The sequence below is a fragment of the Microbacterium alkaliflavum genome (assembly GCF_044325405.1).
Classification (GTDB): domain Bacteria; phylum Actinomycetota; class Actinomycetes; order Actinomycetales; family Microbacteriaceae; genus Microbacterium; species Microbacterium alkaliflavum.
Genome location: NZ_JBIQWL010000001.1, coordinates 321,888 through 552,573, shown reverse-complemented (window position 1 = coordinate 552,573; position 230,686 = coordinate 321,888). Strand labels below are relative to the sequence as shown.

The window sequence follows — 230,686 nt, the reverse complement described above, 5'->3', positions numbered from 1 at the left end:
GCCTTCACGAGAACACGCTTCGCGATCATCTCCGCGTGCTCGAGGCGGAGGGTTTCGTCGTGCGGGTCGCCGAGCACCGCGGCACCCGTGGGCGTCCGCGCGACATCTTCGAACCAGCGCGTGCGGGGCAGGAGAACCCCGTCGCCGACAAGCGCATCGAAGACGCCAAGCGGCACGGCGACCTCATGCGCACCGTCATCCTGCACGAGGGCGACGCCGCGAGCGCCGACGACGACGCCGTGACGCACCAGCTCGACGCCCTGTACGAGCACCTCGACGACGTCGGACTCGAGCCGCAGATCGACGAGAAGACCCTGACGGTGGAGCTCGCGCCGTGCGCGTTCCACGACCTCGTGAGCGACCGCATGACCGTGCTGTGCCACGTCCACGCCGAGCTCGTACGCGATGTCCTGCATCGCGCCGGCGGGCCGCTCGAGGTCGATCGTCTCCTTCCCCTCGTGACGCCCCACACGTGCCGGCTCATGCTCACGCGGATGGATGCCGCACCCGGCGCCGCCGCCTCGGACGAGGCATCCGGCGACTCCTGATGCGCTGTCGGACGGTGTGACCGGCGGCGCCGCCGACTCACCTGCCGAGAGCCCGTGCTCTCGCCGAGCGCCCACGATCCGCGCTGCACACAACGTGTGACCTCGGCGAGAGCACGGGCTGCGGCCGATCACGCGACCCGGATTTCGGGAGCCGTGAATTTCCACGGCGGAACGGCGGGCGGCGCGCCAAGTCGCGGCGATTCAATGAGGGCACGGCCCAGCGGCCGTCCACCGAGGAGGCGCGCGATGTCCGCGATCACCAGCCCAGCACCCGTTGATCTGACCACGTGGGATCCGGAGAACGAGGCCACATGGGACTCCCGGCTCGCCTGGCGCACGCTCTGGATCACCACCTATTCGCTGCTGCTCGGATTCGCGACGTGGTACCTCGTGAGCGCCATCGCACCGCGGCTCACGGCGATCGGCTTCGACCTGAGCACGGTGCAGCTGTACTGGCTCGCGGCGATCCCGGGCCTCGCCGGCGGCCTCCTGCGATTCGGCTACATGTTCCTGCCGCCCATCGTGGGCACGCGCAGGCTCATCGGCTGGAGCTCGCTCCTGCTCGCGCTGCCGATGATCGGCTGGACGCTCGCCGTCCGCGACACGTCGACGCCCTATTGGGTGCTTCTCGCCCTCGCGTTCTCCGCCGGCATCGGCGGCGGAGTCTTCGCGGGGTACATGCCCTCGACCAGCTACTTCTTCCCCAAGCGGCTGCAGGGCACGGCGCTGGGCCTCCAGGCGGGCATCGGCAACTTCGGCATCGGACTCGTGCAGGTGCTCGTCCCGTGGGTGATCGGGTTCGGCCTGTTCGGCACGTGGTTCCTCGACCCGCAGACGACGACAGCGGGCGCGAACATGTGGCTGCACAACGGCGGCCTCGTGCTCATCCCCTGGGCCGTGCTCGCGTCGATCCTCGGGTTCGTCTTCCTCAAGCGTGTGCCCGTGAAGGCGAACATCCGCGAGCAGATGGACATCTTCCGCCTGAAGCACACGTGGATCATGACGGCGATCTACATGATGACCTTCGGCGCCTACGCGGGCCTCGCCGCGCAGATGGGTCTCATCATCGTCAACGTTTACGGCGGATTCGAGAACGCCCCCGACCCGCTCACCTACGCCTGGATCGGCCCCGCCGTCGGCGCCGCCGTGCGCGCGGCATCCGGCCCGCTCTGCGACAGGTTCGGCGGCGCACCGTTCACCCTCATCTCGGGCATCGGCATGACGGCCGGCACGATCCTGACGCTCTTCTTCCTCACGCCGACCGACGTCAACGAGTTCTGGGGCTTCCTCGCCGGCATGATCACGATCTTCGTCTTCGCTGGCTTCGGCAACGCCGGCACGTTCAAGCAGATGCCGATGATCTTCCCCAAGCGCCAGGCGGGCGGCGTCGTCGGATTCACGTCGGCTGTCGCGGCGTTCGGCCCCTTCATCGTCGGAATGGCCCTCTCGGCCGTGAGCCCGACCGTGTTCTTCGTCGTCTGCGCCGTGTGGTGCGTCTTGTGCACCGGCCTCACGTGGTGGTTCTACGCGCGGCCGGGCGCCGAAGCGAAGAGCTGACTCCCACAGACCGCGTCCTGCTGGATGCCGCAGCGATGCGTTGACGCCGACCCCGACCGCCCGCCTCCGAAGGAGACACCCATGACCCCCGACGCGCGAGCGATCCACCCCGCGACCGACGGGCCGCTCACCGACCCGCTGCTCAGCATGGGCCGGTTCCTGCGCCGCGGCGAGGTGTCGCCCGACCTGCGCGCCCTCTTCCTCGAGGGCGGGCGCAAGGGCGACGTCTTCTACCGCGACCGCTGGGCGCACGACAAGGTCGTCCGCTCCACCCACGGCGTCAACTGCACGGGCTCGTGCTCGTGGAAGGTGTACGTCAAGGACGGCATCATCACGTGGGAGACGCAGCAGACCGACTATCCGTCTGTCGGCCCCGACTCGCCCGAGTACGAGCCGCGCGGCTGCCCCCGCGGCGCCGCCTTCAGCTGGTACACGTACTCCCCCACGCGCGTGCGCTACCCCTACATCCGCGACGCTCTCGCCGAGCTCTACCGCGCGGCCAAGCGGGTCCACCCCGACCCCGTCGACGCGTGGGAGTCGGTCGTCGAAGACCCTGAGGCATCCCGCGCTTACAAGAGCGTGCGCGGCAAGGGCGGGCTGATCCGCACGACGTGGGACGAGGCGCTCGAGATCGCCGCGGCGGCCCACGTCTACACGGTGAAGAAGTACGGACCCGACCGGGTCGCCGGCTTCTCGCCGATCCCCGCGATGTCGATGGTGTCGCACGGCGCGGGCGCGCGGTTCCTCAACCTGCTCGGCGGAACGATCCTGTCGTTCTACGACTGGTACGCCGACCTGCCGGTGGCCAGCCCGCAGGTCTTCGGCGATCAGACCGACGTGCCCGAATCGGCGGACTGGTGGAACTCGGGATACCTCATCATGTGGGGCTCGAACGTGCCCGTCACCCGCACGCCGGACGCGCACTTCATGGCCGAGGCCCGTTATCGCGGTCAGAAGGTCGTGACGGTCTCGCCGGACTACACCGACAACACGAAGTTCGCCGACGAATGGGTCGCGCCGCATCCCGGAACGGACGCCGCGCTCGCCCTCGCGATGGGCCATGTCGTCCTGCGCGAGCACTTCGTCGACAAGCGCACGGCACGCTTCGAGGACTACCTGCGACGGTTCACCGACGCTCCGTACCTCGTGACACTCGAGCGCAACGGCGACCGTCTCGTGCCCGGGAAGTTCCTGACGGCGAGCGATCTGGGCGGTCAGGATGCCGCTGCTGCGCGCGCCGATTTCAAGACGGTGCTGCTCGACCAGGCGGGGAGGCCGGTCGTGCCGAACGGGTCGCTCGGGCACCGGTTCACGCCCGAGGACGAGGGCCGCTGGAACCTCGACCTCGGCGACGTCGTGCCGCCGCTGTCGATCGCCGACCTCGGCGACGCCCGGACAGCCGAGATCGCGCTCCCCCGCTTCGACGTCGCACCGGACGCGGGCGACGAGCACGCGGGCGGCTCCGGCGTCATCGTGCGGGGCGTCCCCGTCCGCACGGTCGCCGGGCGCCTCGTCACGACGGTGTTCGACCTGATGCTCGCGCAGTACGGCGTCGGCCGGCCGGGCCTGCCGGGCGTCTGGCCGACGGGCTACGACGACCCGTCCACCCCCGGAACGCCCGCGTGGCAGGAGGAGCTCACCTCCGTGCCGGCCGTCCAGGCGACGCGCATCGCGCGCGAGTTCGCCGACAACGCCGAGCGATCCGGCGGCCGCTCCATGATCCTCATGGGCGCCGGCACGAACCACTGGTTCCACTCCGACACGATCTACCGCACCTTCCTCGCGCTCACGACCATGACCGGCTGCCAGGGCGTCAACGGCGGCGGCTGGGCGCACTACGTCGGGCAGGAGAAGGTGCGCCCGCTCACGGGCTACTCGCAGTACGCGACGGCCGCCGACTGGAACCGCCCACCACGGCAGATGATCGGCACGGCCTTCTGGTACCTCGCGACAGACCAGTGGCGCTACGACGGACTGCCCGCCGACAAGCTCGCGTCCCCCCTCGCGCGCGGCGCCTTCGCCGACCGCACGACGGCGGACTGCCTCGTCGAATCGGTCAAGCGGGGGTGGATGCCGAGCTACCCGACGTTCTCGCGGAGCTCGCTCGACCTCTGCGACGAGGCCGAGGCCGCGGGCAAGGAGCCCGCTCAGCACATCGTCGACGCGCTGCAGGACGGGTCGCTCGCCTACGCATGCGAGGACCCCGATGCACCCGTCAACTTCCCGCGCATCGTGACGGTGTGGCGCGCCAACATCCTCGGCTCGTCCGGCAAGGGCAACGAGTACTTCCTCAAGCACCTGCTCGGCGCCGACTCGGCTGTTCGCGCGCCTGAGACGCCCGACGGGTCGCGGCCGCGCGACATCGTCTGGCACGAGGAAGCCCCTGCCGGCAAGCTCGACCTGCTCATGACGGCGGACTTCCGCATGACGTCGACGACGCTCTTCAGCGACCTCGTCTTCCCCGCCGCGACGTGGTACGAGAAGCACGATCTGTCGTCGACCGACATGCATCCCTTCCTGCACTCGTTCAACCCCGCCATCAACCCGCCGTGGCAGACGAAGACCGACTTCGACCTCTTCGGCGAGCTCGCTGAGCGGTTCAGCGCGCTGTGCGAGGGACATCTCGGCGTGCGGCGCGACCTCGTGGCGTCGCCGCTGCAGCACGACACCGCCGACGTCATGGCGTACGCGCACGGCGCCGTGCCGGACGATCCGCCGCTCGTGCCGGGCGTCACGATGGCGAAGCTCATCGTCGTCGAACGCGACTACCCCGCCCTCGCTGCGCGGTGGAAGTCGCTCGGCCCGCTCACCGAGAAGCTCGGCATGACGACGAAGGCGATCACCTACCGCCCGGATGCCGAGATCCGCCGACTCGAGCGCCTCAACGGCGTCGTCTCCGGCGGCGCGACGGCCGGCCGCGTTCGTCTGGATTCCGACAAGCGGGTGTGCGAGCTGATCCTCGCCTTCTCGGGGACGAGCAACGGCCGCCTCGCCGTACAGGGGTTCCGCCAGCTCGAGAAGCGGACGGGACAGCGCATCGCGCACCTCGCGGAGGACCACGAGGGCTCGCACATCACGTTCGCCGACGTGCAGGTGCAGCCGCGCGCCGTCATCACGTCGCCGGAGTGGTCGGGCTCGGAGCACGGGGGGCGCCGCTACACGGCGTTCGCGATAAACGTCGAGCACCTCAAGCCCTGGCACACCCTCACCGGCCGCCAGCACTTCTACCTCGACCACGACTGGATGGAGGAGCTCGGCGAGAACCTGCCGATCTACCGCCCGCCGCTGGACATGCACCGCCTGTTCGACTCGCCCGTGGTCGGCGCGACGAAACGCGCTGACCGCGCCCCCGGTCAGATGGAGGTCGCCGTGCGGTACCTCACGCCCCACTCGAAGTGGTCGATCCACTCCGAGTACCAGGACAACCTCTTCATGCTGTCGCTCTCCCGCGGCGGCCCGACGATCTGGATGAGCCCGCAGGATGCCGCGAAGGCCGGCATCCGCGACAACGACTGGATCGAGTCGTACAACCGCAACGGCGTCGTGGTGGCGCGGGCGATCGTGTCGCACCGGATGCCGGAGGGGACCGTGTACATGTACCACGCGAAGGACCGCACGGTGGACGTGCCCGTCGCCGAGACGAGCGGCCAGCGCGGCGGCATCCACAACTCCCTGACGCGCATCCTCCTCAAGCCCAGTCATCTCATCGGCGGCTACGCGCAGCTCGCGTGGGCCTTCAACTACCTGGGCCCGACGGGGAACCAGCGCGACGAGATCACCGTCATTCGCCGGCGCGGCCAGGAGGTCGAATACTGATGAAGGTCATGGCCCAGATGTCGATGATCATGAATCTCGACAAGTGCATCGGATGCCACACGTGCTCCGTCACGTGCAAGCAGGCGTGGACGAACCGGACAGGCGTCGAGTACGTGTGGTTCAACAACGTCGAGACACGGCCGGGCGTCGGCTACCCGCGCACGTACGAGGACCAGGAGAAGTGGGGCGGCGGCTGGGTGCGCACGAAGCGCGGCCGACTGAAGCTCCGCAGCGGCGGCCGGTTCGCCAAGCTCGCGAACATCTTCTCGAACCCCAAGCTGCCCGAGATCCAGGACTACTACGAGCCGTGGACGTACGACTACGACATGCTCCTGAACGCACCGCGCGGCGCGCAGGTGCCCGTCGCCCGGCCGAAGAGCCTCCTGACCGGCAAGGACATGAAGATCTCGTGGTCGGCGAACTGGGACGACGACCTCGGCGGCTCGCTCGAGACGATGCAGGACGACCCGATCCTGCAGAAGATGAGCGAGAAGGTCGAGGCGGAGTTCTCCAAGGCCTTCATGTTTTACCTCCCGCGCATCTGCGAGCACTGCCTCAACCCCTCGTGCGTCGCCTCGTGTCCCTCGGGCGCGATGTACAAGCGTGCGGAGGACGGCATCGTCCTGGTCGACCAGGACCAGTGCCGCGGCTGGCGCATGTGCGTCTCGGGCTGCCCGTACAAGAAGGTCTACTTCAATCACAAGACCGGCAAGGCCGAGAAGTGCACGATGTGCTACCCGCGCCTCGAGGTGGGCCTGCCGACGGTGTGCTCCGAGACGTGCGTCGGGCGGCTGCGGTACCTCGGCCTGGTCCTGTACGACGCCGACCGCGTCGCCGAGGCCGCAAGCATGGAGGACGAGAAGGCGCTCCTCGCGGCGCAGCGGAGCATCCTGCTCGATCCGCATGATCCCGCCGTCGTCGAACAGGCCCGTCGTGACGGCATCCCGGAGGACTGGATCGAGGCTGCGCAGCGCAGCCCCATCTGGCGGCTCATCCAGGAGTACGAAGTCGCGCTTCCGCTGCACCCGGAGTACCGGACCATGCCCATGGTCTGGTACATCCCGCCGCTCTCGCCGCTCGTGGACGTCGTGAGCGAATCGGGCAACGACGGCGAGGACGCGCGCACGCTGTTCGCCGCGATCGACAAGATGCGCATCCCGATCGGCTATCTCGCCGAGCTCTTCAGCGCCGGTGATGCGCGACCCGTCGACCACGCCCTGCGCCGCCTCGCCGCGATGCGGTCGTACATGCGGGGCGTCAACCTCGACGGCGAGCGCGATGAGCGCATCGCCCGGGCGGTCGGGATGACGGGAGACGAGGTCGAGGCGATGTACCGGCTGCTCGCCATCGCGAAGTACGAGGACCGATACGTCATCCCGACAGCCCACGCCGAGCAGGCGCACCAGCTCGAGGAGATGGCGTGCTCGCTCGACTACGACGGCGGCCCCGGCATGGGCGGAGCCGGCCGGTTCGGCCTCTCGAGCGGGCCGAGCGTCCCCGTCGCGGTGGAGAACTTCCATGTGCTCGCGGACCGTCAGACGGCCGACCGGCCCTCGACTCCAGGCCGCGTCAACCTCCTCGACTGGGACGGCGACGGCATCCCCGACGGCATCTTCCCGCCGTCGCAGCCCGGCGCGATCCGCACGACGAGCAAAGGCCGGCGGGCAGCGGAGGAGCGGAGTTGAGCATCGTGCTGCCGCGCGTGACGCCGCGTCGCGCGCTCCCCGACGAGCTCGCCGCGATCGAGCTCGACCCGTACCGGCGGGCCAGGGTCCACATGATCGCGTCCCTTCTCCTGGACTACCCCGACGAGGCCTGGTTCGCGCGCCTCCCGCGCCTGCAGGCGGAGCTGCGCGATCTTCCCGCGCCGATCGTGGAGCCGCTCGAGGACTTCATGGATGCCGCGGCCGCCGCGGGTGTCACGGAATGGCAGCGGCGCTACGTCATGACGTTCGACCTCAAGCGGAAGTGCAGCCTGTACCTCAGCTACTACGCGACAGGCGACACCCGGAAGCGCGGCACCGCGCTGGTGACCTTCCTCGAGGCGTACCGGGCGGCGGGGTGGGAGTTCGACGCGCGCGAGCTGCCCGACTTCCTCCCGGTCGTGCTGGAGTTCTCCGCACTGAGCGACTCGCCGATCGCGGCCGCGCTCATCGCGTCGCACCGCGACGGCATCGAGGTGCTGCGCGCGGCGCTCGAGGCGATGGACAGTCCCTGGGCCGCCGCCGTCCGCGCCGTCACGCTGTCGCTGCCGCCCATCGACGATGAGACGCGCGAGCGCTTCGTGCGGCTCGTGACCGAGGGGCCGCCCGCCGAAACGGTCGGCCTCAGCTTCCTCGGCTCGCTTCCGCCCTTCCAATCTCTCTCCCAGCGAGGAGTCGCATCGTGAACGCCCTCGACGTCATCCTGTGGGCCGCCCTCCCCTACGCCGCCGGCGCGGTCTTCATCGTCGGACACCTCTGGCGCTACCGCTACGACAAGTTCGGGTGGACGACGAGGTCGAGCCAGAGCTACGAGAGCCGCCTGCTGCGCTGGGGGTCGCCGATGTTCCACATCGGCATCCTCATGGTCATCGCGGGACACGTCGTCGGCCTTCTCGTGCCGCGAGAGTGGCTCTACGCCATCGGCATCTCGGAGGAGATGTACCACTTCGGCGCGACCTTCCTCGGTACGGCGGCGGCGATCCCCACGCTGGCGGGGCTCGCGATCCTCATCTACCGACGCCGGACGGTCGGGGCCGTCTTCCTGGCGACGACCCGGATGGACAAGGTCATGTACATCTTCCTCGGCGTGACGCTCGGGTTCGGCACGCTCGCGACGGTCGTGTACCAGGTGTTCGGGCCCGGGTTCCACTACCGCGAGACGATCTCGCCGTGGATCCGCAGCATCCTCCTCTTCCAGCCGCAGCCGGAGCTCATGACCGAGGTGCCGCTGCTCTTCCAGCTGCACGTGCTGTCGGCGTTCGCGCTGTTCGCGCTCTGGCCCTTCACCCGGCTCGTCCACGTGTTCTCCGCACCGATCGGCTACCTCACGCGCCCGTACATCGTCTACCGCTCGCGCGACGCGCAGCGCGGCGCGCGCCCCGTTCGCCGCGGGTGGGACCCCGTCCGCACGCCCGACCCCGAGCGGCTCCGGCGGCCCTGATCCGCCGCCTGCGCCGGAACCGGAGTTTCGACGCAGGCAGGACGTCCCGGCGAGCGTCGGCCTGCGGCGGCGAAAGCCCCTGTTCTGGTGAGTGGATGCCGCGCCGCGGCGTCAGCCTCGCGCGAAGACGCGGACCGGCAGCGCCCGGAAACCCGCGAGGGGCGGCTCCTCCCGCACGACGGGCCCGGCGAGGTCGATCTCTCCGGCGGCCAGGACGGCCCGGAGCAGCACGCGCAGCTCGCGTGTCGCGAGGCCGCGGCCGGGGCACGCGTGCACGCCGGTGCCGTAAACCAGGTTGCGCGCAGCGTGCCCGACCGGGTCGAACGCGTCGGGATCGGCGAACGCCTCGGGATCGCGGTTCGCCGCCCGCCAGTCGAGGACGATCGTCTCGCCGGCCTGGACGGGGCATCCCGAGACCTCGGCGTCAGCCGTCGCGCGCCGCCGGCTGGAGACGAACGGGTCGTCGAGGCGGAGGATCTCGTCGATCGCAGCGTCCATCGCGGCATCGTCGGCCGCGGCGAGGTGAACGCGATGCCCCGGATGGGTCGCGACCCAGTGCACGACCGCCGCGACGCACAGCGCGAGCGACGACAGGTCGCCGCCGGTCCAGTTGCGCAGCACCGAGACGACCTCGTCGTCGGAGATGCGACGACCGTCGTCCCAGCGCAGCGACATCAGCAGGCCCGTCAGGTCGTGGAGCTTGCGGCCGCGACGCTCGGCGATGAGCACGCGGATGATGTCGTCGAACCTCGCCGCCGCGCCGGCTGCGGCGTGCGGATTCCCGCTCCGCCCTGCGGCGCGATGCTCCCCCACCCACTCGACGAGGTCGTCCTCGAGCACCCCGCCCCAGCCGAGCCACGCCGACTGCGCGCGGACCGCATACAGCACACCGAGATCGGCGACGGCGTCGAACGGCCGGGCGCCGAGCGTGCCCACGAGTGTGCCCGCGATCTGCGCGAGGCGCGGCTCGAGCTCGTCGAGGGCGGGCGGGTGGAAGAAGGGGGCGAGCAGCCGCGTCGCGCGGGCGTGCTCGGCGCCGTCGAGCCCGTTCGGGATCTGCAGATGCCGCGACACGGCGTTCGAGAAGCGTTCGGGATCATGTGCGATGCGTGTGGCGTCGGCCTGCGACGAGACGACGAGCCGTCCGTGCCCGTCACGCGGGCACTCAGCCGACGTGGAAGACACCTCGCGCGCCCTTCTCGGCGTCGCTCATCCGGTGGGTGACGAACGGGTAGTCGCCCGGCTCGGGGAAGACGAGCTCTGCGAAGCCGCCTTGCGCGGGCTGCAGCGCGAGCGCCTGCGATCCGCCGGGGTCGTCCGGCCGGAGGGTGTACGCGCCTTCCAGGTAGACCGTGTCGAACTGCCCGCCGACGATGTGGAATGACGACGGGCCGTCGGGCCCGGCATCGAGCACCCAGACGCGCACCCGCTGGCCGGCCGTGGCGTCGAGCGGGCGGTGCACGTACTGGTCGGCGTAGCCGTTGAACGCGACCAGATCGGGCGTCCCGGCCGCGATCTTGGCAGCATCCGCGGGCGCGCCTGGCGGCCCGAGGTACAGCTCGCCCTGCACGAGGACGTACTCCCGGTCGGCCGGCGCGAGGTCGGGCGGGTCGATGATCACCGCGCCGTACATGCCGTTCGCGATGTGCATCGACATCGGCATCGTCGAGCAGTGGTACATCCAGATTCCCGCCCGTGTGGCCGTGAAGGCGTAGGTCAGTGTCTGACCCGGCTGAATCGTGCGCATCGGCCCGTCGGGCGCGAGCGAGCCCGCGTGGAAATCGATCGAGTGGCCGATCGATCCGTCGTTGACGAGCGTGATCTCGAAGCGGTCTCCGACCTTGCCGCGCAGCACGGGCCCCGGTGCGGTGCCGCCGAATGTCCATCGCGTCTGCGAGACGCCCGGTGCGACATCCGTCACGACCTCTTCGACGTGGAGGGTGACACGGTGCACCGCCTCGTCGGTGGCGGGGGCGAGAGCCGCGGGCCAGGCCTCGAAGTCGTCGGCCGGTGCGCGCTGCAGGTCGACGTCGGCGGCAGCGCTTCCGGACGCCGCACCCGCACCCGCCGCCATGCCGGCGTGGTCCGCGGTGTCGCCGGATGGTGCGCCGACGGCGTGCACCGTGAGCGCCATCCCCATCTGGCGGTGACCCGCGATGGAACACCAGCCCTCGAAGTCGGCGCCGACGAGTCCGACGTCGATCGTCTCGGAGGCGCCCGGAGCCAGCCGCTGGGTGCGCACGCCGTTCGCGAAGGTGAGGTCGTGCACGTCGGATCCGGTGTTCTCGAATGTCACGACGAGGCGGTCCCCGTACGGCACCTCGATGACGGCGGGATCGAAGTGCATGGCCTGCACGCGGACCGTGACCTCGGTCGTCGCGCCTGTCGCCACGACGTCCTGGCTCGCCGCGACCGTCGAGATCCCCGCCGCCGCGGGGTCGACCGCGATGCCCGTCCCGACACACAGCACGAGGATGCCGGCCGCCGAGAGGGTCGCGACGACCCTCGGCCGCCGCGGCTCGGGCGGCGTGGCCAGCGGCATCCCGATCGAGACCCGGCCCCAGCGGCCGGGACTGTCGCCCTCGGAGCGACGCACGCGACGCCCGACGACGATCGCCCGCACCGCGAGCCCGACGAATGCGACGACAGTCCCCACCGCGACGAACGAGAGGAGCACCCTCGCGAGCGACGGCAGGGGCACGAGGGAGAGCGCGATGGCGCCGTTGAACGCGATCACGCGGAAGGCGGCACCGCGGTCGAGCACATGCGCGCCCGCCTTGGCCGCCGCGGGGCTGCCCAGCGCCACGACGGGGAGCAGATAGCTCAGGGCTCCCGTCACGATCTGCACGGCGAAGCCGACGACGAGCGGGCCGAGCATGACGAGGTAGCCCGAGCGGAGCGTCGCCCAATCCGGCGCTCCCGCAGCCTGGATCGCGAGCACCACCGCGGCGACGACGACCCAGCAGAATCCGGCGGCGAGGCTCCATCCGGCGAAGCTCGCGGGCGGCATGGCGCGCGCCTCGCGCCATCCGTCGACTCCGAGCCGAACGGCGCCCGCGAGCCAGACCGCCATCCCGACCGCGACGAGCAGACGAAGATCGGCGATCGGCCCCGCGGCGGCGATGAGGAGCCCGGCCACCAGTACGGGCAGCGCGTGCCGAGCCGCGGCATCCGCAGTCTTGGGCATGCGTGCATGCAGGACGGTCGGCCACAGCAGCACGAGAGTTCCGAGCACGGTGAGGCCGATCCACCCGTACGCGTTGAGGACGAGGTGCGCCGTCACGAGGCGATCGGCGAGGTCGGGCCGCGTCGCCGTGACGACGCCGACGGCGATGCCGGCGAAGAACACGCCGCACGCAGCGATGTAGTACTGCACGAGGGGTGCGAAGCGCGCGGGGAGCGCTGTGTGCGTCTGCGTGCCCAGGACGATCGCGTGCGCCACGACGGCGATCGCGACGATCCCTCCGCCCACGGCGACGAGCGTGATCGCTCCCGTGAGCATGCCGACGACGACGAGCGCCGCACCCGCTGTGTGCAGCGCGAGCCGCGCGCCGAGGCCCACCCGGCCGCCCGGTGCGGCGCGCCGCAGCAGCGTGTCGGCGAAGTGCTGCGACCAGATCAGGATCGCAGCCGTTGCGGCGCCGAGCAGCGGAACGTGCACCAGCAGCCACAGCGGCTGGTCGACGAACCGGTGCACGCCGACGGCGACGAGGGCGAGCACGATCCAGGCGAGCACGACGGAGTTGGTCAAGAGGTACCAGTCGCGCCGCGACAGGGCGGGGCGGCGTGGGGGCGCGGCATCCACTCTTCGACGCTAGAACTCCGCCGTGGCGCGCGTTCCGCTGACGACCGTGCTTATTGCTCGGCGGTCGCGCTGATGCTGCTCCCCTGCTCGGCGGTTGCGGTGATGCCGTCCCCCTGATCCGCGGTCGCGCTGACGCTGCTCTCCTGCTCCGCGGTCGCGGTGATGCGGTTCGCCATGCCGCGGAAGATGAAGCCGTGGAACGGCAGCACGGCGAGCCAGTAGAGGCGGCCGGCGAGACCGAGCGGGAAGAATACCGCGCGCTGGTCGTAGCGCGAGCCGGCCCCGTCGCCGCTCGCCCGCAGCTCGAGCCAGGCGAGCCCGGGCACTTTCATCTCGGCGCGCAGCCGGAGCAGCCTGCCCGGCTCGATCGCCTCGACGCGCCAGAAGTCCAGGGCGTCGCCGACCTCCAGCCGTGACCGGCTGCGTCGTCCGCGCGCGAGCCCGACACCGCCGACGAGTTTGTCCATCCACCCGCGCGCCGCCCACAGCAGCGGCTGCGAGTACCAGCCGTTGACTCCCCCGATGCCCTCGATCACGCGCCACAGGTGTTCGGGGCTCGCGGTGGTGTGCGCCGTGCGCACGTTGGTGAAGACCGTGCGGCCGGCCCATTCGGGGTCGCTCGGCAGCGGGTCGCTCGGAACGCCGAGCACTTCGGCGTCGCGCCAGCTCGTCTCGACGATGTCGGCCTCCTCGCGTCCGAGCGCGAGCACGACGGCACGACGGTACGGGGTGAGTCCTTCGGCGGGCGGCGGGATGAGCGTGTCGACGTCGCGGTTCTTCACGACGCAGTCGTTCTGCAGCGACTCCACGAGCGGCTGCGCGATCGACCGCGGGATCGGCGTCACGAGGTTGACCCAGTGCGAGGCGAGCCGCGGCGTGAGCACGGGCAGCGCGGCGATCGGACGCTGCGGGAGCCCCGCCTCGACCGCGTAGCCGTTCATCATCTGCCCGTATCGCAGCACGTCGGGCCCGCCGATGTCGACCGCGCGGTTCACGTCGGCCGGCACGCGGGCCGCCCCGAGCAGGTAGTGCAGCACGTCGCGCACCGCGATCGGCTGGATGCGGTTGCGCACCCACTTCGGCGCCGGCATGTACGGCAGCACTTCGGTGAGATGCCGGACCATCTCGAACGAGGCCGACCCGGAGCCGATCACGACCCCCGCCTGCAGCACGAGGGTCGGTGCGCCCGACCGGAGGAGGATCTCGCCCACTTCGACCCGTGACCGCAGATGCGGCGAGAGTTCGGCATCGTCGGGATGCAGTCCGCCGAGGTAGACGATGCGCTTCACGCCCGCCGCGCCGGCGGCCTCCGCGACCGTGCGCGCCGCGTGCCGGTCGGCCTCCTCGAAGCCCCGCCCGGCCGACATCGAATGCACGAGGTAGTAGAGCACGTCCACGTCGTGCACGGCATCGCCGACGGCCGCGGCATCCGTCGCATCACCGACCTTCGTCTCGACGCGGGTCGCCCAGTCGAACGTCGCGACGCGGGCCGCGCCGCGCGCGAGCACCCGCACGCGGTACCCGGCGGCGAGGAGGCGGGGCACGAGGCGTCCGCCGATGTACCCCGTCGCCCCGAGCACGAGGGCGACGGGTGGCGAGCCGTCCGCGCGAGGGATCGCACGCAGCTCGGGCTCGTGCCCGGTGGGCGCCGTGAAGTCGATCACGTCCCCGACGTTAGGCGGGGACGGGATGCCGCGGCCAGGCCTTGTGCGGGGCCGCCCGTCGTGCAACGGGTCGGTGCTACGCGCGGTGCTCGAGCCGCACGACGACGGACTTCGAGGTCGGCGTGCCGCTCACGTCGGCGACCGAGTCGAGCGGCACGAGGACGTTCGTCTCGGGGTAGTACGCCGCCGCGTTGCCGCGCGGCGTGCTGTAGGCGACGATGCGGAACTCCTCCGCGCGGCGCTCCTGCACCGCGCCGTCGGGCCCGATCCACTCCGACACGAGGTCGACGATCTCGTCCTCGGCGAAGCCGAGCACCTGGATGTCCTTCGCGTTGACGAGCACGACGCGGCGGCCGCCCGAGATGCCGCGGTAGCGGTCGTCCTTGCCGTAGATCGTGGTGTTGTACTGGTCGTGCGAGCGCAGCGTCTGGAGGAGCAGCCGGCCCTTCGGGATGCGCGGGTACTCGAGCGGATTGACCGTGAACCGCGCCTTGCCGTCGACCGTCGCGAAGGTGCGCGCATCGCGCGGCCCGTTCGGCAGGAAGAACGTGCGGCCCTTGTCGATCCGCTGCTCGTAGTCCTCGAAGCCCGGGATCACATTCTGGATGTGCGTGCGGATGAGCGCGTAATCGTCCTCGAGCGCGGTCCAATCGGCCTGCGGCACGTTGAGCGGATGCCCCACCGCGGCACTGTCGGTCCGCTGGCCCTCTCGGCCGGGAGCCCGTTCGACCTGCGAGTGCTCGATCTCCGCACGGTCGTGCACGCCGGTGCCGACGGGCACGGGCCGGGGCCCGCTCGCCCCGAACACGAGCGCGCACAGGCGCGCGACGATCGCCACCTCGCTCAGCAGGTCTTCCGAGGGCGGTGCCAGGCGTCCGCGCGACGAGTGCACGGCGCCCATCGAGTCCTCGACCGACACGCGCTGCTCCTTGCCGCCGCGCTTGTCGCGATCGGTGCGGCCCAGGGTCGGGAGGATGATCGCACGCTTGCCCGTCACGACGTGCGACCGGTTGAGCTTCGTCGACACCTGCACCGTGAGGTCGACACTGCGCATGCCTGCCTCGACGACCTCCGTGTCGGGGGTCGCCGAGATGAAGTTGCCGCCCATTCCCATGAAGAAGCGCACGCCGCCGTCGCGCATCGCGCGGATGGCCTCCACGGTGTCGTAGCCGTGCTCGCGGGGCGCGGCGAACGCGAACTCGGCGTCCAGCGCGTCGAGGAACTTCGCCGACGGCTTCTCGTAGATGCCCACCGTGCGGTCGCCCTGCACGTTGGAGTGGCCGCGCACAGGGCACACCCCTGCGCCGGGACGCCCGATATTGCCCTGCAGGAGCAGCATGTTGACGACGTCGCGCAGGGTCGGGACGGAGTGCTTGTGCTGCGTGAGTCCCATCGCCCAGCACACGATCGTCGACTTCGAGTCGCGCACCGTCTCTCCGACACGGCGCAGCACCGACTCCGGCAGGCCCGTCGCGGCGACGAGCTCACGCCACGAGACATCCGCCATCGCCTGCGTGTAGGCGTCGAACCCGCTCGTGTGCTCCGCGATGAACGCGTGATCGAGGACGCCGCCATCGCGCTCTTCGATCTCGAGGAGGTGCTTGCCGATCGCCTGGAAGAGCGCCTGGTCGCCGCCGAGCCGGATCTGCAGGAACTCGTCGGCGAGCTTCGTGCCGCCGAACGCGACGCCCCGCACCGTCTGCGGGTTCTCGAACCGCATGAGCCCGGCCTCGGGAAGCGGGTTGACGGCGATGATCGTCGCCCCGTTGCGCTTGGCCTTCTCGAGCGCGCTCAGCATGCGCGGGTGGTTCGTGCCGGGATTCTGACCCGCGACGATGAGCAGGTCCGCCTCGTGCACGTCTTCGATCGAGACGGTGCCCTTGCCGATGCCGATCGTCTCGGTCAGGGCCGAGCCCGACGACTCGTGGCACATGTTCGAGCAGTCCGGCAGGTTGTTCGTGCCGAGGCCGCGCACGAGCAGCTGGTACATGAACGCGGCTTCGTTCGACGTGCGGCCCGACGTGTAGAAGACGGCCTCATCGGGGTCGTCCAGACCCCTCAGCGCTCGGGCGATCTCCAGCAGCGCACCCGCCCACGTGATGGGGCGGTAGTGCGTGTCGCCCGCCTCGAGCAGCATCGGCTGGGTGAGGCGACCCTGCTGGCCGAGCCACCAGTCGTCGTGGGCCTCGAGCTCGGCCATGGAGTGCTGCGCGAAGAAGTCGGCACCCACGCGGCGCAGCGTCGCCTCCTCGGCGACGGCTTTGGCGCCGTTCTCGCAGAACTCAGCGATGTGCCGTTTGTCCTCCTCGGGCCACGCGCAGCCCGGGCAGTCGAAGCCGTCCTTCTGGTTGACGCGCAGCAGTGACTCGACGCTGCGCTTCACCCCCATCTGGTCGTTCGCGATCTGCAGGGCGTGCAGCACCGCGGGCACGCCGACGGCGACCTTCTTGGTGCTCGAATGCCGGACCTTCGACTCGTCGATGTCGGCGGTGGGGGCGCGCTTGGCCATGATGCTTCCTCGCGTGGCAGGGGCCGGGCACCAGATGCCGGGGCCTTCTCCCATGCTAGGTCTGCGTCACCCCTCGGGATCCGCAGGCTTCTGCTGAGCGGGACGAAGCGCCGAGGTCAGCGCCGCCCGTTGCCGAACACGCCGCGGATGACGCTCGACAGGATCGCCTCTGTCGACCGGGAGTTCAGGATCGACTCGAGGGGCGACTTCTCCTGCTTGCGCGACGTGCGGGTCGTGCCGGACGTCTTCTTCATGAGCCGCTCGTACTCGGCCTGCGCCTTCCTCTCGGCGGCGGCCTGAGCCTTGTCGGCCGCGGCCTGCTGCTTGGCGTAGTCGGCATCGGCCTTCGCCTTCGCGATCGCGGCCTCATCGGCGGCGGCGGCCTCGGCTGCCGCGTTCATCTTGGCCGTGAGGATCTCGCGCGCCGACTCGGGGTCGACCGCCGTGCCGTACTTCGCGAGAAGAGGGGATGCCGCGACCGCCGCCTCGATCTGCGCGTCGGGTGTCGGCGACATGAGTCCCTGCGGCGCGCGCAGGCGCGTCCACGCGACAGGCGTCGGCGCGCCCTTCTCGCTCATGACCGTGACGATCGCCTCGCCCGTGCCGAGCTCCTGCAGCGTGCGCTCGAGGTCGTAGCCCGACTTCGGGTAGGTGCCGACCGTCGCCCGCAGCGCCTTCGCGTCGTCGGGAGTGAACGCGCGCAGGGCGTGCTGCACGCGCGAGCCGAGCTGCCCGAGCACGTCGGACGGCACGTCCTTGGGGGTCTGCGTCACGAAGAAGACGCCGACGCCCTTCGAGCGGATGAGCCGCACGGTCTGCACGATCGCCGCCGTGAAGTCCTTCGACGCGTCCGTGAAGAGCAGGTGCGCCTCGTCGAAGAAGAACACGAGCTTGGGCTTGTCGAGGTCGCCCACCTCGGGCAGCAGCTCGAACAGCTCGGCGAGCAGGTACATGAGGAACGTCGAGAAGAGCGCGGGCTTGTCGGCGACACCGGGAACCTCGAGGAGCGAGATGATGCCCCTCCCGTCGGGCGCCGTGCGCAGGAACTCCCCGACCTCGAACTCGGGCTCGCCGAAGAACACGTCAGCGCCGGCGTCGGCGAAGGTGATGAGCTCGCGCAGGATCACCCCGGCGGTGGCAGCCGAGAGCCCGCCGAGCGTCTTGAGCTCGGCCTTGCCCTCGTCGCTCGTGAGGTAGGTCAGCACGGCGCGGAGATCGGACAGGTCGACGAGGGCGAGGCCGTGCTCGTCGGCGTAGTGGAAGACGAGCCCGAGACTCGACTCCTGCGTCTCGTTGAGGCCGAGCACCTTGCTCAGCAGCAGGGGGCCGAAGCCGCTCACCGTCGCGCGGACGGGCACACCCTTGCCGATTCCGCCGAGTGCGAAGTACTCCGTGACCGACGCCTCGGGCTTCCAGTCCTGGCCGATCGCGGCGGTGCGCGCGAGCAGCTTGTCGTTCGGCACGCCGGGCGTCGCGACGCCCGACAGGTCGCCCTTGATGTCGGCCGCGAACACGGGCACGCCCTTCGCCGCGAGCTGCTCGGCGAGCCCCTGCAGCGTGCGCGTCTTGCCCGTGCCGGTCGCGCCCGCGACGAGGCCGTGCCGGTTCATCATGCCGAGCGGAATGCGGATCTGCGCCTCTTTCACGGGATCGCCCCCATTGAGGAGAGCGCCGAGGTCGAGAGTCGTTGCTTCGAACGTGTACCCGGAGATGATGTTCGCGATTTGATCCGCGTTGAGAGGACCGGATTCGGTCTCCGATCGTGCGGGGGAAGCACTGGGGGCCTGGGCAGCGGAGGGTTGGGTGGGCGCTCCCGCGGGCCCTGGGGCCGTGGAACCGGACGTCGGGTCGCCGAGTGTCGCGTCGCTGGGCGACGGCGCCGGGTCGCCGGGCGCCGCGTGGGAGGGTGCCGGCGTCGGGTCGCCGGGTGCGGGTGCGACGGGAGCGGGCGCCGGCTGCGCCGGCGACGCGGGGCTCGCGACTTGGGCCGGGGCGGCGGCGCGGGCCTTGGCGGCGGCGGCCTCGGCGGCGGCGAGCGCCGCCTTCGCCTGCGCGGCTTTCAGCTGGGCTTCGGCGGCTTCCGCCTCTGCGCGCAGGCGTGCGAGCTCGGCTTCAGCGGCGGCGACAGCGGGATCTGCGGAAGCGGCATCGCTCATGGGCACAGCCTAGCCACGGCCCCGACAGCGCCGGCCGGCCGCATGCCTCAGCCCATGCGGCGGCGGGCCGCGGCCGGGCCCACGCGCCCACAGGCTCCACCCGACGCGTCAGCGGCGAGTGGAGAGGGCGGGGGTACCCTCACCGGTTGGTCTCCTTCGGAACCGTCACGCGCGGCACGGGTTCGCGCCGGACGAGCCCGATGAAGATCGCGGCGAGCACGAGCGCGACGCCCGCGCCCGCCATCGCACCGCCGAGGGTGTCGCTGAGCCAATGCGCGTGCAGGTACGTGCGGCTCAGCGCCATGAGCAGCACATAGACGGCGCCGCCGATGAAGACGACGAGGCGCGGGAAGACGATCGCGACCGCGGTGGCGATCGTCGCCGCGTTCGCGACATGGCCGGAGGGATACGACCCGTAGTCCGAGACCACCTGGATGTCTTCCGGGCGGGCGCGACCGAACGTGTGCTTGAGGAGCTGCACGAGCAGGGCCGAGGCGACCGACGACGCCACGAAGTAGGCCGCCGACCACGGCCGACGCAGGAAGACGAGGGTCAGAGTGATGGCGAGCGGCACGGCGAAGACGCCCACCCACCCCCCGCCGAGGAAGTTCATGACGAGCGAGAAGCCCAGCATGAACGACGACCCCCAGCTCAGAAGCAGGTCGTTCCACCAGACGTCGACCGCGAACGGCGGTGTTCCGCGCACCAGGATCCACGCACCCAGCGCCGTCGAAGCTGCGATCAGGACGAGTCCGATGACGAGCAGCCGCCCGCGGGGCAGGCGAGCCGTCTGAATTCCGGTGGCAACAGCCTTCACGTCCTCCATCGCCCCATTCTGCGGCGGTTCGGTCCGAAGCGATGGGGGTTGACAGGTGGTTTCGCAGATCCACCCGCGAGAAGATGTGCTCATGCCCCGCGTCGTCGATGTCGTCCGCGCCGTCGTCTCGCCGCTCACGCGCACGCGCGTCTTCCGCCGATGGATCGGGCCGCAAGCGCTCCCCGTCGTCGAGCGCGTCGTCTCGCGGCTCACGCACGGGCGGGTGCAGGTGAGCGCGCTGCTCGTGCCGTCGCTCGTGCTCCATACGATCGGCGCGAAGTCCGGCGAGGCACGCGACGCACCGCTCATGTACTGCCCGGACGGGCAGGGCCGGGCGATCGTCGCGGGCACCAACTTCGCGGGCGCGCGGCATCCCGCGTGGACGACGAATCTGCTCGCACATCCCGACGCGGAGATCACCGTGCGCGGCCGCCGCATGGCGGTCTGCGCGACGCCGATCCCCGAGGCGGAGCGCGACGCGACGTGGTCGCGCATCGAGCAGCAGTGGCCCGGATACCGCAACTACGAGCGCGCGTCCGGCCGCACGGTGCGGCTCTTCCGCCTTCAGCCGGTGCGCAAGGCGGAGTCATGAGCATCGTCGATGTCGTCCGCGCGGTCCTCGCACCCGTCACGCGCACGGGCCCGTTCCGACGGTTCGCGACCACCCTGCTCCCGTCGCTCGAGCGGTTCGTCGCCCGTATCTCGCGCGGCCGTGTGCAGCTGACCGCGTTCCTCGTGCCGTCGCTCACGCTGCACACGATCGGTGCGAGGTCGGGCGAGCCCCGCGATGCGCCGCTCATGTTCACGCCGGACGGCAAGGGGCGCGCCCTCGTCGCCGGCACGAATTGGGCCGGTGCGCGCCACCCCGCGTGGACGGCGAACCTGCTGGCGCATCCGGATGCCGAGATCACCGTGCGGGGTCGGCGCATGGCCGTCCGCGCGACGCTCGTCCCCGACGAGGAGCGCGACGCCGCGTGGGCTGTCATGGAGGCGCAGTGGCCCGACTACCGCGACTACGAGCGGGACTCGGGCCGCACCGCGAGGATCTTCGTCCTCCAACCGGTGCACCGCTGAGGCGTCACCCGCTCCGCCCGTTCACCCGTTGTTCACGGGCATCGATCATTCCCGACGGATGAGGATGCGGCCGGACGTTCCTGTCCGGCCCTAGCTTTGCGCTGTCCGGCTCTTTCGCGTTGACATACGAGAAGGGGGCAGAGCATGGACGATCTGGACCTCGCACGGATCCAATTCGCCTTCACCAGCATCTATCACTTCCTGTTCGTCCCGATGACGATCGGCATGTCGATCCTCGTCGCGATCCTGCACACGCGGTGGCACCGCAGGGGCACGCCGGAGCTCAAGCGCGTTCTGCGCTTCTTCGGCGGACTCATGCTGATCTCGGTCGCGGTCGGAGTCGTGACGGGCCTCGTGCAGGAGTTCCAGTTCGGCACGAACTGGTCGGCCTATTCGCGCTTCGTCGGCGACGTCTTCGGCGCGCCACTCGCGATGGAGGGCCTGCTCGCCTTCTTCCTCGAGTCGACGTTCCTCGGGCTGTGGCTGTTCGGCTTCGGCGTACTGCCCCGCACCGTGCACCTCGTGACGGCCTGGATGGTCCCGCTCGGGGCGTGCCTCTCGGCGCTGTTCATCATCGCGGCGAACTCCTGGATGCAGCATCCGACCGGCTACACGATCAATCCGGACACGGGCCGCGCCGAGCTCACCTCGATCGGCGACCTGTTCACGAACCGGGTTTTCGTGTGGAGCTACCTGCATGTGCTGCTCGTGGCGCTCATCTTCGGAGCCTGCCTCATGCTGGCCGTCTCGGCGTGGCAGCTGCGCCGCTCACGCAACGTCGCCGAGTTCTCCTCGACCGCGAAGCTCAGCATCGTCGTGCTCTTCATCGCGGCGCTCCTGCAGATGCAGGTCGGCGGACAGCTCGGCATCAACGAGACGACCTATCAGCCGATGAAGATCGCGGCGGCCGAGGCCAACTGGATGACCTGCCAGCCCTGCTCGTTCTCGCTGCTGCAGATCGGCGGATGGACGGCCGACGACCCGCCGACCAAGATCATCGAGGTGCCGCACCTGCTGTCGCTGCTGGCGACGGGTACGTGGGACGGCGAAGTGCAAGGGCTCACTCCGCTCAACGAGCAGTACCAGCAGCAGTTCGGCGACGGCGACTACATCCCCCCTGTGTTCATCCAGTACTGGTCGATGCGCGTCATGGCATACGGCGGCGCGCTTCTCGTGCTTTTCGCCGCATGGGGACTGTGGGCCATGTGGCGGCGCAAGCTCCCGACCTCCCGCGTCTTCCTGTGGGTGGCGAGCTGGATCATGATCACGCCGTTCTTCATGGCGACTGCGGGGTGGCTGCTCACCGAGAGCGGGCGGCAGCCATGGATCGTGCAGGGTCTGATGATGACTGCGGACGGCCTGTCCGGGTCGGGCACGGCGACGCAGATCATCATCAGCCTCGTCATCGTCGCGACCCTTTACCTCTCGATCGGCGTCGTCGCCGCCGTGCTCATGATCCGGCACGCGCGTCGCGGGATCCCGGACGAATCCTCCGAGGCGGACGCCGCAGACCGCGAGCACGCCGACGACACGACCCCGTCACTGACCTACTGAGAGGAGCCGACGATGGAGCTGCAGACCTTCTGGTTCATCGCCGTCGCCTTCTTCTGGACGGGCTTCTTCGTCCTGGAGGGGTTCGACTTCGGCGTCGGCGCGCTGCACAAGCTGATCGGCCGCGACGATGTCGAGCGCCGCGTCGTCATCAACACGATCGGCCCGGTCTGGGACGGCAACGAGGTGTGGCTCATCGTCGCCGGCGCCGCCATGTTCGCGGCCTTCCCCAACTGGTACGCGACGTGGTTCTCCTCGCTCTATCTCGCGGTGTGGCTGCTCCTCTCGGCGCTCATCCTGCGCGGGGTGTCGTTCGAGTTCCGCGGAAAGTTCCAGGGCGCGTCCTGGCGGGGCCTGTGGAGCTGGACGCTCACGATCGGATCGATCGCGGCGCCGTTCCTGCTCGGCGTGGCTCTCGGGGATCTGCTCGCGGGGCTCCCGGTCAACGCCGACGGTGACTTCACGGGGTCGTTCGCCGACCTGTTCACCCCGTTCGGGCTCCTGTTCGGCGTGACGCTCGTCGTCCTCTGCCTCGTGCACGGCGCCGCGTTCCTGGGCCTGCGCACCACCGGAACCGTGCTGGCCCGGTCGCGCATGATCGTGCGGGCCCTCGCGATCCCCGGCGCGGTCCTGGTCATGATCCTCTCCGTGTGGATCGCCGTGCTCGCCCCCACGGGAGTCTGGGGCATCATCGCGGTGGCGATCCCGATCCTCGCCGCGGCTGCGGCGGCCAGCGGCGCCGTGCTCCGCCGCTCGCGCCTCGTCTTCATCGCGACGGCCGTCACGATCGGCGGCGTCATCGTCGCGCTCTTCGCACACCTCTACCCGACGCTCCTCGTCTCGACCGACCCGTCGGCGTCGCTCACCGTCGAGAACTCGTCGTCGAGCGAGTACTCGCTCCAGGTCATGACGGTGGTCGCACTCGTCATGGTCCCGATCGTCCTGGCCTATCAGGCGTGGAGCTACGTCGTCTTCCGTCGGCGCCTGACCTCGCCCGTCGTCGCCCTCGCCGGGGTGCGCGACCCGCGCGGCACCGCCTGACGCTCTGCCACCATCCCTCCCCATCGCCTCGAAGGAGTCCTGACATGCCCGACATCCCCGCCTCGCGAAGCGCCGCCGCGAAGACCGCGGAGGGCGTCCGCCTCGCTGCGACAGCAGACGTCGCGTGGCGGGACTGGGGACCATACCTCTCCGAGCGGGCCTGGGGCACCGTGCGCGAGGACTACAGCGCCGGCGGCGACGCGTGGGACTCGTTCCCGCACGACCACGCTCGGTCGCGCGTCTACCGCTGGAACGAGGACGGCATGGCCGGCTTCAGCGACGAGAGCCAGACCTGGTGCCTGTCGCTCGCTCTGTGGAACGGCGTCGACCCGATCCTCAAAGAGCGCATGTTCGGGCTCACGGGTCCGCAGGGAAACCACGGGGAGGACGTCAAGGAGTACTGGTGGTACCTCGACGGCACCCCGACGCACTCCTGGAACACGTGGCGCTACCACTACCCGCAGCGCGAGTTCCCGTACGGCGACCTCGTGGCCGAGAACGCGCGTCGCGGCAAACTCGAGCCCGAGTACGAGCTCGTCGACACCGGCGTCTTCGCCGAGGACCGCTACTGGTCGGTGACGGTCGACTACGCGAAGGAGGGGCCGCACGACCTCCTCATGAACATCACGGTCGAAAACGCCGGACCCGAAGAGGCGACGATCCACGTGCTCCCGACGCTGTGGTTCCGCAACATCTGGTCGTGGGGCTACCCCGAGAACGACAAGCCCGTGCTGCGTGCCGAGGGCGGCCGCATCGTGGGCGAGCACTCGCGCTCAGGGCCGCTCGTGCTCACCGGCGACGGCTCAGCCGAGGCCCTCTTCTGCGACAACGAGACGAACACCGAGCGGCTCTACGGCTCTCCGGGATCCCCCTACCCCAAAGACGGCATCAACGACCACGTCCTGCACGGCGCGCAGACGGTCAACCCCGACCAGGTCGGCACGAAGGCTGCTCTCCACTACGTGCTGACGGTCCCCGCGGGCGGCTCCGCCCGTGTACGGGTGCGGCTCGTCGGCGCCGCGACGCTCGGCGTGGACACCCCCGCCGAGGCGCTCGCGAACACGCCCGTCGACGTCGCGAAGGACTTCGACCGCATCCTCGAGCGCCGCCGCAACGAGGCCGACAAGTTCTACGACGCGACGATCCCCGCGGCGCAGGATTCAGAGGAGTACCGCGTCGCGCGGCAGGCGTTCGCGGGGCTGCTGTGGGGCAAGCAGTTCTACCACTACGACGTGGCGCGCTGGCTCACCGGCGACCCCGGCAATCCTCCGCCCCCGCCTGGCCGCGGCGACGTCCGCAACGGACGCTGGCAGAACCTCAACAGTCACGACGTGATCCTGATGCCCGACCCGTGGGAGTACCCGTGGTTCGCGGCATGGGACCTCGCGTTCCACTGCGTCACGCTCGCGCACATCGACCCCGCGTTCGCGAAGGATCAGCTGCTCCTGCTCCTGCGCGAGTGGTACATGCATCCGGGCGGCCAGCTCCCCGCGTACGAGTGGGACTTCTCCGACGTCAATCCGCCCGTGCACGCGTGGGCCGCGATCCGCGTCTTCGAGATCGACGGCCGCACCGACTTCGACTTCCTCGCGCGCGTCTTCCACAAGCTGCTGATCAACTTCACGTGGTGGGTCAACAGCAAGGATCGCGAGCGCGACAACCTGTTCGAGGGCGGGTTCATGGGCCTCGACAACATCTCACCGCTGGACCGATCGAGCCTCACGCCAGACGTCGGCTACCTCGAGCAGGCCGACTCCACGGGCTGGATGGCGATGTACGCGATCGACCTGCTCGACATCGCCCTGCGCCTCGCGCTGCACGATTCCGCGTACGAGGACATCGCGACGAAGTTCCTCGAGCACTTCCTCGCCATCGCGACGGCCGCCAACAGCGGCATCATGTGGGACGACGAGGATGCCTTCTACTACGACGTCTTCCACCGCGCCGACGGCGTGGATCTGCCCGTCAAGGTGAAGTCTCTCGTCGGCCTCGTCCCTCTCCGCGCATCGCTCGCATACGACATCGACCTCGTCGGCGACGCGCTGCCGGGCTTCCGCGAGCGAGGCCTGTGGTGGCTCGGGAACCACCCGGGCGACGCGAGCCTGTTCCACACCCGCGACATCGACGGCGTGCGGCACCGCCTCCTCGCCCTCATCCCGCCTGACCGGCTCGTGCGGCTGCTCGGCAACCTCTTCGACGAAAGCGGGCTGCTCGGGCCCTACGGCATCCGCTCGATCTCGGCCTGGCACCGCGACCACCCCTTCTCGCTGCAGGTGGGCGACCAGGTCGCGACCGTCGACTACGAGCCGGCCGAGTCGACGACCAACCTCTTCGGCGGCAACTCCAACTGGCGCGGGCCCGTATGGATGCCCCTCAACGTCATGCTCGTCGAGGCGCTCCGCGACTACGACAAGCTCTCGCCCGAGGAGTTCGCCGTCGAGTACCCCGCCGGGTCGGGCGTCACCCAGCCCCTCCGCGATTCCGCCGACGACATCGCGCGCCGGCTGATCTCGATGTTCCTCCCCGGCGAGGACGGACGCCGGCCGGTGCACGGCTGGTACGACCTGCTCGCGACCGACCCCCGCTGGAAGGACAACCTGCCCTTCCACGAGTACTTCCATGGCGACACCGGCATGGGGCTGGGCGCCGAGCACCAGACGGGGTGGACGGCGCTCGTCGCCCACCTCGTCATGACCACCCCGGCCGCATCGTCGGCCTCGAAGCGGAAGGACGCATCGAAATGACCCTTGAAGGAAAGGTCGCCATCGTCACGGGCGGCAACAGCGGGATCGGGAAGGCCATCGTGCTCGAGCTGGTGGCTCAGGGCGCGTCGGTGGTCATCGACTGGGTGACGCACCCCGAGGCCACCGACGAGCTCGAGCAGCAACTCCACGCGCTCGGCGACGACAAGGTCACGGGCGTCGAGGCCGACGTGAGCAAGGTCGACGACCTCGAGAAGCTCGTGGATGCCGCGGTCTCGACGTTCGGCCGCCTCGACATCATGGTCAACAACGCGGGCGTCGAGACGCGGACCGACGTGCTGTCGACGACGGAGGAGCAGTACGACTTCGTCCTCGACGTCAACCTCAAGAGCGCGTTCTTCGGCACGCAGCTCGCGGCCAAGCAGATGATCGCGCAGGGCGGCGGCGGCGCCATCATCAACATCAGCTCCGTGCACGAGGACTGGCCCATGCCCGGCAACACGGCCTACTGCCTGTCGAAGGGCGGCGCGCGGATGCTGACCCGCACGGCCGGTCAGGAGCTCGGCCCGCACGGCATCCGCATCGTCAACGTCGGCCCCGGCGCCGTCGCGACACCCATCAACACGTCGACGATGGCCGACCCCGAGAAGATGAAGACGCTCGACGCCGCCATCCCCCTCGGCCGGATGGCCCAGCCCGAGGAGATCGCGAGCGTCGTGGCGTTCCTCGGGTCGGACGGCGGGGCGTACCTCAACGCGACGACCGTGTTCGTCGACGGCGGTCTCATGCACTCGAGCCCCGGCCTCTGATCCGTCCCGATCGGCCCGGTCGCGTCGCCGGCGCGGCCGGGCCCTCGTCGTTCGGGCGAGCGCCCTTCGTCGTTCCGGCCGGCGCCGGACCCTCAGGCCAGTGCGACGAGCACGAACGAGCGTGGGCCGATCGTGATCGACCCCGAGGCTGTGGAGCCCGCACGGCCCGGCTCGAAGCTGTCGGATTCGACGGTCACCGCGTCCGCCCACGGCAGGGCGACCTCGAGCGGCTCCCACCAGGCATTGACGAGAACCGCGACGTCCACGTCGAGGAGCGGCTCACCCGCGTCGTCGTGGTCGGCGTCGAGGGTGCCCGAGAGCACGAGTGCGGCGCTCTTGGCTGCGGCATCCGACCAGTCCGCATCCGTCATGAGGTCACCCGCAGGGGTGAACCACCGCACCGCCTCCGGATGCGCGGGATACCGCGTGCGGCGCAGCACGGGATGCCGGTGCCGGAGCCGGATGAGGTTCGCGGTGAAGGCGTTGAGGTCGTGGTCCACGTGGTCCCAGTCCCACCACGTGACCTCGTCGTCGAGACAGTAGGCGTTGTTGTTCCCGCGCTGCGTGCGGCCGATGTCGTCTCCGCCCAGCAGCAGCGGCACGCCCCGCGAGAGCAGGAGCGTCGACAGCATCGCCCGCTGCTGTCGAGCCCGAAGAGCGCCGACGGCGGGGTCGTCCGTCGGTCCCTCGACGCCGCAGTTCCACGACCGGTTGTCGTCGGTGCCGTCGTGATTGTCCTGCCCGTTGGCCTCGTTGTGCTTGCCGTCGTACGACACGAGGTCGGCGAGGGTGAATCCGTCGTGCACGGTCACGAGGTTGACGGAGGCATCCGGCCCCCGCGAATGGCGCGTGTAGAGATCGGGCGAGCCGGTGAGCCGGGCGGCGAGGTCGGGGAGCATGCCGTCGTGGCTGCGCCAGAAGTCGCGCACCGTGTCGCGGAAGCGCCCGTTCCACTCGCTCCAGCCCGCGGGGAAGCGGCCCAGGTCGTAGCTGTCGCCCTGCCCGACATCCCACGGCTCGGCGATGAGGATCACCTGCGCGAGCACGGGATCCTGCGCGACAAGGTCGAAGAAGGCCGACACGGCCGAGAACGAGCCGTCCGAACGGGCGAGACTCGGCGCCAGGTCGAAGCGGAACCCGTCGACGCCCATCTCGGTCACCCAGTATCGGAGGGAGTCCATCATGAGCCGCAGAGTGAAGGGTTCGCCGACGTTGAGCGAATTGCCGCAGCCCGTGGTGTCGACGTAGACCAAGGGGTCCGAAGGCGACAGGCGGTAGTACGTCTTGTTCGCGATGCCGCGGAAGGCGATCGTCGGCCCGTCGGCGCCCGCCTCCGCCGTGTGGTTGTAGACGACGTCGAGGATCACCGAAAGCCCGGCTGTGTGCAGCGCGTCGACCATCTCGCGGAACTCGGTCACCTGGCCGCCGGGTCGCCCCGCGCGCACCTCTGCCGAATACCCCGCGTGGGGCGCGAAGTAGCCGATCGTGTTGTAGCCCCAGTAGTTGGTCAGACCCGCCGCGACGAGGAACGCCTCGGGCACGCTGTGATGCACCGGCAGCAGCTCGACCGCCGTGACCCCGAGCGACGTGAGGTGCGCGATGGCGGCGGGGTGGGCGAGTCCCGCATACGTGCCGCGGAGGGATTCCGGAACACCGGGATGCGTCGCCGTGAAGCCCTTCACGTGCACTTCGTAGATGACCGCGTCGGCGAGCGATCGGCGTGAGGGCGACTCGGTCATCGTCTCGCCGGCGGGCGGCAGCTCGGTCACCACGATGCTCCGCGGCATGACCGCCGCCGAGTCCGCCGTATCGGGCTGGGTCGGGTCGGACGCATCATGACCATAGGCCGCAGGCGTGAACGTGACGTCACCCTCGATCGCCCGCGCGTACGGATCGAGGAGCAGCTTCACGGGGTTGAACCGCCGCCCCGCCGCGGGATCCCAGTCGCCGTGCACGCGGTAGCCGTAGCGCTGACCCGCCTCCACGCCGGTGACGAGCCCATGCCAGATGCCCGCGTCGCGCGCGGGGAGCGCGATCCTCGTCTCGGTGCCGTCCGGGTCGAACAGGCAGAGTTCGACAGCCGTCGCCCTCGGCGCCGCGAGGGCGAAGTTCACGCCGGCGCTGGTCGCGCGGGCACCGAGCGGATAAGGACGACCGGGGCGCACCGTGACCTGCACGAGGCCAGGCTAGGGCCGATCAGCGGCCCGCCGCGAGGGTGATTCCTCGAGGCAGCGGGCGACCTCACCGTGCGCAGGTGAGCCCGCCCCGCGGCATGGCACTCAGGGGGCGAGTCGCTCCACGGTCCGGGGCTGCACGACGAACCACAGCGCGAGCACCGCCACGACGGCGCACGCGACCATGACCACGGCCATCGTCGTCGCCGTGATGCCGGCATCCCGGGCGATCCATCCCACGAGCGGCGAGATGATCCCCGCGACGCCGAAGTTCGTTGCGCCGATGATCGACTGCGCCGTTCCCGCCGCCTTGCCGTGGCGGTCGAGCGCCAGCACCTGCACGCACGGGAAGGTGAAGCCGCACGCCGTGATGAAGACGAACAGCGGCACGACGGTCCCCCACAGCCCGAAGCCGAGCTGGTCGAACACGATGATGGTGGATGCCGCGACCACGAGCACGGCGGTCGACCAGCCCATGACCCACTGCGGCCCGAAGCGGGCGGCCAGGCGCGACGCCGTCTGCACGCCGAGCACGATGCCGAGCGAGTTGACGGCGAAGAGCAGACCGTACTGCTGCGGGTCGAAGCCGTAGCCGAGCTGGAAGAGGAACGACGACGACGAGAGGTAGGAGAACAGGCCGCTGAAGGTCATGCCGCCGATGATCAGCACGCCGACGAAGACGCGGTCGCTGAAGACGCTCCGGTACCGCTGCCACACCGTGGTCGAGCCCCGGTCGCTGCGCCGCGCGCGCGGCAGCGTCTCGGGCAGGAAGATCGAGGCCGAGATGAGCATGACGAAGCCGTAGACCGAGAGCACGACGAACACGCCGCGCCACGGCATGACCAGCAGCAGCGCCGATCCCAGCAGCGGCGCGAGAACCGGCGCGACCCCCGACACGAGTGCGAGGCGGGAGAGCATGACCACGAGCCGGCGGCCGCCGAACAGGTCGCGCACGATCGCGGCCGCGACGACGCCACCGGCTGCGGCACCCGCTCCCATCAGGACGCGGGCGATCGAGAGGGTCACGAGGGTCGGCGCGAGGGCGGCGCAGATGCTGGCGACGACGTGGAGCGCCGTCACCGACAGGAGCGGGATGCGGCGCCCGACCTTGTCGGACAGCGGGCCGACGATCAGCTGACCCAGGGCGAAGCCGATCATCGTGCCGGTCAGCGTCAGCTGGATCGCGGCCGCCGTCGTGTGGAAGTCGGCCTCGAGCACCGGGAACGCCGGAAGGTAGAGGTCGATCGTGAAGGGCCCGAGGGCGGTGAGGGCGCCGAGCAGGATGATGTAGAGGACGCGGCGCCTGTGGGGGATCGAGTCCCCCGGGTGCAGCATGATCGGCGCGGTCGCCGGGTTGGGTCCGAGCGTGCGGATGGCGCCGGTGGCGGACGGGACCCGGATGGAGCCGGTCGCAGACGGGATGCGGATGCCGGCCGTCTCCGTGCGGGGAGGGGTCTGCGTCGGGATGGAGTCGGTATCGAGCAAGGCAGGCTTCACTTCAGTGACGATGGGAGATCTCGAATCGATTCGAAAGATCCAGGATACCCGAAACGATTCACCGCGGTAGACCCCGCTCTCTGGGCCTTCCCAGGCCCGCGACCCATGCGCTCGAATAAGCTGGACCTTCCTGCACCGCAGCCCGACGCACATCACGGGCCCGAGCCGAGATCAGGCATGACCCCGACAGCACCCGATGACAAGCGCACGAGCGGCAACCCCGCCACTCAGGCCAGGATCAACCAGACCGTCAAGCAGCAGCGCGAACAGAAGCGCCAGGAGAAGCTCGCCGAGTACCAGAAGCAGCTCGCGAAGCGACGCCGCAGCAAGGTGGTCTGGTGGGTGGTCGGCTCCGCGGCCGCCGTCATCGTGATCGCCGCGATCGTGGCATCCATCGTCTTCGCACCCAAGCCGGCACCCACCTACGACGCGGGCAGCAGCACGGGTGCCGAGATCGACGGCGTGCAGACCTTCGAGAACACGGCGACCCACACGGAAGACCCCGTCACGTACCCGCAGACGCCGCCCGCAGGCGGGCCGCACAACCCCGTCTGGCTCAACTGCGGCGTCTACGACCAGCCCGTGCCGAACGAGAACGCGGTCCACGCCCTCGAGCACGGCGCCATCTGGGTCACGTACGACGCCGACAAGATCAAGGGCGACGACCTCGCGAAGCTGAAGTCGTACCTGCCGTCGACCTACGCGGTCCTCTCGCCGTACGACGGCCTCGACTCCCCCTTCGTGCTGTCGGCGTGGAACCACCAGCTCAAGCTCGACTCGGTCGACGACCCACGCATCACCGAGTTCTTCAAGGAGTACTGGCGCAGCCAGAACGCCCCCGAGCCCAGCGCCCTCTGCACGGGCGGCCTCGACGCTCCGGGCAAGGTCTCCTGAGCGGCATGACCGACGCCGAGGAGGTCGAGACGGACCAGGTCGCCGGCCCGTCTCGGCCGCGGTGGTGGGTGTACGTGCTCGTCGCCGTCGGCATCGCGGCGCTCGCCTTCGCGATCGGACGCTTCTCGACCTTCGGATCGTCGCCGACCGCCACGCCCAACGCGGCTGATGTCGGCTTCGCCCGCGACATGCAGGTGCATCACACGCAGGCGATCGAGATGGCGATGGACATCTATCGCAAGACCGACGACGCCGACCTGCGCAGCCTCTCCTACGACATCGCGACGAGCCAGGCCGGCCAGCGCGGCGAGATGTACGACTGGCTCGTGCAGTGGGGGCTGCCGCAGTCGGGTGCTCCCCTGATGTCGTGGATGACGGATGCCGGCCACGGCGAACACGCCGACATGGGGTCGACCGCCCGCTCTCAGACGGATGCGGAGCTGCGCGCCGCGATGGGCATGGCGACCGAGGACGAGATGGCCCAGCTGCAGGCGGCGACCGGCTCGCAGGCCGATTGCCTCTTCCTCTCGCTCATGATCCGCCACCACCAGGGCGCGATCCCGATGGCCGAGGCCGTGCTCGAGCTCGGCAGCATCCCTCGCGTGCTGACGGTCGCCGAGAGCATGAAGCAGGGCCAGACGGCCGAGGTCGATGCGATGAAATCCATGCAGGGCCGGCTCGGCTGCACGCAGTGAGCGGCATCCCCAGTCTTGTTCTCCCCGCATAAGAGAGGGCCGGCACGCCCCCCGGCGCCAGCCCTCTCTCGTCTTGCGGTCGGTGTCAGCCCTTGGTCGCCCCCGCCATCAGGCCGCGCACGAAGAACCGCTGCAGTGCGAAGAACACGATGAGTGGTGTGAGGATCGTCAGGAACGTGCCCGCCGCCTGCAGATACCACTGGTTGCCCCACGTCCCCGACAGCCCGGCGAGGGACTGTGTCATGGGCAGTGAGGAGGGTGGCGCGAAGATCGTCGCCACGAGCAGGTCGTTCCACACCCAGATGAACTCCAGCACCGCGAACGAGGCGAGCGCCGGCGTTGCGAGGGGCAGGACGATGCGGAAGAACATCTGTCCGTGCCCGGCCCCGTCGACCTTCGCGGCCTCGATGACCTCACTCGGGATCTCCGAGATGAAGTTGTGGAGGAGGAACACAGCGAGCGGCATTGCGAAGATCGTGTGAGCGATCCAGACCGTCGCGAAGCTGTGTTCGATGTCACGCAGCTCCAGCCCGGGGAAGATCTGCACGCCGTTGATCGTCAGGCCTCTCGAGAAGAGGCTCAGGAGCGGGATGAGCGCCATCTGGATCGGCACGATCTGCATCGCGAACACCGCGATGAACAGGAGGTTCTTGCCCTTGAAGTCGATCCAGGCGAAGGCGTACGCCATGAGCGAGGCGACCGCGAGCGCGAAGAACACGACCGGGATCGCGATCGCGAGCGAGTTGAGGAAGGACTCACCCAGGGTCAGGGTCGTTCCCCCCGACGTGAGCGCCAGCCTGTAGTTCTCGGTCGTGAAGGCGGGATTCGTGAAGACCGTCCACCAGCCCGTCGTCTGCGAGTCCGCGGCGGGACGCCACGACGTGACGAAGAGGCCGAAGGTGGGGATCGTCCAGAAGATCGCGATCGCGAGCGCGGCGATCGTCGCCCCCTTGGACGACAGCCGTCTGCGGGCCATCTCCTCGTTCTTGCGCGTGTCGCGGGCGACCTGGCGCGCGGAGCGCGGGTCGACGACGGGTTCGATCACCTCGATAGTCATCGGATCTGCCTCTGCTTCCGGATCTGGATCACGTTGAACACGATGATCGGGATGACGAGGATGAACAGGAGCACCGCGAGCGCCGCCGCGTGCCCGTAGCTCTGGAACCTCTGCTGCTGGTTGACCATCTCGAACGCGAGCACCGTCGAATTCGAGCGGCCGCCCGTCATGACGGCCACGACGTCGTAGATCTTCAGAGCCCCGATCGCGATGGTCGTCAGCACCACGACGATCGAGGGACGGATGCCCGGAAGGGTGACGTTGCGGAACCGCTGCCAGGCGTTCGTCCCGTCGAGCGCCGCCGCCTCCATCTGCTCAGGCGGGACGGCCTTGATCGCCGCGGAGAGGATGACCATGGCGAGGCCCGTCTGACTCCAGATGAACACCGCCATGATGAAGAAGGTGTTCCACAGCGGCGTGAGCGACAGCCACGGAACCGGCTCTCCCCCGAATGCGACCACGATCGCGTTCAAGATGCCGATCTGCTCGCCCTGGCGGTAGTCGTACTGGAGCTCCCAGATGATGCCGGCGCCCACGAACGAGATCGCGAAGGTCATGAAGATGAGGATCTTGAGCGTCTTCTCGCCACGCGCCCGATCGATAAACACGGCGCACGCGAGTCCGATGGTCGTCGCGATGACGGGGGCGAACAGCACCCACAGGATCGTGTTGATGATCGACCAGAAGCCCTGCGGATTGGTGAACGCCCAGACGTAGTTGTCCCACCCCACGAACGTCTCGCCCGTCTTGTCGAAGAACGACTGGACGAACGTCGCGATCGCCGGGTACACGAGGCCCATCAGCAGCAGGACCGCAGCCGGCGCCATGAACAGGACGAGCTGGAAGAGGTACCCCGCTCCCGCCCGCGCCCGGTAGTCGGCGTAGAAGAGGACGCCCCCGAGGATGACGGCGATCGCCAGGACGAAGAACACCGCACCCTGGTAGGGCCGCAGCAGCATGAAGGCGACGATCGGGATGACGAAGCAGGCCGCCAGCCGCAGCCAGAAGTAGCCTCGGCCGGCGCGCGGCGCGTATTCGATGAGCAGCAGCAGCACTCCGACGACGATCCCGAAGACGATCAGGACTATCGGGATCTGCACGATCGGGCCTTGGCTGCCGATCCACTGGAAGAAGCTGTTGAACGAGAACCCGAGCGAGGTGGGCAGCGCTCCCTCCGTCGGCGGCCTCGTCACCATGAAGAAGAACAGCGCGAGCGCGAGGATGAACGCGAGCGTCACGACGATCGCCGTCGTCCGCCTTCGCTTCCCGTAATAGACCTCGCGGGCCGCGGCATCCATCTCTTTTACGTCAGGTGCGCCCGCCTTGGCGTCCTTCACCTTTGTCGTATCGGCCATTTGTGCCCTCCGAATGCTTCTTCGCAACCGGATCGATCGCGATCAACCAGGGACGTGATGTGGTGGTGCGGTGGAGCCGCCCGTTCTGACGGACGGCTCCACCGCTCCGGGTGGGTGTCAGTTCTCGTAACCCGCCTGGATGTCGCTCAGAACGGCGGCGGTGTCCTTGCCGTCGATCCAGTCGACCATTCCGCGCCAGAACGAGCCCGAGCCGACGGTCGCCGGCATGAGGTCCGACGCGTCGANGACCGCCCCCCCCGCTCCGGGTGGGTGTCAGTTCTCGTAACCCGCCTGGATGTCGCTCAGAACGGCGGCGGTGTCCTTGCCGTCGATCCAGTCGACCATTCCGCGCCAGAACGAGCCCGAGCCGACGGTCGCCGGCATGAGGTCCGACGCGTCGAAGCGGACCGTCGTGTTGGCGTCCTGGACGAGCTTCATGGCGTCCTGCAGGAACGGGCTCGACGCGTTCATCGGGTCGGCGCCCTGGTTCGCCGAGATCACGCCGCCCAGCCCGACACGCGTGTCGGCGAATTCGGGCGACGACATGTACTCGAGCACCTTCTGCGTGTTCGCGTCGTCGGAGAACCCGGCGACGTACTCGCCACCGACCTCGATCGCCTTCGATCCGCCGGTCTCGAATCCGGGGAGCACGAAGGCGTAGACGTCGCCGTCAGGCGCGACCGTCGGCGCGTTGCCGTCCTTCGTCTTGACGTCGAGGAAGTTCGACGACAGGAACGACGCCTGGTGGGTCATCGCGCAATCGCCGTTGGCGACCGGTGCCGCGACGTTCGCGAAGGCCGTCGAGTTGATGCTCGCGACGTCGCCGAAGCTGGCGTTGACGTAGTCGGGGTTCTTGAGGATCTCGCCGACGTGGTCGAAGGCGTCCTTGATCGGGGCGTCCGTGAACTTCACCTCGTTCGCGACCCACTGGTCGTAGACGTCGGGACCCGAGTTGCGCAGGACGAGGTCCTCGATCCAGTCCGTGCCCGGCCACCCGGACGCGTCACCCGACTCGAAGCCGGCGCACCATGGAGCCTTCCCGGTCTTGTCGCGGATCGTCTTGGTGAGTGCGATCAGCTCATCCCACGTCGTGGGCACCTGGACGCCCCACTCCTGGAACGACTTGGGCGAGTACCACACATAGCCCTTGACGTTCGCGAGCATGGGGGCCGCGTAGAAGGTGTTGTCGATCGTGCCGTAGGTCTTCCAGTCCTGCGACCAGTACTTGTCGACATTGGACTCGACCGCAGAGGTCCCGGCCTTCACCTCGCCGGTCTCGACGAGCGACTTCAGCAGACCCGGCTGCGGGACGATCGCGATGTCGGGAGCGCTGCCGCCCGCGACCTTCGTGACGATGTTGCCCTCGAAGGATTTGTCGCCGGTGTACTCGACCTTGACGCCGGTGTCCTTCGTGAACTGGTCGAACGACTGCTGGAGCAGATCGGCCTCCGAACCCGTGATGCCGCCCGAGATGCGGACTGTCTTGCTCGAACTGTCGGTGGAGGCGCTGTCACCGCCCTCGGTGCATCCGACGAGCACGAGCCCCGCGATCGTCATGACGCTCAGTCCCACCGCGAGCCGCCGCGGTGTCGAACCTGCACTCATTACTGCCTCCTCAATCGAGACCCGGCAGGGCGCCGAAGTCACATGCGATGATCAGGAACCGATTCCAGACTCACGGTAGGGGACGACGTTCCCACGCACAATCGGTCCCCGATCACAAATCCGTAACCTCAATGAAGAAGTGTGGCAACAGCATCGCCCCACGCGCAATGATGGCCCGGAACCGGTTCCAGCACAGAGCCCGTGTACGCAGCGAATGCAGACACGCGAGGAGGTGAAGGATGGTCGGTATCGCCGATGTCGCACGCGCCGCCGGAGTGTCCAAGGCGACGGCGAGCCGCGCCCTCACGGGCAGCGGCTACGTGTCGGACAGCACGCGGGAGCGCGTGCTGCAGACCGCGGCATCCCTCGGATATGTCGCCTCGACCGCCGCGGTGAGCCTCGCGACCGGCAAGACGCAGAACGTCGGCGTGGTCATGCCGTACATCAGCCGGTGGTTCTTCGCGGAGGTGCTCGAGGGGATTCAGGATGCCCTGCTCCGCCACGGCTACGACCTCACTCTGTACGACGCTCGACCGGGCACCGACGGCAGGCGGCGCGTGTTCGAGGACTTCCTCGCCCGCAAGCGGTTCGACGGCCTCATCGCCGTGGGGCTGGAGCCCAGCGACAACGAGCTCGAACGGCTCATCGCCGTGGGACGGCCTCTCGTGAGCGTCGTCGGGCCGAGCAGCGATACGAGCACGATCGGGCTCGACGACCTGCACGCCGCCCGTCGAGCGACCGAGCACCTCGTCGAGCTCGGCCACACACGCATCGCCTTCGTCGGGGGCGGAGGCCAGCATTGGGCGCATGTCGACCACATGCGGCTCGTCGGGTACCAGCAGACGATGGCGGATGCGGGGCTCGCCCCGATGCACGTCTTCTCCCCCGTGTCGCTGCCCGGCGGCTACGCTGCAGCGGTCGACCTGCTCGGCGACGTGCGCCGCCGGCCGACGGGCATCGTGGGAACGTGCGACGAGGTCGCGATCGGCGCGATCATCGCGGCGCGGCGGCTCGGACTGCCCGTGCCGAGCTCGCTGAGCGTGGTCGGGATCGACAACCACGAGTACGCCGACATGTTCTCCCTGACGACGCTCGAGCAGCAGCCGCACGCGCAGGGCACGCAGGCCGCCGAGATGCTCCTGCGCCAGCTGCGCGAACCGAACACGCCCATCATCGAGCTGCGGCTGCATGCGACGCTCATCGTGCGCAACTCCACGGCCCCGCCGACGGGCGTGCCCTCCGCCGCGGTGGGCGCGGCGGGCGCCACGGGGGCGGGCTGAGCCGGACGTCGGGTGAGCCGGCGCTCGGCTCCGCCGGCGCCGTTCCGGTCGGCGCTGGCTGAGCCGGCGCCGTTCCGGTCGGCGCTGACCGGCGCGGCATCCCGATCATGCACGAAGCCCCGGGAACCGAAGTTCCCGGGGCTCCGAAAGCGAGATTCGCTCGATTACTTGAGGGTAACCGTCGCGCCGGCCTCCTGAAGGGCGGCCTGAGCCTTCTCGGCGGTCTCCTTGTTGGCGCCCTCGAGGACGGCCTTGGGAGCACCGTCGACGACGGCCTTCGCCTCACCGAGGCCGAGCGAGGTGAGCTCGCGGACGACCTTGATGACCTGGATCTTCTTGTCGCCGGCGGCCTCGAGGATGACGTCGAAGGAGTCCTTCTCCTCAACCTCTTCGGCGGGGGCGGCGGGGGCGCCGGCAGCGGCGACCGCGACGGGGGCGGCGGCGGTGACGTCGAAGGTCTCCTCGAACGCCTTGACGAACTCGCTGAGCTCGATGAGCGTGAGCTCCTTGAACGCGTCGAGCAGCTCCTCAGTGCTGAGCTTTGCCATTTCTGTCTCCTTGTGTGGGGTTGTTCAGCCGCGGGCCGGGAATCAGGCCGCGGACTCCTGCTTCTCGCGCAGCGCGTCGACCGTGCGAACGGCCTTCGACGGAAGCGCATTGAAGACGTATGCCGCCTTGGTCAGCGAGGCCTTCATCGCACCGGCGAGCTTCGCCAGCAGGACTTCACGGCTCTCGAGATCGGCGAGCTTGTTCACCTCTTCTGCGCTCAGGGGGTTTCCGTCAAAGAAACCGCCCTTCACGACGAGAAGAGGGTGTGCCTTGGCGAAGGCACGCAGGCCCTTCGCGACGGCGACCGGGTCACCGTGCACGAACGCGATGGCCGACGGACCCTTGAGGTCGTCGTCCAGCGACGTGATCCCCGCGTTGTTCGCGGCGATCTTGGTCAGCGTGTTCTTCACCACGGCGTATTCCGCGTCCTGACGGATGCTGTTGCGCAGCTCCTTGAGCTGCGCAACCGTCAGACCGCGGTACTCGGTCAGCAGAACGGCGGTCGAGTCCTCGAAGTTCTTCGTGAGCTCGGCGACCGATGCTTCCTTCTGCGCCATGGCCACTCCTTGTGTGTACGAGACGCTCCGCGATGGCGGGGCGTCGGCCGGGGCATCCGGTTCGCCCTGGGAATGAGAAAAGCTCCGGCGCAAGCGCACGGAGCTTCATTCCTGATCCAGGAGAATCTGTTCGTACACCTGCGCGGGCCCCTGCATTCGCAGAGCTTCGATCTCGGTGCGCAAGCGCACGTCGATGACCGGCGGTCTTCGGCTTGGTTTCTAGGTTACCTGACGCTCCCCTCCTGCCCAAATCGGCGCCCCCCTCCGTGCATCGAGGTCGTATGCACTCGCCGAGCCCACACGTCGTTTACGCGGATGTCGTGTGCGCTCGGCGAGTTCGTACGAAGTTTGCGTCTCGGGCGATCAAGGACGCGGGGGATGGATGCCGAAGCCGGCCAGCCGCGCCCCGAGAGCTTCGGGCGTCATGATGTGCTCGTCCTCCACGCGGGCGAGTCGCTTCTGCGTCGTGCCGCGGATCCAGTCCTCCCGGCGCTTCTCGTCCAGTAGCACTACTTCGAGCGTCCGGCCGGAGCGCAGCGCCTCGTCGAGGTACTTCCCCTGACCGTCGAACTCGAGGAGCGCGCCGACCTCCTCGAGCTCGAGGTCCACGAAGTATTCGGCTCCGCTCGGGCCTGGGACGGGCACCTGCAGTCCGACGCGCCCGTATCCGAGCCGGGCGAGCTGGAGGCGGGTCACGCTCTCGCCGGGCAGCTGCGCCCGTCCGTCCGCGAAGCGGATCACGTCCTCGGCCTGGCGCACTCCGCGCGCGCCCCGCGCCAGCACGACCCGCTCGAGCATCCGCGATCGCCATTCTTCGGCGGCATCCACCTCATAACGGCGACCGGCCAGCGCAACCCGCCGAAGCGCGGCATCCGCGAATGCGACCGCGGTCTCGCGGCCGACGACCCGGATGACGTCGAACGTCGTGCGCTCGAGCGTCGTGCAGAGGATGCCGTCGTGATCCGCGACGTCTTCGTCGGGAAGCGATTCGCAATGCCGCGCGAGGCCAGGCCGGCTGCCCGAGCGAACGGGCGCGGGGAAAGTGGCGTGCACGCGGGACGGCACGTGCCGATACAGCGGCATCCCGAGCGCCACCCCCGCGGACATGTAGGAATGGACTCCCCCTCCTTCGCGCATCTCCCCCTGCGCGGCGACGACTTCGAGAAGGTGACGCGACTCGGGCCAGAGTTCCCGCCACAGCGCCTGGAGCACATAGCGGTTGCGCTGAAGCCGCCGGAATTGCCCCGATGCGACGGCGCGGCGGATTCGGCGATCGCTCCAGCCCCGCGAGAGCAGCTGGGCTCGCGTGCGCACGGACATCCGCGCTTCCTCCGGCGTGAGATGTCGACTCATCTCCACACCGTTGCAGCCCGCGCTCGAGTCATCTTTCCCCTGCCTGCTCTCGGTGGACTGCCCCGCCCACAGCGCTCCCTGTGGAGGCCAGGGCGAGAGCACGTCCGCGGTGCTGCCGACTTCGTATCCAGTCGCCGAGCGCACACGATCTCGACGCGAACAACCTGTGCGCTCGGCGAGTACCTACGATGCCGGCAGGGCGGGGAGGGTCAGGCGCGGGAAGGGATGATGTCGACCTTGTGACCTGCGGCGTCGGAGAGCGTCCACCAGCGCGGCGCCTTGCTGTCGTCGGCCAGCGTGCCGCCCGCGGCGAGCGCGGCGGCGACGCGCTCTTCGGCCTCCTCCCGCGGCACGATGATGTCGACGTGCGAGCGGCCGCGCAGCGGCTTGTCGACCCGCTGCATCCAGATGAGGGGGCCACGGCCCGCCGGGTCGCGCAGCTCCAGGTCGCTGATCGCCTCGTAGCCGGTCACCGCCTGCCAGAACGGCAGGACAGTCGCGGGATCTTCCGATGCGACCGCGATCATCAGCCGCTGCGGGGTGGTGGCGTCGACTTCGATGCCCAGGTCGCGCGCCGCTTCCGCGATCTGCCGGGCGAGGTCGACGTCCTTGCGCGTCAGACCCTTCGCGGAATGGGTGAAGAGACGCAGACTGACCGTCGCGTACTTGACTTCGACGTCGGGGTGATGGTTCGCCGCATCGGCGAGCTCTGCGATCCGGGCGAACAGCCGCGCACCGGTCGCGAAATCGCGGGACGTATAGGTGATGTGCGCACCGTTGGCACCGGCGTGCCAGCCGTCGTCTCCCATGGCATCGCGGAACTCTGCAGCGCTGATGGTTTCCATGCCACGACTCTTCGCCGCCCCGCGCCTGCACCGCAAGGGCCTGGCGGCGCATCCGGACGTCTGTTCGACCGCGAGTCGGTTCCGCTCTGTCGCCACCCGGGGCTAGCCTCGAACAGTGATCCCAGACTCCGTGCCGCGCTCGTCCGAGCTCGCGGCACGGGCACCAGAACTCGCCGCCCGCATCGTCGCGGACTCCCGCGACAGGGTCGCCTGGGTGCGCGCGCGCTCGCGCGGGATCACCGCGACGGATGTCGCGACCCTCACCTCGAGCAACGCGATCCGTCGCGCCGCCGACGCCAAGCTCATGGGCTCGGGCTTCTCGGGCAACGCCTACACGGCCCACGGCCGGCTGCGCGAACCGGAGATCGCCCGCTGGGTCGCCGCGACCCACGGCATCGAGCCCTCTTCGGCGCTCTTCCACGCCGTCGTCGAGAAGCGGCACCTGGCGACGCCGGACGGCATCGCGGTCGATGCCTCGGGTCGCGTCATGCTCGCCGAGATCAAGACGACGAACAAGGAGTGGCGCAGCATCCCACGCTCCTACCTCCGTCAGGTGTGGTGGCAGCAGCACGTGCTCGGCGCGGAGCGCACGCTCGTCGCGTGGGAGGAGCACGTCGACTTCGTGCCCGTCGGCGACGAACCGCGCTGCGCATGGGTCGACCGCGACGAGGCCGAGATCGCGAAGCTCGTGCGACTGGCGACATCGCTCATCGATGAGCTCCACCGGCGACACCTCGCCGGTCGCGCAGTCGAGCGCCCCGCACCGGAAAGGCCGAGTCAGCCGTTCCGCGCCCTCGCCCTCGCCGACTGAGCAGAATCCGTCGCGCCGGCCGCTTCCGCGCCCGCGCCGTCGCCGACTGAGCAGCCGACCGACCGGATCCGCCTCAGCACAGTGTCGTGATCGTTCGAGTCTCGGCATTCCAGACGCGCAGCCCCGTCGCCTCCCCCACGATGTTCCGGGCCCGCACGGTGCTGAGAGCCTTGGCGACGCGCACAGCGACGAGTCCCCGCGCCACCGTGATGTGCGGCGTCCACCGATCGATGCCGGTGTTGGAGTAGTGGGGCTCGGGAGGCCCGGCGATCTCCGCCACCGCACGATGAACCCTGAGCAGTCCCGTCGTCACGACGACGTGGCGCGCGAGGATATACCGATCCCGATGACCCAGCAGCAGCGAGCCGCCCAGCTCGAGCGGGATCGGCAGCAGGTCTGTGACCGCCGAGAAGGCGGACGGCTCGAGATCGTCGCGCACGGCGAGGGTGATGTGCGGCCGATTGCTCGGTGCCGGATTGCGGCCCGAGCTCGGCAGATCCGCGGCGAGGAGCCGGTCCCAGTCGTCGCGCACGACCGCCTCGGTCTCGTCATCGAGCACGAGCTCAACGCTGAACATCTCCTCATCCTGCCCCCACCGGCGCAGCTCGGTCCTCGAGCAGCTGCGCGAGACTCGCGAGATCGCGTTCCAGGCTGCGCTGCACGTCGTCGCCCATCCGCGTCGCCCATTCCGCCGCGGCCGGCCCCTCGAGGAACGCGGTCAGCTCGACTCGCGTGACACCGCCGTCCACGACCGCCTCGTGGCGCACCGTGAGCTCGGCTCCGGCCAGCTCGGTCGTATCCGCATAGACGAACCCCGGCCCGACCTGCGCGACGCGGAACGGAGCTTCCTCACCGCCGATCGCCCGGAGCACTCCTCGGGCGCCGACGCCGAAGGGCTCGGCGAGGCGGAAGTACTCCATGCTCGGCGCCCACTCCGGATGTGTCTCGAGGTCGCACCAGCGATCGAAGAACGTCCGAGGCGGAGCCGACGAGGAACGGGTCGTCCGTGCGATCTCGATCACTCCCCGACGCTATCGATGACCCCCGACAGACACGCCAAACGGGAATAGTTGACATACGTCAACGATTAGGCATATAGTTGACACTTCTCAACTGTTGACCATCGTCAACCATCTTTGCGCCGCTGTCGCCGCACCTCCCTTGAACACCATCGATCCGAAGGATCTGCATGTCTGCTGTCTCCTCCTCTGCGCCGAGCGCGGTCGAGAGCGCTCCGCGCCCTGCGCGGGAAGTGCTTCCGGCCCTGTCCGGCCTCCTCCTCGGCATGTTCGTGTCGATGCTGGCCTCGACGGTCGTCTCGACGTCGCTGCCGGTCATCATCCACGACCTCGACGGCAACCAGACCGCGTTCACGTGGGTGGTCACCGCCACACTGCTCACCACGGCGATCTCCACCCCGGTCTGGGGAAAGCTCGCCGACCTCGTCAACCGCAAGCTGCTCATCCAGCTCGCGATCGCGATCTTCGTGCTGGCCACCGCAGCCGCGGGCTTCTCGCAGACACCGGAGATGCTGATCGCATTCCGGGCCGTGCAGGGCATCGGCGCCGGCGGCCTCGCGGCGCTCAGCCAGGTCATCATGGCCGACATCATCAGCCCGCGTGAGCGCGGTCGCTACATGGGCCTCTTCGGCGCCGTCATGGCCGTCGCGACCATCGGCGGACCGCTGCTCGGCGGCGTCATCACCGACAACTGGGGCTGGCGCTGGAACTTCTTCGTCGCGCTCCCCTTCGCCGTCCTCGCGCTGATCATCCTGCAGCGCACGCTGCACCTCCCCCCGCGGGCCAAACGCAAGGTCCACATCGACTACTTCGGCATCGTGCTGCTCTCGGTCGCCGTGTCGCTCCTGCTGATCTGGGTGACGCTCGCGGGCGACTCGTTCGACTGGTGGAGCACCGAGACGATCCTCATGGTCGGCGGCGCCATCCTCGCGGCGGTCCTGTTCATCGTCGTCGAGCTGCGCTCGAAGGAGCCGCTCATCCCGCTCGCGATGTTCCGCAACCGCACCTTCACGCTCGCCGTCATCGCGTCGATCGCGACCGGCATCGCCATGTTCGGGGCATCGGTCTTCCTCAGCCAGTACATGCAGCTCGCCCGCGGCGCCACGCCGACCGAGGCCGGCCTCATGACGATTCCGATGATCGCAGGTCTGCTCCTGTCGTCGATCGGGGTCGGTGCGCTCATCACGCGATTCGGACAGTGGAAGCCCTACCTCATCGTGGGCTCGGTACTGCTGATCGCCGGCTCGTACCTGCTGTCGACGATCCACTACGACACCAACTTCGCGCTGGTCTCGCTCTACATGTTCCTGCTCGGCGCGGGCGTCGGCATGACGATGCAGAACCTCGTGCTCGTCGTGCAGAACACGTCGAAGCCGAGCGAGATCGGCGTCGCGAGCTCCGGCGTCACGTTCTTCCGCAGCCTCGGCGGCACCATCGGCGTCTCGGTCATGGGCGCGGCGCTCGCCACGAGCGTCACGAACCTCGTCGCGGATGCGAAGGACGACCTGACCGCGGCCATCGTGAGCCTCGGTGCGAAGGGTGCCGAAGTCGCCCAGCAGCTGCAGAGCGGCTCGCTGCCCAAGGTGTCGGCGATGCCCGAAGTGGTCCGCGTGATCTTCGAGGACATCTACGCCCAGGGCATCTCGCACTCGTTCCTGATCGCCGTGCCGTTCGCGGTCGTGAGCCTCATCGCGGTGCTGTTCCTCCCGAACAAGCCGCTCACGCGGATGACCACGAGCGAGCGCATCCAGGCGAGCGAGGCCGACTTCGCGACCGTCTCGGTCGCCGAGGGCATGGAGGTCCTCGCGCACGTCGAGGACGAGTCCGAAGACGATGCCGCAATGGATGCCTCCTCCGAGGCATCCAGCCGCCGCTAATGTCGATCGCGATGACTGAGATCTCGCCCCTCGGGGCCCGTGCCGAAGCGGTGCGGGCCCTCGAGGCCGAGTTCGGAGAGCTCATCACGCAGTTCCGCCGTGTCATCACGGAGAACGCGCACCGCGTGAACCCGGGGATGCTGCCGGGCGCCTACAAGGTGTTCACGACGATCGTGCGGCGCGAGAGCATCACGATCTCCGCCCTCGCCGAGCAGCTGCTGATGGACAAGGGCCAGATCAGCCGCACCGTGCGCGAGCTCGAGCAGCTCGGTCTCGTCGCCCGCACGCCCGACCCGACCGACGGCCGGTCGAGCCTGCTGTCTCCGACGCCCGAGGGACTGGAGCGGCTCGATGCGGCCCGGCATCCGCGTGAGAGCGGGCTCGCCGACGCGCTCGACGGCTGGAACGTCGAAGACATCGAGCGGCTGACGCAGCTGCTGCACGCCCTCACGAATGGCACCACGCCCGACCCGCTCCCCTGACGCTTATCGGTCCGGTAGCACCCGCGTAACACCCGCGAGACAATCTCGGGGTTGACTGGACTCCACCCAAGGCATCAAGTGCTGCCAACGCCGACACGCACAGGGAAGGAGCGACCGATGCGATTCCGGCCGCTGCGATCGACCTCCGCTCCGAGCGGCGAGGCGATACCTGTCCCCGATCCGCCGGCGGCGATGCGCGCCGCCGTGATCGACGCCACCGGCGATCCCAGCGCCCTGCGCGAAGCATCCCTCCCCGTCCCGAAGCCTGTGCTGAGCGAACTGCTCGTGCGCGTCGTCGCGGCCGGCCTCAATCCGATCGACGCGAAGACGCGGGGCGGGGCCGGCCTGTCGGCCGAGATCGCGGCCTATCCCGCGACACTCGGCTTCGACTTCAGCGGCATCGTCGTGAAGTCCCCGTACGAGTCGCATCCCTTCCCGCCGGGCACCGAGGTGTTCGGCATGCTGAACGTCCCGCGCACGGGCGGCTCGTACGCCGAGTACGCCGTCGTGCCGACGCTGTCGGTCGCGCGCAAGCCGTCGTCGCTCTCGCACGTCGAGGCGGCCGGCGTGCCCCTTGCCGCCCTCACGGCGTGGGGCCTCGTCGTCGAGACGGCGCACGCGCACGAGGGTCAGCGCATCCTCATCCACGCCGCGAGCGGCGGCGTCGGCCACTTCGCCGTGCAGATCGCCGCCTACTTCGGCGCGAACGTCATCGCGACGGGGTCGACCCGCAACGCATCATGGCTGCGCGAGCTGGGCGCGTCGACCGTCATCGACTACACGTCGACGAGATTCGAGGATGCCGTCGCCGACGTCGACGTCGTGATCGACCTCGTCGGCAACGTCCACGCCGACACGGGGACGCGCTCGCTGCGCGTGCTCCGACCCGGCGGGCTGTACGTCATCGTTCCGACCGGGTCGTTCCCGGGATACCTCGACGCCGCTGCGGACGCAGGGGTGCGCGCGACGAGCTACAAGGTGATCCCCGACGGCGGCGCGCTCGCCACGGTCGGCCGGCTTCTCGACTCGGGGGCCGTGCAGGTGTACATCGACCGCGTCTTCGACCTCGCCGATGCCGCGGAGGCGCACACCGAGCTCGAGAAGGGGCACACGCGCGGCAAGATCGTGCTGCGCGTCAGCGACGACTGACACTCGCTCCCGCGCGGGTCGGCGACGACTGACGCACAGCACTGCGAGGCGACGCCTGACGCACAGCACTGCGAGGCGACGCCGGGTCACAGCACGCGCCTCCCCTCGGCGATGATCTCGTCGGCGATGGCGTCGAGCAGCGGCGAGCGCAGATTCCACTGCTGCCAGTACAGCGGCACGTCGACCGGAGCTCCCCCGAGGCGCACGAGTCGCCCGTCGGCGAGCTCGTCGGCCGACTGGAAGCCGGGCAGCAGCCCCCACCCCAGCCCGAGCTTGATCGCCGTCGCGAAGTCGTTCGACGCCGGCACGTAGTGGCGGGGCGGTGCGGTGGGCTCCACGCCCATCGCGGCGAGCCACTGGCTCTGCAGGTCGTCGCGGCGATCGAAGTCGACGAGCGGCGCGACGGCGAGCGCGTCGGAAGTCGCGCCCTCGGGAAGCCGGCGGGCCAGATACGCGGGTGTCGCGACGGCCTCGTAGCGCATGACGCCGAGCAGGCTCACGCGGCACCCTGCGACGGGCGTCGCGCGGGACGTCACAGCGCCCATGACGCTCCCCGACTCGAGCAGGCCCGCGGTGAAGTCCTGGTCGTCGCGATGCAGCTCGAAGACGACGGGATGCCGCAGCGCGAGCCGCGCGAGCGGCTCGAGGAACCACGTGCCCAGCGAGTCCGCGTTGACCGCCAGGGCCACCGACATGAGCGCGCCGCTGTCATCCGCCTCGCCGAGGCCGGCGAGCGCGTCGTGCTCGAGCAGCGCGAGCTGCCTCGCCAGCCGCACGACCGCCGCGCCGGATTCCGTCGCCCGCACGGGCTTCGAGCGGACGAGCACGACCCGGCCGAGCTGCTCCTCGAGCGCCTTGATGCGCTGGCTGACGGCGGACGGCGTGACATGCAGCCGGCGGGCCGCGGCATCCAGAGATCCCTCGTCGACGACGGCAGCCAGCGTCTCGGCAAGGTCGAACGGAATCCTCACCTTAGCCACGCTAATGCACCTGAAGAAGAGTTAGCTGGACTGCAGACACCGCGATGCCTACCGTCGAAGCGTGATCTCCCCCGTGCTCGCTGGTCTGGGCCTCGGCCTCTCGCTCATCGTCGCGATCGGAGCGCAGAACCTCTTCGTGCTGCGCCAGGGCCTCCGTCGCGAGCACGTCTTCGTCGTCGCCGCGATCTGCGCCGTGTCCGATGCTGTGCTCATCGTGCTCGGTGTCTCGGGCGTGGGCTTCGTGCTGCAGGCCGTGCCGTGGCTCATCGACGCCGTCCGCTGGGCGGGCGCCGCGTTCCTCGTCACGTACGGCGTGCTGGCCGCGAGGCGTGCGTGGCGCCCGAGCGGCGAGGCTTTCGCCGTCGCCGAGGTCGACAGCGTCGAGCACGAGGACGGCGGCGGCTCGGTCGCGACCCGCACCCGCCTGCTCCCCGTCATGCTGACCTGCCTCGCCCTCACGTGGCTCAACCCGCACGTGTACCTCGACACCGTCTTCCTCCTCGGCACCGTCGCCAACACGCACGGCGACGACCGGTGGCTCTTCGCGGCCGGGGCGATGCTCGCGAGCGTCGCCTGGTTCTTCGGTCTCGCGTTCGGCGCCCGCTTCCTCGGTCGCCGGCTCTCGACGCCGCGGGCCTGGCGCATCCTCGACGCGATCATCGCGGTCGTCATGATCGCGCTCGGCATCTCGCTCGTGCTCCCGCACTGAGCCGGAGGGGTGCCCCGCACGATCACGCGGCACCCCACCGGATTCAGGAGCGGGATGCCGCGAGTGCGACCTCGTCGAGCACGCTCGTGTGCACCGGAACCCAGCCGAGCGACCGCGCTCTCGCGCCCGAGGCACGCTGGTCGAGGAGCAGGGCATCGGCGAAGGCGACACCGAGACGCTCGTGCGCGGCCGCGACGGTGCCGGCGACGACGCCTGCCTCGCCCGCGGCGCGTTCCGCGACCGCACGGACGGTCGTCGGAGATCCGTCGGAGGCGATAACCCGGCCGACCGGCTCAGGCGCCGTGAGCACGAGCTCGTAGAGCCGCGCGAGGTCGTCGACGTGCACCCAGGTCCAGTGCTGCGCGCCGTCGCCGATGAGCTCGAGCTCGCCCGAGGGAGTTCGAGGTCCGTCGACGACGAGGTCGAGCAGGCCCGCTCCCCTGCCGTAGACCACTCCGGGCGCGACGACGGCCGCATCCACGTCCGATGCGAGCAGCCGTTCCTCGATGGGCGCCCGCCACGCGACGAGGGCCGGCGGATCGAGGGGCGCCTCCTCCGTGATTGCTCCCGCACCCCACAGCCAGATGCCGCTCGTCAGGACGAACCGCTTGCCCGTTCTCGAGAACGCCCTGATCGCGGCATCCACGACCGCCGTATTGAACCCGGCGGCGCCGGCGGAAGGGGCCGCCGTGTGCACGGCGGCGTCGACGCCGGAGAGCCGGTCAGCGAACCAGGCCGTGTCGGTGACGTCGCCGAGCGCAGCCTCGGCTCCCTGTTCGGCGATCCGCGTCGCCGCCTCGGGCGTGCGCACGACGGCGACGACCTCGTGTCCCGAGTCGACGAGATGCTCGAGCAGGGCCGATCCGATGTAGCCGGTGGAACCGGTCAGTAGAATCCTCATACGCCAACGGTATGGATTTGATACCGGTTACTTCAAAGGAACTTCCCTTGACGTAACGAAGAGCCCGCGTGGAGGTCTGATGAACGACCAGCCGACGGCGCGCGTCGTCACCGAGATGGACGTCCTCGCGCCCGACTGCCCGAGCCGTGTCGTGTTCGGGCGGATCGGCGAGCGTTGGACGATGTTCGTCATCCTCGCGCTCGCCGACGGGCGGCCGCTGCGATTCACCGACCTCAAGCGCCGGATCGGGGTCGTGACTCCGAAGGTGCTCACCGAGACGCTGCGAGCGCTCGAGACCGACGGCCTGATCTCCCGGGAGGCGTATCGCGAGTCGCCGCCGCGGGTCGAGTACGCCCTCACGGAGCTCGGCCTGTCGCTGCTCGAGCCGATCCAGACGATGCGCGCATGGGCCGAGCTGCATGTGCCCGAGCTCCTCGCGGCGCGGGAGAGGGCCGCGCCGGCGGACTGAGCTCGGTGCTCAGCCGTCGATCTGCTGCCGGCGCGCCAGCACGAGCGCCCGCACGATGTCGTCGGGGAGCGGATCGGTCGGCTGGAACCGCACCGTGCCTTTGTCGAGGCCCGTCCCGGGCACCGCGCCCACGGCGTCGGCGACGGCGGAGACCGCTGCGGGGCTGAAGGGGTAGATGCCGATGTGCTTCTTGGCGCGCATGACCGAGATGAGCGGCTTGCCGCGATAGACGAGCGCCGGCATGCCGTAGCCCTTACCCTGCTCGGCTTCGGGCACCTCGTCGCGGGCGATCGCGTAGACCTTCTCGATCGCGGAGCGGTCGCCGGGCGCGAGCTCGTCCAGGTAGTCGTCGACGGTTCCCATGGAGGCATCCTGGCATCGCCGCCGCCGCCGGCGCATCCGGATAGTGTCGAACCATGATCCGGCACACGGTGTCCTTCACGCTCGTCCACCCGGCGGAGTCTGCCGACGAGCGCCGCTTCCTCGACGACGCCCAGCGCATCCTCACATCGATCGAGGGCGTGCAGGACTTCGTGATCTCGCGCCAGGTCAGCCCGAAGAGCGCGCACCGCTTCCAGTTCTCGATGGTCTTCGCCGACTCCGACGCCTACGCCGCGTATGACGCGCACGCCGCGCACCAGGACTTCGTCGCCTCCCGGTGGGTGCCCGAGGTGGCGGACTTCCAGGAACTCGACCTCGTCCCCTGGAGTTGAGCGCCGTGCGCCGCGTCCACGTCATCGTCTCGGGCGACGTCCAGGGCGTCGGCTACCGCTACACGATGAAGATCGTCGCGATGGAGGCCGGCGTCGTCGGCTGGGTGCGCAACCGCCGCGACGGCAGCGTCGAGGCGGAGTTCGAGGGCGACGACGGCCCCGTCGACGAGGTGCTCGCGTGGATGGCCGAAGGTCCTCCCGGTTCGCAGGTCACCGGCGCGCAGGTGACGGATGCCTCCCCTCGGAGCCCGTCCGCGGAGTCGGGCTTCGAGGTGCTCCGAACCGCCTGACGGCGCTGCTTCAGCGCGGCACGCCCGCCCGGAGCTCGGCGAACACGTCCGCGGCGTCGTCGCGCGTCGCGAGCGCTGCGGCCTGCCCTGCCCACAGCGAGAGCAACTCACCCTGGTCGCGTCGGGCCGCGGCGGCGCGGAAGACGCCGGTCAGCCAGTTCTGCGCGGGGAACGGGGCGATGATCCCCGTCGTCTCGATGTCGCGCATCGCACGATTCGGGATGCCGCGCGCGAGCCGTCCGCTCATGGCTCGGGTCAGCACGGTCGCGGTGTCGCCCGCGGCCGCGATCGCGCGCCGGTGTGCTTCAGGGGCAGCCGACTCGCGGGTGCGCAGGAACGCCGTTCCCACCTGCACCCCCGACGCGCCGAGCGCGAACGCCGCGGCGACGCCGCGTCGATCCGCGACGCCTCCCGCCGCGATGACCGGCACGCCGACCGCGTCGACGACCTGCGGCACGAGCGCGAACGTGCCGACGAGCGAGTCCTCGGCGCGCCGCAGGAACGACACACGGTGGCCGGCCGCCTCGGCTCCGGTCGCGACGATCGCGTCGACGCCGGCGTCATCGAGCTCACGCGCCTCCGCGACGCTGGTCGCGGTGCCGATGAGACGGATGCCGCGTGCCCGCGCCGCCTCGACGAGCCACGCTGCGGGGATCCCGAAGACGACCGACAGCGCCGCCGGCCGCGCCTCGAGCACCGCCTCGAGCTGATCGCGGATGTCGGGGAGGAAGGCGGTCGGCGGGCTCGGCGGCTCGACGTCGACGGCGTCGTAGAGGGGCTTCAGCGCGGCGAGCGACGGGGTGAGGTCGACCTCCGCGGGCGTCGCCTCGTCGCCCGTGGGCAGCCAGAGGTTGACGGCGAAGGGCTGGGAGGTGGCATCCCGGAGCTGCGCGATCGTCTCGTGGATGCGCTCCGGCGCATAGCCGTAGAGGCCGTACGAACCGAGGCCCCCCGCTTCGCTCACGGCGGCCGTGAGCTTTATCGACGAGAGCCCGCCGAACGGCCCGAGCACGATCGGCTCGTCGATTCCGAAAAGGTCCTGGAGTCGCTCCGTCACGAGTTCGACGCTACTCGCACCGCCCGGACGGCCGCGCGGCGCCGTTCGGCGGGGTGTCGACGCCAACCCCTGTCGTGCCCTCGCCGTCCCCGTTCGTCACGAGCGGGGACGGCTCAGGGATTGAGCGCGATGTACTTCTCCTCGAGGTACTCGAGGATGCCCTCCGATCCGCCCTCGCGCCCGAGTCCGCTCTCCTTGGCGCCCCCGAACGGCGCCGCGGGGTCGCTGAGGACGCCGCGGTTGACCGCGACCATGCCCGTGTCGAGGCGCAGCGACACCCGCAGCGCATCGTGCTCCGGGCCGAAGACGTAGGCGACGAGCCCGAACTCCGTGTCGTTGGCCATCCGGACGGCGTCGCCGACCTCGCGGTACGAGACGACGGCTGTCACGGGCCCGAAGATCTCGGTGCGCGTGATGGCGTCGCCGTGCCGGACTCCGTCGAGCAGGGTCGGCTCGTAGAACGCGCCGCCCTCGATCGACGCTCCCCCGACGACGACGCGGGCGCCCTCGGCGACAGCCGTCTCGACGAGTGCGGCGACCTTGTCGCGCTCGACGGCCGACACGAGGGCGCCGAGCTGATTGTCGCGGTCGAGTCCCGGCCCGGTGGCGACCGTCGACAGCTCGGCGGCCATCCGCCGGACGAACTCGTCGTGGAGGCTCTCATGGACGTAGAAGCGGTTCGCGGCGGTGCACGCCGCGCCGCCGTTGCGCATCTTGGCGAGGAGCGCCGCGGGAACGGCCTCGTCGAGGTCGGCGCCGGGCAGCACGATGACGGGCGCGTTCCCGCCGAGCTCCATCGACGTGCTGACGATCGTGTCGGCGCACGTGCGCAGCAATTCGCGACCCACCTCGGTCGAGCCCGTGAACGACAGCTTGCGCACGGCGGGATCGGCGATCATGGCGGCGACGAGGGGCCCGGTCGGGACGGGCGTCACCAGATTCACGACGCCCTTCGGCGCGCCGGCGCGGTGCAGCACATCGACGATGAACGCGGCGGTGAGGGGCGTCTCGCGCGCCGGCTTGAGGATCGCCGTGCAGCCGGCGGCCAGCGCCGGCCCGAGCTTGCGCGTGGCCATCGCAGCGGGGAAGTTCCACGGCGTCACGAGCAGCGCGACGCCCGTGGGCTGCCGCGCGACGACGATGCGCTTGTCGCCGGCGGGAGAGAGCCGGAAGTCGCCGGGCACGCGGACCGCCTCCTCGGCGAACCAGCGGAAGAACTCCGTCGCGTAGTTCGCCTCCGCGATCGCGTCGGACCAGGCCTTCCCATTCTCGCGCACCATGATCTCGGCGAACGTCTCGCGCTCGGCGCGCAGGATCTCGAAAGCGCGGTAGAGGAGTTCGGAGCGCTCGCGCGGCGACGTCTGCGACCACGCCGGGAACGCGGCATCCGCTGCCCGCACGGCCGCCTCGCAGTCGTCGGCCGTCGCGGCGGCGAAGTCCGCGATCGTGTCGCCGGTCGCCGGATCGACGACGGGGAAGGTCGCTCCGTCGGCGCCGGCGCGCCATTCGCCGTCGATGAAGAGCTCGGCGAACAGGCGCGTGGTCTGGGTGAGCGGGGTCATGAGCGATCCTCCGATGAGTGGATGCCGGGGGTCAGGGGTGTGTCGGGACGGAGCGGAGCGCGGCGCGGTCTCCCGCGATCGCGGCGTCGACGATCGCGCCGACGACCTGCACGTCGGCGGGCACGGGCGAGATGCCGATGAGCCGCCGCGACTGGAGCGCCAGCTCGACGATCCGGTCGCGATAGGCCGGTGTCACGCCGAGCTCGGTGAGCGAGACGGGCAGGCCGATGCGCGCGCAGAGGTCGGCGACGGCGTCGACGGCCGACTGCGCGCGGTCAGCGAGGTCTCCGCCCGCGTCGAGGCCGAGCGCCTGCCCGAGCTGCGCGAGCCGATCCGGGACGACGTCGCGGCAGGCCTGCAGGACGTACGGCAGCAGCGCGCCCGTACCGAGGCCGTGCGGCGTGTGCGTGAGGGCGCCGACCGGGTACTGGATGGCGTGACTCAAGTGGGTGCCCGCGGCGCCGAACGCCATGCCGGCGAGGAGGCTGCCGTGCGCCATGTCGGCACGGGCCTCGCGGTCGCCGGGCTCGTCGAGCACACGCGGGAGGGCCCGGAAGATGAGGCCCGCGGCCTGCAGCGACACGGCGTCGGTGAGGTCGTTGCGGCCGACGAAGACGGGGATGACGGCGTCGTGGCCGATGTCGAGGGGCGCCGCCGTGAACGACTCGACGGCGTGGACGAAGGCGTCGATTCCGGAGTGGGTCGTGACCCCCCGCGGCGCGGCGAGCGTCAGCTCGGGATCGACGATCGCGATCGTCGGGATCAGCCAGGGGCTGGAGATCCCGACCTTCATCTCGCGCCCCGGGTCGGAGACGACAGCGACGGGGGTCACTTCGCTGCCCGTGCCCGCGGTCGTGGGCACCGCGATGAGCGGCACGACGGGCCCCGGCACGGCATTCTCGCCATAGTAGGCGTCCACCGGTCCGGGGTGGCTCGTGAGCAGCGCCACGACCTTGGCCGCGTCGAGGGCGCTCCCGCCCCCGTAGCCCACGATGACGTCGGGCGCGAAGTCGCGGACGGTGTCGGCGGCCGCGACGACCGCCGGGACGGGAAGCTCGGCGGGCACGTCGGTCACGACAAGCGTCCGGGCGCCTGCGGCCTCCATCGCCGCGACGATCTCGCGGAACTCGGGCGTCGCCGCGAGGAACGGGTCGGCGACGACGGCGATACGAGACCCGAACCCCGTTGCGAGCGCCGGCACGGCGTGTCGCTGCCCGAACCCGAGACGCACGTCACGCGGAAGGCGCAGGACGCCGATGCCGGTCATGCGCGCACCCCTGTCGGAGCCTCGCGGTGCTCGTCGGCGAGCCCCTCCAGCCCGAGCCACAAGTCGTCCAGGACGTCGAAGCCGTCCGCGACCGCGTGCGCGCGGGCCGCGCGCGAACGGTCGCCGGGTACCGTGACGCGACGGCCGTCCGTGCCGCTCGCCCGGATCAGTTCGAGGTATGACGCGAGCTCGGTGGAGCCGGGCCGCTGGCCGAACGCCGCGACGTCGATGGCGCAGATGATGTCGCCTTTCGTGACGGGGTGGGTCTCATCGAGCGTGCCCTTGACGTCGGGGCCGTACGCAGTGCCGGTGAGCACCCCCACGATCGCGCCGAGGGTGAGTCCGAGCGCGTAGCCCTTTGCGCCGCCGAACGGCGAGATCGCGCCGCGAGTCGCGGCATCCGCGTCCACCGTCGCGCGGCCGTCCTCGTCGACGGCCCAGCCGTCGGGGAGCGGAAGACCGCGTTCGGCGAAGTCGAGGATCTTGCCGGCCGAGACGGCGCCGGTAGACATGTCGAGCGTGACTCCGCCGTCGGCGGTCGGGACGGCGACGCCGAGCGGATTGGTGCCGAGAAGCGGGCCGACGCCACCCCACGGGTGCACGAGCCCCTCGGTGGACGAGAGGACGATGCCGATGAAGCCGTGCTCGCCGAGGCGCTCGACGTACGGCGAGAGCATGCCCAGGTGGTGGGTGCGCCGCAGCGCCGCGATCGCGACGCCGGTCTCGCGGGCGCGCTCCTGGATCGCCTCGATCGCCGCGTACGCCGTGACGGGGCCGAAGCCGCGGTTGCCGTCTACGACGAGCGCGGAGACCGAGCCCCACGTGAGGGTCGGCGTCGCATTCGGGTCGAGCAGTCCCGCGCGCATGCGCCCCACGAGAGTCGGCAGGCGACGAAGCCCATGGGAGGGATGCCCGCGCAGCTCGGCCTCGACGAGGTGCGCGGCCTGCAGGCCCGCCGCCTCGGGTCCGGCTCCGGCACCCATCAGCGCCGCCGAAGCGATCTCGATCGCGGTGCCGGCGTCGATGTGCCGCACTTCCGTCCCGGATGCCATACCGCGTCCGCCTTCCTGTCGTCTCGCGGAGGCATCGGCGCGCCGACCGCGACGGCGAGGCGCCTCGTGGCGGCGCCTCATCGCCCGGCAATTGTCACCACAAGGGCCCGCGGCATCGAAGGCCGGGTCCCACCATGCAGGACGCCCGTGCCAACCCGAGCCCTGTGGCGCGGGATCATAATGAGGGCAGCCCGGAAGGAATGCACGATGTCTTCGCCTGACCGCCGTGAAGCGGAATCCTCACTCACGAGGGGTCTGACCCTGCTCGAGCTGTTCTCCCCCGACGAGAGCGAGCTCTCGATCAGCGAGATGGCCCGGCGCACGGGAATGCCCAAGTCGACGACGCATCGGCTCGTCGGCGATCTGCTCGCGTGGGGCGCGCTCGAAAAGGGGCGAAACGGGGTGCGGCTCGGGGTGCGTCTTTTCGAGCTCGGCCACCTCGTGCCCGATCACGCCCGCCTGCGCGAGCTGGCGATCCCGTTCGCGCATTCGCTCAACGAGATCACCCACCTGACCTCCAACCTCGCCGTCCGCGAGGGGAGCGAGATCATCTACATCGAGAAGATCAACAGCCGCGACCTCAAGGTGCCGCACTCGCGCGTCGGCGGACGCCTCCCCATGCACTGCACGGCGCTCGGCAAGGCGATCCTCGCGTACAGCAGCACAGCGTTCGTCGACTCTGTGCTGGAAGGCCCGCTCACACGCCTCACGCCGAAGACGCTCACGGATCCCGACGCGCTGCGGCGCGAGCTCGTCGGCGTGCGCAACTCGCGCGTCGCGTACGACTTCGAGGAGTCGCAGCTCGGCCTCTTCTGCGTCGCGGCGCCGATCTTCGCCCGCACCGGCCGGGTGGTCGGCGCCCTCTCGGTGACGGGTGCGACCTCGCGCAGCCAGGCGCGCAGCTTCTCGGGCGTCGTCCTGGCGTCGTCGCGGGCGCTCTCGCACGCGCTCGGCGCCCCGAGCCTCGTCTGACACGCGCGGCGCCCCACGCCTGGTCCGACCCGCTCGGCGCCGCGCGCCTGGTCTGACCCGCTCGGCGCCCCGAGGCGGGTCCGAGTCCCGGCACGCGTCGATCCGGAGAGCGGGACGCCCCCTGGCCGCCCGACGCGGGCGGCCGTGAGGATGACCCCGTGGCACAGCGCATCGAATCCGTGACCCTCCGCAAGATGAAATGGGAGGCGACCGGCCGCCGGCAGGAGGCCGGGTTCTACCCGACCGCCTACGACGGCGGCGTCACGCCCCAGACGGGCTACGTGCTCGAGATCCGGACGGATGCCGGGATCACCGGCGAGTACACGTGGACGACCGGCATCAACGGCCACGCCGCCGACCACATCGCCTCGGTTGCGTCGTGGCTCGTCGGCCAGGACGCCTTCGAGCGCGAGCGCATCTGGAACGACCTGCGGCGCGTGTGGCGGAAGTACGACCAGCTGGGTCTGGGCCCGCTCGACTGCGCCCTGTGGGACATCGCGGGCAAGACGTACGGCGCACCGCTGTGGGAGCTGCTCGGCGGCTACCGCAAGCGGCTCCCGGCCTACGCGTCGACGCTGTTCGGCGACGATGCCGGCACCGGCCCTCTGGGAACCCCGGCGAAGTACGCGGAGTTCGCGCGGCACTGCGTGTCGCTCGGGTATCGGGCCATCAAGCTGCACGGCTGGAACGACGGCGACATCCGGCGCGAGATCGAACTCGTGCACGCGGTCCGGGATGCCGTGGGCCCCGACATCGCCCTCATGCTCGACCCGTCCGGCGCGTACCGCACGTTCGGCGACATCCTCACGGTGGGTCGCGCGCTCGACGAGGCGGGCTTCTACTGGTTCGAGGACCCGGGCATGGAAGGCGGCACCTCCGCCTTCGCATACCGCAGGCTGCGCGAGCAGCTGAAGACGCCGTTCCTGCAGGGCGAGCACATCCGCGGCCTGCAGCCGCACGTCGACAACGTGCTCGCCGGCGGCACCGACTTCATGCGCGCCGACGCGGGGCTCGATGGCGGCGTGACCGGGGTGCTGAAGATCGCGCACGCGGCGGAGGCGCTGGGGATCGACGTCGAGCTGCACGCGACGAGTCCCGTGCACCGGCACCTCATGGCCTCACTGCGCAACTCCAACTTCTACGAGCTCGGGCTCGTCGCCCCGAGCCTCGCCCTCGTCACTCCCCCGTTCTTCGCCGACTACGCCGATCGCCTCGACGAGGTCGACGCCGACGGCACCGTCGGCGTGCCGACGGGTCCGGGTCTCGGCACGCCGCTCGACCGCGACTGGATCGCGGCGCACGAGGTCGACGTCCTCACGATCGACTGACGCGCACGCGGAGAGGGCGCCGCGATCCGGCGCCCTCTCCGCGGGGTCGTCTAGCGCCGGACGCGGGGCCAGGGCGACCCGGCCTCGCCGGGGAACTGCGCGGCGAGCCGCTCCTCGTCGACCGCGACCCCGAGCCCCGGCGCATCGCCCAAGCGCGCGCGGCCGCCCGCGACGGTCACCCCGCCCGAGATGACGTCGTGCCGGAACGGGTTCACGGCGGTCGGGTCGGCCTCGAAGAAGTCCTTGGAGCCGACGGCGGCCATCGCGGTGAGGGTCGCGGCGTGGTTGAGCGCCGTATGCGAGATGTGCGGCACGAACCGCACGCCGTGGGCCTGCGCGAGGTGGCCGACCCGGATCGCCTCTCTGATCCCGCCGACGCGGCTCACGTCGGGCTGCGCGACCTGGATGGCGCCGGAGGCGATCCACTGCCCGAAGGCGTCGGCCCCGAAGATGTTCTCGCCGGCCGCGAGGGGGACGCGGCGGAGCGCCGCGAGCGCTTCGTAGGCGTCGCGCCGTCCGGGCGGATACGGCTCCTCGAGCCAGTCCGCGCCGGCCTCTCCGAGCACCGTCGCGAGCCGCGACGTGTCGTAGTTCAGCCCCAGGTTCGCGTCGGTCATGAGACGGAAGCCGTCGCCCAGCGCCTCGCGGGCGGCGCGCACGCGCGCGGCATCCGCCTCGAATCCGTCGCCGACCCGCACCTTCGCGGCGGTGAACCCGCGTTCGGCGAGGCCGGCGAGGTCGGCGACGAGCAGCTCCGGCGTCGAATAGCCGAGAGTGAACCCGCCCGCGTACGCCGGAGCATCGGGTTCCGCGCCGCCGAGGAGCCGCCACGCGGGCTGACCGGCCGACTTGCCGAAGGCGTCCCACATCGCGATGTCGATGCCGCTCAGCGCGAACACGAAGCCGCCCATGCCGCTTGCGAGGAGGAAGCGCTCGCGCGTCTCCTCGCGCACGGCGAGCATCTCGTCGGCGCGCCGGCCGACGACGACCTCCTGCATCGTCGTGTTGACGATCTCGGCGACCGCGGTGCCGGCGTGGCCGTGGAAGGCCTCGCCGTAGCCGACCGTGCCGTCGGCGAGGTCGACGCGGACGAGCACGAAGTCGCGGCGCAGGATGCTGCCCGTCCCGATCTCGCGCGGACGCTCGCCGAAGCGCCAGGTGTGGACGCGCGCGCTGAGCGCGACGATCTCCGATGCCATGGGGCATCCTCTCTTCAGTCTCGCGGCGGCTGCCGGGTCCTCAGACCGCGAACGTGGGCGGGTGGGCCCGGATCGCTTCCTCGTTCACTTCGCAGCCCCAGCCCGGGGCATCGGTCAGCACCATGGCACCGTCCTCGATGACGGGAGGTGTCACGAGTTCGTCGCGCCACGGCACGCCGTCGACGTCGATCTCGAAGATCGAGAAGTTCGGGATCGCCGCGCCGAACTGCGCCGACATGTGCGTCATGAGGTGGCTCATCGGGTTGTGCGGCGAGACGTTGAGGTCGTATCCCGCCGCGAGATCGGCGATCCGCTTCGCCTCCGGCGTGCCGTTCCAGGCGACGTCGACCTTGACGATGTCCATGGCGCGCCGCTCGAAGAAGCGACGGTAGTCGCGCACACCTGAGAGGGCTTCACCCGAGACGATCTTGAGCTTGCCGTTGCCGCGGGCCGCGAACAGCTGCTCGGGGTCGTTCGTGTCGGCCTCCAGCCAGTCGAGCGATGTCTGCGCGAGCCGCCGGGCGAGCCGCGGGATCGCCTCGCCCTTGACGGTCCACACGGTGTCGAGGAAGATCCGGATGCCCTCGCCCGTCCCCTCGCGGAATGCCTCGACGAGCTCGGCGACGCCCTCGATGGTCGCGTCCGCGAGCTCGAGCGACGGCTCGCCGTACGGGTCCCACAGCGGCAGGTAGAGCTTCGCCCCGCCGTTCTCGAAGAGGATGACGTTCGTCTTGAGCGCGGTGAAGCCGCGCTCGCGCACTTCGCGGCCGAGGGCGGTGATGTCGTCGAGCGAGCGGATCGGGGGGTGCACGCCGGCCTGCGACATGCGCACCCGGCCGAGGCCGCAGTGCGACCAGTACACCGGCAGCCGGTCGCGCAGCCGGCCGCCGAGCAGCGCCGAGACGGGCACGCCGAGCGCCTTGCCGCGGATGTCGAGGCTCGCATTGAGGATCGCGGCGGTCGCCCGGCGGTTGAGCCCCTCCTCGGCCTCGTGCGTGGCCGAGCGCAGGATCGCCTCGAGCCGGTTCGTGTTCATGGGGTCCTGGCCGACGACCAGCTGCGCGTACCGCGTCACGACCTCGTGCGTGCCGCGCGACGAGTAGGCGCCGTCGGTGAACTCGGCCCAGCCTGTGACGCCCTCGTCGGTTTCGAGTTTGAGGAACGCCCAGACGCGCGTTCCGGCGGCGCAGTGCAGCGTCTCGGCGCGGGCGATCCGCACGTCACTCCCCCGCGGCGGGGACGAAGTGCACGTCGCGAGCCCGAACGCCGACCGACACCTGGTCGCCGGCCGCGATCTGCACGTCGGCAGACACCTCGGCGCGGATCACGCCGCTCGGCAGCCGCAGCGCGACATCGATGTGCCGCCCGAGGAACGCGACGCGCTCGACGGTCGCGGCCCAGGTGTTCTCGCACGCCTGCGCCTCGGCGCCCACGACGACCCGCTCCGAGCGGAACACGGCCGTCACTCGCGGTCCGGTGCCGCCGTACGGCTCGTGCGCGACGACCTTCACCCCGCCGTCCGCGGTCACTGCGAGCCTGTCGGCTGCGATCTCGCCGCGCACGAGGTTGGCTCGGCCGATGAAGTTCGCCGCGAACTCGCTCGCGGGGCGGCGGTAGATCTCGCGCGGCGAGTCGAGCTGCTCGATGACGCCGTCGCGCATGAGCGCGACCCTGTCGGACATCGACATCGCCTCGGTCTGGTCGTGCGTCACGTAGACGCTCGTGATGCCGACGGTGCGCTGCAGCTCGAGGAGCTCGAAGCGCATCTGCTCGCGCAGGCCCGCATCGAGGTTCGAGAGCGGCTCGTCGAAGAGGAGGAGCTTCGGACGCGTCACGATGGCGCGCGCGAGCGCCACGCGCTGCTGCTGGCCGCCGGAGAGCTCGGTGCCGTAGCGCTTTGCGTACGGTGCGAGCCCGACGAGCTCGAGCACTTCGGCGACCCGGGCGGCGGCATCCGTCCTGCCCAGGCCCTTGAGCCCGTATCCGACGTTCTTCTCGACCGTCATGTGCGGCCACACGGCGTACGACTGGAACACCATGTTGATGCCGCGCTTCTCGGGCGGCAGCTGCTTGTCGGCCGACGCGATGGGCTTGCCGTCGAGGGTGATCGTGCCGCCGGACGGCGCCTCGAGTCCCGCGATGCAGCGGAGGGTGGTCGTCTTGCCGCATCCGGAGGGTCCGAGGAGGGTCAGGAACTCGCCGGGGTTGATCGTGAAGTCGATGCCCTTCACGGCCTCGACCTCGCCGTATTTGATGCGCAGGCCCGAGACGACGAGCGCCGCGCCCGCGGCGGCCTTCGCCTGGGTCGGGGGCGCCTGCTCGATGGTGTTGCTCACTGGGGTTTCCTTCATTCGTGGACCGCCGCGGCGGACCTAGAGGTTGGACGAGTCGAGCTTCGCGCGCAGCACGAAGCGGGCGAAGAGGATGCCGATCACCATCACGATCGTGAGGATGAGCCCCACGACGGCGGCGTTGCGTATCGATCCCTGCTCGACGTAGTTCCAGGCGAGCACCGAGAGCGGCCGCGATTTGGGACCGGCCAGGATGACGGCCTCGTTGACCTCGCGCGTCGCGAAGACGAACAGGAGCGTCCACGCCGACAGGAGCGACGGCCGCAGGAGCGGGAACGTCACCGTGGCGATCGTGCGGAGCTTGCCCGCGCCGTTCATGCGGGCCGCCTCCTCGAGCGACTTGTCGACCTGGATCAGGCCGGCGCTGGCGAACCTCGCGCCCTGCGGGATGTACGCCCCGATGAGGGCGATCATGATGAGCAGGACGGTGGCGTAGATCGGCGAGCGCACGTACATCCAGACGATGCCGGTCGCGAAGACGATGCCGGGCACCGCGATCGGCAGGGTGCCCAGGTAGTCGGCGACGGCTCCGAGCCGCCCGCGCTCGCGGACCACGACGTAGGCGACGGCGAGGCCGATGAGCACCGTCACGGTGGGCACGACCACGCCGAGCCAGATGGTGTTGCCGAGCGCCGTCATCACGTCGGGGGCGCGCAGCACCTGGAAGACGCCGTCGAACGAGAAGGTCATGCGCCGGAAGTCGGTGATCGCGAACGGCGTGAGTGACATGATGACGAGCACCGCGTAGGGCAGGACTGCGGCAAGCAGCACGTAGATGCCGAAGACGACCGTCGCGATGTGGCGGCCGGCGCGCATCGGGACCATGCGGGGCCGTGTGCCGCGTGCGCCGAGGGTGACGAAGCGGTTGGCGTGGCGCACGGAGCGGCGATAGAGGAAGACGCCGGCGAGCGTGAACCAGAAGAGCAGCGTGCCGAGGGCCGCGGCCACCGGCGGTCGCGACGGGAAGACCGTCATGGCGCGGTACACCTCGACCGCGAGGGGCGAGAAGCTCGTGTTGAGCCCCAGGACCGCTGGGATGACGAAGACACCGGTCGCGAGCACCGCGACGAAGAAGAACGACGCCACGAGCGCGGGCCGCATGATCGGCAAGGTGACCTTGAGCGCGGTGGCGAAGGTGCCGCGGCTGTTCATGTACGACGCCTCCTCGAGCGACGGGTCCATGTTCTTCAGCGCCGACGAGATGAACAGGTACGCGTACGGGATGTAGAAGAGCAGCATCACGAACACGACGCCGGGCAGCGTCATGATGTTGACGTACGTCGCGTTCGTGCCCAGCATCCAGCGGAGGTTGACGTTGATCATGCCCGAGTTGGGCGCCGCGAGCATCATCCACGCGAGGGCGCCGACGAACGGCGAGAGGAACAGCGGCAGGATGAGGCCGAACTCCCACACCTTCCGCAGCGGCACCGCGACGCGCGTGAGGAACCACGCGGCGAGCCCGCCGAAGACGGTGGAGAGGGCCGCGACGCTGACCGCCATCAGGAGGGTGCCGATGAGCGACGCGTAGTACTCGCCGCTCACGTACACGGTGTAGATCGCATCGAGCGAGAACGTGTTGCCGGGAAGGCCGGGCGCGCTGCTCTGCACCGCCCCGACGAACACCATCGCGGTGGGACCGGCCACGAGGCCGAGCAGCACGATGAGGACGATGACGCCGAGAGCGGAAGGACGTCGCCAGAGCGCCCGGCGCCGGCCCGCGGGCGGCACCGCGACCGAAGTGGTCGCGGTGCCGTCCGCCTGGCCGATGACGGGTTCGGCGCGGTCGAGGATGGTCATCCCGAGTACCCGAAGACTTCGTTCCAGTGCGACAGGAAGTCGCCGTCGGCCGACGAGGCCTTGAGGAAGTCCGAGTCGGAGGTGAAGTCGAACCACACGTTCGCGACGTCGGGCGCCTTGTACCAGTCGAGTCCCGTGATCTCCCGCTCGTCGGGTACCTCGCTGTTCGCCGGCACCGTCTGCGTGATCTTCGTGTACGCCGCGTTTGCCTCGGGGGTCGTGGCCCATTCCATGAAGAGCTTCGACGCATTCGGGTGCGGGGCATCTGCCACCGAACCGACGGCGAAGTAGCCTCCCGTCGTGTCCTTCGGGTAGACGAATTCGACGGGGGCGCCCTGCAGCGCCTGCGGCGCGGCGAGGCTGTCGGTCAGGGCCACCGCGACCGCGTACTCGCCGGCGATGAGGTTCTGGATGAGCGTGGCCGAGCTGTAGAACAGCGGCTTGTTGTCGGCGATCGCCTGGAGGGCGTCCCATCCGTACTCGTCGGCCGCGTCGCCCTCGGCGTAGCGGTAGTAGAACGCCGCGGCCTGCTGCGACGACTGCGGCATGTTGACGCCGACCCGTCCCTTGAACGCCGGGTCGCCCGCCGCCTTGATCGGGTCCTTCTTGATCATCTTGATCTCATCGGCCGACAGGAGCGTCGGGTTGTACGCGACGGTCTGGAAATAGCCGTTCTGCACGGGGTAGAAGTAGCCCGCCTCGGACTGGTCCGCAGGGTACAACCCGGCGTTCTCCGGCGTGTACTCGGCGATCCATCCGTTGTCGACGGCTGTCTGCATCGAGACCCGGTCGGCGACGCTGAACACGTCGGCCTGGTGCTGATCGGCCGACATCTCCTGGCTGAACCGCTGGAACAGTTCGCTTCCCGGCAGTCGCAGGATGTTGACCGTGATGCCGTACTTCTCCGTGAACCCCTGGGTCCACGACTGCAGCGACGTCTCGTTGGCGTCGCCGTAGAACGTCAGCTCGCCCTCGGACTGCGCCGCCGTGACGAGCTCGGCGAGCTTGTCCGACGCGGGCGTCTGATCCGCGGGGGCCGCCGAGTCTGCGGCGCACCCCGTCGCGAGGACGAGAGCGGATGCGGCCACCGCAGCGGCCGCGACCCTTCGGAAGTGCTTCACAATAGCTCCTTTGCCATCTCCTGGTGTCGTGGGTCGCCGGGCTTGCTGGGCGTGTGCCCGTCGACATCACCCGCGCCGGGAGTGTGACGCGATGCGGGGGTGACTCCATTTCACGATGCGCATAGGGAACCGGCAACGGGGCGTCCCGCATAGGGGAACGACCGGCACGACCCTTGGAACACAGAAGGGGCCCCGCCGTTACGGCGGAGCCCCTCCAGAAGCGTGATCCGTGGATCAGAGAGCGTTGACGTCCAGCGGGATGCCGGGGCCGAACGTGGTCGACACGGCGCCCTTCTGGATGTAGCGGCCCTTCGAGCTCGACGGCTTGAGACGCACGATCTCCTCGAGCGCAGCCTTGAAGTTCTCGTCCAACTGGTCGGCCGTGAACGAGGCCTTGCCGACGACGAAGTGCACGTTGGCGTGCTTGTCGACGCGGAACTCGATCTTGCCGCCCTTGATCTCCTCGACGGCCTTGGCCGCGTTGGGGGTCACGGTGCCGGTCTTCGGGTTGGGCATGAGGCCGCGGGGGCCGAGCACCTTGCCGAGTCGACCGACCTGGCCCATGAGCTCGGGCGTCGAGACGGCCGCGTCGAACGCGGTCCAGCCGCCGGCGACCTTCTCGATGAGCTCGGCGCCGCCGACCTCGTCAGCGCCTGCGGCGATGGCGGCCTCGGCGGCCGGGCCCGTCGCGAAGACGATGACGCGGGCGGTCTTGCCCGTGCCGTGCGGGAGGATGACGGTGCCGCGCACCATCTGGTCGGCCTTGCGGGGGTCGACCGACAGCTTCAGCGCGACCTCGACGGTCGAGTCGAACTTCGCCGAACCGGTCTCCTTCGCCAGGGCGACGGCCTCGGTGGGCGTGTAGAACTTGTCAGCGGCGATCTTGGCCGCGGCGGCCTGGTAGGCCTTGGACTTCGTAGCCATTGTGGTTATCCCCCTCAGTCCTCGACCGTGATGCCCATGGAGCGGGCGGTGCCGGCGATGATCAGCGAGGCGGCCTCGATGTCGTTCGCGTTCAGGTCGGGCATCTTCGTCTCGGCGATCTGGCGGACCTGCTCCTTGGTGAGCTTCGCGACCTTGACCGTGTGAGGCGTCTTCGAGCCCTTCTGGACTCCAGCGGCCTTCTTGATGAGCTCAGCCGCCGGCGGGGTCTTCAGGATGAACGTGAAGCTGCGGTCCTCGTAGACGGTGATCTCCACGGGGATGACGTTGCCGCGCTGCGACTCCGTCGCGGCGTTGTACGCCTTGCAGAACTCCATGATGTTGACGCCGTGCTGACCGAGCGCGGGGCCGATCGGCGGGGCCGGGTTGGCGGCGCCGGCGTTGATCTGGAGCTTGATCAGGCCGGTCACCTTCTTCTTCGGTGCCATTCGTTTTCCTTTCTCGAGCGGTGCGGCGACAGACTGAGCAGTCCGTCGGGCATCCGTTCTCCCGCGGATCCGGCATCTCCGGAGCGCGGTTCCGTTCGCGCGCACGCCGAAGCGGCACGCAAACCACACAAGTCTACCTGATCAGCGCGAGGATCCCGATTCGCCTACGAGGACCCCTGTCGACGCGATCGGCGCAGCACAGCACCGGTGGCGATCAGGGCGCCGCCGGCGAGCGCCAGGAGCACCAGCCACGCTGACTGGGCTGCTGAGGCGCCCGTAGGCGGCAGCGAACCGTCATCCACCGCGGGCGGCGTCGACGGACCGGGAACGACGGTGACCACGGCCGTCGAGTCCGCACACTGCTGGGCAGCGGCGGGGTCCGCCGGGTTCAGCCAGCAGACGGTCGCGGTGTTGCCGATGCTCTCGCCGGTCGCGGTCGATGCGACCGTCACAGCCAGGGTGATGGCGGGAGCGGATGCTGCGGCACCGAGGTCGCCCGACAGCTCGCAGGTGAGCACCCCGCCGAAGCCGCTCGCGGCGGCGCCCGCGACCGCACAGTTCTGCCAGTGCGGCGATCCCGTGTCGGCCGTGATGACGCTTGTCACCTTCAGAGTCGACGGGATCGCGTCTGAGAGGGTGACCGTGCCGGCGGCACCCAGCGTGGAGACGTTCTCGACGTCGAGCTCGTAGTCGAACGACGTCCCGGGCGCGACGGACGTCACGCCGGCCGTCGCGGCGATCCGCAGGTCGGGCACGGGAAGGGGCGGAACCTGGTGGGTCGTCGTGCAGTCGGAGGCGTTCGCGCAGCTGCCGGCCGGCACCGTCGGGGTGGCGAGATTGGTGATCGCCACGCCCGCGACGTCGGGATCGACCGTGACCGTGTACTGGACGGAGACCGCTCCGCCCAAGGGGATCGTCGGCACCGTCCAGGTCAGGAGGTGCGTCGTAGACGAATACGAGAGCCCTTCCGCCGCGAGCCCGGCCTCATCGAGGGTCGCGTACGGCACCACTGCCGAGAGGTCGTCCTGCGCCGCGGCATCCGTCACCGCCACAGGGCCCACGTTCGTCGCCGTCAGGGTGTACGTGATCGTGTCGCCCGGCGTCACGTCCTCCCCCGAGGCCGGATCGGAGGTCTTGGACAGGACCCATCCGGGCGTGCGGAGCGTCGACGTGCACTGCGCCGCGGTCGTGCAGCTTCCTCCCGGCGACTCGGGCGTCACCGAGCTGGTCATGACGACGCCGTAGGCTCCCGCATTCACGGTCACCTGGTAGCTGAGCGTCGCGGTTCCCCCGGGCGCGATCGTGGGTACCGTCCACGTGAGGGTCGTGCCCGTGACCACGGCGCCCGCTCCGAGCGTGCCCAGCGTCGCGTTCGACAGCAGGCCGCTGAGGTCGGCCTGCACGAGCGCACCGGAGACGCCCGAATCACCGGTATCGCTCACCGTCATCGTGTAGCTGATGGTGTCTCCGGGCTGCACCGTGGACCCCGAGGCGGGCTCCGACGTCTGACTCAGGGTCCATGTGGCCGGCGTGGCGGCCGCGGCGCTCGTGGCCATCGTCATCGAGGAGAAGAGGGCGGCGACGACGACCAGCGCGGCGACGATCCGCCTCGGCGATCCCGGCCGTGTGTATCGTGCGGCCGCACTGCGGCGGAAGATCTCGGACATGAGTGGACCCCCAAGACGTGACGACATCGTCAGCGCCGGCCCCCTCGGTGCGCTTCGCGTCTCTTTGTACACCCGAAGCGCAGCGTCGCGCACGGTGCGTGTCGACAGGCGCATACGACGAACCCTCGCGCGCGAGCTTGTCGCGGCCGGAGAAACGAGAAGAGCGGATGCCGACGGCATCCGCTCTTCGCGTTGACGCTCAGTGCGTCAGAGCTTGGTGACCTGGTCGAAGCTGAGCTCGACCGGCGTCTCGCGCTCGAAGAGGGAGACGAGCACCGTGAGCTTGCCGCTCTCGGGCTTGATCTCGCTGATCGTGCCGGGAAGACCCGCGAACGAGCCCTCCTTGATCGTGATGGTCTCGCCCACCTCGAAGTCGACCTCGGCCGGGATGACGCGCGCGGCGGCCGCGGCGCCCTTCTTGGCGGCGCCGGCCTTGGCGGGCGCGGTCTCCTTGATCTCGACGAGGCTCTTCAGCATGTTGAAGGCCTCCTCGAATCGGAGGGGCGTCGGGTTGTGCGCGTTGCCGACGAAGCCCGTGACGCCCGGCGTGTGACGCACGACCGACCAGGTGTCCTCGTTGAGCTCCATGCGCACGAGCACGTAGCCGGGGATGCGGACGCGCGTGACCATCTTGCGCTGCCCGTTCTTGATCTCCACGACGTCCTCCATGGGGACCTCGATCTGGTAGATCTCCTCCTCGACCTCGAGCGTCGACTTGCGCTGCTCGATGTTGGCCTTGACCTTGCGCTCGAAGCCCGCGTACGAGTGGATGACGTACCACTTGCCCGGCAGCAGGCGCAGCTCGGCGCGGAAGGCCTCGTAGGGGTCTTCCTCTTCCGCGTCGACCTCGGCCTCGGCGTCGGCGAGCTCGCCGAGGAACTCCTCGCCGAGAACGGACTCGTCGGGGTCGCCGTTGACGTCGGGGCCGTCGTAGGGGTCGATGTCTTCGGCCGCGGCGGCGACGCGCGCGGCGGCCTCCTCGGCGATGGAGTCGTTGAGGACCTCGGCGGCGGCTTCGGTCTCCGCGGCCTCGTCCAGGTTCAATGCGTCGTTCACGATCGCGTCCGCCTCAGGGTCGTCGATGTCGATTTCGTCCAGGTCGGCGAGGTCTTCGTCGTCGTTGTCGTCGACGACGTGCAGCGCGACGTGCTCCGCCGGCTCGACCGAGTGCTCCTGCCCGGAGAGCACGTTGCCCTCCTGCGCCTCGTCGTCCTCGGAGGACTGCTCAGCGGCGGTCGCCCAATCGGCGTCGTCGACATATCTTTCAGACACTTCGTTCTCTTCCGTTCGTGGGCGCCGGATGACTGATCCTCGCCCGCGTCGCGACAGTGGGTGCTTACGCCCCAGCCGGAACGCCGAAGACGACGGTCGTCAGCCAGACGAACAGCAGATCGAGACCGTAGACGAGCGCCATCATGACGACGACGAAGCCGAGCACGACGCCAGTGAACTTGAAGAGCTCCTGGCGCGTCGGAGTGACGACCTTGCGAAGCTCCGCGAAGACCTGACGGATGAAGAGCGCAATGCGCGCGAAGAAGCCGGGCCTCTTCTCGCGGGGAGCGGCCTGTTCGCTCTTCGCGACGACCTCGCCCTTCGGCTCGTCCTGAACCATCGAACCCACCTGATTACCTTCCATGTGCCAGCTTCCGCTGACGCGCAGGGCGGACAGGAATCGAACCTGCAACCTGCGGTTTTGGAGACCGCTGCTCTGCCAATTGAGCTACCGCCCTAGAGACCCGGAGGCCTCGGGATGTCCACACTTCTGCACCGCGTCCTAGCTGTAAAGGGCTTGGCCCGGGACCCGGGCGCGGCGAAGAATTGCAGACTTCAACTGCATGATCCAGTGTACGGCATGCCCTCCCGCCCCGCGAACCGAGGCCGGCCGGCCGCGCAGAATCCGTCAATAATCCGAGACGCCATACCGTTCCGGCTCCGGCCCGCGCTGGAACGCACGGCCGCTGACGGTCGTCGGCTCGATGCGCACGTAGTTGTACTTGAGGGTCGGCAGCCAGGGCTTGAGCCCGAGCGTGTCGGCCCGCGCAACCTCGTCCGACGTCGCGAGCTTGCGCGCGTGCCCACGCACGACGACGCTCCACGCGTCGGTCTCGGTGTGATCGTCGACCTCGAAGAGCACTTCGTCGTTGACGGTCAGTTCGAACAGCTTGCTGCCCTCGGCGGTGCGGAAGACGATCGTGCCCTGGTCGACGACGAAGTTCACGGGGAAGATGTCGAGCACGTCGCCCACATGGGTCACGAGCCGGCCGAGCTCCTCGTCCGACACACGTGCCCAGCACTCGTCGGCGCTCAGAACGTGGAGGGGGTCGTCGGCTTCGCTCATGCTTCCATCCTGTCGTGCGGGCGCGCTCGTCTCAACGGTCGGAGGGCGCGCCTCCGACCGTCGAGTTCCCGCCGAGCGGGATCTTCACGCGCCGATGCGGATGAGCTTCTTGTTGACGAACTCGTCGGCCGCCAGGAGCCCCATCTCGCGCCCCGTGCCGGAGCGCTTGACGCCGCCGAAGGGCAGCTCGGGCGAGTCGGCGAGCACGACGTTGACATAGACCATGCCGGCGTCGATCTTGTTCGCCACGCGCTCGGCCTGCTGCTCGTCGGTCGTGAAGACGTACGACCCGAGTCCGAACGGCGTGTCGTTCGCGACCTTGACGGCCTCGTCCTCGTCGGCGACCTTGTAGACGACGCCGACCGGTCCGAAGAACTCCTCGCGGTAGGCATCCATGTCGCTCGTGACGTCGGCGAGCACGGTCGGGGCGTAATACGCGCCGTCGCGGGTGCCGCCGGCCACCAGGCGCGCGCCCTGCGACACGGCCTTGTCGACCTGGGCGCCGAGCCGCTCGGCGGCCGTGAGCGACGAGAGGGGCCCGAGGTCGGTGTCGTCCGCGAAGGGATCGCCCACCTTGGCAGCCGTCATCGCGGCCGTGAACTTCTCCAGGAAGGCGTCGTAGAGGCCCTCCTGCACGATGAAGCGCTTGGCGGCGTTGCACGACTGACCCGTGTTGTCGAGGCGCGCGTCGACGGCCGCCTGGACGGCGCCGTCGAGGTCGTCGGTCGAGAGCAGGATGAACGGATCGGACCCGCCCAGCTCGAGCGCGACCTTCTTGAGGTTGCGCCCCGCGATCTCGGCGACGGCCGCACCGGCGCGCTCCGAGCCCGTCACCGACACGCCCTGCACGCGCCTGTCGGCGATGATCGTCGCCGCCTGGTCGTTGGTGGCGTACACGTTGGTGTAGACGCCCTCGAGCCCGGCGTCGTCGTACATCTTCGCGATCGCGGCCGCCGACTCGGGGCACTGCGGAGCGTGCTTGAGCAGGATCGTGTTGCCGACGACGATGTTCGGCGCGGCGAAGCGGGCGACCTGGTAGTACGGGAAGTTCCACGGCATGATGCCCAGCAGCACGCCCAGCGGCGTGCGGCGGATGACGGCGGTACCCTCGCCGAGGATGTCGATCGGCTGATCGCCGGTGACCCTCTCGGCGTTGTCGGCGTAGTACTCGGTGATGTCGGCCGCGAAGTCGACCTCGCCGAGCGCCGCGGCCAGCGGCTTGCCCATCTCGCGCACGATGATCGCGGCGAGCTCGTCGCGGCGTTCGCGGTGCAGCTCTGCCACGCGGCGGATGCGGGCGGCGCGCTCGGCGACGGGCGTGTCCCGCCACGTGCGGAAGGCGGCATCCGCGCCCGCGATGACGGCCTCGACGGCGTCGTCGGCGAGCGTCGGGTAGGTCGCCAGGGTCTCGCCCGTGGCCGGGTTGACGACGGCGTAATCGCTCATGCTGATCTCCGTTTCGGTATTTCTCAGACAGTCTGACGGGTGCGGCGAAGGCTGGGCGGGGCATCCATCGACAGCGTCTGCCCGCGGAAGAACTCGGGACGCTTGATGGCCTGCCAGATCATGATGACGACGCCGGCGAGGATCACGGTGACGCCCAGCACGAAGACGAGTCCCAGGCCGAAGATGTTCGAGCCGCTGCCGTAGGCGGGGTCCATCGAGTCGATGAGCGTCGTGACGAACAGCACCGCGAGGATGGCGCCGCCCACAAGCGGGAACAGGAAGGTGAAGAAGAAGCTGCGCACCGAGTCGAACCACTGCTTGCGGAAGTACCAGACGCACGCGAACGCGGTGAGGCCGTAGTAGAAGCAGATCATCATGCCGAGCGAGAGGATCGTGTCGGTCAGGACGTTCTCGCTGAGGACGCGCATGACGGCGTAGAACACCGACGCCACGACTGCCGAGACGATCGTCGCGTAGCCAGGGGTGAAGAACCGCGGGCTCACCCGCGCGAACTTCGACGGGAGCGCGCCGTAGTGGCCCATCGCCAGGAGCGTGCGGGCGGGACCGACCGCCGTGGACTGCAGCGACGCGGCGGAGCTCGAGAGCACCGCGAGCGAGACGAGGAACGCGAGCGGTCCGAGGATCGGGTCGGACAGCGCGAAGAAGACGTTCGCCGAGATGTCCTCGTTGGCCAGGCCCAAGGGGCCCGTGCCGACGCCGGCGAACATGATGAGCCCGATCGACAGCAGCAGGTAGAGCGCGACGACGATGACGACGGTGAGCATCGCGGCGCGGCCCGGCGTCTTGGCCGGGTTCTTCGTCTCCTCGTTCATGGTCAGGACGACGTCCCAGCCCCAGAAGATGAAGATCGACAGCGACAGTCCGGCGGCGAAGGCGCTGAACGTCGGCACCTCGAGCGGGTTGAACCACGACCACGAGAACGCGGTGGGGTCGGGCGCATCGCCCTGCACGGCCTTGACGATCGCGACGATCGCGAACAGCAGCAGCACGACGACCTGGAAGCCGACCAGGATGTACTGGAACTTCTGCGTGGTCTGCATGTCGCGGTACGACACGAGCGTCGCCCCGAGCATGAAGAGCAGGCAGACCGTGACGTTGATCACGGGATTGAACGCGAGGTCCGCGATGTCGGGATTGCCGGTCAGCTGCGAGATGAGCAGGAACAGGAACTCCACGGCGATGCCCGCGAGATTGGACAGCACGATGACGGTCGCGGCGATGATGCCCCAGCCGGTCATCCAGCCGATCCACGGCCCGAAGGCGCGGACGCCCCACGTGAACGACGTGCCCGAGTCGGGCATGGCGCGGTTGAGCTCGCGGTAGCCGAAGGCCGTCAGCAGCATCGGGATGAAGCCCACGAGGATGATCGCGGGCACCTGCGTGCCGACGACGGCCACGGTCGGCCCGAGCGACGCCGTGAGCGTGTAGGCCGGAGCGATCGTCGAGATGCCGATGACGACGGCGCCGACGACGCCGACGGCGCCGGCGCTCAGGCCCTTCTTGGACAGCTCGCCCGCGTGGGCTCCGGATGCGGGGGCCAGCGGCGCGCCCGAGGTCTGTGATGAAGCGCTCATGCGCGTGCACCTTCCTGACCGCGCGTGCGGGGCACCACGACCATGGGGACGGGAAGCTCGTGCAGCATCTTCGCTGCCGTCGAGCCCAGGAACAGTCGGCGGGGCTGCGCGAGGCGGCTCGAGCCGACGACCGCCAGCTCGCCCGGCTCCCAGCTGAGGTGGCGGACAGCCTCCTCGACGCTGTCACCGCGTGCGACGACGACGTCGGCCTCGACCGCCTCGGGAAGCGCGTCGAGCGCCTTGCCGAGCACATCGTCGGCGTGGGCGGCACCCGCGACGCGGATGACGCCGGTGTCGACGGTGGCGGGCAGGTCGACCGAGACGAGCGACAGCAGGCGCAGGTGCGCGTGGGTCGCGACGGCGAGCGCGACGCTCTCCTCGAGGAGTGCCTCGGCGCCCGGACGCGTGCCGATCGCCACCGTGACGCGGCTCACGCCCTTGACGTCGACGCGGCGCGAGCCCTCGGGCGCGAGTGCGACCGGCACGTCGGAGGAGTGCAGCAGCTCGCCCGCGACCGTGCCGAGACGGTGCCGGCCGCGCAAGCCGCCGTTGGCGGCGCCGACGACGATGAGGCCGGCCTGGAACTCGTGCGCCGCGCCGATGAGGCCCTCTGCGAAGGAGTCGGCGAAGCGCACGTGCGTGGCCCGGGTCACGGCATCCGGGATCGACTCCTCGGCAGCGGCGAGCCAGGACTCGGCCTGGCCCTGCAGGTAGCGGTCGTACCCGGCGTCGGGCGGCGTGATGACGCTGCGGTCGTCGGCCGGGAGCACGAGCACGAGATCGAGCTGGGCACCCGTCGCCGCGGCCAGCCGCGCGCCGAGTGCGACGGCGTCCTCGCCCGCCTCCGTTGCCGTGTAGCCGACGACGATCCGGCCCGTCACGCGTGGGCCTTGTCGAGGATGTTCGCCGCGACGAAGCGGCCCATGCGGATGGCGCCGTCGACGTGCTGGTAGCCCGCGCCGGCCATGTCGCTGCAGGCGAAGTGGATGGGTCCGACGGCGGTGCGCAGGTCGGCGCCGTAGCGGTGCAGGCCGCCCAGGTCGAAGCTCGCGGCGTACGCGCCGCGCGTCCACTCCTCGCTGCCCCAGTCGCTCTCGTAGTAGACGACGGGGTTCTTGGCCTCGGGGCCGTAGTAGTGCGACAGCGACTCGAGGATGCGCTCCTTGCGCTCCTCGGCCGACAGGGTGAAGACGTCGTCGGCGTTCTGGTCGGAGACGAACCCGACGAGCGTGCCGCGCTCGTCGCCGTGGTTGGTGTTGTCGTAGGCCTCGTGCGAGAGCTCGTAGGGGCTGAACGCGGTGCCCGACAGGCCCTGCTCGCGCCAGAACGGCGTCTCGTAGACGGCGTGCACCTTGATGACGAAGCCCATCGAGAGGTGCTGGTGCAGCTGGTGCTGTCGGCGCGGCAGCGCGGGCACGAACTGGATGCGGCTGTAGAGGATCGGCGCGTGCGCGAGGATCGCGTACCGGGCGTGCACCGTCTGGGTGTCGGTCGTCGCGGTGACCCCCCCTTGCCCTGAGCCTGTCGAAGGGTCGGACCACTCGAGCGTGCGCACCGGCGAGCCGAGGAAGACGTCGTCGCCGAGGCGCTCGGCGAGGAGGAGCGGCACCTGCTGGAGGCCGCCCACGACGCGCTTGTCGAGGATGAAGTCGGCGTCGACGAGGTGCGAGTAGGAGCCGGCGGATGCCGCCATCAGAAGCGACTGCAGGAGCGAGAACGCGTGCGTGGGCTTGGTCAGCATGGCCGAGCCGGTGGCGAACGCGAGGTTGCGGACGGCTTCATCGTCGTCGGTCTGTGCGCGCAGCCAGGCATCCCACGAGATCGAGTCCCACTCCTCGGCCTGAGGGTGCGCCCACGGACGGTCGGGGTCGATCTCGGCGACCATCGCATCGAGACGCTCCGTGATGTCGGCGATCGCGCGCTCGGTCTCGGGCGAGACCGGGAACATCTCGCCTGTGAAGCGCGAGACCTCCCCCGTCGGGCCGACGTAGACCGAGTCGCCGTCGCGGTACCGCTCGTACGTCTCCAGGCCCAGCTCGTCGATCGTCTCGATGAGCGCGTGCTGGTCGGGCGAGACCCACTGGCCGCCGATCTCGAGCATCGCGCCGTCGATCACGTCGGTCCACAGGCGCCCGCCGACGCGGTCGCGCGCCTCCAGGACGGCGACGGACAGGCCCGCCTTCTTCAGCTCGTTGGCGGCCGTCAGGCCGGCCGCTCCCGCTCCGATGACGACGACGTCGCGCGTCAGCTCCGACATGAGTGCTCCTTTGCTCGAATGGGGGATGCTTCCGCCGATGGCGGAGCGAAGTTCCGCGGACGACGGACCCGGCCTCCCCCCGGCGCCGGGTCCGTCGACCGCGCTGTCAGTTGGCCGCGAGCGCCGCGGCCACGACGTCGATGCCCTCGTGGAGCAGCGCGTCGGGAATGGTGAGCGGCGGGAGGAAACGGATCACGTTCCCGTAGGTGCCGCAGGTGAGCACGATGACGCCGTCGGCGATGCACGCCTTTGCGATGGCCCCGGTGAGGGCCGCGTCGGGCTCGCCCGTCTCGGGGTCGACGAACTCGGCGGCGATCATGGCGCCGTGTCCGCGGACGTCGCCGACACGGGGGTCGGATGCCTGCAGCTCGCGCAGGCGGGTCGTGAGGATCTCGCCGATCTCGTTCGCGCGCTCGACGAGGCCCTCGGTCTCGTAGACCTCGATCGCGGCGAGCGCGGCGGCGCACGCGATGGGGTTGCCGCCGTAGGTGCCGCCGAGGCCACCCGAGTGCGAGGCATCCATGATCTCGGCGCGCCCCGTGACCGCGGCGAGCGGAAGGCCGCCGGCGATGCCCTTGGCGGTGGTGATGACGTCGGGGACGATGCCGAAGCGCTCGCTCGCGAACATGGCGCCCGTGCGGGCGAAGCCCGTCTGGATCTCGTCGGCGATGAAGACGACGTTGTTGGCCCGGCACCAGTCGACGACGGCGTTCAGGAACCCGTCGGCGGGGACGATGAAGCCGCCCTCGCCCTGGATGGGCTCGATGATGACGGCGGCGAGGTTGTCGGCGCCGACCTGCTTCTCGATGATCGAGATGGCCTTCTTCGCCGCCTCGGGACCGGTCAGGCCGTCGCGGAAGGGGTAGGAGAGGGGCGCGCGGTAGATCTCCGACGCGAAGGGCCCGAAGCCGCTCTTGTAGGGCATGGCCTTGGCAGTGAGTGCCATCGTGAGGTTGGTGCGGCCGTGGTAGCCGTGGTCGAACGCGACGACCGCCGACTTCTTCGTGAACTTGCGGGCGATCTTGATCGCGTTCTCGACGGCCTCGGCGCCCGAGTTGAACAGGGCGCTCTTCTTGGCGTGGTCGCCCGGCGTGACGCGGTTGAGCGCCTCGGCGACGGCGACGTACGACTCGTACGGCGAGACCATGAAGCACGTGTGCGTGAACTGCGCGACCTGCGCCTGAACGGCCTCGACGACCTTGGGGTGCGCGTTGCCGACGGTCGTGACGGCGATGCCCGAGCCGAGGTCGATGAGCGAGTTGCCGTCGGCGTCGACGATGACTCCCCCGCCGGCCGCGACGGCCTCGATGGGGGCGGTGTGTCCGACGCCCGCCGCGACGGCGGCGGCCTTGCGGTCCAGGAGCTGCTGCGAACGGGGGCCGGGGATGCTCGTGACGAGGCGGCGCTCCTGCGGCAGTGAGGGCCCGCCCAGCGGCGTTGCGGTGACGGTGTCGATGGCGGTCATGAGGGCGAGCGTACGGAGGCCCACCGGGCGCGTGCACTCTCCGCGGTGTACATTCTGTTGCGCCGCCTGTACGCCTCGTACAGCGCGACTTCGGGAGGGTCGATGGATGCCACCGCCGAGGCGCCGACGCTGCGAGCGCTGCTGCACCGCCGCGAGCTGCAGCTGCGGCTCGAGGGCGACGAGCACGACCTCGAGTCGGGAGCCCTCGATCGGCACGTGCGCTGGGTGCACAGCTCCGACCTCGCCGACCCCACTCCGTTCCTGTCGGAGGGCCTCGCGCTGCTGACGACGGGCACGCAGTTCCGCGATGCCGGCGACGACGCGTTCCGCTCGTACGTGCATCGCCTGTCGGCACGCGGCGTCGTCGCGCTCGGGTTCGGCACGGAGGTCGTCCGCGACGGCATCCCGCCCGCCCTCGCCGAGGCGTGCCGGGCGGAGCGGATGCCGCTGTTCGAGGTGCCGTACCGCACGCCGTTCATCGCGGTCGCCCGCGCGAACGCCGAGGCGATCGCCGCGCAGGCCTATGCGCGCCGCAGCTGGGCGCTCGCGGCGCAGCGCGCGATCGCCCTCGCGGCGCTCCGCCCGGACGGGCTCGGCGCGACGCTGGCAGAGCTGTCGCGCCAGCTCGACACGTGGGTCGGCCTCTTCGATGCGGCCGGCGTGCTGAGCCGGGAGCATCCCGCGCGCGGCCTGGAGAGCGCCGTCCTCGACGAGCTCCAGGACGAGGTGGGCGCCGTGCTGCGCCGCGGCGCGCGCGCCGGGTCGTCGCTGCGGATCGGCGGCGCGCCCTTCACGATGCAGACGCTCGGACGCGGCGGACACCTCCGTGGCGTCATCGCGATCGCCGCCGCCGAGCTCGACCAGGAGGGTCGCGGCGTCGTGACCTCCGTCGTCGCCATGGCGGGGCTCGCGTTCGAGCAGCAGCAGAGCCTCACCCGCGCCCACGACCTCCTGCGGGCGGGACTCGTGCAGTCGCTCCTGGCCGGCGACGCCGCGCTCGCCCGGCGCATCGCGCGGGACCTGTGGGGCGGGCTGCCCGCGGCTCCCGTGCACGTGGCGGTGACGGATGCCGCGGTCGCGCGGTCCGACGCCGTGTCGGAGTGGCTCACGCTCCGCGCCGCCGAGACGCGCGGCGCGGTCTTCCACGGCCGCGCCGACGACGCCCTCGTCGTCGTGTCGCGCGACGACGACGTGTTCGACGACCTGGCGACGCGGTTCGAGGCGCGCCTCGGAGTCTCGGAGGCCGTGCCCTACGCGGAGTTCGGCGACGCGCACGCCCAGGCGGTCACGGCGCTGCGCCGCGGGACCGAGCCCGTCACGAGGTTCCGCGAGATCGCGGCATCCGGAGTGCTGTCGGCCCTCGACTCGGAGGCCGCCCGTTCCCTCGCCGCCGCGCGGCTCGCGCCGCTGCGCGAGCACGACCTCGAGGAGGGCACGGCCCTCGTCGAGACGGTGCGCGTGTGGCTCGAGAACGACGCGCGCATCGACACCGCCGCGACCGCGCTCGGCGTGCACCGTCACACCGTCCGGGCGCGGATCGGCCTCGCCCAGCGCCTCCTCGAGACGGACCTGACGTCGTTCGCGGCGCGCGCCGACCTGTGGGCCGCCCTGCAGGTCTCCCGCCCCGGCTGACGCGCGCGTGCACAACCGCGGGGATATCGACCGACGCGCCGACGCGCCCCGGCGCGCCGCGCACAATCCCCGCGGCTGTGCACGCGCGCGCGAGGCCGCTCGCGCCGCCGGACGCGGTCAGCGGGGAGCGTGGGCCTCGAGGAACTCGTACACGTCTGTCGTGTCCACGCCCGGGAACGCGCCGGTCGGCAGCGTCGCGAGCAGTGTGCGGGGCGTGCGCACATTCGGCCACGACTGCTCGCGCCATGCGGCCTCGAGGTCGGCGGGGGCGCGCCGGCAGCACACCTCGACGGAGTGCTTGGAGACGCCGCGGTTGGGGGTGTCACGGCCGAGGAACCACTTGGTGTCGTCGAAGCGGACGCCCACGCTGATCGAGTGCGCACCCTCGCTGGAGAGCTCCACGCGGGCCGTGCACCAGTAGGTTCCGTTGCCGGTGTCGGTGTACTGGTAGTACGGGTTGAAGTGGTCGTCCACGTCGAAGACGACGCGTGAGGTCCACTTGCGGCAGCACATCTGTCCCTCGATCGCGCCGAGGCGGTCGGTCGGGAAGTTGACGTCGTCGTTCTCGTAGACCTTGGTGATGACGCCCGACTCGTGCACCTTGAGGAAGTGCACCGGCAGGCCGAGGTGCACCGTGGCGAGGTTCGTGAAGCGGTGCGCGGCGGTCTCGTACGACACGGAGTACGCGTCGCGGAGGTCTTCGATCGAGATCGAGCGGTCCTTCTTCGCCTCGTCGAGGAACGGCACGGCGTGCGCCTCGGGGATCAGCAGCGCGCCCGTGAGGTAGTTGGTCTCGACGCGCTGGCGCAGGAAGTCGGCGTACGACGTCGGCTCTCGGTGTCCGAGCATACGGCTCGACAGCGCCTGCAGCACGGCCGTGCGCGGATCGCCCTTCGTGGTCAGCCGGCTCGACAGGTACAGGCGCCCGTTCTTGATGTCGGCGACGCTGCGGGTCGTCTGCGGGAGGTCGGGCACGTAGTGGAGGGTGAAGCCGAGGTGCGCCGCGATGTCCGACGCGGTGCGCTGCGTGAGCGGCCCGCCGGGGTGGTCGACGGCGTCGAGGATGCGCCGCGCCTGCTGCTCCAGCTCGGGGAAGTAGTTGTTCTGCGTGCGCATGAGCCGCCGCAGGGCGACGTTGGCGCGCCGCGCCTCTTCCGGCGTCGCGGCGCGCTCGTCGCGGAGCCGTTCGATCTCGGTCTGCAGCGAGAGCATGGCCTTGAGCGCGTCGGTCGGCACGGTCTTGCCGATGCGGAACGGCGCGATGCCGAGCGCCTGGAACGTCTGGCCCTTCATCGCCCGCTCGAGCGCGATCTCGAGCGTCGCGCGCTCATCGAGGGGCTCCGATTCGAGCAGCGCGTCGAGGGTCACGCCGAGCGAACGGGCGATCGCACGCAGCAGTGTGAGCTTGGGCTCGCGCCTGCCGTTCTCGATCATCGACAGCTGGCTCGGCGCGCGATCGACCGACGTCGCGAGCTCTTCGAGCGTCATGCCGCGCTCGGTGCGCAGCTGCCGGATGCGGCGGCCGATCGTGAGGGGATCCACCTCTTCATCGTCCGGGACTTCACCGCGCACATCCGAGGTCAACGTCGTCGTCATGGCCCGATTCTGTCACGGAAACAGAAATCCGCGAAAAGTTCACTGCCGGAATCGCCGGGTCGACCCCCCAACTTCACCGCAGAGTGGTCTCACGACCTCCCAGCGATCCACCCAGAACGCGGATCACGGGATGCCTCGCCCCGGAGCACACGCCGGGTCGAGGCATCCCCCTCACTCTCAACACACTCGTTCACAGGAAGGCAGGACCATGACACCTGCGACCGCCGCCCCGATGCGTACACGCACCGGGCCCATCCCCACTCAGACCCACGAGCCCACGATCGAGATCGCCGGGCGCCTCGGACCCCGCTACGACGAGATCCTCACGCCCGAGGCGCTCGCGTTCCTCACCGCGCTGCACGATCGTTTCGCCGCCCGCCGCCACGACCGGCTCGCCGACCGCATGCGCCGCCGCTTCGAGGTCGGCAACGGGCACGACCCGCAGTTCCGTGACGACACCCGCCACATCCGCGAAGACGCGCAGTGGCAGGTCGCCGGCGCCGGCCCGGGCCTCGAGGACCGCCGCGTCGAGATCACGGGTCCGACCGACCCGAAGATGACGATCAACGCGCTGAACTCCGGCGCGAAGGTGTGGCTCGCCGACCAGGAGGATGCCACCAGCCCGACTTGGACCAACGTCATCGAGGGCCAGCTGAGCCTGCGCGACGCGATCCGCGGCGAGCTGAGCTTCACGAGCCCCGAGGGCAAGCACTACGAGGTCACCGCCACCGAGACGCCGACGATCGTGATGCGTCCGCGCGGATGGCACCTGCCCGAGCAGCACATCCGGTTCACCGACCGCACCGGCCGCACGATCGCGGCGTCGGGATCGTTCGTGGACTTCGGACTCTACTTCTTCCACAACGCGCAGCAGCTCATCGCGAACGGCCGCGGCCCCTACTTCTACATCGCCAAGCTCGAGTCGAGCGAAGAAGCGCGACTGTGGGACGACGTCTTCACGTTCAGCGAGCAGTACGTGGGCATCCCGCACGGCACCATTCGCGCGACGGTGCTCATCGAGACGCTGCCGGCCGCGTTCGAGATGGAGGAGATCCTGTTCGAGCTGCGCGATCACATCGCGGGCCTGAACGCGGGTCGCTGGGACTACATCTTCTCCATCATCAAGAACTACCGCGGGCGCGGGGCGCGGTTCGTGCTGCCCGACCGAAGCGAAGTCACGATGACGGTGCCGTTCATGCGGGCCTACACCGAGCTGCTCGTCAAGACGTGCCACAAGCGCGGTGCCTTCGCGATCGGCGGCATGAGCGCCTTCATCCCGAACCGCCGCGACCCCGAGGTGACCGAGCGCGCGTTCCAGAAGGTGGCGGCCGACAAGAAGCGCGAGGCCGGCGACGGCTTCGACGGCACGTGGGTCGCCCACCCCGACCTCATCCCGGTGGCCCGCGCCGAGTTCGACGCCGTGCTCGGCGACCGTCCGAACCAGCTCGACCGCCAGCGGCCAGAGGTCCACGTGTCGGCGGCCGACCTGATCGACGTGCACATCGGACGCCCGGTGACGACGGCCGGCGTGCACGGCAACGTGTCCGTGGCCATCCGCTACATCGAGGCCTGGCTGCGGGGCCTGGGCGCCGTCGCGATCGACAACCTCATGGAGGATGCCGCGACCGCCGAGATCTCGCGCTCGCAGGTGTGGCAGTGGATCCACCAGGACCAGACCACCGACGACGGCACCGCCATCACCCGCGAGTACGTCGAGGGCCTGATCACCCAGGTGCTCGGCGAGGTCGACCGCCGGGACGGCGACCGCTTCGACGACGCCGCGGAGATCTTCCGCGAGGTCTCGCTCGGCCAGGACTTCCCCGCGTTCCTGACGCTGCCGGCCTACGCGAAGTACCTGGTCGAGTCCGACTGAGCCCGAAGACGACGAAAAGGAAGACGACATGACTGCGTATCAAGAGGACATCGAAGCCATCCAGGCGCTCAAGGAGCGCAACGGTTCCAGCTGGGATGCGATCGACCCCGAGTCGGCCGCCCGCATGCGGGCGCAGAACCGGTTCCGCACCGGGCTCGAGATCGCCCAGTACACGGCCGACATCATGCGCCGCGACATGGCCGAGTACGACGCCGACTCGTCGGTGTACACCCAGTCGCTGGGCGTCTGGCACGGCTTCATCGGGCAGCAGAAGCTCATCTCGATCAAGAAGCACCTGAAGTCGACGAACAAGCGCTACCTGTACCTGTCGGGGTGGATGGTCGCCGCGCTCCGTTCGGAGTTCGGCCCCCTCCCCGACCAGTCGATGCACGAGAAGACCTCGGTTCCCGCCCTCATCGAGGAGCTCTACACGTTCCTCCGCCAGGCCGACGCGCGCGAACTCGATCTGCTCTTCACGCAGCTGGACGATGCGCGCGCCGCGGGCGACGAGACGGCTGTCGAGTTCATCCAGTCGCAGATCGACAACTACGAGACCCACGTGGTGCCGATCATCGCCGACATCGACGCGGGCTTCGGAAACCCCGAGGCGACGTATCTCCTGGCGAAGAAGATGATCGAGGCGGGCGCGTGCGCCATCCAGATCGAGAACCAGGTGTCGGACGAGAAGCAGTGCGGCCACCAGGACGGCAAGGTGACGGTGCCGCACGAGGACTTCATCGCGAAGCTCACCGCGGTCCGCTACGCGTTCCTCGAACTCGGCATCGACAACGGCGTCATCGTGGCCCGCACCGACTCGCTCGGCGCCGGCCTGACGCAGAAGCTCGCCGTCACGCACCAGCCCGGCGACCTCGGCGACCGGTACAACTCGTTCCTCGACGCCGACGAGATCTCAGGCTCCGACCTCGGCAACGGCGATGTCGTCATCAAGCGCGACGGCAAGCTGCTGCGCCCGAAGCGTCTCGCGAGCAACCTCTACCAGTTCCGCTCCGGAACCGGCGAGGAGCGTTGCGTGCTCGACTGCATCACGTCGCTGCGCAACGGCGCCGACCTGCTGTGGATCGAGACCGAGAAGCCGCACGTCGAGCAGATCGCGCGAATGGTCGACGCCATCCGCGAGGTCATCCCGAACGCGAAGCTCGTCTACAACAACAGCCCGTCGTTCAACTGGACCCTCAGCTTCCGTCAGCAGGCGTACGACCTGCTCGAGGAGCAGGGCGAGGATGTCTCGGCCTACGACCGCGGCGACCTGATGAGCGTCGAGTACGACGACACCGAGCTGGCGCGGCTGGCCGACGAGAAGATCCGCACCTTCCAGCGGGACGGGTCGGCTCGGGCCGGCATCTTCCACCACCTCATCACGCTGCCGACCTATCACACGGCCGCATTGTCGACGGACAGCCTCGCCAAGGGCTACTTCGGCGACGAGGGCATGCTCGCCTACGTGAAGGGCGTGCAGCGCCGCGAGATCCGCGAGGGGATCGCCACTGTCAAGCACCAGAACATGGCGGGAAGCGACATCGGCGACAACCACAAGGAGTACTTCGCCGGCGACGCGGCCCTCAAGGCCGGCGGCCAGCACAACACGATGAACCAGTTCAGCTGAGACCCGGCGACTGAACGAGAACGGATGCCTCGGACCGACCCCGGTCCGAGGCATCCGGCGTTTCCGACCGCCGAAATTCTTCGACGACGTTCTGTCGAGTTCATGCCGCACCGTTCGACGCCCTGAGCAGTAACGTCGCTCGAACGGAAAGGACAGCGCGATGAAGTACCTCATGCTCGTGGTGGTCGACCCCAGCCTGGAGAAGAACGGGGAGCCGCCGCTCACGATCGAAGAATGGGTCGGCGAGACCTACGGCAACGGCAAGGCGACCGATGGCGATCGCCTCCGCCCGCCCGCCGACGCGAAGACCGTGCGCCGCCGCGGCGGGAAGGTCATCGTCACCGACGGGCCCTTCGCCGAGACGCACGAATGGATCGCCGGCTTCGACATCCTCGAGTGCGCCGATCTCGACGAGGCGCTCGAGATCGCATCGCGGCATCCCATGGCCACCGGCGGCATCATCGAGCTGCGACCCGCCTGGCCGCTCGACCTCTGAGCCGGCGCCCTCCCGGGCCGCCGGGGCTCGCCCGGCCGGGGCATCCGTCGTCGGCGTTCTGCCGTCGGAAAGTCGCCATCAACAGCTGATTCCCATGACGGGTGCGGGCTCGTCCCGCGCATTACACTGACGCGCGTGGACTCGCTCTCCAAAACACTGGTCATCGTGCCTGCGTGGAACGAGGCGGGCGTCGTCGGCGACACCGTGCGCGAGATCGCGCAGCGGTGCCCTGGGGTGAGCATCATCGTCGTCGACGACGGGTCGACCGACGACACGGGCGACGAGGCGCGCGCCGCGGGCGCGATCGTTCTGACGCTCGCGATCAATCTCGGCGTGGGCGGCGCGATGCGGGCGGGGTTCCGGTACGCGATCCGCCACGGCTTCGAGCAGGCCATCCAGATCGACGCCGACGGACAGCACAACCCCGACGACATCGCCGCGGTGCTGGCGGGGCTCGAGCGCGCCGACATCTCGATCGGTGCGCGGTTCGCCGACGTGGGCGACTACCGCGCCCGCGGTCCGCGCCGCTGGGCGATGCGCCTGCTCGCGCGCGTCGTGTCGCGCTCCGCACACACCCGGCTCACCGACGTCACGAGCGGCTTCCGCGCGGCGAACGCACGCGCCATCGCGCAGTACGTGAAGTATTACCCCGCCGAGTACCTCGGCGACACGATCGACTCGCTCGTGGCCGCGGTGCACGCGGGACTCACGGTGACGCAGGTGCCCGTCGCGATGCGCCCTCGCGCCGGCGGCCACGCGAGCCAGAGCCTCTTCGGCTCGACGGTCTACCTGTGCCGCTGCGTCTTCGCGCTGGGACTCGCCCTCATGCGCGGAACCTCGGCGCAGGAGCGGGTCGCATGATCGTCGTCGCGGGCCTCACCTTCGCGGTCGCCGTCCTCGTCATCATCCTGACGCTCCTGGTGCGTCGGCAGCTGCGTGAGAAGTACGCCGTCCTCTGGCTGACGATCGGCCTGATACTGCTGATCCTGTCGATCTTCCCGGAGCTGCTCGTCGGGCTGACCCACCTCCTCGGCGTCCAGCTGCCGTCGAACCTCATCTTCGCGCTCTCGATCGTGCTCCTCGTGGGGGTCTGCCTGCACCTGTCGTGGGAGCTCTCCCGGGCCGAGGACGAGATCCGGCGTCTCGCCGAGGAGACGGCGATCCTCCGCGCCGACGTCGACGAGCTGCAGGCGGAGCGCGGAACGACGCCCCCGCCCGACGACGATCTCGCGGTCGGCGAAGATCAGGCGCGCGGCTGAGGCGTGGCGTGCGACGATCCGTGCCCTCGCGCTCGAGGCGCGAACACCCAGTACCGATACGCGAAGTAGTTCCAGACGGTCATCGCCACGACGGCGAGCAGCTTCCCGGCGAACCACGAGCCGCCCAGCGCGTCGACGGCCGCGACGATCCCCGTGACGGCGAAGGTGTTGGCGATCACGAGCAGCGTGTATTTGACGGCGCTCGAGGCGACGCGACCCTCGAGGCGGAATGTGAAGATGCGCTGCAGCAGATAGGTGACGCAGAAGCTCGTCAGGAACGCCACCGGGGTGCTGATGGGCAGGGGGATGCCGAGCACCTCGTGCAGCACGAAGAGAAGACCGACGTCGAACGCGAATGCCACTCCGCCGATCACGACGTAGCGGATCGCGCTCCGCGCCCAGACGCGGCGTCCGAACGCCGTCATGCGCTGGGCGAGATGGGCGGGCACGGCCCCCATTCTGACACCCCGCACGTGCAGGATCCCGTACACCGCAGGAAGGGCCGCGCGGCATGACGTGGCTCGACGCCCTCCCCGAGATCGCGATCGCGATCGGCGTGCTGATCCTGCCCGGGCTCGTCGTCGTGCGCCTGTTCGGGGCGCGCGGGATCGTCGCCCTCGGCGCCGTGGCACCGATCTCGGCGGGCATCGTCGCGGTCGCCGGTGTGGCGGCGGGGCTCGTCGGGTCGGCATTCTCGCCGTGGTGGGTGCTCGCCGTGTGGACGGTCGCCGCAGTGATCGCTTTCGCACTCCCGCGGCTGGTTCCGGCACTGCGCCCGCCGGCGCGCCGCACTCCGGCACTGCGCCCGCCGGCGCGGGGCACTCCGGCGGTGCACCCCCCAGGGCGCCGGGAGCCACGCCGAGTGTGGTGGGGCTGGCTCACGGGCCTCGTGGTCTCGGCGGTCCTGCTCACGTGGCGTGTCACGACCAGCCTCATCGCACCGGAGAGCTTCTCGCAGCGCTTCGACATCGTCTTCCATCTCAACGCCGTGCGCCGCGTGCTCGATGGGGACGGCTCGTCCCTCACGATGGGGCGGCTCGCATGGAACACCGACGCCGAGTCGTTCTACCCCGCGGCGTGGCACGACATCGCGGGCCTCGTCGCACAACTCTCCCCGGGGCACGGGATCTCCACCGTCGCGGTGGCTGTGAGCGCGACGAACCTCGTCATCGCGGTGGTCGTGTGGTCGCTCGGCGCGCTCGCACTCGTGCGGGCGATCGCCGGTCCGCGACCCCTCGCGCTCGCGTTCGCCGGCGTCTTCGCCGCCGCATTCGGCGCCTTCCCCCTCCGGCTCCTCGAGTGGGGCGTCGTGCTCCCCTACTTCTTCGGAGTGGCGCTGCTGCCCGGAATGATGGCGCTCGTCATCGCCGGGTGCCGACTGCGCCCATCCGCCGGGCTTCCGTCAGCGCAGGCGTGGGCGCTCGCGGCCGTCGCCGGTGTCGGCGTCGCTCTGGCCCATGCGAGCGTCGTCGTCGCGCTCGCGGTGCTCACGATCCCACCTGTTGTGACGTCTCTCGTCGGATCGATCCGCTCGCGTCGCCATCGCGGCCGTTCGACCCTGCCGGTGTGGATCCTCGTGGCCGGGTATCTCCTCGTGCTCGCGGCGATCTGGATAGTCGGCCGTCCGAGGAACGGCTTCCAGGGGTGGGACACCCCGCACTCGTTCCTCGTCGCCGTCGCCGCGTTCTTCGCCAACGCGCCACTGGGGGGAACCGTGCCGTTCGCGGCTCTCGTGCTCATCGCGATCGCCGTCGTCGTGCTGGCGATGCGGCGGGAGCGGTGGTGGTTCCTCGGCATCTACGCCGTCACGGGCATCCTCTACATCGCGGTCGCCGGCGTGCCGCGATCGCCCCTGCGCACCTTCCTGACCGGCCCCTGGTACGAGGACAGCTACCGCATCGCGGCGTTCGTCGTCATACCCGGCGTCGTCGCCGCGGCGATCGGCGGCGACCTGCTCGTTCGACGCATCGCCCTGAGCGCGCGGCGCCGCCGCGCCGGCGGCCGGACGCTCGCGATCGGGCTCACGGCGGTGCTGATCGTCCTGATGGTCCCCTCGACGCAGTTCGCCGTGACGCGAGATGCCGACCTCACCCGCGCGGCGTACGTGCTCGACGGCTCGTCGCCCCTCATCACACCGAACGAGCTGCGTCTGCTCGCGCGTCTGCCCGACAACGTGGCCGCCGGAGACGTCATCGCCGACAACCCGTTCGACGGGAGCGCGCTCGCCTACGCCTTCACAGGCCGGAAGGTGCTCTTCGCGCACCTCATGCACGACGACACGCTCGACCAGCTCCTGATCGCGCGGCGGCTGCGGGACGCCGCCGTCGACCCCGCCGTCTGCGAGGCACTCGAAGACACGCGCGTGCGGTGGGTGCTCGACTTCGGCGCGTACCTGGCCGACAACCCCGGTGCGAACGAGTACCCGGGGCTCGATGATCTCGTCGCCGCCGGGGTCGCGACCGAGGTGGACCGCGAAGGCGATGCCGTGCTCTATCGCATCACCGCCTGCGGCTGAAGCGCAGGGGTCAGCGCCCGATGCAGTCGGGGCCCGCGTCGGACGGGACCGTGCCGCGGCAGGTGTACACCTGCCCGTCGACGAGGTCATAGCCCGACAGCAGCTGCGGCACCGTGACGAACGTGTAGCCGCGGTCGCGAAGAGTGGCGATGATCGTCTCCTGCCCCGCGACGGTCGAGGGGTAGATGTCGTGCATGAGCACGATGCCGCCGGGGGCGATGCGGTCGAGCACGCGGGGCACGAAGACGTCGGGGTCGAGGCTCTGCCAGTCGAAGGCGTCGACGCTCCAGTAGATGAGCGGATGACGGACGGATGCCGCGACCGCCCCGCCCGCGGAGCCGTAGGGTGCGCGGGCGAGCGTCGGCTCGGGAACGCCGGCGGCCACGATCGCCGCGTCGGTCGAGCTGATCTGCTGCTCGATGTCGGGACCGGCGAGGGTGGCGAGATCAGGGTGCGACCACGTGTGGTTCTCGACGGCATGTCCGTCGCGATGCTCTCGCGCGACGATGCCGGGATCCGTCTGCACGTGCTGGCCCTCCACGAAGAAGGTCGCCGCGACCTGTTCCTTCGCGAGGAGGTCGAGCAGACCCGGCGTCGTCTCGGGAGACGGACCGTCGTCGAAGGTCAACGCGACGCACGCGACGAGCGAGCAGGGGACGTGCTGCGCGCCAGGCGTCGCGACGGGGACGAAGGCGGCACCGGAGGATGCGGCATCCTGAACCGACCGTCCCGCATCGGACAGAAGGGGCCGGGCAGCCTCCGCCGGGACGCGGGCCGGCTCGCCGTCCCCCGAAGCGAGGAGCACGGCGCCGTCGGTCGCGATCGCCAGCGACCCGAGGGACTCGGGCGGCGCTCCGCCGGCGGCGGCGAGCAGCGCGTCCCCCTGCGCAGGATCGACCAGAGCGTCACCCGGATACGCGGCATCCGTCGTCCCGTCTCCGTAGATCGTCCACTGCGCGATCGCGACGCCGTCCTTCTCCGCGCGCATGCGCACCCCGAGCCACGATCCCGATGCCAGCACGACGTTGGTCGCGACGCGGAGCCCGTCGCCGGCGGCGGCGGAGTCGCCGAGCCTCAGCCCGTCGGGCGGCAGCGCCACCTGGAAGCCTGCGGGCGCCCGGTCGCCGAGGTATTGGTCGACGCGCGCGAGCGCTATCGAGTCGACGAGGTTGTTGAACGACTCGACCCCGTCGAAGTAGACCGGCTCGATGGCGATAGCGGCATCGCCTGCCCGCGCCATGGACAGGGCGGTGATCCCGTCGAGCGTCGATGGCCGGATGCTGGGTACCGACTCGACCGTCGCGTCAGGCTCGGGCGTGAGAGTCGGAAGAGGTGGGGCCGGCAGCGCGCAGCCCCCGAGCGCGACGGCGGCGAGGATCGCGCCGACGAGGCCGAGTGCGCGGCGGGCGAGAGGCACGTCCGGATCATAAGCCCGGCGCGGCGGGATACCCCGGACTCTCACGTGCCTCCGGAGGATTCCGTGGTCCGATGCCGCCCAGTGCGAGGCCGCCCTGTGCGAGGCCGGAAGCTGGGCGTCGCTGAAGGGAAAGGGTCAGGCCCGGGGTGCGGCGCGGCGAGCGCCGACCAGGGCCTGCGCCTCGGCCTCGGCCTCACGCGCGAGGCGCTGCGCGCGGATGCCGCTTGCGAGCACCCAGCCGAGCAGCCAGACGACGGTGGCGACGAGGATGACGAAGGACGTTCGCAGCGCGACGTCCTGATCGGGCATGACCAGCAGCGGCACGAGGGAGAGAATCCCGCCGACGACGGTGCCCACGGCGCCCGTCAGGGCACGCCCGCATGAGCCCCAGAGCCACCACACAAGAACGCCGGCCGCGACGAGCACGACCGACGAGATGACCGCTCCCCACAGCAACTCGTCCATTTGCCCTCAGAGTACCGCTGATTCGTCCCTGAACGGCGGGTCTCCGGAGACGTAACGGGATCTGACGGCCGCCACGTCCGCCCGCCTGCCCGGGTACGCTCGAAGGCGTGACCGAACGCGCTCCACTGTCCCGCAAGCTCTCCGCGATCGCCGAGTCGGCAACCCTCAAGGTCGACGCCAAGGCCAAGGCCCTCCAGGCCGCCGGTCGACCGGTTATCAGCTACGCGGCGGGCGAGCCCGACTTCGCGACGCCGCAGTTCATCGTGGATGCCGCGATCGAGGCGCTCCACGACCCCGCGAACTACCGCTACACGCCCGCCGTCGGCCTTCCCGTGCTGCGCGAGGCGATCGCCGCGAAGACCCTTCGCGACTCGGGCCTGGAGGTGCAGCCGTCGCAGGTCGTCGTGACCAACGGCGGCAAGCAGGCCGTGTACCAGGCCTTCCAGGCCGTCGTGAACCCGGGCGACGAGGTGCTGCTCCCCGCCCCGTACTGGACGACCTACCCCGAGGCCATCGCCCTCGCCGACGGCGTTCCCGTCGAGGTCTTCGCGGGCGCCGACCAGGACTACAAGGTCACCGTCGAGCAGCTCGAGGCGGCGCGCACCGACAAGACGACGGCGCTCGTCTTCGTCTCGCCCTCCAACCCCACCGGCTCGGTCTACACCGCCGACGAGACGAAGGCGATCGGCGAGTGGGCCGTCGAGCACGGCATCTGGGTCATCTCCGACGAGATCTACCAGAACCTCGTCTACGAAGGCACGCGCGCCGTGTCGATCGTCGAGGCGGTTCCGGAGGCCGCGGGCCAGACGATCCTCGTCAACGGCGTCGCCAAGACCTACGCCATGACCGGATGGCGCCTCGGGTGGATGGTCGGCCCCGCCGACGCCATCAAGCTCACCGCCAACCTGCAGTCGCACCTGAGCTCGAACGTCAACAACGTCGCGCAGCGCGCAGCCCTCGCGGCCCTCACGGGCCCGCAGACCGAGGTCGAGGAGTTCCGCCTCGCGTTCGACCGTCGCCGCAAGCTCATCGTGTCGGAGCTGTCGAAGATCGAGGGCGTCACGGTGCCGAACCCGCTCGGCGCGTTCTACGCCTACCCCGACGTGACCGGCCTCCTCGGCCGCGACTGGCGCGGCAAGCGCATCGAGACGTCGCTCGAGCTCGCCGACCTCATCCTCGACGAGGCCGAGGTCGCCGTCGTGCCCGGCGAGGCCTTCGGCCCCTCGGGCTACCTTCGCCTCTCGTACGCGCTCGGCGACGAAGCGCTCCTCGAGGGCGTGCGCCGCATGCAGGAGCTCTTCGCGTAGCGGCCATGAGGATCACCGAATCAGCGGACTGGCGGGACGCCCTCCCGTTCGAGTCGCCCGTCGTGCTGGCCGACGTCGTGCCCGGCGAGCCCGCCCGCTGCGCGGGCTGCGGGCCCGACGTCGACCCGCGGCCGCGCACAGAACTGTGGGCGTACAAGCACCGGCATCCCAACAATCACGCCGGATTCGTGAGGTTCTACTGCGTCACGCACGTGCCGGCCGCCCGGCGCCCCGCGCCGTCACCCGCCGTCACCACCCGGTCGCGCCCTGAGCGCGCGCCCCGCCAGGCGCTGGTGCGCCGGCCCGCCCAGCCGGAGCGCCAGGCGGTGCTGTGCCCCAACTGCTTCGTCGAGGTTCCGCCGACCGGCGTATGCGGAATCTGCGGCGAAAAGGTCGGCTGACCCGGCGCATTCGCCCGGGGCGAATTGCGGGTCATGCGACGTGCACCCGCAACACGCCGCGGGCGAATCGGGGCGCGATCTGGTCGCCCGCGTCATCTGGCGGGTGTCGTCGGAGCGCACCCGCAACACGCCGCGGGCGAAGCGGGCGGGGCTAGAGCTCGACGCCGATCAGCACGGGCTCGGGCTGCAGGATCAGGCCGAACTCCGACTGCACGCGCCCCTGGATGAAACGCGCCAGCTCGGCGAGCTCGCCGGCCGTGGCTCCGCCGCGGTTCGTGAGCGCGAGGGCGTGCTTCGACGACAGGGCGGCGCGCGAGCGCGGCAGCTTGAAGCCCTTGCCCACGCCGGAGTGCTCGATGAGCCACGCCGCGCTGACCTTGACGTCGGGCTGCTGCGTGCGCGCAGGCGGGATGTAGCCGTCGAACGCTTCGAGCGGGATGACGAGCACGGGATCGAGGTCGGGAGCGACGGGCCACCGGGGGCACTCGTCGGGCAGCGTGCGCGCGAAGGATGCCGAGACCACGGCGTTCTGGAAGAACGATCCGGCGCTCGAGGTGTCGGGGTCGGTGTCGTCGAGCACCATGCCCTTGCGCCGGCGCGTCTCGAGCACGTGATCGCGGATCCACGCGACCGAGACCGCCTGGCCCTCGGCCAGGCCGAGCGCGGTGCGCAGCTGCGCGCCGGCGATCGGCCGCTCGGCGTGGCCCACCTCGGCGAGCTCGAGCGTGACGGAGAGGATGACGGCAGAGCGCAGCGGCGCGGAGCCGTAGTGGTGCTTGAGCACCGACGTGCGGAAGCCGAGGCCGAGCTCGGCGGCGGGAACGGCCGACACCTCGCGGGTCGCGTGGTCGAGCAGCTCGACCTCGATGAGGGTCTGCACGATCTCCTGGCCGTATGCGCCGATGTTCTGCACGGGTGCCGCGCCGACGGTCCCAGGGATGCCCGACATCGCCTCTATGCCGGCCAGGCCCGCCTCGACGGCGTACGCGACGAGGGCGTCCCAGTCGTGGCCCGCCTGCACCTTGAGCCTCGCGAAGCCGGGCCGCGGCGACGGCATCCACTCGACGCCCTCCGTCAGCACGCGCACGACCGTGCCGTCGAACGGCTCGTCGCCCATGAAGAGGTTCGAGCCTCCGCCGAGGACGAGCCAGTCGTCGCCGTCGCCCCACACCTCGAGAAGGGCCGCGACGAGTTCGTCGGTCGTGTGCGCGTCGATCATGCGCGCGGGGATGCCGCCGGTGCGCAGCGTCGTGAGCTGCGCGAGCGGGCGTGGCTCGACGTCGGGCATGCGTTTACGCGAGGCGGACGCGGACCTGCGCCTTGACCAGCACCGTGGTCTCGTCGAACGACACCGTGAGGTCGATGCGGGCGGTCTCGTCGTCGACGGCGCCGACCTTGGCGACGATGGTGACGTCGGCGCCGGTCTCGGGGTCGACCACGACCGGCTTGGTGAAGCGCACGCCGTACTCGAGGATGCGGCCGGTGTCGCCGACCCACGACTCGATCGTGCCGACGGCGAGGCCCATCGTGAGCATGCCGTGGGCGAGCACGCCCGGCAGGCCGACGGCGGACGCGACGTCGTCGCGGTAGTGGATCGGGTTGAAGTCTCCCGAAGCCCCCGCGTAGCGCACGAGCGACTCGCGGGAGAGGTGCACGGTGCGCTCGGCGACGATGTCTCCGACGGTCAGCGACGTCACTTCTCGCCCTCCCCCACCAGCAGGACCGACGTCGTGGTGACGACGTGGTCGCCCGCGGCATCCGTGATCTCGGACTCGCTCGTGACCATCGCGGCCGCGCCCATCGCACGGATGCCCGTGACCGAGAGCTTCGCGGTGAGTTCGTCGCCGGCGACGATCGGCCGCGAGTAGCGGAACTTCTGCTCGGCGTGCAGCACGTTCTGCAGGACGATGCCCGAATCGGGCTCGCCCAGCAGCTGCTGGAGAGTCGCGTCGGTCACGACGATCGCGAACGTCGGCGGCGCCACGACGTCGGCGTAGCCGAGCGCCTGCGCGGCGGCCGGATCGGTGTGCTGGGGGTCGTCGGCGAAGACGGCGCGGGCGAATTCGCGCACCTTCTCGCGGCCGACGAGGTAGGGCGACGTCGGCGGGAAGTCCCGCCCGACGAGCTCGGGGTTCACTGGCACCGTGCCATCCTACCGAGCGCGCCCGACCGTCCCGCCCCGCGGCCGGAGCCCGTGCTGTGGCCGAGCGCCCATGCTGTGCACGGCGCGAAACACGGGCTCTCGGTGAGAGCACGGGCTATGGACAGGGAAGAGGGATGCCTCAGGCCCGGCGCCCGCGCACCGCGCGGACCCCCATCTGCGTCGCGATGAACGTCAGGAAGATCGCGAACAGCACGTTGGCGGCGAAGGGGTCGAGCAGGGTCGCGATCCAGGCTCCGAGCGCGGTCGTCGTGCAGGCGGCGAGGCCCACGGTGACCCCCGCGGGCAGGTCGACGTTGCCGCGGCGGAGGTTGCCGACGGTCCCCGAGATCGCCGTCGGGATCATCATGAGCAGCGATGTGCCCTTCGCGACGAGGTCACTCGTGCCGAACAGCATCATGAGCGCCGGCACGACGATGATGCCGCCGCCGACGCCGAGAAGGCCGGAGAGGATGCCGGTGACCACGCCGAGCGCGACGAGACCCGAGATCGTGAGGATCGTGAGCGGCAGTTCGGCGTCGCGCGAGGGGATCACGAGGAAGAGGTTGACGATGACGACGACGAGGAACGCGACGAAGCCCCAGCGCAGCACCGTGACCGAGACGCGCGGCAACAGCCACGTGCCGATCTGCGCGCCGACGACGGCACCCGCGGCGAGGATCAGGGCGGGGATCCAGGCGACCGAGCCGTGCACGGCGTAGGAGATGACGCCGACGGTCGCGGTCGGCACGATCGCGGCGAGCGACGTGCCGGCCGCGAGGCGCTGGTCGAACTTCAGGATGAGCACCAGGAGCGGCACGATGACGGTGCCGCCGCCGACGCCGAACAGCCCCGACATGAGGCCGGCGAGCAGGCCGATGCCGATGCAGACGAGGAAGAACGAGGGGGCGCGTCGCGCCTTCACGGGCGCGTCGCTCACGGCAGCGACACGTTCGCGTCGTCGATGGCCCAGTCGGTCTCGGTCGCGACGACGACGTAATCGTAGGCGCGTGTCATGGGCTGAGGCGCGGTGAGCGGCGCCCCGCTGTCATCCACGAGCGAGACGTACGTTTCCGTGGTCGAGACGATGATCTTCTTCCCTTCGCGCGAAACGGCGACGACCTCAAGATGGTAGTCGTCGCTCCCGTCCGCGAACGACTTCGCCTCCGCCGTGAAGCCGGAGCATTCGGGCAGCAGGAGCAGCTCTCGGAACGCGGGGGTCGTCGACTCCTCGTACTCGGCGCAGTCGATCTGCTGCCAGGCGTCTTCGTAGCGCTCGACCGTGCGCACAGCCGCCTGCTCGGGGTCGAGGGTGGCGCTCGGCGCGGGCGATGTCGCCTGCTGCCACTGCGGGACGAGCACGGCCGCGCCGGCGACGAGCACGATCGCGATGATCCCGAGCAGCGCCCACAGACCCCGGCGCCGCTTCCGCCTCGGCTGCTCGGCTGCGGGGTCGAGGGGGGCCGTGCGCATGAGAGAACCCTAATGGCGCGACATGACGCGCCCGTTTCGTGAGCCGCGTCACGCCACGAGCGACGCCATCAGGCTCGGGTTCGGGTCGCGCCACTTCTGCGCCGACTGCAGCAGCCAGAAGACCATGAACAGGCCCAAGGCGATGAACTCGCACACGAAGATCGGGGGGATGGCGGCATCCGGGACCTCGTCCCTCGTGATGAACACGACCACCACCAGGATGTCGAGCACGAGCGCCGCCGCGATGACGATGTTCGTGATCGCGAGCGCACGCGACGGCTGCACCCACAGCGGATCGCCCGGATGCGGGAAGGCGTTCCATACCGCGACGGCCGCGATCACCAGGAAGAACAGGCCCGACGAGAGGAAATGCCCGTAGGACAGCATCCACTCGCGCGCCCACATCCAGCCGGCGAACACGGCGGCCAGCACGACGACCGAGACGATGACGGATGCCGCGATCTGCCGCCACGTGAGGCCCTGACGGGTCCGGATGACGAGGGCGACGATGACGAGCAGGCCGCCCACTACGAGGTACGTCGACACGCCGTTGCCGACCGCGGGCCGATATTCGACCGGCACGCACGGTGCACCCTCGGGGCACGTCGCGACGACGCCCGGGATGCCTCCCGGATGCATCGGCGTCGGGATGAACGCGATGAGCGGAGCGAGGAGCGCCGCTGCATCGAGCAGATTGCGCTCGACCCCGCGACCCGACAGCGCGAACAGCCCGAAGGATGCCGCGACCAGCGCCGCGACGAACGCGTCGCCCGCGGGCGTGTAGTAGTAGGCGCTGATCGACGGGAGCAGTCCGACGTCGGCGAACGCGAACCCGACCGCGGCGGCGATGACGACGACGGTCGCGGCGATGCCGAGGCGCACGTAGCGGTAGGTGCGCATCAGCGAGGTCTCGACGGGAACGGCGGTCACGGCATCCCTCCTCGGCGTCCACGCTATCGGCGAGCGCCGACGCCGCCGTCGCGGCGCGACGCCGCACGACAACGGCGTGTTACGGGTTTGCTACGTCCCGTCGATTCGCGGGCGATCGGGGACGCCGCGTCCCTATCGTGGAGGACAGACCCGCAGTCGCGTCTGTCGCCGGAACCCCCAGTTCGGCGAGCCTGACCCCAAGCGGGCGTTCTTCCCGCGGCGACGGGTTCAGGCCCCCTCGGGAGTCCGCCTCGATCTGCGATCCCGAGGGGGTCGTCCATCCGGCATCCTCGGCGAGTCCGGCCGCCCCTTCACCTCGTCCGCCGTCGGGGGTAAGACAGGAACAGGATTCGTCGAAGGGCGCGAGGATGAACGATGCATCTGGTCCGGCGGCGCCGACGGGTGTCGAGCACCTGAGTGCGGCGGATTGCTGGTCGTTCCTGCAGGAGAACGAGCTCGGCCGGCTGGCGGTCGTGCGCGACGACGGGACGCCCGACATCTTCCCCGTCAACTACGTCGCGCACGAGGGGTCGCTGTACATCCGCACGGCGCGCGACAGCAAGCTCCTCCACATCGCCCACCACCCTGTCGCGGCCTTCGAGATCGACGGCGAGACGGAGGGCCGGTATTGGAGCGTCGTGGTGAGAGGTCCCGCGGAGCGCGTGACGAGCGACGCCGAGATCCGCGCGAGCGGAGTCACGGAACTCGGTTCATGGAGCCCCACGACGAAGCATTTCGTCGTGAAGGTCACGGCGCACACCATCACGGGCCGCCGCTTCGTCAGACGCGGAGCACGGAGGGAGGCCCTGCAGGCATTCGAAGCGGATGCCGCGATCGCGGCGCCGGAGAGCGAGCCGCGGTCACGGGCGCAGCGCCCCGAGCCGATCCCGCACCGCAGCCCGTCGCACGACCCCGCCTGACAGACCAGACCCTTCACCCAGCCGAGGGAAGCGGGGTCCCGCGGTCCGAAGACCGTGAGACCCCGCTCGTGATCGGGTTGTGCGGTGATCAGCCGCAGCTCGTCGCGGCGATCGTCGCCTCGGTCACCGACGTGACCGGCTTGCCGTCGACCGTCGCCGATGCCGTGACCTGCACGGTGCCTGCGCCGATGCTCACGGCCTTCGTCGAGAAGCCCTGCGACACCGACTTGCCGGGCGCGACCCCCGCGATGGTGGTCTTGCCGTAGGGCGTCTGCACCTCGACCGACACCGTGACGTCGTCGAGGTTCTTGACCGTCGTCGTCAGGTAGACCTTGCCGACGACGCAGCGCGTCGTAGTGGTGACCTGCACCTCGGGACCCGAGGAAGGCAGCGTGATCGTCTGCGGAGCGACGCTCTCGAGCGTCGGCTTGACGGTCTTCATGAGACCGTCCGCACCGAACTCGACCTTGTCGATCGTCGTCTCACGGTGCGTGCCGTCGCCTCCGGGCATCCCGAACCGGTGGTACGCGATGTACCAGTCGTCGGTGCCGGGCACGTTGATGATCGAGCTGTGGCCCGTCGCCTTGATGCCGAGTGACAGGTCCTTCTGCAGGATCACGCCGCGGTAGGTCCACGGTCCGTTGATGCTCGTCGCCGTCGCGTAGCCGATGCGGTAGTTCTCCGAACCGGTGTCGTCGATCGAGTAGGTGAGGTGATAGAGCCCCTGGCGGTAGTTGAGGAAGATGCCCTCACGGAAGTCCGTGAGACCCGTGATCCGCTGGTACGTGCCGGCCTTGATCGACGCCATGTCGTCGTTCAGTTCGGCGATGACCGGCGAGCCGTTGCCCCACGCGAGGTACCACTTGCCCGTCACCGGGTCGTGGAATGCCGCGGGGTCGATCGCCTGACCCGACGTGACAGCCTCGTTGTTGAGGATCATCGCGGTGGGCTGCGCGATGAACGGACCCTCGGGGCTGTCGGCCACGGCGACGCCGATCGTCTTGCGGTTGTACGTCGGGTTTTGGCCCGAGAAGTAGAAGTAGTACTTCCCGTCGCGCTCGATGATGGTCGGCGCCCACGCGTTGCCCGTCGCCCATGGCACGTTGCCGTTCGCCCCGTCGAGCGTGAGGAACGGCTGCTCCGAACGCGTCCAGTCGACGAGGTTCTTCGACTTCCACACGTAGAACGTGTTGCCGCCCCAGCCGGCCAGACCGTCGGTCGTGGCGTAGATGTAGTACGTGTCACCGAACACCGCGATGTTCGGGTCCGCGTAGTACCCGGGCAGCACGGGGCTGTTCACGACCCGCGCCTCGAACTTCCACGTGACGGTGGTGCCGTCGGGCTTGGTCAGCGTGTAGTTCACAGGCTGCGTGAGGTTCACCGTCGTTCCCGAGGCGGGCGACACGGTCGCTCCCGGTACGGCCCCGAACGTCGGGGCGAGAGCCGTGACATCCGTCCCCTTCTTGACCGGCAGGACGACCGAGTGGGCCGTCGAGTCGACGATCGGCGCCAGCTTGAGCGCGTCGGCGTTCGCAAGCGAGACGTCGAGGAGCTGGTCGGTGACGCCGGCGTTCGAGAGCACCTCGGTGGCCGACAGCGCGCGGTTGTAGACCTTGACGTTGTCGTACCAGCCCTGGAAGTAGCCGTCGGCCGAGTAGAGCGACTTGCCGAGGTACGCCACGAGGTTCGTCCCGAGGTCGCTGACCTTGGTGCCCAGTGTCGCGTTCTGCCCCATGCGGACGCCGTCGGAGTAGACCGTCATCGTCGTGCCTTCGAAGACGACGTCGATGTGGTGCCACTGCCCGGACGTCACCGAGCCGGTCACGGCCGACTCCGTCTGGTACGAGGCCTGCGTGATCGCGCTGCGCACATCACCTCCGCGCACGCGCAGGAAGTAGTACTTGTTGGAGTCGGCACCGAACGTGAACGTGAAGAAGTTGCCGCTCGTCTTCTCGCTCTTGACGTCCATCGACACGGTCATGGTGTCGCGCTTGTCGAAGAAGCCGGCCGGGAACGCCGCGAAGCCGTTCGTCGAGCCGTCGACCTTGAGGGCCTTGCCCTTGTCCGCGTCGGTGGCGACCGCTGCGGTGCCGCTCTTGGTGAGGTTCGCCGTGCCGATCGAGTCGTTCAGCGTGCCGTCGTCGAACGTGTACTGGGCGATCGGCCCCTGCTGAGGCTCCTCCGGGTCGGTCGGGTCGGTCGGCTGGTCGCCGTACGCGGCGAGCAGGCGCTGCTCCTCGGCCGCCGAGAGGCGCAGCACCGAACCGTGACGGAACGGCTGGTCGAACGAGTACTGGTTCGCACCCGATCCCGTGCTCAGCTGCGTGAACTGCAGGCTCGCGAGGGTGTCGGCGGTCTGCGCGTAGTAGCCGCTCTGGTCGCCCATGACCGTCCAGCGGCCGTCGGGCCGCTGGTAGGCGGTGAGGCCCTCCATCGAGGCGCGCATGCCGTGGGCGGCCGCCTCGCCACGGGCGATCACGGTGGTCCAGGGACCGTCGAGGCTCGTCGCGGTGTCGACGACCGTGAACCAGTCCGACGTCGCGAAGCGGTAGTAGGTGTTGCCTTCCTTCGCGATCGTCGTGTCGATGATGTTCGGGCCGGTCAGGCCGTCGCCCTTGGCGTTGAGCGACTGCCAGATCTCCGGCTTCGTGAACGTCGTGAAGTCGCGGGTCTTGGTGAGGTAGACGCGCAGGGCCCAGTCGTTCGTGCCGTTGTCGGTCTTGTCACGCGCCGACCAGTACACGTAGTACTCGCCGGTCGCCTCGTTGTAGATGGCCTCGGGCGCCCACACGCAGCCCGCCTGGTCGAAGCCCGCGAACACGATGCGCTGGTCGCTCCAGTGCACGAGGTCGGTCGACTCCCACACGACGAGGTTCTGGCTCGCGTTGAGCTGGTCCCAGCCCGATCCGCCGGCTCCGCCGCCCTCGGCGTGCAGGTCGGTGCCGATGATCCAGTACTTGTCACCCTCCGGCGAGCGCACGAGGTGCGGGTCGCGCACGCCGAGATCGCCGGCCAGGTTCTGCAGGATCGGTGCATTGTCGTTGAGCTTGTTCCAGTGCAGACCGTCCTGGCTGTAGCCGTAGAAGATCTTCTCGTAGCCGCCCTGCGCCGCGAAGTGCGTCCAGAGGTAGCCCGCGGTGTAGTTCTTGTCGAGCCCGACGGGCGCCGCCTTGACGGTCACGGGGATCGTGCGCTGCACGCTCTGCGACGCGACCGCAGCCGTGAGCGTCACGACGGTGTCGGCCGCGGGGCGCGTGACGACGCCGGCGGCCTTGCCGCCCTGGGCCGTCGTCGTGATGATGCCGGCCGGAGAGGCCGACCACGTGATGGCGCTGCCGTTCTTCGAGCCGGTGGCAGGCAGCGTGATGTTGCCGCGCACGTCGGTCGCGTTCGGGATCGCGATGGCGTCGAGATCCTGCTGGGCGAGGGCTTCACCGCCCGGCTGAGGCAGGACGGTCGCCGCGAACTGCTTCGTCTGGGTCGACGATCCCTTCGTGAGCGTCGCGGTGAGCGTGACGCTCGCCGAGGCCTGGCCGGCCGCGGGACGCGTCACGACGCCGGTCGCCGAGATGACGCCGGCGTTGCTCGTCGCCCATGTGACGCTCGAGCCGTTGGCCGCGGTAGCCGGCAGCGTGAGGTTGGCGGTCACGCCGCTCAGATCGCCGAGAGACAGGGATGCCGCATCGCGCTGCACCTTCGTCGCGTCGGTCGGGTTCAGCGCGGCGACCTCGGTCGCGGTCAGCGCCGCGTCGTAGATGCGCACCTCACGGAGGCTGCCCGAGAGGTACTTGTCGGCGGTGTACACCGAGCGGCCGAGGTAGTTCGCAGTCGTGACACCCGCGCCGATGGCGCCGGGGGTGATCGTCACGCCGGTCTGCTGGCCGACCTGCACGCCGTCGAGGTAGACGCGTGCAGTGTCGCTCGCGTCGTCGAGCGTGTACGTGATCGTCTTCCAGACGTCGCGGGCGAGGTTGGCGCTGCTGTTCGCCGTCTGCTCGGTCGTCCAGTTGCCCGTCGCGATGGAGGTCTTGTAGGTGTTGCCCGTCGAGTAGAGGTACCCGTTGCCGACGCCGGAACTGTCGGTGTTGCCGAAGCCGTAGATGAAGTACGGCGTGCCCTGCGAGGAGCGCACGAGCACTTCGGCGCTCACGGTGATCGAGGTGAGGCCGGCGAGCAGGTTGTTCGGCAGCTTGACGTGGTCGTCGGTGCCGTCGAGGCGCACGCCTTCACCACCGGTGAGGGTGGCGCCCCCTACGTACGTGCCGTTGCGACCCGCGCCCGAGGCATCCGTCGCGACTGTCCCGGTCGTGTCGTTGAGCGGGTAGTAGGCGACGAGGCTCGGCGCGGCCGCGACGGCCGGCTGGGTGGCCACGACTGCGCCGGTGAGGCCTATGGCGGCGACGGAGACGCCGGCGACTAAGCGGCGAACGACACTCTGCTTCATTGCACATCCTTCTTGTCCGCATCGTCGGCGGACAGTCCTTTCGAAATGTTATCGCTCACATTGATGTGGATGCAACGAAGCGATCAGACTCGATCAGCAACGCGCCGACTCCCGAGCGCGATCGCGCCCGGGAGTCGACCCTGACCCCCGCGATGCGCTCGCGCGGCTGCGCGCCTGATCAGCCGCGCAGCGGCTCGAGCAGCCGGTGCGGCTCGCGCAGCGCGATCGCGAACGGGTCCTTCGTCTCGGCCGTCTGGGGCTTGCGGATCACGACGTCGGCAGCGACCGGGATGGCGCCGCACACCGAGCACGACCCGTTCGCCTCGAGTGTCCCGCCGTCCTCGCGGTGCGTGTAGACCATGCGGCGCTCGGGCGGCACGTAGTTCTCATTGCCCCACTGCGCCAGGCTCGAGATGACCGGCCACAGCGTCTCGCCCTTGGCCGTGAGCACGTACTCGTCGCGCGCGCCGACGCCGGGAACGCGGTCGGCCACGCCATGTTCGACGAGCCGGCCGAGCCGATCCGTGAGCGTCGCGGGCGGCAGGCCGATGTGCTTCTGCAGATCGGAGTAGCGCCGGATGCCGTACATGAGGTCGCGGACGATCAGCAGAGTCCACCGCTCCCCCACGACCTCGAGTGCGCGCGCCACGGCGCAGTCCTGTCCCGCATAGTCGGTTCCCAACGGCATGCGCCCATTCTACACAAAACTTCATTCATTGATGCTTGTTACTTCATTGATTGATGTGCATACTGATTCTCATGAGTACGTCAGTCGCCACGCCCGTCGCTTCGAGGTCCACGACCCGATCGGGGGCGCGAGTCACGCGGCGAGTCGCCTTCGTCGGCATGTCGGCCTCGCTCCTGGCCTTCTTCGTCGCGGCAGGAGCGCCGACGCCCCTCCTCCCCCTGTACGAGCAGCAGTGGGGCTTCGCACCGCCCCTGCTCACGGTCGCCTTCGGGGTCTACGCGTTCGCGATGATCGCCGCCCTCCTCGTCTTCGGATCGCTGTCCGACTACGTCGGCCGCCGTCCCGTGCTGATCGGGGCGCTCGCCCTCGAGCTCGCCTCTATGGTCGTGTTCCTGTTCTCAGCGTCGATCACGTGGCTCATCGTCGGACGGGTGCTGCAGGGAATCGCCACCGGCGTCGCGTCGAGCACCTTCGGCGCCGCGATCGTCGAGCTCGCCCCCGAGAATCGGAAGAAGCTCGGCACCGTCATGTCGAGCCTCGCCACCACCGCCGGGCTCGCGATCGGCGCCCTGTTCTCCGGGCTCGTCGCGTACGCCATGCCCGGCGCCGCGGCATCCACCGTCTGGCTCGTGCTCGTCGTCGTGATGGCGGCCGGCACCGGGCTCGCCGTCCTCGCCCCCGAGACCTCGTCCTCCAGGCGGGGTGCCCTCGCATCGCTCGTGCCGCGCGTCTCGGTCCCGCGGCCGGTGCGGCCGCTCTTCGTCCGCACGTCGCCGAGCATCGTCGCGGTCTTCCTGCTGACGGCGCTCTACCTCGGACTCGTGCCGACAGTGCTGTCGGCCGTGCTCCACGTGACGGCGCCGCTGGTCGGAGGCGGCGTGAACTTCGTCCTCTTCGCCGCAGGAACGCTCGCCGCCGTCATCACGAGCGGCGTTCATCCGCACCCGCTCAAGACCTACGGCAACGTCGGGATGATCATCGGCGTCGCACTGTTCGTCGCGGGCGTCGCGACCGACGCGCTGCCGCTCGTCTGGGCCTCCGCGGTGGTCGCGGGCACGGGCGCGGGCGCGGCCTTCGCGGGCAGCAACCGCGGGCTCATCCCCGAGGTCGCGCCGCACGACCGGGCGCGACTGTTCTCGGCGATCTTCGTGCTGGCCTACGTGACGTTCGGCGGATCGGCGATCCTCGCGGGGCAGATCGCGACGGTCATCGGCGTCGAGGCCATGGCGATCGGGTTCGGCCTGACGGCGGGGCTCGTGGCGGGCGCCGGCGTGCTCGTCGGCGCGCGGCGGTCGCGCTGACGGCGGAAGCGGTCTCGCCGAGGGCAGAAACACGGGGGATGCCGCGAGCAGCCCCAGCCGCGGCATCCCCCCTTCCCCCACCCGGTCAGCCCCCCAGCTCGATGACCGGAGCCGTCTGCACGGAGCCGAAGATGTCGAACAGCGTCGAGATCTGCGTCCACGCGATGCCGAACCACACGTCGTCGCTGCCCGACCACCGGCGGATGCGCACGTCGTACGTCTCGCCGGCCTTCGCGTCGAACTCGGCGATCTCGTAGCTGTTGTCCCACGAGGCGCTCGAGGCAACGAGCGAGCCCGCCGAGTCGCGCACCTCGAGGTCGAGGTCGACGGTGAGCGTGTTCTGGTAGATCGACAGGAACAGGATGTCGGTGCGTGTGGCCTGGGAGTCCCAGGCGAGCGCGACCTTGACATGCGACCCGAAGAACAGCGGCGTCCGCGGCGTCGTGATGCGGTAGCGGAACGTCGTGCGGCCCGACCCGTCGAGGTCGGCCGACCGCAGGGTTCCGACGTCGAAGCCCCGCAGCGCGCCCGCGTTGTCCCGACCCTGGCGCGACCGTGCGATCGACGTCGACCGTTCCGCGTCCACCGTTCCCGCGCCGTCGCGCCCATCGACTCCCGCGACGAGATCGGCGCGCCAGCGCCCGCCGCTCGGGTTGCGCCACGCCGAGGCCATCAGCACGGCCCGCGTCCCCTCGGGCCAGGACTGCAGGACGGGCGCCGCCTGCTGCACGCACGCGGCGATGCCCGCGACGGCCGGTGCGGCGAAGCTCGTCCCGCTGTCGGTGAGGCTGAGGACCGAGACGCCCACGCCGTTGCCGGCGACTTCGGGCAGCTCACGATCGGCGTGCGAGGACTTCGGGTTGCGGAAGACCGAGTCCGACGCCATCGCGCTCGCGCTGTCATTGTGGCTGCCGACGGTGAGGCGGTTGTAGCCCTTGTGGTTGACGAACTCGGTCGAGCCGCCGTTGCCTGCGGCCTCGACGATCGTCGGGTAAGGCCAGTGCAGGGCGAGCCAGTCCTTGTAGTTGTCGTCGTGCGACAGGGAGTCGCTCGTCTGCTCCGCGTCGCGATGGAAGCTCTGGCTGATGACGGTGCAGCCCTGATCCTGCGCCGCCCAGCGGATGGCATCCAGGTCGTAGCTGTTCGCCGAGAAGAGATTGGCATCCGGCGCGTGCCCGTGGGGGCGGTTGCGCTCGGAGTTGCGGATGATCCCGTGCGTCATGCGTGCGTGGCTGCTCGTCGATCCGCCCGCCTGGTAGCGGGCCGAGATCGTCAGGTTCGTCGTGACGTCGGGACCGGGCTCGTACACCGCGACGTTGACGCCCGAGCCGGTGAACCCGGCCGTGTGGGCGTCGTCGCTGTTGTGCACAGCGATGGAGTCGCCGAGGTCGTCGAAGCCCTCGCGGTCGTAGCGGAAGACCCCCGCGACGAGTTCGTGCTCCGCGAGCTTGCGCACGGCGTCGGCCGGCAGGCGCCCGTAGACCACGGGTGCGGCCTGATCGACGCGCTCCGGATCGAGCCCGAACTGCCGCGAGACCTCCGCGAGCTTCTCTCCGAGCGCATTCCACTCCTTCCGCCTCGCCGCGTCGGCGCGGCCGGCCTTGCCGGCCGCCCGCCGGTCGGACTTCTCGGGCTCCGGCAGATCGACGTCGCGCGTCGACGCCCACACCGCGACCTCGACGTCGCCGCCATGTTCGAGCCGCTCGAACAGCGCGGGCTCGACGCGGCCGTAGCGCTCCTGCCTGCGCTTCGCGAGGGCGGCGAGCTCCTCGTCGATGTCGATGCGCTCGCCGATCTGATCGAACGCGAGGGTGACGGCCTTCTCGCCGTCACGGCTGATCGCCTTGAAGACGTCACGGAACACCCCTTCGGCCCCCGCTCCCATCGGCAGCGACTCGATCTCGAGGTCGCCGATGCGCATCCGGGTCGCGTGCAGCACCGCGAGGTCGTCATCGACCACGGCGGGCGTGTCGACGACGACGACGTCGAAGGAGGCATCCTGCCTCCCCTTGCCCTTCCCCTCCGCAGGGACGCCGTCGACGCGGATCGTGTGCCCGCCGATCGAGAGCCGCGACGTGTCGACCACGAGGGCGTCGCCCTCGAACGACACGTCGGCGCTGCCGCCGCCGCTGACCGTCACGGCGTGCGCGTCGCGGTCGCCGAACTCTCCCGTGATGCGGACGGGTCGTCCCCGGCGCACGACCTCGCCCGACACGATGTCGGCGACGGGAATCGAGCCTTGGATGTTTCGGGCCATTTCGAGCTCCTCACGCATGGCACGCCTCGGACAGCGCGCATCTCCTCGTAAGAGTCGCTTCCGCCGCGCCTGATACAGCCGGGATGTATCAGGCGGGCACTATCGCTCTCTTCTCAGCGTGGACACAATGGGCCCTATGACGCACGCGGACGCCACGGCATCCGTCGACTCCGTCGAGCCCGCTCGATGGGAGCGCGCGGCCGAACTCTTCCTGCGATGGCGGGAAGGCGACAGCCGTGCGATGGACGACCTCGTGCGTCTCATGACCCCCGCGCTCTGGCACCTCGTGCGCTCGTACGGGCTCGATGCCGCTCTCGCGCAGGACGTCGTGCAGACGACGTGGCTGACGCTCGTGCGACGGCACTCGTCGATCGTCGACCCGCAGGCGGTGTCGGGCTGGCTGACGATGTGCGCCCGCCGCGAGGCATGGCGCGTCGGCAAGGCGCACCGGCTCGCGAGTGCGACGGAGGCCGAGGCGCTCGAGCCGCACCTTCCCGTCCACGAGTCCGCGGAGCAGACCGCGGTCGATGACGATGCGAGGCAGCGCCTGTGGACCGCGGTGGGACGGCTCGACGAACGATGCCGCCATCTGCTGCGGATCGTCGCGTTCGACGACCGACCCGACTATGCGCGCATCGCGGAGGATCTTGCGATGCCGGTCGGATCGATCGGACCCACGCGCCAACGCTGCCTCGCCAAGCTCCGCGCCGAACTCGAGGGCGCCGGAATGGGAGATGATCATGGACACTGACGACTTCAGCGCCGATAGGGCGCTGTTCGCGCGACTGCGAGAGATGTGGCAGGACGCCGACCCCGTGCCGGCCGACCTCGCCGACCGCATGGTCGCGGCGGTCGCCGTCGAAGACCTCTCGCGGGAGTACGCGCTGCTGACTCTCGTCGAGGGGTCGATGCCCGCCGCCGTGCGCGGCGAGAGCGACACCGCGACGCTGCAGTTCAGCGACGGCGAGACCAACGTGCTCGTGCATGTGACGGCCACCGAAGACGGCTCGCGACGGGTCGACGGGTGGGTGGATGCCTCCGCCCTCGCGATCCGGCTGGTGCAGGGAGATCGGGACTGGTCGGCAGAGGCGGGCGAGCATGGGCGATTCGCGTTCGAATCGATCCCGCCCGGGGTCTCCCACCTGCGCATCGTCGTGCGCGGTGCCGACGGCGACGTGCACGACTTCAGGACACCGCAGTTCGAAATCTGAGCATCGAGAGATGGAGCTTCGAAGGATGCGCATTGCCAGACATGGGCACTTCGACAGATGGGCTTGGAGAGATGAGCGAGGAGCGATTGTGAGCGATACGAGCAAGCACACCACCGACAGGCCACGCTGGCGGAGAATTCCACGATTCTCCGTGCTCGATCCCGCAGGCGAACCGCCCAACTCGGTCTTCCCGACGATCTACGTGACCGACGAGCTGCTGATCGATCGGAACTTCATCGACGAGGCCGCATTCGCGCAGCTCACGACGTGGGCCGCGCGCGCGGGCTGGACGCTCGAGATCGTCCGCCCGGCTCCGACGATCGAGGTCGCCGCGTCGGAGCAGTCTGGTCTGACGGCGTCGCGGCCGCCCGTGCGGTCACGAGGCGCGAGCATGACGGTGCGCGCTCGGCTGCGCCTCGCCCACGACGGCGAGCGTGTCGTCGCCGACCCCGACGCGTGGGCTCTCGTGCGGGAGGTGCGGCGCACGGACTGGGGTCGGCGCGGCATCGGCCTCAACCACGTGCTCTCGACCGACTCCCTGGGTCTGAACCCGTTCACGGCCAACCCCTTCACGGCCAATCCGTTCACGGCCAACCCCTTCACAGCGAACCCGTTCACGGCGAACCCCATCGCCAGCTACGCCCAACCCGGCTTCGGCGGGCTCCAGCCCGTGGCCTACCTCGGGCAAGAGCCGATCCCCGGCAATCCCAAGGTGGTGCCCATCGTCGCAATCTTCGATACCGGCTGGGGCGACCACCCGTGGCTGAAGGACTGCATCATCCAGCCGTTCCTGGCAGGCGGCAACCCGATCGGCATCGATCCGGATTCCGACACCGACCCCGAGAGCGAGCCGTCACTCGCAGAGCCGCTCGAGGGCATCTTCGACCACGCCGCGGGGCACGGCACCTTCATCGCGGGCATCGTTCGGCAGGAATGCCCCGACGCGATGATCCTGCCCGTGCGCATCGCCGACGGCGAGGGCCTCATCCTCGAGGACGACCTGCTCGGCGCCCTCGGCCGCCTCGTCGAATTCATGGACGACACGACCCTGGAGCAGAAGCGGAAGGGGTCGAAGGTTTCCGTGCTGAACCTTTCCTTCAGCTACTACCACGAGACCCCGGACGACCCGGACACCGTCTCGGAGATGGCGAGCCTGCTCGACAAGATCCGGGATCGAGGCTGCGTCGTCGTCTGCTCCGCGGGGAACGACGCGACGGACAGGCCGACCTTTCCCGCAGCGATCCCGGCCCTCGATCCGAACCGGCACGTGTCGGTCGGTGCGCTCAACCCCTCCGACCGCTCGGTCGCGCTGTTCTCGAACATCGGCGACTGGGTCGAGGTCTACGCGCCGGGCGTCTCGGTGCTCTCGACGCTCCCCGTCACGTTCGAGGGCGGCCTCCAATCCGGAACGCGCGACGACGAGGAGGGGCGCCGCCGCGAGACCCTCGACCCCGACGACTACCAAGGCGGATTCGGCGTGTGGAGCGGAACGTCGTTCGCGGCCCCTGTCGTGGCGGGGCGGATCGCGGCCCAGATCGCGAGCGGTGAGGCCCCCGAGACGGCGAAAGACGTCGTCGCGAAGCGGCTCACGGCACAGGACCAGTCGCGGATGCGGTGAGAGCCCGCCATTCTGAGTAGGTGAGGCTTTCCGCGGCAGAGCTGCATCGTCGGGGCCGCGCTCACCTGAACGCGGGCCGCAATGCCGCGGCGCGTCGCGTGCTGGTGGTCGCGGGGCAGCGAACGGACGACGCCGATCTGCAGGCCCGGATCGCCGGCTCGCTCGCGGCGCTGGAGATCCGGCAGGGGGATCCGGAGGCCGCGGACCGGCGCTGTCGGGAGGCGCTCGAGCTCGCCGGGGTGTCGGACGGCACGAAGGCCATCCTCTACGGCCAGCTCGGCCTCCTCGCCCTCGAGCGAGGCGACCTCGACGACGCCGTGGCGTTCCTCGATCGAGGAATCGCGGGCATCGGCGACGATGCCGAATACCGCGCGCCGATGCTCGTGAATCGCAGCGTCGCCCACAGCCAGGCCGGTCACCTGGCGACGGCTCGTGCAGATGTCGAGGCGGCCGCGCGCGCGTACGAGACGGTGGGTGGTGAGATCGAGCGTGCGATGGCCGTGCACAATGCGGGTTACATCGCGCTGCTCGAAGGCGACCTCGTCGCAGCCCTCGAGATGATGGGCGAGGCACGGGGCGCGCTGGCGACGGCGTCAGCGGTCAACGCCGCGATCTGCGACCTCGATCGCGCCGAAGTGCTGCGCGATGCGGGACTCGTGCGCGAGGCGGAGCAGAGCCTCGAAAGGGTCGTCGGAGTCTTCAGCGCCCACCGGATGAGCAAAGCGAAGGGAGAAGCGCAGTTCCATCTCGCACGGTCGCTCCTGACGCACAGCCCCGAGCGGGCCTCGACCGTCGCCGCCGCAGCGACGCGCACCTTCCGCGCGATCGGCAGCGAGTGGTGGGCGCTGCGCGCCGACGCCGTGCGGCTGCGTTCGCTGTTCCTGTCCGACGAGCCCGGCGGGCAGCGGCGCCGCGTGTCGCCGGCGGCGGTGAGACAGGTCGACCCCGTCGTCCGCGCGCTGGAGGCGAAGGAGCTGCGCAGCGAGGCGGCGGCGCTGCGCCTCACGCGCGAGCTGTGGCTCGCGGACGGGTCGCCGGCGGCGCCTTCGCCTGCGATCCGCACTCCCCCGGACGCCCCGCTCCCGGTGCGCCTGCTCGCACACGAAGTCCGCGCCGCGCGCTCGGCAGCACAGCATCGCGAGTCCGACGCGAGGCGGCACGCCGCGAGCGGGCTCGATGCGCTCGCCGAGTGGCAGCGGTCGTTCGGCAGCCTCGATCTCGCGACCTCTCTCGTCATGCACGGCAGACGCCTCATCTTCGCCGGACTCGGCTCGGCGGCCCGGTCGGGTCGAGCAGACGTCATGTTCGACTGGTCGGAGCGCGCCCGTCAGCTCAGCCAGCAGACGATCCCCGTGCGGCCGCCCCGCGATGGGGCGCTGGCAGCCGACCTCGCCGAGCTGCGCATGCTCAGCTCCGAGTCGGGAGCAGGCGACTGGCTGTCGATGCCTCGCGCGGCGGAGCTGAGCGAACGCGTCCGCCGTCGGCATTGGTCGTCGACCGGCGCCGCCGGAACCCGGCCGCGCATCTCGCTCGATGAGCTGCGCTCCGCATTGGGACCGGAGACGGCGGTCGTCTCCTACGTCTTCGACGGCGTCGACCTGACGGCTCTGGCCGTGACGGACGACGACTCCCACGTCGTCGAGATCGGAGCGTGGAAGCGGCTCAGCGCCCTGTACACGGGGCTGCGCGCCGATCTCGATGTCAGCGCGTCGGTCACGTCGGGCCCGCTCGTCCGCGTCGTCCGCGAGTCCCTCGAGGAGAGGCTCAGGGCGCTGTCGGCGGCGCTCATCGACCCCGTGCTCCCCGCGATCGGCCCCCGGCGCGCGGTGATCACGGTTCCCGGCATCCTGGGGGGAATCCCGTGGGGGATGCTGCCCGCCATGCGGCGTCGCCCCTTCACGATCGCGACCTCGGCGAGTCAATGGGCCGCCGACCGCGGAGGAGCCAGCACCGCTGGGGTCGGGTTCGCCGCGGGCCCGCGCGTCTCGCGCGGCATCGAGGAGATCGCCCGCGCCGCGACCGCGTGGGATTCCGCCACGATCCTGAGTCCCGCGACGGCGACCGTCGACCAGACCGAGCGGCTCGCGTCACGCGTCGGACTCCTCCACATCGCGGCGCACGGCCGGCACTCGGCGGAGAACCCGCTGTTCTCGGGTCTCGAACTCGCCGACGGAGCCCTGTTCGGCTACGACATCGACCTCATCCCCCAAGTCCCCCATACCGTCGTGCTGTCGGCGTGCGAGCTGGGCCGGTCGTCGGTGCGGTGGGGCGAGGAGGCGATCGGGATGACCCGGGCGTGGCTGCACGCGGGCACGCGCTGCGTCGTGGCATCCCCCGTCATCGTCTCCGACGACGTGGCGTGCGACGTGCTCGGTGCGATGCACGAGCGCCTCGCGGCGGGAGAGTCGCCGTCGGCCGCGCTCGCGCAGGCCGGCGAGCAGACGGGGATCGCGGCTCCGTTCCAGGCGCACGGCACGGGGTTCTAGGCGTCCGCGCCGACGGGCGCGACCGACAGCATGAGCCAGTGCTGGAGCGTCTCGAGGTGCTCCACGTCTTCGTCCCAATCGGGCTCTGTCAGCGCCCAGCGGTGCATCAGGCGGGCTGCGGTCCTCGTGCGGTGCCCGGCGTCGAGCACTTCCGCGAGCGCCTCCGCCTCGGCGAACTGCAGGCTGCAGACGAACTCCTCCGACCCGTGCAGGAGACCCTCGACGATATCGGCGAGGTGGTCGACGGTCTGCTCGAGGTTCATCACAGTCCTCCTTGTTCGGGGCGGGGATTCCGCTGCTGGATAAGAGGCGGAAGCACCCGCCCTGATACGCGGGTCTCGTGTATCACCACCCGCGCATCGCGCTCCTTGATAGCGAGGGGGCCTCGGAGATCTGGGGCGGTTCGGCACCCCGAAAGTGAAAGAAGCTGTCATGCCTCGTCCTTTCCCGCTCGGTGACGTCCCCGATGACGTCGTCAAGCACCTCGCCGCCGAACTCGGCACGCCCAAGGCCCGCGTGATCGCGGCGACCGAGACCCGCCTGCCCACGGGTGAGCTGGCGCGCCTCGTCACAGCGGCAGATCCGGACAAGCCCAACACCGTCGCGGAGATCACCGTGACCGAATCGGGCGTCACACGTCCGCTCGCCGAGCTCGAGCGGATGTTCCCCGGCGGAAAGCTCTTCGTCCCCGACTTCCCCGGGACCCCCGAAGCGCCTCCGACCCACAAGGATCCCATCACGATCGATCCGACGACGAACGACTGGCGGCTCAACCGCTGTGAACGCGTCACCGAGAAGATCACCGTGACTGTGCCGAAGTCGTCCGCGCCGCCGAAGGCGGACGTCTACCTCCTCGCCGACACGACCGGGAGCATGACCCCCGTGCTCGCCGCGGTGAAGGCCGGCGCGAGCGCCATCCTGAACAACCCCGCCCTCGCCGGCTTCGACGTCGCGTGGGGTGTCGGCAACTACCGCGACTTCCCCGTCGACGGCGGTCTGCACAACTCCTATGCGTTCGCGCACCAGGTCTCGCCCACGACGAACCACGTGACAGTGGATGCCGCGATCTCGGCGTGGAGCGCGAACGAGGGCTCCGATCTGCCGGAGGGCCAGCTCTTCGCGATGCACCGCCTCGCGACGGATGCCGCCATCGGCTGGCGCACCGACGCGCGGCGCATCCTCGTGTGGTTCGGCGATGCGCCGGGCCACGACCCGATCCCCACGGCCCTGAGCGGGCTCGCCGCGGCCATCACCGAGGCCACCGCGACCGCCGACCTCACCGGTGCGAAGATCACGGTCGTCGCCGTGAGCACCACGACCGGATTCGGTGCCGGGCTCGACGATGACCCGAACGCGTTCTCGGTCGACTACGCGCCGTCGGTGCCCGCGGGCGCCGCGGGCCAGGCGACCCGCATCACGGCCGCGACGGGCGGCTCGCTCACGAGCGGCGTCAATCCGGGCGACATCGTGGCGACGCTGTCGACACTGATCGCTGCGGCGGTGACGTCGATCGGGTCGGTCTCGCTCGTGCCGACGGGCGCCACGGCGGCGTTCGTCGAATCGATCACGCCCGCGAGCTACGGTCCGCTGCCCGGTGACGAGGAGCACGTGCTGACGTTCGAGGTCACGTGGGTCGGCATCAAGGACTGCCGTGATCGCGACCAGGTGTTCACCGGCACGATCGACGTCGTCGCCGACGGCGTGGTCGTCGCGCAGAAGCGCGTGCGGGTCACCGTGCCGGCGTGCAAGTACCACTACTCGGTCGAGTTCGTCGCGGGCTTCGCGAAGGACGGTCGCGAGCCCGGGCCGTTCCTGCCCGGCCGGTACGCGACGGCCGTGACGATCTACAACCCCGGCACGTGCCCGGTCGAGATCGAGAAGCGGTTCGCGATCCTCGTGATCGAGGACAAGCCGATCGGCCGCGAGCCCGAGAAGCAGCCCGCGAAGCGGTTCGCGACGATCACGCTGCAGGCCGGCGAGGCGACCTTCGACGACCGCACAGCGCTGCGCGACATCGCTCCGCCGACGCCGGGCCTGCTGTTCGGCGTGCTCGACATCGTGTCGGACCGGCCGCTCTCCGTCACCGCGACGCACACCGTCGGGGGCAAGGAGTTCGCCACCGGGATCACCTCGCGCACGATCGAGGCGCATCGCGCTCCGTGACACGTGTGCTCTGAAGACGTCCCGGCCGGGGATGGCCGACTCCCCGGCCGGGACGACCCGCGTTCAGGGGGACGACCGGGTGCCGGCCGGGCGACCCGCGTTCAGGGCCGGGCGACCCGCGTTCAGAGCCGGGCAGGCCCGCGTCCGGGGCCGGGCACGCGCGCGTCCGGGGCCGCCGTTAGAGTCGGACGATGCAGTCGCGCACCCGGACCACCTGGATCGCGGCGGCTGCGGCAGGGGTGCTCTGGCTCGCGAGCGGTCTGCTGAACGTGCTGGCTGCGTCGAACGTCTACGTGGGGCGTGTGCTCCGGCTCCTGGTGCCCTCGCCCACGAACGCCCTGTTCTGGTCGTGGCCGGCACCGTGGTCGTTCCTCACCCTGCTTCTGGCCGCAGCGACCGTCGCGACGCTCGTCTTCCTGTTCACGACGCTGGCCTCCAGGCCGGGCGCGATCTTCTCCGGTGCGTGGCTGTCGACCGTCGCGGCCGGCGCGATCACGGGTCTGGCGCTCGACGCCATCATGGTGCTGAGCTCGGTGCCGGTCGTCGGATGGCGGGGACTCAGCACGGCGACGATCGAATTCGCCGTCATCGGCGCCTACTGGGGGCTCGTGCAAGGCTGGATCCCGGCCCTCATCGCTTCCCGCTCCCGGGAGGGGGATGCCGCCGCGCCCGCGCCGCGGCGAAGGATCACGTGGATCGTCGCCGCCGGCGCCGCGCTCGGGCTGCTCCTCGTCGCCGGTGTCGCCGGCGCCGAGGCGAACCGCCGCGCGATCGTGCAGGAGCAGGCGATCGCGGAGGGCTTCACGCCCGACAAGGGCGCCGCACCCGACCCTGCCGCGCCGGGCACGCCTCCCGCGACGGTCGCGCCGACCACCGTCCGGCGCGATCCGTCATGGTGCACTTCCGAGCAGGCGATGCTGCTGCTCGGCACGCAGGACGCGGCCACGGGGCATCGGGTGCTCGGCATCCGGCTCATGAACTTCTCGGACGCGCCCTGCGTCGTCGAGGGCTACCCCGACATCGCGTTCGCCGATCAGAACGGCCACGAGCTCGATGTCGAGATCGGGCGCGGCAGCTCATTCATGGCTCAGGATGCCGGACCCCAGCCGATCGAGATCCCGGCGGGCGGCTACGCCATCGCGTCGATCGGATGGGACGCGAACTCGACGCAGGGCGCCCTCGTCGCACGGACGCTGTTCGCCGCGCAGGTCGCCGGCGACGATCGGGGTTCGTGGCCGGTCGAGCTGGACGTCGTCGAGGGATCCGGCGTCGAGCTCACGGCGTGGCAGCTCGACGGCGTCGGGCCCGTCGCCGAGTGAGCCGCGCCCGGCGCGGCCGGGACGCTGTCAGCCGAGCGGGATGCGGTCGCGGTTGTAGGTGATCTCGGTGTAGCCGTGCGCAAGCGGTCGGCCCTCGGCATCCAGGCTCACGAACACGATCCGGTCGATCGTCAGGATGCGGTCCCGGGTGATCATGTTGCGCACCTCGGCGCGCATCGTCAGCGACGTGCGGCCGAACGCGGTCGCCCGGATGCCCAGCTCGATGAGGTCGCCCTGCCGCGCGGAGCTGACGAAGTCGATCTCCGACATGTACTTCGTGACGGCGCGCGCGTTGCCGAGCTGAAGGATGGCGTAGATCGCCGCCTCCTCGTCGATCCAGCGCAGCAGGCTCCCGCCGAACAGCGTGCCGTTCGCATTGAGGTCTTCCGGCCGCACCCATCGCCGCGATCGGAAGTTGATGTCGCCGTCCGTCGCCGCCTCGGCGCCCTGTGCCATGGAATCGCTCATTTGTCCGAACATTCTACCATGGCCACCGTCAGCGACGGTCAGCGCTTACGGGCGTGGTCCTCCACATCGGGCTCTGCGCGCAGCACGTCGGCGATCTCCTCCTCAGGGCGAGGGGCGATGTTCTCGTCCTCCTCGAGCTCCGGCACGCTGGGCTCGTCCGGCGCGGGGATGTGGTGCGGGAAGGACCTGTCGTGAGGCGTTGACATGGCCGCTCCTCTCCGTGCTCTCATCCACACCGTACCCTCGACCGTCACGGCAGGCGGCTCGCGACGATCGAGTCCGTGGGCGCGAGTCGAGGCCTGGGGCTCGGGTCGAGGCGGCGTGCGGCTCGACCCGGACCCCGCAGCTCGACTCGCCGACAGATCACGAACCAGCATGCGTCTGGGGCTGATGACCCCGAGCGTCAGTCGACGCGCTGGATGCCGGGCCGGGTCGGCACCGCGCGGTAGCCGTCGCGTGCGACCTGGACGAGCGTCGCGACGGATGCGACGAGTACGAGAACGGCGATGGCGATGAGCAGGAAGATGGCCATGATGAGCCTCCGATGGCGGGATTCTGACAACCCCGAGACTCGTCTCTGAGGTGGCCTGCGCACATGAGGCATCAGCCCTAAGTTTCCGGCGGCCCGCGGCGACGCGGCTAAGGCGGTCAGCGCGCGGAGTTGGCAGACAGGTAGGCCGCTTCCGTGCGGGTCGTGGCGCCCGTCTTGCGGAGGATGTTCGACACGTGAACGCTCGCGGTCTTGGTGCTGATGAAGAGCTGCTCGGCGATCTGGCCGTTGCTCAGCCCACGTGCCACGAGGTCGAGCACCTGACGCTCGCGCTCGGTGAGGAGGGCGTCGAGGGATGCCGCATCCCCCGGCGCATCGCGGTGATCGCCGCCGACCGCGCCGACGCGACGCTCGAGCTCCGTCACGCTGTCGACGATGAGTCCCATGCCGATCGCCTCGGCCCACGTGCGTGCCGTCTGCGCCGCCGCGCGTGCGCCGGCGCGATCGCCGGCGTTCGCCAGTGCCTCGGCGAGCCGGAAAGCCGCATACGGAGCGAGCTGAGCCGGGGCGATGCCGTCGCGCGCGGCATCCACTGCCCCCTGCCAGAGCACGGGATCGGTGCCCGTGCCGCGGGGACCCGCCAGTTCGGCGTCGATGATCGCCGCATATGCGGGCGCCGTCGGCCACACGGCCGCCATCGCGAGCGCTGAGCGCACCTCGAGTTCGAGTTCGTCGGTCGAGCGGGGCTCTTGGTCATGGCCGGACAGCGTCATGCCGGTCACCCGCGCGGCACCGAGCACGCGTGCCGCGAACGCGATCAGGGGGAGGTCATAGGCGGGGAACGAGCGACGCTGCGGATCGATCAGCACGCTGACCTCGCGCCACGCCTCTTGGATCTCACCCCGGGCGAACGCGAGCTGGCCGCTCACAAGGGCGAGACCGAGCTCGGCCTGCACATCCAGTCGGCTCTGCTGCCGGAGTGAACCCTGCCAGCCGCGGAACAGCCGCTCCGCGAGGGCATGGTCGCCGGACCACAGCACCGCCTGCACCTTGAGACGTCGGAGCGGCGCGCTGAAGCCGATCGGGGCGTCGAGTTCGAGGGCGCGGTCGAGCATCTCGCCGGCCCGGTCGGTCTGCCCGAGGGCGTAGAGCGGGCTGATGACGTTGGACTGCAGGATCGCGCCCGAGGTGCGTTCGACACCGCGCTGCCGTGCCCGCTCGGCGCCTTCCTCTGCGGTGTGCACGGCCTCCTCGTAGCGGCCGAGCAGGTTCAGTGCGTCGGACTGGTTGACCCAGTACCGCAGCCGCGCAGAGTCGTTGCCCACGGCAAGCTCACCCGCCAGCGCGAGGTCGGCGAGCCCGGCGGCGATGTCGCCACCCGCCAATCGGGAGAAGCCCCGGATATTGGAAGCCACCGACCTGCGCGGCCGGTTGTCGACCGCCGTCGCCTCGGCGAAGGCCCCATCGGCCATCTCGATGGCCTCGTCGAAGCGGGCGAAGATCATGAGGCGAGCCGCCAGCTCGCCCAGCACATTGGCGCGCAGCACGCTGCGCGGCTGCCCCTCGAGCACGACGAGCGCCTCGCGCAGCAGCTCGATCGAACCAGGCAGGCCGATGTTGGCCAGATACGACGCCTTGTTGCGGAGCAGAAGCGCGAAAGTGGCGGCGTCGGCCGGGTCGCACAGCGAGATCGCCTCGTCGATCAGCGCGATCGCCCGCTCGCTCTCCCCCGCATTCCGCAGCACATACGACGTCTCGCTCAGCAGCTCCACCTTCGTGCGACCGGCGAGTTCGGCGGCGTCGGGCACCTGCTCCCACAGCTCGATGGACCGCTCACCCATCGTCGCGGCGGTCGCGAAGGCGAAGGAGGCTCGCGCCTGCTGGTACGCGGCGATCGACGCGATGAAGGCCTCACGGGTGTTGTGCGCCGCCATCCAGTGATACGAGATGGCCGTTGCATCCACACCGTTCGCACCGGACTGAGCGGCGAGCGACTGTGCGTACCGCGTGTGGAATCGCACCCGCTCACCGGGGAGCAGCTGATCGTGGATCGCCTCCCGCACAAGCGCGTGCCGGAAGGCGTAGGCGGTGCCGTCGACCACGAGCACGCTCGCCGCGATCGCCTCGCTGGCCGCGAGGTCGATATCTTCGAGCGAGTCGTCGCACACGGCGACGAGCAGCTCGTGCTCGACGCGCACGCCGCCGGCAGCGATCAGGCGCAGCATCCGCTGGGACGATTCGGTGAGCTGGTCGTAGCGTGCCAGCAGGATGTCGCGGAGGGTGTCCGGGAAGCTGTCGATGCTGCCCACTCCGCTGCAGCAGACCAGCTCCTCCACGAAGAACGGCACGCCCTCGGTGCGCTCGAACACCTGCGCCAGCTCGTCTTCGTCGGGCGGGTGGTTGAGGATCGCGGTGGCCATCTCGCGCACCTGCCGACGGTCGAGGCGGGCGAGCTCGACCCGCACGACCCGCCGGTTGCGATCGAGCTCGGGCAGCAGTGCCCGCAGGCCGCTTCCGCGCTTGAGCTCGTCGCTGCGGAAGGTGAGCACGATGAGCAGCCGCGCGCCTTCGATGACCCTGATCAGGAAGCGCAGGAGCCCCAAGCTCTGCGGGTCGACCCAGTGGAGGTCTTCGATCACGAGCACGACCGGCCGAACGGCGGCGACGTTCTCGAGCACCTCGGCCACCGCGTCGTAGAGACGGTCGGCCCCGCCCCGCACGGGGGGATCGTCGATCGGCGTGCCGGCGGTGAGCTCGGGGAGCAGCAGCGCGAGGGCATCCCGCGCCGGGCCCGAGGCGTCGAACAGCGCTTCTTCACCCACTTCCTGGGCGAGCGACCGGAGCGCCGAGAGGATCGGAGCATAGGGAGGCGCGTCGCGATCGAAGTCGACGGACTGCCCGCGCAGCACGATCGCCTCGTCGGGCAGGGACCGCAGGAACTCGCCCACGAGGCGCGTCTTGCCGATGCCCGCCTCCCCGCCGATCAGCACCGACCGGGTCGATCCGGCGATGCTGTCGGCGTAGGCGTCGTGGAGCGCATCGAGGTCGGCCTCGCGGCCGACCAGCGATGGGCTGACCGTCGCTCGCATGTATTCATCGTCCCACCGACCTCCGACATCGGACACGGCCGATCGAGGCGCGGGCGGGACGAGAAGCGGGCCCGCGAGCGAGGCCATCACACGTGCGAGATCTGCCTCGGCGAGAGGTGCAGCAGGCGACGGAACCGCCGGGTGCGAAGCCGCAGGCCGCGAGCACCGGTCGTCGCGGTCTCAGCGTCCTCGATGGCGCGCCGGCGGTACTCGAGCTCGCGGAGCAGGCGCTCCTCGGCGGCCTGGCGAAGGTGGGGGAACATGTCCTCACTGGCGTACATGGTGTCTCCTCAGGTGGTTTGACCTGAGTGAGATTCCTCCCTAAGGCATCCCTCCCCCATCGGGCGGATGCCTTATTTCCCTGAGGCGGCAGTGCCGAAGTCTCAGATAGGCCGCCTCAGGCCTGAATACAACCGACCCGACGCTCCTACTCCCAGGGGCTGATGAGTTCCACTCCGGCCTCGGCGAGCTGGAACGCGGAGAAGCCGCCGTTGGCGACCGTCATGCCGACGTCGACCCAGAACTCGGTGTCGGGATCCTCGATCCACCCGCTGGTCAGCGCGGCGTAGCCGATCCGGGCACAGCACGAGAAGAGCATGCTGATCTCGTCGAGGATGGCGGACGAGCGATCCCAGCCCTCCTCCTCGGACGCGAGCTCGACGATGTGCCAGATCGAGCCGGCCATCGAGCACAGCGCCAAGAAGGCGTCGCAGCGCGCTCCCCACTTGCGCGGGTCCTCGACGAGTTCGAGAGGGGGCCGCCAGTAGTCGTGCGTGGACCAGAAGAACTTGTTCAGCAGGAACGGGATGGTGACGGCGACGTTGAAGACGAGCAGGCGGCCGTCCTTGACCGGGCACCGCGGCACGAGGTAGTTGGCCAGGGCACGGGATCCGCCGCCCAGCAGCGCGCTTGCCCCGCCCGCAACGGCCAGCTTGCTCGAGACCAGCTTGCTCGGGGTCACGGCCTCGCCGAAGTCGATGAAGGCCGAGCCGGCGCCCCCCAACGCGGCGGCAGCATGCAGCAGGAACGAGACGCCCTTCTTCTGGTTGTGCGTTAGCGTGACCGGTGAGCCGCCGGCCTGCACGAGGGAAGCCTCGCGGAGCGCGGCACGCTCGGTCGACACTCCGAACGCGCGCTCGAGCAGGGCGAAATCCGAAACCGTGATCAGGAACGTCGTCTCCGGGCTGTCGGGGAACGGCGAGGTCTCTCCCCGACCGGCGACGGTCATCGCGATCTTGTAGACGATGGTCACCGGCACGGCGACGATCCAGCAGAGGATGTCGAGGAACGAGAAGTCGGGGATGCCGAAGGCGTTCAGGATGTCGGAGACGACCGGGATGTGGATGGGGTAGTCGATCAGATCGAGCGCAGCCTTGGCCATGATGTGGATAACGTCGAACAGGGCGTCGATCACGATCTTGGAGCTCGTGAGCGCGAGCGAGCCCACGATGCCCACCAGCTCCGTGAGGATCTTGAGCGCACCCAGCGCCTCGCCCTCCTGGACGAGCTTCGTGAGCTGGTCGAGCGCCTTCTTGAGCGCTGCGGTCTGTTCCTCCGAGGCGAGCTCCAGCGCCTCCAGCACGGTCGACGGGGCCGGAGGGGTCGATCCCGACGGGTTGTAATCCGCGCGAGACGCATTGCCCTGGTAGTGGTGGGACAGGAGCGTCTCCGGCGCGGTCTTGCCGAACGCGGATGCCGATGGATCGGGGAGCTTGCTGTCTTTGGTGTGGTCCACCCAGTCGAAACCGCCGATTCCCGCCCAGTCGTCGATGGCCTTGATCGCGGCGTTCGCGGCGACGTCGAACGTGCCCTTGACGACCTCGATCTGCTCGACCTGCTCATAGAGGAAGAGCTTGAGGACGTTCTTGAAGACGTCCTTCGTCCGCTTCATGTCCTCGACGTCGAAGAGGAACTTGACGAAGTCGATGACGTCCTCGATCACCTCGACGATCTTGTCGAACACGTATTTGAACGCGGCGTACACCTTCTCGACCACATCGAGCACCGCCTCGTAGATGGCCTCGCCGATGCGGACGATGAACCGCCACACCTTCTTGCCGAGATTGAGGAACCAGTCCACGAAGGCGTCCCAGCCCGACTCGCCCAGGCCGCTCTCGGCCGCGGCAGCCGGATCGGCGAGCGCCAGCGCCGCGCGCTGCTGCGCGTTAGCGTCGAGCATCATGAACAGGTCGCCGGCGTCGACGGGGATGGGCGTCTGATCCCCCACGAACCGGCGATACGCGGACAGGTCCGGCGCCTCCAGCGGTTCCGCGCTCACCGCGGAGGGGTTGTGCAGCGCGTCGTGGGCCTGCCAGAGACTCTCCACGTTCGTCGCCGCGGCGGCGACGTCGGAGGGGTCGGCGGTGCTCTTCACGAGCTTCTTGGGCGGATTCTTCGCGGGGTCCTGGTAGTGGATCACGGCCTCACCGAGCCCTGACTGCGTATTCAGCGTGCGCAGCTTGGTGTTGACGGTGGGCGAATCCTGCATGGGGTTCACCTGAAGATCCGAGCCGCCGACGACCGATGCGGTGAACCGCGTGGCGTCGAGTCGGGACACCGACTCGACGATCGTGATCGTCCCGTTGGCGTCGGTCTCCACCTCGACGGGCGCCTGACCGAGCACGTAGTACAGGTGGTTGATGTACGCGGAGGTCACCGCCTGGTTCTGCGTCGCGAGGCTCACGGCGACTCGGGCGGTGGGGCGTCCTGCCGCATCCGTGACCTGGATCCGCGTGGTGTACGAGCTGAAGGAAGCGGCCGGCTGCGTCGACGAGATGGGCGGCAGGACGACGTCGCGCAGCATCCATGTTCCGACGGGACCGGGAGACTTCACGGCGATCTTCAGCTGATTCGCTCCGGCGTGCGCGAAGAAGGTCAGCGCATCGCTGCTGCGATTGACGAAGGGGGCGACGCTGTCCACTGCGCTCATGACGGGCACCGGAACCGTCCAGGATGCCTGCGTCCGCACCTCGCTCGCCGGGCAGCGCAGCTGGAACACCTGATTGGCGGCGTTCAGGCCCCACACCGTCACGACGTCGTTCGCCACGGACGCGAACAAGCGCGTCACTCCGACGAAGAACGGGCTCTTCAGGAGCGCGACCGCCGTCGCACCGTCCTTCTGGTTGTCGCTCGCGAAGTAGTACAGCGTCCCGTCGGCGGTGGCGAAGAGATCGGACGTGTCATCGGGCTTGCGGCACGCTGCGATCGCGGACGGTATGCGGTCGTCGCCGTCGGCCAGACGCAGGCGGCGCACCGCGGTCGGCGCGCTCGGGTCGAAGACGTCGTACAGCGGCCGGTAGATGAACTGGGACTCCCCGCTGATGCTGCCGCTGGTGTACAGGCCGTCGACCGGGTACTTGCGCTCCGTCGGAGTGTTCGGGTCTGGACGACCGAGGCACGTGGAGTACTTCGACACCTCGATGTCGAAGGGAAGGTCGTGGGGATTCCAGGTGGGGTGAGCGGGATCGGTGACGTCGATGAAGTAGCGCGACACCAGGGCGACGGGGCTCTGCGGGTTGCGTACCACGTCGACCACGATGTAGTCGTTGTCGCTCGCCTCGCTGAGGAAGACGTCGACGATCTTCAGCGTCGACGCCCCCGCCGACAGATCACCGTCGCCGGCATCGAACGGACACGCCGTCCAGTTCGGCGACTTCGACCACGTGGTGTCGTGGTCGGAATTGTCCAGACTCAGGTAGAGGTGATCGGCGGCGCCGTCGCGGACCACCATCGCGAGCCGCAGCGAGCCGGCGGAACCGCCGTGGGTGGTCTGCGCGACGGAGAAGTTGGTGACGTCCGCGCCCTTCGGGAAGTCACGGCGGACCAATGCGCCGCTGAGGTCGGAGCGCCTCCAGCCGTACTGATCCTGCGGCGATTCCGCCGTCAGATAGAAGGCGGGGCGGCCATCCGCGGCGCCCACCGAGAACAGCAGGGCGGAGCCGGTCGTGGTGCACAGCGCCTCGAACTTGCTCTCGGGGGGAGATCGCGTCGGCCTGCAGATAGTTCTGCATCAGCTCCGAGCACGATTCGACGGTGTAGGTGGTCATGTGGCTCTCCTGCGCTTGCTCGCCGAGACGGATGGATCTCGCGCCCGTCAGCGGGCGCCGATGAAGGTCGTGTGGGTGATGAAGTCCAGATAGTCGGAGAACGCCACTTTGCCGAAGGCGTAAGTCTCGGAGCCCGGGAACACCCAGCTCTGCGTGTTGTTCAGGATTCCCTGCAGCTTCGCCGCGATGTCGGTGAATGTGCCGTTGACAAGCGCTTTGATCTGCGTGTGGACGGGGTTCACTCGCGCCAGGATGTACTGCTCGTATTCCTTCGACAGCCCGTAGATTCCCTCTTTGTAGAAGTACCATGGCGTCGATGAATCGGTCACGGACGGCTTCGCATTGTTGACGACGAGTTTTCCGTCGTCGGTCACGCTGATCTGGAAGAGCACCTCGACCAGGTAGTCGATGTAGTTGGCGCCCGGAAGGTCGTGGTACGGGGCGATCCAGGCCTCGGTGTGCCGGAATTCCTCATAGAAGGTGGCGCGGAGCCGCAGCCTGACGCACGGAGCATCGCCTTGCACCAATGCCGAGACGTCACCCGTCAGCTTGTAGTTCAAGGTGTACGAGAACCAATCCCCCCAATACCCCACCCCCGCGGGCGAGATGGAGCCGGTCGCAGGCTTGTCGAATTCCAGACTCAGGATCTGCGTCGGACCCGTGATCTTGCCGTTGACGGGCTTCGCGGCGAATTGCGCTCCACCCCCGGCGGGAATGCCGATGTTCAGCGAGACGTAGCCGTTGGACTGAGGCTGGCTCCACGAGACGGCCGGCGTGAAGGAGATCGGGGCGACCAGGTCGTTGAACACCGACTGCAGATACGCGATGAAGACGTCGCGACGGACGGACTGGATGCCGGCCCAGGTGCCCGTCTCGGTGGACTCCAGCCAGTTCCAGCGGAACGCATGGGCGACCGGCTTCGTGGTGCTGGTCGTGCACAGGTAGTTGAAGGTCGTCGCATCCTGCTGGGCCTTCGTGGGGTCCACCACGGGGACTCCGGAGGAATCGACCAGCGCACAGCACTCGTGCACCAGCATGCGGATGGGAAGCGTCCCGGGCTTGGGCTTGTCGACGGTGCAGGAGTAGCCGAGAACCGGATGCCCCGTCTTCCGGAGCTCACCGATGTAGGCGTCGAGGAAGACGCTGGACAGGAGCGCCCAGACCGGCCAGTCCTTCGACGAGATCCCGGCGATCGTGGGGGCCGAGAGCAGCATCGCCGTGGACAGGTCCAGGAACACCTTCTCGATTGAGAAGGCGCCGGCGCCGACGCTGTCGATGAGCTCCTGGATCTTCTGCTGAACCGCCGGCGGCACCGGCGAGTGAGGATCGATGACGTCGTTGTTCAGCTGCACCTGGGAGACGAAATACCAGGGGTCGTCGGCCGGCTGCGCGGCGTTGATCCATTTCGACGACCCGCGCGGCCCGTAGTTGAATCCCGCAATGTCGAATTCACTGCAGAGCAGGTTGAAGGTGACGGGCGCGGTAGGACCGTTCCCGAGGGTCACCACGGGGGGCAGCTTCAGCGGCGGCATCTGGGGAAGCCCGGCCTTCGCGCGGAAGCCCCCCGCGAAGTTGGCCGCAGCCAGGTTCAACAGGTCCTGGTCCGTCTTCGGGTCGCTGCCGCCCGGGACCGAGAAGGGATCGGATCCTTTCGCGTCGGCCTTGAGCTGCTCGTACGAGATCGGCACCAGATTGTTGTCGTTGTCGTAGACATAGCAGGCCACGACGAGTGGGCCGCCGAGCCCGTCCAAATACGCCTTGAGCGCGACATTCATGCTCTTCTGCGTCGTCGCGACGACGAGGTCGTACCCGTATTGAGGGTCGGACAGATTGGATTCATTCGCGCTCATTTGAGGCCCCGATCTCAAGCGACGGAATCAAAGAAGGCACGCCGAAGAGTGCATTCACCCGAAGCGCCGCCGAATGGATTGCGCCTTCTCGAAATGCGCGAACAGCCAGCTGAGGGGCGGCGATGAGCCGAGTGTAACCACGGTCGCCGCGGGAAATCCAGAGGCCCCACGGCGGGGTCCATTCCGACGACGAAAAAGGGTGCACGCCCGGCGAGGCAATCTCGCCGGACGCGCACCCTTTCCGATCGGGATCAGCCGCAGCTGCGCGCCGAGTACTCCGCCGTGTAGGTCTTCGTGACGGGCTGGCCGTTCACGGAGCTGGTGACCTTGGCCGTCAGCGAGCCCGCCTCGATGCTCACCGCACGCGTGGTGAACGTGACGGACTTGGTCTTGCCGGCGGCGAGGCCGTTGCTCTGGCTGCTTCCGAACGACGACTGCACCAGCACGTCGACCGGCGCGTCACCCGTGTTGGCGAGCGTCGCGACCAGGGTCACCTTGCCAGCGGCACAACGGCTGAGGGCGGTCACCTCGAACGTCGGCGCCGCGGGCGCCTCGACGGTGACGGTCGTGCTGACGGTGCGGTTCGCGGCGGCGAGCCACTCGGCATCCGTCATGTCCAGGATCGGGCTGCCGTCCTGACGGAAGTACACCATCCGCACCCCCGCGTCGCGGGTGCCGCCCGAGGTGAGCTTCGCGTGGAACACGTTGAGCAGATTGCCGTCGTCGTCGTACGTGTACGAGTTGTGACCCGGCCCCCAGTTGTTGGTGATGGGGCCCTCGTAGTGCCAGATCGGGTAGTCGCGCACCTGCCACGTCTTCGCGTCGAGCAGGTCGGCACCGGATGCCGCGGTGGCAAGGCCCACCGCGTAGGTCTGGTCGACTCCCGAGCCCGAGAACGTGATCATGATCTTGCCGTCGCGCTGGATGATGAACGGACCCTCGACGACCTCCGTAGTGTTGTCCGACCAGCCGCGATCCGGGAACGCGATGGTCGAGCGGTTTCCGGAGAGCTGCCAGCTGCCCGTCTTGGACGGCGTGACCTTCGAGATCTTCAGCACGGCCGGGCCGGTCGCCGGGGTGATCGCGCGCTCGGACCACACGACGTAGTCGGTGCCGTTGTCCTCGAAGTGCGTCATGTCCAGCGTGATGCCGGCGCCGTACGTCGTGAGCGGCTGACCGCTCGCGTCGAGGACGCGCTGCGGCGCCTCCCAGTCGGCGCGCACGATCGGGTTGCCGCCCGGCTTGAGCCGCATCGTGAACGACTGCACGCCGTTCCACGCGTTGACGTTGTTCGGGTTCGCCGCGAACAGGATGTAAAGGTCCCCGCCGACGATGTGCAACTCCGGGGCCCACAGCTGCGACCCGACCGGCGCCGTGCCGGAGAGGCCGAGACCGAGGATCCGGTTGTCGGCCGCCGTCGCGATGCCGGCGATCGTGTCGGACTGTCGGATGAAGAACTCATCCTGGCCGTTGTCGTCGGTCGAGATGAACAGCCACGTCTTGTCGCCGTTCGGCAGCGTGTAGCGCAGCATGTGCGGGTCGGCGCGGCGCGAGATCAGCGGGAAGATCGAGTCGGTGGCCTTCAACGTCCCCGTCACGGTGTACTCGCCGGGGGTCGCGGTGTCGACAGCCGAGGTGTCCCAATCGACCCGGAAGTCGTGGGTGCCGCCGTCGGAGTAATCGGCCGTCACCTTCTCGGGCAGCGTGACCGTGCCGCCGGTTGCGATCGTCACGTCCTTCGGCGCTTGGACACCCGTGTTGCGGACGCGGCCGAGCAGCTGGTCGGCCGAGCGCGCCTCGGCCGCCGTGAGCGGAACGATGGTTGCCGTGTCGGCGTAGGTCACACCGATGCTGCCGGTGCGGCCGGTGGGCTGCTGCCCGCTCTTGACCGAACCCACCGATGCGAAGTCGGGTGTGGTCCCGGTCAGCGCCGAACCGGCGGCACTGGTCCACACGATGCGGTACGCGTCGACACGCGAGTCCCACTCCGCCGAGACGGCACCCGCGGTGCCCTGGCCCGGAAGGGCGAGGTAGCCCACCTCGGTCCAGTTCACGAGGTCGGGCGACCGGAAGACGACCGCGCCGGCGGCGTCTGCCGCGCCCGCGGCGTCCGTGCGGCGCGCGATGAGGCCGAAGCCCTCGTCGCCCTTGAGCCGGAACGCGTAAGGCTGGGCGAGGTAGCGCTTGGTGCCGTTGTTCGTCTCGGTCATGTTGCTGACCTTGGGGAACACGATGCCGGCGCCCGAGTTGAGCGCGGTGTACGTGACACCGTCCGTGCTCAGAGCGAGGTGCCCCGTGCGCGTGAGCTCGGGGTCGTCGCCGCCCCGCGTGTTCTTCGACGTCGTGTAGGCCGCGAGACGCGAAGCGCCCGCCTCGGCGATGCGCACGTCGATCTGCGTCGTGGCGGCGTCCGCGCCGGCACCGACGACGGCCTGCAGCTTCGCCGCGCCGAGCCCCGTCGCGGGTGCCGTGGCGATGGCTCCGCCCGCGATCGATCCGGCGCCGGACACGTGCGACCAGACGACCGGCAGGCCGAGCGCCGTCGTCGGCAGCACGTAGCCCTTCTCGAGCACGGACGGCAGCAGGAGCGACTCGGCGGCAAGGGCCGCCTGCTCGGCAGCCGTCGGGGCCTTCAGCACTGTGACCGAGAAGTTCTTGGTCGCGCTCTGCCCGCGCACCGTCGCGGTGGCGGTGAGGGTGACCGCGGTGTCCGCCGCGGGCCGCGTGACCTGGCCGTTGGCGGCCACGATCCCTGCCGGCGACGACGTCCACGTGACCCCGCCGGTCGTCGGCAGCGCGAGGTCCGTCTGGACCTGCGCGAGGTTCTGCGCAGCGTTGGCGGCGGCGAGGTCGATCGCGTTCACCGTCTCGGAAGCCGATGCCGCGGCATCCGTCGCCGATGCGGCCGCGATGTCCGTGGCCGACAGCGCCTCGCTGTAGACCCGGAAGGTCGAGACGCCGCCCTGGTAGAGGGTGTCGCCGGCGTATGCGCTGCGGCCGATGAAGTTCATCGTGTGCGTCGTGATATCGCTCAGGCTGACGGTCGAGTCGGCCTTCTGGGCGACCAGCGCCCCGTCGATGTACAGCTTGAGCGTCGACGTCGTCGCGCCGGCGTTCTTGGAGATGGTCGCGGCGACCGACTGCCACTTGCCCTCGACGAGCTTCGTCGTCGAGGTGACGGACTGCTCGCCCGACCAGTTGGTCTTGGAGATCGCGACGCGCGGCGCGACGGGCTGGATGAAGAACTGGCCCGTCGACGAGTCGCCCGATCCGCCGATGTTCCACAGGAACTTGTTGCCGGACAGCGCCGTGGGGCTGGTCTCGATGACGATCGTCGCCGCGCTCTGCCCTGCGAGGAGGTTGTTCGGCAGCTGGACGTGGTTCGCCCCGTTGAACTGCATGTAGCCGCCGCGCCACGCCGCACCGCCGGCGACGGTGGCGTCACGGCCGGCGCCGGAGATGTCGTGCAGCACCGTGCCGCTCGACTCGGAGAAGTCGTACGAGGCCAGCAGCGAGGCCGGCTCGGCGGCCGTCGCCGGCGCCGTCACCCCGATCGTTCCTGCCACCAGCGCGACGCCGAGCGCGCCGGAGAGCACCTTCGCTCTCTGCGCCCGCCGTGCGGGACGCACGGCTCTGTCCGTTCGATTCACTGCATCTCTCCTTCTGTGTGGTCTGGGATGGCCCGGTCGATCAGCCGCATGTCGTCGTGGGATAGGTCGCCGTCACCGGTGCGGAGACGCCGGCGATGGTCACCGAAACGGTTCCGGATGCCACGGATGCCGCCTTCGTGCTGAAGGTCTTCGAGGTCGACTTCCCGGCCGCGAGGTCGGCGAACGTCGCTGTTCCGTATGACGTGACGACCGCGCCGGAGGCCGGGGTCGCGGCCTTGTTGGTGAGCGTCGCGACGATCGTGACCTTGCCCGCGACGCAGCGCGTCGTGGCGGTCGCCTCGACGCCGGCGGGTGCCGCGGCGACGACGACGCGCACGGCGACCGTCCGGTTCGCCGGGGCGACCTCCTGCGAGCTCGACAGCGACAGGTCGAGCATGCCGTTGGCGCGCACGTTGACCGCCTTGAACCACGTGTTGCGGTCGGGGTCGAACAGGCCGCCCGCGGCGCTGCCGGTGTGCAGCTCGGGGTACGGACGCGCATGGTAGGCGAGCACGAGGTTGCCCGATTCGTCGATCGCGAACGAGTTGTGGCCCGTGCCCGCCTGGCCCGTCCCGCCGATCCGGCCCTGGAAGGTGTCGTTCGTGGTGAGCACCGGCGACGGCACCTGGGTCCAATTGGCCGGGTTCGTCAGGTCGGCGTCCTTCGGCGCGCGCAGCATGCCGAGGTCGTAGAACTTGTCGACCGTGCCGCCGGAGTACGTGAGGTAGACGTAGTCGCCGTACGTGATCATGAACGGCGCCTCGACGATGCCCTGGTCGGCGCCCTCGGTGGTGTCCGACGGTGTGGGCGCCTGCTTGCCGTACTCCCACGGCTGGCTGAGCGCGTACACCTGGCTCAGGGCGCCGTCGATCAGCGGCACGGTGCCCTTCGCGCCCATCTTCGCCTTGCCGATGTACAGCTTGGCTCCGTTCGGCATGACCCAGTAGCCCTGGGTCGCGCCGTTCTCCTGGCGCTCGAGGTACGACACGTCGAACGCGGCGCCCTCGAGGATCGTCGGCTCGCCCCAGTTCTCCTGGTTCACGAGACCGCCGGCGCGCAGCGACTCCTCGGTGCCCACGTACGGGATGAGCACGGTGTTGTCGCACCAGCCGCCCGTCGGCGCGTAGCCCTTGTTCATGCCGGCGACGATCCACCACTGGCCGTTGATCTTGTGGAACTCCTGCGCCCAGATGTAGCCGCCCCACCCGTAGAAGGTGTTCGGGTACTGCGCCAGCTTGCCCGGGGTGCCGCCGTCCGGATCGATGACGATCTGCTCGGGGGCGTCCTTGAGGCCCGCAATCGTCTTCGCGCGCTTCAGGCCGATCTTGCGGTACGAGTAGGCGTCGATCAGCTGGCTCGTCGGTGCCGTCGACGGGATCGCGTAGTGCGAGCCGGTCAGGTACCAGTAGCCGTCGTCCTCGTTGAAGAAGAGGTCGGGATCGGCGCGCGCGTCGTTGACCATCTCCTCGGCGGTCTGCTGCACGAGACCCGACACCTCGTAGGTGCCCGGCTTGCTCGTGTCGATCGCGGCGAGGTCCTCCTCGTCCCACGCGATCGGCAGGTTCTTCGTCGAGCCGTCGTTGTAGGCGAGCGTCGCCTTCGCGGGCAGGTCTGCGGCATCCACCGACTGCCCGTGCTCGACGGACACGTCTGCGAGCGCCGCGACGCCGGTGTTCTGCAGGTCGACGTAGTTCTTGTAGAAGACGCCGAACTCGGCCTTCGACAGCGCGAATGAGCGCGCCTGCGCCTGCGCGGCGAAGCCGGGGAGGCCGGCACCGGCGACGCCGAGCGCCGTCACGTCGGCCTTCGTCGCCGCGGTCGGCGTGCTGCTGCCGGTGAGGCCGTCGAGCTGGGCCACGCGTCCCTCGCCGGTCAGCTCGTCGGTCCAGAACGCCTTGTACTTCTGCGTCGCGCCGTCGAAGACGATGCGCGGGTCCTTGACGATCGACCCGTCCGACGACACCTTGACGGTGCGCTGGTTGCGGAAGGTCGCCCCGTCCGCGGCATCCCACACGTACACCGAGTCGGTCGCGTTGTTCTGCGCGGCCACCGCGCCGAGCGTCCCGTCGGCGAAGCGCACGAGCGACGGCGAGCCCATCTGCGCGTTGGGGTTGGCGGCCTGTGTGCCGTTCCAGGTGACGTAGAGGATGGCCTGCGAGCGGTTCAGCGGCTCCCAGGCCGAGGCGCCCGCGGGGCGGGCCGAGACGAACAGCGCGTCCGAACGGCGGTCGTCGTTGTACGCCAGCGGGTCGTCCTTCACGCCCGCCGTCGTGGTGACCGTCTTGACGTACGTCGCGACGTCGCCGCCGGCGTCGAGGATCTGCGCCGCGCCGGTGATCGGCGTGGCGACACCCGCGATCGTCGCCGTGAGCGAGACCGCGACGGGTCCGGACGAGGGGCGCGTCACTTTTCCGTCGGTCGCGACGAGCGCGGCGCCGGGGCCGCTCGCGGTCCAGGTGACGGCGCTGCCGAGCACCGACGAGGGGAGGTCGCCGGTGATGCGGGACGGGATGCTGAGGGCCGCGGCCGGGTCGCTGGCCACGGTCCCCACGCCCAGTTCGGCGGGCGTGAGCGCCCGGTTGTAGACGCGGACGTTGTCGAGGAGGCCGGAGAAGTACTCGCCGGTCCCCCAGTTCGCCTTGCCCAGCTGCAGCACGCCCCCCGTGGAGCTCAGGATCGTCGACAGGGTCTTGCCCGTCGTGTTCGTGGAGACGAGCTTCTGGTCGACGAACAGTCGGGCGGTGGCGCCCGAGATCACGAGGTCGACGTGCTTCCACGCGGTGTTCGTCGCCGTGTAGGCGAGGTTGCCGGTCGTGACGCGGCTGCCGGAGTTGTCGTAGCGCTCGACGGTGATGCCCGTCGTCTTGTCGAGGTAGCCGAGATAGTGCTCCTGCGCGTACGTCTGGGTCGCGGTGCTGCGCGCCGCGAAGACCGTCCAGCCGGTGTTGCTCGCCGCGTTCGGCCTGCTGTCGTACGAGATCGTGACGTCGTCGAGCCCGGCCAGCAGGGGCGAGCCGTCGGACTTCGTGACGTTCAGCCAGAACGCGCTGCCCAGCTGGGCGGCGTTGCCGGTCGGCCCGCTGACGAGGGTGGCCGTGCCTTGGGTGGTCGCGGTGGCGCCTCCGCCCGTGAAGCTCGTCGTTCCGCCCTCGAAGGTGAGGTCGGCGATGAGCCCATCCGTCGTCGTCGGTCCGGCGGCTGCGCTCGCCGGATTCGGGGCGAGCAATCCGGCGCAGAGCGCGGCCGCGATCGCGGTGCCCCACATCGTCCTGGTGTTCCGCTTCATCACGGTGCGGCTCCTCATCTCGTCAGTGCTCGGTTGTCGGGTCGGGTGCGGGCATCCGGTGATCGGCGGTGTCGCTCGCGGGGAGCACCGGCAGACGTCATCCGTCGGCGATGCTGCGGGTGCGGCGAGGGTCGACGAGGTTCGCGATGGCCCCGTCGGTGCGGTGGGCCGGCAGCGGTGATCGAGTGGTCGTCATCGACGCCCTCGAGGCGCGGCGGCAAAGCCTTGTAACCCTTGCGCCCGTCGCCGCACCATCGCAGTCCTTACCTCGCCCCGTCGCCGATGGCGGTTCATCCGCCGAACGTCATGCGCAGCGATGTGCGCCGACGAGTCGTGATGTTAGCGAGAACATTCCGTGGGCGTCAACCAACAAATTTCGCATTTCGGCGAGCGGGCGAAGATCGCGAACCGGACAGCATGTACACCTGGGACTTCAGCGACGGCGGGCTGTGGCCGGCGGAAGGGTCAGGAGCAGCCGATTCGCGCGGGCACAGTTCAGACGCTGAGAGCGCCGCGACCCGTCCGAAACCGGACACCCCGACGGAAGCATTCGGGATCAACGCGGGCCGCAAGGCGTCGTTCACCTCAGTGCACCGTCAAGGCACCAGACGGGCACGAGCGGCCGGATCAGCCGCCTGGCCCCGGTTGGTCGATCGGCGCGCCGTCGCCGTTCTGGGGGATGTCGCCGCGCTCGACCGGCGGCCCGGTCGGGACCTCGGGCGCGTCCGAGAAGAGCAGTTCGAGCTCGGCCGCCGACGGCACGTGCGCCGCCTGCGCGGCCGCCTGCAGGTCCTCGGGCGGAGCGCCGCTGCCGCTCACGCGGATGAGCACCCCGCCACGCGTCGCGACGTACTCGTGCGCGTCGCCCGCCGATCGGTGCCACAGGCCGTCCTCGACCTGTTCGCACGTCACCGCCGCGTCGTATGCCTCCTCGAGCGGGGTCGCGGGACACGTCGCGGCGGTGAGCTCTCCGCGGTCGGTGCGGATCGTCAGCATCCCGCCCGTGCTGTTGTCGAACCACGTTCCCTGCAGCCCGTCGGAGCCGTTCGGCCCGACGGACTGCACGGCGAGGTCGTATCCGTCGACCTCGGTCGTGTACACGAGCTCGGGCGCGATGCCGAGCGAGCGTGCGCTCTCGGCGATCCGCCCGGAGTCCGCCGGCGCTCCGGCGCCCGCGCCGGTCGCGCATGCGGTGAGTGTCAGAGCGACCGCTGCCGCGAACGCGACCGCGAGCGCGGGCCGGAGCGGGGCGGAGAGGCGCACGACGCCATCCTGCCTCATGTCGCCTCGCGGCCGAGCGCCGCAGCGACACCCCGCCCGGCGCAGGGGGCCGCTCGCCGCGGCCCGGTTCGCCTCGCGTTCGTCTTCCTGACGGGTGCTGTTCACGCCGGTTGCCGACGATCGAGGAGCCCGAAGGAGCCCGATGTCCCCCCATTCCCGTCGGCGCCCGAGCAGGTCTGTCATGCCGCTCGCCCGCGTCGTCCTCGCCCTGTCCGCTCTCGTCGCCGCGCTCACCGCCACGACCTTCCTGAGTGCACCCGCTCTCGCCCACGGCTTCTCGAGCGTCGTCTACGTCGACGCCTCGGAGTCCGGCGACGACACGGTCCGCACCACGATCGATCTCGAATACGACCTGCTCGTCGTCTCCGTCGCCGAGAACGAGGGCGCCCCGACGTTCTTCGACGACGGCATGGACGCATTCGACTACGGCGACGAGACCGAGCAGGCGGCCGCGCTCCAGGCACACGCCGATGAGATCGTCTCGTACGTGACCAAGCGCTTCGCGGTGAGCTCCGCCGCGGCCACGTGCGAGCCGGAGCCTTCCGACGACATCGCCCTGACCTCTCACGACGATGTGCCCTACGCGGCGGTGACCCTCGACTGGCGCTGCGAGCCCGCGGCCGCGCACGAGTTCCGCAGCACTCTGTTCCCGGACGAGGAGTCGTACGTCCAGGGCACCATCACGATCCTCGAGTACGACGTCGACGGACGATCCGGCAGCGCGAGTCTCACGAGCGATGCGCCGACCTTCAGCACCGATCAGCCGGTGATCGAGCGGTTCGGGAACTTCTTCGTGCTCGGGGCGGAGCATCTGCTCTTCGGCATCGACCACATCCTGTTCCTGCTCGCACTGATCGTCGGCTCGCGGCGGCTGCGCGACGTCGTGCTCGCCGCGACCGCGTTCACCGTCGCGCACTCGGTGACCTTCATCATGGCTGCGCTCGGCGTCGTGACCGTGCCCGCTGCTCTCGTGGAGCCCGCGATCGCCCTGTCCATCGCGGTCGTCGCGATCTGGTACCTGTGGCGCGTGTGGCGCGAGCGCAAGGATCCGCTCGCCGAAGTGAAGCGTGCGAGCAAGACCGGGTTCGACACCGCGGACTGGGCGCGACTGCTCGTGGTGTTCCTGTTCGGGCTCATGCACGGCCTCGGCTTCGCGAGCGCACTCGGCATCGACGAGCCGTTCTCGTGGCCTCTGCTCGGCTCGCTCCTCGTCTTCAACGTCGGCATCGAGGCCGTTCAGCTCACGAGCATCCTGACGATCTTCCCGATTCTCATGCTCCTGCGCCGGCGCACGCCGAAGACGGGTCTGCTGGTCGGCGTGCTCGTCGCCTCAGCGGTCGCCGTGATGGGCCTCATCTGGTTCGTGCAGCGGGTGCTCGGCATCGGATGACGCTGATGGGGGATGCCGCGGCATCCCCCATCGGCGAAAGCTTCTCGGCCGGCGCTCAGTAGCTGTCGGCGGGGATGCGCACGATGATCCCGGTGTATCCGCTCAGCACCGCCGCGACGCCGGCGCGCAGCGCCGCGTAGGCGCGGGACGCGGTGACTTCGGCGGGGTCGTAGTAGTCCGACTCCGTGACGCCCTCGCCGAGGTACGCCGATCCCTGCCAGTCCGACGCGGCGATGTTGTGGGTGGGCTCGGCCACCTCGGCGCCCAGCACCAGGAACTGCTGCAGGTCTTCGCCGGCGTAGTTGGCAGAGACGACCGCGACGGGGTCGACGAGCCCGTTGCCGGCCGTCACGATGAGGTCGGCGTCACCGGACGACGCCGCGCGATCGATCTCGTCGATGTACGCATGCGGGTCGCTCAGGTACTCGATCGTGAGGTCGACCCGATTCTCCTCGCGCGCCCATCGCTCGACCGCGCCCACGAGGGTCGCCACCTGCGGATCGCGCGGGGTGCCGGCATCCTGTCCGTCGGCCAGAACGAGCACTCGGTAGTCCGCCGACGGCCGCACGTCGGTCCACGTCTCCGGATCCGGTTCGACTACCTGGCCGCTGTAGTACAGGTCGAGGTCGGGGGCGTGGAATCCGGCAGCGAGGCTTCCCTCGGCGAGCGGAGCCGCAGCGTCGGCGGCGGCGTCGGGTTCGTCGGCGCGAGACTGCAGGACGCCCCACACCGTCGCGACGCCCACGATCGCGAGCGCGGCCAGGAGGACGAGGGAAAGGGTGCGGCGGCGGGTGCTGCCGGAGGTCTGGGTCGGCACGGAGCGACTCCATTCGGGGGAGCTGAGCGTCGAGGGGGATGCGGCGGACTCCGCGGGAGTCACCTCCGCCAGGGTCCCACCGTACGGCACCGCGGCACGGCTCCGAGCGGGTGCGGACGCCCTCCGCGAACCGGACACCGCTCGACCGCCGCGAGTTCACCAAACCACCTGTTCGGGTTCATCCGAGCGTTGCTCGGGATTGGAAACGTCGGAGCGTACCCCCCACCCCTATGAACCCGAAAAGGATTCGAACAGATGAAGCTGATGAACCTCTCGCGCGGCCGACTGGTCGCGTGTGCCGGTGTCGTCGCCCTCAGCGCGGGCGCTCTGGCCGGCGGTCTCTTCGCGGCGCAGGGCGCGCTCGCCGCAGACGCGCCTGTCACGTTCAAGACGATCGTCCTGGGCGTCGGCGCCGACGAGCACTCGCGCTACGTGACCTGGTACGCGAGCGGGGACGCCGCCTCGGTCGTCCAGCTGGAGAAGACGAAGGACCTGAACAAGGGTGCGTTCGACGAGGACGCCGTGAGCTTCCCCGCCGAGATCGTCGCGACGACCGGCACCTCGACCGGCGACGTCGCCCGTGCGCCCTTCCGCGGCAGCGCGCTGCTGAAGGACTTCGATGCCAACTCGGAGTACTCCTACCGCGTGCTGGCCTCGGACGGCTCCGCCTCGCCGACCTACACCTTCAAGACGAGCTCGTTCGGCATCGGCAAGGGCTTCACCTTCGCCGCCTTCGGCGACCCGCAGATCGGCGCCGAGTCGAGCAACAACCGCGAGTCGATCTCCGCCGACCTGCAGGAGGACGCGGCCGGCTGGGTCGACACCCTGAACGTGCTCCAGAAGGATGCTGCGAACGACGGCCTTCCGCTCGAGCTGCTCACCTCGACCGGTGACCAGATCGAGACGGCCAACGTCGAGTCGCAGTGGGACGCCTGGTTCCAGCCGGAGCAGCTGCGCAGCATCCCCTATGCCGCCGCGATCGGCAACCACGACTCGTCCGACCTCGGCTACCGCTACCACTTCGCGCTGCCGAACAACGACGTGACGACGCCCGAGCTGCAGACCGGCGCCGGCGGCGACTACTGGTACACCTACAAGGGCGTGCTCTTCGTCGTCATCAACTCCAACGCCCAGTCGTCGACGAAGAACCCGGCGCACATCGACTTCGTCCGCAAGGCCGTCGAGGCGAACCCCTCGGCGCAGTGGAAGGTCGTGTCGTACCACCACGCGATCTACTCGCCGGCGTCGCACGCCAATGACACCGACGCGGTGGGTCGCCGCCCCTCCTTCACGCAGGGCTTCTCCGACCTCGGCATCAACCTGGTGCTGCAGGGTCACGACCACTCGTATTCGCGCTCGTACGTGCTGCGCAACGGCGGCGAGGGCGCGGAGCGTCAGAACGCCGCCGAGCAGCGGGGTGCGGACTCGGTGTTCGAGGGACCGGGAGGTGTCGTGTACGTGACCACGAACTCGGCCTCCGGCTCGAAGTACTACGGCCTCACCGAGCCGCGCGTCGGCACGACGAGCGACGCCACCCTCAACGGCCGGTACAACCTCGAGACCATGCCGTACGCCGCGGCGGGAGCGAACGCCGCGAACGGCACCCCGGCCGGCACGCACGCGCTGCACTGGGCCAACTCGGTCGAGAACCAGGACAACGTCCGCACGTACCTGAAGGTCGAGGTCACGTCGAAGTCGCTGACCGTGTCGAACGTCGTCGCGGGTGTCTGCGACTACCCGAACAAGGCGACCACCCAGGGTCGCGAGACGTGGTGCGGCGCGGCGCAGGGTCCGCTCACCCTCGTCGACACGGACGGCAACGGCGTCTACAACGCCAACCAGCCCGCGACCGGCGCGCCTGCCAAGCCGAGCAACGCCCTCGCGGACAAGTTCGTCACCTCCACGGGTGTCGACCCCGTCGGCACGGTGCAGGACTCGGTGACCATCACCCGCGACCGCTCGGCCAAGTAGGGCTCAGCACTCGCTTCTGAACGAAGGGGCGCCCCCGCGCGGCGGGGGCGTCCCTTCCGCCGTGTTACGTCCAACTGGGCCTGGATGGGAGGACAGGTTAGGCTAGCCATACCTCAAAGTCTGGTGGCAGACCGCGTCGCCGGCCCGGAGAAAGCCACCCTTCGATGACTTCGACCGCCCCCGTGCTCGGCCTGTCCCTGCTCGGTGGCGACCCCTTCGACACGGCGCTCATCGCCGACGGGCGTCGGATCGACTACGCCGAGCTGCGCGAGCGCGTAGGGCGCCGACGTGCCGAACTCGGCGACATCCGCCGGCTCGTCATGATCGCGGCGCGCAACGCGCTCGAGCCGATCGTGACCTATCTCGCGGCGCTCGAGGGCGGGCATCCCGTGCTGCTCGTGTCGGGCGACGACGATGAGGCCGCGCGCTCCCATCGAGCGTCGCTCGTCGCCCGGTTCGACCCCGATGTGGTCGCGCGCGAGGACCGCTCCGGCTGGACGCTCGACGAGCGCCGCCCCGGGAGCCGTCACGATCTCCACCCCGACCTCGCCGTGCTGTCGAGCACTTCAGGGTCGACGGGCTCCCCCAAGCTCGTGCGGCTGTCGGCGGAGAACGTGCGCAGCAATGCCGCGGCGATCGCCGAGTACCTTCAGTTGACCGCCGCCGACCGCGCCGTCACGACGCTGCCTCTGCAGTACTGCTACGGCCTCTCGGTCGTCAACAGCCACCTGCTGGCCGGCGCCCGCGTGGTCCTCAGCGAACGCTCGGTCACCGACGAGCAGTTCTGGCGCGAGGCCGACGCGCACGGCGTCACGTCGTTCGCGGGCGTTCCCTACACCTTCGAGCTGCTGGAGGCGGCGGGCTTCGCGGACAGGAAGCTGCCGTCGCTGCGTTACGTGACGCAGGCCGGCGGACGGATGCCGTCGGGCACGGTGCGCCGGATGGCGCACCTGGGCCGTGCGAAGGGCTGGCAGCTGTTCGTCATGTACGGACAGACCGAGGCGACGGCGCGCATGGCATACCTTCCGCCGGAGCTCGCGGCGACGCACGCCGGCGCGATCGGACGCCCGATCCCCGGCGGCGCCTTCCGCATCGATGCGGTCGGCGGCGCCGAAGCGGGCGAGCTCGTCTACGAGGGTCCGAACGTCATGATGGGCTACGCCCACACGCCCGAGGACTTCGCGCGCGGGCACGAGGTGAGCGAGCTGCGCACGGGCGACGTCGCGCGCCTGCGCACCGACGGCCTGTACGAGATCGTCGGTCGGATGAGCCGCTTCGTGAAGGTGTTCGGGCTGCGCCTCGACCTCGACCGCGTCGAGCAGCTCCTCGCGGAGGAGGGCCTGGAGGTGCGCGCCGCGAGCGCGGACGAGCGGCTGCTCCTGTTCGCCACGGCGGAGCGCGACGCTGCCCGTGCGCGCGAGCGGGCGGCGGCGCTGACGGGCGTGCCGGCCCGGGTCATCGGGTCGTACGGGGTCGCCGAGTTCCCCCGCACGTCCAACGGGAAGCGCGACTACGCCGCCCTGGTGCGTTTCGCCGAGCTGGCCGATCGCGCGGCGGCGCCGTCCCCCGCGTCACGGGCCGCGGTCACAGACGAGGCGGTGCGCGATCTGTACGCTGCCGTGCTCGGCGAGCCCACCGCGGGGCTGGACGACTCGTTCGCGGGTCTCGGCGGCGATTCGCTCAGTTACGTCGAGGTGGCGCTCCGCCTCGAAGAGCTTCTGGGCGCACTCCCCCGCGACTGGCCCGCACGCACGCCCCGCGAGCTGGCCGCGTCGGCGCGATCCGGCAGGGATGAGCGTCCTGGCATCCCTCAGAGACCGGATGCCGCAGCCGGAAGACCCGCAGCCTCCCGACGACGCCGCCTCTCATGGACGCGTCTCGAGACGCCCGTCGTGCTGCGCGCCGCCGCGCTCTTCCTCATCGTCGCCACGCACGCCGATCTCCTGGCGATCAAGGGCGGCGCCCACCTGCTGCTGGCCGTCGCGGGGTACAACCTCGCGCGATTCCAGCTCGCGCCGGTCGCCGGCGGAACCCGGCTCCGCCGCCTGGGCCGCAGCGCCCTGCACATCGCGGTGCCGGCGGTGATCTGGATCAGCGCCGTCGCCCTCCTCACGGGCAAGTACACGCCGACGACGGCCGCGCTCCTGAACAACTTCGTGCCGAGCGACGGCCGGTGGAACGAGCAGTGGCAGTTCTGGTTCCTCGAAGCCCTCCTGTGGTCGCTCGCCGGGGCGGCCGCACTGTTCGCCGTGCGCGGCATCGATCGACTCGAGCGGCGGTCACCGTTCGGATTCGCCCTCGCGCTGCTCGCGGCGGCCCTGGCGGCGCGCTTCGCGATCTCGGGGCCGACCGCCGAACACGTGGAGCGGTACGCGGTCCCCGTCGTGCTGTGGCTGGTCATCCTGGGATGGCTGGTCGCGCGCGCCGACACCACCATGCGGCGTGTGCTCGTCTCGGCGATCACCGTCGTCGCGACGTTTGGGTTCTTCGGGGAGCCCGGGCGCGAGGCGGTCGTGGTGGGCGGCATCCTCGCGCTCATCTGGATCCCCGCGATCCGGCTCCCGCGAGCGGCGGTGCCCCTGGTCGCGACCGTCGCCGGCGCGTCGCTGTTCGTCTACCTGACGCATTGGGTGGTGTATCCGCCGTTCGAGCAGAGCGCGCCCTGGCTCGGGACGCTGCTCTCGTTCCTGGTCGGCATCGCCGCCTGCCGCCTGTACGTCGGCGCGAGCGCCCGCCTCGCGGCCGCGATGGCCTGGGCGCGGCGGCAGGTCGTCAGGCGGACGGCACCGAGCCGTCAGCCTGTGCGCGCGTGACGATCGTTCCGGTACCGGTGGGCCCGCCGGGGCCGGCGTAGAGCACCACGCCCCCTTCGACGACGACGCGCACCGGCGTTCCCGGCGCGAACGCGGCAGAGCGGTGCTGCGCGAGCCGGTACATGAACTCCGCCTCGAACTCGCCTGACCCGACCCGCAGGCGCAGGTCGGCCGTCGATCCGGCGGGGCGCACCGCGATGACCGTGCCGTTCGCCACCGGGGCGAGCGTCGCGGCGGCGCCGTAGGCCGCCGCGGCGACCCGCAGCTGAGCGGGACGCACCATCGCCTGCACATGAGAAGCGCCTCCGGAGAGGTCGTGACGCACGGAGAGCCGGCCGAACCCGCAGGCGACGCCATCGGCGTCCGCGTGCGCGGGGAAGACGAGGGCATCGCCGAGGAACAGCGCGACATCGGCGTCGATGGGCGCGTCGTACACCGCCATGGGGTCGCCGGATTGCACGAGGCGACCGCCGACGAGCACGCCGACCTGGTGGCCGAAGGAGAGCGCCTCGTGCTGATCGTGTGTGACGAGCACGGCCGTCACTCCGGCGCGCTCCAGCACGTCGATGACGGCATCGCGGGTCGCCGAGCGCAACCCGGTGTCGAGCGCGCTGAACGGCTCGTCGAGCAGGATGACGCCGGGTCGCTGGGCGAGCGCGCGCGCGAGCGCGACCCGCTGCTGCTGACCGCCCGACAGCTCGTGGGGCATCCGGTCCGCGAGATCGGGACGCAGCGAGGCGAGCTCGAGCAGCTCCCGCACGCGCTCGGCGCGACCCGCGCCGCGGGGCAGCCCGAAGGCGATGTTGCGGGCGACGGAGAGGTGCGGGAACAGCGCCCCGTCCTGCGCGACGTAGCCGATGCCGCGCCGGTGCGTGGGGATGGTCCGGCCATTGCCCGACAGCTCGCGCTCGCCGAGGCTGATGACGCCGCCGTCGGGATCGATGAAGCCGGCGATGAGGCGCAGCAGCGTCGTCTTCCCGCTCCCGGAGGCGCCGACCAGGGCCAGGCGCGTCCCGCTCGGCACGTCGAGGGAGACGTCGCGCAGCACCTCGGTGCCGCCGAACGACTTCGACACGCCCTCCACTCGCAGGGTCATCTGAGGGTCCTCCCCGTCGCATGGGTGAACATGAGGGCGACCGCCGGCACCGACAGCAGCACCAGCAGCACGGCGTACGGGGCCGCAGTCGGATAGTCGAGCGACGATGCCGCCGACCAGAAGCTCGTCGCGACCGTGCTGGTTCCGGTGGGGGCGAGCAGCAGCGTCGCGGTGAGCTCGTTCGCGACGCCGAGCGCGACGAGCGCCGCCCCGGCCCCGATGGCGGGAAGCAGCAGCGGGACGGTCACACGCAGCCGCGCGACCGCGGGCGGCACCGCGAGTGCCCGCGCCGCCTCCTCGAGCGATTCGGGCACTTGCGAAAGGCCCGCCCGCAACGGCACGAGTGCCCGCGGGAGGAAGATCACGACGTACGCCACGACGACGGTGAACGCCGTCTGATACAGCGCGGGAGCGATCGCGAGCGTGACGGCGACGAACGCGAGCGCGACGATGATCGCGGGCAGGCTGCTCGCGAGGTACGCGGCGCCCTCGAGCGCGCGCGCGAGGCGCCCCGGGTAGCGCACCGCGAGCCACGCGAACGGCAGAGCCACGGCGATCGTGCACAGCGCGCCGGCGACGGCCAGACCGAGGGTCTGCAGGACGGCGATCCACACGTCGGCGAAGGTCGCGGCATCCGCTCGGAAGAGCCATCGCACGACGCTCGCGAGCGGGATGACGAGTGCGCCGGTGAGCACGAGCGCGACGGCCGCGAATGCCGGCACGGTGAAGCCCCCGAGCCTCAGCGTCGCGGGCGGATGCGGCGAGCCGCCGCCGACGCGGGCGTAGCGGGCATTGCCGCGCGCGGCCGATTCGACGGCGAGGAGCACGAGGCAGAGGAGGGCGAGGACGAGCCCGAGCGCGGCCGCGTTGGGACCCGCGAACATGCTCTCGTAGGCGACCACGATCGCCGTCGTGAAGGTGTCGAAGCGGAGGAAGGCGAACGCGCCGTACTCCCCCAGGAGGTGCAGTGCGACCACGAGCGCCCCACCCAGCACCGCGAGCCGCAGCTGCGGGGCGACGACACGGAAGAACACCGCCCACGACCCCATGCCGAGCGTCCGGGCCGATTCCTCGAGAGCGGGATCGAGGCCGCGGATGGCGGCGAGCGCGGGGAGGTACACGAGCGGGAAGTACGCGAGGGTGGCGACCATGACGGCCGCCCACAGGCCGTGGATCGAGGGGATGGCGCTGGCCCAGCCGTAGCTCGCGACGAAGGCGGGGATCGCGAGCGGCGCGGCCAGGGCGATCTTGAGGACGCCGCGGCCCGGCAGCGTCGTGCGCTCGACGAGCCACGCGCCGCCCACACCGAGCACGACGCTGGCGGGCACGCCGATCACGACCAGGAGCACCGTGTTGATCAGCAGCTCGCCGACCTTGGGCCGGAACACGAGCGCGGAGAGCTCATCCCAGCCCATCGCGAACGCCGCCTGCACGACGTACCCGATCGGGATGAGAGCGCCCAATGCGAGCACCCCGACGACGGCGACGAGCCCGACGGGCGCGCGCCTCTCGACGGCGCCGCCCGCGGGTGTCCGCGTCTGGATCTGGGTCAGAGAAGTCCGGCTTCCGTCATGAGCGTGATCACAGCCGGCCCGTTGAGGGTCGACGGATCGATCACGGGCGCGTCGAGCGATGCGAGCGGCGGAAGCTCCGACCGGGCCGGCACGTCCGATGCGACCGGGTACTCGAAGCTGTAGCCATCGCCGAGGATTTTCTGCCCCTGCTCCCCCGCGATGAACGCGAGGAACTTCTGCGCCTCGTCGGCGTGCGGCGCGTTCTTCAGCACGCCGCCGCCCGAGATGCTGACGAACGCACCCGGATCCTGATCACCGAAGTAGTGCAGCTTGGTGTTGCCGCTGTCTTCCGCCGCCGCATCCTGATCGCGGAACCAGTAGTAGTGGTAGATGACGCCCATCGGCACCTCGCCGGCGTTCACGGCCTTCATCGTCACGATGTTGTTGCGGTACTGGACGGAGTTCTCGGCCATGCCGTCCAGCCAGTCGCGGGTCGCGTCTTCGCCCTGCGTCGCGAGCACGGCGGAAACGATCGCCTGGAAGTCTGCTTTCGCGGGGGCTGCGCCCCACTTCCCCTTCCATTCCGGCTTGGACAGATCCATGAGGGATGCCGGAAGCTCGTCCTCCGAGATCAGGCTGGGGTTGTAGACGAGCACCGTCGAACGGGCCGCGATGCCGGTCCAGAGGCCGGACGTCGGGCGGTACTGCTCCGGGACGAGGGCGAGGGTCGCGTCATCGACGGGGCTGAAGAGCCCGGCATCCTCGACGAGCGACATCGCGGGCGAGTTCTCGGTCAGGAACACGTCGGCCTTCGACGCCGAGCCCTCCTGGACGAGCTGGTTGGCCAGTTCGCTGTCGTCGCCGTTGCGCAGGACGACCTTGATCCCCGTCTCCTTCGTGAAGGCGTCGGCCCACTCCTTCGTGAGTTCCTCGTGCTGTGCGTTGTAGACGACGAGGGCGTCCGAGCTGGTCGAGTCGGCTCCTGTCCCTGCCGCGCAGCCCGCGAGAAGGAGGCCGGCGACGAGCGCGGGCACGACGACGGCGGATCGGCGCAGGCGCGCGAACGAGAACGGGCGTGCAGGCATGGGGAACCCCTCGAGAAAAGGCAGGTAAGCCTAGCCTAAAGCACCTCGCCGTCGTGTTTCATGAGCGGGAGCGCGCCGTCCCGAGGCATCCTGTCAAGCTCCTTGCGGCCCCGGCGTCGACGCGGTCACGATCGGCAGATGAGTAAGACGCAGCGTCCGCCGTTCGAGTTCCTGGGCCGGTGGGGCGGGCAGTTCGTCGCCACGGCGATCCACAACGGACACGACGTGCGCCCGGAGTTCGCTGCCGAACTCGTCCTGCCTGAGGCCGATCGCCTGCGGGAGGAGGACCCGCACACCGACAGGATCGGCGCCTTGATCCCCGCACGGGTCGTCGTGCACCGATCCCGGTTCGAAGTCGACCTGAACCGGACGCGCGACGAGTCGGTGTACCGATCATCCGAAGAGGCGTGGGGGCTGGACGTCCTCCGCGATCCCCCACTCGACGAAGCCGTCGTCGCCGGCTCGCTCGACGTCTACGACAACTTCTATGCGGAGCTCGGACGACGTCTCGACGAGGTCGCCGACCGGGGACCGTTCGTCGTCTTCGACGTCCACTCGTACAACCACCGGCGCGACGGCGCGGATGCCGTCGCCGCCCCGGAGGCGGAGAACCCCGAGGTCAACGTCGGCACCGGCTCGCTGGACCGCGCTCGATTCGGGCGGGTGGTGGATGCCTTCATCGAGGCGCTCGGGGCGGCGGCGACAGCATCCGGTCCTCTCGACGTCCGCGAGAACATCCGCTTCCGCGGGCGGCAGCTCGCCGCATGGACGCACGCCCGCTATCCGGATCGCGCCGTCGTGCTCGCACTCGAGTTCAAGAAGACCTTCATGGACGAGTGGACCGGCGACACCGACTTCGCCCGGGTCGACGAACTCGCGCGCGCCCTGGCCGGCACGATCCCGGCGGTCGAGGACGCCCTCCGCGACTCGGTGCGCACATGACGGCTGGACGGGAGCGGGGCACCGCGGCACCGGAGACGAGCGCCATCGAGGCCGGCGCCTTCTCGGCCGCCGACCTCGCCGCAGACCACGCGATGGCATCCCTCGCGGGCACCGTGCGATTCCTCCTCGAGATGACGCCCGTGAACGCGGACGACGTCCGGTCGGCCTTCCTCGCGCACCCGGAGTCCGACCCGGTGTTCGAGTATCGGGAATTGGATGTCGCCCCCGATGTCCTGGATGCAGAGGTGGCGGCTCTTCCGCTCGACGGCGTCACCGACGCCACCTTGGCCGCGCTGCTGCGCAACCGGCAACGGGAGATGGCCTTGCGTGTCGAGATGCTCAGGGCCCGCGCCACCCCGGAGTTCCTGCAGCTCTCGATCGCGCACTACGGACCCGTCCTGCCGGCCCTGGTCCACACCGCCGAAGATCTGCTCGAGCGACTGCCGAGCGGCCGGCTCGAGCACGACTCGGTGGATGCCGCCGCCTTCCTCGCAGCGGCGAAGGCGGAGATCGACCATTACCGCTCGGTCGACCCGGACATCGGGATCCACGCGGAGATCCGAGACGACGTCTCCGGCGTGCTCGTCGAGGGCAACACGCTGCTCATCTCCCACAACGCGTCGGTCGCCGCCACGCGCGTCAACGCCCTCCTTCAGCACGAAGTCGGAACCCACCTGGTGACGCAGGTGAACGGCCTCGCGCAGCCCATCCGCATGTTGGGCTCCGGCCTCGCCCATTACGACGAGACGCAGGAAGGCCTGGCCGTGGTCGCAGAGATAGCTTGCGGCGGGCTCACGGCATCCCGTCTCCGCCAGCTCGCCGCACGGGTCGTCGCCGTCCACTCGATGGTGGGCGGGGCGAGCTTCGTCGAGACGCATCGCCTGCTCACCGGCCACGGTCTGCCCGCGGGGAGCGCCTACGGCGTCGCCATGCGGGTCTACCGCGCCGGCGGCTTCACGAAGGACGCGATCTACCTTCGCGGACTCCTCGCCCTCCTCGAGCACGTCGCGGGCGGCGGTTCGCTCGACCTCCTCTTCCTGGGCAAGTTCTCGTTGGAGGATCTTCCGCTCGTGGAAGACCTTGCCGATCGCCGATTGCTCGCCCCCGCCAAGATCACACCCCGGTACCTCGACGACCCCGAGAGCGAAGGGAGGCTTCGGGATGCCGCGCGCGCGGACGACCTCGTGGCGCTCGTCAACGCGTAGTGTCGTGCGGGACGACGGCGTCACCCCCGCCAGCGCCCGGACACGGACCGTTTCGACCAGCCGCCGTCGTCGATGGGGAGCAGCATGAGGATCGGCTTCGTCGTCAACGACATCGCCACCGAGAAGCCCGTGTACACGACGACCCGGCTCGCCATCACGGCGGTCCGCCGGGGCCACGATGCGTGCCTCATCGGGCTCGGCGACTTCGGCTACGAGCCGGATGGGTCGCTGTCGGCGGTCGTCGCGGCCGCCGCCCCGGGCAAGACCTACCGCTCGCTCGACCGATACCTCGAAGCCGTGCAGGCCGCACCGCGGGAGCGCCGCGAGCTCGAAGACTTCGATGTCGTGATGCTTCGCGCCGACCCGGCGGTGGACGCGGTCGACCGTCCATGGGCCAACACGGCCGGACTCGCGTTCGGCCGCATGCTCGCCGAAGCGGGCGCGCTCGTGGTCAATGAGCCGCGGACGCTCGCCGATGCGATGTCGAAGGCGTACTTCCAGCACTTCCCCGAGTCGGTGCGACCGCGCACGCTCATCTCCCGCGACGAGGAGCGGGTGCGCGAATTCATCGAGGAGCTGGGCGGCCGTGCCGTGCTCAAGCCCCTGCAGGGCTCAGGTGGTTCCGGCGTGTTCCTCGTGAACCTCAAGAAGGAGCCGAACATCACCCAGATCGTCGAGGCGATCGCCCGCGACGGGTACCTCGTCGCGCAGGAGTATCTTCCCGCCGCCGGCGAGGGGGACGTCCGGATGTTCGTCATGAACGGCAGAGCGCTCGAAGTCGACGGACGGCATGCAGCCTTCCGCAGGCGGCCGGGCGACACCGACGTGCGCTCGAACATGTCAGCCGGCGGGAGCGCTGAGGCGGTGAAAGTCACCGAGGAGATGCTGCAGCTCGTCGAGACGGTGCGTCCCAAGCTGATCTCCGACGGCATGTTCCTCGTGGGCCTGGACATCGTCGGCGACAAGCTCATGGAGGTCAACGTGTTCTCGCCCGGCGGTCTCGGATCATGCGCGGCGCTCTACGGCATCGACTTCGCGGCCGCGGTCATCGAAGACCTCGAACGCAAGACGGCTCTGCGCGATCACTATGGCTCGACGCTCTCGAACGTCCAGCTCGCGACGATGTGAGGCCGCCGCCCGCTTGCGGCAGGAGCGGGGTGGCGGCCCGGAGTACCGAGCCGCCACCCGCCTTCGTCAGCCGCAGCTGTGTGCGGGGTACTGCGCCTGCACGACCTTCGACAGCGCTTCGCCGTCCACCGTGGCGGTCACCGTCACCTCTGCAGCACCGGCCGGCACGCTGACCAGCCGGGTCGAGAAGGCGTTGGAGACCGACTTGCCGACCGGGACCGCGAGAGACGACTTCGACCCGTACGGGGTGGAGACGGTCGCGGTGACCGGAACCTCATCGGCGTTCGTGACCTTGACGGTGAGCACCGACTTGCCGGCGACGCAGCGCGAGGCGACATCCGCCGAGACATCCAGCGACCGCGCCTCCGCCTGCGTGAACGCCCACGTGTCGAGCTCGAAGAGATCGCCCGCGCCGCCGCTGTAGGTGAAGAACACATCGTGCGTGCCCGTCAGCCCGGCGAGGTCGGCCGTCAGCTCGGTCCACTGCCCGGTCGCACCCGTCACCGGAATGGTGCCCACGACAGGGCCCGTCTCACTGCCCGTGCGGACATTGATCGATCCACCGCTCTGGAGCGGCTTGACCTTGAGCGTGACCGACGCCGCGCCTGCATCGCCGAAGGCGACCGATGAGAGCGCCGTCCAGTCGCCGTTGTCGATGTCCTTCACGACGAGGTTGGGAGCGGTCGCGCCGAACTGCGCCGACCCGCCGTCGACCTTCTGCGTCGCGATGCCCTTGCTCCAGCCGAACGTCTCGGCCTCGAAGGTGCGGTACGGATCGAAGTCGCGCACCTGGTCGACGCCGGCGTAGGTGCCCACCACCTGCTGGATCGTGCCGTCGGCGTTGAACTTCAGCTCCTCGATGTGCGGGCTGCGGTAACCCTGCGTCGTGTTGCCCGTGATGCGCTTGTTGAGCGTCGGAGCGTGGTACGTGAAGTAGTACTTGCCCTCGAACTCGAACACCGACTGGTGGTTGTTCCCGCCGGTGCCGGCACCGAAGAACTGGCCCTGGTTGGGGAACATGACGCCGGCGTACTTCTCCTTGGGGAAGTTCGTCGGGCTGTCGCTCATCATGTAGCCGATCTGTCCGCCGCCCGGGTAGCCCGGGAGCGCCGTCTGGTTGCCGCCGAAGTCGGTGCCGCCGAAGTGCGACGAGTACGACAGGTAGTACTTGCCCTGGCGCTCGAAGATGTGCCCGGCCTCGAACGAGACAGGCGTGTCGACGACCATCGCGGAACCCTTCGTGTTCACCATGTCATCGGCGAGCTCGACGACGCGGATGTTCTTCGGGTTGTTGAAGCGCTCGGCCGCGGGCATGCTCGTCGAGGCGGGGCCGCCTCCGAAGACCAGGTACGCATGGCCGTCGTCGGTCACGATGGGGGCCGGATCGAACTTCCACTGGACGTCCTCAGCGCCCTGCGTGGAGCCGTTGATGAGCGTCGTCGTCCGCTCGCTCGTCCACGGGCCGAGCGGGCTCGCGCCCGTGATCACGTTGCTGGATCCCCCGCCGTTGGCGTAGTAGAGGAAGTACTTCTCCACACCGTTGACGACGCGCTTGGCGAAGCCGGGCGCCCACGAGTTGCTCGTGAACGGCGCGACGCCTTGCGAGCCCGCGACCTGGATCTCGCCGTGGTCGGTCCAGTTCACGAGATCCTCGGACGAGATCAGCGTGATCTGGTTGATGTTCCCGTAGTTGATCTGCGGAGAGATGCCGGTGACGGGATCGGGCGCATAACCCTGCGTGTCGTTCGTCATGAACATGTAGACGCGCCCGTCCTCGGCGTAGCCGAAGCCGTCGGCTCCGAACTTGTGCCCGATCAGGGGGTTGTGCTCACCCGGCAGCTTGCCGACCACCTCGATCGTCTTCGACGGCGGCGGGGGCGGCGGGGTGCCGACGAGCGACACGTCGTCGACCACGAAGTCCATGAGGTGCGTGTTCGGGTCGCTCGACGGATTGCTCGTCCACGGCGTCTCGATGAACAGCCGTGCCGTCGAGACGCTCTGCGTCGCCGGGATCGTGAACGTGGCGTTGATGTAGCCCCACTGCCCGCGAGCCGGCGTCGTGCTGGCGAGGTTCGTGTATGTGGATCCGCCGTAGTGCATCGTCGCGAAGAACTGCTTGGTCGCCGGGCTGCTGGGGTTGTCGTACTTCACCCGAGCCTTGATGCTGTACGTCTGACCCGCCTGGACCTTTCCGCTCAGGTCCTGCATGGGGCCCGAGCCCGTCGTGGTGCGCCCCGTGACCTTGATCGCGGACGCACCCGAGAACGCGTCGCCGACGATCGACAGGGTGCCGCCGTCGGTGGCGTTGCCGTTGTTGACGAACCAGTTCTGCAGGCCGCTCTCGAACCCGCCGTTCACGATCAGTTCCTCATCGGCGGCGGTCGCCGGAGCGGCGACTCCACTGATGAGAAGCGCCGCCGTGGCGACGACGGCGCCGATGGCGCCGGCCATCCTGCGGCGTCTGGCCGCGCGATGAGCCATCTCGGTGGTCAAGGTTTCCTCCTCATTGATCGATCAACCTCGATCCGTCTGCACCACGTGCGAACGTGGGGGGAATGGGCGGCAGGACAGGTCTCCCCGAGACTCAGATCTGCTGAGCACTGCTGTGTGCGAACCCGGCCGCAGTGACGGACAGTTCGGATGTTAGCGGTCACAGCGAATCCGCCACAAGCGCTTTGTTCGCGGTATCAAGAAATCCGGCGCACGGCGCGGCTCCGCGGCCGACGTCTCGACGCGATTTCCGCTCGAGGCCTCGGTAGAGTCGATGCAGTCCACACCCTCGAATGAGACTCGGATGGCACCGCCCCCTTCACGCACGCATCCGCACGTCACGATGCACGATGTCGCACAGAAGGCCGGCGTGTCAGCCCAGACGGTGTCCAACGTCATCAACGGTCGCAGCGAGAGGGTGAGCCCGGAGACCATCGACCGCGTCACGAAGGTCATCGACGAGCTCGGCTATCGGCTCAACCAGAGCGCCCGCTCCCTGCGCAGAGGCCGGACCGGGATCGTGGGGCTGGCGGTGCCGCTGCTGACGTCCGAGTACTACGGCGAACTCGCCGAGCGCCTCACCCGCCGGTTCTCAGCACAGGGCATCCGGCTGGCCACGGAGGACACCGGCGGCGCCATGACGGCGGAAGTCGAGTCCCTGGCGGGATCGCATCTCGAGACGTACGACGGCTTCATCCTGGCGGTGGCGGCGAGCGAATCGGCGGACCTCGACCGGATCCTTCCGACGAAGCCCATCGTCCTGCTCGGCGAGCGCGCCCTGTCCACGCGGTTCGACCACGTCCTGATGGACAACGTCGGGGGCGCGGAGATGGCGACCGGGTATCTCCTCGACCGCGGTGCGCGATCGGTCGTCGCAATCGGCGGAGCGACCACCGGCTCGGAATCGGTCAAGACGCTGCGGACGAAGGGCTACGTCGAGGCGCACCGCGCACGCGGACTCGACGTGCGGTCCGAGCTCGTCGTGGACGCGCGTCTCGACATGGCGGGCGGCTACCAGGAGACCATGGCGCTCATCGATTCCCGGGTCCCTTTCGACGGCCTCTTCGCGCTCACCGACTCCATCGCACACGGGGCCCTGCGTGCACTCGCGGACCACGGCGTGCGCGTGCCGCACGACGTGCAGATCGTCGGTTTCGACAATGTCGCCTCCAGCGCCTACAGCACGCCGCGACTGACCACGATCGAGCCTGGCAATGACGAGATGGCCGACGAGATCGTGGGGATCATGCTGGCTCGGCTCCGCTCGAGCGCCCCCCGGGGCGAACCAGAACGCAGGATGCTTCCGACGAGCCTCGTCGTCCGCGAATCCACGCGCTAGGTGCGCCGGGCTGCTCGGTGCCGGCACGCGAAGTCGGGCGTCCGGACCCCTGTCCGAGCGGGTGGACGGCCCGTCGCGAGCCGGCCACCCCTGAGCGCGGTGCGGGGAGCCGCGCAAAGGCGACTCCCCACGGTGAGCGCTTATGAAGCGCAGGGAGGAACCTGGTAGTCGACCTTGTAGATCGACTGCAACTCCTCGCTCTTCTTCCCGGCTGAGACGGTCGCCGTGACCGACCCCGCGTCGATGGAGGCCTGCCGTGTCGTGAAGACCGACGAGACGCTCTTCCCGGCGGGGATCGCCCCGACCTCCTTCGTGCCGTACGCCGTCTCGATCTGGACACCGATCTGGCGGTCCTCGTCGTTCGCGACGGTCACGACCAGCGTGACCTTGCCGCCGACGCAGCGTGCGGCGATCGACACCTTCGCATCGACGGCGTGCGCGACCTCGAAGGACGCCGTCGCCTCCGACGCGCTGAGGATGTCGAACCCGAGGTACTCGGCCTTCACGCTCTGGGTACCGGGTACGAGTCCGGCGGGGATCGTCGCCGATGCCGCGCCATCCTGAAGGTAGACGGTCTTCGACCAGTCGCCCGCGCTGAAGCGCACCTGACCGCCCGTCTCGAATCCGTCCGCGGCCGCGACCTTCGCCGTGACCTCAGCGGCTTCGTCCTCGCGGACGTCGTCGACGGAGACCTCGACCGTGGTCGCCACATCCTCGTTCGGGATGCCGCGGATGCTGTTCCACTCACGCAGCGTGATCGGCAGCACGGTGCCGTGACGCGGGCGCGGTACACCCGCGTTCGTCATCGTGATCGTCTTGGCCTGCCAGGTCGGCGCCTCGATGTTCGCCTCGCACGCAGCCTGGTAGCCGCCGCCGTTGGTGTAGCGATCGCCCCACAGGTAGAACTGCCCGGGGCACGCCGTGTCGCCGGGGTTCGCCTTGAAGATGACCGGTCCCTCGTAGCCCGCCGTCGCCTGCCACGTGGTCCGGCCGAGCGCCGGCGCGACGGGCTGCCACGCGTTGATGTCGCTGTCGAGGAAGTCCGTGTTCTTCTCCGAGAAGATGTCGGATCCGGCGTTGCCGGCCTCGTTCTTCGTCACGCGGTAGTACTCGTCGCCGACCTTGATCGCCGTCGTGTCGATGCGCGACAGCGGGGCGGGGTCCTGCCAGACCTTCGGCTCGGAGAACGTCTGGAAGTCCCGCGTAGTGCTGAGCCAGATCTGCGCGTTTCCCTGACCGGTCCGGTTGACGGGGTCGTTCCAGAGCGACTGAGCCCAGAAGACGGCGTAGGCGCCGATCTCGTCGACCCACAGCGACTCCGGAGCGAAGGCGTTGCCCGCGTTGTCAGGCGCGACCTTCTCGTGACGTTGCGGCGTCCAGTTCACAAGGTCGTTCGACTCGAACACCTCGATGTACTGCGTGTCGTTGATCGCATACCCGCCCTGGTCGTACCAGTTCAGATCCGTCGCGATCATGTAGAACGTGTCCCCGTCGGGCGAGCGGACGATGTGCGGGTCCCGCAAGCCCTGGTCGCCCAGCTGCGAGACGAGCGACGGCCATCCGCCGGTGAGCCCGGTCCAGTCGAGTGCGGTGTTGCCGTTGGAGGTGGCGAACATGATCTGCTCGCCGTCGGCCATGCCCTCGCCCTTGAAGTATCCGAGGAAGTACCGCTCCTTGTCCTCTTCGCGGGGAAGCGGCTTGATGACGACGTCGAAGCTCTTCTCGCTCTTCGCGTCGCCCTTCGCGACCGTCGCCGTGAGCGTCGCCTTCACCTCGGGGCGACCGTACGCGGGCCGCGTCACCTCGCCGGTCGGCGAGACGAGCTCCGAACTGGACGCCCAGGTGATCGTCGAGCCCCACCGCCCCTCGGTCGGCAGCGTGATGTTGCCGCGGACGTTGTCGGTGGAATGCAGCTCGAGGTCGAGTACATCGCGATCCACCGAGTGGGCCTCGTTGTAGTCCGCCGGGACTGTGATCGGGATCTCCCGCACGGCGACGGAGTCTCCGCCCTTCTTCAGGGTCGCGGTCAGCACCGCCGTGGCGTCGGGCTCGCCGTGCGCCGGCCGCGTGATGACGCCGCGAATCGGCACTTTGCGTGCGCTGGTCGCGGAGGGCGGCGTGACGACGTCGACGACGGACGGGTCGGACGACGCCCAGGTGATCGTGGAACCGGCCACCGAACCGTTCTTGGGAAGGACGAGGTCCTCCACGACGGCGCTGGTGAGGCCGAGGTCGATGGCCTCGGCATCCTGATCCACACCCTCGTCGTTGCCCTGCTGGGCGCGGGTCGCCACCTCGGCGGCGCTCAAGCCGCGATCGTAGACGCGGAAGTCCGACAGCGTGCCGCGGAACGAGTAATTCCCGGGCACCTGCGAGCGCGCCAGGAAGTTGCAGTTCGTCCCCGCGGCGTTGACCGAAGGCGGCGTCGTGATGGCAGTCGACTGCGCGTGCTGGACACCGTCGACGTACAGCGTTCCCGTCCACGTCGCACCGCCGGCGTTGGGCGTCTGGGTGTACGTGACATGCTTCCAGACCCCCTCGGGGAGACGGACGCGGTTCTGCTGGACGTTGGTCGTGCCGGCCGCGACGCGCAGACGCTGCGTGTTCGATGAGAAGAGCTGTCCCTGCTGGCCGGTCGCGGCGTCGCACGACGCCTTGTTGCCGAGACTCCAGATCTGGTGATCCCCCACGTTGGCGGGGTCGATCCAGATGTCGTAGTCCACCGTCACGGCCTGCATGCCGGCCGTCAGGTCGTTCGGCAGTTGGACGTAAGCGCCCGAAAGGGCGTCGGCGTAACCGTCGGGATTGAACCGGATGCCATCCGCTCCGCGCGCCGCCTTTTCAGGATGGACGAGTGTCGCGTTGGCAGCGGCGCCGGCGGAGCCGGTGTTGCCGACGACGGTTCCCGAGGTCTCGTTCAGCTGGAAGCGATGGACGAGACCATCGACGACGTCGTCGTAGGTCGGCTCGGCTGACGCGGGTGAGGCGACGGCGACACCTGCGCACAGCGCGGTGGCGACGATCACCGCCGCCGCGCGCAAGCGTCGCGTTCGGATGAGGGGTGGACTGACCACGAAGTGGTACTCCTTCGTACTGAGCCGGGGACGAGCCCGTGCGTGGCGATTGCTGGGCAGCGAATCGATCGTTAGGTTTATCGATCCACCTCGCATGTTAGCGGTCACAGTTTGCGGATGACAAGCAGAGCCGCACACCCTGCGCTGCCGGCGCGGCGGGTCATCCGTCGGCCCCGTGACTCAGCCCTTGACAGCTCCAGCCATGACGCCCGCGACGAGCTGCTTGCCCGCGATGACCAGGACGATGAGCAGCGGCGCGGCGACCAGGAAGACGCCGGCCATCACAAGCCCGGTGTCCGACGTGAACGCACCGCGCAGCTGGGGCACCACGAGCGGCATCGTGAGCTGCGATCGCATGACGACGGACGGCCAGAAGAAGCTGTTCCACGAGCCGATGAAGGTGAACAGAGCCAGCGTGGCGGCCGCAGGACGCGCGGCAGGCAGCGCGATCGACCAGAAGGTCCGCAGCATCGACGCGCCATCGACCCGTGCTGCTTCGATGAGCTCGTAGGGCAACGCCTCCCTGAGGTACTGAGTCATCCAGAAGACCCCGAACGCCCCCACGAGTCCCGGCACGATGAGTGCGAGCAGGGAGTCGATCCAGCCGAACTGGTTCATCATGACGAACAGCGGGATCGTCCCCACCTGTGCGGGGATGATCAGGGTGGCGAGCACCGCCACGAACAGTGCCTGACGGCCCGGGAAGCGCAGCTTCGCGAAGCTGAACCCCGCGAGCGTCGAGAAGAAGACGACCGAGGCGCTCACGGTGACCGCGACGAGGAGCGAGTTCCCGAAGGCGAGCCAGATGCTGAACTGCTCCGAGGCGAACACCTCGCCGAAGTTCTGCCAGAGGGTGACCGTCGGCAGCCAGCGCGGGAGCGTGCCGACGGCGCGGGTGATCTCGGTCGTCGTCGACGAGCCGTACATGGCCGCGGCATAGAGCGGGAACACCGTCAGGACGAAGACAGCGGTCAGGATGAGGTACGTCGCCAGGCGGGGGCGACGACTCGCGGGATGATGTGAGGCGATCGGACGGCCCCGCGCCGCGCGTTTGGCCGCATAGCGCGCGGCTCCCCGACCGGCGGTGTTCTCGATGAGTGCCGTGTTCATCGGCGGGCTCCTTCCATCTCGGCGGGTGCGAGCTGATCGCCGACGACCGACGATGCTGCGGGGGCGTTCTCGACGAGTCGCCGCCCGCGTCGCCGGCCGGCACGCGTCCGCGGTGCGTCCGACGACGAGATCGAGCGGGTGAGGACGAAGTTGAGCAACGAGATCAACAGGATGATGAACGCGAAGATCCACCCGACCGCGGCCGCTTGGCCCAGGCGGTCCTGCCACTGCCCGAAACCCAGGTTGAACAGGTAGAGCATGACGGTGGTCCACTGGTTGTCGGTGCCCCCGGCTCCGCCTCCGGTGCCGCCGCCGTCGAACAGTCGCGCCTCGTCGAAGATCTCCAGGCCCCCGATCGTCATGGTCAGGATGACGAAGATCAGCGTGGGCCGGATGCTCGGGATGGTGATCGAGAAGAACTGGCGCGCGCGCCCTGCTCCGTCGACGGTGGCCGCCTCGTAGAGATCCCGCGGCACCGCCTGCATGGCCGCCAGCAGGATGAGCGCGTTGTAGCCCGTCCACCGGAAGACGACCATGGATCCGATCGCGATGTGGGACAGCAGGCGCTCCTGGAAGAACGGCGAGCTGCTCTCCGTGAAGATGCCGAGGGCATGCAGGTTGGGCACGAGGATGCCGAACTGGCCGAACACCTGGCCGAAGATCATGGAGGTCGCCACGGGCATCACGACGAACGGCACGAGGACGCTCATCCGCCAGAATGTCCGCGCCCGCAGGTTCTGATCCAGGATCGCCGCAATGAGCAGCGCGAGGATCAGCTGAGGGATGCCGCCCAGCAGGAAGATCGAGATGGTGTTCTCCAGCGATCGCCAGAACAGCGGCTGCTGCAGCACCCAGACGAAGTTGTCCAGGCCGACGAACGCGCCCATTCCGGTTCGGCGATGCCAGTCGTGCAGCGCGACCACGATGTTGAAGAGCAGAGGGAATGCGCCGAACACCGCGAAGAGCAGGAAGAACGGGGAGATGTACAGGTACGGCGAGAGCTTGACGTCCCAGCGTGAGAGCCGTTGCCCCCAGCCGACGCGCCGCACCGGGCGAGCGGCCGCTGAAGTGAGAGCCATCCTTGGAGCCTTTCGTGGTGTCCGTTGCCGAAGCAGGTGACCGCGGCCCGACGCGCAGAGAACGGGCGCCGGGCCGCGACCGGTGACGATCAGTCGGCGGTGTCGAAGCCGAGCGCGTCGAACTGGCTCACCACGGAATCCCACGCCTGCTGCGCCGTGGCACTCCCCGACTCCACCTGCCGGATGCCGTCGGTGACGAGGGTCTGGATGCCGGCGAAGTTCTCGCCGCGGTAACCGCCCGCCGCGGCGTCGCCCGCCGCTGCGGCCAGGTCGCCGTAGATCTGCCCGAGCTTCTGTCCGCCGAAGAACTCGTTCTGCGTCTCAGCGATGTCGGGGCTCGCGATCGCGTCCACCTGGGAGGGGAACTGTCCCGTTTCGTGGAACCACTGCACTGCCGCGTCGGGCGAGGTCAGATAATCGGCGAGCTTGACCGCCCAGCCCGTGTGCTTGCCCGACGCAGGGACCGCGAAGAAGGACCCGCCCCAGTTGCCGCCGCCATCGGGGAAGGTGCTCGAGACGCGCCAGCCGGGGATGCCGGCGGCGTTGTCGGCGATGATGCCGGTCATCCACGCGGGAGTGACCACGGTGGCCCACTGCCGGTTCTGGAAGCCCGCGCCCCAATCGGCGTGACCGATGGGGATGCCCGCCGAGATGCCGTCTTCCGCCGCATCGGCGAAAGTCATGAACAGGTCCTTGATCTCGGCGTTGTCCGCCAGGTTGTAGGGCTTGCCCGACTCCGGATCCTCGAAGGCGGCCGGCATCAGGTTGATCGCGGCCTGGAATGCACTCGAGAGCGAGTCGATGAAGTAGTTGCCGGAGGCCGCGACGTACTTGCGACCCGCATCGAGGAAGGACTTCCACGATGCCGCGTCGCCCCCGATGAACTGGGCGAAGGAGTCGTCGTCGGTGGCGACGCCCGCCGCGGCCATCATCTCCTCGTTGTACGCGATCCCGAGCGGGCCGATGTCGGTGCCGTAACCCGTGATGGCGCCGTCGACCGAGCCCTGCTTCTCTTTCCAGTCGACCCAGCGGCCCGGGATCTCGGGCAGTTCCACCCAGTCTTCCGGCACCGCCATCATCTCGGTCCACCAGTCCAGCTCGATCAGGTGCACATCCGACAGCCCGGCGCCGCCGGAGGCCAGTCCGTTGCGCAGCACCGTCTGAGCCGAGGCGCCGTCCGGGAAGGAGTCCACGACGACCTTGATCCCGTACTTCTTCTCGAACGAGGCGAGCAGCTCCGGCGGGAAGTCCATCCAGGCGGCGACGGTGAGCTTGTCGGGCTTGTTGTCTTCTGTGGCCACCTCACCGCCCCCACCGCCATTGCCTCCGGCGCTGCAGGAGGTGATGGCGACGGTCGTCAGTGCGGCGGCCGCGACGGTCGCGGCGATGCGCTTGCTGATTCTCATTTCTGGTCCTTTCGTGACGTCGTTGTACGCGGATATCCGGGTCAGGGGGTGAGCTGGGAGATCGACATGACGGCCCAGGGGTCCAAGGTGATGTCGATGTGGAGCACGCCGTCGTCCCCCACGGCGATCGTGCTTCGATCGAGGTCGTCGGCGATCATCATGAGTTCGGCTACCTGCTCCCGGCTGAGGTTGAGGGGCTCTCCCCGCCGATGCCAGGCCTCGGTGACGTTGCCGTGGATCTGATCGAGGATCTCGACGGCGTAGACGTGTCCCGGGACGAGCCCCGCGATGGAGTGACGGATGCGGCGCGCCGGACCTTCTCCCGCGAGTCGGAGCGTTTGGGCGTAACTCGTCGCATCCCCGACGGACCGTGAGCCCATCGACTCGGGGTAGTTGAAGAACACGGCCGAAACCGCGTCGTCGGCCGTCCGCGTGATGATCCCGTGGTCGGTCTGGAGCGCGATCCGGCGGCCCAGCCGATTCAACATGGCCATCGCGTGGAATGTCGGCTTGTGGATGCCGTTCTCGTTGACGAATCCGAAGCCACCGTGGAAGGGCCCGATGCCCCCGCCGCCTTCCTCGAAGACGTCGGTGAAGGTCCAGTACGAGATCGAATCGGCAAGGTCGTGGGACTGCAGGAATGCGCGCACGATGTAGGTCGCGGCGAAGACCGTGTCGTGCATGAGGTCCCGGCTCGACGGGGAGGTCGACCATTCGGTGACGTGGAGTTCGGCATGCGGATACGGAGAGTCGGCGATGATCCGGCGCATGACGCGCAAGTCATTGCGCGTCGCGTCTCGGTTGCGGCTGATCGACCGGCCGGCACCCTGCGTGTCGAAGGCGTAATCGGTGGGGTAGAGGTGCGTCGAGAGGAAGTCGATGGGCAGATCCCGCTCCGCGCAGTAGGCGATGAACTCGTTGATCCACACGGGTTTCCAGGGCAGGACGTCGGGGTCGGGCGCTTCCGCCGTCTCGGCCTCCACCGATCGGTCGTGATATTCGCCGTCGTATCGGGAATCGGGTACGAAGACGGATGACGAGGGGCCACCGACCTTGAGCTCGGCGTCGATCGCTTTGAGCGCGGTCGCGGTCGCCTCGTAGAGGGCGAAGTACTCGGTGCGCGTACCGGTCCAGAAATGCGGCACGAGATTGGGCTCGTTCCACACTTCGAACGGCCAGGTACGCACTTCGTCGAGACCGTAGCGATCGATCCAGTGCCGGACCGTTGCCGTGACGAGGTCGGTCCACGCTGCCATGTCGTTGGGCGGGCTGCAGTGCGCCTTCCACCAGAACACCGTCTCCGTCTGCGTGGCGAGCTCGACGGGCATGAACCCGAGCTCGACGAAGGGCCGGGCGCCCGTGTCGAGGATCGCGTCGAAGACCTTGTCCACGTAGGCGAACGTGAAGACCGGCTTGTCGAGCGGCGTCGCGGGACCGAAGCCTCCGCCGCGGGAGGCCCTGTACACGAACATGTCGTCGTGGAAGAGCCCGTGGAAGCGCACGTGACGCGCGCCCAGCGTCGAAACCGCTTCGCGGAAGTGGTCCTGCCAGTCCGCGCGCAGCGCCTCATTGGCACGACCGGCCCCCAGACAGACGCTCCATACGTGGTGCAGCGGCGCTTCCACGGACGGTGCGCCGTCGATGATGAGTGCGGGCGATGTCACGACGGACAAGGACGACCTCCTTTGGTCAGGATGAGGGGGAAGTTCTTGCGAAACTGTTTCGCAACTTGTATCGTTTACAACGATAGAGATTGCGTGAGGCGGATGTCAACGCTTCCCGAGAATTGAGCCCGTATGCCAGGTGATATGGTTCTGAGACTCGAAATGATTTCGAAGGATGGGCAGTCGTGATCCAGAAGTCGAAGGGGCAGCGCGCCACGCTCGCCGACGTCGCCGCGGCCGTAGGCGTGTCCAAGGCGACGGCATCCAAGGCGCTCAACGGCCGAGGCGACATCTCCGATGACACGCGGGAGCGGGTGCTCGCCGCCGTCGCCGACCTGGGGTATCGGTCGACCACTGGGGCGGGGGTGCCGTCGGACCGGCACGCACTCGCCGTCGTCTTCGACATCCCGGCGTCGCCCTACATCCTCGGCGTGCTCCAGGGTGTGATGGCCGCGGCCACCGAGGGCCGCATCGACCTGCTCGCGCGACTCGCCCCCGCTCGGGCGGCGCGCACCCAGCGCGCCGTGGCTCGGGCCTGGGTGGCCGATCAGCAGGCTTCGGGGGTCGTCGGCATCATCGGCCTGACGCTCTCCCACCCGGACGGACTGATCGAGGCGGCGAGCAACGCGAACCTGCCCTTCGTCATCGTCGACCCTGTGGACACGGACCATCGGCGGATGGTGAGCGTCGGATCGAGCAACTGGGCAGGCGCGCGCACCGCCGCCGAACACCTCATCGAGCTCGGACACCGCCGGATCGGCTGGATCGGCGGTCCCGATTCCTCCGCCGCTGCGCGCGATCGCCTATACGGCTACCAGGCGGCACTGGACGCGGCCGGCGTCGGGATCGACCAGTCGCTCATCAGGGCAGGCCAGTTCGACACACCTACCGGCGTCCACCACGCACGCGACATGCTTTCGTCCGCCGCTCCCCCGACCGCCATCATGGCAGCGGACGACGAGATCGCCGTCGGCATCCTGACGACGGCCCATGAACTCGGGATCCGGGTGCCGTCGGAATTGAGCGTGACCGGGTTCGACGACACGCCGCAGGCGGCGTGGACGACGCCGCCCCTCACCACCGTCCATCAGCACCTCGAGGGGATGGGCGCCATGGCGGTGCAGACCATCCTCACGATGGCGGGCGGCCGCCGCCCCTCCTCGCGGCACGTAGAGCTGGCGACATCGCTGATGGTTCGCGACAGCACCGCGCCTCCGGCGGCCGGGCGCTGAGCATGGCCAGTGGTGCGCGCCGACGACCTGATCGAAAGTTTTCGAATTTGTTTACAGGCACGACATATTACCTACGCTAGGTGCGCGGGCAGGAACATCGACCTGCTCGCAGGGCCACATCCCCTCGCCCTATGCAAAGGAGCATTATGCGGGCATCACGTCCCCTCATCGCCGGCGTCCTCGCGCTGGCTTCGGTCGCGGTCTTGCCGACCGCCGCGTTCGCCGCGCCGGCGCCGCCGGCGAACCCCAACGCGTCTGAGCACTCCGCCGTCATCGGCGAGAACTCGCTCCGCGCTCTGGCCGACGAGGCCGGCATCAAGGTCGGCGTAGCGGTCAACACCGATCTGCTCGCCGGCAACGGCAAGTACCGCAACATCGTCAACACCCAGTTCTCCAGTGTGACGGCGGAGAACGTCATGAAGTGGGAGACGCTGGAACCGGCGCAGCGCGTGTACAACTGGGCGCCGGCAGAAGCGCTCATCGCGAATGCCGAGGCGAACGGCCAGGTCGTGCGCGGACACACGCTCGTGTGGCACAACCAGCTCCCGACGTGGCTGACGAGCGGGAACTTCAGCCCCGCCGAGCTGCGCTCCCTCCTGGAGAACCACGTCAAGACCGTCGCGGCGCACTTCGCGGGCAGGATCCAGCAGTGGGATGTCGTCAACGAGATCTTCAACGACGACGGCACGTTCCGGCAGACGATCTTCTCCCAGGCCTACGCGGCGCTGGGACTGTCGGCTGAGCAGTACATCGGCGATGTGTTCCGTTGGGCGCATGAAGCGGACCCGTCCGCACTGCTGTTCTACAACGACTACAACCTCGAGTTCACCGGGCCGAAGAGCAATGCCGCGTACGCGTTCGTCCAGAAGCTTCTTGCTGCGGGTGTCCCGATCCAGGGCGTGGGCTTCCAGGGGCACCTGGACACCCAGTACGGCTTCCCCGACCTGCAGAACAACCTGCAGCGGTTCGCCGACCTCGGCCTCCAGGTGGCCTTGACCGAGGTCGACATCCGCACCTTCGTCACGCAGAAGAACAACGGGACATACACGGACACCCCGGCCGATCCCGCCGAGGGTGCACAGCAGGTCGACTGGTGGGCAGGGACCCTCGAGGCATGCCTCGCGGTCGAGGCATGCACGTCGTACACCGTGTGGGGCGTGTCGGATGCGAACTCGTGGATTCCCGGGTTCTTCACCGGCCAGGGTGCCGGTCTGCTGTTCGACATGCACAACAACCCCAAGCCGCAGTGCGACGCGCTGCGTGAGGTGCTGCGGAACGCCGCCTGACCCACGCCGTTGAAGAGAGGCGCGACCGGAGCCCCTTCGGGGCTCCGGTCTCGCCTGGGTCGTGCGCGACCCGGCCATCGGGCATGTCAGTCGAAGGTGACGACGATCTTGTCCGCGGCGCCCGGCGTCTTCGCGAGCCGGAGCGCCTCGAGCGTCTGATCGAAGGGGAGCGTGTGACTCACGATGAGCGCGTATTTCTCCCAGTTCGCGATGATGTCGTCGGTGACCTCGAAGATCTCGGTCGGGTATCCCATCGACCACACGAGGTTCAGCTCGCTCGTCAGGATCGCGCCGAAGTCGAGCTCGACCGGCTTCTTGTGAACCGCGACGATGCCGAACGTCGCACCGTGCTTGGCCATGCCGGTGACCAGCGGAGGCACGACAGGCGCCCCTGCTGCGTCGAGATAGACATCGGTTGCGGGACGGATGCCGCGGTTCAGCGGCGTCGCACCATCGCCGTGCAGCTCGACCAGGCGAGCAGCGACCTCCTCCTCGGCCGAGTTGACAACGGCGTCCGCACCGATCTCGAGCGCCTTCTGCAGCCGGCCGGGCAGGACGTCGACGACCACGATGTGCGACGCCCCGCGGCGGCGGTAGCCGAGCACCGCACCGAGTCCGATTGGGCCGGCGCCGAAGACGACGACCTTCGCCCCGGGCTTCGGATCGGTGCGATTCACCGCGTGGTAGGCGACGGCCATCGGCTCGTTCAGCGCCGCGACGTGCCATGGGATGTGCTTCGGGATGACGCGGAGCTGGCGGCCGAGCACGGCATCCCTGACCACGACGTGCTCCGAGAACCCGCCCTGCGCTCCCCCGGAGCCGAGCAGGCCGTCGGTGAATGCCATCGTGTCGATGACGACGTGATCGCCGACCTCGATGCCCTCCACATCGGCGCCGACCTCGGCGACCTCGGCAGCCGGCTCGTGGCCGAGCGGCGTCGCGCCCTGGCGTGGCGGGATGCCGCCGAAATGCGCGTACATCGCATCGGAGCCGCAGATCCCGCACGCCTTCATCTTCAGCAGCACGTCTGCCGCGCCGGCCGTCGGGCGGTCGATGTCGACCCAGGCCTCGGTGTCGGGGCCGGTGACGTGGACGGACTTCATGAGATCGCTCCTCGAGGTTCGGGACTCAGTACAGCAGCAGGGGGTTGATCAGCACGCCGGTCGAGCGGTGGATCGCCGTCGGCGCCGCCACGATGAGACCCGTGTGGACGCCTGCCGAGGTCAGCTCGGCGACGGCGGGCCCGAGCAGGCAGTTGTCGACGAGGCACAGCCCGATCGCGTAGATGAGGTTGTGCACCTCCAGCGCACCGCCGGGGTTGTCGCGCGCGTCGTGGAAGTCCCACAGCACGAGGCCCGGCTCCTTCGCCGCGATCCAGCGTGCGCCGTCCTCGCCGATGCCGGGCCGCGTGACCGCCGCAGCTCCGCTCGGGTAGACATGACCGGCGGCCTCATAGCGGTCACGGCCCTGGTAGATGACGAGCGCGTCCCCGACCTGCAGTTCGATCCCCGTCGCGGCGAGCGCGGCATCCAGCTCCTCGCCGGTCACCGGGGCGCCCGCCTCGACCCATTCAGCGCCGCGGACGGCGGTGATGTCGAGCACGACGGCGCGCGTTGCGATGCCGTGCTGCGCCCAGTTCACGATCGTGTCCTCGTCGGTCTCCGAAGCGGACGCGGGGATCGGACCGTGCCACGAGGCATCCGCTCCGATGTGCGCGAGCCCGTCGAGGTGCGTGTTGTGCACGCCGTGCGCGTCGAACGAGATGACGTCGCCGCCGTGGACGTGCCGCCCGTGCAGCCCGACGGTCACCTGCAGGTCGACGGAGCCGTGCCCCTCGGGCAGATCGGCGTTGCCGAGCGCGCGCCACTGCGCCTTCTCGGCCTCGGCGACCGCGCGACCGGCGGCGAGCCGGCCGGGCCGCGTCTCGACTTCGCGTTCGAGCGAGATCGCGCGGCCGCGGCGCACCTGGGCGACGCCGCGCAGCCGGGCGGCCTCGTCGATGAGCGCCACCGATCCGCGGCACTGCACGTCGGCGATGTGCCGCGCCTCTTCGTGGCCGTCGGCGATCTCGCGCAGCCAGGGCGCGAGGGGGTCGGGCCCGGTGACTTCGGGCGCGACGGTCTGCTGCATCGTCATGGGATGCTCCGTTCCTTCGTTGGTGTCGGGGTCGGGCGCTGCCCGGTCAGGCGGTCTCGAGCAACCTGAGCGACCGGCTCGGGCAGACCTGCACGGCTTCCCTGGCTCGAGCGATCTCGTCGGCCGACGCAGGTTCTGCGCCGACCACGAGCACGATGCCGTCGTCGTCCTGGTCGAACGCCTCGGGCGCAGCGAAGACGCACTGACCCGCTCCGATGCAGGTGGACCGATTGGCGTGGATCTGCATCGTCACCACGCCACCGGGAGCGAGTACACGCCGTAGTTGGGGCCGTGCTCCTTGAAGGGGATCTCACCGAACGGCACGGCGAGCCGAAGCGTCGGGATGCGGCGGATGACGGCCTCGAGCACGACCTCGAGTTCGAGACGGGCGAGGTTCTGGCCGAGACACTGGTGCGGCCCGAATCCGAAGGCGACGTGGTTGCGTGCGCCGCGCGTGAAGTCGATCCGGTTCGGGTCGTCGAACACATCGGGGTCGCGGTTGGCGACGTGACCGAACGCGTAGACGGCTTCACCCGTGCGGATGAGCTCGCCGCCGACCTCGATGTCGGCGGTGGCGAGCCGCTGATGGCCGACGTCGGCGATCGTGAAGTAGCGCAGCAGCTCCTCGACGGCACCCGGGATGAGGTCGGGGCCCTCCCGCAGCTGCTCGAGCAGTTCGGGCTTGTCCAGGAGCGTCGCGATCGAGAGCGAGATCATGTTCGCCGTCGTCTCGTGCCCCGCGATCAGCAGGAGGAAGCCGAGACCCGTGAGTTCTTCGGCGCCTGCGCCGGCCGCGAGCTGACGACTGAGGATGTCGTCGCCCGGGTTCTCCATGCGCGCCTCGACGAGGCCGGCGATGTAGGTGCGCAGGTTGCCCATCGCCTCGAGCTTCTGCTCCATCGACGTGTCGATCTCGACGAAGGTCGCGCTGTTGACCTGGAAGAAGTCGTGGTCCTCGTAGGGCACGCCCAGCAGTTCGGCGATGACGACCGACGGGACGGGCAGCGACAGCGCGGTCACGAGATCGGCCGCGTCGCCGGACGCGAGCATGTCGTCGATCGCCGACTCGACGATCTGCTCGATGCGGGGCCGCATGCCCGCGATCTTCTTCACGGTGAACTCCCCCATGACGCGCACGCGCTGCCGGGTGTGATCGGGCGGATCCATCTCGATGAGGTTCTTGAGCTTCGCCGCGGACGTGTATCCCGCATTCATGGGATGCCCCGGCAGCGAGCGGTCGGAGCTGAAGCGGGCATCGCCGAGCACGGTGCGGACGTCGGCGTGCTTCGTGACCGCCCAGATGAACCCGTCCCTCCACGGCACGCGACTCACGGGATCTTCGCGCTGCAGCCGAGCGAGCTCCGCGGGCGGGTTGTAGGGGTCGACGCGCTGCGTCGAGAAGGTCGCTGTCGTCATCGAGGTCTCCAGTCGTGAACAGCCTTGGCCACTGTGCTTCGGCGATGTATGATTTGAAATCATACGCTTAGAAGTGTCGTAAGTGTAACCGCTCCGGACCCGCGAGTCCATATCGCGGAGCCGGACGAATGACCTCGAGGAGGAGGATCCGATGGCCTTTGTAGTGACCGAGGCATGCGTCGACGTGAAGGACAGGAGCTGCATCCAGGTCTGCCCTGCCGACTGCCTGTTCGAGGGAGCGCGGATGATGTACATCAACCCGAACCTGTGCATCAACTGCGGTGCGTGCGAGGCGGCCTGCCCTACGCAGGCCATACGTTTCGACGAGGAACTCGAGGGTGACGACGTCCGCTTCGCCGACGTGAACGAGCAGTTCTTCGAGGGCCTCGACATCTCGCGGGGCGGCCGCAGGATGGGCCTGATCGAGCACGATGCGGATTACGTGACCGAGTTGCCCTGAGCGCTGCGCACCCGATCGCGAAGGGAGCGGCCCGCCGACGATCGTCGGCGGGCCGTTGTCATCTCCGATGGGCACACAAAATTGAGCTGTTCTGCTCACTCTGAGCCTTACGCCAGTCAGGGCGGTCTTGACAGACCGTCCCTTGTAGGGATCATACGTTCTTTACAACGGAACGCAACACCGAGTGGCCCACCTTGATTGACAGCGCGGCGCTTCCTTGAGATAGTGAAACGCGCGTTTTGTTCAATGGATCGTTCGTTCTGTATTAAGGAACAAAGACAAGGAAGTCAGATGAAGGACTACTTCGGCTACACCGGCAAGACAGTCGTCGTCACCGGTGCCGCATCGGGGATGGGTCGTGCGCTGAGCGAGATGCTCGTCGACCTCGGCGCGGACGTCTACGCACTCGACCGCACCGAGGCGCCCGTCGCGGGCCTGACCGAGGCGATCGTGGCCGACCTCGGCTCCCGCTCGTCGATCGACGAGGCCTTCGGGCAGATTCCCGACGGGATCGACGCGTTCTTCGGCGTGGCCGGCATCTCGGGCGTGCACAGCTCCTTCCTCGAGACGCTCACCGTGAACTACACCGCGAACGCGTACGTGACCGACGCGCACCTCGCGAACCGCCTCGTCGAGGGCGGAACGATCAGCTTCGTGACCTCCAACGGCGGGCTGCGCTGGGAGAGCCCGGAGGTGCGCGAGGAGCTCGTGCCCTTCGTCCGCGCCCAGGGCTGGGATGAGATCACGCGAGTCGCGGAGGAGTACGAAGCCGAGTTCGGCACGATCCCCGGCTCGCTCGGATACATCCTGTCCAAGCGGCTGCTGAACCTCTTCGTCGCCGAGCGTGTCGCCCCGCTGGCCGCGCTCGGCAAGATCCGCGTCAACGCGGTGCTGCCCGCCATGACGGTGTCGGGCATGCTCCCCGAGTTCGCCGAGATGAAGGGCGGCCAGGAGAAGGTCGAGGCCGAAGTCGGCCCCGCGGGGCGCCTGGCCGAGTCCGTCGAGATGGCGAAGGTACTCGCCTTCGTGGGCAGCGACCTGGCCAGCTATGTATCGGGCGCGCACGTGTCCGTCGACTACGGCACGAATGCCCTCGAGATCGCGGGGCTCGCCCCCGACCGCCTCACCTGGACGCTGCGCGGCGTGCTGTCGCGCCAGGCGGCCGCTTGATCCCCGGGCTCGGCATCCGGAATCAGGATGCCGAGCCCACCCCCCCTTGAGAAACCCGACCCGAACACAACGAAGTGAGGAACGACGTGACCGATCTGCTCACGATCCGTGACACCGCCATCTCCCTGAAGCACCCCGAGCGCGTATACATCAACGGCGAATGGGTCCTTCCCGCAGGAGGATCGACGCTCGCCGTCATCGACGCGACGACGGAGGAGGCCTTCTACCGCACGGCGGAGACGACTCCGGCCGACATGGATGCCGCCATCGCCGCTGCCCGCGACGCCTTCGACAACTCGCCGTGGCCGTTCATGGAGCCCGTCGAGCGCGCCGTGTACCTGCGCCGGATCGCCGAGCGCCTGCGTGAGCGCGCGCAGGAGGCCGCGACGTTCTGGACGCGCCAGACCGGTCCGACCTTCCGCATGGCCGTCGGTTCCATCTCGCGCGTGCCGAACTTGTTCGAGTACTACGCCGACGTCGCCGAGACCTACCCGTGGGCGACGCAGGACTCCCCCGAGTTCGCTGCCTTCGGCGCCGTCGTCAATGAGCCCGTCGGTGTCGTCGGCGCGATCGTGCCGTGGAACACACCCCTCTCGCTCGCGGCGTACAAGATCGCGCCCGCCCTCCTCGCCGGCTGCACCGTCGTCGTCAAGGCGCCGCCGGAGGCGCCGGGCGAGCTGTGGATCCTGGCCGAGATCGCTGAAGAGGTCGGCCTGCCCGCCGGCGTCCTCAACATCGTCAACGGTCACCGCAACGTGTCGGAGCAGCTCGTGCGCGACCCGCGGGTCGACAAGATCGCGTTCACCGGCTCGAGCCAGGTGGGTCGCCAGATCGCCTCGGTCGCCGGTGCGCGGCTCAGCCGCTACACGCTCGAGCTGGGCGGCAAGTCCGCCGCCGTCGTCCTCGACGACTACGACCTCGCGACGGCCGCCGCGGCGATCTCGCAGCAGGAGTGCTCCATCAACGGCCAGGTGTGCATGTCGCTCACGCGCGTCATCGTCTCCCAGCACCGCCACGACGAGCTCGTTGACGCACTCGCCTCGACGTTCGGCTCGGTCACGGTCGGAGACCCTTTCGACCCCGAGACCCAGCTCGGGCCGCTCGCCCTCGCCAAGCAGCAGCAGAGCGTGCTCGGCTACATCGAACAGGGCGTCGCCGACGGCGCGCGCCTCGTGACCGGCGGCAGGCGTCCCGCCCACCTGGAGCGCGGCTGGTTCGTCGAGCCGACCGTGTTCGCGAACGTCGACAACAACTCGACCCTCGCGCAGGAGGAGCTCTTCGGGCCCGTCCTGTCGGTCATCCCGGCTGAGAACGAGGAGCACGCCGTCGAGCTCGCCAACGCGACGCAGTACGGCCTCAACAACGCCGTGTTCACCGACGACGTCGAGCGCGCGTACCAGATCGCGCGGCGGCTGCGCTCAGGCACCGTCGGGCACAACGGGTTCAAGACAGACACCCGCATGGGCTTCGGCGGCTTCAAGCAGTCCGGCGTCGGCCGTGAGGGCGGCATCCAGGGCATCGCGCCCTATCTGGAGTCGAAGACGGTGCTGCTCGACGGCACGCCTGCCCGCTTCCAGTGACACCGACGGCCATCGAGAGAAGAGACACCATGACCACCGTCGATACCAGCCTCACCGACGTCGACTTCTTCACCGATTCCGATGTGGCGGCCAAGGCCGAGCCGTGGTTCGACCACATGCTCGCGAACCACCCCGTGTTCCGCGAACCGAAGTACGGCGTCGTCATCGTCACCGGCTACGACGAGGCACTGCAGGTCTATCACCAGCCCGATGTCTATTCGTCGATCAACCGTACGGGCGGCCCCATCGTCGACCTGCCGTTCGAGATCGTCGGCGACGACATCTCGCAGATCCTCGAGCAGCACCGCACGTTCTTCTCTAACCACGACCAGATCGTCACGTTCGACCCACCGGTGCACACCGACCACCGCGCGATCCTGATGGGGCTCATCACGCCGAAGCGGCTCAAGGAGAACGAGCAGTTCCTCAAGGACACCGCCGACCGGTTCCTCGACGAGATCCTGCCCCAGGGCGAGGCCGAGTTCATCTGGGACTACTGCAAGGGTTACACGATCCTCGCGGTAGCCGACCTGCTCGGCGTCCCGGTCGAGGACCACCCGATGCTGCTCGAGCTCCTCGCGACCGAGCCGGGCCCCGTGCTCGGCAACCTCGAGCTGCAGGCCAACCACCACAGCAGCATCGAGCGGCTCTACGAGTACTTCGTGGCCCGCATCGAGGAGCGCCGCGCCGACCCACGGGACGACGTGCTTACCGGGATGGCGCTCGCGACGTTCCCCGACGGCTCGTCCCCCGAGCCGATCGAGGTCGCGCGCATCGCGTCGAACCTGTTCGCGGCGGGTCAGGAGACGACGGTGCAGCTCATGGGCATCTGCATGCAGCGCATCGCAGATGACCTCGAGCTGCAGGAGCTCCTTCGCAACGACTTCACGCTGATCCCGAAGTTCATCGAGGAGACGCTGCGCGTCGAGGCGCCGATCAAGGGCTCGTTCCGTCTGACGAAGCGGCCGACCGAGCTCGGCGGCCTCGAACTCGCTCCGGGCACGGTCGTGATGCTGCTGCACGGCGCCTCGGGACGCGACGGTCGCATCTTCGACGATCCGAGCCGGTTCGACGTCCAACGACCCAACGCCCGCCAGCATCTCGCGTTCGGTCGCGGCATCCACACGTGCCCCGGCGCCCCGCTCGCCCGCGCGGAGGCCGTCTTCACGATCCAGCGGTTCCTCGAGCGCACAACGGGCATCCACATCGACGATCGCCATCACGGCAGCGCAGACGAGCGCGAGTGGGACCTCATCCGCAGCTACAAGTTCCGCGGCCACACGCACCTGTATCTGCAGTACGACGAGGCGGTGGCGTGATGGCCGAGCTCCTCACCGTCGATCGCGACCGCTGCATGGGGTCGGGTCAGTGCACCTTCTACGCGCCGAACACGTTCGACCTCGACGACCTGTCGATCGCCATCGTCACCGACGACCACGGCGACTCCGACGAGAAGATCCAGCAGGCCATCGACGTGTGTCCCACGCGCTCGATCGCGCGTGCCCTCGCCCTGGGAGCCGCGCAATGACGCCGATGACATCGGTGGCCGTGCCTCGGCCCGTCGCCGACCTCGACACAGACGACCTCCTCGGCGACTTCCCCGAGGGCCGGCGTCTGATCGGCACGCAGTGCGACGACTGCGGACGCCTCATGATCGGCACGCGCATGGTGTGCAGCTCCTGCGTCGGCACCGAAGTCACCCGCGTCGCACTGCCGACCACGGGCGTGCTGTACACCTTCACCCGCCTGCACGTCGGGTCGGACGGCGTGCGCCTGCTCGGCTATGTCGACTTCGACGGCGATGTGCGCACTCTCACCGACCTTCGGGAGGACGCCGGCGCACTCGAGCCCGGCACGCGCGTGGAACTCGCCGTCGACGGCGACGACTGGTGGTTCGCGGCGGTTCCAGATGCAGAAAGGACCGACTCGTGACCGAGAACGTGCACGTGATCTCCGCCGCCATGGTGCCCTTCGGGAAGCACCGTTCCTCGTCGTACGTCGGGCTCGCCGTCCCCCCGCTCATCGAGGCGCTGCGCTCGGCCGGCATCGACAAGTCCGACGTCGACGCCGTCTGGGTGGGACACTCCTACGGCGGCATGATGACAGGCCAGCGGATCTGCAAGGAGATCGGTCTCGGCACGGTCCCCACCGTCAACGTCGACAATGCCTGCTCCGGCGGCGCGACGGCCGTCCATGAGGCATGGGAGGCCATTTCGCGGGGCCTCATCGACGTCGCCGTCGTGATCGGCGTCGAGAAGCTCACGCAGTTCGGCGGCGGGACTCTGCCCCTCTCCCCCGAGGACCGCGAGGTCAAGCAGGGCATCGTCATGCCCGCGGTCTACGCCATGCGGGCGACACGCTATCTGTACGAGACGGATGCCACGCCCGAAGACCTCGCCCTCGTCAGCGTCAAGGCGCGCAAGCACGGCGCGCTCAATCCGTTCGCGCAGTTCCGCCAGGAGGTCACCGTCGAGCAGGTGCTGACGTCGCGCCCCGTGGCCGACCCGCTCACGCTCCTCATGTGCTGCCCGACGGGCGACGGTGCGGCGGTCGTCGTGCTCGCGTCCGACCGCGCGCGGGCTCGCCTCGGCGCGCGCGGCATGCGCGTCGCGGCATCCATCCTCCACTCCGGACAGGTGGCCGAGGGCTTCCGCGACATGACCAGCCCCGAGATCAGCGCCCACTCCGCGCGCGACGCCTACGAGGCGGCCGGCATCGGACCCGAAGACCTCGACATGATCGAGCTGCACGATGCGTTCTCGATCGCCGAGCTCGTCTACTACGAGACGTTCGGCCTGGCCGAACGCGGGCGCGCCATCGATCTCATCCGCGACGGTCGCACGTCCTTCGGCGGCGACGTCGTCGTCAACCCGAGCGGAGGGCTGCTCGCGAAGGGCCACCCCGTCGGCGCGAGCGGCGTCGCACAGATCGTCGAGGCGTTCTGGCAGCTCACCGGTGTCGCGGGCGACCGCCAGATCGAGGATGCGCGCTGGGCCATGACCCATGTGACGGGCGGCGGCACGGCCGGGCTCGACCACGGGGCGTGCACGATACATCTCTTCGAGGCGGCATGAGCGCCCTGCCTCCGCCGCTCGCGGGAGTGCGCGTCATCGACATCACGACGTTCCTGTCAGGCCCTTCGGCAACGCAGCTGCTCGCCGATCTCGGCGCCGACGTCATCAAGGTCGAATCGCTCGATGGTGACTCCAGCCGCGCCATCGCGGGGCCCGAGCTCGATGGCGACAGCGCCTACTTCCTCGCCAACAACCGCAGCAAGCGCAGCATCGCGATCGACCTGAAGACGCCCGAGGGACTGGGCATCGCCAAGTCACTCATCGCCGGCGCCGACGTCGTCGTCGAAAACTTCCGTCCAGGCGTGACGGCTCGCCTCGGGCTCACGCCCGAGGCGGCGCTCGCCGAGCATCCGCGCCTCGTGTGGGCGTCGATCAGCGGATTCGGGCAGGAAGGTCCGCTTCGCGACCGACCGGCGTACGACATGGTCGTGCAGGCCCTCAGCGGCGTCATGAGCCTGAACGGTCACACCGGGGCACCGGCCGCACGTCTCGGCATCCCCGCCGGCGACGTCGTGGCGGGGCTTTACGCCGTGATCGGGGTGCTCGCGGCGCTGCACGCCCGCGGCGAGACCGGCGTCGGGCGCATCGTCGACGTGTCGATGCTGCGCGGGCAGCTCGCGATGCTGTCGTACCAGGCGCTCTACACATCGCTCACAAGGACGGCGCCGGGCCCCCAGGGTGCGGCGCACGACTCGATCGCGACCTACCGCTCCTTCCGAGCGGGCGACGGGCGCGAGTTCGTCGTCACGGCGAACACTCCCCGCATGTGGGAGGGGCTGTGCGAGACGCTCGACGTGCGCGAGCTCGTCGTGGACGAGCGGTTCGTCGACGCCGCCGCCCGCCTGCGCAACAAAGAGGCGCTCTGGGCGATCCTCGAGGCGCGCGTCGCGACGCGCCCCGCCGCCGAGTGGATAGAGCTGCTCGCCGCGGCGCACGTTCCCGTGGCACCCGTCAAGAACGTCCTCGAAGCGCTCGAAGACGCGCGCGAGGCCGCCGACGGGTCGCTCGTGACGGTCGCGAACGACGACGTCTCGTTCGAGAACGTCGCGACGCCCATCCGCTTCGTGGGCACGACCGACGTCCGTGCGACCTATCCCCCGGCGCTCGGCGGCGACACGGTCGACCTGCTCGTCAACGAACTCGGATACTCCGACACCGCCGTCGAAGCGCTCCTCGCACGAGGCGTCGTCGCGGCATCCCGTATCGAGGCCGCCGTCAGCTGACCGAGGCCCTCCGGAACGAGAGCGGAGGGTGGCTGGGTGTGAACCCTGCCACCCTCCGCTTCGGCGTGGACGGATGCAGGCCGGCTCAGCGCGGCGAGAACGCGAGTCTGCGGCCGGCGAGCCCGCGCGGCCGCACGGCGATGCGCGCCGCGAGCCCGGCCAAGGCCTGGGCCGCGGCATCCTCCGGGTGCGCGACCACGACCGGGCGCCCCTCGTCGCCGCTCGCGCGGAGCGCGGTGCTGAACGGGATGCCCGTCACGGCGGGTGCTTCGCCGCCCGCGACCGCGAGGCGCCGGGCGACGGCATCCCCTCCCCCCGCGCCGAAGGGCTCGAAGACGCTGCCGTCCGGCAGCGCCCCGGGTCCCATCGTCTCGACGACGCCGACGACGCGCTGTCCGAGCTGCCTCGCGAGCAGGCCGCTGCGGACGGCGACGTCGGCCGCGGCCGGCTGGGGCGTCGTCACGACGAGCACGTCGGCATGGGGCAGGAGGTGCCCGACCGAGATGGCGGCGTCACCGGTTCCCGGCGGCATGTCGATGAGCAGCACGTCGAGGTCGCCGAAGAAGACGTCGGCGAGGAACTGCTCGAGCGTGCGGTGCAGCATGGGGCCGCGCCATGACACGACGGTGTCCTCCGCACCCGGCCGAAGGAACATGCCGATCGAGACGGCCTTGACGCCGTACGCGACGGGTGGCAGCACGAGGTCGTCGACGCGCGTGGGCCGCACGGCGCGGCCGTCGTCGCCCACGAGGCCGAGCAGCCCCGGGATCGAGAAGCCGTGCACATCGGCATCGAGCACTCCGACGGCGAGGCCGCGCTCCGCGAGGGCGACGGCGAGGTTGGCCGTCACGGTGGACTTGCCGACGCCGCCCTTGCCGCTGGTCACGGCGACGACGCGCGTGAGCGACTCGGCGGTGAAGGGGTTCGTCGTCGCCCGGTGTCCGCCGCGGAGGCGCTCGGTGAGGGCTGCGCGCTGCTCGTCGCTCATGACGCCGACCTCGACGCGCACCTCGCGCACGCCGTCGACCGTGGCGGCCGCCTCCGCGACGTCGCGCTCGATGCGCTGGGCCATGGGGCAGCCCGCGATCGTGAGGAGGATCCCGACCGACGCGATGCCGTCCTCGACGACCACGTCGCGGATCATGTCCAGCTCGCCGAGCGGCCGGCGAAGCTCCGGGTCGGTGACCGCGCCGACCGCCTCGAGGACGGCATCCCGCATCATCGCCGCCCGATCAATCAGGCATCAGCGAGCACGCGGGCCGCGCGCAGCATCTCGTCGCGCGAGTGCAGCTTGATGCGCTCGCGTCCGACGGCTTCGCCCCCGGCGATCTCGGCGGCCTCGATAGCGCGCCAGGCACTCCAGTCGATGACTTCGACGCCGCGCTCGGCGAGCAGCGCGTCGATGACGTCGGCGCCCGACGCGTTCGAGCGGTCACCGACGACAGCGATGTCCTCGAGCACCGACGTGACGGTCTCGAGGGCGCACTTGCGGTTGGTGCCGACGACGCCGTTGGGGCCCCGCTTGATCCAGCCGGTCACGTATACGCGCTCGACGACGGCATCCCCGTCGAGGACGCGCGAGTCGCGATGCGGCACCGTGCCTGTGCGCTTGTCGAAGGGAAGTCCGTCGATCGGCTTGCCGAGGTAGCCGACCGAGCGCAGGGCGAGATCAGCGTCGAGGACCTCGGTCGCAGACGGATCGCTCGTCTTCGCAAGACGGATGCCGGTGAGCGAGGCGTCGCCGATGAACTCGAGGGGGGTGCGGTCGAAGACGAATCGGATGGTCTTGGGCCGGCCGAGTCGACCGCGCTCGGCCGCCTTCCGGAAGGTCGCGAACAGCCGGCGGGCCGCGGGATCGGCGTCGATGTGGGCCTGCTGCTCGGCGTCGAGCTCGAGGTCGGCGGGGTCGATGACGACGTCGGCGGACTCCACCTCGAGCAGCTCGATGAACTCCTTGTTGGTGAACTTCGCGAAGGCGGGTCCGCGGCGGCCGATGACGACGACCTCGTCGATCGTGCTGGCCGCGAAGGCCTCGACGATGTGCTCGGGGATGTCGGTGCGGCGGAGGTCATCGGTCTCGCGCACGAGCATGCGCGCGGCGTCGAGGGCGACGTTGCCGAGGCCGATGACGACCGCGCGGTTGGCGCCCGCGAGCGCGAAGGCGTCGACGGACTGATCGGGGTGCCCCTGGTACCACGAGACGAAGTCGCGTACGGCGTCGACGCCGTGGAGGTGCTCGCCCGGGATGCCGAGGCTGCGGTCCAGCGGCGCGCCGTGGGCGAAGACGATGGCGTCGTAGTGCGCCCGCAGCTCCTCGATCCTGAGGTCGCGCCCGATCTGGACGTTGCCGAGGAACCGCAGCCCAGGCGTCTCTTCGAAGACCTCGGCGAACGACGTCGTGATCGACTTCACGCGCGGGTGATCGGGGGCGACGCCGTAGCGGACGAGGCCGAAGGGCGTCGGGAGGCGGTCGAAGACGTCGACCTCGACAGCGGACTCCGACTCCTCCGTGAGCAGCTGCGCGGCGTACGCCCCGGACGGCCCGGAGCCGACGACGGCGATGCGGGGTGCGGGCATGGTTCAGGCCTCCTCACGCGGGGCCAGGCCCGCGATGACGTCGACGTCGTAGGGGATCTTGCCGGCCTTGCGGCCGCTCTTGGGGGTGTCGGCCTCGGCGAAGAAGCGCTCGTTGAGCTCGACGAACTGCTCCCGATCGGCCGGCAGCTCCGCCTCGTAGAAGATGGCGTCGACGGGGCATGCCGCCACGCACGCACCGCAGTCGATGCACAGATCGGGGTTGATGTAGGTCATCCGCCCGCCCTCGAAGATGCAGTCGGCGGGGCATTCCTGCATGCAGCTCTTGTCCTGCACGTCGACGCAGGCTTCGGTGACGACGTAGACCATCGGATGCTTCCTTCCTCTTTCTGGGCGCGGGTCTCAGGCGGCGCGCTGCACGAGCTGTTCGAGCTGCTCCGCAATGACGGCGGGCGGGCTGTCGGTCATGAGCAGACGGCGGATCTGGTTGAGGGCGCGCACCCAGTTGACGGTCACGGCGCCGCACGCCCGCCCCGAGGCATCCGCGTGCACGACGGCGACCCGTCCGTCGACGGCGAGGTCGCCCACGACGACAGAGGCGCCCGCGGGGTCGCGCCAGCCGACGGTGTGGATCTTCCAGTCGTACTGGTCCGACCAGACGTAGTCGGTCGACGAGTACTCGGCGTCGATCCCCTGCGCGATGGCGGCGGCGACGAAGCGCGCCTGGTCGCTCGCATTGGTCCAGTGCTCGGCGCGGATGAGCCCGCGACCGGCGTGCGGCCAGCGGGCGACGTCGCCGATGGCGTACACATCCTGGGCGCCGAGGGCCCGCAGACCCGGGTCCGTGACGACGCCGTTCTCGAGCGTCAAGCCCGAGTCGGCGAGCCATCCCGTCGCGGGGATCGAACCGATGCCGACGACGGCGGTCGACGCCGCGAGCTCGGCGCCGTCGTCGAGCACGACCGTGAGGTCGCCCGCCGCGCCGCGGATGTCGACGACACCGACTCCGAACCGGGTCTGGACGCCGTTCTCGCTGTGCAGGCGCACGAGGCTCGACGCCAGCTCAGGGCCCACAAGCCGCGCCATCGGCTCGGGAACCGGGTCGACGACCGTCACGTCGCACCCGAAGCCGACCGCCGCGGCGGCGATCTCGGTGCCGATGAAACCGCCGCCGACGACGACGATGCGCTCCCCCGGGGTGAGGCGCTGCGCGATGGCGCGCGAGTCGTCCAGCGTGCGGAGCTGGAGGACGCCCGACTCGGGTCGCCACGGCGAGGGCCGCGCAGTCGCACCCGTCGCGATCACGAGTACGTCGTAGGCGATCGACGTGCCGTCGGCGAGCGCGACGACGCGGGCCGTCGTGTCGAGGCCGGTGGCTGCCATGCCTAGGCGCAGGTCGAGATCGAGCTCACCGAGCTCGGACGCCGTGACGAGGCGGAACGCCTCGATCGACTCCGCCGACCAGTCCGACTTCAGGAGGTCTTTCGAGAGGGGTGGCCGGTCATAGGGCAGCTCCGCTTCGGCGCCGATCAGCGTGATCGCGCCGCTGCGCCCGAGCGTGCGAAGGTTCTGGGCGGTACGGATGCCCGCGAGAGACGCTCCCACGATCACGACGTGGCGATCGGCGCCGATTCCGCTCATAGTGCTGGTCCTCAACTTCGCTGTCAGGAAGGATCTGTTTCGTCTAAACGAACGCTTGATCGTTATTACGCAACACCGAGTATCGCCGCCCCCATCGACGATGTCAACCCGAGCAACACTCCGGAGACCTCACGGAGCGTCGACGAGACACCGCTCGGACGAGCGGAGCGAGGGATGGGCGGCGGTGGGCCCGGGTCAGCGGTCCAGGCGCTGGCCGCTGATGTTCGCAGTGATCTGCGCCGCGGCCTGCTTCACGTGGCGCGTCAGCTCCGGGGCCTGCGACTCGTCGTAGCGGGACTCCGGGATCGAGATGCCGGCCGCTCCCGCGACGCTGCCCGGAACCAGGCCGAACACGGGCGCGGCGATCGAGACGGCACCCTCGATCCGCTCGCCATGAGTGATCGAGTAGCCATCGCGACGCACCTTGGCAAGACGCTCCAGCAAGGCGTCGGGATCCGTGAGCGTGTGGGGCGTGAGCTGCGCGAGCGGCTTGCTCACGATCTTGCGCTGCACGTCGTCGGGCAGGAAGGCGAGGATCGCAAGACCGCTCGCGCCGCCGTGCAGCGGCAGCCACTCCTGCAGCGGAAGCGAGTAGCGAAGCGGATGCGGCGACTCGACCGTCGACGTGAACATCATCTGATGGCGCTGCTCATCGTAGAGCGAGGAGAAGGCGGACTCGCCCGTCTCCGCGACGAGGCCCTGCAGGACTCCCAGCGCAAGCTCCTGCGACGGATAGCGCCCTGTCGTCAGCCACGCGAGACGCAGGAACTCGAGGCCGAGTCGGTACGACTGGCCGTTCTCCGCGCGCCGCACCAGGCCGAGCTTCTCGAGATCGGTGATGAGACGGTGCGCCGTGCTCGGACTCACGCCGAGGCGCCCCGCGAGCTCGCGCACGCCGTGCGCGTCGCGCTTGCTCTCGACCATGTAGGTCAGCAGCTCGATGCCGCGGGCGAGCGGCTGGCGGCGGCGAACCGCGTCGGCGCCGTCGGTCTCGGCAGCATCCATCACCATGCTCATCGCCCGCCCGTCTTTCATCCGAGGATCCCACCAACACTGGCTTGACAATCATCCATGGTGCAAGCGATCCTTGTCTCGATCGTTCAACCGAACACGCGTTCGCTTGAATCAAGCATATGCCCTTCGCGCCATCTCGTCGATGAATCGGCGCGCACGATCCGGGCCCCCGATGGAGAGGAAGCACGATATGTCGATCGCCGAGGCACCGAGCCTGGATTCCGGCCCCGCCCCCGCATGGCGTCGCAAGGTCGCCGTCGTCACCGGCGCCGCCGCCGGCATCGGCTATTCGATCGCGGAGCGTCTCGCGAACGACGGGTTCGCGGTCGCCCTCATCGGGCGCACGCCGGGCACCGCGCAAGCCGCGGCTGACACCATCGTCGCGGCGGGAGGCGTCGCGCAGGGGTATGACGCCGATGTCGCCGATCGGGAACGGGTGGATGCCGCGGTCGCGGCGATCCGCGCCGACTTCGGCCCGATCTCGGTCGTCGTGGCCAACGCGGCCGTCGCCCCGCAGCAGCCCTTCCTCGAGATGACCGCCGACCAGTGGAACAGCATCATCGACATCAACCTGACCGGCACGTTCCACACCGTGCAGTCGTGCCTCCCCGACCTCGTCGCGGCCGGCTGGGGACGCGTCATCCTGATCTCCTCCTCCAGCGCGCAGCGCGGCGCCCCCAGGATGGCGCACTACGCCGCCTCGAAGGGCGGCCAGCTCGCCCTCACGAAGGCTCTGGCCGTCGAGTTCGCCCGCACAGGGATCACCGTCAACACCGTCGTCCCCTCGTCGATCGACACGCCGAGCGTCGAGAAGAAGCGCGCCGACGGCAAGATCCCGCCGGCCGAGGACATGGCCAAGTTCATCCCCGTCGGCCGCATGGGCACGGGGGCCGACATCGCCGGCGCGGTCTCGTATCTCGCCTCCGACGACACCTCCTACGTGACCGGCCAGACGATCAGCGTCAACGGCGGATCGTTCATCGGCTGAGACAGGAGCACGACGACATGACCGACATCACCACGATCACACCCCGCGTCCCCGCGCGCCCGACCGACGACTGGGACGCCGACGTCGACGAGGCCTTCGCCACGCTCCGCGCCCACGCGCCCGGTGGCGACGCGCAGCCGGTTCCCGCGCAGCGCCCCAAGGCCAATATCCTCGGCATCTACGCGTGGCATCCTGCCTTCATCCGGGGGTGGATGCCGTTCTCCAATCATCTGCGCCACTCCACGCTGTCCGACCGGCACCGAGAGATCGCGATCCTCCGCACGACGTGGCTCGGGTACGGCGAGTACGAATGGGCGCAGCACGTGTGGATGAGCACGGCGAGCGGCGCGCTCACCGAGGCCGAAGTCGCTGCGCTGTCGGAGGGGCCGGATGCGGCGGAATGGTCACCCGAGGACGCCGCCGTCGTGCGCGCCATCGACGAGATGGTCACGGGCGACCGGCTCGTGTCCGACCGGGTCTGGGCGCAGCTGGAGGAGCAGTTCGACCGTCAGCAGCTCATCGACTTCGTCTTCACGGTGGGCACCTACGACATGCACTGCGTCGCGTTCCGCAACCTCGGTCTCGAGCTCGAAGACGGGATGACCGGCTTCCCCGCCGATCACCGTCCGCCCGCGGACCGATGAAGATGCCCGGCGACTCCGCCGGCGCGCTCGCGTGGCGCGTGCGCGAGTCCTTCATCAGGTACGTCGCGGTCATCGCCCGCGGGACGATCGCAGTGGACGGCGACGCGGTCGAGCGTGAGCCCGGCGTCTACGCGTTCCCGCTCCGCCGCGCCGTGCAGGAGGGCGACGACTGGCGGCTCTCGTTCGGCGGCTCGGTGCGATTCGTCGCGCACGGCGGACTCATGGATGTGCACGTCCTCGACCCCGAGATCGTCGTCGGCTCCGACCGGGGCGTGCTGGCGACTCGGGCCGGCAAGCAGGGCCTGGCGGCCATCGTCGCGCTCGAGCCCGCGGCGCCGGTGGACGAAGGCACCGCCCTCGCATGGCACGCGATCGGCACGCAGTTGGCCCCGGCGGCCGTCGGGCTCTTCGGCGACGCGTACCCGGCGGGGACCGACATGGGCAGCATCGAGATCGAGGTCGCGCTAGATTCATAACCATGTCTCAAACCGTCTCGGAGCGCACTCCTCGCGCCGCCGGCCGCCGGCCCTCCGGTGAGCGCGGAAATGTGCGCGGCGAAGCCACCCGCAAGCGCATCCTGCTCGCCGCCGAGCGGCTCTTCGCCGAGCACGGGATTTCAGCAGTTCCGCTGAGAGACATCGGCATCGAGGCCGGGCAGCGCAACCACGCGGCCGTGCAATACCACTTCGGCGACCGTGACGAACTCGTCAAAGCGCTCATGGAGCTGCGCGGCGCCGAGAGCGAGGCCATCCGCACCGACATCGTCACCGGCATCGTCGTCGGGGGCCAGGTGCCAGTCGTCGCCGACGTCGTGGGAGCGTTCGTCCGGCCGCTCGCGATCCACATCACGCCGGACAACCACTACCTCGCATTCCTCTCGCTGCTCATCACCGAGCAGGGCGGCTACGAGAGCCTCGACGGCGTCCACACCGGAGCATCCGTCATCTCGCTCCGCGCCCTGCTGACCAGACTCGCGCCGGACGTGCCCGCGGACGTGCTCGATGAGCGCTGGCTCGTGACGATGACGAGCGCCGTCCACGCACTCGCGCGCTACCAGGCGGCGCAGCTCAAGCATCCCCAGCGCGCACAGCTCGACGTCCTCATCGGCGACCTCATCGCCTACCTGAGCGCAGGGCTGCTCGCCCCGCTCGTCGCGGGCGACCCGCGCATCCCCGACCACTGAGCAGCGCGATGCGCGGGCCCCGGCTCGCTATGCGAGGTGCGCCATGAAGCGCGACGACCAGTCCACGAGGCTCGCCGGCACGTAGTAGCCGTCCTGATCGTTGATCTCGTCCCAGTGCTCGGCGACGTCTTCGATCGCGGGAGCGCCGTCCGATAGCCAGCCCGGCGTGATGCCGAGGAACCAGCGCGAGAAGCGCTTGCCGCCCGCGACCAGGATCTCGCCGTTGACGGGGCACGACTCATGGGCGAGGTAGGCGACCATCGGGGACACGAGACCCGTCTCCATCGCCTGGGCGCGTGCGGCGTCCATCGGGGCCGCCGTGACGATGTTGGGCTTCGCCGCAGTCTCGCTCGGCCGCGTGATCGCATTGGGGGCGATCGCGTTCACGAGGATCCCCTTGGGCGCCGCGGCCACGGCGAGGCTGCGCGTGAAGCCGATGAGCGCACCCTTCGCGGTCGCGTAGGCGAGGTTGTCGGCGAGGCCGAGCATCCCGGTCGACACCGTCGTGATGACGCGGCCGTAGCCCTGCGCCTCGAAGTGCGGCCACGCGGCGCGCGTCGTGTGCCACGTACCGCGCAGATGCACGTCGAGCGTGCGCTCGAGGTTGTCGGCGTCCGCCTCGGGGAAGGTCGCCCACCGCGAGATGCCGGCGTTGTTGACGACGATGTCGATACGGCCGAACGTGCGCACGGCCTGCTCGACGAGCTCGTGGCAGTTGGCCTCGGCTGAGATGTCGCGCGTGTCGGCGATCGCCTCGCCGCCCGCCGCCGTGATCTCGGAGACGACGTCGTTCGCGGGGCCACGGTCGCTGCCGATTCCTTCCTTCGACCCGCCGAAGTCGTTCACGACGACTTTGGCGCCCCGCTGGGCGAGCAGCAGCGCGTGGGCGCGTCCGAGGCCGCGGCCCGCGCCGGTCACGACGGCGACGCGGCCGTCGAATCGGAGGTCGGCGTCAGCGTTCATGGTTCTCCTTCGAGGTCTGGCCGATGATTCATCATCTCTGCCGAGTTCAGAACGCACGGATCGCGCGCCTCGTCTGCAGAATCATACGTCCTTCTTGGAATATCTGAGCATATATGCTTATCTTTCTTCTGACGACCGCGATGGTCGGACCGAGCGAGCGGGGAGTGAACGCATGACGAGCAGGACGCACGACGATGTGGACGTCGAAGTATTGGTGATCGGTGCGGGCGTGGTGGGCATCTACGCGCTCTACCGGGCGATCGAGGCTGGTTTCACCGCGCAGACGCTGGAGGCCGGCGACGGCGTCGGCGGCGTCTGGTACTGGAATCGCTACCCCGCCGCGCGCTTCGACTCCGAGAGCTACACCTACGGCTACCTCTTCTCGAAGGAGCTCTTCGACGAGTGGAAATGGGAGGAGGAATTCGCGACACAGCCCGAGATCGAGCGCTACCTCAACCATGTCGTCGACCGCTTCGAGCTTCGCCGGCACATCCGCACGGGCCAGCGGGTCGTCTCCGCGATCTGGAACGACGGCGACAACCTGTGGGAGGTCACGACCGAGACCGGCGACACCGTGCGCGCGCGCTGGGTGATCTCGGCGACCGGCGGACTCTCCGTGCCTCACTACCCCGAGATCGACGGCATCGACGACTTCAACGGGGAGGGCCACCACACCGGCGCCTGGCCGCACCAGCAGCTCGACTTCACGGGCAAGCGGGTCGCGATCATCGGAAACGGCCCGAGTGGAGCCCAGATCCTTCCGGCGATCGTCGACATCGTCGAGCAGGTCGATCTGTACCAGCGCACACCCACCTGGACGACGCCGCTCAACAACGCGCCCATGACCGACGAGAAGCGGGCGTGGCTCGGCGACAACTTCGAGCACGTCGTCGAAACCCTCAACACCAGCCCCTCAGGCTTCCTGCACCCTCCCGCCGGCAAGTTCTCGACCGACGACACTGCGGAGGAGCGCCAGGCGTTCTACGAGCAGATCTGGAAGGCCCCCGGGTTCGGGAAGCTCACATCGAACTACTACGACATGACGACCAACCGCGAGACGAACCTCGAGTTCTGCGAGTTCCTCGCGGGAAAGATCCGCGGCATCGTCACCGACCCGGTGACCGCCGAGCGCCTCATCCCGAAGGACCACTTGTTCGGCGCCAAGCGCCCGCCCTTCATCAAGGACTACTACGAGTCGTTCAACAAGCCCAACGCGTCGCTCGTCGCGCTCCGCGAGACGCCGATCGTCCGCATCGACGCGACCGGCATCGAGACGACCGAAGGACACCGCGACTACGACATCATCGTGTATGCCACGGGCTTCGACTTCGGCACAGGGGCGCTGACCCGCATGGGGATCGTCGGACGCGACGGGCTCGACCTCAGCGTCGACTGGGAGGACGGCCCGTTCGACTTCGGCGGCTTCGCGATGCACCGTCTGCCGAACTTCTTCTTCCCCGGAGGACCCCACGGCGCCGGTGGCGGGAACTACCCCCGCTACTCGCAGGACCAGGTCGACTGGATCGCCGACACCCTCATCCATGCCCGAGCGGACGGCTTCGACCGGTTCGAGCCCACGGCGGAGCAGGAGGAGAGCTGGATGACGATGGTCGAGACGCTCGCACCTCTCTCGATCTTCTCCGCTGAGCACAGCCACTACTACGGCGCCAACGTCGTCGGCAAGCCCAAGAAGTTCCTCTTGAATCCGGGGGGCCGCGCGAAACTCCACGAGATCCTCCGCGAAGTCACGTCGACCCCCGATTACAACGGCGCTCTCGAGGCCACGCGCGAGCGGGTGAGCGCCTGATGACCGAGATGCTCATCGCCCTGGTCAACCCCGTCGAGGGCCGCGACGACGAGTTCCGCACGTGGTACTGGCAGACACATATCCCTGAAGTGCTCGCGTTGCCGGGATTCGTCGCGGCACGCCGTCTCCGCCTGGCCGAGGAACCCGGCGGTGCAGCCCCATTCCGATACGGGACGATCTACGAGATCGAGGGTTCGGCCATCGATGCCAGGAACACGATGTTCACGGCAGGTCTCGGCATGAGCGAGTCGATGGATCTCAGCGCCATGATCGTCGCGCCCTACGTTCCGTCGCCGGCGGCCGGCGAGCCGGCATAAGGGCGACCCGACCCGCGGAGGGGGCGACGATTCTGGCTCGTCGCCCCCTCCGCTTCGTGCACCGCGAAGGCGTCGATCAATCGTGCACGACAAATAAGACACGCGTAATAACCGGATGCCTCCCCCTCGGGCGCGACCGTGCCACCAGCACGCATGCCAGCTCACCGAGAACGCCCGCACGGCGACCGATCCGGTCGACTCCGCAATCCCGAATTTCTGAGCATCATTTCTCAATTAGTGTCTCGAGAACTCTTGACACGCTCGACGCACTCCAGCAAGATCGGCATAGTACAGATCATTTGTTCTGCATTACGGAACGATCGCGACGGCGGAGTGGCCGCTCGCACATGGTTCCGGCCACAGCACGCCGACATGGCGAACAACGTCGTTCGGCGCAATTCACAGCCCACCGTCGGCCGTCCTGACCCGCGGCCACACGCACCTTCGAAAGGCATCCCATGTCGTCCGAACCAGGCACCTTCACGGCGGCCGTCCGATCCGCGGCGCCCCGACCGTTCGCCTACATCCTGACCGTCCTCATCCTCGCCGCCGTCACGAGCTCCTTCGAGTCGACGATGATGTACACCGCGCTGCCGAGCCTCGAGGAGGGGTTCGGGGTCGACATCAGCGCGGCCAGCTGGGTGCTCACCGGCTTCTTGCTCGTCGGAGCGGGATCGGCCGCGATCGCGGGGCGGCTGGGCGACGTCTTCGGTCGCAAGCGCGTCCTGATCGTCCTGCTGCTCGCTTCCGTGTTCGGCTCGATCCTCAGCCTCGCCATCCCCACGATCGGCGGCGTGATCCTCGGCCGTTCGATCCAGGGCCTGGCCGGCGGCATCATCCCGCTGGCTTTCGGAATCATCCGTGAGCACGTCTCGAAGAAGAACCTCTCGATCGCGATCGCGGTCACCGCCGGCGCGGCCATGCTCGCCGGCGCGGGCGGGAACCTCGTCTCGGGGTACATCGTGCAGTTCGCGGGCTGGCACTGGATCTTCGTCGTCTCCGGTGTACTCACGATCGTCACGACGATCCTCGCGATCTGGCTGCCGGGTTCGATCCGCATGGGAGAGCGTGACCGCATCGACTGGCTCGGCGGCATCCTGTTCGCTCCCGCGATCGGCCTCGTGCTGTTCGGCATCAATGTCTCGACGGGCCTCGGCTGGGCGTCTCCCGTCGTCTGGGGGATGATCGGGATCGGCGGACTCCTCCTCGCCTTCTGGGCGATCTGGGAGGTCAAGCAGAAGGCTCCGATGGTGAATGTGCGCTACTTCGCGGAGCGCAACCTCGGACTCACCTACCTGATCACGGCCCTCACGGGCTTCGGTCTCGGTGGCGCCGGATACCTCGGGCAGCTGATCATGCAGTACCCGACTGCGGCGCCCGTCGGCTTCGGCATCCCCGCCGGCACCGCCGGCCTGACGTCGTTCTGCATCGGCCTCTTCGGCTTCCTGCTCTCGCCCCTGGCCGGCCGGATCGCTCGCGGCGGTCGCGCGAAGGTCTCGTTCATCATCTCCGCCGTCGCGGGGATCATCGCCGCGATCCTCACAGCGCTGTCGGCGACCGTGTGGGACTCGTTCCCCGCGTTCATCCTCAGCCAGGTCGTGCTGACCGTGTCCACCGCCTTCCTGCTCGCATCGATCCCGCTGCTGGTCGTGGAGGGCGCCGCCGCGAAGAACACGAGTGAGGCGACCGGCATCTCGACCGTCATTCAGACGGCATCATCCGGGATCGGCACCAGCGTCAGCGCCGCGATCCTCGGCGCGTTCGCCATCCAGCTCACCGAACACTTCGCCCCGAGCAGCGAAACGGGCTACATCGTGATCTTCGCGGTGACCGCCGTCCTGACCGGCATCGCACTCGTGGCGTCGCTGTTCCTCAAGCGCAACCCGAACAGTGCCGAAGATGAGGCGGGCGATGCTTCGGCCGACGACCTCGAGGTGCCCATCCTCACGCACTGATCCGCGTTCGCTCCACGGCCGTGCGCGCCCTGACAAGGGGTGCGCACGGCCGTCGCGGTCAGACGGCACGTACCGACCTGCCGAGCACATCCGGTGAATCACACCTGCCGTCAGGTATCGGGTCCGGCCGAGAATACGATGACCGGTATGCCAGCACGGGGCCCGTACGCCAAGGGTGAGGCCAAGCGCGCCGAGATCGTCGAGGTCGCCTTCCAAGTCTTCACCGAATCGGGGTACGACCGTGCGTCGGTGCGTGAGATCGCGCGCCGAGCGGGGCTCAGCCAAGCGGCGCTCCTCCACTATTTCCGAACGAAGGAGGAGCTCTTCGTCGAGGTGCTCCGGCGTCGCGACGAAGCCAACGACCGCTTCTACGACGAGACCGAGACGCATGATGTGACCATCGAGGGACTTCTCGAGATCATCGCCCACAACTCGCACGAGCCGGGGCTGGTGCGTCTCTACGCGGCGATGTCGGCCGAGAGCACGGAGGCGACCAGCACGTCGCGTCAGTTCTTCACGGAACGGTACGAGAAGCTGCGCAACGACCTGGCGGCGGATATCTCCCGTAAGCAGGAAGCGGGCGAGCTGACTGCTGAGGTGGATGCCGCCGACGCGGCGACGCTCCTCATCGCTGTGGCGGACGGCCTCCAGATCCAGTGGCTCCTCAAGCCCGACGGCATCGACATGGCGGCGCGCCTACGGCAGCTGAATCGGCTCCTGCAGAGCTGAGCACGCACCGCATGACGACGGGAGCGCACCCGTGGACGATCCACGGGTGCGCTCCTGCTGTCCGGAGGTTCAGCGGTCGAGCGGGATGCCCGCCGCTCCTCTCAGCTGCGCCTGCAGCGCTGTGGCCAGCGCGGTCAGCTCGGCCCGAGCTGCCGCCGTCGACTGCTTGTCGTTCGCGTTGCTGATCGAGTTGAGGAACGAGCGCAGCGCGCTGTCGGCCGGCTGCGCGTCGCCCGTGGCCGACTGGTCGACGGCCTTCCGCACGAACTTGAGCAGGTTGTCGGCCAGCTCAGCCTTCAACTCGCCGGCCGCCGCTCTGGCCTGCACGGCCGCGGTCAGGTCCGAGTAGGAGTCGGTCGGCGCCACGAACGTGAACCTGCCGGCTCCCACCGTGTAGACCGCGAACTCGCCGTCGACCCGCTCGAAGGTCGCACGATTGGGCGTGAGCACGGCCTGGTCGCCGCCGGTCGGCACCCACACCTCGGCTGTGGTGTTGGCAGGCACGTCGACGGTGAGCGTGAGGCGCTGGTCGTCCTTCTCCCAGCTGCTCGCGGCCAGCCCGCGAGGCGTCTCGAACGATCCCTTCGCCCAGGTCAGGTCGCCCGCCGGCTGCGGCTTGAAGACCAGCCGGTCGTAGTCGATCGAACCGGGTGCCCGGTTGATGCCGGCGAGGCCCTTCTGGAACCACTCGACGATCTGCGCGAGGATCATGTGGTTCTTCGAGTCGCCCCGGGTCCACCGCTCGCCGATCGTGGTGAACCCCTCCGGGTTCGCCGCGGTCGGCTGCAGGAAGTACCCGTATCCCGGCTGCGTGTCGGTCTGGAGCGCGTCGAAGAGCACCTGCCCGTTGCCGGTCGCCGTCAGCTGGCGGACGACGGCCGCGAGGCCGATCGTTCCGGCGCTGAAGTGCGGTCCGTCATCGGGGCCGAACGTCTTCACGTTGTCGACGAGCTGCCCCACGACCGAGTCGCGGTACTGATCCGGGACGAGTCCCGCATCGAGCGCCAGCGCCTGGGCGGCTTGGGTCGCACCGGTCGTTCCGGCGTTGCCCGTCGCGGTGTAGTAGCCGAGCGTCGTGTTGAGGAAGGCGTTGTTGTAGGACGTCTTGATGTCCTCCGCCAGCTTCGTGTATGTCGCGGCATCCTCATCGTGACCGGTGAGCTTCGCCATCATGGCCATCTTCGTGATCATGACGTAGTAGCCCCACGTGCCGGTGATCCGGCCCGAGGTCTGCTCCGCTGCCACCCAGTCGGCGAGCGCGGCGTTGACGATGTTCGCATCGGCGCCTGTGCCCACCTTCTGTCGCTGGATGTACTTCACGAAGTTGACCATCTGGTCGTAGTACCGCGTCATCGTCTCGGTGTCGCCGTAGTACTCGTAGAGGAACGCCGGGACCAGGATGATGCCGTTGCCCCAGTTGATCTCGTCGCCGAACTGGCCCGTGTAGCCCCAGTCGTGGACGGGCGTCTTCAGTGCGACGTTGCCGAACATCGACGTGTCGGCCATCGACTGGCCCTCGACGAGGTGGTGCTCCGTCGTTCGCATGTAGGCGTCGAACTCGAAGAGGCTGTGCAGGCCGTCCATCGGCATCGTGTAGTCCGCGGGGTACGACTGCTTCTCGCGGCCGGGGCAGTCGGTGAACGTCGACATCACCTGCGTGGCCATCGAGTAGTAGGCCATCTTGTTGATCCGGTTGATGCGCGCGTTCGACGAGTCGAACGTGCCGACGACCGGTGTTCCGGCCTGCAGCCGCACGCCCGTGACGAGGTCGGCGGTCGGCGTGAAACCGGCCGGAAGGCCCTCGATCTGCACCCACTGCATGCCGAAGTAGTTGAACTTCGGGTTGTACTTCTCTCCGCCGGGAAGGCCCGCGGTGATGTACGAGTTGAACAGGTCGTTGCCGCGTCCCCCGGGGCCGAGCGAGGACTGGTTGACCGTGCCGTTCGCGTTGAGGCTCTCGGCGGGCTTGACCTTCACGATCGTCCCCGCGGGCAGCTGGGGCAGGTTGAGCTCGGGCCACCCGGCGAAGTTCTGACCGAAGTCGAACACCCACACACCCGGTGCGGGGTTGGTCACCGACTTCGGCGTGAACCGCTCCGCTTCGTGGATGCCTTCGGCATCGCGCGAGACGAGCTTGGTCGCGAGGTTCGGGGCCGGGGCGATGCCGGCCGATGCCCAGTTCATCGGCGATCCGTCGCGGCGGACCGCTCCCTCGCCGAGCACGGCACCCGGCTGGTTCCACCCGACCTGCTCGCGACGAGCGTCGTAGTCCTCACCTGAGTACCAGGCGTCGGTCACCAGAGCGCCCGACGCGGCCCGCCAGCTGCGGTCGGTGACGATCTGGTCGCTCGAGCCATCGGTGTAGTTCACCTCGATGCGACCGATGAGGCGCGGAGTCACCGCGGCGCCCGCGCTCGCGTCGCTCGCGGCGATGTTGTTGCCCGAACCGGTGACGAGTGCACCGGAGGCGTGTGCGGCGTCGAGAGCGGGTTCGAACGTGATCCCGGTGCCTGCCAGGCCCGCCGTGCCGATCGCTGTGATGACGCGGGACTCCAGCCGATCGCCGCCGTCGCCCGTGTCGATGTTGATCGTCCCGCCGACGTGGTAGTTCGAGACGTTGTTGAGGAGCACCTTGGTCGCGCCCGCGGGGACCGCGGCGACGAGCGATCCGCTGCCCTTGAGCTGGCTCTGCCACCAGGCATAGGGCGACGTGCGACCGACGGCAGGGTTGGTCACCGAGCGTCGCACGTATGCGGTGCCGTTTCCGAGCTGCACGCCGACGACGTTCTCGCCCGACGCGAGTTCGGGGGTGATGTCGTAGGTGCGGTACTCGGTCGAGAGCTGATAGTTCGTGTTGCCCGGCGCGAGCTGCTCATCGGTCACCGCCTGACCGTTGACCGTCGCGTACTGCAGGCCGACGCCGGAAAGGTAGAGCGTCGCGGCGGCGACCTTCTTGCCCGCAGGAACGTCGAACTTCCGCGCGAAGACCGGAAGCGGCTGAAGCTCGGTGCGCCCGGCCTGCTCGATCCAGCGGGCGGCACCCCAGTCATCCTGATTCAGCAGCCCGACCGAGAAGGTGGAGGGATCGCTCCACTCACTCCGGTTGCCCAACGCGTCCCAGACCCGCACCCGCCACGCCACCGACGCGCGGGAGGCGAGGGCGTCGGTCGCGGCGTACACGACGTTGTTCTGCTGCGCGCCGTCGATCTTGCCGGAGTCCCAGAGCAGGCGGCCCGCCTCGAGATCGCCGACGCTCGAAGCCGCCTCGATCTCGTAGGCCGTCTGCTCGTCGAGCGCGCACACGCCTGAGACAGCGCCGTCGAAGCACGGGTTGCCGGGTGCATCCTCCGAGGTGAGCGTCCACCCGAGCCGCGGGCGGGAGCTGCCGATGCCGAGAGGGCTGTCCTCCCTGCCGTTGACGCTCAGATCTTCGACGGTCACGCCGAACACCTTGCTGCTTTGGACGGCCGCCGAGGCGCCTGGCGCTGCGACCAGCGGGACCGCCAATGCGGTGGCCGCGACGACGGCCGCGATTGCGGCGCGGCCGCTTCTCTCGCGGCCGACCGGGCCTGGATTCGCCCGGCGACCGACCGGTCGAGGGATCGTCGAGAACATCATGACTGTTCGCACTCCTTCGTAACGATGTGAACACCTGATCTTCTGAATCAATCTGAATCGATTCAGATGAACGTGATCGACGATGCCGCACACGAAGCACTCACGTCAATACTTGTCGTTGATTTATTTTGAGATTCCGGCGTTCGCGACGACGGAGAGCACCGACACGCCGTTCGCCCGAGACTCAGGAAGCTTCGCCGCGTGAGCCCGTGTGTGCGCCATGCTCATGAATCGCCGCGGCCGTCAAGCCCAGGCGGATCCTCGGCGTCCGGCGTAGCGTGCTGACCCGAGCTGCCGGCACCAAGGGACCCGAGCTGCTGGCACGAAGGGAGCGATTGCGCATGACTGCCGAGACCGACATCATCCACGCGATCTTGAAGGCGGCGAGAACGGCCGTCGTCACCACACAGACTGCGCGGGGGACACTCCACAGCCGCCCTCTCGCGGTCATCGAGGACGACTTCGACGGCACCCTGTGGTTCTTCACGGCCGATCCGAGCCCGAAGACGGAGGACATCGCCACACATCCGGCGGTCAACGTCTCGGTCGGTGACGGAAAGGGTTGGCTCTCCTTCAGCGGGACGGCATCCGTGTCACGAGACCAGGAGCGCATCGATGCCTACTGGAATCCTTGGGCATCGGCGTATTTCGAGGGAGGGCGCGAAGACCCTGCGGTCGCGCTCCTCGAGGTCAAAGTCGATTCGGTCCACTACTGGGACCTCGACAAGCCTGCGATCGTCAAGGGATTCGAGGTGGTGAAAGGCATCCTCACGCGTTCCGCGCCGGACGTGGGAGAAGACGGCGTCGTCACGCTCGACGACCGACGCTGATAGCGCGTCCGCCAGGCTCAACCGGGCGCACACCGACCGCGGACCCAGCCGCGCAACTCAGACGGGCACGACAACCTGGGGCGCATCGTCCGCCGGCACCGGAGCAGTCTCGATGTGTTCGGCGACCAGCGCGATGCCCCCGGAGGAGTTGGCCGAGTTGGCGAGATCCTCGATCCACTGGCGACTCAGCTCGGGAGGCTCCGGCTCGTCGAAGACGAACCGCAGCGGAATGGACGGATGCACCCAGATCGTGCTGCGACCACGGGGTTCATCGTCGGGGTGCACCCACGAGACGGTGAAACTCTCGCCGCGGCGCAGCTTCGTGGCGATCACCACTTTCAGGTGAGCGAGCGCGCGATCCTCGATGTGAATCGGCGTCGCCGAGCCCCCGTAGTAGATGGTCCCCATACGGGTCACTGTAGGCCCGATGCCGGCATGCACGCATGAGACGGCTCTCATCGATGGACCCATTCGACCCCGGCCCAAGACCGGCGCGCCCGGAGCAGGCCCCCCAGGCGCCGATCAGCCGACGACCACCCGCACTCGTGCGAGGTTGTCGACCCTGGCGAAGGGTGTCGAGGTGTCTCCGTGCTGCTGAGCCGTGACCTTGACGGTGACAAAGTGGGTGCCGGCGCTCGAGAACGCGTGTCGCACCTCCTCCCGCAGCGAGTAGGTCGGATCAACAGCTCCGCCGTGTGCGAAGGCTCCGCTGTCGTCGAGATCCCATCGCACCTCGACGATTCGCGAGCCTGTCGAGGCGGCTTCGACCCGGAGCAGCACCTCCTCGCCGACCGCGACGTCGGCTCGCGAGCCGCTGTCGGCCGTGAGCTGCACGACGGGCTGAACTCCGCCGGGATTCGCCGGGTCCGTCAGGACGACCTGCCCGTCGACGACCTCATACCGGCTCGAAGGCGCCGGCTCGACGCCATCCTCGGCCCATGCGGCGACCTCGCGGAGCGCCTGATGCACGGCACCCAGGTATGAGACGGTGTGGGTGGGGAGCTCCTGCCCCGCGACATCCGCGTGCAGTGCCTTGCCCACGACCCACACGCGCAGGTGCTCGTCGGTCTCGTCGCCGAGGTGCTCGCACACCTTGCCCGCGTACCAGTCCGCCTGCCAGGGGAACGCCTCTCGGTCGTGGCCGGCTTCGACGACGATCATCTTCCCGGCGATGTCGCCCGACTGAAGCGTGCCCGATGCGCCGCGCGCCATGAGCGGGCCGACCAGAATCGGGCGCTGCGGGTGAAGCGGAGTTCCGTCGACGTCGCGGAACTGGTCCCACACCGTGAACTCGGCAGCCGGCACCTGGTGCCGGTGGTAGGTCTGCGCGGCGAGGAAGTTGCTGTTGTCGATCTCGACGTGATCGCCGACACGCACCTGCTGCAGAAACGGACTCAGCTCGGGGAAGTCCACGAGAGCGAGATCCCCGATCACGTTTTGGAGCAGGGCGACGGAGCCTTCGGTCTCGCCCGACGCGATGCTCAGCTCCGCGTTCATCGGCTCGATCGTCGGCGGTGCCGCGAGGCGAAGCGCCACGACGACATCACCCCCCTGCTCGGGGCCCTTGAAGGCCTCGTCCACTCCCCCGGCGGGACCTGCCGGAGCGCCGAACACACCGGCGGCGACAGCATCCCGCCGTCTGATGACCTCGACCACCGTCGTCGCGTGCAGCACCCGATCGCGGTGCACGGACGACGACGGGTCGGCACCGAGGTACCCGGGGAGCGTCCAGAAGTCGTCGAAGTAGGACGGGTCGATCGCCTTGAGCGAGGTGTAGAGCACGCCGAACGCCTGCGTCCCCATCGTGCGATGCCCGACCCAGGCGGCGGGCGGGAATCCCATTCGGGTCACTTCCTCGAGCGCGGCCGCCTGCTCGGCGTCGAGCCGCTCTCCGAGCGCCTGGGAAGAGCCCGGCTCGACCTGGTCGACGATGTCGTCGAGCACGTCGCGCAGCACCCGCATCGCATGCATCCGGACGGTGAACACGTTCGGAATGGCGACGGGGCTGCCGATGACGTGCGGCACGAACCCGTCCCACACGCCGCGCGTGTTCTCGGCGCACGCGATCGTGCGGAAGCCGCCGCCCGAACCGCCGTAGGCGTAGCCGTACGTGCGGTGCGGACCGTAGACCGACTGCGCGACGACCTTCGCGAAGGCCGCCGACGCGGCGTTGGCTCGATACGCGCCGATCGTCGGATCGACGCCGAACTGCGGCTTCGACAGGTCGATCGCGCCCCCACCGTTCGTCTCGACGAAGAACGCGCCGGACGAGAAGGCGAACCCGATCTTGTCCTCGGCGCCGGTCAGTCCGGGAGCGAGGTGCTCGCTCTCCGGCACGGGAGTGATGTGCTGGAAGAACCGCCCCTCGTAGCCGTCGACGGGGAGGTAGAACGAGAACCGGTTCGCGGTCCCTGCGAACCCGCCGTGGATGTAACGGTGTCGCCGAGGCCCGTTGCGCTCCTCGTCGATGTCGATGTACGGCTGCGCGTAGAGGTCGTCGTCGGTCGCGAAGGCGGTCGCGCTCGCGAGCGCGGTGGACGTGTTCGTCATTCAGGTGTCTTTCGAGAGGGATGCCGCAGGGCGGTCAGAGTTCGTCGTCGTTGCGGAATGGCTCACGGGGCAGCAGCGGCGCACCGCTCTCCTCCCGCACGATCCGCACGGCCTCGGTCCCGCTGTGCGGAGCACCGGGGATGATCTCGGCCTCGGCGGCCAGCTCCCGTCGGGCCAGCACCTCGGCGCTGATCGCCTTGATGCGGTGCTCGAGGCGGTGATAGTACAGCGCGATGAAGCCGACCCCGACGGCGAAGATCGCGGGGATCCAGCTGTTGACGGCGACGATGCCGGCGATCGCGCCGGGGGTCTGCGTGTCGGCGCCGCCGTCGTAGCCCGTCGTCGCGAGCACGATCCCCGTGAGCCCGGCGGCGATCGCGGCGCCGACGGTGCTCGAGAACGAGAACAGCGCGCCCCCGACGCTCTCGAGGCGTCGGTGCCCCTTCCATTCGTTGTACGTCGCGTTGTCGATGACGAGGATCGGCGACAGGAAGTTGACCGGCAGCGAGGCCAGCGCGGTGAGCACCGACGACACCATGATCAGCGGGATGTTGCCGCCCGCGAACATCATCACGAGGAACCCGATCGCCCCGATGAAGCTCGACACCGCGATCATCCGCGACACCGAGAACTTCCGGATGAGCGCCGGGAAGAAGAACATGAGCGGGATCAGCGCGACGAACGAGACCGACACCACGCCCTGCAGCGCGAGATTGCCCACGATGTAGCGGAAGTAGTAGGCGCCCGCTGTGAAGGTCGCGTAGATGCCCACGACGAGCGACATGCTCGACAGGATCCAGATGTAGGGGTTGGTGCGCAGCACGAGGAAGATGTCCTTCAGCCGCACCCGCTCCGCCTCGATCTCAGCGGCATCCTTCGACTCGCGGAACGTCCAGAACCGCACGAGCCCGATGAGGGTGAACGGGATCGCGACGCAGATCGCCACGAGCGACCACGCCTCGGGACTCTTGCCGGCGGCGCCGACAGCGATGGGCATGCCGACGGTGATGACGATCGCGGCGAGGACCGTGACGATGCCCGTCTTGGCGGCGACGTCGCTGTAGTGGGCCCGCTTCGGGAACACGCGAGCGGTGTAGAGCGGGTTGTTGGCGTTGTAGAGCGGCATGAACAGCGCCGTCAGCAGCACGTAGGACGTGAAGATCCAGGCGTATTTCGCGATGTCGCCGAGGCCTCCGGGCACCGAGAACATGCACGCGGTCGCCGCCCAGCAGAGGATGATCACGAGATCGAACGGCCTTGCCTTGCCAAGCTTCGTCTCGGGCGCGCGGTCCACGAGGTAGCCCGCGAGGAGCGCGCCGACGGCGTCGATGATCTTCGCCCCGACCAGGAGCGCGCCGACGATCGCCGGGTTCAGCCGCAGAGTGTCGGTGGCGTAGATCGTGAAGTACCCGATCAGGACGATCAGGGCGTTCATCGAGAACGCGTGCGTCGACCAAGGGATCATGCGCCAGATCGAGACGCGATCCTTTCGCTTCTCGATCCGGGCGAGCGCGCGGTCTTCCTTCACGGTCTCCTCGACGGGCGGTGCGTCATTGACAGTCGCCATCGTTCTCTCTTCTCTGAGCAATGTGGACGACGGTGTCGTCCCGATCGGGCTAATTCCGAGTAAACCTCAACTTTCATCGTCTGTCTAGAGTGCAATTGGTCTTTGCGGTCGGAACTGAACCCCGTACGCTCGTATACACAGAGATTTCGCGGCGGAGGACGAGATGACGGATGCTGTGACAACACGCCGCAAGCGCGGTCCGTACGCGCCGACCCTGAAGCGGCGCCGTGCGATCGCGGCTGCCGTGCTCGACCTCGTGGACGAGGTCGGACCGGAGTCCCTCACGACGGTGCAGGTGGCAGAGCGCTCCGGGACCCCCGAGACGACCGTGCTCTACCACTTCCCCACCAGGGACGACCTGCTCGTCGCGGCACTCGAGCTCGCGGACGAGCTCGGAGCGGCACTCCACCATGTCGACGACCCCGAGATCCGCCTGGATCTCGACGACTTCGCAGCCTCGTACCGTCCCCCCTCCATCGAGGACCCTCGCTTCCGCCTGAGCCGGCTGGTCCGCGGACTGGCAGCGACGCCCGGGACGTCGGCAGCGGACTATGTCCACCGCCGCACGCAGCGGCAGGTCGAGATCTTCAGCCGCATCTTCGAGCAGCGCAAGCGCGACGGCCTTGCCCACCCGGACGTCGATTCGGTCAACCTCGCCCGGCAGGTCATCGCGATGTGGGAAGGGCTCGAGATCGTCTTCGCCGCCGAGCCCGACGTCGACGGGGGCCGGCTCCTCGCCGACGCGATCCGGCGACTCAGCGGCGAGAACTGGATGGAGCTCCGCCGCGCGATCGGCGACGCCGGGCGCAGCTTCTGACGCGCGCGCACCGGCGGCACCGGCATCCCGATCAGACGACGACGCGGACGGTCGGGAGCCCGTCGGCCTCGAACGAGAGCTCACCCCGACCACCCGCGACTCGCCTCACCACCGCCTGGGCGCGCCCCTGGAACGTCGTGCATGAGGTGCCTCGGTAACTTTCCTCGGTGCTCGGCCTGGCTGAACCGAGGCCAGTCAGCTCGAGTTCGCCCGCCACGCGCGCCCGTACGAGGCGATCGTCGAAGGGGACGACGAGTCCGTCCTGGTCGATCACTTCGATCGACACGTACTCGTACTCCCTGGTCGCTGCAGCCACGTGAGGCGCTTCGACCTCCGCTCGCAGCCGTGCCGCGGCACCTGGAGAACGCAGCGTCGTCACCTCGGCGGCTTCTCCGCCGCGCCGGTTGACGGAATCGAGTCTGCCGGGCTCGTAGGCGACGGTGAAACGGGCGAGGAAGCCATGCGCCGGACCGGCCGGCAGTCGACCGATCGATGCGCCGTTGTGCACCAATTCGACCTCATCCGCATCGCTGTACACGTCGACCGTCATCAGGGTGCCCGGCGCCAACGGCCACGACCAATGCGCGGCGCTGTCGGTCCACCCCCAGTCGAGCATCACGGGTTCACGTCCGTGCGGGCGAGGCGCATGCACGGCGAGGTAGGGCTCGGACCGTAGACCGAACACGATCTCGCGGAAGTACGACGCCGGTCGGCGATGGCCCGTGATGTCGATGTCTCCGCAGTATGCGAGGAGGGCCGGGTATCGGTCGGCATCCCATCTGCCACCGGCTTCGGGGTAAGAGACCCCGCCGAGCCCGGCTTCTCCGAGGTAGTCCCATCCCGTCCAGGTGAAATCGCCGATGACCGAGGGCAGGCGTGTGACCGCCGCCCAGTTGTCCGCAATGTCTTTCGGGTTGGTCTCGGTGCCGACGACGACACGGTTCGGGAAGCGCTCGATCTCGCTCTCGTAGCGCCACGTGGCGTAGTTGTGACCTGCGATGTCGACGACCGCGTGCGACTCGGCAGTCGCTTCGGTGACGGAATCGGAGTGTCCGAAGCGGTCCATGATCTTCCGCCCTTCGCCCTGGGCGTCATTGATCCCCCCGGGCACCTCCTTCAACTCCCGCTGGATCTCGGGAAGCAGGTCGGACAGGGTGGCCACCAGTCCGCTCACGCCGTTCGTGAGGAACCGCGTGGGATCCGATCGGCGCACGGCCTCGGCGAGATCGCGCCCGATCGCCGCGCCGAGCGGCTTGCCGGCATCGAGGATCTCGTTGCCGATGGAGTAGACGATGACGCTCGGGTGGTTGATGGCCTTCCGCACCATCGCCTCGATGTCGCGTTCCCACCACTCGGTGAAGCTGAGCGAGTAGTCGAAGGGCTGCTTGCCCTCTGTCCACATGTCGAAGGCCTCGTCGATGACGAGCATTCCGAGACGGTCGCAGGCGTCCAGCAGCGCTGGACTGGCGGTGTTGTGAGAGGAGCGGATGGCGTTGAACCCGGCCCCTTTGAGGATGCGGATGCGACGTTCTTCCGCTTCCGGGACGGACACCGCTCCCAGCACGCCGTTGTCGTGATGGATGCAGGCACCGCGCAGCTTCGTGACGACGCCGTTGATGCGCAGGCCGTGCTGCGGATCGAGCTGGAGGGTGCGGATGCCGAACGGCACGATCGACTCGTCCTGGACGTCGTCGTCATCGCTGAGCTCGACGGTGGCACGGTAGAGCACTGGCGACGGGACGCTCCACAGCTCGGGCGCCCGCACGTACAGCCGAAGGCGGGCTGTCGCGGTCTCACCGGGACGCGTCGTCACGGGGGTCTCGCCCGCCGCGACCTCGATGCCGCTCGCGTCGACGATGCGGGCGCGCAGCTCCCGCGTCGAGGCCGATCGTCCGGCATTCGCGACCTCGACGGCGATCTCGACGACCGCTCGGTCGGCGTCGACGTCGGGCGTGGTCACGCGGATGCCGTCGGGCACGATGTGGGTGACGGGCAGGTCGTGCAGGATCACATCGCGGTAGATGCCGAGACCGGAGTACCACCGGGAATCTCGATGGGCGCGTGCGTCGACGCGGAGACGATTCGTCTCACCGTGCCTCAGCGCAGCATCCAGACGGACGCGGAACGGCGAGTATCCATTCGGTCGCTGCCCCACGAGTATTCCGTTCAGGTAGACCATCGCATCGCGATAGACACCTTGGAACTCGAGCTCGACGACCCGGTCAGCCCACTCCGCCGGCGCGTCGAACTCCTTGCGGTAGCTGACCGCACCGCCCTCGAAGTAGCCGGAGGAGGGCCCGCTCGCCGCACCCGCATGACGCGGAAGCGCCAGCATCGCGTCGTGCGGCAGAGTCACCTCGATGGCGGACGTCGCACCTCCCGTGATCTCGGTGAACACGCTGACGTTCGGCCCGACACGCCAGCCGTCGTTGAAATTCGACACTGTCATTCGAATGACCTCCCTGTGCTCTCGTTCTCGGTCGAGTGAACGACGGCGGCCGCGAGGAATACCCGCTCGTCGCTGGCGAGCGCGCGCTTCGGCCCCGTCACCTCGATCACCGTCTCGAGGGGACGCGTCTCGGCATTGAGGCTCACCCAGACGTCGACCGGGGCCGGCTCGGCCACGAACTCGCCGGCGATGTCGGTGTAGCCGAGCTGCGCCGCGGCGAGAGTGAACGTCACTCGCTGTGACTCCCCCGGCTCGAGCGAGACCCTGGTGAATCCCGCGAGCTGTTGCGCCGGCCGCGTGGCGCCGGCGGTATTGACCCGCACGTAGAGCTGGACGACGGTGCTGCCCGGCCGGTCGCCGGTGTTCCGGATCGTGGCGGCGATCTCGGTCGATCCGTCCGTCGGCATCGATGCGTCCGCCGCGAGGTCCGTCAGAGCGAACTCGGTATAGCTGAGTCCGTGCCCGAACGTGTAGAGGGGCGTCGCCGGCATGTCGAGGTAGTGACGGTCGACGTCAGGCGGCAGCGGGTTGCGATAGCCGGTGCCGTAGCGCTGGTGGTGGTACACGGGGATCTGCCCCGTGTGGCGTGGGATGCTGTACGGCAGCTTCCCGCTCGGGTTGACGTCGCCGAACAGCACGTCGGCGACAGCCGCCGGGCCGAAAGGTCCGCCGTACGACGAGACGACCAGGCCAGCGGCATCCTGCACCACCTGCGGCAATGTGTAGGCACGCCCCTGGACGAGCACGACGATGATCGGCTTACCGGTCGCGGCCACTGCCTCGGCAAGTCGCTGCTGGGCGGCGGGCAGCGAGATGTCGGCGGAGTCGCTGGCCTCGCCTTCGGTTCGTTCGCCGTTGAACCACAGGCTTGCACCACCGAGTGCCAGGACGACCACATCGGATGCTTCGGCCGCGGTGACGGCCTGGGCGATCGCGTCGTCGCCGAAGTCGGTCGTCAGGGTGCTGCCTCGGACGTGCTCCGCTGCCGCGGCATGTGCCGCGATCTCGTCGGCGAGTGAGGTCGCGCCCAGGCGCTCCCGTACGAACTCGTCGACCGGGGTCGGTGAAAACAGGCTGGAGTTCCACGCCGCCATGCCGGGATCGACCCCCACCATGTTGCCCATACCGCCGCTGGTCATGAACGTCGTCATGTCCCGGAACGCGGGATAGGTGTACGTCGGGAACTGGAATTTGACGTCGTCGGCGTGGGGGCCGATGACGGCGACCTTCGCCGTGGCCGGCAGCGGAAGCAAACCGTCGTTCTTCAGCAGCACCACTGAGCGCCTCGCGAGCTCGCGGGACAGTTCGGCGCCCTCGGCGGCAACCGCCGCGAGCTCGATGCGCTCCTGCGGATACGGGCTCTCGAACAGGCCGAGGCGGAACTTCGCGGTGAGCACTCGGTGCACGGAGCGGTCGACGTGGGCGATGTCGGCGCGTGCGGCCTCGACCTCGCCCACGAGCGCGTCTCCGTACCCGTAAGGCACCGGAAACTCGGTGTCGAGGCCCGCCGCGATGGTGAGGCGGCCGGCGTCACCCGGAGACGCGGCGGCGCGCTGACGGGTGTGGATGTGCTCGAGCGTCATGTAGTCGCTCGACACGAACCCGTCGAAGCCGAGGGTGTCGCGCAGGAGGGTCGTGAGGACATCGGGGTTCGCAGCAGCCGGAACCCCGTCGACGTCTGCGTACGAATTCATGACGGACTGGAGGCCCGCCAGCTGGATCGCCGCCTCGAAGGGATAGGCGAACAGGTCGCGCGTGCGCCGGGGCCCACCCTCGTACGACGACAGGTTCATGCCGCCCGTGGGCAGCCCGTAGCCGACAAAGTGCTTCGCGGTGGCGATTGCGCCTTTGGTGAGGTCGTCGCTCTGCAGGCCGCGCGTATAGGCGACGCTCAAGGCCGCAGCCAGGTACGGATCCTCGCCGTACGTCTCGTGGACCCGGCCCCAGCGAGGATCGAGGGCGATGTCCATGTTCGGCGAGAGCGCCTGGCGAACGCCGACGCGGATCATCTGCTTGCGGATCGTGTCGGCCATCTCCTGCACCAGTTCGGGGCTCCACGTCGCAGCGAGTCCGATCGGCGTAGGGAACACCATGTGCCCGCCGGCGAGCAATCCGTTCAGCGCCTCGATATGGATCAACAAGGGGATGCCGAGGCGTGTGCCCTCGATGGCGGTGCGCTGAAGCTCGCCGACGATGCGTGCTTGCGTGGCCGGATCGTCGACACCGAAGTTCGAGATGTGGCCGGGAGCTCTCTCCAGCCATTCATCCCGGACGGCCGGGGCACTGCCGTCGGCGAGGACGAGGAACCACGGTGGGACTGAGACGAGCTGGTGGGCCTTCTCCCGCAGCGTCAGCTGGGCGAGGAGCAGGTCGGCGCGCTCCTCGTGGCTCAAACTCGTGTCGAGATGGGATCCGTCAGTGGGCATCGGTGGCCTCCGTGTCGCTCGAGGATGCAGCTGGGGATTGGTCGGCGGATCGCGCCGCCGGCCGGGATGAGAGAAGGAGGACGACGAGGCCGACCGTCGCGCACAGCGCGGCGGTCCCGGGCAGCGCTTCGATTCCCCACGATTCGACGACGAGGGCGCCCAGTACCGCGCCTCCGCCGATCGCGATATTGAACGCGGTCGTCTGCAGCGCCGCGGCCGTCGAACGCTGGTGAGGTGGGGCGGTCCGCATCATCCTCGCCTGTAGCAGCAGCGGCACGAGCGCGAACGCCATCGCCTGACCGAGCGATATGATGACGAGCGCGATGATGCCCCACGCGGCCGCGAACGGGTAGAGCATGTTGAGCAACGCGACGAGGATCACGGCGAGGACCAGTGCACCGATCGGGAAACGGTCGGCGACGCGGCCGATGGCAGACACCGCCACGAAGGCTGCCAGGCCGCTGCCGAACAGGAAGGCGGGGATCGCCGCGGGAGGAATCGAGGCCGCTTCTCCGAGCCAGACGACCGAGTACGTGCCGTACGTTGTTTGACCGATCACAAGGATCAGAATCGTCAGGCAGACGAGCAGGATGCTGGGCAGCGCAGACGGCGCAGCGGAGCGATCATCAGCGACCGACCGACGCGGGCGCGCGATGGGTGTCGCACTGGGGAGGAGCCTCAGTACGAGGATGACGACGCCGACTCCGAGGACGGCGAACACGGCGAACGCCGCTCGCCATCCGAACAGCTGGCCGAGGAGATTGCCCAGCGGGCCACCGAGCACACCTGCGACCGAACCGCCCGCGGCGGTGATGGCGGTCGCACGTCCGAGCTGCGACGAGGGCACGAGGTTTGCGGCGTACGCGGCGGCCACAGACCAGAACAGTCCGTGGGCGATTCCGCCGAAGGCTCGTGCAGCGAGGAGCACTTCGAACGTCGGGGCGAGCGCAGCGAGCGCGGTCACCGCGGTGATGCCTATCAGCGCAATGATCGCGAGGGGTTTGCGCGGTACTTTGCGCGTGACTACCGCCAGGGGTGCCGTGGTCAGGATGACCGCGGTGGCGAACACTGTCACGAGCTGACCCACATCGGTGACCGGACGGCCGAATGTCGAGGAGATGTTCGGAAGCAGCCCACCCGGGAGGAATTCGGTCGACATCGAGATGAAGATCGCCGACGCGACGACCAGCAGCGCGCCGCGAGGAAAGGGAGCGTGATCCTGGCTTTGCTTTGTCCGCGTGCACCGACGACGTGCAACACGGATGGTGGGGATCGGACGCGTGGCACGGCTGTCGTGCGACATTGGAGGAGCCTTCTCATACCCTTGCGCGCTGCCGGAGATCCCAGGCGCACCAACGCCGCGAACGGTGGGGACTCTCAGGCTAGGCGGATGCCCGTGGCGCTCGCGAGCTGTGCCCGCTCTTTTGCGCAAGCGGTCCATCGTCGTCGCGACTCCCCGCGCGGTTCAGTCGGGGACGGGACGGTAGGTCACCCGGCGAACGACGCCGTCACGGGATGGTGCGCCGACGGCCAGCATCCGTCCCGTGAATCCGGCTGCGACTTCGGTCGAGAAGTAGCGCCCGTCGAGCCGGGCGATCTCGATCGCCTCGCCGTCGCGAAGCACCGACAGCACGACATCGTCGGGTCCGGCATAGCCGAACGGGACGGGGGCAGTCGCGGGCGGCGTCGTCGAGACCCGGAGCGTCGCCGTTCGGGTGCCGAGGTCGATCGAGCCGAGCTGCTGACGAATGTCTCCGATCTGGACGGTCGCATGCGCACGTCCACCCTCGAAGATGACGGCGCACCAGTGGCGGTCATCGAGTCGGAGCCCGATCGCGCCGGCCACTTCGACGTCAGCATCCGCCAGCCACACGAAGTCCTTCACGCGCGTGCAGAGCACGTCGGTCGCCTCACCCCACGACAGAAATCGCAGTCCGCCCTCGGAATCGAACTCCGCGACCGACGCGGGCTCGCTGTCGGGTGCGACCCATCGCGGGTCGAGCGATCCTTCCGCGAACTCCTCGGCGAAGCCCTCGGCATCGTGCGGAAGGTCGAAGCGACCCTCGCGGAAGACCGGCCAGCCGTCGATCCAGTCGACGCCCGCGAGGAAGGTCTCGCGCCCGAGCACATGGAAGCCGGGCGTGGAACCCCGTGGCCGCACGCCGAGGTATACCGCTGCCCAGTCGCCGTCCGGGGTCTGGACGAGGTCGGCGTGTCCGACGTTCTGCACCGGATGCGAGCTGCTTCGGTGCGTGAACATGGGGTTGCCCGGAAAGGACTCGAATGGGCCGCGGGGGCTCGGCCCCCGGGCGATCGTCACGCAGTGGCCACGCTCGGTGCCGCCTTCTGCGAGCATGATGTACCACGAGTCGTCGATGCGGTAGAGATGCGGCCCCTCGGCCATCGGCATCCCGCTCCCCTGCCACACCGGATAGTGAGGCTCGAGAAGCGCGCCCGTCTTGAGGTCGATCGGCGCCTGACGGATCCCCTGACCGCCGACCGTGAAGTCGAGCACGTGCCAGGTGAGGTAGCAGGTGCCGTCATCGTCCCAGCAGAGGTCGGGGTCGATGCCGATCGCCTCGGGCACGAACACCGGATCGCTCCACGGACCTGCGGGGTCGGTGGCCCACACGATGACCTGGCCGGACTCGAAGTCGCTCACGTTCGTGGTCGCGAACCAGAACCGTCCGTCGTGGTGGCGCAGGGTCGACCCGTAGATACCGGTCGACGGCCCGGCGGTGCCGGCGCGGAACTGCGTACGCCGGTCGAGGATGTTGCCGATCTGCGTCCACGTCACGAGGTCGCGACTGTGGAAGATCGGCGCCGCGGGGAAATACTCGAAGCTCGAGTGCGCGAGATAGTAATCGTCGCCTACTCGGCAGATCGTGGGGTCGGGATGGAAGCCCGAGACGATCGGCTGGATCTCCGAGCTGACCAGTTGCGGCGGAGCGCCTACGGCGTCACGCATCGGACGGTGCCCCCATGGCCGCAAGACGGGCTTCGCGACGCTCACGCTGGACGGCCGGGTCGGCCACGGGAGCAGCCATCTGGAGCTTCCTCGTATAGGGGTGCGCCGGTGCCGTCGCGACCTGCTCGGCATCGCCGAGTTCGACGATTTCGCCGCGGTACAGCACGGCGATCCGATCGCTGATGCTGTGGACGACGCCCAGGTCATGGCTGATGAAGAGGTAGGCGACCCCGGTCATCTCCTGCAGGTCCTTGAACAGCTGCAGCACCTTGGCCTGCGTTGTGACGTCGAGAGCGCTCGTAGGCTCATCGCAGATGATCACGGAAGGCTCCATTGCGAGCGCGCGCGCGATCGCAATGCGCTGCCGCTGTCCGCCCGAGAACTCGCGGGGATAGCGTCGCGCGGCATCCGATGGCAGGCCGACTGAATCGAGGAGTGCACGCACACGCTCTCGCCCACCGCTGATCCCGGCGGCCTTGAGCGGTTCGACCAGGATGTCCTCGATCTGCATCGACGGGTTCAGCGACGAGTACGGGTCCTGGAACACCACCTGGATGTCGCGCGCGATCTTGCGGCGCGCGCTGCGGTTCGCGCCTTGAATATCAGTGCCGCGAAAGGAGACCTGCCCATCGGACACCGGCGCGAGGCCGAGGATCGCGCGGCCGATCGTCGTCTTGCCAGAGCCGGATTCGCCCACCATGCTCAGCGTCTCCCCCGCATGGAGGTCGAAGGACACTCCCTTGATGACGGTGGTCGGCGCCTTCCGGGTCCCGAACCGGACGACGAGGTCTTGGACCCTCAGAATCGGCTCGCTCATCCGCCGACCTCCATCAGCTCGACGCTCTGCGACGACGTCAGCAGTTCCTGCGTGTACGGGTTCTCGGGGGCCCCGAGGATCTTCTCCACGGTGCCGCGCTCGACGATGTGTCCGTCCTTCATCACGCTCACAGTCGCGCACAGATCTGCGACGACCCCGAGATTGTGGGTGACGAGCACCATCGCGAGGCCCCGCTCGACGCTGAGTTCACGGAGCAGCTCGAGCACCTCGGCCTGAACGGTGACGTCCAGCGCTGTGGTGGGCTCGTCGGCGACGAGGATGTCGGGGTCGGGCGCGATCGCGCCGCAGATCAGCACGCGTTGCGCCATCCCCCCGGAGATCTCATGGGGGTAGAGGCTCATCACACGATCCGCGTCGGCGATGCCGACTCGGATCAGGAGCGAGCGGACGCGATCCCTCGCCGCCTTCTTCGGCATCTTCCGCACCGCACGCAGCCCGTAGACGAGCTGGTCGCCGATCGTGAACGAAGGGTCGAGGTTCGACATCGGCTCTTGGGGGATGTATCCGATCCGCCTCCCCCGCGCCTCTCGAAGTCCGGCTCGATCGCGAAGGAGGTCCACGCCGTCGGTGACGATGCTTCCACCGAGCGGCACGGCTTCCTTTGGGAGGATGCCGAGGATCGAGAAAGCGATCTGGGACTTCCCCGACCCCGACTCGCCGACCAGACCGTGAATCTCGCCGCGCTGAAGATCGAGGTCGACGCCGTGCAGAACCTCACGGACGCTGTCGGGTCCGTCGGGGTATCCCATGCGCAGTCCGCGAATCGACAGGACGACATCGTCGCTCGGGGCGACGCCGACGACCGCAGCAGCCTGCGCCTCGCGAGCCAGGATCCGGCGCCGCGACGGCCGCAGTGCGTGAGCCGAACCGGCAGCCTGAAGCACATCGCGCAGCACGTTGCCCAGGAGCACGAACGCGAGGATGGAGACGCTGATCACGACCGCAGGCCAAACGACTCCCGCGGGGTTGCGGTAGATGTTCTCGAATGCCTCTTGCAGGACGCGGCCCCATGAGGGCACGGCAGGGTTGCCGAGCCCGATGAACGCCAGGCCGGCCTGGATGCCGATCCCCGCGGCGAGAATGCCCGCGGAGTGGATGATGACGGGTCCTCGGACCGCCCAGAGCACGTGGCGGCCGACGATTCGCAAGTCCGAAAGCCCGACGACCCTCGCCGCGTCGACGTAGAGCTCACGGCGGACGGTCACGACGACGGCACGCACCAGTCGGAAGAATGTCGGTGCGATGATCACGCCGAACACCATCATCGCAAGAGGCATGTTCGGACCGACGCGGGCATACAGGGCGATGAGGAACGCGATCCCGGGCAGCGTCATGATCGCATCGGAGATGAAGTCGATCACGCGCTCGGCATTGCCGCGGTAGTAGCCGGCGACGAGCCCTGCGATCACTCCCAGGATGAGCGAAACCCCCAGGACGAGCACACAGCCGATCAGCGTTTCCCGGGCGCCGTAGACGATCCTCGAGAGGATGTCACGGCCGGCACCATCGCCGCCCAAGATGTAGCCGCCGGTGAACGGTGGCGCGTTCGTCTTCGCGAGCTCGGTGAAGTTGGGGTCCATCGGCGCGAGCAGGGGGGCGAACACGCCGACCAGCACGATGATCCCGAGGTACACCGCGCACACCGCGCCGATCGGGTTCTTCATCACACCCACGATCGCGGGTCGGGACTTCGCGCGAGGCGCGAGATTCGTGACGAGAGCAGTGGCGTCCGGGGCGGCGCTCATCGCATCCTCGCCTTCGGGTTCAGGGCCGAGTTCGAGATGTCCGCGGCCAGGTTGACGACGAGGACCACGACGGTCATCACGAGCACACACCCCATCACCATCGGCACGTCTCCCGCCTGCGCCGACTGGTTGAGCAGCTGGCCCATGCCGGGAAGCGCGAACACCTGTTCGACGAAGATGGTGCCACCGAACATCGCGACGACCAGCAGGCCGAAAGCGATGATTCCCGGACCTGACGCGCTTCGCAGGACGTGCCGGAAGACGACTGCCTTCTCGGAGATGCCTCTGGCGCGCAGCGTGCGCACGAAGTCGCGCGAGAGCATGTCGATCACCGAGCCGCGGATCTGCGATGCACCGAGAGAACCGATCAGGATCGCGGTCACGGGGAGAGTGATGGATGCGAGCCAGCCCGGAATGCTGTCCGTCGGCCTGACGTAGCCGGTGGCCGGAAAGATCGGGTTGTTGACGGCGAAGACGAGAACGAGCACGACCGCTGTGATGAACGGCGGGATCGCCGCTCCGATGCCGGCGATGATCTGCACAGTCCGATCGATCCACCCGCCGTAGTAGGCAGCGACGACTCCGAGGAACACGCTGATGACGATGGTGAGGATGAGGGTGGCGATGATGAGCGACATGGTGACCGGTACCCGCACCGCCAACGCGCTGGTGACCGACTGACCTGTGTAGTACGACCGCCCGAGATTGCCGGTGAACAGTCCGCCGAGCCATTCGAAGTACTGCACGAAGAGAGGGCGGTCGAGGCCCAGCTCCACCACACGGTGCTGCACGTCCTCCTCCGACGCATTCATGCCGAGCGTGGAGCGGGCAACCCCCGCACCATTGCCGTACATGACCACGAAGGTCGCGAATGTGACTGTGAGGAACACCCCGACGGCACGCGCGAGATGTTTGACGATGTAGATCAACATGATGAAACCTGAACCTCGACCGCCGGGGCCCTACTGGAAGTCGATCAGCTTGGGGTGACCGCCGTTGGGGTCGGTGACCTCATCGATCGTGACCTTGTCGCCGTTGTACGCGTAGTAGTTGTAGGGCGACAGGATCGGCACGAACCAGGCGTTGTCGATGACGTACTGGTTGATCTCCTTCTGGGCGCGGATCTGCGTCTCTTCATCGCCGTTCACGATCTCGTCCCACAGCTTGCTGATCGTCTCGTTCGGCTGGTGAAGGACGTTCCAGAAGCCGGTGTCCAGAACGTGGACGCTGATGTCCTCGACGGACGTCTGTCCGCCGACGGTCCAGACCGGAACCGGGTAGTCGCCGCTGAGGAGCTCCGAGATCGCGTCGGGTCCGCTCAGGGCCTTCTGCTCGACCGTGATGTTGAGCTTGGCGAACTGCTGGGTCAGGTAGGGCAGGATGACAGTCCAGGCCTGGCCTTCCATCGTCGGGACGGTGATGGTGAAGCCGTCTTCGAAGCCGGCCTCGGCCATCAGCTCCTTCGCCTTCTTCTCGTCGTACGGGTACGGGTCGTCGATGTCGAGGATGGCCTGACCGTTCAGCTGGAAGGGCTGCCAGATCGGTGTCGCGTGGCCGTCCCACAGCTGGTCCACGACTGCCTGCTTGTCGATGATCATGTTCATCGCCTGGCGCACGCGCACGTCGCCGAGAGCGGGGATGACCTCGCCGAGGCGATCGGTCAGGTGGACCATGAGCATGCCGGACTGCACGCCCTTGATGTCGAGCCCGGACTTCTCCGCCTCGTCGTAGACGCCGGAGGAGATGATCGTGCCGTCGATCTGGCCGGTCTTCAGCGCGTTCAGGCTCGCCGTCTCATCCGCGAGGACGCGGAGCTCGAGCGTCTTGTAGGGGTAGGCGTCGGCGTTCCAGTAGTCGGGGTTCTTCACCAGCGAGTAGATCGAGCCCTGGGTGCTGGCGTCGATGTCGTAGGTGTACGGGCCGGAACCGACCGGCTGGGTATCCCGGTCGTCCGACTCGAGGAAGGCGGTGCTGGCGAGGTAGGGCGAGCAGACCCGGACGTTCATGAGGGGCTGCGGCTCGGGCCAGGTGATGGTGATGGTCTGATCGTCGGGGATGTCGAAGGTGATGTCGCCGTACCGGTCGGATGCTGTCTCCTTGACGACCTCGTACGACGCCTTGACCGACTCCGCGTCGACGGGCGTGCCGTCGGAGTACTCGGCGCCCTCGCGAAGATGCGCTGTGAACGACTTGTTGTCGTCGCTGATCTCCCACGACTCTGCGGCGTCGGCGGTGAGCTCGCCGCCGGGGAGGCAGCGGACGAGCGTCTGGTAGACGGCCTCGATGCCCCAGCTCTGGTACGGCGGCTGGTCGACGATGTCCCACCCACCGGTGAGATCGGCCGTCATGCCGAGGGTGAGCTTCTCGTACTTGTCGTCTCCGCTGGACTGTGCGCCGCCGCCCGCGCCGCAGCCGGCGAGGGCGATCGCAGCGGCAGCCGGCAACGCGAGTGCTGCGAGCGCGCGGCGCTTCGTGATTCGCATATCAACTCCCTTGTTGGAATTAGTCGGCCGGGATGAGACCCGGCGGTGGAACTTCGGTGCAGGTGTTTGCTGTTCCCGCTGACGACGGTATGTACGGCGGAAAACCGGGTGCAATGCGAGCCGCGGTTATTGCGCAACTCAGTCGAGGAAGTTGCGCAATAGCCAGGGCCCGCCGTCAGTCCGTTGCCGTCGACGCGGCCGTGATCCTGATCGCGGTGTACGGCCGCGCCGGCAGATCGACGCGGATGTCGCCCTCATGGAGTCCCGGAAGCCTGTCGATCGTCATGCTCCATGCGTCTATGACATCGACGTGGGCGCGGACTCCACTCGGGATCGAGATCGACCGGAAGGCGGGCTGGCCGCCGCCGAAGTAGATCAGCACGTACTCGCCGGCGACCCCCGCGTGCACCGCGTCGAAGTCGGATGGGAGCGGCTCCAGACGTCCCGTGGGCGACTCGGCGATCACCGACTGGAGGAATGCGATGCGATCGGGGCTGCCTCCGCGCAGCTGCCCGCCCTTCGCCCAGAAGATCACATCTCCCTCGGCCCAGTACGTCTCTCCGTGAGTGGCGTACCCGCCGCCCATCGCGACGGACCAGAAGCGATGCATCTCGTCTTGAGCTGACAGGAAGCCCCAGCCCTGGTCGATGTCGCCCTCATACCCGCATTCGTCGACGACGACGGGCTTGTTCCACGTGCGACGCCACTCGCGCACCTTGGCGCCGAGCATCTCGCCGTGCTGAATGCTGGCGTGAGTCGCCCACGGGGACGAGTAGTCCCAGATGTCGACCCAGTTGTGGATCGAGAGCGGGTGGCCGAAGGGGTCGTTCTCGCGCACGAGTGCGCCGATGCGGTCCCAGTCGCCGACATCCTTCGTCAGCAGCAGGTCGTATTCGTTCGCCAGTGACCACCAGACATTGGGGAACGCCGCCAGCCGGCGCACGACGTAGCTGACATAGCGGTCATCGACGGCGCGCCCCAGATGCGCAAACCCCCACCGGTCGTAGGGATGGAAGAGGATGAGGTCGGCCTGGATGCCGAGCTCGTCCAGCTGCTCGAGGCGCCTTTCGAATCGGCGGAAGAACTCCACATCGAACCGTGTCGTGTCGAACTCCTCGCCCGCGCGCGGGAAGACGAAGTCGTCCGGCTCGTTCTCGTTGTAGATGAAGTGCTTCGGGAACAGGCCCATCCGGAGCTTGTTGAACGAGGTCTTGCTCAGCGCGGCAAGGGTCTGTTCCTGGCGCTCCTGCTCCTGGTGGGTCCACGCATACGACGTCGTGCCCATCGGCACGAACGGGGTGCCGTCGGCGTACGCGAAGTGCATGCCGTCGGCGTGCACGGCGCCGCGCTCCTCTCCGCCCGAGACATCGAGAATGCCGGTGATGGCGTCGAGGGATCGTGCGGTCGACGAGGTCTGGAATCTCCAGCTGCCGGGGACGGGCGGCAGGAAGCGGATGACATAGCGGTCGCCGCCGTCGTAGAAGCCCCCGACGCGCAGCTCCCGCTCCCCGAGCGTGAACACCGCCGTCACGTCGACATCCGTGAACGGGTTGCCGTGGCTCGGGCCGGAGATCACGATCTCGGCCATGCGGTTGACCTCGACCCCCGCAGGCACCGTCACGGGAGCGCTGCCGCGCTCGACGTCGTCGCCTTCATAGTCGGGCTGCGGCGTGATCCGCTCGCCGACCACCGGCCGCGGCGTATGGTCCTCGATGTTGCCCAGCGCCGCGAGGATCTGCGCGATGCGCGGGTCGGCGTCATCGAGGATGACCCCGAGGATCCGCGCCAGCGGGAATGAGGTGCTGCCGTCGGCGAGCGAGGAATCGAGCACCTCCGGGGCGATCCCGCGGATCACCTCGCGAGCGTCCGCCTGCGCGATGACGTCGGCGATGTTCGATCGTTCGTGGAAATTCGACATATCTCTCCTTGGTTGTCGCACCGAGGAAGTCGCCCACGGCGCAGGGCGATGGACGCTCAGTCCACAATTCGGGCGAAGGACGCCTTGGCCGCCTCTGAGGGCCAGAACCGCGTCCAGACCGCCTCGCCGATCTCAGCGGCCGGGCGGTCGTACATCGGCGCGAGCAGGCGCGCGACCCGCTCGTCCGAGTCGATGACGTCCATCTCCGTCGACGCCGCGATGAGTTGCTCCCAGAGCCGCTCGTCATCGACGATGTCGCGGATCGTCTTCGGTGCGGATGCCACGGTCACAGGCTCGGCGAGGCGCCATTCGTGGCGGCCATGCCCGACGTGAGCGGTGCCCGCGCCCCACGGCAGCTCGACGGCACCGCTGGTCCCGACGGGCAGCTCGACCTCCAGCGTCCACTCGCCGCCCTCGCGTGACCAGGCGACGCTGGCCATGCCGTAGGGAGTGCGGTGGCTGGCCGCCGCGCGGGTGAGGGCCTTCGGCGGGACCGGGCGGACGGCGATCGTCCGGTATCCGGCGGTGCTCGCGGCGAGGCCCGCGACCCGGCGGTGCAGCCAGTCGATGACGCTTCCGAGGGCGTAGTGATTGAACGAGGTCATCCCGCTGCCGTTGACGGCGCCATCGGGCAGCATGCTGTCCCAGCGCTCCCAGATGGTCGTCGCGCCCATCGTGACGGGATAGAGCCACGACGGGACCTGCGTCTGGAACAGGAGCCGGTGGGCGAGGTCGGCATACCCGGCATCCGTCAGGGCGTCGCAGACGATCGGTGTGCCCACGAATCCGGTGGCGATCCGGAAGCCCGAGGACCGCACAAGATCGGCGAGCCTTTCTCCGGCACGCCGGCGCAGCTCGGGCTCCTCGATCAGGTTCCAGTTGAGGGCGAGCGCATACACGGTCTGCGCGTCCGAGAAGACGAGTCCGGCTCCAGTCACATACTCGCGAACGAATGCCGCGCGCACGGATGCCGCCAGTTCGCTGTACTCGTCTGCGACCGCGGAATCCCCGACGACGAGCGCGGCCCACGCGACGATCTGCGCGGAGCGCGCGAAGTGAGCGGTCGCGACGACGTTCGGATCAGCCTTCGAAAGGGATGCGTCGCTCTCAGGAGCGGTCGGGTCGAGCCAATCGCCATATTGCGCACCCCCGCGCCAGATGAGGTCGGCGCCCGCCTCGCGGCGCACGCAGTCGACCCACGCGCGCATGCTCGGCAGCTGCCGCTCGAGGATTCCGCTGTCGCCTGTCCGCTGCCACAGCGTCCAGGGCACGACGGTCGCGGCATCCCCCCAGGCCGCGGCGGGCTCTGACGTCAGGGCTGTGCGAAGGATGTCCGGAATGACGTGCGGGACGCGGCCCGTCTCGTCCTGCTCGGCGGCCAGGTCTGCCAGCCACGAGGTGAGGAAGCCGGCCGAGTCGAAGAGGAAATTGGCGGTCGGAGCGAAGATCTGGATGTCGCCCGTCCAGCCGAGGCGCTCATCGCGCTGCGGGCAGTCCGTGGGTACATCGACGAAATTGCCGCGCATGCCCCACACCACGTTCTCGTGGAAGCGGTCGAGCATCTCGTTCGACGACGTGAACCAGCCCGTGCGTTCGAGATCGCTCCCGATCACCACGGCTGCGAGGTCGTCGACGCGGAGATCGTCGAGTCCCGTGACATCGATGTAGCGGAAGCCGTGGAACGTGAACGACGGCTCGAGCGTCTCGGTTCGGGCGCCGCTGAGGAAGTAGGTGTCGGTGGCCTTGGCGCTGCGCAGCGGCTCGGTGGCCAGTTCCCCGTGCTCGAGGACCTCTGCGTGCCGCACCACCACCTCGTCCCCGGCTCGCCCACCTCGTGCGGTCACGCGAACCCACCCCACGAGGTTCTGCCCGAAGTCGACGATCGTTCGGCCGGTCGGCGAGGTCGCAATCGCGACAGCGGGGACCACGTCCGTCACCCGGATCGCGGGACCGTCCTCACCGACCAGCACTCCGAGATCGGCGTTCATCGTCTCGACCGCGTGCTCGAACGGAGCGTCCGCTCGGTGGCGGAGGTCGGTCGTCTGGCCGTCGTAGATGTCGTCAGCGAGGATGCCGGTGGCCCGGGCCGTCCACGTGGCATCGGTGCCGAGCGTGAGCACTTCGCCGTCGGCCGTCGTCACCTCGAGCTGCGCGAGAGCGGCGAGCTGGTCGCCGTAGAGTGCCCGCTTGCCGAGGAAGCCGAACCTCCCCCGCCACCAGCCGTTGCCGAGCGTGATGTCCAGGGTGTTCTCGCCGGACTGCACGAGATCTGTCACGTCATACACCCGCGTACGCAGGCGATGCTCGTAAGCCGTCCAACCCGGCGCGAGGACGGTGTCGTCCACGGCGACGCCGTTGAGGCGCGCGGTGTAGATGCCGTGTGCCGTGGCATGAAGCCGGGCCCGGACGATCCGCGTGTCGACCCGGAGTGAGCCGCGCACCTCGGGAGCGGCCTGACGAAGTGCGCCGATACCGACCGGGCGTATGAAACGCGCACTCCAGTCCTCGGGGGCGAGCAGGCCCGCCTCGACCGTGGCCGGCTCGCTCCAGTCGCTCCAGTCCTCACCGCGCACGCGCACACGCACGGTGGCCCTCTCACGCGAATTCAGGGGTGCGTCGGGCCAAGCCACCAGCACCTGCGCGTCCGATGTGACGACCCAGCGACCGGTTGCAGTACTGCGCGCGATCTCGAGCTCGTAGGCGCTCTGCACGTACCCGCTGGGAGCGGTGGCGACAGTCCAGCTGAGGCGCGGGGACGCCGTGGCGATGCCGAGCACGGGGCCTCGATCGGTGCGGTGTTCGAATCGCGGTGCAGACGGCGCCATGAGCTCGGCCATGAGGACTCCTGGGGAGGGGGAAGGGTCGACACGCGAGCCTAGGCGCACCCCATTGCCTCGACAATCGCATCGCCGGATATTGCGCAATAGTCGACTGCAACCCCGCCTCGGTGTTCACACGGCATCCGCGCTGCGGCTAGCCTTCAGGCCTGAGAGCCCATTTGCGCAATCACGGAGGAGCGACGATGCCCGAAACAGCAAAGCCGACTGTGACACTGAAGGACGTCGCCGAGGCATCAGGCGTGTCGGTCGCGACGGCGTCTCGGGCGCTCGCCGGTCGCGGCGACCTGACACGCGGAACGCGGGAGAGGGTTGCGGACGCGGCCAGGTCGCTCGGGTACGAGAAGTCGGTGGCAACCCGCGGCAGGCCGACGACGCTCGACCCCCGTCTGATCGAGTTCGTCCTCGGCAGTTTCGACGATGCGTGGACGGACGCGATGACCACCGGCGCGCGCGAGGCGGCGTTCCGGCTCGGGTTCGACCTCGTGCTGACACTCGACCGCCCCGATCCGTCAGACGATTGGCCGACGCGCGTCGCGACCCGACGTCCCTCGGGCGTGGTCATCGGGATCATCCGGCCGACGGCCCGCCAACTCGACGAGATCCGTGGCCTGCGCATCCCCATCGTCCTCCTCGATCCGATGTCCGACCCCGAGGGTGAACTCGCCAGCGTCGGGACCACCGACTGGCAGGGCGGCTACGACGCGGGCGTTCATCTCGCGAACTGCGCGGTCGATCGCTTCGCCGTCGTCACCGGAGTCCCCCGCTATCGATTCGGCCGAGCGCGCGAGGACGGGTTCCGCGCGGCGATCGCCGAGCACCGCCCCGACGCGGATGTCTTACACATCGACTCGCAGTGGACCGATGCTCCGCTGTCCGCAGACCTCATGAAGCTGGTCACGGACAAGCGCCCGATCGGCGTCTTCGCCTGCAACGACGAGATGGCGTTGGCCGTCTACCGAGCTGCCGCCCGCGCCGGCAAGCGGATCCCCGACGAGGTCAGTGTGGTCGGCTTCAACGACGAGCCGCGCGCCGCGACCGCTCGCCCGCCGCTGACCAGCGTCCACCAGCCGCTGCGCGATATGGCGACGCGCGCGATCGAGCTCACGCAGGAGCTGCGGCGCCACGACGAGCCCGCGCACGAGCGGGTCGAGCTGCCGTGCACCCTCGTCGTCCGCGGATCGACCCGGCCCCGTTAGCGCGTAGCCAGAACGCTCAGCGGGACGCGAGCGTCAAGGCCTGGACCCCGTGCGCCAGATGACGCGTGTGCCCAGGCACGCGGATCGTCGCCTCGGCGCCCTCAGGAACCTCGACTTCGAACCGCCAGCCGCCCGGACCCCGCTGCCACCGGACAGCCGCCTCGCCATTCGGCGTGCGGTGACGCATCCGTCCGCCGCGCACCCGCGGATCGTCGACCGGCGCGATCTCGAACGTTCTCCACCCCGGGGTCGTGGCGCGAAGCCCGCCCACCCGCTGCTGGATCCACGATGCGGCCGAGCCCAGGAAGTAGTGGTTTCGAGATCGAGCGCTGGCATCCCACGCCTCCAGAAGCGTGGTCTCGCCGGCTTCGAACCAGACCCCCCAGCCCGGGTGCGTGCGCGCGAGCAGCACTGTCAACGCGAGGTCGTCACGCCCCGCCGCCGACAACACGGGAAGCAGGTGGCGGATCCCTACCGCGCCACAGTCCAGGTGACCGTCGGTGCGGTGCTCGAGGTCGTCGGCCAAGCTCTGCTGGACCGCGGCGGCCCGATCCGGCGGCACGATGCCGAACGCGAGCGGCAGGATGTTCAGCGTCTGCCGGTATCCCACGCCCGGAATCCGATAATGACCGACCTCGGCGTCCAGATACTCCGCATTGTAGGCATCCGCAATGGTCGCGGCCTCTGAGCGATACGCTGTCGCATCGCCCTCACCGAGCACGTCGAGCACAGCGGCGGCGTGCCGGAGCGCGGTGACCGTCATCGCCGTTCCCAGCGGCGCCATTCCCTCCGGCGGCATGTCGTAATGGGGGGTGAGCCAGTCGCCCCATGTGCGGTGCCTCCAGATCCCTCCAGCAGAACGCTCGATGAGGTTGTCCGCGTATCGCCGGATCATCGTCGCGTTCTGCTCGAGCACGGCCGGATCGCCGTACTCGAAGTACAGGTACCACGGGATCAAGACGGCAGACGACGACCATGCCGGATCGGACGCGCGGCTCCAGCCTGGCGTCGGAATGATGTGCGGGATCGATCCATCCGCGCCCTGTGCGTCGCGATGGTCCTGCAGCCACTTCCCGAACGCCGGGCGCAGGTCGAAGTGGTGGAGGAGCGCCTCGGTGGCCAGGTGCGCGTCGGCGGTCCAGCCGTTCTTCTCGTAGATCGGGGTATCGGTCGGGATGCCGTGCAGATTGTTCCGGAATGTGCGAGCCGTCGCGGCGTCGATCCACTCCAGAAGGGGGTCGTCGACGGACATCTCGCCGATGCGATCTATGGGGGTGTAGATGGGAACCGCTCGCACCTCCTCGACTGCGACGTCCCCGCCGAGGTCGATCTGGATCCATCGGAAGCCGCGATAGCTGAACTGGATCTCCCACGTGAGGTCGTCCACGTCGCCTTCCAGCAGCAGCGTGTCCTCCTGCGCGTTGCCCGCCGCGAGAATGTTGTCGCAGACGACGGCTCCCTGCGCATCGCGCTGCTCTCCCGACGTCACTCTCACCAATGCTCCCGCCTTGCCCGTGACGCGACAGCGGAGTCGCCCCGTCATCACGGCGCCGAAGTCGTACACGGCGCGTCCGCCACCGATATCGGTCTCGACGACAGGCGGCATGGGAGCTTCTGCACGCATGGGCGCGTGGGTCGCCTCCCGGAGTTCGCCTCCGGGCGCCGAGACCACCGCCACCGGCGACCACTCAGGGGCCGCACCGCCCGTGGCCCACGTCTCGCCGCCGAGGAAGAGCTCGGTGCGCACAGGTCCGGGCGCGGCATCCCAGTCGGCGCCCGTGGCGATGTCCTCGGAACGACCGTCCGCGAAGGCGAGGGCCAGGCGGGCGACGGCGGTCGGTTCTCGGTTCCATGGAGCTGCGTTCCAGCCCCAGATATCACCGCCGCGCGCAGCCCAGCGCTCGCGTCCGGCCTCGATGACGATCTCGTTGCTCCCGGGCCGGAGAAGATGCCCGACCTCGTGAACGCGGTACAGGACCGTCTTGTCGTAGTCGGTCGTCGCGGGCTCCAGCACGGCATCGCCCACGCGAGTGCCATTGATGATCACGTGACCACAGCCGAGGACGGTCGCCGCGAGGGTTGCTCGCTCAGGGAGACCATCGATCTCGAAAGTGCGGCGGAAGATCGGGTTCGGCGCCGGTGTCGTATCCACGGCGATGAGCCGAGCCCCCGGTACCGGCTCGCCATCGGTGAGCGCGCCGCCCATCACCGGGCGCGGCGAGACACCGTCATCGGTGGCATCGCCCGCGGCGTCCTGGGCGTACCAGCCGATGGCTTCTCGATCCGATCGCAGGACGACTGTGTACTCCCCCGGAGGCGCGGGAGGGGTGATCTCGAGGAGCTGTCCGAAGTACTCCCAGATCAGCTGAGGTCCAGTGATGCGGCGCTCGGCGATGACCGTGCCGTCCGCCGCCTCGAGGCTGAACGTGTAGTCGACATCGACGGCGTGCGGATCGACGGCGTCACGCGGTCCCGACACGTCGAGGCTTACCGCGGTAACCGGGCCGGCCGTCCGGAACGCCTGCGCCAGCGCAGCTCCCGGCTGGGCCCAGTCGATGCGATCCCGCCGCGTCGCGCGGATCATTCGCTGCGATTCGGGGACCGCGCGCGATATCCATTCGGCGCCTCCGAGGAACTGGCTGTTCGTCATGATCTCTCCACAGTTGGGGGCAACATATCCCGGACGAGGCCGCGTGCGAACCACCGAGTGCACCCACCGGACGACGGCCCACACCCGCTGATTGGCGCAATAGTCCACTCCGGGCACGCGCGTACTTAGCTGGCGAGGGCGGATGCCCCGGAACGAGGCATCCGCCCGCCCTTCTTGCACTTGCCACTACTGAGTGACGACGACCCGCACGCGGTCGATGTTCTGCAGGAGCGCGTACTCGGCGTCGACATCGCCGTTGCGCTCCGCGGTCACCTTCACGCTGACGAAGTACGTGCCTGGCTCGGTGAAGACGTGCTTCGTCGACACGGTCACGTTCTTCTTGGGCGCCACCGCTCCACCGGCGACGTACGCGCCGTCGCTCTCGAAGTCCCACTCCGCTTTGATGACCTGGCCGCCGCCTTGCGGAGTGCGTGCGGTCGCGACGATAGGAACGGCCTGGCCGACCTTCGCCTTGATCACCTGCCCGCCACCCGAGGTGATGTCGACGGACGGCTGAAGTCCCTCTCGCTTCTGCGCCTTGTCGGAGATGACGATCTGGGAGTCCTCGATCGTGTACTGAGTGGATGCCGGAGGTTGGACACCTTCCTCGACCCACGCAGCAACATCCCGCAACGCCTGCTCGACCATGCCATACCAGTCGACGAGGTGCGTCGCGCGCTCGCCAGTGGGCACTGCGTCCTGGTGGTCGGCGTGATCCGTGAAGTAGACGCGGTAGTTATCGGATGCGGCAGGGCCGAGGCTCGCCTCGATCTGCTTGCGGTACCAGTCGGTGTGGATCGGCAGGGCGTCGGTGTCATAGAGGTTGGACACCGCGATCACCTTGCCGTTGATCGAGCCGTCGAAGGCCGCGAAGCCCGAGACGAAGCCCGAGAAGCCGGGCTCGCCGACGGCGCGCTGCGGGTACATCGGCGTGCCGTCCGAATTGCGGAACTGATCGAGCGCGATCCATCCGGTGCCGGCGGCCGGCAGCTGGTATCGGTAGGCGAACCGCTTGGCGATGTTCCAACGGTGTCCGACGGTGTCGCCCATGTCGGCTAGTTCGGTACGCACGCGGGCCCCGAGCGGGGTGCTCTCGGTGCCGAGGTAGCCCGGAGCGTTCCAGAAGTCGTCGACGTACGTCGGGTCGTAGGCCAGAGGCGAGTCGCTGCTCAGACCGGCGGTGCCATAGAACTGCTGGTCGTATCCGAGCAGGTAGTCGGGGTTCTCCCACGCCTTGTCCGGGATTCCGAGCCGGGAGACCTCGCTGAACACGGCGCGTTCGGCCTCATCGAGAACGGAGTACGGGTCACCGCTGCCGCCCGGCATCAGCGCGTCGTGGATCGCGTCAGCCTTGTCGGCGAGGATGAGCTCGGCGGCCGCGCGTCCGTTGAAGTTGTAGCTGTTCGGCGTGGGCACGGCCTGCACCATGGGGACGAAGCCCTGCCAGACGCCGTCAGTGTTCTCCGCCGCACCCGCGGTCTGGAACGAGCCTCCGCTCGGGCCGTAGAGATAGCCGTAGATCTTGCGGTCGCTTCCGTAGTAGCGGGCCGCGACAGTCTTGGCGAACTTCGCGGCGGCGGCCGCGTGGCGGTAGCCGAGCGACAGCGACGTGTTGCCGGCCTGGACGGCATATCCGCCGCTGGCGAGTGCGAAGCCGATCGCTCGATCTGTGGCCTTGGAGAGGTCTCCGCCCGGCGTGAACACCGTCGGGTAGGTGTACTGGAAGAACCGCCCTTCCCACTTGGATTTGTCAGCGGCCGCGTGGAGATAGATCGTGAACTGGATGTTCGTTCCCTCGAAGTGGCCCGACACTCGGTGGTGCGGCACCGGCGAGGTCTCGTCGGTCTCAGCGTCGATGACCGGGTTGGCGTAGCTGGGGTCGATGCAGTCGGCGGTCACCTGCATCGGCTTCCCGAAGCCGGGGTCGACGCACGTCGTAGGTGCTCCCAGGGCAGGAGCAGCCGGCAGGAGCGCGGTGGCGAGTGCAATGGCTGCGGCGATCGCGATCGGCGTCCGACGCATGCGGGGTGATCTGGGCAAGGAGTTCCTCCATCGTCTTCGTTGGTTGATGCCACGGCCTTCGCGGCGGAACCTGGTGGCGTCCGCACTGACGTGGATAGCCACCGAACAGCAACTGACGCCAGGCGGCGCCTGGCGGGGTCGACGGTTCACCGTCCATCGCTTGTTCAGTGCCAAGGGATGGACCAGAGGAACGGATGCCGGCCCGGGAGCCACGGTCCGGCATCCGTTCGACGGACCGCGTCTACTTGCCGTAGGCGTCCTGGAGCTTCTGGGCGAGGCTGGCGGGGGTGTCCTGACCCAGGAGCATCGACTGCACGCCAGTGTTGAGCGCGACCTGCACCTCGGGCGTCACGTTCGCGAGCATTGCCGTCTTGCCGTCATTGACGAGCTGCGCGAAGTCGGCGAGTTCGGCGGGCGGCGTGAACTGATCGTTGGGGATCAGCGGAACCATGTTGAACCCGGTGGCGTACAGGGCCGACTGCTCGGGCTCGCCGGCGAATTCGACGAATGCCTTCGCCGCCGCGAGGTTCTTCGCCTTGGCATTGACAGTGAGCGAATAGATCGGCAGCGACGTGATGTAGCTCTTGCCGTCCTCCGTGGCCGGCATCGCCGTGATGATGAACTCGTCCTTGGTGTCGGCCTTCTGGATGCCGGCCGTCACGGCGCCGACATCGACGAGCCCGAGGGCCTGGCGAGCCGCGACCGCGTCCTGGCCCTGCTGGCGCGAGCGCCCGAGTGCACCGTCACCGAAGCACCCGGCATCGAACATCTTCTGGTAGATCTCGAACTGCGTCTCCCAGCCCGACTTGGGATACGTCACGTCGCCGCTGGCGAGCTGAGCATCCCAATCGGGCGTCGGCCCGTAGACGAGAGACGCGGTCTGCGCGAAGGACAGCATCTGCGGTCCGGCGGAAGTGTCGCCGAGCCCCTGTGCGTAGGCATAGACGCCGTGGTCCGAAGCGTCGGCGCAGAAGGCGTATACCTCGTCGAGGGTGGTCGGCGCCTTCAGCCCGAACTCATCGAGCATCGTCTTGTTGTAGATCGCGGTCAGCGGCTGGATCGCCCCGGGGAAGGCGTAGAGCTGGTCGTCGTGGAAGAACGACGACTTCCACGTCTCGGGGATGTCACCTGCCCAGTCCGGCTCAATGGGTGCGATCAGCCCTCCGGCCGCGAGGGGGATCACGTTGTCGGCAGCCGTGCCTTCGGTCCCGCCTGGGAAGCTCAGCAGCACGTCGGGCGCGGTGCCGCCCTGGAGCTGCGTGAGGATGACGGGGCCGAGGTCGCCTCCCTGGTAGTCGATCTGAACGTCGACGTCCGGGTACTTCTTCTCGAAGTTCGCGACGATCGGCTCGAGCGCCGCCTTGTACTGCGAGTCGAAGATTCCGGTCAGCGTGCCGCTCAGCTCGCCGTCCGAAGTGGAGTTGGAGTCGCCGCCTGAGGCGGAGCATCCGCTCAAGACGAGGGCCGCGACCATGATTGTCCCGGCCGTCGCGGCGAGATTTCTGATCTTCATCGATCTGTCCTATCTATCTGTGTCTTCTGGTGCAGGGGCAGCCCGACGTGTGTCGGACGAGGGAGCGCGTCAACCCTTCAGCCCTCCGGCGAAACCGTGGATCACGTACCGCTGAAAGACGAGGTAGATCACGAGAATCGGGAGCATCGAGATGATGAGCGACGCGAAGATGAGTGGCCAGTTGCTGACGTACTGGCCGACGTATTGGTAGATCGACATCGGGATCGTCACCTGGTGACTGCCCGAGAGGTAGATCAGAGGCGTGAAGAAGTCGTTCCAGATCCCGACGCCGATGAGGATGAGGCAGGTGCCGAGCACAGGCCGGAGCAATGGGACGACGACGTGCCAGAACGTGGCGACGTTGCCGCACCCGTCGATCCGAGCGGCCTCCTCGTACTCAAGAGGGACGCTCGTTCGAAGGAACGTCGTGATGAGGAAGATCGAGAAGGGAAGCTGAGTTCCCGCGTAGATGATGACGAGCGACCAGATCGATCCGAGAAGACCGAGATCGCGCATCTGGAAGTAGAGCGGCAGCATCGCGAGCTGGAATGGCAGAAGCAGCCCGATCAGGAACACATAGAACGTCCCGTTCGACAGTCGCGACGTCGATCGCGCCAACGGATACGCCGCCGTGGTCGCCAGGACCAGGATCAAGATGCAGGAGATCGATGTGACCACCGCGCTCGTGATGATCGCGCTCGGGAGTGAGGACGTCGTCCACGCGGTGATGAAGTTGTCGAGCGTCGGGTGCGAACTCGGAATGATCCCCGGGGTCAGATCGCCGGCCGGCCGGATCGACAGGTTGACGAGAATGTAGACGGGGATGAGGAAGATCAGCGTGACGAGGTACGCCGTCAGGTTGGACCCTGCGCGGGCCACAGTCCGTGCTTTCATGAGGTCTTGCGCTCCTGCCGGCGTAGTACCGAGAACTGGATGAACGACAGGATGCCGACGGCCACCGCCAGGACCACCGCGAGGGCCGCTGCGCTGCCGTACCGACCGAATTGAGAGAAGAGCTGATAGATCATCGTGGAGATGGTCTGCGTCGAGTTGCCCGGGCCTCCGCCCGTGAGGGAGAAGATCTGGTCGAAGATCTTCAGTCCGCCGATGAGACCGAGCATCAGATTGATGGTGATGGCGGGCGCCAGAAGCGGGCGCACGATGTACCAGAATCGCTTCCAATACCCGGCGCCATCCAGCGCGGCAGCCTCCTCGAGCTCGGCTGCCACGCCCTGGAGACCGGCGAGATAGATGACCATCGTCGATCCGGTGAACTGCCAGACGATCGTGATCACGATGATCCACAGCGCCCAGGTCGGGTTGCCGAGGAAGTCGACCTGCGGCAGCCCGGTCACTTCGAGCAGCTTGTTGATCGCCCCGACTCCAGGCGGACCGAAGATGTACTTGAAGAGATACCCCACGACCAGAGCCGAGACGACCATCGGCGCGAAGATGACGGTGCGCAGCGTGTTGCGCCCGAACACTCGGCCGTTCAGCAGAAGCGCCAAACCCAGCCCGAGCACGTTCTGCAGGATGACCACCACGAGCGCGATGACGAGCGTCCGCACCGCGGCGGCTCCTGCGTCGCCGGTGAAGGTGTCGATGTAGTTCTGGAATCCGATCCACGTGGGCGGATTCAAGAAGGCCCAGTCGGTGAAGGAGTAGTAGACACCTTGAAGAGACGGCACGATGACGACGTAAAGGTAGACGAGCGCCGACGGGACGACGAACCACCACAGACTCCGGCCGACTGATCGGGTCCGGCGCCGGCGCGGCGCAGATGACTCGCTGGAGTCAGTCGCGGAGCGCGTCGCACGTCTGGCCTGCGTTGTCGCAGGATGCGCGCTGATGTCGGTCATCGCCCTACCCCTTCGTAGTTCTCGGGACGCCCATCGCCGCTGTGATTTAAACGATTCACTTCGCGAGCGGGACGAGCCGGGTTCCTTTTGCCAGGCCAACGCTAGGTAGGGCGATGCCGGCCTGCAAGGAAGCGCCCGACTTTTGCGCAACGCGGGCTTCCTCTTATCGAGGGTGAACTAGCAGATCTTCCGGTTGACCGAACCGTATGAATCGCTCGCGCGAGGCGGGCGCTGGAACGCCGTCCAAGAAGGTCGGCGAGACACAAGGGACTCGTTGCTGAACTGGGGTTTCATCGGCTGCAGGAGCGCGGGTCGAACCCGTTCTTGCGGTCCCGGTGGCTCGTGAGACGCTCGCGTGGTCACTCTGCTGATAGCGGACGACCGCTGTCGCACCGCGTGTCTCGATACCCGCACGACGGAGGCGAGACTCGTTGTCGGTGACGAAGGTGCGCATGAGTCGCTCGAAGTTGCTCGCGCTCATCGGCCGGCCGGTCTTCAGACGGTGTCAGAGATTGTTCTGAAAACACGAAAACCCCTGGTTTCCGCGGAAACTCAGGGGCTGGCTTGCGGCAGTGCGCGCATGAGGGACGACCGGCGTGCCCCTGGGTCCTCACCGGAAGGGCTCGCGGCGACAGCCGACGTGTCTTCGTCGGCATGGGCGTGGCGAGTAGGGCAGACTCAGGTCTCGTCGACCCGATCTGGGGGCGAGAGCGACGGTCGACTCTTGGCAGCAAGCACGACGCGCGGTTCGAGCTTCAGCCCGCGCTCCGCAGTTCGGGAAGTGAGGGGAGCCAGTAGGTATGGCGACGGTTGATCAGCAGATCTCGGCCGCGGACCGTTCCATCTCCGGTGCCATCGATGCGCTCAGTCCTGATCGGCCGCTTCTCTCGCAGCAGATGCTTGGTCAGCTTCGCAATCTCGTGGAGGGTGTAGCTGTGCGTCACTGCGAAGGCCGCGGTGACGCCGAGTACGACTACGCGGCGATCAAGCGAGCGGTCGACGCACTCGGTACGGCCCCGAAGAAGCTGCACTTCCTCCGACGCTTCCACAAGCTACTTCAGGAGAGCGTCTCTCACTACGTCGTGGACGGGGACGCCTCCGAACGTCTGATGCTCAAGTACTTTGAGTATCTCGTGCGCCTCCGAGCGTTCGCGAAGACCGAGTGGAACCTCTCACTGCTTGCCAACCTGGAGAAGTTCCCCGTCGATCTTGACCCCTCACTGCGCGAGTACCACCAGAAGATCGCGACGCAGATACAGGGGTATCGTCAAGGGCTCCAATCGCCGGGCCGGCGCGATCGCTACTACATCCTGAAAACCCGCCCGTTTTTCGTGAAGGGGCGCATCTTCTACGAGGTCACATTCCAGGACGCCAAAGACGGGATGAGCAAGACCGAGCGCCACATCGCGTTCACCGACATCGACATCTCGGACAACTATGCCTCGAACTTGACGCTCGTCAACGCGTCGATCGATGTTCTCGACCACACGATGCCTATCCGGCTCATCACCGAGTGGGCGGTTTCGATCCGCCCGTGCGAGTTCGACAACTTCGGGCGCATCTTCGGCGTGTACGAGAAGGTCTCCACCGGTCAAACCGAGTACAGCTATCTGATGGAGCACCTCACCGAGACAGGCTCCACGCTTCTCGACGTCGTGGCACTGCCCGACGCGGCGTTTCAGGAGCTGAGCGCACGCGCGATTCAGCGGGCGCAGAAGCCGATCATCCTTCCGGTGCTGACGAGGCGCGACACCTCATCGGGCGGAAGCAGCCAGGGCACAATGTGCTCCGATACCTGATGCTTCACATGCGGAACGAGATGGTCAAGCTCCAGTACTACCCCGAGGCATGTCCGGGGCTTTCAGACCTCAATCTTGCCTGGGGTAGTAAACCCTTTGACACGATGCCGCTCTGTACGTCACTCATGGGGCACAACCCCCGCTTCAGCGACCTCGTCGAGAGTCTCGACGCTGGGTCCCGAGTGCACGAGCTCCTAGCGAGATACGTGAAGACCAACGTGGAGCAGCACGGCATGCTCTACACGCCGCGCGACGAACTCGAGCGCTTCAGCGACATCGATCGACTCATGCGTGCCTACAACGGGCGGTTGTACTACAAACACAAGCCGGCACGGTGTCTGGTCGAGGACCGCGGACATCTCTTCATCAACGAGTACGAGCAAGAGACCACCGCCATCATCGAAGAGCTGCAGGACTACGCGTCAGCCGGGATCGATGGCTACGAAGCAGCGGTCGACTACTGGCTAGATCAAGCGCCCCGCGACATCGACGACGAACTCAAGCGCGACGCGCTGCGAAAGCTCTTCACGCGTTCGAGTGTGGCGATGGTCTACGGCGCTGCCGGTACAGGCAAGTCCACGATGATTAACCACATCGCGAGCTACTTCGCAGACAAGGAAAAGCTGTTCCTCGCGCACACGAATCCGGCTGTCGACAACCTCAAGCGCCGAGTTCCCGTCCTTGGCTCTGATTTCAGCACTATTAGCAGACACCTCCACAGCCAGTCGGCCAAGCACTACGACCTCCTCGTGATCGACGAGTGCAGCACCGTGAGCAACGCCGACCTCCTCAAGGTGCTCCGCCAGACGTCGTTCTCGTTGCTCGTCTTGGTGGGCGACGTCTTCCAGATCGAATCGATCCAGTTCGGCAACTGGTTTGCGCTCGCCCCGGCCTTCCTGCCCAAGAGTGCGGTCTTCGAGCTGACCACCCCGTACCGGACGAAGAACACCAACCTCCTCAAATTCTGGGACGCCGTGCGTGCCATCGATGACGACATCACCGAGATCATCTCCGCCCAGGGCTATTCAGCGAAGCTCGACGAGTCGCTGTTCGCGCCGCAGAAGCCCGATGAGATCGTGCTCTGCCTATGCGGATTGGTGGTGAACAACGTGCTCAAGGGGACCCTGGTATTCAAGACGACGGTCGACGCGACTGGCACCGCATCCTTCCAGAGCGAAGCCCACGTCCTGCAGACCATGACCAACCCGATCAACGGCAAAGTGGTGCACCTGGACAATTCGGGCCGAGATGCCTGGAGCGACGGCGGAGTGCTCAACCCTGACGGCACCACTACTTTCACCGACACCCTCACGGGCACTGACATGCGGGTCTACACCTCCCACAGCAGCGTCCTGCTGAAGGACCACGGGTACACGGCGATCGTGGAGACGGTCGACTCCGACGGGAACCTCGTGGACGCACACGTTGTCGAACACGGGCCGCATGAGTTCGCGGGTGATCAGGACGCATTGTGCGACGCCATCACCGCCGCACTCGGCTAGCGCGCCCTGAACGCCGCGATAGGACCTCAAATCAGCTGCGCGCTGGAGGGATCCTGGCCTGACATCGGTGAAACATAGGCTGGCCGAATGGTGCACTCGACCGAATCCCGACCCGTCACGATCGTTACTGGCGGTAGCCGCGGTATCGGCGCAGCCATCGCAGAACGACTCGCCGCCGACGGCCATGATCTCGCGCTGACCTACAGGGTCGCTCGCGACGAGGCCGCGGCCGTCGCCGGAGCTTGCCGCGCCCTGGGGGCCCGGGTCCTGCTCATCCAGGCAGATCTCGCGGACCTCGACGATGCCGCTGGCGTGGTCCCGGCAACACTCGCCGAGTACGACCGGCTGACTGGCCTCGTCAACAATGCCGGCGTCACCATGCGGATCGGCGACTACATCGACATCGACCTGGCCGAAGTGGAGCGGATGCTGCGCATCAACGTCCTCGCTCCCATCGCCATCACGCGCGCCGCGCTCGAGGTGATGTCGTCCGAGAGGGGCGGCGAGGGCGGCACGATCGTCAACATCTCTTCCGGTGCTGCGACCAGCGGCGCGCCGAACACGTACGTGCCGTATGCGATGAGCAAGGCCGCGATCAACGCGATGACCATCGGCTTGTCCAAGGAGTTCGGCCCGCAGGGCGTACGTGTGAACACGGTCTCACCCGGGACCACCTATACGACCATCCACGCCGATGGCGGGCGTCCGAACGCTCCCGAAGAGCGTGCGCCGGGCATCCCGTTGCGCCGCGCTGCGCATCCCGACGAGATCGCCGACGCCGTCGCTTATTTCTTCGGCCCGGGCGCCGCATTCACCTCCGGCGCCGACCTCCGAGTCGCCGGAGGCAGCTGAGCCCGCCCGACTCGGACCCCACAACGCATACCTCCAAGCGAGACCACCGACGCGGAGCGTGCGCCCGTGACGGCCCTACTAGCCTGCGATCCCTTATGCGAATCCGAATCGATCGGGTCCGGGCGCGGACGCGACGTGCCTCTTCCGCGCACTGCCCGCATGGGGATCGCTTCAAAGCGCCGGCCAGACGTAGGCGCCAGCATGCTAGGGGATCGACCAGTGCGGGCAAGTGTGAACCTCGGGACCTCCTTACTTATCCCGTCGCCCAAGTACGATCGGGCCGGCCTGAGTCTCATCGGCAGTGTTAACCAGGGGAACCAGTCGCGGCTACTGGAGATCGAGTGCTGTGCGCGCACGCCGAACGGTCTGTTCGATGATCAGCTCGTCGATGCCGGTCCGCTGGGTCGCGAGCAGGGCGCGGAGCTCTTGCCGTGCGAACACCTTGACGACTTCCGGTTCGGCGAGGAGGGCGTCCTCGAAGGTCGTCCGGCTTGTGGCGGCGAGCTGGGCGGCGCGATACACGATGTCATGGGCTTTCTGACGTCCGAGGGTCTCCGCCAGCGTCATCATGATCCGTTCGGACTCGATGAGCCCGGCGGTCAGCGCGAGGTTGCGCTTCATTCGCTCCGGGTCGACCACGAGGCCCCGGAGGATCGTCTCGACGCGAACGAGGAGGTCGCCGGTCAGGATGACGGCTTGCGGGAGTGCTTGCTCCATCATGTCTGTTGCGTAACCGGCGACTTCATGGTCGTGGACCATGGCCTCGAGCGCGAGTGGGACGAGCGCGCGGATCTGAGCGGACAGGGCGAGGACGTCCTGGGCGAGCTGCGGGTTGCGCTTGTGCGGCATGGTCGAGCTGCCCACGGTGCCGGCGGGGATCGGCTCGAACGCCTCAGCGAACTCCGGCTTCATCAGGGTGTGGATCTCGCGTCCGATCTGGGACGAAGTGCCGGCGATGAGCGCGAGAACGGTGACGTACTCGGCGTAGCTGTCGTTGATGGCGCGGGATGCAATGGGCATTGATCCGAGTCCCAGTTCGCGGGCGAGTTCCTCCTGAACTGCCAGTCCGACCTCCCCTGTGGAGGCGAAGGTGCCGACCGCGCCGCCGGCGATGACCGCGAGGGCGCGGCCGGCCGCCTCGTGAAGCCGGTTGAGGTGACGCGTGTATTGGTCGAGCCATACCGCGACCTTGTAGCCGAAGCTGATGGGCACGGCGTGCTGGCCGTGTGTGCGGCCCGCCATCATGACATCCGCTGTTCGCAGCGCCAGCCCGATCGCTGCTTCCATCACCTGACGGAGGAGGTCGACGATGCGAAGGTGCGCTTCGCGCAGTTGCAGAGCGTCGGCGGTCTGAGTGATGTTCTGAGTGGCTGCACCCCAGTGCGTCCACTCTCCCGCGTCACCGGCGGCATCGGCGAGAGCGGTCACCAGGGGCATGAACGGGTGACTCTCCCGGCGGATCTCCTGCTGGAGCAGGTCGAGATCGATGTTGTCGACGCTGGCGGCGGCCGCGATCGCGGCCGCCGCGCCCTCGGGGATCAGCCCGAGACGAGCTTGCGCGACGGCCAGCGCAGCCTCGACGTCCAGGCAGCGCTGCCACCGATTGCGGGGGCTGTAGACGTCGCGGATTCCGTGGTCGCTGACGCGGCCGTCGGTGAAGCGACCACTACTGCATTCGGTCATTTTGGGGTCCTTGTGATGTGTGTCGGCAGCCTGATAGCTGAAAGCGTCAGCCCTTCACCGCACCGGCTGTGAGGCCGGCGACGATGCGCCTCTGGAAGATCAACACGACGATCAGCAACGGCAGGGTGCAGATGACGGATGCTGCGCTGATGAGCCCGACCGGAATCTCGAACTCGTTCGGCCCGCTGAAGAATGCGATCGCAACAGGCACCGTGCGAGCCGCCGGAGTTGAGGTGAGCGCCACCGCGAGGAGGAACTCGTTCCAGACCGAGATGAACACCAGGATCGCGGTGGTCGCGATCCCGGGAGTCGCGAGCGGGAGGATCACCCGCACGAACGTGCCGACCGGGCCGGAGCCGTCGATCGCGGCTGCTTCCTCGAGCTCCATCGGGATCTCGCGGAAGAAGGAGGTGAGCGTGAAGATCGCCAAGGGGAGCGCGAAAGTCAGCTTCGGGATGATGAGCCCCGGCAGTGTGTCGTAGAGCCCGATCTTGCTCCACACGTTGAAGATCGGCGCCACGATGGTGATCACTGGGAAGGTGGTGACGGCGGTCACGAGGGCGAGCGTCAGCGCCTTGCGCGGGAGCGGCAGCCTCGCGAGAGCGTATGCGGCGCTCGCCCCGAACAGCAGCGCGAGCGCGGTGGTGACGATTCCGACGATGAACGAGTTTGCCACCGCGTGCAGGAACATCGGGTTGCTCAGCACCACGAAGTAGTTCTCGATCGACGGGTTCCTCGGCCATAGGTCGGCTGTGGCGAGCCCGGACCCTACTTTGAGGGACGTGTTCATCAGCCAGTAGAACGGAATCAGGGAGATGATCATCACGAGGATGACCAGGACCCACAGTCCCGGGCCCACGCGGGTCTGCCCGATCGAACCTGCCTTGCTCATCGGGACTCCTTGGCAATCTGGCGGAGGTTTCCGCCCGCGAATCTGATGTAGACGAGTGCGACCACCATCACGACGGTGAACGTCAGGATCCCGAGAGCCGAACCTTCGCCCGTCTGCTGGTTCTGATACAGCGTGTTGTAGACGAGCACGGACATCGTGGACGTGCCGTTCGCGCCCCGGGTGAAGACGTAGGGAAGATCGAACATGCGCAGCGCGTCGAGCAGCCGGAGAACTCCTGCCACGGCGATCGCGGGGGCGAGCAGAGGCAGTGTGACACGCCAGAACGTCTGCCAGCGAGTCGCGCCGTCGATCGCGGCGGCCTCGAACACATCCTGCGGGATCACCTGAAGTCCGGCGAGCACAAGCAGCCCGACGAATGGTGCCGTCTTCCACACTTCGGCGAGGATGATGATGACCGTGACCAAGCCGGGGTTGGCGAGCCAAACCACGTCTCCGCCGGGAAGGTGCAGCGCCTTCAGGACCGTCGTCAGAAGCCCGAGATGTGGGTCGAACATCGACGACCACACGATCGCGCTGACGACGGTCATGATCGCGTAGGGCATCAACAGCACCGAGCGCAGTACGGCGCGTCCCTTGAACGCGAGGTTGAGCAGCATCGCCAGCCCGGTGCCCGCGATCAGCTCCAGCGGCACGGACACGAGGCCGATGACGAACGAGAATCCGAACGCCTGCCACCAGGAGCTCGATGTCAGCTGTGCGATGTAGTTTCCGAGGCCGACGAAACGGCTCAGACCGGGGTGGATCAGGCTGTACTGGTTGAGAGAGAGCCAGATCGCGTATCCGATCGGCACCACGGCCACCAGGATCATCAGCACCAGTGCGGGCGTGACCATCCCGATCGCGACCCGCCGTGCTTGGGTGTCCATCCGGCCGGGGCGCACTGTGGGGCGATTGCCTTCTGGAGCGCTGTCGCCGTTACGGCCCCAGCCCGTCGCCGGGGCCGTAACGAGGGTTCTTGTCTCGGTCATGGTCAGAATGTCGCCTGTGCGATCTCGAGCTGTTGGGTCATCTTCTTGATGCCGTCTTCGACGCTCGTCTGGCCGGAGATGACCGCGTACACGTTGTCGTAGATCGCCTGCGAGATCTGCGGGTAGACCGGCGAGACCGGGCGGGGCTTGGCGGTTGTGACCGCGGTGTGCAGCTGCTTCGCGAACGGGAACTTCGCGAGCACCTGCGGGTCGGTGTACACCGAGTCATACACGGGAGCCTGGCTCGCATCCAGGAACAGCTCCTTCTGGAAGTCTTCTCCGCTGGCGTACTCGACCAGAGCCACCGCCGCGGGAAGGTTCTTGGTCTGCAGGGGGATCATGAGGTTCCAGCCTCCGAGCACGCCGACTGCTGGGTGGCTCGCGTCGAACGCTGGCAGCGGCTGGACCTTCAGCGAGCCGCTGAGCGCCGGCGCGGCGGCCGTCGTGTTGTACACGCTCGGCCAGTTGCGCAGGTACGCCCCGGCGCCGGAGGCGTACGCCGTCGCTGCTTTCCCGTCGTCATAGGTGAGCGACGCCGGATCGATCGCACCGGAACTCACCGCCTTCTTGAGCAGCGTCAGCGCGTCCTTCGTCTCCTTGGAGTCGATGACGACCTTGCCGGAGCTGTCCAGCACGGACCCGCCGGCAGAGTAGAGGACCTCCAGGAAGTTCGTGGTCAGACCCTCGTAGGCCGACAAGGCGATCAACAGGGCATCCTGCTTATCGGCCGCTGCCTGCTTGTAGAGCTCGGGCAGGGTCTTCGCCGCCGCGACCCGATCATCGCGGTAATAGAGCAGCCCGGCGTTGGTGTAGAACGGGGTCGCCCAGTTGCGGCCCGCGTACTCCGTCGTTGCGACGGCCGACTCGAGCAGGGGGTCGCCGACCTTCCTGGCGAGCTTGGACTGGTCGTACACCCATCCCTGGCTCGCCCATTCCGCCGTCCAGGTGACATCCGTCGCGTACACATCGCAGTCGGTGTTGCCACCCTTGACGCGCTGAACCGCCTGGTTGTGGGTGTCCGTGGTGTTCGGTCCGAGCTCCTGATAGTTCGCGGTCACGCCGGGGTACGCGGCGGCGAAGGAACCCATCAGCAGCTTCCATGCGCCGGAGTTGTCCTTGCTTCCACACACCGTGAGGCTTCCCTCCGCTCCGTCTGCCACGGCGGGGTCGATGACCTTCACCTTCGGCGCGAGAGTCGCGGTGGTGTCGGT

Annotated in this window: 180 protein-coding genes and 1 tRNA gene (2 of these 181 only partly in view); 73 read left to right on the top strand and 108 right to left on the bottom strand. The window is 68.9% G+C overall.

Going from position 1 to position 230,686, the window contains the following annotated elements; genetic code table 11:
* The 6 genes from ACH3VR_RS02255 to narI form a co-directional block, all read left to right on the top strand.
* Nucleotides 1–548: the 3' portion of a helix-turn-helix domain-containing protein gene (locus ACH3VR_RS02255; protein ID WP_396639120.1), read on the top strand. Its footprint begins 115 nt before the window's first position; the window shows 548 of its 663 coding nt (coding positions 116–663); the start codon falls outside the window, past its left edge; the stop codon is at nucleotides 546–548.
* Nucleotides 549–794: 246 nt separating this feature from the next.
* On the top strand, nucleotides 795–2,105 hold the full coding sequence (locus tag ACH3VR_RS02250; RefSeq protein ID WP_396639119.1) for an MFS transporter: 1,311 nt from the start codon (nucleotides 795–797) through the stop codon (nucleotides 2,103–2,105).
* Between the two features lie 81 nt (nucleotides 2,106–2,186).
* Nucleotides 2,187–5,921: a nitrate reductase subunit alpha gene (locus ACH3VR_RS02245; protein ID WP_396639118.1), complete on the top strand. Its 3,735-nt coding sequence runs from the start codon at nucleotides 2,187–2,189 to the stop codon at nucleotides 5,919–5,921.
* Complete coding sequence (gene narH, locus ACH3VR_RS02240; protein WP_396639117.1) at nucleotides 5,921–7,606, top strand: nitrate reductase subunit beta; 1,686 nt, start codon at nucleotides 5,921–5,923, stop codon at nucleotides 7,604–7,606. The genes ACH3VR_RS02245 and narH overlap by 1 nt, the downstream gene beginning before the upstream one ends.
* A gap of 5 nt (nucleotides 7,607–7,611) precedes the next feature.
* On the top strand, nucleotides 7,612–8,310 hold the full coding sequence (gene narJ / locus ACH3VR_RS02235; protein ID WP_396639644.1) for a nitrate reductase molybdenum cofactor assembly chaperone: 699 nt from the start codon (nucleotides 7,612–7,614) through the stop codon (nucleotides 8,308–8,310).
* Nucleotides 8,307–9,065: a respiratory nitrate reductase subunit gamma gene (gene narI / locus ACH3VR_RS02230; RefSeq protein ID WP_396639116.1), complete on the top strand. Its 759-nt coding sequence runs from the start codon at nucleotides 8,307–8,309 to the stop codon at nucleotides 9,063–9,065. The genes narJ and narI overlap by 4 nt, the downstream gene beginning before the upstream one ends.
* Before the next feature lie 111 nt (nucleotides 9,066–9,176).
* Here the strand turns inward: narI and ACH3VR_RS02225 are convergent, their stop codons facing one another.
* The 6 genes from ACH3VR_RS02225 to ACH3VR_RS02200 form a co-directional block, all read right to left on the bottom strand.
* Nucleotides 9,177–10,250, bottom strand: coding sequence for a cytochrome P450 (locus ACH3VR_RS02225; protein ID WP_396639115.1), 1,074 nt, complete (start codon nucleotides 10,248–10,250; stop codon nucleotides 9,177–9,179).
* Complete coding sequence (locus ACH3VR_RS02220; RefSeq protein WP_396639114.1) at nucleotides 10,231–12,870, bottom strand: multicopper oxidase domain-containing protein; 2,640 nt, start codon at nucleotides 12,868–12,870, stop codon at nucleotides 10,231–10,233. Before ACH3VR_RS02220 ends, ACH3VR_RS02225 begins: the two co-directional genes overlap by 20 nt.
* 50 nt (nucleotides 12,871–12,920) lie before the next feature.
* The gene (locus ACH3VR_RS02215) at nucleotides 12,921–14,534 is read right to left on the bottom strand and encodes an SDR family oxidoreductase (RefSeq protein ID WP_396639113.1); all 1,614 of its coding nucleotides are present in this window, start codon (nucleotides 14,532–14,534) and stop codon (nucleotides 12,921–12,923) included.
* Between the two features lie 76 nt (nucleotides 14,535–14,610).
* On the bottom strand, nucleotides 14,611–17,043 hold the full coding sequence (locus ACH3VR_RS02210) for an FdhF/YdeP family oxidoreductase (RefSeq protein ID WP_396639112.1): 2,433 nt from the start codon (nucleotides 17,041–17,043) through the stop codon (nucleotides 14,611–14,613).
* A gap of 116 nt (nucleotides 17,044–17,159) precedes the next feature.
* On the bottom strand, nucleotides 17,160–19,199 hold the full coding sequence (locus ACH3VR_RS02205) for a helicase HerA-like domain-containing protein (protein WP_396639111.1): 2,040 nt from the start codon (nucleotides 19,197–19,199) through the stop codon (nucleotides 17,160–17,162).
* Nucleotides 19,200–19,338: 139 nt separating this feature from the next.
* Entirely contained in the window at nucleotides 19,339–20,025 is a 687-nt protein-coding gene (locus ACH3VR_RS02200; RefSeq protein ID WP_396639110.1) for a phosphatase PAP2 family protein, read from the bottom strand.
* Nucleotides 20,026–20,107: 82 nt separating this feature from the next.
* Here ACH3VR_RS02200 and ACH3VR_RS02195 point away from each other — a divergent pair, with 82 nt between their 5' ends.
* The 6 genes from ACH3VR_RS02195 to ACH3VR_RS02170 all read left to right on the top strand — a co-directional run bounded on the left by ACH3VR_RS02195 (nucleotide 20,108) and on the right by ACH3VR_RS02170 (nucleotide 27,193).
* A complete protein-coding gene (locus ACH3VR_RS02195) occupies nucleotides 20,108–20,608 on the top strand; it encodes a nitroreductase family deazaflavin-dependent oxidoreductase (RefSeq protein WP_396639109.1) in 501 nt (166 codons plus the stop codon).
* A complete protein-coding gene (locus tag ACH3VR_RS02190) occupies nucleotides 20,605–21,090 on the top strand; it encodes a nitroreductase family deazaflavin-dependent oxidoreductase (RefSeq protein ID WP_396639108.1) in 486 nt (161 codons plus the stop codon). The genes ACH3VR_RS02195 and ACH3VR_RS02190 overlap by 4 nt, the downstream gene beginning before the upstream one ends.
* Nucleotides 21,091–21,234: 144 nt before the next feature.
* Nucleotides 21,235–22,644: a cytochrome ubiquinol oxidase subunit I gene (locus tag ACH3VR_RS02185; protein ID WP_396639107.1), complete on the top strand. Its 1,410-nt coding sequence runs from the start codon at nucleotides 21,235–21,237 to the stop codon at nucleotides 22,642–22,644.
* Nucleotides 22,645–22,656: 12 nt separating this feature from the next.
* Nucleotides 22,657–23,682 carry a cytochrome d ubiquinol oxidase subunit II gene (gene cydB, locus ACH3VR_RS02180; protein ID WP_396639106.1) on the top strand — a complete coding sequence of 342 codons (1,026 nt, stop codon included), beginning with the start codon at nucleotides 22,657–22,659 and terminating at the stop codon, nucleotides 23,680–23,682.
* 44 nt (nucleotides 23,683–23,726) lie between these two features.
* Nucleotides 23,727–26,426 carry an MGH1-like glycoside hydrolase domain-containing protein gene (locus tag ACH3VR_RS02175; RefSeq protein WP_396639105.1) on the top strand — a complete coding sequence of 900 codons (2,700 nt, stop codon included), beginning with the start codon at nucleotides 23,727–23,729 and terminating at the stop codon, nucleotides 26,424–26,426.
* On the top strand, nucleotides 26,423–27,193 hold the full coding sequence (locus tag ACH3VR_RS02170) for an SDR family NAD(P)-dependent oxidoreductase (protein WP_396639104.1): 771 nt from the start codon (nucleotides 26,423–26,425) through the stop codon (nucleotides 27,191–27,193). Before ACH3VR_RS02175 ends, ACH3VR_RS02170 begins: the two co-directional genes overlap by 4 nt.
* A 92-nt stretch (nucleotides 27,194–27,285) precedes the next feature.
* Here ACH3VR_RS02170 and glgX read toward each other — a convergent pair whose 3' ends face one another.
* Complete coding sequence (gene glgX / locus ACH3VR_RS02165; RefSeq protein ID WP_396639103.1) at nucleotides 27,286–29,370, bottom strand: glycogen debranching protein GlgX; 2,085 nt, start codon at nucleotides 29,368–29,370, stop codon at nucleotides 27,286–27,288.
* Between the two features lie 102 nt (nucleotides 29,371–29,472).
* Nucleotides 29,473–30,852: a multidrug effflux MFS transporter gene (locus tag ACH3VR_RS02160; RefSeq protein WP_396639102.1), complete on the bottom strand. Its 1,380-nt coding sequence runs from the start codon at nucleotides 30,850–30,852 to the stop codon at nucleotides 29,473–29,475.
* Between the two features lie 189 nt (nucleotides 30,853–31,041).
* On the opposite strand from ACH3VR_RS02160, the gene ACH3VR_RS02155 reads away from it, so the two are divergent.
* Both ACH3VR_RS02155 and ACH3VR_RS02150 read left to right on the top strand, forming a co-directional pair.
* Nucleotides 31,042–31,758, top strand: coding sequence for a DUF3105 domain-containing protein (locus ACH3VR_RS02155; protein WP_396639101.1), 717 nt, complete (start codon nucleotides 31,042–31,044; stop codon nucleotides 31,756–31,758).
* A 5-nt stretch (nucleotides 31,759–31,763) separates the two neighbouring features.
* On the top strand, nucleotides 31,764–32,453 hold the full coding sequence (locus ACH3VR_RS02150) for a DUF305 domain-containing protein (RefSeq protein WP_396639100.1): 690 nt from the start codon (nucleotides 31,764–31,766) through the stop codon (nucleotides 32,451–32,453).
* An 85-nt stretch (nucleotides 32,454–32,538) separates the two neighbouring features.
* Here the strand turns inward: ACH3VR_RS02150 and ACH3VR_RS02145 are convergent, their stop codons facing one another.
* The 3 genes from ACH3VR_RS02145 to ACH3VR_RS02135 form a co-directional block, all read right to left on the bottom strand.
* Nucleotides 32,539–33,510: a carbohydrate ABC transporter permease gene (locus tag ACH3VR_RS02145; RefSeq protein WP_396639099.1), complete on the bottom strand. Its 972-nt coding sequence runs from the start codon at nucleotides 33,508–33,510 to the stop codon at nucleotides 32,539–32,541.
* Nucleotides 33,507–34,706 (bottom strand): carbohydrate ABC transporter permease, encoded by a 1,200-nt coding sequence (locus ACH3VR_RS02140; RefSeq protein WP_396639643.1) that lies wholly within the window; start codon nucleotides 34,704–34,706, stop codon nucleotides 33,507–33,509. Before ACH3VR_RS02140 ends, ACH3VR_RS02145 begins: the two co-directional genes overlap by 4 nt.
* Nucleotides 34,707–35,138: 432 nt before the next feature.
* Nucleotides 35,139–36,470 carry an ABC transporter substrate-binding protein gene (locus ACH3VR_RS02135; RefSeq protein ID WP_396639098.1) on the bottom strand — a complete coding sequence of 444 codons (1,332 nt, stop codon included), beginning with the start codon at nucleotides 36,468–36,470 and terminating at the stop codon, nucleotides 35,139–35,141.
* A 239-nt stretch (nucleotides 36,471–36,709) separates the two neighbouring features.
* Between ACH3VR_RS02135 and ACH3VR_RS02130 the strand changes: the two genes are divergently transcribed.
* Entirely contained in the window at nucleotides 36,710–37,750 is a 1,041-nt protein-coding gene (locus ACH3VR_RS02130) for a LacI family DNA-binding transcriptional regulator (RefSeq protein WP_396639097.1), read from the top strand.
* 164 nt (nucleotides 37,751–37,914) lie between these two features.
* Here the strand turns inward: ACH3VR_RS02130 and rplL are convergent, their stop codons facing one another.
* The 4 genes from rplL to ACH3VR_RS02110 all read right to left on the bottom strand — a co-directional run bounded on the left by rplL (nucleotide 37,915) and on the right by ACH3VR_RS02110 (nucleotide 41,150).
* On the bottom strand, nucleotides 37,915–38,298 hold the full coding sequence (gene rplL / locus ACH3VR_RS02125; RefSeq protein ID WP_396639096.1) for a 50S ribosomal protein L7/L12: 384 nt from the start codon (nucleotides 38,296–38,298) through the stop codon (nucleotides 37,915–37,917).
* Nucleotides 38,299–38,340: 42 nt separating this feature from the next.
* Nucleotides 38,341–38,856, bottom strand: a complete 516-nt coding sequence (gene rplJ, locus ACH3VR_RS02120; RefSeq protein ID WP_396639095.1) for a 50S ribosomal protein L10 — start codon at nucleotides 38,854–38,856, stop codon at nucleotides 38,341–38,343.
* 363 nt (nucleotides 38,857–39,219) lie between these two features.
* The gene (locus ACH3VR_RS02115; RefSeq protein WP_396639094.1) at nucleotides 39,220–40,176 is read right to left on the bottom strand and encodes a hypothetical protein; all 957 of its coding nucleotides are present in this window, start codon (nucleotides 40,174–40,176) and stop codon (nucleotides 39,220–39,222) included.
* A gap of 242 nt (nucleotides 40,177–40,418) precedes the next feature.
* Nucleotides 40,419–41,150, bottom strand: coding sequence for a 4a-hydroxytetrahydrobiopterin dehydratase (locus ACH3VR_RS02110; protein WP_396639093.1), 732 nt, complete (start codon nucleotides 41,148–41,150; stop codon nucleotides 40,419–40,421).
* 22 nt (nucleotides 41,151–41,172) lie between these two features.
* Here ACH3VR_RS02110 and ACH3VR_RS02105 point away from each other — a divergent pair, with 22 nt between their 5' ends.
* Nucleotides 41,173–41,865 (top strand): YqaJ viral recombinase family protein, encoded by a 693-nt coding sequence (locus tag ACH3VR_RS02105; RefSeq protein WP_396639642.1) that lies wholly within the window; start codon nucleotides 41,173–41,175, stop codon nucleotides 41,863–41,865.
* Nucleotides 41,866–41,938: 73 nt separating this feature from the next.
* Here the strand turns inward: ACH3VR_RS02105 and ACH3VR_RS02100 are convergent, their stop codons facing one another.
* Both ACH3VR_RS02100 and ACH3VR_RS02095 read right to left on the bottom strand, forming a co-directional pair.
* Nucleotides 41,939–42,442 carry a 2'-5' RNA ligase family protein gene (locus ACH3VR_RS02100; RefSeq protein ID WP_396639092.1) on the bottom strand — a complete coding sequence of 168 codons (504 nt, stop codon included), beginning with the start codon at nucleotides 42,440–42,442 and terminating at the stop codon, nucleotides 41,939–41,941.
* A 4-nt stretch (nucleotides 42,443–42,446) separates the two neighbouring features.
* A complete protein-coding gene (locus ACH3VR_RS02095; protein ID WP_396639091.1) occupies nucleotides 42,447–42,887 on the bottom strand; it encodes an SRPBCC family protein in 441 nt (146 codons plus the stop codon).
* A 167-nt stretch (nucleotides 42,888–43,054) separates the two neighbouring features.
* Between ACH3VR_RS02095 and ACH3VR_RS02090 the strand changes: the two genes are divergently transcribed.
* The 3 genes from ACH3VR_RS02090 (at nucleotide 43,055) to ACH3VR_RS02080 (ending at nucleotide 46,392) form a co-directional block, all read left to right on the top strand.
* On the top strand, nucleotides 43,055–44,761 hold the full coding sequence (locus tag ACH3VR_RS02090; RefSeq protein WP_396639090.1) for an MDR family MFS transporter: 1,707 nt from the start codon (nucleotides 43,055–43,057) through the stop codon (nucleotides 44,759–44,761).
* An 11-nt stretch (nucleotides 44,762–44,772) separates the two neighbouring features.
* Complete coding sequence (locus ACH3VR_RS02085) at nucleotides 44,773–45,243, top strand: MarR family winged helix-turn-helix transcriptional regulator (protein ID WP_396639089.1); 471 nt, start codon at nucleotides 44,773–44,775, stop codon at nucleotides 45,241–45,243.
* Between the two features lie 117 nt (nucleotides 45,244–45,360).
* Nucleotides 45,361–46,392 carry an NADP-dependent oxidoreductase gene (locus ACH3VR_RS02080; protein ID WP_396639088.1) on the top strand — a complete coding sequence of 344 codons (1,032 nt, stop codon included), beginning with the start codon at nucleotides 45,361–45,363 and terminating at the stop codon, nucleotides 46,390–46,392.
* Nucleotides 46,393–46,478: 86 nt separating this feature from the next.
* On the opposite strand, the gene ACH3VR_RS02075 is transcribed toward ACH3VR_RS02080, so the two are convergent.
* Entirely contained in the window at nucleotides 46,479–47,363 is an 885-nt protein-coding gene (locus ACH3VR_RS02075; RefSeq protein ID WP_396639087.1) for a LysR family transcriptional regulator ArgP, read from the bottom strand.
* A gap of 70 nt (nucleotides 47,364–47,433) precedes the next feature.
* On the opposite strand from ACH3VR_RS02075, the gene ACH3VR_RS02070 reads away from it, so the two are divergent.
* Complete coding sequence (locus tag ACH3VR_RS02070) at nucleotides 47,434–48,081, top strand: LysE/ArgO family amino acid transporter (protein WP_396639086.1); 648 nt, start codon at nucleotides 47,434–47,436, stop codon at nucleotides 48,079–48,081.
* A 43-nt stretch (nucleotides 48,082–48,124) separates the two neighbouring features.
* Here the strand turns inward: ACH3VR_RS02070 and ACH3VR_RS02065 are convergent, their stop codons facing one another.
* Nucleotides 48,125–48,982 carry an NAD-dependent epimerase/dehydratase family protein gene (locus ACH3VR_RS02065; RefSeq protein ID WP_396639085.1) on the bottom strand — a complete coding sequence of 286 codons (858 nt, stop codon included), beginning with the start codon at nucleotides 48,980–48,982 and terminating at the stop codon, nucleotides 48,125–48,127.
* A 79-nt stretch (nucleotides 48,983–49,061) separates the two neighbouring features.
* Here ACH3VR_RS02065 and ACH3VR_RS02060 point away from each other — a divergent pair, with 79 nt between their 5' ends.
* Nucleotides 49,062–49,451: a winged helix-turn-helix transcriptional regulator gene (locus ACH3VR_RS02060; protein WP_396639084.1), complete on the top strand. Its 390-nt coding sequence runs from the start codon at nucleotides 49,062–49,064 to the stop codon at nucleotides 49,449–49,451.
* A gap of 9 nt (nucleotides 49,452–49,460) precedes the next feature.
* On the opposite strand, the gene ACH3VR_RS02055 is transcribed toward ACH3VR_RS02060, so the two are convergent.
* Nucleotides 49,461–49,814: an iron chaperone gene (locus tag ACH3VR_RS02055; protein ID WP_396639083.1), complete on the bottom strand. Its 354-nt coding sequence runs from the start codon at nucleotides 49,812–49,814 to the stop codon at nucleotides 49,461–49,463.
* 53 nt (nucleotides 49,815–49,867) lie between these two features.
* On the opposite strand from ACH3VR_RS02055, the gene ACH3VR_RS02050 reads away from it, so the two are divergent.
* On the top strand, nucleotides 49,868–50,164 hold the full coding sequence (locus tag ACH3VR_RS02050) for a Dabb family protein (RefSeq protein WP_396639082.1): 297 nt from the start codon (nucleotides 49,868–49,870) through the stop codon (nucleotides 50,162–50,164).
* A gap of 5 nt (nucleotides 50,165–50,169) precedes the next feature.
* On the top strand, nucleotides 50,170–50,454 hold the full coding sequence (locus tag ACH3VR_RS02045) for an acylphosphatase (protein ID WP_396639081.1): 285 nt from the start codon (nucleotides 50,170–50,172) through the stop codon (nucleotides 50,452–50,454).
* 10 nt (nucleotides 50,455–50,464) lie between these two features.
* Here the strand turns inward: ACH3VR_RS02045 and ACH3VR_RS02040 are convergent, their stop codons facing one another.
* From ACH3VR_RS02040 to ACH3VR_RS02025, 4 genes are all read right to left on the bottom strand, one after another.
* Nucleotides 50,465–51,511 (bottom strand): NAD(P)H-dependent flavin oxidoreductase, encoded by a 1,047-nt coding sequence (locus tag ACH3VR_RS02040; RefSeq protein WP_396639080.1) that lies wholly within the window; start codon nucleotides 51,509–51,511, stop codon nucleotides 50,465–50,467.
* 113 nt (nucleotides 51,512–51,624) lie between these two features.
* Entirely contained in the window at nucleotides 51,625–53,073 is a 1,449-nt protein-coding gene (locus ACH3VR_RS02035; protein ID WP_396639079.1) for an NAD-dependent succinate-semialdehyde dehydrogenase, read from the bottom strand.
* 31 nt (nucleotides 53,074–53,104) lie between these two features.
* The gene (locus ACH3VR_RS02030) at nucleotides 53,105–54,340 is read right to left on the bottom strand and encodes an iron-containing alcohol dehydrogenase (protein ID WP_396639078.1); all 1,236 of its coding nucleotides are present in this window, start codon (nucleotides 54,338–54,340) and stop codon (nucleotides 53,105–53,107) included.
* Entirely contained in the window at nucleotides 54,337–55,392 is a 1,056-nt protein-coding gene (locus ACH3VR_RS02025; protein WP_396639077.1) for an Ldh family oxidoreductase, read from the bottom strand. The genes ACH3VR_RS02030 and ACH3VR_RS02025 overlap by 4 nt, the downstream gene beginning before the upstream one ends.
* A 207-nt stretch (nucleotides 55,393–55,599) precedes the next feature.
* Between ACH3VR_RS02025 and ACH3VR_RS02020 the strand changes: the two genes are divergently transcribed.
* Both ACH3VR_RS02020 and ACH3VR_RS02015 read left to right on the top strand, forming a co-directional pair.
* The gene (locus ACH3VR_RS02020) at nucleotides 55,600–56,364 is read left to right on the top strand and encodes an IclR family transcriptional regulator (protein WP_396639076.1); all 765 of its coding nucleotides are present in this window, start codon (nucleotides 55,600–55,602) and stop codon (nucleotides 56,362–56,364) included.
* 158 nt (nucleotides 56,365–56,522) lie between these two features.
* A complete protein-coding gene (locus tag ACH3VR_RS02015; protein WP_396639075.1) occupies nucleotides 56,523–57,692 on the top strand; it encodes an enolase C-terminal domain-like protein in 1,170 nt (389 codons plus the stop codon).
* A gap of 50 nt (nucleotides 57,693–57,742) precedes the next feature.
* On the opposite strand, the gene ACH3VR_RS02010 is transcribed toward ACH3VR_RS02015, so the two are convergent.
* The 17 genes from ACH3VR_RS02010 to gabT form a co-directional block, all read right to left on the bottom strand.
* Entirely contained in the window at nucleotides 57,743–58,891 is a 1,149-nt protein-coding gene (locus ACH3VR_RS02010) for a mandelate racemase/muconate lactonizing enzyme family protein (protein WP_396639074.1), read from the bottom strand.
* A gap of 40 nt (nucleotides 58,892–58,931) precedes the next feature.
* Entirely contained in the window at nucleotides 58,932–60,110 is a 1,179-nt protein-coding gene (locus ACH3VR_RS02005; protein WP_396639073.1) for a mandelate racemase/muconate lactonizing enzyme family protein, read from the bottom strand.
* Between the two features lies 1 nt (nucleotide 60,111).
* Nucleotides 60,112–61,227: an ABC transporter ATP-binding protein gene (locus ACH3VR_RS02000; protein WP_396639072.1), complete on the bottom strand. Its 1,116-nt coding sequence runs from the start codon at nucleotides 61,225–61,227 to the stop codon at nucleotides 60,112–60,114.
* A 36-nt stretch (nucleotides 61,228–61,263) separates the two neighbouring features.
* Nucleotides 61,264–63,039, bottom strand: a complete 1,776-nt coding sequence (locus tag ACH3VR_RS01995; RefSeq protein WP_396639071.1) for an ABC transporter permease — start codon at nucleotides 63,037–63,039, stop codon at nucleotides 61,264–61,266.
* Nucleotides 63,036–64,160: an ABC transporter substrate-binding protein gene (locus ACH3VR_RS01990; RefSeq protein ID WP_396639070.1), complete on the bottom strand. Its 1,125-nt coding sequence runs from the start codon at nucleotides 64,158–64,160 to the stop codon at nucleotides 63,036–63,038. The genes ACH3VR_RS01995 and ACH3VR_RS01990 overlap by 4 nt, the downstream gene beginning before the upstream one ends.
* A gap of 234 nt (nucleotides 64,161–64,394) precedes the next feature.
* A complete protein-coding gene (gene rplA / locus ACH3VR_RS01985) occupies nucleotides 64,395–65,084 on the bottom strand; it encodes a 50S ribosomal protein L1 (RefSeq protein WP_396639069.1) in 690 nt (229 codons plus the stop codon).
* 14 nt (nucleotides 65,085–65,098) lie between these two features.
* Nucleotides 65,099–65,530 carry a 50S ribosomal protein L11 gene (rplK, locus tag ACH3VR_RS01980; RefSeq protein ID WP_018172800.1) on the bottom strand — a complete coding sequence of 144 codons (432 nt, stop codon included), beginning with the start codon at nucleotides 65,528–65,530 and terminating at the stop codon, nucleotides 65,099–65,101.
* A 164-nt stretch (nucleotides 65,531–65,694) separates the two neighbouring features.
* A complete protein-coding gene (locus ACH3VR_RS01975) occupies nucleotides 65,695–67,197 on the bottom strand; it encodes a DUF7927 domain-containing protein (RefSeq protein ID WP_396639068.1) in 1,503 nt (500 codons plus the stop codon).
* A gap of 207 nt (nucleotides 67,198–67,404) precedes the next feature.
* Nucleotides 67,405–68,469, bottom strand: coding sequence for a transcription termination/antitermination protein NusG (gene nusG, locus ACH3VR_RS01970; RefSeq protein ID WP_396639067.1), 1,065 nt, complete (start codon nucleotides 68,467–68,469; stop codon nucleotides 67,405–67,407).
* A 64-nt stretch (nucleotides 68,470–68,533) separates the two neighbouring features.
* Complete coding sequence (gene secE, locus ACH3VR_RS01965) at nucleotides 68,534–68,809, bottom strand: preprotein translocase subunit SecE (protein WP_396639066.1); 276 nt, start codon at nucleotides 68,807–68,809, stop codon at nucleotides 68,534–68,536.
* Nucleotides 68,810–68,854: 45 nt separating this feature from the next.
* Nucleotides 68,855–68,927: transfer RNA gene (locus tag ACH3VR_RS01960), tRNA-Trp, on the bottom strand.
* 170 nt (nucleotides 68,928–69,097) lie between these two features.
* Entirely contained in the window at nucleotides 69,098–69,535 is a 438-nt protein-coding gene (locus ACH3VR_RS01955) for a pyridoxamine 5'-phosphate oxidase family protein (RefSeq protein WP_396639065.1), read from the bottom strand.
* Between the two features lie 84 nt (nucleotides 69,536–69,619).
* Nucleotides 69,620–70,981, bottom strand: coding sequence for an NAD-dependent succinate-semialdehyde dehydrogenase (locus tag ACH3VR_RS01950; protein ID WP_396639064.1), 1,362 nt, complete (start codon nucleotides 70,979–70,981; stop codon nucleotides 69,620–69,622).
* Nucleotides 70,982–71,004: 23 nt separating this feature from the next.
* Nucleotides 71,005–72,576: an APC family permease gene (locus tag ACH3VR_RS01945; protein WP_396639063.1), complete on the bottom strand. Its 1,572-nt coding sequence runs from the start codon at nucleotides 72,574–72,576 to the stop codon at nucleotides 71,005–71,007.
* Nucleotides 72,573–73,457 (bottom strand): universal stress protein, encoded by an 885-nt coding sequence (locus ACH3VR_RS01940; RefSeq protein ID WP_396639062.1) that lies wholly within the window; start codon nucleotides 73,455–73,457, stop codon nucleotides 72,573–72,575. The genes ACH3VR_RS01945 and ACH3VR_RS01940 overlap by 4 nt, the downstream gene beginning before the upstream one ends.
* Entirely contained in the window at nucleotides 73,454–74,833 is a 1,380-nt protein-coding gene (locus ACH3VR_RS01935) for a flavin monoamine oxidase family protein (protein WP_396639061.1), read from the bottom strand. The genes ACH3VR_RS01940 and ACH3VR_RS01935 overlap by 4 nt, the downstream gene beginning before the upstream one ends.
* A gap of 106 nt (nucleotides 74,834–74,939) precedes the next feature.
* On the bottom strand, nucleotides 74,940–76,298 hold the full coding sequence (gene gabT / locus ACH3VR_RS01930; RefSeq protein WP_396639060.1) for a 4-aminobutyrate--2-oxoglutarate transaminase: 1,359 nt from the start codon (nucleotides 76,296–76,298) through the stop codon (nucleotides 74,940–74,942).
* Nucleotides 76,299–76,400: 102 nt separating this feature from the next.
* Here gabT and ACH3VR_RS01925 point away from each other — a divergent pair, with 102 nt between their 5' ends.
* On the top strand, nucleotides 76,401–77,930 hold the full coding sequence (locus ACH3VR_RS01925) for a PucR family transcriptional regulator (RefSeq protein ID WP_396639059.1): 1,530 nt from the start codon (nucleotides 76,401–76,403) through the stop codon (nucleotides 77,928–77,930).
* Between the two features lie 117 nt (nucleotides 77,931–78,047).
* Here ACH3VR_RS01925 and ACH3VR_RS01920 read toward each other — a convergent pair whose 3' ends face one another.
* Nucleotides 78,048–79,526: a helix-turn-helix domain-containing protein gene (locus tag ACH3VR_RS01920; protein ID WP_396639058.1), complete on the bottom strand. Its 1,479-nt coding sequence runs from the start codon at nucleotides 79,524–79,526 to the stop codon at nucleotides 78,048–78,050.
* Nucleotides 79,527–79,734: 208 nt separating this feature from the next.
* On the opposite strand from ACH3VR_RS01920, the gene aceB reads away from it, so the two are divergent.
* From aceB to ACH3VR_RS01895, 5 genes are all read left to right on the top strand, one after another.
* Nucleotides 79,735–81,399, top strand: coding sequence for a malate synthase A (gene aceB, locus ACH3VR_RS01915; protein WP_396639057.1), 1,665 nt, complete (start codon nucleotides 79,735–79,737; stop codon nucleotides 81,397–81,399).
* A gap of 28 nt (nucleotides 81,400–81,427) precedes the next feature.
* Entirely contained in the window at nucleotides 81,428–83,023 is a 1,596-nt protein-coding gene (locus ACH3VR_RS01910) for an isocitrate lyase (protein ID WP_396639056.1), read from the top strand.
* 160 nt (nucleotides 83,024–83,183) lie between these two features.
* The gene (locus ACH3VR_RS01905; protein ID WP_396639055.1) at nucleotides 83,184–83,519 is read left to right on the top strand and encodes a YciI family protein; all 336 of its coding nucleotides are present in this window, start codon (nucleotides 83,184–83,186) and stop codon (nucleotides 83,517–83,519) included.
* A 126-nt stretch (nucleotides 83,520–83,645) separates the two neighbouring features.
* Nucleotides 83,646–84,380: a glycosyltransferase family 2 protein gene (locus ACH3VR_RS01900; protein ID WP_396639641.1), complete on the top strand. Its 735-nt coding sequence runs from the start codon at nucleotides 83,646–83,648 to the stop codon at nucleotides 84,378–84,380.
* Entirely contained in the window at nucleotides 84,377–84,778 is a 402-nt protein-coding gene (locus tag ACH3VR_RS01895; RefSeq protein WP_396639054.1) for a DUF2304 domain-containing protein, read from the top strand. Before ACH3VR_RS01900 ends, ACH3VR_RS01895 begins: the two co-directional genes overlap by 4 nt.
* On the opposite strand, the gene ACH3VR_RS01890 is transcribed toward ACH3VR_RS01895, so the two are convergent.
* The gene (locus tag ACH3VR_RS01890; RefSeq protein ID WP_396639053.1) at nucleotides 84,763–85,227 is read right to left on the bottom strand and encodes a GtrA family protein; all 465 of its coding nucleotides are present in this window, start codon (nucleotides 85,225–85,227) and stop codon (nucleotides 84,763–84,765) included. The two genes, ACH3VR_RS01895 and ACH3VR_RS01890, sit on opposite strands and share 16 nt — an antisense overlap.
* A 62-nt stretch (nucleotides 85,228–85,289) precedes the next feature.
* Between ACH3VR_RS01890 and ACH3VR_RS01885 the strand changes: the two genes are divergently transcribed.
* On the top strand, nucleotides 85,290–87,293 hold the full coding sequence (locus tag ACH3VR_RS01885; RefSeq protein WP_396639052.1) for a DUF6541 family protein: 2,004 nt from the start codon (nucleotides 85,290–85,292) through the stop codon (nucleotides 87,291–87,293).
* Between the two features lie 10 nt (nucleotides 87,294–87,303).
* On the opposite strand, the gene ACH3VR_RS01880 is transcribed toward ACH3VR_RS01885, so the two are convergent.
* Both ACH3VR_RS01880 and ACH3VR_RS01875 read right to left on the bottom strand, forming a co-directional pair.
* On the bottom strand, nucleotides 87,304–88,710 hold the full coding sequence (locus tag ACH3VR_RS01880; protein ID WP_396639051.1) for a polysaccharide deacetylase family protein: 1,407 nt from the start codon (nucleotides 88,708–88,710) through the stop codon (nucleotides 87,304–87,306).
* 135 nt (nucleotides 88,711–88,845) lie between these two features.
* Complete coding sequence (locus ACH3VR_RS01875) at nucleotides 88,846–89,175, bottom strand: hypothetical protein (protein WP_396639050.1); 330 nt, start codon at nucleotides 89,173–89,175, stop codon at nucleotides 88,846–88,848.
* A gap of 107 nt (nucleotides 89,176–89,282) precedes the next feature.
* Between ACH3VR_RS01875 and ACH3VR_RS01870 the strand changes: the two genes are divergently transcribed.
* Complete coding sequence (locus ACH3VR_RS01870) at nucleotides 89,283–90,482, top strand: pyridoxal phosphate-dependent aminotransferase (RefSeq protein WP_396639049.1); 1,200 nt, start codon at nucleotides 89,283–89,285, stop codon at nucleotides 90,480–90,482.
* 5 nt (nucleotides 90,483–90,487) lie between these two features.
* On the top strand, nucleotides 90,488–90,883 hold the full coding sequence (locus tag ACH3VR_RS01865) for a glucose-6-phosphate dehydrogenase (protein ID WP_396639048.1): 396 nt from the start codon (nucleotides 90,488–90,490) through the stop codon (nucleotides 90,881–90,883).
* A 151-nt stretch (nucleotides 90,884–91,034) separates the two neighbouring features.
* On the opposite strand, the gene ACH3VR_RS01860 is transcribed toward ACH3VR_RS01865, so the two are convergent.
* From ACH3VR_RS01860 to ACH3VR_RS01835, 6 genes are all read right to left on the bottom strand, one after another.
* Nucleotides 91,035–92,171: a UDP-N-acetylmuramate dehydrogenase gene (locus ACH3VR_RS01860; protein ID WP_396639047.1), complete on the bottom strand. Its 1,137-nt coding sequence runs from the start codon at nucleotides 92,169–92,171 to the stop codon at nucleotides 91,035–91,037.
* 4 nt (nucleotides 92,172–92,175) lie between these two features.
* Nucleotides 92,176–92,580, bottom strand: coding sequence for a MaoC/PaaZ C-terminal domain-containing protein (locus ACH3VR_RS01855; protein ID WP_396639046.1), 405 nt, complete (start codon nucleotides 92,578–92,580; stop codon nucleotides 92,176–92,178).
* Nucleotides 92,577–93,026 carry an FAS1-like dehydratase domain-containing protein gene (locus tag ACH3VR_RS01850; RefSeq protein ID WP_396639045.1) on the bottom strand — a complete coding sequence of 150 codons (450 nt, stop codon included), beginning with the start codon at nucleotides 93,024–93,026 and terminating at the stop codon, nucleotides 92,577–92,579. The genes ACH3VR_RS01855 and ACH3VR_RS01850 overlap by 4 nt, the downstream gene beginning before the upstream one ends.
* A 139-nt stretch (nucleotides 93,027–93,165) precedes the next feature.
* Complete coding sequence (locus ACH3VR_RS01845) at nucleotides 93,166–93,963, bottom strand: sulfite exporter TauE/SafE family protein (RefSeq protein WP_396639044.1); 798 nt, start codon at nucleotides 93,961–93,963, stop codon at nucleotides 93,166–93,168.
* On the bottom strand, nucleotides 93,960–94,496 hold the full coding sequence (locus tag ACH3VR_RS01840) for a hypothetical protein (protein WP_396639043.1): 537 nt from the start codon (nucleotides 94,494–94,496) through the stop codon (nucleotides 93,960–93,962). The genes ACH3VR_RS01845 and ACH3VR_RS01840 overlap by 4 nt, the downstream gene beginning before the upstream one ends.
* Nucleotides 94,497–94,544: 48 nt before the next feature.
* A complete protein-coding gene (locus ACH3VR_RS01835) occupies nucleotides 94,545–95,426 on the bottom strand; it encodes a hypothetical protein (protein WP_396639042.1) in 882 nt (293 codons plus the stop codon).
* A gap of 368 nt (nucleotides 95,427–95,794) precedes the next feature.
* On the opposite strand from ACH3VR_RS01835, the gene ACH3VR_RS01830 reads away from it, so the two are divergent.
* Nucleotides 95,795–96,346 carry a pyridoxamine 5'-phosphate oxidase family protein gene (locus ACH3VR_RS01830; RefSeq protein WP_396639041.1) on the top strand — a complete coding sequence of 184 codons (552 nt, stop codon included), beginning with the start codon at nucleotides 95,795–95,797 and terminating at the stop codon, nucleotides 96,344–96,346.
* Between the two features lie 88 nt (nucleotides 96,347–96,434).
* Here the strand turns inward: ACH3VR_RS01830 and ACH3VR_RS01825 are convergent, their stop codons facing one another.
* Nucleotides 96,435–100,790, bottom strand: a complete 4,356-nt coding sequence (locus tag ACH3VR_RS01825) for a family 43 glycosylhydrolase (protein WP_396639040.1) — start codon at nucleotides 100,788–100,790, stop codon at nucleotides 96,435–96,437.
* 178 nt (nucleotides 100,791–100,968) lie between these two features.
* A complete protein-coding gene (locus tag ACH3VR_RS01820; RefSeq protein ID WP_396639039.1) occupies nucleotides 100,969–101,478 on the bottom strand; it encodes a winged helix-turn-helix transcriptional regulator in 510 nt (169 codons plus the stop codon).
* Nucleotides 101,479–101,549: 71 nt separating this feature from the next.
* Between ACH3VR_RS01820 and ACH3VR_RS01815 the strand changes: the two genes are divergently transcribed.
* Nucleotides 101,550–102,779 carry an MFS transporter gene (locus tag ACH3VR_RS01815; protein ID WP_396639038.1) on the top strand — a complete coding sequence of 410 codons (1,230 nt, stop codon included), beginning with the start codon at nucleotides 101,550–101,552 and terminating at the stop codon, nucleotides 102,777–102,779.
* A gap of 85 nt (nucleotides 102,780–102,864) precedes the next feature.
* Here ACH3VR_RS01815 and ACH3VR_RS01810 read toward each other — a convergent pair whose 3' ends face one another.
* Complete coding sequence (locus tag ACH3VR_RS01810; RefSeq protein WP_396639037.1) at nucleotides 102,865–105,036, bottom strand: S8 family serine peptidase; 2,172 nt, start codon at nucleotides 105,034–105,036, stop codon at nucleotides 102,865–102,867.
* A 136-nt stretch (nucleotides 105,037–105,172) separates the two neighbouring features.
* On the opposite strand from ACH3VR_RS01810, the gene ACH3VR_RS01805 reads away from it, so the two are divergent.
* The 4 genes from ACH3VR_RS01805 (at nucleotide 105,173) to ACH3VR_RS01790 (ending at nucleotide 110,351) form a co-directional block, all read left to right on the top strand.
* Nucleotides 105,173–105,787 carry an RNA polymerase sigma factor gene (locus ACH3VR_RS01805; protein WP_396639036.1) on the top strand — a complete coding sequence of 205 codons (615 nt, stop codon included), beginning with the start codon at nucleotides 105,173–105,175 and terminating at the stop codon, nucleotides 105,785–105,787.
* Nucleotides 105,777–106,247 (top strand): hypothetical protein, encoded by a 471-nt coding sequence (locus ACH3VR_RS01800; protein ID WP_396639035.1) that lies wholly within the window; start codon nucleotides 105,777–105,779, stop codon nucleotides 106,245–106,247. Before ACH3VR_RS01805 ends, ACH3VR_RS01800 begins: the two co-directional genes overlap by 11 nt.
* 151 nt (nucleotides 106,248–106,398) lie before the next feature.
* Nucleotides 106,399–107,865 (top strand): S8 family peptidase, encoded by a 1,467-nt coding sequence (locus tag ACH3VR_RS01795; protein ID WP_396639034.1) that lies wholly within the window; start codon nucleotides 106,399–106,401, stop codon nucleotides 107,863–107,865.
* Between the two features lie 20 nt (nucleotides 107,866–107,885).
* On the top strand, nucleotides 107,886–110,351 hold the full coding sequence (locus ACH3VR_RS01790) for a CHAT domain-containing protein (protein WP_396639033.1): 2,466 nt from the start codon (nucleotides 107,886–107,888) through the stop codon (nucleotides 110,349–110,351).
* Here ACH3VR_RS01790 and ACH3VR_RS01785 read toward each other — a convergent pair.
* Nucleotides 110,348–110,614: a hypothetical protein gene (locus ACH3VR_RS01785; RefSeq protein WP_396639032.1), complete on the bottom strand. Its 267-nt coding sequence runs from the start codon at nucleotides 110,612–110,614 to the stop codon at nucleotides 110,348–110,350. The two genes, ACH3VR_RS01790 and ACH3VR_RS01785, sit on opposite strands and share 4 nt — an antisense overlap.
* A gap of 169 nt (nucleotides 110,615–110,783) precedes the next feature.
* On the opposite strand from ACH3VR_RS01785, the gene ACH3VR_RS01780 reads away from it, so the two are divergent.
* Both ACH3VR_RS01780 and ACH3VR_RS01775 read left to right on the top strand, forming a co-directional pair.
* The gene (locus ACH3VR_RS01780; protein WP_396639031.1) at nucleotides 110,784–112,514 is read left to right on the top strand and encodes a hypothetical protein; all 1,731 of its coding nucleotides are present in this window, start codon (nucleotides 110,784–110,786) and stop codon (nucleotides 112,512–112,514) included.
* Between the two features lie 191 nt (nucleotides 112,515–112,705).
* Nucleotides 112,706–113,833 (top strand): DUF4232 domain-containing protein, encoded by a 1,128-nt coding sequence (locus ACH3VR_RS01775; RefSeq protein WP_396639030.1) that lies wholly within the window; start codon nucleotides 112,706–112,708, stop codon nucleotides 113,831–113,833.
* A gap of 27 nt (nucleotides 113,834–113,860) precedes the next feature.
* Here ACH3VR_RS01775 and ACH3VR_RS01770 read toward each other — a convergent pair whose 3' ends face one another.
* The 10 genes from ACH3VR_RS01770 to ACH3VR_RS01725 all read right to left on the bottom strand — a co-directional run bounded on the left by ACH3VR_RS01770 (nucleotide 113,861) and on the right by ACH3VR_RS01725 (nucleotide 131,975).
* A complete protein-coding gene (locus ACH3VR_RS01770) occupies nucleotides 113,861–114,301 on the bottom strand; it encodes an acyl-CoA thioesterase (protein WP_396639029.1) in 441 nt (146 codons plus the stop codon).
* 38 nt (nucleotides 114,302–114,339) lie between these two features.
* Complete coding sequence (locus tag ACH3VR_RS01765) at nucleotides 114,340–114,507, bottom strand: hypothetical protein (protein WP_396639028.1); 168 nt, start codon at nucleotides 114,505–114,507, stop codon at nucleotides 114,340–114,342.
* Nucleotides 114,508–114,704: 197 nt separating this feature from the next.
* Complete coding sequence (locus ACH3VR_RS01760) at nucleotides 114,705–114,833, bottom strand: hypothetical protein (RefSeq protein ID WP_396639027.1); 129 nt, start codon at nucleotides 114,831–114,833, stop codon at nucleotides 114,705–114,707.
* A 116-nt stretch (nucleotides 114,834–114,949) separates the two neighbouring features.
* Complete coding sequence (locus ACH3VR_RS01755) at nucleotides 114,950–117,880, bottom strand: helix-turn-helix transcriptional regulator (RefSeq protein ID WP_396639026.1); 2,931 nt, start codon at nucleotides 117,878–117,880, stop codon at nucleotides 114,950–114,952.
* Nucleotides 117,881–117,966: 86 nt separating this feature from the next.
* Nucleotides 117,967–118,161, bottom strand: a complete 195-nt coding sequence (locus ACH3VR_RS01750) for a hypothetical protein (RefSeq protein ID WP_396639025.1) — start codon at nucleotides 118,159–118,161, stop codon at nucleotides 117,967–117,969.
* A 146-nt stretch (nucleotides 118,162–118,307) separates the two neighbouring features.
* Nucleotides 118,308–121,799, bottom strand: coding sequence for a hypothetical protein (locus ACH3VR_RS01745; protein WP_396639024.1), 3,492 nt, complete (start codon nucleotides 121,797–121,799; stop codon nucleotides 118,308–118,310).
* 174 nt (nucleotides 121,800–121,973) lie between these two features.
* Nucleotides 121,974–123,776, bottom strand: coding sequence for a hypothetical protein (locus ACH3VR_RS01740; protein WP_396639023.1), 1,803 nt, complete (start codon nucleotides 123,774–123,776; stop codon nucleotides 121,974–121,976).
* A gap of 251 nt (nucleotides 123,777–124,027) precedes the next feature.
* A complete protein-coding gene (locus tag ACH3VR_RS01735; RefSeq protein WP_396639022.1) occupies nucleotides 124,028–127,426 on the bottom strand; it encodes a family 43 glycosylhydrolase in 3,399 nt (1,132 codons plus the stop codon).
* A 40-nt stretch (nucleotides 127,427–127,466) separates the two neighbouring features.
* Nucleotides 127,467–130,712: a LamG-like jellyroll fold domain-containing protein gene (locus tag ACH3VR_RS01730; protein WP_396639640.1), complete on the bottom strand. Its 3,246-nt coding sequence runs from the start codon at nucleotides 130,710–130,712 to the stop codon at nucleotides 127,467–127,469.
* Nucleotides 130,713–131,339: 627 nt separating this feature from the next.
* Nucleotides 131,340–131,975, bottom strand: coding sequence for a hypothetical protein (locus ACH3VR_RS01725; protein WP_396639021.1), 636 nt, complete (start codon nucleotides 131,973–131,975; stop codon nucleotides 131,340–131,342).
* Between the two features lie 199 nt (nucleotides 131,976–132,174).
* On the opposite strand from ACH3VR_RS01725, the gene ACH3VR_RS01720 reads away from it, so the two are divergent.
* Nucleotides 132,175–133,383 carry a HupE/UreJ family protein gene (locus tag ACH3VR_RS01720; protein WP_396639020.1) on the top strand — a complete coding sequence of 403 codons (1,209 nt, stop codon included), beginning with the start codon at nucleotides 132,175–132,177 and terminating at the stop codon, nucleotides 133,381–133,383.
* Nucleotides 133,384–133,438: 55 nt separating this feature from the next.
* Here the strand turns inward: ACH3VR_RS01720 and ACH3VR_RS01715 are convergent, their stop codons facing one another.
* On the bottom strand, nucleotides 133,439–134,200 hold the full coding sequence (locus tag ACH3VR_RS01715; RefSeq protein ID WP_396639019.1) for a type 1 periplasmic-binding domain-containing protein: 762 nt from the start codon (nucleotides 134,198–134,200) through the stop codon (nucleotides 133,439–133,441).
* 255 nt (nucleotides 134,201–134,455) lie between these two features.
* Between ACH3VR_RS01715 and ACH3VR_RS01710 the strand changes: the two genes are divergently transcribed.
* Complete coding sequence (locus ACH3VR_RS01710; protein WP_396639018.1) at nucleotides 134,456–136,171, top strand: metallophosphoesterase; 1,716 nt, start codon at nucleotides 134,456–134,458, stop codon at nucleotides 136,169–136,171.
* Nucleotides 136,172–136,335: 164 nt separating this feature from the next.
* Nucleotides 136,336–138,984 carry an AMP-binding protein gene (locus ACH3VR_RS01705; protein ID WP_396639017.1) on the top strand — a complete coding sequence of 883 codons (2,649 nt, stop codon included), beginning with the start codon at nucleotides 136,336–136,338 and terminating at the stop codon, nucleotides 138,982–138,984.
* On the opposite strand, the gene ACH3VR_RS01700 is transcribed toward ACH3VR_RS01705, so the two are convergent.
* From ACH3VR_RS01700 to ACH3VR_RS01690, 3 genes are all read right to left on the bottom strand, one after another.
* On the bottom strand, nucleotides 138,944–140,080 hold the full coding sequence (locus tag ACH3VR_RS01700) for an ABC transporter ATP-binding protein (RefSeq protein ID WP_396639016.1): 1,137 nt from the start codon (nucleotides 140,078–140,080) through the stop codon (nucleotides 138,944–138,946). The genes ACH3VR_RS01705 and ACH3VR_RS01700 overlap by 41 nt on opposite strands.
* On the bottom strand, nucleotides 140,077–141,552 hold the full coding sequence (locus ACH3VR_RS01695) for an ABC transporter permease (RefSeq protein ID WP_396639015.1): 1,476 nt from the start codon (nucleotides 141,550–141,552) through the stop codon (nucleotides 140,077–140,079). Before ACH3VR_RS01695 ends, ACH3VR_RS01700 begins: the two co-directional genes overlap by 4 nt.
* 77 nt (nucleotides 141,553–141,629) lie before the next feature.
* Nucleotides 141,630–142,679, bottom strand: a complete 1,050-nt coding sequence (locus ACH3VR_RS01690; protein WP_396639014.1) for an iron ABC transporter substrate-binding protein — start codon at nucleotides 142,677–142,679, stop codon at nucleotides 141,630–141,632.
* A gap of 138 nt (nucleotides 142,680–142,817) precedes the next feature.
* On the opposite strand from ACH3VR_RS01690, the gene ACH3VR_RS01685 reads away from it, so the two are divergent.
* From ACH3VR_RS01685 to ACH3VR_RS01675, 3 genes are all read left to right on the top strand, one after another.
* Complete coding sequence (locus ACH3VR_RS01685; RefSeq protein WP_396639013.1) at nucleotides 142,818–143,621, top strand: N-formylglutamate amidohydrolase; 804 nt, start codon at nucleotides 142,818–142,820, stop codon at nucleotides 143,619–143,621.
* Nucleotides 143,618–144,826 carry a flavohemoglobin expression-modulating QEGLA motif protein gene (locus ACH3VR_RS01680; RefSeq protein ID WP_396639012.1) on the top strand — a complete coding sequence of 403 codons (1,209 nt, stop codon included), beginning with the start codon at nucleotides 143,618–143,620 and terminating at the stop codon, nucleotides 144,824–144,826. The genes ACH3VR_RS01685 and ACH3VR_RS01680 overlap by 4 nt, the downstream gene beginning before the upstream one ends.
* A gap of 84 nt (nucleotides 144,827–144,910) precedes the next feature.
* Complete coding sequence (locus ACH3VR_RS01675; RefSeq protein WP_396639011.1) at nucleotides 144,911–145,954, top strand: glutathione synthetase; 1,044 nt, start codon at nucleotides 144,911–144,913, stop codon at nucleotides 145,952–145,954.
* A 66-nt stretch (nucleotides 145,955–146,020) separates the two neighbouring features.
* Here ACH3VR_RS01675 and ACH3VR_RS01670 read toward each other — a convergent pair whose 3' ends face one another.
* Nucleotides 146,021–148,447 carry a family 43 glycosylhydrolase gene (locus ACH3VR_RS01670; protein ID WP_396639010.1) on the bottom strand — a complete coding sequence of 809 codons (2,427 nt, stop codon included), beginning with the start codon at nucleotides 148,445–148,447 and terminating at the stop codon, nucleotides 146,021–146,023.
* A 301-nt stretch (nucleotides 148,448–148,748) separates the two neighbouring features.
* Between ACH3VR_RS01670 and ACH3VR_RS01665 the strand changes: the two genes are divergently transcribed.
* Nucleotides 148,749–149,783, top strand: a complete 1,035-nt coding sequence (locus tag ACH3VR_RS01665) for a LacI family DNA-binding transcriptional regulator (protein ID WP_396639009.1) — start codon at nucleotides 148,749–148,751, stop codon at nucleotides 149,781–149,783.
* A gap of 140 nt (nucleotides 149,784–149,923) precedes the next feature.
* On the opposite strand, the gene ACH3VR_RS01660 is transcribed toward ACH3VR_RS01665, so the two are convergent.
* The 5 genes from ACH3VR_RS01660 to ACH3VR_RS01640 all read right to left on the bottom strand — a co-directional run bounded on the left by ACH3VR_RS01660 (nucleotide 149,924) and on the right by ACH3VR_RS01640 (nucleotide 158,116).
* Nucleotides 149,924–152,857 (bottom strand): immunoglobulin-like domain-containing protein, encoded by a 2,934-nt coding sequence (locus ACH3VR_RS01660; protein WP_396639008.1) that lies wholly within the window; start codon nucleotides 152,855–152,857, stop codon nucleotides 149,924–149,926.
* 180 nt (nucleotides 152,858–153,037) lie between these two features.
* Nucleotides 153,038–153,967 carry a carbohydrate ABC transporter permease gene (locus ACH3VR_RS01655; RefSeq protein ID WP_396639007.1) on the bottom strand — a complete coding sequence of 310 codons (930 nt, stop codon included), beginning with the start codon at nucleotides 153,965–153,967 and terminating at the stop codon, nucleotides 153,038–153,040.
* Nucleotides 153,964–155,046: a carbohydrate ABC transporter permease gene (locus ACH3VR_RS01650; RefSeq protein ID WP_396639006.1), complete on the bottom strand. Its 1,083-nt coding sequence runs from the start codon at nucleotides 155,044–155,046 to the stop codon at nucleotides 153,964–153,966. The genes ACH3VR_RS01655 and ACH3VR_RS01650 overlap by 4 nt, the downstream gene beginning before the upstream one ends.
* An 89-nt stretch (nucleotides 155,047–155,135) precedes the next feature.
* Entirely contained in the window at nucleotides 155,136–156,452 is a 1,317-nt protein-coding gene (locus tag ACH3VR_RS01645; RefSeq protein ID WP_396639005.1) for an extracellular solute-binding protein, read from the bottom strand.
* 41 nt (nucleotides 156,453–156,493) lie between these two features.
* The gene (locus tag ACH3VR_RS01640; RefSeq protein WP_396639639.1) at nucleotides 156,494–158,116 is read right to left on the bottom strand and encodes a GH39 family glycosyl hydrolase; all 1,623 of its coding nucleotides are present in this window, start codon (nucleotides 158,114–158,116) and stop codon (nucleotides 156,494–156,496) included.
* Nucleotides 158,117–158,301: 185 nt separating this feature from the next.
* Here ACH3VR_RS01640 and ACH3VR_RS01635 point away from each other — a divergent pair, with 185 nt between their 5' ends.
* Both ACH3VR_RS01635 and ACH3VR_RS01630 read left to right on the top strand, forming a co-directional pair.
* Nucleotides 158,302–159,348 (top strand): LacI family DNA-binding transcriptional regulator, encoded by a 1,047-nt coding sequence (locus tag ACH3VR_RS01635; protein ID WP_396639004.1) that lies wholly within the window; start codon nucleotides 158,302–158,304, stop codon nucleotides 159,346–159,348.
* A gap of 146 nt (nucleotides 159,349–159,494) precedes the next feature.
* On the top strand, nucleotides 159,495–160,634 hold the full coding sequence (locus ACH3VR_RS01630; protein WP_396639003.1) for an endo-1,4-beta-xylanase: 1,140 nt from the start codon (nucleotides 159,495–159,497) through the stop codon (nucleotides 160,632–160,634).
* A gap of 86 nt (nucleotides 160,635–160,720) precedes the next feature.
* Here the strand turns inward: ACH3VR_RS01630 and ACH3VR_RS01625 are convergent, their stop codons facing one another.
* The 4 genes from ACH3VR_RS01625 to ACH3VR_RS01610 are packed head-to-tail and all read right to left on the bottom strand — an operon-like array spanning nucleotide 160,721 to nucleotide 164,186.
* A complete protein-coding gene (locus ACH3VR_RS01625; protein ID WP_396639002.1) occupies nucleotides 160,721–161,737 on the bottom strand; it encodes a zinc-dependent alcohol dehydrogenase in 1,017 nt (338 codons plus the stop codon).
* Nucleotides 161,738–161,762: 25 nt separating this feature from the next.
* Nucleotides 161,763–162,770 (bottom strand): cyclase family protein, encoded by a 1,008-nt coding sequence (locus ACH3VR_RS01620; RefSeq protein WP_396639001.1) that lies wholly within the window; start codon nucleotides 162,768–162,770, stop codon nucleotides 161,763–161,765.
* A 46-nt stretch (nucleotides 162,771–162,816) separates the two neighbouring features.
* On the bottom strand, nucleotides 162,817–163,017 hold the full coding sequence (locus ACH3VR_RS01615) for a ferredoxin (protein ID WP_396639638.1): 201 nt from the start codon (nucleotides 163,015–163,017) through the stop codon (nucleotides 162,817–162,819).
* 2 nt (nucleotides 163,018–163,019) lie between these two features.
* The gene (locus ACH3VR_RS01610) at nucleotides 163,020–164,186 is read right to left on the bottom strand and encodes a cytochrome P450 (protein ID WP_396639000.1); all 1,167 of its coding nucleotides are present in this window, start codon (nucleotides 164,184–164,186) and stop codon (nucleotides 163,020–163,022) included.
* A gap of 151 nt (nucleotides 164,187–164,337) precedes the next feature.
* On the opposite strand from ACH3VR_RS01610, the gene fdxA (ACH3VR_RS01605) reads away from it, so the two are divergent.
* The 8 genes from fdxA (ACH3VR_RS01605) to ACH3VR_RS01570 all read left to right on the top strand — a co-directional run bounded on the left by fdxA (ACH3VR_RS01605) (nucleotide 164,338) and on the right by ACH3VR_RS01570 (nucleotide 171,693).
* A complete protein-coding gene (fdxA, locus tag ACH3VR_RS01605; RefSeq protein ID WP_396638999.1) occupies nucleotides 164,338–164,646 on the top strand; it encodes a ferredoxin in 309 nt (102 codons plus the stop codon).
* Nucleotides 164,647–164,937: 291 nt separating this feature from the next.
* A complete protein-coding gene (locus ACH3VR_RS01600; RefSeq protein ID WP_396638998.1) occupies nucleotides 164,938–165,816 on the top strand; it encodes an SDR family oxidoreductase in 879 nt (292 codons plus the stop codon).
* 86 nt (nucleotides 165,817–165,902) lie between these two features.
* Nucleotides 165,903–167,396, top strand: coding sequence for an aldehyde dehydrogenase (locus ACH3VR_RS01595; RefSeq protein ID WP_396638997.1), 1,494 nt, complete (start codon nucleotides 165,903–165,905; stop codon nucleotides 167,394–167,396).
* Between the two features lie 29 nt (nucleotides 167,397–167,425).
* A complete protein-coding gene (locus ACH3VR_RS01590; RefSeq protein WP_396638996.1) occupies nucleotides 167,426–168,715 on the top strand; it encodes a cytochrome P450 in 1,290 nt (429 codons plus the stop codon).
* Nucleotides 168,715–168,924, top strand: coding sequence for a ferredoxin (locus ACH3VR_RS01585; protein WP_396638995.1), 210 nt, complete (start codon nucleotides 168,715–168,717; stop codon nucleotides 168,922–168,924). The genes ACH3VR_RS01590 and ACH3VR_RS01585 overlap by 1 nt, the downstream gene beginning before the upstream one ends.
* Nucleotides 168,921–169,328: a Zn-ribbon domain-containing OB-fold protein gene (locus tag ACH3VR_RS01580; RefSeq protein WP_396638994.1), complete on the top strand. Its 408-nt coding sequence runs from the start codon at nucleotides 168,921–168,923 to the stop codon at nucleotides 169,326–169,328. Before ACH3VR_RS01585 ends, ACH3VR_RS01580 begins: the two co-directional genes overlap by 4 nt.
* Nucleotides 169,325–170,470 carry a thiolase family protein gene (locus ACH3VR_RS01575; RefSeq protein WP_396638993.1) on the top strand — a complete coding sequence of 382 codons (1,146 nt, stop codon included), beginning with the start codon at nucleotides 169,325–169,327 and terminating at the stop codon, nucleotides 170,468–170,470. The genes ACH3VR_RS01580 and ACH3VR_RS01575 overlap by 4 nt, the downstream gene beginning before the upstream one ends.
* A complete protein-coding gene (locus ACH3VR_RS01570; protein ID WP_396638992.1) occupies nucleotides 170,467–171,693 on the top strand; it encodes a CaiB/BaiF CoA transferase family protein in 1,227 nt (408 codons plus the stop codon). The genes ACH3VR_RS01575 and ACH3VR_RS01570 overlap by 4 nt, the downstream gene beginning before the upstream one ends.
* A gap of 85 nt (nucleotides 171,694–171,778) precedes the next feature.
* Here the strand turns inward: ACH3VR_RS01570 and ACH3VR_RS01565 are convergent, their stop codons facing one another.
* The 5 genes from ACH3VR_RS01565 to ACH3VR_RS01545 all read right to left on the bottom strand — a co-directional run bounded on the left by ACH3VR_RS01565 (nucleotide 171,779) and on the right by ACH3VR_RS01545 (nucleotide 176,904).
* Nucleotides 171,779–172,915, bottom strand: a complete 1,137-nt coding sequence (locus tag ACH3VR_RS01565; protein WP_396638991.1) for a P-loop NTPase — start codon at nucleotides 172,913–172,915, stop codon at nucleotides 171,779–171,781.
* A 14-nt stretch (nucleotides 172,916–172,929) separates the two neighbouring features.
* The gene (locus tag ACH3VR_RS01560; RefSeq protein ID WP_396638990.1) at nucleotides 172,930–174,270 is read right to left on the bottom strand and encodes an FAD-dependent oxidoreductase; all 1,341 of its coding nucleotides are present in this window, start codon (nucleotides 174,268–174,270) and stop codon (nucleotides 172,930–172,932) included.
* Nucleotides 174,271–174,273: 3 nt separating this feature from the next.
* Entirely contained in the window at nucleotides 174,274–174,597 is a 324-nt protein-coding gene (gene fdxA / locus ACH3VR_RS01555; protein WP_396638989.1) for a ferredoxin, read from the bottom strand.
* 33 nt (nucleotides 174,598–174,630) lie between these two features.
* The gene (locus tag ACH3VR_RS01550) at nucleotides 174,631–175,869 is read right to left on the bottom strand and encodes an NAD(P)/FAD-dependent oxidoreductase (RefSeq protein ID WP_396638988.1); all 1,239 of its coding nucleotides are present in this window, start codon (nucleotides 175,867–175,869) and stop codon (nucleotides 174,631–174,633) included.
* A gap of 195 nt (nucleotides 175,870–176,064) precedes the next feature.
* Nucleotides 176,065–176,904 carry an IclR family transcriptional regulator gene (locus ACH3VR_RS01545; RefSeq protein WP_396638987.1) on the bottom strand — a complete coding sequence of 280 codons (840 nt, stop codon included), beginning with the start codon at nucleotides 176,902–176,904 and terminating at the stop codon, nucleotides 176,065–176,067.
* 169 nt (nucleotides 176,905–177,073) lie between these two features.
* On the opposite strand from ACH3VR_RS01545, the gene ACH3VR_RS01540 reads away from it, so the two are divergent.
* From ACH3VR_RS01540 to ACH3VR_RS01525, 4 genes are read left to right on the top strand one after another with little or no spacing between them, the layout of a single operon-like run.
* Nucleotides 177,074–177,871, top strand: a complete 798-nt coding sequence (locus tag ACH3VR_RS01540; protein WP_396638986.1) for an SDR family oxidoreductase — start codon at nucleotides 177,074–177,076, stop codon at nucleotides 177,869–177,871.
* A 17-nt stretch (nucleotides 177,872–177,888) separates the two neighbouring features.
* Nucleotides 177,889–178,515, top strand: coding sequence for a carboxymuconolactone decarboxylase family protein (locus ACH3VR_RS01535; RefSeq protein WP_396638985.1), 627 nt, complete (start codon nucleotides 177,889–177,891; stop codon nucleotides 178,513–178,515).
* A gap of 2 nt (nucleotides 178,516–178,517) precedes the next feature.
* Nucleotides 178,518–178,991, top strand: a complete 474-nt coding sequence (locus tag ACH3VR_RS01530; protein WP_396638984.1) for an HtaA domain-containing protein — start codon at nucleotides 178,518–178,520, stop codon at nucleotides 178,989–178,991.
* A 2-nt stretch (nucleotides 178,992–178,993) separates the two neighbouring features.
* The gene (locus ACH3VR_RS01525; RefSeq protein ID WP_396638983.1) at nucleotides 178,994–179,698 is read left to right on the top strand and encodes a TetR/AcrR family transcriptional regulator; all 705 of its coding nucleotides are present in this window, start codon (nucleotides 178,994–178,996) and stop codon (nucleotides 179,696–179,698) included.
* Between the two features lie 27 nt (nucleotides 179,699–179,725).
* Here the strand turns inward: ACH3VR_RS01525 and ACH3VR_RS01520 are convergent, their stop codons facing one another.
* Nucleotides 179,726–180,661: an SDR family NAD(P)-dependent oxidoreductase gene (locus ACH3VR_RS01520; protein ID WP_396638982.1), complete on the bottom strand. Its 936-nt coding sequence runs from the start codon at nucleotides 180,659–180,661 to the stop codon at nucleotides 179,726–179,728.
* A 172-nt stretch (nucleotides 180,662–180,833) separates the two neighbouring features.
* Between ACH3VR_RS01520 and ACH3VR_RS01515 the strand changes: the two genes are divergently transcribed.
* The 4 genes from ACH3VR_RS01515 (at nucleotide 180,834) to ACH3VR_RS01500 (ending at nucleotide 185,469) form a co-directional block, all read left to right on the top strand.
* Nucleotides 180,834–182,468: a flavin-containing monooxygenase gene (locus ACH3VR_RS01515; protein WP_396638981.1), complete on the top strand. Its 1,635-nt coding sequence runs from the start codon at nucleotides 180,834–180,836 to the stop codon at nucleotides 182,466–182,468.
* The gene (locus ACH3VR_RS01510; RefSeq protein ID WP_396638980.1) at nucleotides 182,468–182,785 is read left to right on the top strand and encodes a hypothetical protein; all 318 of its coding nucleotides are present in this window, start codon (nucleotides 182,468–182,470) and stop codon (nucleotides 182,783–182,785) included. Before ACH3VR_RS01515 ends, ACH3VR_RS01510 begins: the two co-directional genes overlap by 1 nt.
* Nucleotides 182,786–183,243: 458 nt before the next feature.
* Nucleotides 183,244–184,740 (top strand): MFS transporter, encoded by a 1,497-nt coding sequence (locus ACH3VR_RS01505; RefSeq protein WP_396638979.1) that lies wholly within the window; start codon nucleotides 183,244–183,246, stop codon nucleotides 184,738–184,740.
* Nucleotides 184,741–184,887: 147 nt separating this feature from the next.
* A complete protein-coding gene (locus tag ACH3VR_RS01500) occupies nucleotides 184,888–185,469 on the top strand; it encodes a TetR/AcrR family transcriptional regulator (protein ID WP_396638978.1) in 582 nt (193 codons plus the stop codon).
* 69 nt (nucleotides 185,470–185,538) lie between these two features.
* Here ACH3VR_RS01500 and ACH3VR_RS01495 read toward each other — a convergent pair whose 3' ends face one another.
* Complete coding sequence (locus ACH3VR_RS01495; protein ID WP_396638977.1) at nucleotides 185,539–188,910, bottom strand: family 78 glycoside hydrolase catalytic domain; 3,372 nt, start codon at nucleotides 188,908–188,910, stop codon at nucleotides 185,539–185,541.
* 518 nt (nucleotides 188,911–189,428) lie between these two features.
* On the opposite strand from ACH3VR_RS01495, the gene ACH3VR_RS01490 reads away from it, so the two are divergent.
* Nucleotides 189,429–189,917 carry a pyridoxamine 5'-phosphate oxidase family protein gene (locus tag ACH3VR_RS01490; RefSeq protein WP_396638976.1) on the top strand — a complete coding sequence of 163 codons (489 nt, stop codon included), beginning with the start codon at nucleotides 189,429–189,431 and terminating at the stop codon, nucleotides 189,915–189,917.
* A 57-nt stretch (nucleotides 189,918–189,974) separates the two neighbouring features.
* Here the strand turns inward: ACH3VR_RS01490 and ACH3VR_RS01485 are convergent, their stop codons facing one another.
* From ACH3VR_RS01485 to ACH3VR_RS01475, 3 genes are all read right to left on the bottom strand, one after another.
* Nucleotides 189,975–190,325 carry a DUF7882 family protein gene (locus tag ACH3VR_RS01485; protein WP_396639637.1) on the bottom strand — a complete coding sequence of 117 codons (351 nt, stop codon included), beginning with the start codon at nucleotides 190,323–190,325 and terminating at the stop codon, nucleotides 189,975–189,977.
* 114 nt (nucleotides 190,326–190,439) lie between these two features.
* Nucleotides 190,440–192,467 carry a PKD domain-containing protein gene (locus tag ACH3VR_RS01480; RefSeq protein ID WP_396638975.1) on the bottom strand — a complete coding sequence of 676 codons (2,028 nt, stop codon included), beginning with the start codon at nucleotides 192,465–192,467 and terminating at the stop codon, nucleotides 190,440–190,442.
* Between the two features lie 34 nt (nucleotides 192,468–192,501).
* The gene (locus tag ACH3VR_RS01475; protein ID WP_396638974.1) at nucleotides 192,502–194,034 is read right to left on the bottom strand and encodes an MFS transporter; all 1,533 of its coding nucleotides are present in this window, start codon (nucleotides 194,032–194,034) and stop codon (nucleotides 192,502–192,504) included.
* 163 nt (nucleotides 194,035–194,197) lie between these two features.
* On the opposite strand from ACH3VR_RS01475, the gene ACH3VR_RS01470 reads away from it, so the two are divergent.
* On the top strand, nucleotides 194,198–194,851 hold the full coding sequence (locus tag ACH3VR_RS01470; RefSeq protein WP_396638973.1) for a TetR/AcrR family transcriptional regulator: 654 nt from the start codon (nucleotides 194,198–194,200) through the stop codon (nucleotides 194,849–194,851).
* A 31-nt stretch (nucleotides 194,852–194,882) separates the two neighbouring features.
* Here the strand turns inward: ACH3VR_RS01470 and ACH3VR_RS01465 are convergent, their stop codons facing one another.
* The 10 genes from ACH3VR_RS01465 to ACH3VR_RS01420 form a co-directional block, all read right to left on the bottom strand.
* Nucleotides 194,883–197,300 carry a glycoside hydrolase family 2 TIM barrel-domain containing protein gene (locus ACH3VR_RS01465; RefSeq protein WP_396638972.1) on the bottom strand — a complete coding sequence of 806 codons (2,418 nt, stop codon included), beginning with the start codon at nucleotides 197,298–197,300 and terminating at the stop codon, nucleotides 194,883–194,885.
* Nucleotides 197,297–199,726: a glycoside hydrolase family 3 N-terminal domain-containing protein gene (locus ACH3VR_RS01460; RefSeq protein WP_396638971.1), complete on the bottom strand. Its 2,430-nt coding sequence runs from the start codon at nucleotides 199,724–199,726 to the stop codon at nucleotides 197,297–197,299. The genes ACH3VR_RS01465 and ACH3VR_RS01460 overlap by 4 nt, the downstream gene beginning before the upstream one ends.
* The gene (locus ACH3VR_RS01455; protein WP_396638969.1) at nucleotides 199,716–201,029 is read right to left on the bottom strand and encodes an MFS transporter; all 1,314 of its coding nucleotides are present in this window, start codon (nucleotides 201,027–201,029) and stop codon (nucleotides 199,716–199,718) included. The genes ACH3VR_RS01460 and ACH3VR_RS01455 overlap by 11 nt, the downstream gene beginning before the upstream one ends.
* Before the next feature lie 162 nt (nucleotides 201,030–201,191).
* Nucleotides 201,192–202,694, bottom strand: a complete 1,503-nt coding sequence (locus ACH3VR_RS01450) for a glycoside hydrolase family 43 protein (protein ID WP_396638968.1) — start codon at nucleotides 202,692–202,694, stop codon at nucleotides 201,192–201,194.
* Complete coding sequence (locus ACH3VR_RS01445) at nucleotides 202,687–203,511, bottom strand: ATP-binding cassette domain-containing protein (protein WP_396638967.1); 825 nt, start codon at nucleotides 203,509–203,511, stop codon at nucleotides 202,687–202,689. The genes ACH3VR_RS01450 and ACH3VR_RS01445 overlap by 8 nt, the downstream gene beginning before the upstream one ends.
* Nucleotides 203,508–205,277: a dipeptide/oligopeptide/nickel ABC transporter permease/ATP-binding protein gene (locus ACH3VR_RS01440; protein ID WP_396638966.1), complete on the bottom strand. Its 1,770-nt coding sequence runs from the start codon at nucleotides 205,275–205,277 to the stop codon at nucleotides 203,508–203,510. Before ACH3VR_RS01440 ends, ACH3VR_RS01445 begins: the two co-directional genes overlap by 4 nt.
* A complete protein-coding gene (locus tag ACH3VR_RS01435) occupies nucleotides 205,274–206,209 on the bottom strand; it encodes an ABC transporter permease (protein WP_396638965.1) in 936 nt (311 codons plus the stop codon). The genes ACH3VR_RS01440 and ACH3VR_RS01435 overlap by 4 nt, the downstream gene beginning before the upstream one ends.
* A 30-nt stretch (nucleotides 206,210–206,239) precedes the next feature.
* Nucleotides 206,240–207,760: an ABC transporter substrate-binding protein gene (locus ACH3VR_RS01430; RefSeq protein WP_396638964.1), complete on the bottom strand. Its 1,521-nt coding sequence runs from the start codon at nucleotides 207,758–207,760 to the stop codon at nucleotides 206,240–206,242.
* A gap of 175 nt (nucleotides 207,761–207,935) precedes the next feature.
* Nucleotides 207,936–209,678, bottom strand: a complete 1,743-nt coding sequence (locus ACH3VR_RS01425; RefSeq protein ID WP_396638963.1) for a DUF5605 domain-containing protein — start codon at nucleotides 209,676–209,678, stop codon at nucleotides 207,936–207,938.
* A gap of 56 nt (nucleotides 209,679–209,734) precedes the next feature.
* Nucleotides 209,735–212,515: an alpha-L-rhamnosidase gene (locus tag ACH3VR_RS01420; RefSeq protein WP_396638962.1), complete on the bottom strand. Its 2,781-nt coding sequence runs from the start codon at nucleotides 212,513–212,515 to the stop codon at nucleotides 209,735–209,737.
* A 185-nt stretch (nucleotides 212,516–212,700) separates the two neighbouring features.
* Between ACH3VR_RS01420 and ACH3VR_RS01415 the strand changes: the two genes are divergently transcribed.
* A complete protein-coding gene (locus ACH3VR_RS01415) occupies nucleotides 212,701–213,714 on the top strand; it encodes a LacI family DNA-binding transcriptional regulator (protein WP_396638961.1) in 1,014 nt (337 codons plus the stop codon).
* 16 nt (nucleotides 213,715–213,730) lie between these two features.
* Here ACH3VR_RS01415 and ACH3VR_RS01410 read toward each other — a convergent pair whose 3' ends face one another.
* The 5 genes from ACH3VR_RS01410 to ACH3VR_RS01390 form a co-directional block, all read right to left on the bottom strand.
* Nucleotides 213,731–216,364, bottom strand: a complete 2,634-nt coding sequence (locus ACH3VR_RS01410; protein WP_396638960.1) for a family 78 glycoside hydrolase catalytic domain — start codon at nucleotides 216,362–216,364, stop codon at nucleotides 213,731–213,733.
* Between the two features lie 186 nt (nucleotides 216,365–216,550).
* Entirely contained in the window at nucleotides 216,551–218,404 is a 1,854-nt protein-coding gene (locus ACH3VR_RS01405) for a PKD domain-containing protein (RefSeq protein WP_396638959.1), read from the bottom strand.
* A gap of 223 nt (nucleotides 218,405–218,627) precedes the next feature.
* Entirely contained in the window at nucleotides 218,628–219,899 is a 1,272-nt protein-coding gene (locus tag ACH3VR_RS01400) for an ABC transporter substrate-binding protein (protein WP_396638958.1), read from the bottom strand.
* 69 nt (nucleotides 219,900–219,968) lie between these two features.
* Entirely contained in the window at nucleotides 219,969–220,793 is an 825-nt protein-coding gene (locus ACH3VR_RS01395) for a carbohydrate ABC transporter permease (protein ID WP_396638957.1), read from the bottom strand.
* A complete protein-coding gene (locus ACH3VR_RS01390; RefSeq protein WP_396638956.1) occupies nucleotides 220,790–221,758 on the bottom strand; it encodes a carbohydrate ABC transporter permease in 969 nt (322 codons plus the stop codon). The genes ACH3VR_RS01395 and ACH3VR_RS01390 overlap by 4 nt, the downstream gene beginning before the upstream one ends.
* An 800-nt stretch (nucleotides 221,759–222,558) precedes the next feature.
* Between ACH3VR_RS01390 and ACH3VR_RS01385 the strand changes: the two genes are divergently transcribed.
* From ACH3VR_RS01385 to ACH3VR_RS01375, 3 genes are all read left to right on the top strand, one after another.
* Nucleotides 222,559–223,557, top strand: coding sequence for a hypothetical protein (locus ACH3VR_RS01385; RefSeq protein ID WP_396638955.1), 999 nt, complete (start codon nucleotides 222,559–222,561; stop codon nucleotides 223,555–223,557).
* Between the two features lie 206 nt (nucleotides 223,558–223,763).
* Entirely contained in the window at nucleotides 223,764–225,059 is a 1,296-nt protein-coding gene (locus ACH3VR_RS01380; protein ID WP_396638954.1) for an AAA family ATPase, read from the top strand.
* Nucleotides 225,060–225,146: 87 nt separating this feature from the next.
* A complete protein-coding gene (locus tag ACH3VR_RS01375; protein ID WP_396638953.1) occupies nucleotides 225,147–225,911 on the top strand; it encodes an SDR family NAD(P)-dependent oxidoreductase in 765 nt (254 codons plus the stop codon).
* 327 nt (nucleotides 225,912–226,238) lie between these two features.
* Here ACH3VR_RS01375 and ACH3VR_RS01370 read toward each other — a convergent pair whose 3' ends face one another.
* The 4 genes in view from ACH3VR_RS01370 to ACH3VR_RS01355 are tightly spaced (at most 46 nt apart) and all read right to left on the bottom strand, a layout consistent with a single transcriptional unit that may run on beyond the window.
* Nucleotides 226,239–227,594 carry a class-II fumarase/aspartase family protein gene (locus ACH3VR_RS01370; protein ID WP_396638952.1) on the bottom strand — a complete coding sequence of 452 codons (1,356 nt, stop codon included), beginning with the start codon at nucleotides 227,592–227,594 and terminating at the stop codon, nucleotides 226,239–226,241.
* A gap of 46 nt (nucleotides 227,595–227,640) precedes the next feature.
* Nucleotides 227,641–228,486 (bottom strand): carbohydrate ABC transporter permease, encoded by an 846-nt coding sequence (locus tag ACH3VR_RS01365; RefSeq protein WP_396638951.1) that lies wholly within the window; start codon nucleotides 228,484–228,486, stop codon nucleotides 227,641–227,643.
* Nucleotides 228,483–229,475 carry a carbohydrate ABC transporter permease gene (locus ACH3VR_RS01360; RefSeq protein ID WP_396638950.1) on the bottom strand — a complete coding sequence of 331 codons (993 nt, stop codon included), beginning with the start codon at nucleotides 229,473–229,475 and terminating at the stop codon, nucleotides 228,483–228,485. Before ACH3VR_RS01360 ends, ACH3VR_RS01365 begins: the two co-directional genes overlap by 4 nt.
* Before the next feature lie 2 nt (nucleotides 229,476–229,477).
* Nucleotides 229,478–230,686: the 3' portion of an extracellular solute-binding protein gene (locus ACH3VR_RS01355; protein ID WP_396638949.1), read on the bottom strand. 96 nt of this gene lie beyond the right edge of the window; only the last 1,209 of its 1,305 coding nucleotides appear in the window; its start codon lies beyond the right edge, outside the window; the stop codon is at nucleotides 229,478–229,480.

What these genes read in the sequence shown, in the direction of transcription:
- ACH3VR_RS02250 (WP_396639119.1), top strand. Translation starts at nt 795, where the DNA reads ATGTCCGCGATCACCAGCCCAGCACCCGTTGATCTGACCACGTGGGAT.
- ACH3VR_RS02245 (WP_396639118.1), top strand. Translation starts at nt 2,187, where the DNA reads ATGACCCCCGACGCGCGAGCGATCCACCCCGCGACCGACGGGCCGCTC.
- narH (WP_396639117.1), top strand. Translation starts at nt 5,921, where the DNA reads ATGAAGGTCATGGCCCAGATGTCGATGATCATGAATCTCGACAAGTGC.
- ACH3VR_RS02210 (WP_396639112.1), bottom strand. Translation starts at nt 17,043, where the DNA reads ATGGCCAAGCGCGCCCCCACCGCCGACATCGACGAGTCGAAGGTCCGG.
- ACH3VR_RS02205 (WP_396639111.1), bottom strand. Translation starts at nt 19,199, where the DNA reads ATGAGCGATGCCGCTTCCGCAGATCCCGCTGTCGCCGCCGCTGAAGCC.
- ACH3VR_RS02200 (WP_396639110.1), bottom strand. Translation starts at nt 20,025, where the DNA reads ATGGAGGACGTGAAGGCTGTTGCCACCGGAATTCAGACGGCTCGCCTG.
- ACH3VR_RS02195 (WP_396639109.1), top strand. Translation starts at nt 20,108, where the DNA reads ATGCCCCGCGTCGTCGATGTCGTCCGCGCCGTCGTCTCGCCGCTCACG.
- ACH3VR_RS02190 (WP_396639108.1), top strand. Translation starts at nt 20,605, where the DNA reads ATGAGCATCGTCGATGTCGTCCGCGCGGTCCTCGCACCCGTCACGCGC.
- ACH3VR_RS02185 (WP_396639107.1), top strand. Translation starts at nt 21,235, where the DNA reads ATGGACGATCTGGACCTCGCACGGATCCAATTCGCCTTCACCAGCATC.
- cydB (WP_396639106.1), top strand. Translation starts at nt 22,657, where the DNA reads ATGGAGCTGCAGACCTTCTGGTTCATCGCCGTCGCCTTCTTCTGGACG.
- ACH3VR_RS02175 (WP_396639105.1), top strand. Translation starts at nt 23,727, where the DNA reads ATGCCCGACATCCCCGCCTCGCGAAGCGCCGCCGCGAAGACCGCGGAG.
- ACH3VR_RS02170 (WP_396639104.1), top strand. Translation starts at nt 26,423, where the DNA reads ATGACCCTTGAAGGAAAGGTCGCCATCGTCACGGGCGGCAACAGCGGG.
- ACH3VR_RS02155 (WP_396639101.1), top strand. Translation starts at nt 31,042, where the DNA reads ATGACCCCGACAGCACCCGATGACAAGCGCACGAGCGGCAACCCCGCC.
- ACH3VR_RS02150 (WP_396639100.1), top strand. Translation starts at nt 31,764, where the DNA reads ATGACCGACGCCGAGGAGGTCGAGACGGACCAGGTCGCCGGCCCGTCT.
- ACH3VR_RS02145 (WP_396639099.1), bottom strand. Translation starts at nt 33,510, where the DNA reads ATGACTATCGAGGTGATCGAACCCGTCGTCGACCCGCGCTCCGCGCGC.
- ACH3VR_RS02140 (WP_396639643.1), bottom strand. Translation starts at nt 34,706, where the DNA reads ATGGTGACGAGGCCGCCGACGGAGGGAGCGCTGCCCACCTCGCTCGGG.
- ACH3VR_RS02135 (WP_396639098.1), bottom strand. Translation starts at nt 36,470, where the DNA reads ATGAGTGCAGGTTCGACACCGCGGCGGCTCGCGGTGGGACTGAGCGTC.
- ACH3VR_RS02130 (WP_396639097.1), top strand. Translation starts at nt 36,710, where the DNA reads ATGGTCGGTATCGCCGATGTCGCACGCGCCGCCGGAGTGTCCAAGGCG.
- rplL (WP_396639096.1), bottom strand. Translation starts at nt 38,298, where the DNA reads ATGGCAAAGCTCAGCACTGAGGAGCTGCTCGACGCGTTCAAGGAGCTC.
- rplJ (WP_396639095.1), bottom strand. Translation starts at nt 38,856, where the DNA reads ATGGCGCAGAAGGAAGCATCGGTCGCCGAGCTCACGAAGAACTTCGAG.
- ACH3VR_RS02115 (WP_396639094.1), bottom strand. Translation starts at nt 40,176, where the DNA reads ATGTCCGTGCGCACGCGAGCCCAGCTGCTCTCGCGGGGCTGGAGCGAT.
- ACH3VR_RS02100 (WP_396639092.1), bottom strand. Translation starts at nt 42,442, where the DNA reads ATGTTCAGCGTTGAGCTCGTGCTCGATGACGAGACCGAGGCGGTCGTG.
- ACH3VR_RS02090 (WP_396639090.1), top strand. Translation starts at nt 43,055, where the DNA reads ATGTCTGCTGTCTCCTCCTCTGCGCCGAGCGCGGTCGAGAGCGCTCCG.
- ACH3VR_RS02085 (WP_396639089.1), top strand. Translation starts at nt 44,773, where the DNA reads ATGACTGAGATCTCGCCCCTCGGGGCCCGTGCCGAAGCGGTGCGGGCC.
- ACH3VR_RS02080 (WP_396639088.1), top strand. Translation starts at nt 45,361, where the DNA reads ATGCGATTCCGGCCGCTGCGATCGACCTCCGCTCCGAGCGGCGAGGCG.
- ACH3VR_RS02065 (WP_396639085.1), bottom strand. Translation starts at nt 48,982, where the DNA reads ATGAGGATTCTACTGACCGGTTCCACCGGCTACATCGGATCGGCCCTG.
- ACH3VR_RS02060 (WP_396639084.1), top strand. Translation starts at nt 49,062, where the DNA reads ATGAACGACCAGCCGACGGCGCGCGTCGTCACCGAGATGGACGTCCTC.
- ACH3VR_RS02055 (WP_396639083.1), bottom strand. Translation starts at nt 49,814, where the DNA reads ATGGGAACCGTCGACGACTACCTGGACGAGCTCGCGCCCGGCGACCGC.
- ACH3VR_RS02050 (WP_396639082.1), top strand. Translation starts at nt 49,868, where the DNA reads ATGATCCGGCACACGGTGTCCTTCACGCTCGTCCACCCGGCGGAGTCT.
- ACH3VR_RS02035 (WP_396639079.1), bottom strand. Translation starts at nt 53,073, where the DNA reads ATGACCCCGCTCACCCAGACCACGCGCCTGTTCGCCGAGCTCTTCATC.
- ACH3VR_RS02030 (WP_396639078.1), bottom strand. Translation starts at nt 54,340, where the DNA reads ATGACCGGCATCGGCGTCCTGCGCCTTCCGCGTGACGTGCGTCTCGGG.
- ACH3VR_RS02025 (WP_396639077.1), bottom strand. Translation starts at nt 55,392, where the DNA reads ATGGCATCCGGGACGGAAGTGCGGCACATCGACGCCGGCACCGCGATC.
- ACH3VR_RS02020 (WP_396639076.1), top strand. Translation starts at nt 55,600, where the DNA reads ATGTCTTCGCCTGACCGCCGTGAAGCGGAATCCTCACTCACGAGGGGT.
- ACH3VR_RS02010 (WP_396639074.1), bottom strand. Translation starts at nt 58,891, where the DNA reads ATGGCATCGGAGATCGTCGCGCTCAGCGCGCGCGTCCACACCTGGCGC.
- ACH3VR_RS01995 (WP_396639071.1), bottom strand. Translation starts at nt 63,039, where the DNA reads ATGACCATCCTCGACCGCGCCGAACCCGTCATCGGCCAGGCGGACGGC.
- rplA (WP_396639069.1), bottom strand. Translation starts at nt 65,084, where the DNA reads ATGGCTACGAAGTCCAAGGCCTACCAGGCCGCCGCGGCCAAGATCGCC.
- rplK (WP_018172800.1), bottom strand. Translation starts at nt 65,530, where the DNA reads ATGGCACCGAAGAAGAAGGTGACCGGCCTGATCAAGCTCCAGATCAAC.
- ACH3VR_RS01975 (WP_396639068.1), bottom strand. Translation starts at nt 67,197, where the DNA reads ATGTCCGAGATCTTCCGCCGCAGTGCGGCCGCACGATACACACGGCCG.
- secE (WP_396639066.1), bottom strand. Translation starts at nt 68,809, where the DNA reads ATGGTTCAGGACGAGCCGAAGGGCGAGGTCGTCGCGAAGAGCGAACAG.
- ACH3VR_RS01955 (WP_396639065.1), bottom strand. Translation starts at nt 69,535, where the DNA reads ATGAGCGAAGCCGACGACCCCCTCCACGTTCTGAGCGCCGACGAGTGC.
- ACH3VR_RS01950 (WP_396639064.1), bottom strand. Translation starts at nt 70,981, where the DNA reads ATGAGCGATTACGCCGTCGTCAACCCGGCCACGGGCGAGACCCTGGCG.
- ACH3VR_RS01945 (WP_396639063.1), bottom strand. Translation starts at nt 72,576, where the DNA reads ATGAGCGCTTCATCACAGACCTCGGGCGCGCCGCTGGCCCCCGCATCC.
- ACH3VR_RS01935 (WP_396639061.1), bottom strand. Translation starts at nt 74,833, where the DNA reads ATGTCGGAGCTGACGCGCGACGTCGTCGTCATCGGAGCGGGAGCGGCC.
- gabT (WP_396639060.1), bottom strand. Translation starts at nt 76,298, where the DNA reads ATGACCGCCATCGACACCGTCACCGCAACGCCGCTGGGCGGGCCCTCA.
- ACH3VR_RS01925 (WP_396639059.1), top strand. Translation starts at nt 76,401, where the DNA reads ATGGATGCCACCGCCGAGGCGCCGACGCTGCGAGCGCTGCTGCACCGC.
- ACH3VR_RS01920 (WP_396639058.1), bottom strand. Translation starts at nt 79,526, where the DNA reads ATGACGACGACGTTGACCTCGGATGTGCGCGGTGAAGTCCCGGACGAT.
- aceB (WP_396639057.1), top strand. Translation starts at nt 79,735, where the DNA reads ATGACACCTGCGACCGCCGCCCCGATGCGTACACGCACCGGGCCCATC.
- ACH3VR_RS01910 (WP_396639056.1), top strand. Translation starts at nt 81,428, where the DNA reads ATGACTGCGTATCAAGAGGACATCGAAGCCATCCAGGCGCTCAAGGAG.
- ACH3VR_RS01905 (WP_396639055.1), top strand. Translation starts at nt 83,184, where the DNA reads ATGAAGTACCTCATGCTCGTGGTGGTCGACCCCAGCCTGGAGAAGAAC.
- ACH3VR_RS01895 (WP_396639054.1), top strand. Translation starts at nt 84,377, where the DNA reads ATGATCGTCGTCGCGGGCCTCACCTTCGCGGTCGCCGTCCTCGTCATC.
- ACH3VR_RS01885 (WP_396639052.1), top strand. Translation starts at nt 85,290, where the DNA reads ATGACGTGGCTCGACGCCCTCCCCGAGATCGCGATCGCGATCGGCGTG.
- ACH3VR_RS01875 (WP_396639050.1), bottom strand. Translation starts at nt 89,175, where the DNA reads ATGGACGAGTTGCTGTGGGGAGCGGTCATCTCGTCGGTCGTGCTCGTC.
- ACH3VR_RS01865 (WP_396639048.1), top strand. Translation starts at nt 90,488, where the DNA reads ATGAGGATCACCGAATCAGCGGACTGGCGGGACGCCCTCCCGTTCGAG.
- ACH3VR_RS01860 (WP_396639047.1), bottom strand. Translation starts at nt 92,171, where the DNA reads ATGCCCGACGTCGAGCCACGCCCGCTCGCGCAGCTCACGACGCTGCGC.
- ACH3VR_RS01840 (WP_396639043.1), bottom strand. Translation starts at nt 94,496, where the DNA reads ATGCGCACGGCCCCCCTCGACCCCGCAGCCGAGCAGCCGAGGCGGAAG.
- ACH3VR_RS01830 (WP_396639041.1), top strand. Translation starts at nt 95,795, where the DNA reads ATGAACGATGCATCTGGTCCGGCGGCGCCGACGGGTGTCGAGCACCTG.
- ACH3VR_RS01825 (WP_396639040.1), bottom strand. Translation starts at nt 100,790, where the DNA reads ATGAAGCAGAGTGTCGTTCGCCGCTTAGTCGCCGGCGTCTCCGTCGCC.
- ACH3VR_RS01820 (WP_396639039.1), bottom strand. Translation starts at nt 101,478, where the DNA reads ATGCCGTTGGGAACCGACTATGCGGGACAGGACTGCGCCGTGGCGCGC.
- ACH3VR_RS01815 (WP_396639038.1), top strand. Translation starts at nt 101,550, where the DNA reads ATGAGTACGTCAGTCGCCACGCCCGTCGCTTCGAGGTCCACGACCCGA.
- ACH3VR_RS01810 (WP_396639037.1), bottom strand. Translation starts at nt 105,036, where the DNA reads ATGGCCCGAAACATCCAAGGCTCGATTCCCGTCGCCGACATCGTGTCG.
- ACH3VR_RS01805 (WP_396639036.1), top strand. Translation starts at nt 105,173, where the DNA reads ATGACGCACGCGGACGCCACGGCATCCGTCGACTCCGTCGAGCCCGCT.
- ACH3VR_RS01800 (WP_396639035.1), top strand. Translation starts at nt 105,777, where the DNA reads ATGGACACTGACGACTTCAGCGCCGATAGGGCGCTGTTCGCGCGACTG.
- ACH3VR_RS01785 (WP_396639032.1), bottom strand. Translation starts at nt 110,614, where the DNA reads ATGAACCTCGAGCAGACCGTCGACCACCTCGCCGATATCGTCGAGGGT.
- ACH3VR_RS01780 (WP_396639031.1), top strand. Translation starts at nt 110,784, where the DNA reads ATGCCTCGTCCTTTCCCGCTCGGTGACGTCCCCGATGACGTCGTCAAG.
- ACH3VR_RS01775 (WP_396639030.1), top strand. Translation starts at nt 112,706, where the DNA reads ATGCAGTCGCGCACCCGGACCACCTGGATCGCGGCGGCTGCGGCAGGG.
- ACH3VR_RS01770 (WP_396639029.1), bottom strand. Translation starts at nt 114,301, where the DNA reads ATGAGCGATTCCATGGCACAGGGCGCCGAGGCGGCGACGGACGGCGAC.
- ACH3VR_RS01765 (WP_396639028.1), bottom strand. Translation starts at nt 114,507, where the DNA reads ATGTCAACGCCTCACGACAGGTCCTTCCCGCACCACATCCCCGCGCCG.
- ACH3VR_RS01760 (WP_396639027.1), bottom strand. Translation starts at nt 114,833, where the DNA reads ATGGCCATCTTCCTGCTCATCGCCATCGCCGTTCTCGTACTCGTCGCA.
- ACH3VR_RS01755 (WP_396639026.1), bottom strand. Translation starts at nt 117,880, where the DNA reads ATGCGAGCGACGGTCAGCCCATCGCTGGTCGGCCGCGAGGCCGACCTC.
- ACH3VR_RS01750 (WP_396639025.1), bottom strand. Translation starts at nt 118,161, where the DNA reads ATGTACGCCAGTGAGGACATGTTCCCCCACCTTCGCCAGGCCGCCGAG.
- ACH3VR_RS01740 (WP_396639023.1), bottom strand. Translation starts at nt 123,776, where the DNA reads ATGAGCGCGAATGAATCCAATCTGTCCGACCCTCAATACGGGTACGAC.
- ACH3VR_RS01730 (WP_396639640.1), bottom strand. Translation starts at nt 130,712, where the DNA reads ATGAAGCGGAACACCAGGACGATGTGGGGCACCGCGATCGCGGCCGCG.
- ACH3VR_RS01720 (WP_396639020.1), top strand. Translation starts at nt 132,175, where the DNA reads ATGCCGCTCGCCCGCGTCGTCCTCGCCCTGTCCGCTCTCGTCGCCGCG.
- ACH3VR_RS01710 (WP_396639018.1), top strand. Translation starts at nt 134,456, where the DNA reads ATGAAGCTGATGAACCTCTCGCGCGGCCGACTGGTCGCGTGTGCCGGT.
- ACH3VR_RS01705 (WP_396639017.1), top strand. Translation starts at nt 136,336, where the DNA reads ATGACTTCGACCGCCCCCGTGCTCGGCCTGTCCCTGCTCGGTGGCGAC.
- ACH3VR_RS01700 (WP_396639016.1), bottom strand. Translation starts at nt 140,080, where the DNA reads ATGACCCTGCGAGTGGAGGGCGTGTCGAAGTCGTTCGGCGGCACCGAG.
- ACH3VR_RS01690 (WP_396639014.1), bottom strand. Translation starts at nt 142,679, where the DNA reads ATGCCTGCACGCCCGTTCTCGTTCGCGCGCCTGCGCCGATCCGCCGTC.
- ACH3VR_RS01685 (WP_396639013.1), top strand. Translation starts at nt 142,818, where the DNA reads ATGAGTAAGACGCAGCGTCCGCCGTTCGAGTTCCTGGGCCGGTGGGGC.
- ACH3VR_RS01680 (WP_396639012.1), top strand. Translation starts at nt 143,618, where the DNA reads ATGACGGCTGGACGGGAGCGGGGCACCGCGGCACCGGAGACGAGCGCC.
- ACH3VR_RS01675 (WP_396639011.1), top strand. Translation starts at nt 144,911, where the DNA reads ATGAGGATCGGCTTCGTCGTCAACGACATCGCCACCGAGAAGCCCGTG.
- ACH3VR_RS01665 (WP_396639009.1), top strand. Translation starts at nt 148,749, where the DNA reads ATGGCACCGCCCCCTTCACGCACGCATCCGCACGTCACGATGCACGAT.
- ACH3VR_RS01655 (WP_396639007.1), bottom strand. Translation starts at nt 153,967, where the DNA reads ATGAACACGGCACTCATCGAGAACACCGCCGGTCGGGGAGCCGCGCGC.
- ACH3VR_RS01650 (WP_396639006.1), bottom strand. Translation starts at nt 155,046, where the DNA reads ATGGCTCTCACTTCAGCGGCCGCTCGCCCGGTGCGGCGCGTCGGCTGG.
- ACH3VR_RS01645 (WP_396639005.1), bottom strand. Translation starts at nt 156,452, where the DNA reads ATGAGAATCAGCAAGCGCATCGCCGCGACCGTCGCGGCCGCCGCACTG.
- ACH3VR_RS01630 (WP_396639003.1), top strand. Translation starts at nt 159,495, where the DNA reads ATGCGGGCATCACGTCCCCTCATCGCCGGCGTCCTCGCGCTGGCTTCG.
- ACH3VR_RS01625 (WP_396639002.1), bottom strand. Translation starts at nt 161,737, where the DNA reads ATGAAGTCCGTCCACGTCACCGGCCCCGACACCGAGGCCTGGGTCGAC.
- ACH3VR_RS01620 (WP_396639001.1), bottom strand. Translation starts at nt 162,770, where the DNA reads ATGACGATGCAGCAGACCGTCGCGCCCGAAGTCACCGGGCCCGACCCC.
- ACH3VR_RS01615 (WP_396639638.1), bottom strand. Translation starts at nt 163,017, where the DNA reads ATGCAGATCCACGCCAATCGGTCCACCTGCATCGGAGCGGGTCAGTGC.
- ACH3VR_RS01610 (WP_396639000.1), bottom strand. Translation starts at nt 164,186, where the DNA reads ATGACGACAGCGACCTTCTCGACGCAGCGCGTCGACCCCTACAACCCG.
- fdxA (WP_396638999.1), top strand. Translation starts at nt 164,338, where the DNA reads ATGGCCTTTGTAGTGACCGAGGCATGCGTCGACGTGAAGGACAGGAGC.
- ACH3VR_RS01600 (WP_396638998.1), top strand. Translation starts at nt 164,938, where the DNA reads ATGAAGGACTACTTCGGCTACACCGGCAAGACAGTCGTCGTCACCGGT.
- ACH3VR_RS01590 (WP_396638996.1), top strand. Translation starts at nt 167,426, where the DNA reads ATGACCACCGTCGATACCAGCCTCACCGACGTCGACTTCTTCACCGAT.
- ACH3VR_RS01585 (WP_396638995.1), top strand. Translation starts at nt 168,715, where the DNA reads ATGGCCGAGCTCCTCACCGTCGATCGCGACCGCTGCATGGGGTCGGGT.
- ACH3VR_RS01580 (WP_396638994.1), top strand. Translation starts at nt 168,921, where the DNA reads ATGACGCCGATGACATCGGTGGCCGTGCCTCGGCCCGTCGCCGACCTC.
- ACH3VR_RS01570 (WP_396638992.1), top strand. Translation starts at nt 170,467, where the DNA reads ATGAGCGCCCTGCCTCCGCCGCTCGCGGGAGTGCGCGTCATCGACATC.
- ACH3VR_RS01565 (WP_396638991.1), bottom strand. Translation starts at nt 172,915, where the DNA reads ATGATGCGGGATGCCGTCCTCGAGGCGGTCGGCGCGGTCACCGACCCG.
- ACH3VR_RS01560 (WP_396638990.1), bottom strand. Translation starts at nt 174,270, where the DNA reads ATGCCCGCACCCCGCATCGCCGTCGTCGGCTCCGGGCCGTCCGGGGCG.
- fdxA (WP_396638989.1), bottom strand. Translation starts at nt 174,597, where the DNA reads ATGGTCTACGTCGTCACCGAAGCCTGCGTCGACGTGCAGGACAAGAGC.
- ACH3VR_RS01550 (WP_396638988.1), bottom strand. Translation starts at nt 175,869, where the DNA reads ATGAGCGGAATCGGCGCCGATCGCCACGTCGTGATCGTGGGAGCGTCT.
- ACH3VR_RS01545 (WP_396638987.1), bottom strand. Translation starts at nt 176,904, where the DNA reads ATGAAAGACGGGCGGGCGATGAGCATGGTGATGGATGCTGCCGAGACC.
- ACH3VR_RS01540 (WP_396638986.1), top strand. Translation starts at nt 177,074, where the DNA reads ATGTCGATCGCCGAGGCACCGAGCCTGGATTCCGGCCCCGCCCCCGCA.
- ACH3VR_RS01535 (WP_396638985.1), top strand. Translation starts at nt 177,889, where the DNA reads ATGACCGACATCACCACGATCACACCCCGCGTCCCCGCGCGCCCGACC.
- ACH3VR_RS01530 (WP_396638984.1), top strand. Translation starts at nt 178,518, where the DNA reads ATGCCCGGCGACTCCGCCGGCGCGCTCGCGTGGCGCGTGCGCGAGTCC.
- ACH3VR_RS01525 (WP_396638983.1), top strand. Translation starts at nt 178,994, where the DNA reads ATGTCTCAAACCGTCTCGGAGCGCACTCCTCGCGCCGCCGGCCGCCGG.
- ACH3VR_RS01520 (WP_396638982.1), bottom strand. Translation starts at nt 180,661, where the DNA reads ATGAACGCTGACGCCGACCTCCGATTCGACGGCCGCGTCGCCGTCGTG.
- ACH3VR_RS01515 (WP_396638981.1), top strand. Translation starts at nt 180,834, where the DNA reads ATGACGAGCAGGACGCACGACGATGTGGACGTCGAAGTATTGGTGATC.
- ACH3VR_RS01510 (WP_396638980.1), top strand. Translation starts at nt 182,468, where the DNA reads ATGACCGAGATGCTCATCGCCCTGGTCAACCCCGTCGAGGGCCGCGAC.
- ACH3VR_RS01505 (WP_396638979.1), top strand. Translation starts at nt 183,244, where the DNA reads ATGTCGTCCGAACCAGGCACCTTCACGGCGGCCGTCCGATCCGCGGCG.
- ACH3VR_RS01500 (WP_396638978.1), top strand. Translation starts at nt 184,888, where the DNA reads ATGCCAGCACGGGGCCCGTACGCCAAGGGTGAGGCCAAGCGCGCCGAG.
- ACH3VR_RS01490 (WP_396638976.1), top strand. Translation starts at nt 189,429, where the DNA reads ATGACTGCCGAGACCGACATCATCCACGCGATCTTGAAGGCGGCGAGA.
- ACH3VR_RS01485 (WP_396639637.1), bottom strand. Translation starts at nt 190,325, where the DNA reads ATGGGGACCATCTACTACGGGGGCTCGGCGACGCCGATTCACATCGAG.
- ACH3VR_RS01480 (WP_396638975.1), bottom strand. Translation starts at nt 192,467, where the DNA reads ATGACGAACACGTCCACCGCGCTCGCGAGCGCGACCGCCTTCGCGACC.
- ACH3VR_RS01475 (WP_396638974.1), bottom strand. Translation starts at nt 194,034, where the DNA reads ATGGCGACTGTCAATGACGCACCGCCCGTCGAGGAGACCGTGAAGGAA.
- ACH3VR_RS01470 (WP_396638973.1), top strand. Translation starts at nt 194,198, where the DNA reads ATGACGGATGCTGTGACAACACGCCGCAAGCGCGGTCCGTACGCGCCG.
- ACH3VR_RS01465 (WP_396638972.1), bottom strand. Translation starts at nt 197,300, where the DNA reads ATGACAGTGTCGAATTTCAACGACGGCTGGCGTGTCGGGCCGAACGTC.
- ACH3VR_RS01460 (WP_396638971.1), bottom strand. Translation starts at nt 199,726, where the DNA reads ATGCCCACTGACGGATCCCATCTCGACACGAGTTTGAGCCACGAGGAG.
- ACH3VR_RS01455 (WP_396638969.1), bottom strand. Translation starts at nt 201,029, where the DNA reads ATGTCGCACGACAGCCGTGCCACGCGTCCGATCCCCACCATCCGTGTT.
- ACH3VR_RS01450 (WP_396638968.1), bottom strand. Translation starts at nt 202,694, where the DNA reads ATGCGTGACGCCGTAGGCGCTCCGCCGCAACTGGTCAGCTCGGAGATC.
- ACH3VR_RS01445 (WP_396638967.1), bottom strand. Translation starts at nt 203,511, where the DNA reads ATGAGCGAGCCGATTCTGAGGGTCCAAGACCTCGTCGTCCGGTTCGGG.
- ACH3VR_RS01440 (WP_396638966.1), bottom strand. Translation starts at nt 205,277, where the DNA reads ATGAGCGCCGCCCCGGACGCCACTGCTCTCGTCACGAATCTCGCGCCT.
- ACH3VR_RS01435 (WP_396638965.1), bottom strand. Translation starts at nt 206,209, where the DNA reads ATGTTGATCTACATCGTCAAACATCTCGCGCGTGCCGTCGGGGTGTTC.
- ACH3VR_RS01430 (WP_396638964.1), bottom strand. Translation starts at nt 207,760, where the DNA reads ATGCGAATCACGAAGCGCCGCGCGCTCGCAGCACTCGCGTTGCCGGCT.
- ACH3VR_RS01425 (WP_396638963.1), bottom strand. Translation starts at nt 209,678, where the DNA reads ATGTCGAATTTCCACGAACGATCGAACATCGCCGACGTCATCGCGCAG.
- ACH3VR_RS01420 (WP_396638962.1), bottom strand. Translation starts at nt 212,515, where the DNA reads ATGGCCGAGCTCATGGCGCCGTCTGCACCGCGATTCGAACACCGCACC.
- ACH3VR_RS01415 (WP_396638961.1), top strand. Translation starts at nt 212,701, where the DNA reads ATGCCCGAAACAGCAAAGCCGACTGTGACACTGAAGGACGTCGCCGAG.
- ACH3VR_RS01410 (WP_396638960.1), bottom strand. Translation starts at nt 216,364, where the DNA reads ATGACGAACAGCCAGTTCCTCGGAGGCGCCGAATGGATATCGCGCGCG.
- ACH3VR_RS01400 (WP_396638958.1), bottom strand. Translation starts at nt 219,899, where the DNA reads ATGAAGATCAGAAATCTCGCCGCGACGGCCGGGACAATCATGGTCGCG.
- ACH3VR_RS01395 (WP_396638957.1), bottom strand. Translation starts at nt 220,793, where the DNA reads ATGAAAGCACGGACTGTGGCCCGCGCAGGGTCCAACCTGACGGCGTAC.
- ACH3VR_RS01390 (WP_396638956.1), bottom strand. Translation starts at nt 221,758, where the DNA reads ATGACCGACATCAGCGCGCATCCTGCGACAACGCAGGCCAGACGTGCG.
- ACH3VR_RS01385 (WP_396638955.1), top strand. Translation starts at nt 222,559, where the DNA reads ATGGCGACGGTTGATCAGCAGATCTCGGCCGCGGACCGTTCCATCTCC.
- ACH3VR_RS01375 (WP_396638953.1), top strand. Translation starts at nt 225,147, where the DNA reads ATGGTGCACTCGACCGAATCCCGACCCGTCACGATCGTTACTGGCGGT.
- ACH3VR_RS01370 (WP_396638952.1), bottom strand. Translation starts at nt 227,594, where the DNA reads ATGACCGAATGCAGTAGTGGTCGCTTCACCGACGGCCGCGTCAGCGAC.
- ACH3VR_RS01365 (WP_396638951.1), bottom strand. Translation starts at nt 228,486, where the DNA reads ATGAGCAAGGCAGGTTCGATCGGGCAGACCCGCGTGGGCCCGGGACTG.
- ACH3VR_RS01360 (WP_396638950.1), bottom strand. Translation starts at nt 229,475, where the DNA reads ATGACCGAGACAAGAACCCTCGTTACGGCCCCGGCGACGGGCTGGGGC.